General features: G+C 59.0%; 205 protein-coding genes (2 of these 205 only partly in view). 130 read left to right on the top strand and 75 right to left on the bottom strand.

The genetic code is table 11. From position 1 onward, the window contains the following. Positions 1-6, bottom strand: partial view of a crotonase/enoyl-CoA hydratase family protein gene (locus ACMG4N_RS13955; protein ID WP_297768576.1) — the start only. Its footprint begins 777 nt before the window's first position; 6 of the gene's 783 nt are visible here — the first part of the coding sequence; the start codon lies at positions 4-6; the stop codon falls past the left edge of the window. A 91-nt stretch (positions 7-97) separates the two neighbouring features. Then, positions 98-739 carry an NAD(P)-dependent oxidoreductase gene (locus ACMG4N_RS13950; RefSeq protein ID WP_297768579.1) on the bottom strand — a complete coding sequence of 214 codons (642 nt, stop codon included), beginning with the start codon at positions 737-739 and terminating at the stop codon, positions 98-100. A gap of 116 nt (positions 740-855) precedes the next feature. Here ACMG4N_RS13950 and ACMG4N_RS13945 point away from each other — a divergent pair, with 116 nt between their 5' ends. From ACMG4N_RS13945 to ACMG4N_RS13935, 3 genes are all read left to right on the top strand, one after another. Next, positions 856-1,743 carry a LysR family transcriptional regulator gene (locus ACMG4N_RS13945; RefSeq protein WP_297768584.1) on the top strand — a complete coding sequence of 296 codons (888 nt, stop codon included), beginning with the start codon at positions 856-858 and terminating at the stop codon, positions 1,741-1,743. Between the two features lies 1 nt (position 1,744). Next, complete coding sequence (locus ACMG4N_RS13940) at positions 1,745-2,059, top strand: thioredoxin family protein (protein ID WP_297768587.1); 315 nt, start codon at positions 1,745-1,747, stop codon at positions 2,057-2,059. Positions 2,060-2,352: 293 nt separating this feature from the next. Next, positions 2,353-2,586 carry a hypothetical protein gene (locus ACMG4N_RS13935; RefSeq protein ID WP_297768590.1) on the top strand — a complete coding sequence of 78 codons (234 nt, stop codon included), beginning with the start codon at positions 2,353-2,355 and terminating at the stop codon, positions 2,584-2,586. Positions 2,587-2,625: 39 nt separating this feature from the next. Here the strand turns inward: ACMG4N_RS13935 and ACMG4N_RS13930 are convergent, their stop codons facing one another. Then, a complete protein-coding gene (locus tag ACMG4N_RS13930) occupies positions 2,626-3,657 on the bottom strand; it encodes a zinc-binding dehydrogenase (protein ID WP_297768592.1) in 1,032 nt (343 codons plus the stop codon). A 59-nt stretch (positions 3,658-3,716) separates the two neighbouring features. Then, complete coding sequence (locus ACMG4N_RS13925; protein WP_297768595.1) at positions 3,717-4,160, bottom strand: DoxX family protein; 444 nt, start codon at positions 4,158-4,160, stop codon at positions 3,717-3,719. 237 nt (positions 4,161-4,397) lie between these two features. On the opposite strand from ACMG4N_RS13925, the gene ACMG4N_RS13920 reads away from it, so the two are divergent. Beyond that, positions 4,398-4,784, top strand: a complete 387-nt coding sequence (locus ACMG4N_RS13920) for a DoxX family protein (RefSeq protein WP_297768598.1) — start codon at positions 4,398-4,400, stop codon at positions 4,782-4,784. A gap of 80 nt (positions 4,785-4,864) precedes the next feature. Here ACMG4N_RS13920 and ACMG4N_RS13915 read toward each other — a convergent pair whose 3' ends face one another. The 6 genes from ACMG4N_RS13915 to ACMG4N_RS13890 form a co-directional block, all read right to left on the bottom strand. Further along, positions 4,865-5,197: a hypothetical protein gene (locus ACMG4N_RS13915; RefSeq protein ID WP_297768601.1), complete on the bottom strand. Its 333-nt coding sequence runs from the start codon at positions 5,195-5,197 to the stop codon at positions 4,865-4,867. Between the two features lie 329 nt (positions 5,198-5,526). After that, positions 5,527-6,732: an acyl-CoA dehydrogenase family protein gene (locus tag ACMG4N_RS13910; protein ID WP_035247762.1), complete on the bottom strand. Its 1,206-nt coding sequence runs from the start codon at positions 6,730-6,732 to the stop codon at positions 5,527-5,529. Between the two features lie 14 nt (positions 6,733-6,746). Continuing rightward, positions 6,747-8,054 carry an acyl-CoA dehydrogenase family protein gene (locus ACMG4N_RS13905; RefSeq protein WP_414432097.1) on the bottom strand — a complete coding sequence of 436 codons (1,308 nt, stop codon included), beginning with the start codon at positions 8,052-8,054 and terminating at the stop codon, positions 6,747-6,749. A gap of 478 nt (positions 8,055-8,532) precedes the next feature. Further along, complete coding sequence (locus ACMG4N_RS13900) at positions 8,533-10,860, bottom strand: fatty acid cis/trans isomerase (RefSeq protein ID WP_297768616.1); 2,328 nt, start codon at positions 10,858-10,860, stop codon at positions 8,533-8,535. A 111-nt stretch (positions 10,861-10,971) separates the two neighbouring features. Further along, a complete protein-coding gene (locus ACMG4N_RS13895; RefSeq protein ID WP_272962364.1) occupies positions 10,972-11,424 on the bottom strand; it encodes a DUF3429 domain-containing protein in 453 nt (150 codons plus the stop codon). A 67-nt stretch (positions 11,425-11,491) separates the two neighbouring features. Continuing rightward, entirely contained in the window at positions 11,492-11,992 is a 501-nt protein-coding gene (locus ACMG4N_RS13890) for a DUF1643 domain-containing protein (RefSeq protein ID WP_297768621.1), read from the bottom strand. A gap of 50 nt (positions 11,993-12,042) precedes the next feature. Here ACMG4N_RS13890 and ACMG4N_RS13885 point away from each other — a divergent pair, with 50 nt between their 5' ends. Beyond that, positions 12,043-12,759, top strand: coding sequence for a nitroreductase (locus ACMG4N_RS13885; RefSeq protein WP_297768623.1), 717 nt, complete (start codon positions 12,043-12,045; stop codon positions 12,757-12,759). A gap of 3 nt (positions 12,760-12,762) precedes the next feature. Here the strand turns inward: ACMG4N_RS13885 and ACMG4N_RS13880 are convergent, their stop codons facing one another. The 3 genes from ACMG4N_RS13880 to ACMG4N_RS13870 form a co-directional block, all read right to left on the bottom strand. Beyond that, a complete protein-coding gene (locus ACMG4N_RS13880) occupies positions 12,763-13,149 on the bottom strand; it encodes a hypothetical protein (protein WP_297768626.1) in 387 nt (128 codons plus the stop codon). A gap of 10 nt (positions 13,150-13,159) precedes the next feature. Continuing rightward, positions 13,160-13,915, bottom strand: coding sequence for a subclass B1 metallo-beta-lactamase (bla, locus tag ACMG4N_RS13875; protein WP_414432094.1), 756 nt, complete (start codon positions 13,913-13,915; stop codon positions 13,160-13,162). A gap of 144 nt (positions 13,916-14,059) precedes the next feature. Continuing rightward, a complete protein-coding gene (locus tag ACMG4N_RS13870) occupies positions 14,060-14,575 on the bottom strand; it encodes an Hsp20/alpha crystallin family protein (RefSeq protein ID WP_297768632.1) in 516 nt (171 codons plus the stop codon). Between the two features lie 173 nt (positions 14,576-14,748). Here ACMG4N_RS13870 and ACMG4N_RS13865 point away from each other — a divergent pair, with 173 nt between their 5' ends. Beyond that, entirely contained in the window at positions 14,749-14,964 is a 216-nt protein-coding gene (locus ACMG4N_RS13865; RefSeq protein ID WP_297768635.1) for a dodecin, read from the top strand. 101 nt (positions 14,965-15,065) lie between these two features. Here ACMG4N_RS13865 and ACMG4N_RS13860 read toward each other — a convergent pair whose 3' ends face one another. The 3 genes from ACMG4N_RS13860 to ACMG4N_RS13850 all read right to left on the bottom strand — a co-directional run bounded on the left by ACMG4N_RS13860 (position 15,066) and on the right by ACMG4N_RS13850 (position 20,641). Continuing rightward, a complete protein-coding gene (locus ACMG4N_RS13860; protein WP_297768638.1) occupies positions 15,066-16,724 on the bottom strand; it encodes a DEAD/DEAH box helicase in 1,659 nt (552 codons plus the stop codon). Between the two features lie 214 nt (positions 16,725-16,938). Next, on the bottom strand, positions 16,939-18,597 hold the full coding sequence (locus ACMG4N_RS13855) for a hypothetical protein (protein ID WP_297768641.1): 1,659 nt from the start codon (positions 18,595-18,597) through the stop codon (positions 16,939-16,941). A gap of 448 nt (positions 18,598-19,045) precedes the next feature. Next, on the bottom strand, positions 19,046-20,641 hold the full coding sequence (locus ACMG4N_RS13850; protein ID WP_297768644.1) for a GMC family oxidoreductase: 1,596 nt from the start codon (positions 20,639-20,641) through the stop codon (positions 19,046-19,048). An 83-nt stretch (positions 20,642-20,724) separates the two neighbouring features. Between ACMG4N_RS13850 and ACMG4N_RS13845 the strand changes: the two genes are divergently transcribed. From ACMG4N_RS13845 to pelG, 10 genes are all read left to right on the top strand, one after another. Then, positions 20,725-21,384 carry a DUF3047 domain-containing protein gene (locus ACMG4N_RS13845; RefSeq protein WP_414432091.1) on the top strand — a complete coding sequence of 220 codons (660 nt, stop codon included), beginning with the start codon at positions 20,725-20,727 and terminating at the stop codon, positions 21,382-21,384. Positions 21,385-21,688: 304 nt separating this feature from the next. After that, the gene (locus ACMG4N_RS13840) at positions 21,689-22,249 is read left to right on the top strand and encodes an HNH endonuclease (RefSeq protein ID WP_297768649.1); all 561 of its coding nucleotides are present in this window, start codon (positions 21,689-21,691) and stop codon (positions 22,247-22,249) included. 288 nt (positions 22,250-22,537) lie between these two features. After that, the gene (locus ACMG4N_RS13835) at positions 22,538-25,144 is read left to right on the top strand and encodes a bifunctional glycoside hydrolase 114/ polysaccharide deacetylase family protein (RefSeq protein WP_366516921.1); all 2,607 of its coding nucleotides are present in this window, start codon (positions 22,538-22,540) and stop codon (positions 25,142-25,144) included. Continuing rightward, positions 25,107-25,982: a tetratricopeptide repeat protein gene (locus ACMG4N_RS13830; protein WP_297768652.1), complete on the top strand. Its 876-nt coding sequence runs from the start codon at positions 25,107-25,109 to the stop codon at positions 25,980-25,982. The genes ACMG4N_RS13835 and ACMG4N_RS13830 overlap by 38 nt, the downstream gene beginning before the upstream one ends. Next, on the top strand, positions 25,979-28,747 hold the full coding sequence (locus ACMG4N_RS13825) for a tetratricopeptide repeat protein (RefSeq protein WP_297768655.1): 2,769 nt from the start codon (positions 25,979-25,981) through the stop codon (positions 28,745-28,747). Before ACMG4N_RS13830 ends, ACMG4N_RS13825 begins: the two co-directional genes overlap by 4 nt. A 9-nt stretch (positions 28,748-28,756) precedes the next feature. Then, positions 28,757-29,269 (top strand): hypothetical protein, encoded by a 513-nt coding sequence (locus ACMG4N_RS13820; RefSeq protein ID WP_297768658.1) that lies wholly within the window; start codon positions 28,757-28,759, stop codon positions 29,267-29,269. After that, positions 29,269-30,603, top strand: coding sequence for a PelD GGDEF domain-containing protein (locus ACMG4N_RS13815; protein ID WP_297768662.1), 1,335 nt, complete (start codon positions 29,269-29,271; stop codon positions 30,601-30,603). The genes ACMG4N_RS13820 and ACMG4N_RS13815 overlap by 1 nt, the downstream gene beginning before the upstream one ends. Next, positions 30,596-31,606: a hypothetical protein gene (locus tag ACMG4N_RS13810; RefSeq protein WP_297768665.1), complete on the top strand. Its 1,011-nt coding sequence runs from the start codon at positions 30,596-30,598 to the stop codon at positions 31,604-31,606. The genes ACMG4N_RS13815 and ACMG4N_RS13810 overlap by 8 nt, the downstream gene beginning before the upstream one ends. Continuing rightward, entirely contained in the window at positions 31,584-33,104 is a 1,521-nt protein-coding gene (pelF, locus tag ACMG4N_RS13805) for a GT4 family glycosyltransferase PelF (protein ID WP_414432089.1), read from the top strand. Before ACMG4N_RS13810 ends, pelF begins: the two co-directional genes overlap by 23 nt. Next, the gene (pelG, locus tag ACMG4N_RS13800; protein ID WP_414432087.1) at positions 33,104-34,474 is read left to right on the top strand and encodes an exopolysaccharide Pel transporter PelG; all 1,371 of its coding nucleotides are present in this window, start codon (positions 33,104-33,106) and stop codon (positions 34,472-34,474) included. Before pelF ends, pelG begins: the two co-directional genes overlap by 1 nt. 352 nt (positions 34,475-34,826) lie before the next feature. On the opposite strand, the gene ACMG4N_RS13795 is transcribed toward pelG, so the two are convergent. Beyond that, on the bottom strand, positions 34,827-35,864 hold the full coding sequence (locus ACMG4N_RS13795; protein ID WP_297769434.1) for a DUF3080 family protein: 1,038 nt from the start codon (positions 35,862-35,864) through the stop codon (positions 34,827-34,829). A gap of 131 nt (positions 35,865-35,995) precedes the next feature. Here ACMG4N_RS13795 and ACMG4N_RS13790 point away from each other — a divergent pair, with 131 nt between their 5' ends. After that, on the top strand, positions 35,996-41,584 hold the full coding sequence (locus ACMG4N_RS13790) for an alpha-2-macroglobulin family protein (RefSeq protein ID WP_414432085.1): 5,589 nt from the start codon (positions 35,996-35,998) through the stop codon (positions 41,582-41,584). A gap of 420 nt (positions 41,585-42,004) precedes the next feature. On the opposite strand, the gene ACMG4N_RS13785 is transcribed toward ACMG4N_RS13790, so the two are convergent. After that, positions 42,005-42,853 carry a metal-dependent hydrolase gene (locus ACMG4N_RS13785; RefSeq protein ID WP_297768675.1) on the bottom strand — a complete coding sequence of 283 codons (849 nt, stop codon included), beginning with the start codon at positions 42,851-42,853 and terminating at the stop codon, positions 42,005-42,007. A gap of 412 nt (positions 42,854-43,265) precedes the next feature. On the opposite strand from ACMG4N_RS13785, the gene ACMG4N_RS13780 reads away from it, so the two are divergent. Beyond that, positions 43,266-43,667: a hypothetical protein gene (locus ACMG4N_RS13780; protein ID WP_297768677.1), complete on the top strand. Its 402-nt coding sequence runs from the start codon at positions 43,266-43,268 to the stop codon at positions 43,665-43,667. On the opposite strand, the gene ACMG4N_RS13775 is transcribed toward ACMG4N_RS13780, so the two are convergent. Further along, positions 43,645-45,228: an MFS transporter gene (locus tag ACMG4N_RS13775; protein ID WP_414432084.1), complete on the bottom strand. Its 1,584-nt coding sequence runs from the start codon at positions 45,226-45,228 to the stop codon at positions 43,645-43,647. The two genes, ACMG4N_RS13780 and ACMG4N_RS13775, sit on opposite strands and share 23 nt — an antisense overlap. Before the next feature lie 420 nt (positions 45,229-45,648). After that, the gene (locus ACMG4N_RS13770; protein ID WP_297768683.1) at positions 45,649-46,617 is read right to left on the bottom strand and encodes an esterase/lipase family protein; all 969 of its coding nucleotides are present in this window, start codon (positions 46,615-46,617) and stop codon (positions 45,649-45,651) included. A gap of 272 nt (positions 46,618-46,889) precedes the next feature. Between ACMG4N_RS13770 and ACMG4N_RS13765 the strand changes: the two genes are divergently transcribed. After that, positions 46,890-47,564, top strand: coding sequence for a TetR/AcrR family transcriptional regulator (locus tag ACMG4N_RS13765; protein WP_297768686.1), 675 nt, complete (start codon positions 46,890-46,892; stop codon positions 47,562-47,564). 51 nt (positions 47,565-47,615) lie between these two features. Further along, positions 47,616-48,641 (top strand): lipase secretion chaperone, encoded by a 1,026-nt coding sequence (locus ACMG4N_RS13760; RefSeq protein ID WP_297768689.1) that lies wholly within the window; start codon positions 47,616-47,618, stop codon positions 48,639-48,641. 91 nt (positions 48,642-48,732) lie between these two features. Here the strand turns inward: ACMG4N_RS13760 and ACMG4N_RS13755 are convergent, their stop codons facing one another. Further along, complete coding sequence (locus tag ACMG4N_RS13755; protein WP_297768692.1) at positions 48,733-49,248, bottom strand: outer membrane beta-barrel protein; 516 nt, start codon at positions 49,246-49,248, stop codon at positions 48,733-48,735. A 101-nt stretch (positions 49,249-49,349) separates the two neighbouring features. Here ACMG4N_RS13755 and ACMG4N_RS13750 point away from each other — a divergent pair, with 101 nt between their 5' ends. Next, positions 49,350-49,958 carry an HAD family hydrolase gene (locus ACMG4N_RS13750; RefSeq protein ID WP_297768695.1) on the top strand — a complete coding sequence of 203 codons (609 nt, stop codon included), beginning with the start codon at positions 49,350-49,352 and terminating at the stop codon, positions 49,956-49,958. Here the strand turns inward: ACMG4N_RS13750 and ACMG4N_RS13745 are convergent. Continuing rightward, entirely contained in the window at positions 49,933-51,309 is a 1,377-nt protein-coding gene (locus ACMG4N_RS13745; RefSeq protein WP_297768697.1) for an alanine/glycine:cation symporter family protein, read from the bottom strand. The two genes, ACMG4N_RS13750 and ACMG4N_RS13745, sit on opposite strands and share 26 nt — an antisense overlap. Positions 51,310-51,437: 128 nt before the next feature. On the opposite strand from ACMG4N_RS13745, the gene ACMG4N_RS13740 reads away from it, so the two are divergent. After that, the gene (locus ACMG4N_RS13740; protein WP_297768700.1) at positions 51,438-52,310 is read left to right on the top strand and encodes a TraB/GumN family protein; all 873 of its coding nucleotides are present in this window, start codon (positions 51,438-51,440) and stop codon (positions 52,308-52,310) included. Here the strand turns inward: ACMG4N_RS13740 and ACMG4N_RS13735 are convergent. Continuing rightward, positions 52,291-52,533, bottom strand: coding sequence for a hypothetical protein (locus ACMG4N_RS13735; RefSeq protein ID WP_414432081.1), 243 nt, complete (start codon positions 52,531-52,533; stop codon positions 52,291-52,293). The genes ACMG4N_RS13740 and ACMG4N_RS13735 overlap by 20 nt on opposite strands. Before the next feature lie 70 nt (positions 52,534-52,603). On the opposite strand from ACMG4N_RS13735, the gene ACMG4N_RS13730 reads away from it, so the two are divergent. From ACMG4N_RS13730 to ACMG4N_RS13685, 10 genes are all read left to right on the top strand, one after another. Continuing rightward, entirely contained in the window at positions 52,604-53,026 is a 423-nt protein-coding gene (locus ACMG4N_RS13730) for a TraR/DksA family transcriptional regulator (protein ID WP_297768703.1), read from the top strand. 4 nt (positions 53,027-53,030) lie between these two features. Continuing rightward, on the top strand, positions 53,031-54,254 hold the full coding sequence (gene zigA, locus ACMG4N_RS13725) for a zinc metallochaperone GTPase ZigA (RefSeq protein WP_297768706.1): 1,224 nt from the start codon (positions 53,031-53,033) through the stop codon (positions 54,252-54,254). After that, positions 54,251-54,880: a DUF1826 domain-containing protein gene (locus ACMG4N_RS13720; RefSeq protein ID WP_297768709.1), complete on the top strand. Its 630-nt coding sequence runs from the start codon at positions 54,251-54,253 to the stop codon at positions 54,878-54,880. The genes zigA and ACMG4N_RS13720 overlap by 4 nt, the downstream gene beginning before the upstream one ends. A gap of 8 nt (positions 54,881-54,888) precedes the next feature. Continuing rightward, positions 54,889-55,347: a transcriptional repressor gene (locus ACMG4N_RS13715; RefSeq protein ID WP_297768712.1), complete on the top strand. Its 459-nt coding sequence runs from the start codon at positions 54,889-54,891 to the stop codon at positions 55,345-55,347. A gap of 308 nt (positions 55,348-55,655) precedes the next feature. Further along, positions 55,656-56,060 (top strand): MerC domain-containing protein, encoded by a 405-nt coding sequence (locus ACMG4N_RS13710; protein ID WP_297768715.1) that lies wholly within the window; start codon positions 55,656-55,658, stop codon positions 56,058-56,060. Then, positions 56,038-56,559: a ZrgA family zinc uptake protein gene (locus ACMG4N_RS13705; protein ID WP_297768718.1), complete on the top strand. Its 522-nt coding sequence runs from the start codon at positions 56,038-56,040 to the stop codon at positions 56,557-56,559. Before ACMG4N_RS13710 ends, ACMG4N_RS13705 begins: the two co-directional genes overlap by 23 nt. Before the next feature lie 2 nt (positions 56,560-56,561). Continuing rightward, positions 56,562-57,263, top strand: coding sequence for an ABC transporter ATP-binding protein (locus ACMG4N_RS13700; RefSeq protein ID WP_297768721.1), 702 nt, complete (start codon positions 56,562-56,564; stop codon positions 57,261-57,263). Continuing rightward, complete coding sequence (locus tag ACMG4N_RS13695; protein WP_297768724.1) at positions 57,253-58,491, top strand: ABC transporter permease; 1,239 nt, start codon at positions 57,253-57,255, stop codon at positions 58,489-58,491. The genes ACMG4N_RS13700 and ACMG4N_RS13695 overlap by 11 nt, the downstream gene beginning before the upstream one ends. Position 58,492: 1 nt before the next feature. Then, positions 58,493-59,026 carry a DUF3299 domain-containing protein gene (locus ACMG4N_RS13690; protein WP_297768728.1) on the top strand — a complete coding sequence of 178 codons (534 nt, stop codon included), beginning with the start codon at positions 58,493-58,495 and terminating at the stop codon, positions 59,024-59,026. Positions 59,027-59,240: 214 nt separating this feature from the next. Then, positions 59,241-60,830 carry an ABC-F family ATPase gene (locus tag ACMG4N_RS13685; RefSeq protein WP_297768731.1) on the top strand — a complete coding sequence of 530 codons (1,590 nt, stop codon included), beginning with the start codon at positions 59,241-59,243 and terminating at the stop codon, positions 60,828-60,830. Positions 60,831-60,963: 133 nt separating this feature from the next. Here ACMG4N_RS13685 and ACMG4N_RS13680 read toward each other — a convergent pair whose 3' ends face one another. After that, positions 60,964-61,560, bottom strand: a complete 597-nt coding sequence (locus ACMG4N_RS13680) for a GNAT family N-acetyltransferase (RefSeq protein ID WP_414432080.1) — start codon at positions 61,558-61,560, stop codon at positions 60,964-60,966. Between the two features lie 192 nt (positions 61,561-61,752). On the opposite strand from ACMG4N_RS13680, the gene ACMG4N_RS13675 reads away from it, so the two are divergent. From ACMG4N_RS13675 to ACMG4N_RS13645, 7 genes are all read left to right on the top strand, one after another. Further along, entirely contained in the window at positions 61,753-62,631 is an 879-nt protein-coding gene (locus tag ACMG4N_RS13675; protein WP_414432078.1) for a branched-chain amino acid ABC transporter permease, read from the top strand. A gap of 3 nt (positions 62,632-62,634) precedes the next feature. Next, a complete protein-coding gene (locus ACMG4N_RS13670) occupies positions 62,635-63,732 on the top strand; it encodes a branched-chain amino acid ABC transporter permease (protein ID WP_414432077.1) in 1,098 nt (365 codons plus the stop codon). After that, complete coding sequence (locus ACMG4N_RS13665) at positions 63,729-64,499, top strand: ABC transporter ATP-binding protein (RefSeq protein WP_414432075.1); 771 nt, start codon at positions 63,729-63,731, stop codon at positions 64,497-64,499. Before ACMG4N_RS13670 ends, ACMG4N_RS13665 begins: the two co-directional genes overlap by 4 nt. Further along, entirely contained in the window at positions 64,496-65,299 is an 804-nt protein-coding gene (locus ACMG4N_RS13660) for an ABC transporter ATP-binding protein (protein ID WP_084573462.1), read from the top strand. Before ACMG4N_RS13665 ends, ACMG4N_RS13660 begins: the two co-directional genes overlap by 4 nt. Then, the gene (locus tag ACMG4N_RS13655; protein WP_414432074.1) at positions 65,299-67,113 is read left to right on the top strand and encodes an AMP-dependent synthetase/ligase; all 1,815 of its coding nucleotides are present in this window, start codon (positions 65,299-65,301) and stop codon (positions 67,111-67,113) included. The genes ACMG4N_RS13660 and ACMG4N_RS13655 overlap by 1 nt, the downstream gene beginning before the upstream one ends. A 29-nt stretch (positions 67,114-67,142) precedes the next feature. Beyond that, on the top strand, positions 67,143-68,336 hold the full coding sequence (locus ACMG4N_RS13650; protein ID WP_272962406.1) for an ABC transporter substrate-binding protein: 1,194 nt from the start codon (positions 67,143-67,145) through the stop codon (positions 68,334-68,336). A 154-nt stretch (positions 68,337-68,490) separates the two neighbouring features. Beyond that, positions 68,491-69,342, top strand: a complete 852-nt coding sequence (locus ACMG4N_RS13645) for an ion transporter (protein ID WP_297768747.1) — start codon at positions 68,491-68,493, stop codon at positions 69,340-69,342. Positions 69,343-69,540: 198 nt separating this feature from the next. Here the strand turns inward: ACMG4N_RS13645 and ACMG4N_RS13640 are convergent, their stop codons facing one another. Then, the gene (locus ACMG4N_RS13640) at positions 69,541-70,239 is read right to left on the bottom strand and encodes a pirin family protein (protein WP_297768749.1); all 699 of its coding nucleotides are present in this window, start codon (positions 70,237-70,239) and stop codon (positions 69,541-69,543) included. A gap of 219 nt (positions 70,240-70,458) precedes the next feature. On the opposite strand from ACMG4N_RS13640, the gene ACMG4N_RS13635 reads away from it, so the two are divergent. The 3 genes from ACMG4N_RS13635 (at position 70,459) to ACMG4N_RS13625 (ending at position 72,426) form a co-directional block, all read left to right on the top strand. Beyond that, positions 70,459-70,695 carry an SRPBCC domain-containing protein gene (locus tag ACMG4N_RS13635; RefSeq protein ID WP_269530042.1) on the top strand — a complete coding sequence of 79 codons (237 nt, stop codon included), beginning with the start codon at positions 70,459-70,461 and terminating at the stop codon, positions 70,693-70,695. A 97-nt stretch (positions 70,696-70,792) separates the two neighbouring features. Continuing rightward, positions 70,793-71,215 (top strand): hypothetical protein, encoded by a 423-nt coding sequence (locus tag ACMG4N_RS13630; RefSeq protein WP_297768751.1) that lies wholly within the window; start codon positions 70,793-70,795, stop codon positions 71,213-71,215. Between the two features lie 146 nt (positions 71,216-71,361). After that, on the top strand, positions 71,362-72,426 hold the full coding sequence (locus tag ACMG4N_RS13625) for an NAD-dependent epimerase/dehydratase family protein (RefSeq protein WP_297768754.1): 1,065 nt from the start codon (positions 71,362-71,364) through the stop codon (positions 72,424-72,426). A 220-nt stretch (positions 72,427-72,646) separates the two neighbouring features. On the opposite strand, the gene ACMG4N_RS13620 is transcribed toward ACMG4N_RS13625, so the two are convergent. Then, positions 72,647-73,846, bottom strand: coding sequence for a fatty acid desaturase family protein (locus tag ACMG4N_RS13620; protein WP_297768757.1), 1,200 nt, complete (start codon positions 73,844-73,846; stop codon positions 72,647-72,649). A 10-nt stretch (positions 73,847-73,856) separates the two neighbouring features. Then, positions 73,857-74,975, bottom strand: a complete 1,119-nt coding sequence (locus ACMG4N_RS13615; RefSeq protein WP_414432071.1) for a ferredoxin reductase — start codon at positions 74,973-74,975, stop codon at positions 73,857-73,859. 634 nt (positions 74,976-75,609) lie between these two features. Here ACMG4N_RS13615 and dbpA point away from each other — a divergent pair. Then, positions 75,610-76,989 carry an ATP-dependent RNA helicase DbpA gene (gene dbpA / locus ACMG4N_RS13610; protein ID WP_297768763.1) on the top strand — a complete coding sequence of 460 codons (1,380 nt, stop codon included), beginning with the start codon at positions 75,610-75,612 and terminating at the stop codon, positions 76,987-76,989. Positions 76,990-77,182: 193 nt separating this feature from the next. Here dbpA and ACMG4N_RS13605 read toward each other — a convergent pair whose 3' ends face one another. The 4 genes from ACMG4N_RS13605 to ACMG4N_RS13590 form a co-directional block, all read right to left on the bottom strand. Then, positions 77,183-77,602, bottom strand: a complete 420-nt coding sequence (locus tag ACMG4N_RS13605; protein ID WP_297768766.1) for a CBS domain-containing protein — start codon at positions 77,600-77,602, stop codon at positions 77,183-77,185. A gap of 394 nt (positions 77,603-77,996) precedes the next feature. After that, positions 77,997-78,431 (bottom strand): DUF4442 domain-containing protein, encoded by a 435-nt coding sequence (locus ACMG4N_RS13600; protein ID WP_297768769.1) that lies wholly within the window; start codon positions 78,429-78,431, stop codon positions 77,997-77,999. 109 nt (positions 78,432-78,540) lie between these two features. Beyond that, entirely contained in the window at positions 78,541-79,422 is an 882-nt protein-coding gene (locus ACMG4N_RS13595; RefSeq protein ID WP_297768773.1) for an alpha/beta fold hydrolase, read from the bottom strand. Continuing rightward, a complete protein-coding gene (locus ACMG4N_RS13590) occupies positions 79,412-79,630 on the bottom strand; it encodes a DUF1272 domain-containing protein (RefSeq protein ID WP_297769439.1) in 219 nt (72 codons plus the stop codon). The genes ACMG4N_RS13595 and ACMG4N_RS13590 overlap by 11 nt, the downstream gene beginning before the upstream one ends. 75 nt (positions 79,631-79,705) lie before the next feature. On the opposite strand from ACMG4N_RS13590, the gene ACMG4N_RS13585 reads away from it, so the two are divergent. Both ACMG4N_RS13585 and ACMG4N_RS13580 read left to right on the top strand, forming a co-directional pair. After that, complete coding sequence (locus ACMG4N_RS13585) at positions 79,706-80,293, top strand: TetR/AcrR family transcriptional regulator (protein WP_297768775.1); 588 nt, start codon at positions 79,706-79,708, stop codon at positions 80,291-80,293. Between the two features lie 222 nt (positions 80,294-80,515). Beyond that, positions 80,516-81,184 carry a glutathione S-transferase gene (locus ACMG4N_RS13580; protein ID WP_297768777.1) on the top strand — a complete coding sequence of 223 codons (669 nt, stop codon included), beginning with the start codon at positions 80,516-80,518 and terminating at the stop codon, positions 81,182-81,184. Between the two features lie 46 nt (positions 81,185-81,230). Here the strand turns inward: ACMG4N_RS13580 and ACMG4N_RS13575 are convergent, their stop codons facing one another. The 4 genes from ACMG4N_RS13575 to fadB form a co-directional block, all read right to left on the bottom strand. Beyond that, complete coding sequence (locus tag ACMG4N_RS13575) at positions 81,231-81,914, bottom strand: gamma-glutamyl-gamma-aminobutyrate hydrolase family protein (protein WP_297768782.1); 684 nt, start codon at positions 81,912-81,914, stop codon at positions 81,231-81,233. After that, positions 81,893-82,867 (bottom strand): amidoligase family protein, encoded by a 975-nt coding sequence (locus ACMG4N_RS13570; RefSeq protein WP_297768785.1) that lies wholly within the window; start codon positions 82,865-82,867, stop codon positions 81,893-81,895. Before ACMG4N_RS13570 ends, ACMG4N_RS13575 begins: the two co-directional genes overlap by 22 nt. 522 nt (positions 82,868-83,389) lie before the next feature. Then, positions 83,390-84,565 carry an acetyl-CoA C-acyltransferase FadA gene (gene fadA, locus ACMG4N_RS13565; RefSeq protein WP_297768787.1) on the bottom strand — a complete coding sequence of 392 codons (1,176 nt, stop codon included), beginning with the start codon at positions 84,563-84,565 and terminating at the stop codon, positions 83,390-83,392. A gap of 26 nt (positions 84,566-84,591) precedes the next feature. Beyond that, positions 84,592-86,739 carry a fatty acid oxidation complex subunit alpha FadB gene (gene fadB / locus ACMG4N_RS13560; protein WP_297768790.1) on the bottom strand — a complete coding sequence of 716 codons (2,148 nt, stop codon included), beginning with the start codon at positions 86,737-86,739 and terminating at the stop codon, positions 84,592-84,594. 442 nt (positions 86,740-87,181) lie between these two features. Here fadB and recJ point away from each other — a divergent pair, with 442 nt between their 5' ends. The 8 genes from recJ to ACMG4N_RS13520 all read left to right on the top strand — a co-directional run bounded on the left by recJ (position 87,182) and on the right by ACMG4N_RS13520 (position 97,202). Then, the gene (gene recJ, locus ACMG4N_RS13555; protein ID WP_297768793.1) at positions 87,182-88,906 is read left to right on the top strand and encodes a single-stranded-DNA-specific exonuclease RecJ; all 1,725 of its coding nucleotides are present in this window, start codon (positions 87,182-87,184) and stop codon (positions 88,904-88,906) included. A 374-nt stretch (positions 88,907-89,280) separates the two neighbouring features. Then, positions 89,281-89,565 carry a hypothetical protein gene (locus tag ACMG4N_RS13550; RefSeq protein ID WP_035247581.1) on the top strand — a complete coding sequence of 95 codons (285 nt, stop codon included), beginning with the start codon at positions 89,281-89,283 and terminating at the stop codon, positions 89,563-89,565. 427 nt (positions 89,566-89,992) lie between these two features. Then, positions 89,993-91,109 (top strand): peptide chain release factor 2 gene (gene prfB / locus ACMG4N_RS13545; protein WP_297768802.1). Its coding sequence is split into 2 segments (ribosomal slippage): positions 89,993-90,064 and positions 90,066-91,109, totalling 1,116 coding nucleotides; the frame shifts between segments, so codons are not numbered across the junction. 96 nt (positions 91,110-91,205) lie between these two features. Beyond that, positions 91,206-92,705 (top strand): lysine--tRNA ligase, encoded by a 1,500-nt coding sequence (gene lysS, locus ACMG4N_RS13540; protein WP_297768805.1) that lies wholly within the window; start codon positions 91,206-91,208, stop codon positions 92,703-92,705. A gap of 116 nt (positions 92,706-92,821) precedes the next feature. Then, positions 92,822-93,490 (top strand): TetR/AcrR family transcriptional regulator, encoded by a 669-nt coding sequence (locus tag ACMG4N_RS13535; RefSeq protein WP_297768809.1) that lies wholly within the window; start codon positions 92,822-92,824, stop codon positions 93,488-93,490. Next, entirely contained in the window at positions 93,483-94,175 is a 693-nt protein-coding gene (gene ung / locus ACMG4N_RS13530; RefSeq protein ID WP_414432067.1) for a uracil-DNA glycosylase, read from the top strand. Before ACMG4N_RS13535 ends, ung begins: the two co-directional genes overlap by 8 nt. A 161-nt stretch (positions 94,176-94,336) precedes the next feature. Then, entirely contained in the window at positions 94,337-95,449 is a 1,113-nt protein-coding gene (locus tag ACMG4N_RS13525; protein ID WP_297768812.1) for an enoyl-CoA hydratase/isomerase family protein, read from the top strand. A 259-nt stretch (positions 95,450-95,708) separates the two neighbouring features. Then, the gene (locus tag ACMG4N_RS13520) at positions 95,709-97,202 is read left to right on the top strand and encodes a cytochrome-c peroxidase (protein WP_297768815.1); all 1,494 of its coding nucleotides are present in this window, start codon (positions 95,709-95,711) and stop codon (positions 97,200-97,202) included. A gap of 220 nt (positions 97,203-97,422) precedes the next feature. On the opposite strand, the gene ACMG4N_RS13515 is transcribed toward ACMG4N_RS13520, so the two are convergent. Beyond that, a complete protein-coding gene (locus tag ACMG4N_RS13515) occupies positions 97,423-98,361 on the bottom strand; it encodes a YgfZ/GcvT domain-containing protein (RefSeq protein WP_297768818.1) in 939 nt (312 codons plus the stop codon). Between the two features lie 230 nt (positions 98,362-98,591). Here ACMG4N_RS13515 and ACMG4N_RS13510 point away from each other — a divergent pair, with 230 nt between their 5' ends. Together ACMG4N_RS13510 and ACMG4N_RS13505 are read left to right on the top strand one after the other, a co-directional pair. After that, positions 98,592-98,852, top strand: a complete 261-nt coding sequence (locus ACMG4N_RS13510; protein ID WP_297768821.1) for a succinate dehydrogenase assembly factor 2 — start codon at positions 98,592-98,594, stop codon at positions 98,850-98,852. Next, the gene (locus ACMG4N_RS13505) at positions 98,818-99,213 is read left to right on the top strand and encodes a hypothetical protein (protein ID WP_297768825.1); all 396 of its coding nucleotides are present in this window, start codon (positions 98,818-98,820) and stop codon (positions 99,211-99,213) included. The genes ACMG4N_RS13510 and ACMG4N_RS13505 overlap by 35 nt, the downstream gene beginning before the upstream one ends. Before the next feature lie 151 nt (positions 99,214-99,364). Here the strand turns inward: ACMG4N_RS13505 and nadB are convergent, their stop codons facing one another. Further along, positions 99,365-100,957 carry an L-aspartate oxidase gene (gene nadB / locus ACMG4N_RS13500; RefSeq protein WP_297768827.1) on the bottom strand — a complete coding sequence of 531 codons (1,593 nt, stop codon included), beginning with the start codon at positions 100,955-100,957 and terminating at the stop codon, positions 99,365-99,367. A 169-nt stretch (positions 100,958-101,126) separates the two neighbouring features. Between nadB and rpoE the strand changes: the two genes are divergently transcribed. The 12 genes from rpoE to pdxJ all read left to right on the top strand — a co-directional run bounded on the left by rpoE (position 101,127) and on the right by pdxJ (position 111,706). Then, entirely contained in the window at positions 101,127-101,711 is a 585-nt protein-coding gene (rpoE, locus tag ACMG4N_RS13495) for an RNA polymerase sigma factor RpoE (RefSeq protein WP_297768830.1), read from the top strand. A 4-nt stretch (positions 101,712-101,715) separates the two neighbouring features. Then, positions 101,716-102,282, top strand: coding sequence for a sigma-E factor negative regulatory protein (locus ACMG4N_RS13490; RefSeq protein WP_297768835.1), 567 nt, complete (start codon positions 101,716-101,718; stop codon positions 102,280-102,282). Between the two features lie 3 nt (positions 102,283-102,285). Further along, positions 102,286-103,251, top strand: a complete 966-nt coding sequence (locus ACMG4N_RS13485; RefSeq protein WP_297768838.1) for a MucB/RseB C-terminal domain-containing protein — start codon at positions 102,286-102,288, stop codon at positions 103,249-103,251. Further along, on the top strand, positions 103,251-103,727 hold the full coding sequence (locus ACMG4N_RS13480) for a SoxR reducing system RseC family protein (protein ID WP_297768840.1): 477 nt from the start codon (positions 103,251-103,253) through the stop codon (positions 103,725-103,727). Before ACMG4N_RS13485 ends, ACMG4N_RS13480 begins: the two co-directional genes overlap by 1 nt. 12 nt (positions 103,728-103,739) lie before the next feature. Continuing rightward, complete coding sequence (locus ACMG4N_RS13475; RefSeq protein WP_297768844.1) at positions 103,740-105,188, top strand: DegQ family serine endoprotease; 1,449 nt, start codon at positions 103,740-103,742, stop codon at positions 105,186-105,188. A gap of 266 nt (positions 105,189-105,454) precedes the next feature. Continuing rightward, positions 105,455-107,254, top strand: coding sequence for a translation elongation factor 4 (gene lepA, locus ACMG4N_RS13470; protein WP_297768847.1), 1,800 nt, complete (start codon positions 105,455-105,457; stop codon positions 107,252-107,254). Beyond that, positions 107,254-108,045 (top strand): signal peptidase I, encoded by a 792-nt coding sequence (gene lepB / locus ACMG4N_RS13465; protein ID WP_297768850.1) that lies wholly within the window; start codon positions 107,254-107,256, stop codon positions 108,043-108,045. Before lepA ends, lepB begins: the two co-directional genes overlap by 1 nt. A 2-nt stretch (positions 108,046-108,047) precedes the next feature. After that, entirely contained in the window at positions 108,048-108,428 is a 381-nt protein-coding gene (locus tag ACMG4N_RS13460) for a DUF4845 domain-containing protein (RefSeq protein ID WP_297768853.1), read from the top strand. Next, positions 108,425-109,111 carry a ribonuclease III gene (rnc, locus tag ACMG4N_RS13455; RefSeq protein WP_297768856.1) on the top strand — a complete coding sequence of 229 codons (687 nt, stop codon included), beginning with the start codon at positions 108,425-108,427 and terminating at the stop codon, positions 109,109-109,111. Before ACMG4N_RS13460 ends, rnc begins: the two co-directional genes overlap by 4 nt. Continuing rightward, on the top strand, positions 109,104-110,012 hold the full coding sequence (gene era, locus ACMG4N_RS13450; RefSeq protein ID WP_297768859.1) for a GTPase Era: 909 nt from the start codon (positions 109,104-109,106) through the stop codon (positions 110,010-110,012). The genes rnc and era overlap by 8 nt, the downstream gene beginning before the upstream one ends. Positions 110,013-110,162: 150 nt before the next feature. Further along, positions 110,163-110,825 carry a DNA repair protein RecO gene (gene recO, locus ACMG4N_RS13445; protein ID WP_414432062.1) on the top strand — a complete coding sequence of 221 codons (663 nt, stop codon included), beginning with the start codon at positions 110,163-110,165 and terminating at the stop codon, positions 110,823-110,825. A 149-nt stretch (positions 110,826-110,974) separates the two neighbouring features. Beyond that, positions 110,975-111,706, top strand: coding sequence for a pyridoxine 5'-phosphate synthase (gene pdxJ, locus ACMG4N_RS13440; protein WP_297768865.1), 732 nt, complete (start codon positions 110,975-110,977; stop codon positions 111,704-111,706). Between the two features lie 417 nt (positions 111,707-112,123). Here pdxJ and ACMG4N_RS13435 read toward each other — a convergent pair whose 3' ends face one another. From ACMG4N_RS13435 to ACMG4N_RS13425, 3 genes are read right to left on the bottom strand one after another with little or no spacing between them, the layout of a single operon-like run. Next, on the bottom strand, positions 112,124-112,924 hold the full coding sequence (locus ACMG4N_RS13435; protein ID WP_297768869.1) for a DUF4198 domain-containing protein: 801 nt from the start codon (positions 112,922-112,924) through the stop codon (positions 112,124-112,126). Between the two features lie 29 nt (positions 112,925-112,953). Next, positions 112,954-113,442, bottom strand: a complete 489-nt coding sequence (locus ACMG4N_RS13430) for a DUF2271 domain-containing protein (protein WP_297768872.1) — start codon at positions 113,440-113,442, stop codon at positions 112,954-112,956. Positions 113,443-113,454: 12 nt separating this feature from the next. Beyond that, positions 113,455-114,063, bottom strand: a complete 609-nt coding sequence (locus ACMG4N_RS13425; protein ID WP_297768877.1) for a PepSY-associated TM helix domain-containing protein — start codon at positions 114,061-114,063, stop codon at positions 113,455-113,457. Positions 114,064-114,221: 158 nt separating this feature from the next. On the opposite strand from ACMG4N_RS13425, the gene ACMG4N_RS13420 reads away from it, so the two are divergent. From ACMG4N_RS13420 to ACMG4N_RS13410, 3 genes are all read left to right on the top strand, one after another. Next, positions 114,222-114,932 carry a response regulator transcription factor gene (locus ACMG4N_RS13420; protein WP_297768879.1) on the top strand — a complete coding sequence of 237 codons (711 nt, stop codon included), beginning with the start codon at positions 114,222-114,224 and terminating at the stop codon, positions 114,930-114,932. Then, a complete protein-coding gene (locus ACMG4N_RS13415; protein ID WP_414432059.1) occupies positions 114,932-116,272 on the top strand; it encodes a histidine kinase sensor domain-containing protein in 1,341 nt (446 codons plus the stop codon). The genes ACMG4N_RS13420 and ACMG4N_RS13415 overlap by 1 nt, the downstream gene beginning before the upstream one ends. A gap of 181 nt (positions 116,273-116,453) precedes the next feature. Then, positions 116,454-118,400: a ligand-gated channel protein gene (locus ACMG4N_RS13410; RefSeq protein ID WP_414432058.1), complete on the top strand. Its 1,947-nt coding sequence runs from the start codon at positions 116,454-116,456 to the stop codon at positions 118,398-118,400. A gap of 61 nt (positions 118,401-118,461) precedes the next feature. Here the strand turns inward: ACMG4N_RS13410 and ACMG4N_RS13405 are convergent, their stop codons facing one another. Further along, positions 118,462-118,860 (bottom strand): DUF4168 domain-containing protein, encoded by a 399-nt coding sequence (locus tag ACMG4N_RS13405; RefSeq protein WP_297768887.1) that lies wholly within the window; start codon positions 118,858-118,860, stop codon positions 118,462-118,464. A gap of 304 nt (positions 118,861-119,164) precedes the next feature. Between ACMG4N_RS13405 and ACMG4N_RS13400 the strand changes: the two genes are divergently transcribed. From ACMG4N_RS13400 to ACMG4N_RS13285, 24 genes are all read left to right on the top strand, one after another. Continuing rightward, complete coding sequence (locus ACMG4N_RS13400; protein WP_297768889.1) at positions 119,165-119,677, top strand: outer membrane beta-barrel protein; 513 nt, start codon at positions 119,165-119,167, stop codon at positions 119,675-119,677. A 177-nt stretch (positions 119,678-119,854) separates the two neighbouring features. Beyond that, entirely contained in the window at positions 119,855-120,565 is a 711-nt protein-coding gene (locus ACMG4N_RS13395; RefSeq protein ID WP_297768892.1) for a phosphoadenylyl-sulfate reductase, read from the top strand. 113 nt (positions 120,566-120,678) lie between these two features. Then, positions 120,679-123,012, top strand: a complete 2,334-nt coding sequence (gene pbpC / locus ACMG4N_RS13390; protein ID WP_297768895.1) for a penicillin-binding protein 1C — start codon at positions 120,679-120,681, stop codon at positions 123,010-123,012. A gap of 348 nt (positions 123,013-123,360) precedes the next feature. Next, positions 123,361-123,849, top strand: a complete 489-nt coding sequence (locus tag ACMG4N_RS13385) for a hypothetical protein (protein ID WP_297768898.1) — start codon at positions 123,361-123,363, stop codon at positions 123,847-123,849. A 22-nt stretch (positions 123,850-123,871) separates the two neighbouring features. Further along, entirely contained in the window at positions 123,872-124,315 is a 444-nt protein-coding gene (tssJ, locus tag ACMG4N_RS13380; RefSeq protein WP_290510950.1) for a type VI secretion system lipoprotein TssJ, read from the top strand. A gap of 26 nt (positions 124,316-124,341) precedes the next feature. Continuing rightward, complete coding sequence (gene tssK, locus ACMG4N_RS13375) at positions 124,342-125,679, top strand: type VI secretion system baseplate subunit TssK (protein ID WP_297768905.1); 1,338 nt, start codon at positions 124,342-124,344, stop codon at positions 125,677-125,679. Positions 125,680-125,681: 2 nt separating this feature from the next. Further along, positions 125,682-126,419, top strand: a complete 738-nt coding sequence (gene icmH / locus ACMG4N_RS13370) for a type IVB secretion system protein IcmH/DotU (RefSeq protein ID WP_297768910.1) — start codon at positions 125,682-125,684, stop codon at positions 126,417-126,419. Then, positions 126,419-130,039, top strand: coding sequence for a type VI secretion system membrane subunit TssM (tssM, locus tag ACMG4N_RS13365; RefSeq protein ID WP_297768913.1), 3,621 nt, complete (start codon positions 126,419-126,421; stop codon positions 130,037-130,039). The genes icmH and tssM overlap by 1 nt, the downstream gene beginning before the upstream one ends. Further along, entirely contained in the window at positions 130,039-131,049 is a 1,011-nt protein-coding gene (tagF, locus tag ACMG4N_RS13360; protein ID WP_297768916.1) for a type VI secretion system-associated protein TagF, read from the top strand. The genes tssM and tagF overlap by 1 nt, the downstream gene beginning before the upstream one ends. Next, positions 131,046-132,545 carry a TssA family type VI secretion system protein gene (locus ACMG4N_RS13355; RefSeq protein WP_297768919.1) on the top strand — a complete coding sequence of 500 codons (1,500 nt, stop codon included), beginning with the start codon at positions 131,046-131,048 and terminating at the stop codon, positions 132,543-132,545. The genes tagF and ACMG4N_RS13355 overlap by 4 nt, the downstream gene beginning before the upstream one ends. A gap of 42 nt (positions 132,546-132,587) precedes the next feature. Further along, the gene (tssB, locus tag ACMG4N_RS13350) at positions 132,588-133,100 is read left to right on the top strand and encodes a type VI secretion system contractile sheath small subunit (protein WP_290538841.1); all 513 of its coding nucleotides are present in this window, start codon (positions 132,588-132,590) and stop codon (positions 133,098-133,100) included. Between the two features lie 25 nt (positions 133,101-133,125). Further along, positions 133,126-134,655: a type VI secretion system contractile sheath large subunit gene (tssC, locus tag ACMG4N_RS13345; RefSeq protein WP_297768924.1), complete on the top strand. Its 1,530-nt coding sequence runs from the start codon at positions 133,126-133,128 to the stop codon at positions 134,653-134,655. 157 nt (positions 134,656-134,812) lie between these two features. Next, the gene (locus tag ACMG4N_RS13340; RefSeq protein ID WP_290510958.1) at positions 134,813-135,298 is read left to right on the top strand and encodes an Hcp family type VI secretion system effector; all 486 of its coding nucleotides are present in this window, start codon (positions 134,813-134,815) and stop codon (positions 135,296-135,298) included. Positions 135,299-135,359: 61 nt separating this feature from the next. After that, on the top strand, positions 135,360-135,788 hold the full coding sequence (gene tssE, locus ACMG4N_RS13335; RefSeq protein ID WP_290510959.1) for a type VI secretion system baseplate subunit TssE: 429 nt from the start codon (positions 135,360-135,362) through the stop codon (positions 135,786-135,788). Further along, positions 135,772-137,484 carry a type VI secretion system baseplate subunit TssF gene (tssF, locus tag ACMG4N_RS13330; RefSeq protein ID WP_414432054.1) on the top strand — a complete coding sequence of 571 codons (1,713 nt, stop codon included), beginning with the start codon at positions 135,772-135,774 and terminating at the stop codon, positions 137,482-137,484. The genes tssE and tssF overlap by 17 nt, the downstream gene beginning before the upstream one ends. After that, a complete protein-coding gene (gene tssG, locus ACMG4N_RS13325) occupies positions 137,448-138,428 on the top strand; it encodes a type VI secretion system baseplate subunit TssG (RefSeq protein WP_297768931.1) in 981 nt (326 codons plus the stop codon). The genes tssF and tssG overlap by 37 nt, the downstream gene beginning before the upstream one ends. A 15-nt stretch (positions 138,429-138,443) precedes the next feature. Then, entirely contained in the window at positions 138,444-141,119 is a 2,676-nt protein-coding gene (gene tssH / locus ACMG4N_RS13320; RefSeq protein WP_297768934.1) for a type VI secretion system ATPase TssH, read from the top strand. Between the two features lie 30 nt (positions 141,120-141,149). Then, positions 141,150-143,414: a type VI secretion system Vgr family protein gene (locus ACMG4N_RS13315; protein WP_414432052.1), complete on the top strand. Its 2,265-nt coding sequence runs from the start codon at positions 141,150-141,152 to the stop codon at positions 143,412-143,414. Between the two features lie 102 nt (positions 143,415-143,516). Further along, the gene (locus ACMG4N_RS13310) at positions 143,517-147,464 is read left to right on the top strand and encodes a type VI secretion system Vgr family protein (protein ID WP_297768940.1); all 3,948 of its coding nucleotides are present in this window, start codon (positions 143,517-143,519) and stop codon (positions 147,462-147,464) included. Beyond that, entirely contained in the window at positions 147,461-148,417 is a 957-nt protein-coding gene (locus ACMG4N_RS13305; RefSeq protein WP_297768943.1) for a formylglycine-generating enzyme family protein, read from the top strand. The genes ACMG4N_RS13310 and ACMG4N_RS13305 overlap by 4 nt, the downstream gene beginning before the upstream one ends. 235 nt (positions 148,418-148,652) lie before the next feature. Further along, positions 148,653-149,279, top strand: coding sequence for a hypothetical protein (locus ACMG4N_RS13300; protein ID WP_297768946.1), 627 nt, complete (start codon positions 148,653-148,655; stop codon positions 149,277-149,279). A gap of 25 nt (positions 149,280-149,304) precedes the next feature. After that, the gene (locus ACMG4N_RS13295; RefSeq protein ID WP_297768948.1) at positions 149,305-149,607 is read left to right on the top strand and encodes a hypothetical protein; all 303 of its coding nucleotides are present in this window, start codon (positions 149,305-149,307) and stop codon (positions 149,605-149,607) included. Positions 149,608-149,773: 166 nt separating this feature from the next. Further along, complete coding sequence (locus tag ACMG4N_RS13290) at positions 149,774-150,556, top strand: formylglycine-generating enzyme family protein (protein WP_297768951.1); 783 nt, start codon at positions 149,774-149,776, stop codon at positions 150,554-150,556. A gap of 129 nt (positions 150,557-150,685) precedes the next feature. Then, positions 150,686-151,114 carry a hypothetical protein gene (locus ACMG4N_RS13285; protein ID WP_414432049.1) on the top strand — a complete coding sequence of 143 codons (429 nt, stop codon included), beginning with the start codon at positions 150,686-150,688 and terminating at the stop codon, positions 151,112-151,114. Positions 151,115-151,352: 238 nt separating this feature from the next. Here the strand turns inward: ACMG4N_RS13285 and ACMG4N_RS13280 are convergent, their stop codons facing one another. The 6 genes from ACMG4N_RS13280 to ACMG4N_RS13255 form a co-directional block, all read right to left on the bottom strand. Continuing rightward, positions 151,353-152,396: a 3-deoxy-7-phosphoheptulonate synthase gene (locus ACMG4N_RS13280; RefSeq protein ID WP_414432048.1), complete on the bottom strand. Its 1,044-nt coding sequence runs from the start codon at positions 152,394-152,396 to the stop codon at positions 151,353-151,355. A gap of 536 nt (positions 152,397-152,932) precedes the next feature. Beyond that, positions 152,933-153,553 carry a hypothetical protein gene (locus ACMG4N_RS13275; protein ID WP_414432047.1) on the bottom strand — a complete coding sequence of 207 codons (621 nt, stop codon included), beginning with the start codon at positions 153,551-153,553 and terminating at the stop codon, positions 152,933-152,935. 61 nt (positions 153,554-153,614) lie between these two features. Further along, positions 153,615-155,381: a DUF1302 domain-containing protein gene (locus tag ACMG4N_RS13270; protein ID WP_414432046.1), complete on the bottom strand. Its 1,767-nt coding sequence runs from the start codon at positions 155,379-155,381 to the stop codon at positions 153,615-153,617. A gap of 527 nt (positions 155,382-155,908) precedes the next feature. Further along, positions 155,909-157,111, bottom strand: a complete 1,203-nt coding sequence (locus ACMG4N_RS13265; protein ID WP_414432044.1) for an acetyl-CoA C-acyltransferase — start codon at positions 157,109-157,111, stop codon at positions 155,909-155,911. A gap of 77 nt (positions 157,112-157,188) precedes the next feature. Continuing rightward, entirely contained in the window at positions 157,189-158,109 is a 921-nt protein-coding gene (locus ACMG4N_RS13260; RefSeq protein ID WP_414432043.1) for an SDR family oxidoreductase, read from the bottom strand. Between the two features lie 205 nt (positions 158,110-158,314). Then, complete coding sequence (locus tag ACMG4N_RS13255; RefSeq protein WP_414432042.1) at positions 158,315-158,782, bottom strand: MaoC family dehydratase; 468 nt, start codon at positions 158,780-158,782, stop codon at positions 158,315-158,317. A 214-nt stretch (positions 158,783-158,996) separates the two neighbouring features. Here ACMG4N_RS13255 and ACMG4N_RS13250 point away from each other — a divergent pair, with 214 nt between their 5' ends. Continuing rightward, on the top strand, positions 158,997-159,626 hold the full coding sequence (locus tag ACMG4N_RS13250; RefSeq protein ID WP_297768976.1) for a TetR/AcrR family transcriptional regulator: 630 nt from the start codon (positions 158,997-158,999) through the stop codon (positions 159,624-159,626). A gap of 147 nt (positions 159,627-159,773) precedes the next feature. On the opposite strand, the gene ACMG4N_RS13245 is transcribed toward ACMG4N_RS13250, so the two are convergent. Further along, positions 159,774-160,550, bottom strand: coding sequence for an enoyl-CoA hydratase/isomerase family protein (locus tag ACMG4N_RS13245; RefSeq protein ID WP_414432040.1), 777 nt, complete (start codon positions 160,548-160,550; stop codon positions 159,774-159,776). Positions 160,551-160,733: 183 nt separating this feature from the next. Here ACMG4N_RS13245 and ACMG4N_RS13240 point away from each other — a divergent pair, with 183 nt between their 5' ends. From ACMG4N_RS13240 to ACMG4N_RS13220, 5 genes are all read left to right on the top strand, one after another. After that, positions 160,734-161,411, top strand: coding sequence for a histidine phosphatase family protein (locus ACMG4N_RS13240; RefSeq protein WP_335627548.1), 678 nt, complete (start codon positions 160,734-160,736; stop codon positions 161,409-161,411). Between the two features lie 45 nt (positions 161,412-161,456). Next, complete coding sequence (locus tag ACMG4N_RS13235; RefSeq protein ID WP_414432038.1) at positions 161,457-162,665, top strand: acyl-CoA dehydrogenase family protein; 1,209 nt, start codon at positions 161,457-161,459, stop codon at positions 162,663-162,665. A gap of 79 nt (positions 162,666-162,744) precedes the next feature. Then, positions 162,745-163,791 carry a phosphotransferase family protein gene (locus ACMG4N_RS13230; RefSeq protein WP_414432037.1) on the top strand — a complete coding sequence of 349 codons (1,047 nt, stop codon included), beginning with the start codon at positions 162,745-162,747 and terminating at the stop codon, positions 163,789-163,791. Positions 163,792-163,900: 109 nt separating this feature from the next. After that, positions 163,901-164,665, top strand: a complete 765-nt coding sequence (locus ACMG4N_RS13225; RefSeq protein WP_297768992.1) for an SDR family oxidoreductase — start codon at positions 163,901-163,903, stop codon at positions 164,663-164,665. Positions 164,666-164,920: 255 nt separating this feature from the next. Further along, positions 164,921-165,691: an SDR family NAD(P)-dependent oxidoreductase gene (locus tag ACMG4N_RS13220; RefSeq protein ID WP_335627546.1), complete on the top strand. Its 771-nt coding sequence runs from the start codon at positions 164,921-164,923 to the stop codon at positions 165,689-165,691. Positions 165,692-166,042: 351 nt separating this feature from the next. Here ACMG4N_RS13220 and ACMG4N_RS13215 read toward each other — a convergent pair whose 3' ends face one another. The 3 genes from ACMG4N_RS13215 to ACMG4N_RS13205 form a co-directional block, all read right to left on the bottom strand. Then, positions 166,043-168,085, bottom strand: coding sequence for a TonB-dependent receptor family protein (locus ACMG4N_RS13215; RefSeq protein WP_414432035.1), 2,043 nt, complete (start codon positions 168,083-168,085; stop codon positions 166,043-166,045). 246 nt (positions 168,086-168,331) lie between these two features. Beyond that, positions 168,332-169,267 (bottom strand): metal-dependent hydrolase, encoded by a 936-nt coding sequence (locus ACMG4N_RS13210; protein ID WP_414432034.1) that lies wholly within the window; start codon positions 169,265-169,267, stop codon positions 168,332-168,334. A gap of 188 nt (positions 169,268-169,455) precedes the next feature. Continuing rightward, entirely contained in the window at positions 169,456-170,880 is a 1,425-nt protein-coding gene (locus tag ACMG4N_RS13205) for an aldehyde dehydrogenase family protein (RefSeq protein ID WP_414432032.1), read from the bottom strand. 286 nt (positions 170,881-171,166) lie between these two features. Between ACMG4N_RS13205 and ACMG4N_RS13200 the strand changes: the two genes are divergently transcribed. Both ACMG4N_RS13200 and ACMG4N_RS13195 read left to right on the top strand, forming a co-directional pair. Then, the gene (locus ACMG4N_RS13200) at positions 171,167-171,967 is read left to right on the top strand and encodes an IclR family transcriptional regulator (RefSeq protein ID WP_297769007.1); all 801 of its coding nucleotides are present in this window, start codon (positions 171,167-171,169) and stop codon (positions 171,965-171,967) included. Positions 171,968-171,991: 24 nt separating this feature from the next. Further along, a complete protein-coding gene (locus ACMG4N_RS13195; protein WP_297769010.1) occupies positions 171,992-172,447 on the top strand; it encodes a PaaI family thioesterase in 456 nt (151 codons plus the stop codon). A 312-nt stretch (positions 172,448-172,759) separates the two neighbouring features. Here the strand turns inward: ACMG4N_RS13195 and ACMG4N_RS13190 are convergent, their stop codons facing one another. The 10 genes from ACMG4N_RS13190 to ACMG4N_RS13145 form a co-directional block, all read right to left on the bottom strand. Continuing rightward, on the bottom strand, positions 172,760-173,206 hold the full coding sequence (locus ACMG4N_RS13190; protein WP_414432030.1) for a chemotaxis protein CheX: 447 nt from the start codon (positions 173,204-173,206) through the stop codon (positions 172,760-172,762). Between the two features lie 10 nt (positions 173,207-173,216). Continuing rightward, on the bottom strand, positions 173,217-174,041 hold the full coding sequence (locus tag ACMG4N_RS13185) for a CheR family methyltransferase (protein ID WP_414432028.1): 825 nt from the start codon (positions 174,039-174,041) through the stop codon (positions 173,217-173,219). Further along, positions 174,038-175,153 (bottom strand): protein-glutamate methylesterase/protein-glutamine glutaminase, encoded by a 1,116-nt coding sequence (locus ACMG4N_RS13180; RefSeq protein WP_414432026.1) that lies wholly within the window; start codon positions 175,151-175,153, stop codon positions 174,038-174,040. Before ACMG4N_RS13180 ends, ACMG4N_RS13185 begins: the two co-directional genes overlap by 4 nt. Further along, positions 175,150-175,542 (bottom strand): response regulator, encoded by a 393-nt coding sequence (locus ACMG4N_RS13175; protein ID WP_414432024.1) that lies wholly within the window; start codon positions 175,540-175,542, stop codon positions 175,150-175,152. The genes ACMG4N_RS13180 and ACMG4N_RS13175 overlap by 4 nt, the downstream gene beginning before the upstream one ends. A gap of 15 nt (positions 175,543-175,557) precedes the next feature. Further along, entirely contained in the window at positions 175,558-177,576 is a 2,019-nt protein-coding gene (locus ACMG4N_RS13170; RefSeq protein ID WP_414432023.1) for a methyl-accepting chemotaxis protein, read from the bottom strand. Between the two features lie 22 nt (positions 177,577-177,598). Next, positions 177,599-178,072 (bottom strand): chemotaxis protein CheW, encoded by a 474-nt coding sequence (locus ACMG4N_RS13165; RefSeq protein WP_414432022.1) that lies wholly within the window; start codon positions 178,070-178,072, stop codon positions 177,599-177,601. Continuing rightward, on the bottom strand, positions 178,062-180,293 hold the full coding sequence (locus ACMG4N_RS13160; RefSeq protein WP_414432020.1) for a chemotaxis protein CheA: 2,232 nt from the start codon (positions 180,291-180,293) through the stop codon (positions 178,062-178,064). Before ACMG4N_RS13160 ends, ACMG4N_RS13165 begins: the two co-directional genes overlap by 11 nt. A 56-nt stretch (positions 180,294-180,349) precedes the next feature. Continuing rightward, positions 180,350-180,745, bottom strand: a complete 396-nt coding sequence (locus ACMG4N_RS13155) for a response regulator (protein WP_297769032.1) — start codon at positions 180,743-180,745, stop codon at positions 180,350-180,352. A gap of 395 nt (positions 180,746-181,140) precedes the next feature. After that, complete coding sequence (locus ACMG4N_RS13150; RefSeq protein ID WP_414432017.1) at positions 181,141-184,272, bottom strand: efflux RND transporter permease subunit; 3,132 nt, start codon at positions 184,270-184,272, stop codon at positions 181,141-181,143. A 27-nt stretch (positions 184,273-184,299) separates the two neighbouring features. Beyond that, complete coding sequence (locus ACMG4N_RS13145; RefSeq protein ID WP_297769038.1) at positions 184,300-185,496, bottom strand: efflux RND transporter periplasmic adaptor subunit; 1,197 nt, start codon at positions 185,494-185,496, stop codon at positions 184,300-184,302. A 160-nt stretch (positions 185,497-185,656) separates the two neighbouring features. Between ACMG4N_RS13145 and ACMG4N_RS13140 the strand changes: the two genes are divergently transcribed. The 15 genes from ACMG4N_RS13140 to ACMG4N_RS13070 all read left to right on the top strand — a co-directional run bounded on the left by ACMG4N_RS13140 (position 185,657) and on the right by ACMG4N_RS13070 (position 204,815). Then, entirely contained in the window at positions 185,657-186,301 is a 645-nt protein-coding gene (locus ACMG4N_RS13140) for a TetR family transcriptional regulator (RefSeq protein ID WP_414432015.1), read from the top strand. 318 nt (positions 186,302-186,619) lie between these two features. Then, complete coding sequence (locus ACMG4N_RS13135; RefSeq protein ID WP_414432013.1) at positions 186,620-188,311, top strand: long-chain fatty acid--CoA ligase; 1,692 nt, start codon at positions 186,620-186,622, stop codon at positions 188,309-188,311. 150 nt (positions 188,312-188,461) lie between these two features. After that, on the top strand, positions 188,462-189,313 hold the full coding sequence (locus ACMG4N_RS13130; RefSeq protein WP_414432011.1) for a branched-chain amino acid ABC transporter permease: 852 nt from the start codon (positions 188,462-188,464) through the stop codon (positions 189,311-189,313). Next, positions 189,313-190,377 carry a branched-chain amino acid ABC transporter permease gene (locus ACMG4N_RS13125; RefSeq protein WP_297769052.1) on the top strand — a complete coding sequence of 355 codons (1,065 nt, stop codon included), beginning with the start codon at positions 189,313-189,315 and terminating at the stop codon, positions 190,375-190,377. Before ACMG4N_RS13130 ends, ACMG4N_RS13125 begins: the two co-directional genes overlap by 1 nt. Continuing rightward, on the top strand, positions 190,370-191,137 hold the full coding sequence (locus tag ACMG4N_RS13120) for an ABC transporter ATP-binding protein (protein WP_035250304.1): 768 nt from the start codon (positions 190,370-190,372) through the stop codon (positions 191,135-191,137). The genes ACMG4N_RS13125 and ACMG4N_RS13120 overlap by 8 nt, the downstream gene beginning before the upstream one ends. Next, positions 191,124-191,831: an ABC transporter ATP-binding protein gene (locus tag ACMG4N_RS13115; protein ID WP_063508089.1), complete on the top strand. Its 708-nt coding sequence runs from the start codon at positions 191,124-191,126 to the stop codon at positions 191,829-191,831. The genes ACMG4N_RS13120 and ACMG4N_RS13115 overlap by 14 nt, the downstream gene beginning before the upstream one ends. Positions 191,832-191,900: 69 nt before the next feature. Then, on the top strand, positions 191,901-193,088 hold the full coding sequence (locus ACMG4N_RS13110; protein WP_414432009.1) for an ABC transporter substrate-binding protein: 1,188 nt from the start codon (positions 191,901-191,903) through the stop codon (positions 193,086-193,088). Positions 193,089-193,338: 250 nt separating this feature from the next. After that, positions 193,339-195,426, top strand: coding sequence for a 3-hydroxyacyl-CoA dehydrogenase NAD-binding domain-containing protein (locus tag ACMG4N_RS13105; RefSeq protein ID WP_414432008.1), 2,088 nt, complete (start codon positions 193,339-193,341; stop codon positions 195,424-195,426). 133 nt (positions 195,427-195,559) lie between these two features. Further along, positions 195,560-196,756 carry an acyl-CoA dehydrogenase family protein gene (locus tag ACMG4N_RS13100; protein WP_335627528.1) on the top strand — a complete coding sequence of 399 codons (1,197 nt, stop codon included), beginning with the start codon at positions 195,560-195,562 and terminating at the stop codon, positions 196,754-196,756. Between the two features lie 12 nt (positions 196,757-196,768). Continuing rightward, on the top strand, positions 196,769-197,911 hold the full coding sequence (locus ACMG4N_RS13095) for an acyl-CoA dehydrogenase family protein (protein WP_414432006.1): 1,143 nt from the start codon (positions 196,769-196,771) through the stop codon (positions 197,909-197,911). A 251-nt stretch (positions 197,912-198,162) separates the two neighbouring features. Further along, the gene (locus ACMG4N_RS13090) at positions 198,163-199,191 is read left to right on the top strand and encodes an NADP-dependent oxidoreductase (RefSeq protein WP_414432004.1); all 1,029 of its coding nucleotides are present in this window, start codon (positions 198,163-198,165) and stop codon (positions 199,189-199,191) included. A 170-nt stretch (positions 199,192-199,361) separates the two neighbouring features. After that, entirely contained in the window at positions 199,362-200,282 is a 921-nt protein-coding gene (locus ACMG4N_RS13085) for a ketopantoate reductase family protein (protein WP_414432003.1), read from the top strand. 311 nt (positions 200,283-200,593) lie between these two features. Beyond that, positions 200,594-201,022 carry a hypothetical protein gene (locus ACMG4N_RS13080; protein ID WP_414432002.1) on the top strand — a complete coding sequence of 143 codons (429 nt, stop codon included), beginning with the start codon at positions 200,594-200,596 and terminating at the stop codon, positions 201,020-201,022. Next, positions 200,962-203,946 carry an Ig-like domain-containing protein gene (locus ACMG4N_RS13075; protein WP_414432001.1) on the top strand — a complete coding sequence of 995 codons (2,985 nt, stop codon included), beginning with the start codon at positions 200,962-200,964 and terminating at the stop codon, positions 203,944-203,946. The genes ACMG4N_RS13080 and ACMG4N_RS13075 overlap by 61 nt, the downstream gene beginning before the upstream one ends. Before the next feature lie 14 nt (positions 203,947-203,960). Then, positions 203,961-204,815, top strand: a complete 855-nt coding sequence (locus ACMG4N_RS13070; protein WP_272962474.1) for an OmpW/AlkL family protein — start codon at positions 203,961-203,963, stop codon at positions 204,813-204,815. A 154-nt stretch (positions 204,816-204,969) separates the two neighbouring features. On the opposite strand, the gene ACMG4N_RS13065 is transcribed toward ACMG4N_RS13070, so the two are convergent. Beyond that, a complete protein-coding gene (locus ACMG4N_RS13065) occupies positions 204,970-205,938 on the bottom strand; it encodes an NAD(P)H-quinone oxidoreductase (RefSeq protein WP_414431999.1) in 969 nt (322 codons plus the stop codon). 25 nt (positions 205,939-205,963) lie between these two features. Here ACMG4N_RS13065 and ACMG4N_RS13060 point away from each other — a divergent pair, with 25 nt between their 5' ends. Beyond that, a complete protein-coding gene (locus ACMG4N_RS13060) occupies positions 205,964-206,986 on the top strand; it encodes an MBL fold metallo-hydrolase (protein WP_414431997.1) in 1,023 nt (340 codons plus the stop codon). Positions 206,987-207,163: 177 nt separating this feature from the next. On the opposite strand, the gene ACMG4N_RS13055 is transcribed toward ACMG4N_RS13060, so the two are convergent. Further along, positions 207,164-208,576 carry a hypothetical protein gene (locus ACMG4N_RS13055; protein ID WP_414431996.1) on the bottom strand — a complete coding sequence of 471 codons (1,413 nt, stop codon included), beginning with the start codon at positions 208,574-208,576 and terminating at the stop codon, positions 207,164-207,166. 68 nt (positions 208,577-208,644) lie between these two features. After that, on the bottom strand, positions 208,645-209,802 hold the full coding sequence (locus ACMG4N_RS13050) for an acyl-CoA dehydrogenase family protein (protein WP_414431995.1): 1,158 nt from the start codon (positions 209,800-209,802) through the stop codon (positions 208,645-208,647). A gap of 333 nt (positions 209,803-210,135) precedes the next feature. On the opposite strand from ACMG4N_RS13050, the gene ACMG4N_RS13045 reads away from it, so the two are divergent. The 5 genes from ACMG4N_RS13045 (at position 210,136) to ACMG4N_RS13025 (ending at position 215,101) form a co-directional block, all read left to right on the top strand. Then, positions 210,136-211,338, top strand: coding sequence for a 3-oxoadipyl-CoA thiolase (locus tag ACMG4N_RS13045; RefSeq protein WP_414431993.1), 1,203 nt, complete (start codon positions 210,136-210,138; stop codon positions 211,336-211,338). A 46-nt stretch (positions 211,339-211,384) separates the two neighbouring features. Further along, positions 211,385-212,551 carry an acyl-CoA dehydrogenase gene (locus tag ACMG4N_RS13040; protein WP_414431992.1) on the top strand — a complete coding sequence of 389 codons (1,167 nt, stop codon included), beginning with the start codon at positions 211,385-211,387 and terminating at the stop codon, positions 212,549-212,551. Between the two features lie 150 nt (positions 212,552-212,701). Further along, a complete protein-coding gene (locus ACMG4N_RS13035; protein WP_297769098.1) occupies positions 212,702-213,544 on the top strand; it encodes a YbaY family lipoprotein in 843 nt (280 codons plus the stop codon). An 82-nt stretch (positions 213,545-213,626) separates the two neighbouring features. After that, entirely contained in the window at positions 213,627-213,974 is a 348-nt protein-coding gene (locus tag ACMG4N_RS13030) for a DUF3302 domain-containing protein (protein WP_297769100.1), read from the top strand. After that, complete coding sequence (locus ACMG4N_RS13025) at positions 213,974-215,101, top strand: HlyD family secretion protein (protein ID WP_297769103.1); 1,128 nt, start codon at positions 213,974-213,976, stop codon at positions 215,099-215,101. Before ACMG4N_RS13030 ends, ACMG4N_RS13025 begins: the two co-directional genes overlap by 1 nt. Here ACMG4N_RS13025 and ACMG4N_RS13020 read toward each other — a convergent pair. Further along, entirely contained in the window at positions 215,095-215,340 is a 246-nt protein-coding gene (locus tag ACMG4N_RS13020) for a hypothetical protein (protein ID WP_297769106.1), read from the bottom strand. The two genes, ACMG4N_RS13025 and ACMG4N_RS13020, sit on opposite strands and share 7 nt — an antisense overlap. 57 nt (positions 215,341-215,397) lie before the next feature. Between ACMG4N_RS13020 and ACMG4N_RS13015 the strand changes: the two genes are divergently transcribed. From ACMG4N_RS13015 to ACMG4N_RS13005, 3 genes are all read left to right on the top strand, one after another. After that, complete coding sequence (locus ACMG4N_RS13015) at positions 215,398-216,015, top strand: IMPACT family protein (protein ID WP_414431991.1); 618 nt, start codon at positions 215,398-215,400, stop codon at positions 216,013-216,015. A 144-nt stretch (positions 216,016-216,159) separates the two neighbouring features. After that, positions 216,160-216,567, top strand: a complete 408-nt coding sequence (locus ACMG4N_RS13010; protein ID WP_414431990.1) for a DUF1330 domain-containing protein — start codon at positions 216,160-216,162, stop codon at positions 216,565-216,567. A gap of 159 nt (positions 216,568-216,726) precedes the next feature. Continuing rightward, the gene (locus tag ACMG4N_RS13005) at positions 216,727-217,458 is read left to right on the top strand and encodes a dienelactone hydrolase family protein (RefSeq protein WP_414431988.1); all 732 of its coding nucleotides are present in this window, start codon (positions 216,727-216,729) and stop codon (positions 217,456-217,458) included. Positions 217,459-217,563: 105 nt separating this feature from the next. Here the strand turns inward: ACMG4N_RS13005 and ACMG4N_RS13000 are convergent, their stop codons facing one another. Both ACMG4N_RS13000 and nth read right to left on the bottom strand, forming a co-directional pair. Further along, positions 217,564-217,983 carry a DUF3617 domain-containing protein gene (locus tag ACMG4N_RS13000; RefSeq protein WP_297769115.1) on the bottom strand — a complete coding sequence of 140 codons (420 nt, stop codon included), beginning with the start codon at positions 217,981-217,983 and terminating at the stop codon, positions 217,564-217,566. A 72-nt stretch (positions 217,984-218,055) separates the two neighbouring features. Continuing rightward, a complete protein-coding gene (gene nth / locus ACMG4N_RS12995) occupies positions 218,056-218,694 on the bottom strand; it encodes an endonuclease III (protein ID WP_297769118.1) in 639 nt (212 codons plus the stop codon). Between the two features lie 85 nt (positions 218,695-218,779). Between nth and gltS the strand changes: the two genes are divergently transcribed. Beyond that, on the top strand, positions 218,780-219,964 hold the full coding sequence (gene gltS / locus ACMG4N_RS12990) for a sodium/glutamate symporter (RefSeq protein WP_414431986.1): 1,185 nt from the start codon (positions 218,780-218,782) through the stop codon (positions 219,962-219,964). Between the two features lie 60 nt (positions 219,965-220,024). Here gltS and ACMG4N_RS12985 read toward each other — a convergent pair whose 3' ends face one another. Continuing rightward, entirely contained in the window at positions 220,025-220,555 is a 531-nt protein-coding gene (locus ACMG4N_RS12985) for a glycine zipper 2TM domain-containing protein (protein WP_297769124.1), read from the bottom strand. A 389-nt stretch (positions 220,556-220,944) separates the two neighbouring features. Next, complete coding sequence (locus ACMG4N_RS12980; protein WP_297769127.1) at positions 220,945-221,508, bottom strand: hemerythrin domain-containing protein; 564 nt, start codon at positions 221,506-221,508, stop codon at positions 220,945-220,947. A 113-nt stretch (positions 221,509-221,621) separates the two neighbouring features. Between ACMG4N_RS12980 and ACMG4N_RS12975 the strand changes: the two genes are divergently transcribed. Beyond that, on the top strand, positions 221,622-222,047 hold the full coding sequence (locus ACMG4N_RS12975; protein WP_297769130.1) for a hypothetical protein: 426 nt from the start codon (positions 221,622-221,624) through the stop codon (positions 222,045-222,047). Positions 222,048-222,298: 251 nt separating this feature from the next. On the opposite strand, the gene ACMG4N_RS12970 is transcribed toward ACMG4N_RS12975, so the two are convergent. The 6 genes from ACMG4N_RS12970 to rsxA are packed head-to-tail and all read right to left on the bottom strand — an operon-like array spanning position 222,299 to position 228,742. Beyond that, a complete protein-coding gene (locus ACMG4N_RS12970) occupies positions 222,299-223,012 on the bottom strand; it encodes an electron transport complex subunit E (RefSeq protein ID WP_297769133.1) in 714 nt (237 codons plus the stop codon). Then, entirely contained in the window at positions 223,005-223,652 is a 648-nt protein-coding gene (gene rsxG, locus ACMG4N_RS12965) for an electron transport complex subunit RsxG (RefSeq protein WP_414431984.1), read from the bottom strand. The genes ACMG4N_RS12970 and rsxG overlap by 8 nt, the downstream gene beginning before the upstream one ends. Next, on the bottom strand, positions 223,649-224,689 hold the full coding sequence (gene rsxD, locus ACMG4N_RS12960; RefSeq protein WP_414431982.1) for an electron transport complex subunit RsxD: 1,041 nt from the start codon (positions 224,687-224,689) through the stop codon (positions 223,649-223,651). The genes rsxG and rsxD overlap by 4 nt, the downstream gene beginning before the upstream one ends. After that, entirely contained in the window at positions 224,689-227,580 is a 2,892-nt protein-coding gene (gene rsxC, locus ACMG4N_RS12955; protein ID WP_414431980.1) for an electron transport complex subunit RsxC, read from the bottom strand. The genes rsxD and rsxC overlap by 1 nt, the downstream gene beginning before the upstream one ends. After that, on the bottom strand, positions 227,577-228,161 hold the full coding sequence (gene rsxB, locus ACMG4N_RS12950; RefSeq protein ID WP_297769146.1) for an electron transport complex subunit RsxB: 585 nt from the start codon (positions 228,159-228,161) through the stop codon (positions 227,577-227,579). The genes rsxC and rsxB overlap by 4 nt, the downstream gene beginning before the upstream one ends. Next, the gene (rsxA, locus tag ACMG4N_RS12945) at positions 228,158-228,742 is read right to left on the bottom strand and encodes an electron transport complex subunit RsxA (protein ID WP_035250378.1); all 585 of its coding nucleotides are present in this window, start codon (positions 228,740-228,742) and stop codon (positions 228,158-228,160) included. Before rsxA ends, rsxB begins: the two co-directional genes overlap by 4 nt. A gap of 282 nt (positions 228,743-229,024) precedes the next feature. Between rsxA and ACMG4N_RS12940 the strand changes: the two genes are divergently transcribed. After that, a complete protein-coding gene (locus tag ACMG4N_RS12940; RefSeq protein WP_414431978.1) occupies positions 229,025-230,161 on the top strand; it encodes an aminotransferase class V-fold PLP-dependent enzyme in 1,137 nt (378 codons plus the stop codon). A gap of 156 nt (positions 230,162-230,317) precedes the next feature. Beyond that, on the top strand, positions 230,318-230,686 hold the 5' portion of the coding sequence (locus ACMG4N_RS12935) for an esterase/lipase family protein (RefSeq protein ID WP_414431977.1). 303 nt of this gene lie beyond the right edge of the window; the window shows 369 of its 672 coding nt (coding positions 1-369); its start codon is at positions 230,318-230,320; the stop codon falls past the right edge of the window.

Genomic DNA, 230,686 nt, shown 5'->3' with positions numbered 1-230,686 from the left:
AGTCACAGGGCTTTCCGTTCTCTGCCGTTTCCCGCATCTAACCATAAAAGAAAGCCGAAAGGGGAGCGGTGGTCGTTACCGCTCCGCTTTTCAGTTTTCAGTAGGCCAGGGTGAAACGCTGACGTTCATGTTGCGGATGGTCCACTTCATCCAGCAGTGCCACGGCATAATCCTGAACAGAAATCCGGCTGTTGCCCTGGTCATCCACCAGCAGATCGTCCTGGCCCAGACGGAACTGGCCGGTACGCTCACCGGGGAAGATTTCCGCCGCCGGCGACAGCATGGTCCAGTTCACCGCCGGCTCTGCCTGCAGCAGGGCCAGGGCATCCTGAGCACCCAGGGCGGTGGGCTTGTACTCCTCCGGGAAAGCCGGGGTGTCGATCAATAGCCTATCCGCCGCCACCCGCAGGGATCCGGCACCGCCCACTATCACCAGGCGGGCCACGTCAGCGGCTTTCACTGCCGCGATAATGGATTTCACGCCCTGCACGTAATAGCCACGGATATCGTCCTGGGCGTGGCCGCTGAAGGCGCTGATAATCACATCCGCGCCGGTGAGCGCCTCAGTCAGTTGCGCGGTGTTCTGTACATCCACCTGTTTGACGCTCAGGTTGGTGGCGGTGGCATTCAACTTGTCCGGCTGACTGACCAGGGCCGTTACCTGATGGCTGCGACGCAGGGCTTCTTCGCGCAGGGAGGAACCGATAAAACCGCTGGCACCAATCAATGCAATTTTCATGGGGGTAACTCCTGATCCAATTCGTTTCGACATGATCAGTATCGGTGTTTGCACTGATCGGAAAAATAGCCTAATAAGTAAATCAGTGTTGTTGATTTCTAAACAGTGAGTCTGATGTGGAAGCCGAATTTGATCTCAATGCCTTGCCCCTGTTTCTGGCCCTGGCCCGGGCTGGCAGCTTCACCGGCGCGGCGGAACGGCTGGGGTGCAACAAGAGCAAGATCAGCCTGTCCATCAAGCGGCTGGAGCAGCGCCTGGGTGTGGCGCTGGTGACTCGCACCACCCGCCAGGTGCAACTCACCGAAGCCGGGGAGCGGCTGCTGGCCGGGCTCACGCCCCTGTTTAGCGAACTGGAAGGTCTGCTGGATCAGGTGGAGACCGACCAGCAGACCCTGCAGGGGGAGCTGCGCATTACCGCCCCGGAAGATTTCGCGGCCCAGATGGTGGCGCCGGCGGTGGTGGCCTTCAGTGAGCGTCACCCGCAATTGGAGATCGAATTACGCACCGGCGATAGCGTGGCAGACATGGTCAAAGAGGGTATCGATCTGGCCATTCGCCTGGGCTGGTTGAAGGACTCGTCCCTGCGCGCCACTCGTCTGGGGGAATTCGAGCAGTTTCTGGTGGCGTCGCCGGCGTTCATGGCAAGCCATGGGCCGGTAAGTCACCCCCGGGATCTGGCCGCCTTGCCCTGGGTGACGTTTACGCCGCTGCCGTCCCCGCTGACCTGGACCTTTTCCCGGGCAGACGAGCGTTGCACAGTACGCATGCAGGGAGCCTTGAAGGCCAATACCACGGCGGTGACCAAACAGTTGTTGCTGCAACAGGCGGGCCTGTCGGTGCTGGCGGATTCCATTGCCGCTGACGAACTGGAGCGGGGTGGTCTGCAGCGAGTTCTGCCAGATTGGGATCTGCCCGGTGGGGGTATTTACGCGGTCTACCCGCCGGGGCGCCATACCCCGGCCAAGGTGCGGGCCTTTGTGGAATTTTTGCGCGAGCGGTTATGAAATGAGTTATGTGAAGACCTATGAAGAGGAAACCCTCAGCCGCGACGCGGTGGCGCAACGGCCGGGCACCTGGGTCCTGGAGTTCGGCGCCAACTGGTGCGGCTACTGCATCGCCGCCCAGAAAGACATCGAAACGGTGCTGTCGCCGATGACCGAGGTGCACCACGAAAAAATTGCCGATGGCCCCGGCCGCCCCCTGGGTCGCAGCTATCGCGTCAAACTGTGGCCCACGCTGATCCTGATTCGTGACGGCAAGGAAGTGGATCGGGTAGTGCGCCCCACCAGTGCCGAACAAATCCGCCAGCTTTTCCCGTAGGCGCGTCGCTGGCGGCGCGATTCCAGACCTGGATCAAAAGAATTTCACCACAGAGGGCACAGAGCACACAGAGAAAAACCTGTCTTTTCCTCAGTGATCTCTGTGACCTCTGTGGTAAATACGGATTTTCAGGAATTTGGGTTTATGCACTTCGTGCACCCTACGGGCCGCCCTAGCGGGCGTTACCTGCACTTCGTTCCGGTTCGCGCCGCCAGTGACGCTCCTATGATAGAAAAATAGATAATATGTACTGAAAATTCATAAAAGACCCAAGGAATGGCAGGGGAGGGAAAGTGAAATCGTTGGCCGCCAGGCAATTTGGCTATTTGGTGATCTCTTTTTTTGGCTTGGTGCAGGGGCTCTATTATTTTAGTGAGCCTGATGAACCATTCTCTCAGAGGAGGAGTTCTCTTTGGATCTTTGAAATGGCCCAAAATATGGGTTTTGGTTGGGTGGCGTTATTTCATTTTATCGCCGTCGGTTTTTTTATTTTCTTGCTGATCGCGGATTCCCGAAAGAACAAATAGTTTCCCTTCTGGTTTCTGTTCGCCATGCAAGCATAGCTCCTACGGTTCAACGGGGTTAGATGCTTCCAGCACAACCTTGCCCACAGACTGCCCTGAGCGCAGCAGCGCTAAAGCTGCGTGGGCGTCTTCAAAAGCAAAGCGATGGCCCACATGGGGCGGTGGCAGGGGGATCGTCTGCAACTCCTCCAGCAGTGCCTGCATCTTGCCTTTCTGTTCCCATAACCAGATCAGGTTGAAGGCCAGCACCGAGCGGTTGCTGCTGATCATCTCCATCACGTCGTAGCGGGGACGGCGCAGGTAGCGCCAGGCGGCTTTCAGGTAGTTGGGGCGGTTGTGGCTGGGGGTGAATTCGGCGGCGCCGAATACTACCAGCCGGCCCATGGGGTTCAAGGCGTCGAAGCTGGCGGTCTGAACCTGGCCGCCGATGGCATCCAGTACCAGGTCGAAGTGCCGTTCGTCTCGTTGCAGTTGTCCGGCAAAGTCGGCCTCGCGGACCAGCACATCCGCAAACCCTTGTTGCCGTAGCCAGGTGGCTTTCTCTTCGCTGCCCACCGTGCCGGTGGGGCGGGCGCCCAGCGCCTGTACCAGTTTCATGGCCTGCAGGCCTACGCCCCCAGCGGCGCTGTGGATCAGCACCTGCTGGTCCGCTTGCAGGGCACCAAGATGGATGAGGGCGTACCAGGCAGTCAGGGTCTGTGCCGGCCAGGCGGCGCCCTGGGCATAGTCCCAGTCTGCGGGTAGGGGGATCAGGTAATCCGCCTCGCTGTCGATAACCGTGGTGTAGCCACCGAAGCGGGTGACGCCCATGACCCGGTCGCCCACGGTAAACCCTTGCGTCTGCTGACCGACTTCCTGTACTTCGCCGGCAAACTCCAGGCCGGGGGTAAAGGCGCCCTGGGGGGTGGCGGAATAGAGGCCAGTGAGGGCAAAGATATCGGCGAAGTTCAGGCCCACCGCATGGACTTTGACGCGCATCTCGCTGTCCTTGAGCGGTGGCAGGGTGTTCGTGTGCAGGGTCAGCCGCGCCATATTGCCCGCGCGGGGTGTCTGCCAGTAACGAAAAGTGCCCATCCCTTACTCCGTCGCAAAAGCGGGAGTATGGGACGGGGAGGGGCAGAGCTCAATGGACCTTATTGCAGGGCCTTGTTGAGCGGCTGGTCGGCGCTGAAACGGCCACCACCGGAAATGGCCAGTGACACACTGGCGGCCAGCAAGGCCAGGCCGAACTCGTAACCGTTGTTGCTCATGAACAGGCCGTTGTCGAGGTGCACGGTGACGATAGCCACGATCATGGTGAAGGCTAGGGCCACGGCGGCCGGGCGGGTGAGCAGGCCGATCAGCAGTGCCAGGCCGCCGAGGAATTCGGCGCTACCGGCGCCCAGAGCCATCAGGTAGCCGGGTTCCAGGCCGATGGAGGCCATCCACTGGCCGGTGCCTTCCAGCCCATAGCCGCCGAACCAGCCGAACAGTTTCTGGGCGCCGTGGGCCATGAAGATGATGGCCACCGGCAGGCGCAGGGCCAGGGGGGCGAAGGTGCTGTCGGTACGGGTCAGAGAGGCAAGCAGGTTTTTCATGGGGGATCCTTTTCAATCAAGTAGCTGGTAGTGACGTGATGGGAGTATTTAATCATCAAATAAAAATGGATAAATCGAGTTTTGTTGCAGGCTTTGTCCTGATAATTCGATATGTTTGGCATGCTATCGATGAGCTTCTTGTGCGAGGGGGTATTGATTCGAGCTTGCTGGCGCTTTTCTTTTACCCGGCTAAACGGTTGAATGACGGGCAATTCGATTTCTTCACTGGGAGCAAAGATGGTCAACAATCCGGATATCGGCAAGCTGGTGCTGCGTTTGACGCTGGGGTTACTGATGCTGCTGCACGGCATTAGTAAGCTGCAACATGGCGTCGGCTGGATTTCAGCGGAGCTGGCCTCTCACAATTTGCCAGGGTTCCTGGCCTATGGGGTCTTTATTGGGGAAATCATCGCCCCTTTGATGGTGATCCTGGGCGTGCATACCCGCATTGGCGCAGTGCTGATTGCCGGCAATATGCTGGTGGCCATTGTGTTGGTGCACATGGGAGAGCTGTTTGCATTGAGCAAAACAGGAGGCTGGGCACTGGAATTACAGGGCTTTTTCCTGTTCACCGCCGTTGCGGTGTTCTTCCTCGGGGCGGGGAAGTATGCCGTCAGGAATTGAGAGCTAAGCGAGTGTAGCCCAGCTAAGCATGTTCCAAGGCCGCCTCCGATCGGGGCGGCCTTTCTTATTAGGGCTGGCGTTCAGGTGCAGTAGCGACCGTACTGGCTTAGTGCCTTGCTGCTGTGCGGGTCCACAAGATCCACCCACACCTGCATGGAAGCCTGATCCCGGGTGTTCTGCAATTTGGTGAAGTCGCCAGCGACGATATTGCCTTTCAGGGTGTCGCCCGCCTCGGGGGTGGCGCCGTCCAGTTGCTTGACCAGCACCATGCCGCCGCGAGTGTTGAGCAGCATGTATTCGCAGCTCTGACTGAGGATGACGGTAGCCTGTTGCTGGTTGGCGTGTGCTGTCTGACCGAGCAACATACAACCCGCCAGACCGGCACCGAGCAGATGCAGTTTGAGTGCTGACATGGTGATCCCTTCCTTTTTTATTGTTACACCTACACCTTACTTCGGCGCACCAGCCCAGCCTGTTGTGCAACGGCAGTAAAGCTGTAACCGGGGTGTAGTGTTTTTTTACATTCCATCGGCCTTCGATGGTGGCACAGACGATGTCACCGCAACATCATCGTTATGTCTCTTTATGCAGTAGGGAATTCGGGCGATTAAAACCGGTTTGAGTAATAGGAAAGACATGGGTGAGTCGGAAGATGCAGGTTGGGCCAGACGTGGGAATCAGAAACAAAAAAGCCGCACCCGAAGGTGCGGCTTTTTTGTTGGCAAGACTGCCAGGAGACGGGTTATTTCAGCTCCTTGGAGCTCAGACCCAGTACCCGACGGGCGATAACCAGTTGCTGGATTTGCTGGGTGCCTTCGAAGATATCCAAAATCTTCGAGTCGCGAGCCCACTTTTCCAGCAGTTCGTCTTCGGTGTAGCCGATACTACCGGCCAGTTCCACGCAGCGCAGGGTGATCTGATTGCCCACTCGCCCGGCCTTGGCCTTGCAGATGGAGGCTTCCAGGGTATTGGCCTTCTTGTTGTCGGCCATCCAGGCGGCTTTCACCGCCAGCCAGTAGGCCGCTTCCCAGTCCGCTTCCATCCGGTAGATTTCGGCTTCCACCGCGGAGCAGTTGTCCACCGGTTTGCCGTAATCATAGGTCATGCTGTCCTTCAGCAATTCCTTGATGCGCTCCAGTGACGCCTTGGCACAGCCGATGGCCATGGCAGCTACCAATGGACGGGTGTTGTCGAACGTCTCCATGACCCCGGCAAAACCCTTCTTGGTATCCACTTCCGGGCTGCCCAGCAGGTTTTCCGCCGGCACACGGCAGTCGATGAAGTTGATGGCGGCGGTGTCGGAAGCGCGAATGCCGAGCTTTTTCTCCAGACGCGCCAGCTCCATGCCCGGGGTGCCCCAATCCACGACAAAGGATTTGATGGCTGCACGGCCCAGTTTTGGATCCAGTGATGCCCACACCACCACACAGTCGGCGCGGGAGCCTGAGGTCACATAGATCTTCTCGCCGTTCAGCACATAGTGATCCCCGTCTTTTTTGGCGGTGGCACGAATGGCCGCAGAATCGGAGCCGCAGCTGGGTTCGGTGATGGCCATGGCGGCCCACTTGCCCTTGAAGCGCTCCAGCTGCTCGTCGTTGGCCACCGCAGCGATAGCCGCATTGCCCAGGCCCTGACGGGGCATAGCCAGCAGGAAGCCGGTATCGCCGTAGCACATTTCCATGGCACCCAGGCAAACGCCCATATTGGCGCCATTTTTGATGCTGCCGTCGTCCTGCACCTTGCCGCTACCGGTGGTGGCGGCGCCGGCGGAGTTGGCCGGGTCACCTTCGTTGAAGCCATCCAGTACCGACGCCAGCATATCCAGCTCTTTCGGGTATTCGTGCTCGCCACGGTCGTACTTGCGCGAGATCGGGCGGAGGGTGCTCTGGGCCACCTGATAAGCGTTGTTGATCAGGGGTTTGAACTTCTTGGGAATTTCGATATTCATGGTTGTCTCCCTCCTTACAGGTGCAGGCCGCCAAAGGCGACACCGATGGCACGCAGATCCCGGTACCAGCGCTCCACCGGGTATTCATGGGTGAAGCCGTGACCGCCCAGCAATTGCACGCCGTCAGTACCGATCTTCATGGCCTTGTCCTTGACCAGGGTGCGGGCCAGGTGCGCCTCGCGCTGGAAGGATTTGCCCTGTTCGGCACGGCTGGCAGCGCGGTAGGTGAGCATGCGCATGGAATCCAGCTCGATGGCGATGTCGGCAATCATGAACGCCACTGCCTGGCGGTAACTGATCGGCTCGCCAAAGGCGGTGCGCTCGTTGCAGTAGGGCACCACATAGTCGAGCACGGACTGACAGGTGCCAATGGCAAGCGCACACCAGGCCAAGGTGCCCAGGTCCACAAAGGCACGGTAATCGAAATCACCGTTACCCAAGCGGTTTTCCACCGGCACGCGAACATTGTCCAGCTTCAACGGACGCTGACCGCTGGCGCGGACCCCCATGGAGGGATCATCGCCGGCTACCAGGCCTTCGCTGCCACCTTCCACGATGAACACCGCCGGGCCGTCATCGGCCTGGGCTGCCACCAGAAAGATTTCTGCTTCGGCGGCGAGCGGTACCAGGGACTTTTCACCGTTGAGCACATAGCTATTACCGTCCTTGCGGGCGGTGGTCTTGAGTGCCATGGGGTCGAACAACGGGTAGGGCTCGCACACAGCGATGGTGGCCTTGGGGGGGCTCTCTTCCGCGAAGCTGCTCAGGTACTTGTCTTGTTGTTGCGCGGTGCCCCACTGGGTGAGGGCATTGGCCACACCCATGGGAGCAAGGATGGCCACGGCCTGGCCCATGTCACCGTGGGCCAGGTCTTCGGCCACCAGCATGCTGGTCACGGTGGAGCGCTCGGTAGCGGCGCCGCCCAGGGATTCCGGTACGGCAAAATAGTTGAGTCCCAGTTCCAGCGCCTGGGCAATCACCTCGTCGCTGGTCTTCTGGGTGGCGTCAGCTTCTTCCGCCTTGTCACGCAATACATCACGGGCAAAGGACTGCACGCTGTCGCGAATCATCTGTTGCTCGTCGGTGATGCTCAGATCGAACAGATCGCGGGTGTGGCCCGGTGCGTTCAGCCGTTCAGGCTTGTTGCCCGGGTTACTGGACTTGAAAGTGCGGGCAGTGGTGGTGAGCACCTGAAAGCCGCTTTTGGTGAGCGTGTAGGCAAGCCGTTCCACGGTCTTGCGCATGCCGATCTTGTCCAGCACTTCCGAGCTGGCCAGACGGTTAAGCGCGGTCAGCGCATAACCAACTGCATCTTTTGCCATGAGAGTTCGCCTCGTTGTTGTGTCTATTTGCACTCGATTATGGACCGGAGGGGCTCAGTCACATTGACCAGTGTGACCGATAGGTCGGGCCAAGTGGCAACCGGGGGGCGCTGTAGACCTAGCCACAGTGGGCAGGAAAGGGTAGAGGCGGTCGGCTAAGAGCTACGCTCGTTTAATAGGGAAAGGCTAAAAAGCTCCTCAAGCTCTGAGATATCTACGAAGCCGCTTGTAGGAGCTATGCTTGCATGGCGAACCGCGCTTGCGCGGAAATCGACCGCAGGGCGATCAGGAACAACAGGGCTCGACAGGTCTTTCCAGGAACAGTGGTGCCTTGGCGTTTATCTCTGTCGCCTCCCTACGCTCGGTTCGCCATGCAAGCATAGTTCCTACAGTGGCTTCCAAGATCAACGTTGCGGGCAGGGCGCTATTCGATTGGCACGGCCCAACCCGCGTTGCAGCTTGTAGCTTGCAGCTGCCTTTACAGATTCTCGTAGCGATTCATATCCAGAACCGCTGCCTCGCTGGGCTGGTGTTCCTCCAGATAACGGGTCAGGTCGTGGAAGTAGGTCCAGAATTGCGGATGGGTACGGCGGATGCCGAAGCGGCCAGTGAGTGCGGTGAAATCCTTTTCCTTTTCCACTGCCTGCATGGCGGCGACAAAGTCACCTACCTCATCCGCCTGCACGTTGAACATGAAGTTGGGGTAGCTGGCCAATACGCCGGGGTAGATGGTCAGGGTATCCAGCGGTGGCTGGTAGCGCAGGGATTCCCCCAGCATGAAGGCCACATTGGTGTGAGCCCGATTGCGAATCAGGGTATAGATTTCCCGCTCGCCGTTTTCATTTTCCACCCGCAGCATGGTGACCTCAGGCATGAAGTTTACGGCTTTCAGATCTTGCGCCATGGTAGAGGCAATACCGACCAGAGTGGTTTCCGGCTCTTTTAACCAGTCAGCAATGTGATTGCGGTGGCAGTCTTCCCCATCGCAACGGTTGATCGGATCCGGACGGGCGTTGATCGCGGCAAAGCGTTTCAGCAGGCCATCGTTGAATTCATTGACCGGAGTATTGGTCTGATAGTCGATGTCGGTAGGGTGTTTGGTGTCCACCGACGCATAGCTCACATACAGGCGTAATTTGCCGGTGTTCTGGTACCAGTTGTCTACCACTGGCTTGCGAAGCTCGCGGGGAAAGTAGCGCAGGGTATTCTGTTCTGCGCCGTTGCGAATCAGGTCGAAGTAGAGACGGGTCTGGGCCTGATGGGACACAGAACCAAATACATTGAAGTTCACCACCAGGTTGTAATAGCTACGCTCAAACAAGGGATAATCCATTACCCAGGTGGTCAGTGGCAGGTCACCGATCAGGCCTTTTCGCACCGAAGCATTATCGTGGTGACGGAAGATGGTCAGCAGGGCATTGCGGTTTTTGCCATCGCCGTCCCAGAGACTTTCCCAGGTGGGTCCCTGAGGGTCTTTTTCTCCATAAGCCTGGTGTCGGGCGTTCAGATATTCATTGCGATTGCCGCTGTATTTGAGCCATTGAGGCCCCAGTGACAGTAAATTGTCTTCCTGGCCGGGCAGGCCGAGGAGGCCACTGACCTTGGCGCGGTAATTGTCATCGGTAATGTAGAGATCGTGATCGGGGTCCTGGAACACGGCCCAGAAGTGGTCGCGTATCACATCGGTGGCTACCTGGCCCCGGCAGACCGGTCCGCGAATAAAGGTGCGCACAAAGTATTCCGCTTCATCCAGCATGAACTGGTAACGGGCCCGCGCGGGAATATCCGCAAAGGTTTGAAAGGGATTGGCGCGTTGTTCGTAGCTGTAGCCCGGTAGTGTTTCCACCTCCCAGTCGCCGGCAAAAAACTGCTCACGGGTTCGGGCCAGTTTTTTGTCGTTGAGTGCAAAGGTGATGTGGGTCTTGTGTGCCAGGCTGCCACGCACTGGCATCAGGCGGTACCAGAAGTGCTCGGGCGGCATATCATTGGGGCGCACGCTGTTCACCGGTTTCAGAGGTTCGCCCGGTGGGGTGCTGGAGCGGTACAGCTTGTAGAAATGATCCGGTTTGTCACTGCCATCGCCGAAATAGAGATGAGCCAGGAACAGGTGTTCGTAGAGCCAGCGAGCCACCAGTTGATGGCGCTTGTCTTGCTGGTTGAGCATTTTTTCCCAGGCCTGGATTTGTCGTTGCTGGTCTTCCGACAGATCGAAGGTCTGGTAGGACAACGGGGCTCCTTGTTTCAGCCACTGGCTGACCGTGGCGAATTCCTGGTCGGTGAGGCCGGTAACGGCCAGGGGCATGCCGCCCATGGGATGTTTGTCGGCGTAGTCGGCAAATTCCTCGGGCTTGGGGCAGGCATTGACTCGCTGCAGCCCCAGGGTGATGTCATCGGGTAATTTTTCGTTGTCGGCAAAACGGTGCTTCCGGCCCAGCTCAAGCATGTTGTAGAGCAGTGATGACTGCATGCCGTCGGTGCTGTCGATGACGGAAAAGAAATCCTTCTCCCGCCATTGCGCGGTGGTCAGCGCGTCCTGAAACAGCCGGGTAGGCGCCACGGATTCGGTGCGGGCTCCATTGTAGACCTTATCTTTGCTGGCGCCACGATCCAGCCCCTCGGGGGCTTCCAGTTTCAGCTGGCAGGGGGCGTCATAGCAGCCGTGGCAAGCCAGACATTTGCTTTCAAAAATGGGCTGGATATCAGTCTGATAACTGAGGGGGCGTTCGGCAGTGACAACAACAGGGAGGAACAGGAACAAAACACTGAGCAGGGGCAATCGGACCCGATAGCGTTGCAACAAGAACATTTCACTGTCTCCCTGTGAATTTGAATCAGTCTAGCTGTGCCTGCCTGGGGTGGCTACGGTTGTGTCGTCGGGTGGAGGTAAACCTTGTAAAAGGACACGTGTCGGGTGTGCTCAGAACATGGGGACCATGGTCGCGGCCCAGCCAATCAGCACAGCGATCACGGCGGCGGCAGTGAGTTGATGTCGCAACTGGCGGTACCAGCCGGGCAAGGCTTCGGTAAAAACCATCTGCTCTGTGCCCCAGACAAACACCAAGCCTGCCGCCAGCATGGGCAGGGAGAATTCCAGGGGTAAAAGTAGCGCAAACCAACCCAGCACCGCCGGCATGATGCCAAACAGCAGGGTGGGGAACTGGTTACCACGATCAAACTGATTCAGTGCCCGCCCCCAGTGCACCGCGCCCAGAAAGGCAATGATTATGGCGGCATAGGCAGCCACCCCTTGCAGGGCCCACTCGCGACAGGTATCCAGCCAGGCCAGCAGCGCCAGGCCGTAAAAGGGAATGAGCCCGCCGTAAGCAAGCCAGCGAGCACGACGAATATTGTTGTCGGTATGAGAGCCCAAGGCGGTCATCCATGACGTGGAGAATTCACACTATTATCTTGCTGCTGGAGTGAAGGTCAGGACAAGGTTATTCAGAGGTTGCCTGGTGCCAGGGCCGGGCGGTCAGGTGTTTGGGCAGGTACAGGGGGTGAGCGGGTTCTCCGGAACCATTCAGGCGTATGCAGTGCATGGCAGGTAACTGGGCTGACACGGCGCTGGCCCGGTCCATGAAACGACCATGATTGCCCCAGGCAGCCACTACCAGATCCGCCTGACGGGCCAGCTTGCGCAGCCACGGGTCGTTTTTCGGACCCACCGGGTCGCTGGCGGCAAACAGGTCATCGGGGTAGGTGGCCCGGTAGGCAAACAGGTTGGCCACGCACAGGCCCGAGTAGCCCCAGTCCCGGGCGAAGCCCATGCAGCGGCGAATGGTAGGGTCATCCTGGCGATGGTCGGCGGTGGAGGGATTGAGGCCGATCAACAGCAGAAAATCATCGCCCGGGCCCCAGTGTCGCCACAGGGCATAGCGGTATTGACGGCAACGGGAGAAATTGGCGCCTCGTCGCAGGGTGGGGTTGGTCTTGGTCATGGCCGGGTATTGTAGGCATCTGCCATGATATGGCCAAACAGGAGTGGATAATGGAATTTCGTGATGTGATTCGCGCACGCCACAGCGTGCGTGCCTTTACTGATCAACCGGTCAGCGATGAGCAGCTGCAAGCCTTGCTCACCACTGCCACCACGGCACCGAGCTGGTCTAACACCCAGCCCTATCAGATTGCCATTGCCAGAGGGGACGTGCTGGAGAGTCTGCGCCAGGAGTTGCCGCCACGGTTTGACAAGCTGGCCGCGCTACAGAAAGCACCCATGACCAAAAAGGTGCTGGCCTGGTTACGCAAGGATGGGGTTCCTGATGGCGATTTTCGCCCGGTGGTGGACTATCCAGATGATCTGCAACCGCGCCGGGTAGCCACCGGCCGGGGGCTTTATGAGCTGCTGGACATCGGCCGACAGGATAAGCAGGCGCGCCACGAACAGATGCGCGACAACTTCCGTTTCTTCAATGCCCCGGTGGCATTGTTTGTCTTCGTCCATGAAGGGCTGGGTGTTTACAGTGCCCTGGATGCGGGGATCTTTTTGCAGAATCTGATGCTGGCGGCCACCGATGCGGGCCTCGGCACCTGTGCCCAGGGGGCGTTAGGCCTGTGGCGTTCGCCGCTGGAGCAGCATTTCCAGTTGCCGGACAACTATAAATTGCTGTGTGGATTGTCGCTGGGCTATGAGGCGGATAACCGCATCAATCAGTTCCGGCCGGAGCGTCAACCGCTCAGCGAGTTGCTGATCAAGGAAAAGTAGCGCTCAGCGTGCGGTGAAGATGCGCAGGATGGGAAAGCGGTGATAGCCGAAAAAAACCATCTTGCGCTGTAGCTCGCCGGCGGCGAAGGAGCCCTCCAGACCGGTAGGGTGGCGCCGTTCGCCATTGGCGAATTCTGCCACCAGATAATTATCCTGCAGGATGCGTTTGCCGCCGTCGTTGTTCTCCAGTGTGACCAGGGCCCAGCGCTCTCCACTGTCACTGCTGAGAGTGTTGGCTTCCCGAATTCGAAAGCTGCTGGCACTGGGTTGCAGCGGGCTGTCCCGATCAAAGCGGGCGTCACCATCGATCTGCACCGGTGTATCGAAACGCAACACGGTGTCATTGTCTGCCAGCGCAGCCACGCTGGCGGCGGTGAGCAAAAGGCCCACTAACACTGACTTACTGATCTGCAACACCCTGCCGGGCCAGATCGCGTGTATGGGTAAGCAGGCTGGCATCGCCAATTTCTCCATGGCCGGGGACTACGATACTGGCAGCGCCATAACGGGCCAGTACGTTTTCCATGGCAACGGGCCAGTGGTTGGCGTCCGAGCCTTCCACATAGCCGATAGCAGTGGCCGAGCCTCCCTTCACTGCGCACCCCCCGATCAGTACCTCGTCGCGGGCATACCAGACAAGGATGTTGTCAGGGCTGTGCGCCGGGCCCGGGTAATAGAGTTCCAGATTAGCGAACTTGATCCGTGATTGCTCCGTGAAAGCCTCGAGGAGTCGAGGTAGGGGAATGTCCGGATCATAGAAAGTGTCGGGATCGTTGCGGGCGATGGTCAGGGTGGCCGGGTGAGCCCAGGCGGGGACGCCCCGTTCCGCCAGCGTCTGGGCGCCGCCCATGCGGTCGTCGTGGGAGTGGGTGAGAATGGCCAGATCCGGTGCCTTGCCAAACTGCTGTTCCATCCAGTCCAGTAACAACGCTGTGGGGGCTTCGCCCCAGGCGGTGTCGATTAGGGTGAGGGTGTCGTCTTCGATGATGATCAGCCCGTTGGAGGGATAGCGCTTACCCTGAATCACTTCCCAGGAGCGGTGCACCCAGGTGTGCTCGGTCAGCGGATAGACCTGCAGATCATCGCTGAGGCGGATTTCATCGGCCTCCAGCGGCAGGCTGATAAGTAGTAACAGGGCAAGGGCAATACGCATCATGGGTCTCCTGATCAGCGAACCCATGGTACGACGGTTTACCATCGGGCGTGTGACGCGCTTGGCACCGGGAAAGAATTCCTCATTTTCGCAGGGTGCAGTTCGCCTTGGGCTCAGTGCACCCTGCGGTGGTATTGGTGCCGAGCCCTAATGGATCTCGATGGTCTTGCTGCCTTGCCCATGGTGTTCGTGGCGAGGAATGGTCAGAGACAGTACGCCGTTGTGAAACACTGCTTCCATGGCCTCGCCGTCTGCGTCTGCAGGCAGATTGAGCATGCGCCGGAATTGTCCGAAGCGCCGTTCACTATAGTGATAGCCATCCCGCTCGGAGCTCTGCGCCTCCTGCTTATGACCAGCGATGGTCAGGGCATCATGGTGCAGGGTGATTTGCAGATACCGCTTCTCCACACCGGGGAGTTCAGCGGTGATCAGGTAATGATCATCACGCTCGAGAATATCCAGGTTGGGGCGGAACGGGATGCTGGGCTCCGCGTGTGGTGCCGGGGTGGTCCAGGCCATATCACCCAGCATCTGCTCAAACCAGTTATCGAACTCTCGCTCCCAGCGCAGTAGCGGATGCCGTGGTTGTCGCTGGGGCAGGGGGCGTTCGCGGCTGCTTTCCTGGCTCAGCCAGTTCCAGGGAGTCATTTTGTGCATATCCATCGCATTGCCTCCTTCGAGGAAAATTGCCTTTCCTGTTTCCTTTGTGGGGCAAATGACGGCCCCTTTCAATGATTTATTGATGGATATTTGATCAACTTCGTGAGGGCTACCCTTGTAATGCCTGCTCGGTGATGTCACAGATGAAGTCACCGAGGACAGAAAAGGAGAGCGAAATGTCCGATCATCATGTTTACAAGAAAGTGGAACTGGTGGGCTCATCCAAGACCAGTATCGAGGACGCCATCAATAACGCCCTGGCGACTGCCAGTGAAAGCCTGAAAATGATGGACTGGTTCGAAGTTACCGAAACCCGCGGCCATATCGTGGATGGCAAAGTGGGGCATTATCAGGTGAGCCTGAAAGTGGGATTCCGGATTTCCGGCTCTTGAAGTAATGAAAGCTACGAGTTACGAGCTACAAAAAAACCGCACCCTTTCGGGCGCGGTTTTTTTGTTTTGCAGCTAAAAGCGAGAAGCTAGCTGCTAGTCGCTTATACCGCTTCCAGATCCAGGGAGCGCTGGCAGACCCGCGCGGTGCGGATCACGTGGAGCTGACGGGGAGACAGGTCTTCCGGCAGATCTACGGTGCTGTGGTCCTGGTGAATCTTGATCGGTCCGATCAGGCGGCTGGGCAGTTTGGCTTCGTTGGCGATGGCACCAACGATGTTGCCCGGCTTGACGCCATGGTCATGACCGACCTGGATGCGGTAACTGCGCATGACCTTGTCGCTCTTGCCCTTGTTGCCACGGGAAGGACGGTCTTCACGACGGCCGCCTGACGCGTGGGCAGGTTCGCGACGCGAGCGTGTTTCCTTGACCATTTTCGGTTCTTTCAGGATCAGCGGTTCACGTTTGAACATCATCACGGCAAGCGCCGTTGCCATGTCGTTATCGCTGACTTCCATGCTGTCGCGCAGCTGGTTGACCAGTGCACGGGTTTCTTCCTGGCTGTTGCCTTCCAGCAGGGCGGTCAGTTGCTCCTGGAAGCGGGCAATGCGCTTGGCGTTCAGGTCGTCCACGGACGGCAGGGTCATCTTTTCGATGGCCTGGCGAGTGGTGCGTTCGATCTGACGCAGCACATGCTGCTCACGGCGGGAAACGAACAAAATCGCGTCGCCTTCGCGACCGGCACGGCCGGTACGGCCGATACGGTGTACATAGGCTTCCGGGTCACCGGGCATATCGTAGTTGATCACGTGGGTGATGCGTGCCACGTCCAGACCACGAGCCACCACATCGGTGGCGATAAGCAGATCGAAGCGCTTGTCCTTGAGGCGCTGGACAGTCTTTTCACGCTGTTGCTGCGGGATGTCGCCATTCAGGGCTTCAGCACGCAGGTTACGGCGGTTCAACTGTTCAGCCAGCTCCAGGGTAGCCTGCTTGGTGCGCACGAAAACGATGATGGCATCGTGTTCTTCGGCTTCCAGAATACGGCACAGGGCATCCAGTTTGTTCAGCCCGGCCACGGGCCAGTAGCGCTGACGGATGCTGGTGCCGGCAGTGGCGCCGACGCCATTGTCGATGCGCACCAGCTTTGGATTTTTCAGGTGCTGATCAGCAACCTTGCGAATCACCGGTGGCATGGTGGCAGAGAACAGGGCCAGCTGGCAGTCGTCCGGAGTACGTTCGAGTACCCATTTGACGTCATCAATGAAGCCCATGCGAAGCATTTCATCGGCTTCGTCGAGCACCATCGCTTGCAGGTTGTTCAGGTTCAGGGAGCCACGTTCGATGTGGTCCATTACGCGTCCAGGGGTACCGACAATCACCTGGGCGCCGTCACGCAGGCCTTTCAGCTGCGTACGATATTCACCGCCGCCATAAATCGGCAGTACCTTGAGTCCTTTGATGCCCTGGGCAAACTCTTCACAGGCTTTGGCCACCTGGATAGCGAGTTCACGAGTGGGGGCAAGAATCAGCATTTGTGGTTGACGCAGGGATGCATCCAGCCGTGCCAGCAGTGGCAGGGCGAAAGCGGCGGTTTTACCTGTGCCAGTTTGTGCCTGGCCCAGCAGGTCGTGACCATCGAGCAACAGCGGGATGGCTTGCGCCTGAATCGGCGACGGCTCCTGGAAGCCCTGACGGGCAATCGCAGCGAGCAGAACCTCGGGCAGGCCTAAATCGGCGAACCCGGAACGGGAATCTGACATGTGTTACCTATGAATTGGGAGGAGGGGCCGAGCGAGCGTCGGCGAGGACGCGAAAGTATACGCGTGTTACGCGACTATTGCACGTTTTTTCGCCAATGTGGTACGAGGAGGGGCCCCTGTCTCCCGGTAGGCGCCCATCTCCCGTGGCGGGCTCCCTGAGTCTTCAGAGGCCTTTCGCCAGCGCGATCATGGCGCCTATCTATGCCGGGGTGTGTTAGTTCAGAGGATAGGCGGTCCAGCCGTCGGTCCAGTTCTGTACGCTGCCGGGGCGCACTGCGCCGAGATAGGAGGCGGCTTCGTCCCAGAATTCGCCTTGAGGAATGGGGCTGGCGCCATTACGGGCCGGAGAGCGTGAGGTGGGGGCGAAGTCCGGGTGGGAGGCGCTGGTGGCGTCCCGGGTCAGCAGTGGATCTGTGCCAAACTGGGCGGCCACGGCACTGCTCTGGAAGTAACGGCGTTCGTCGAAGTCCCCGTCGTCATCGTTGTCACCGCTTTCGGGTTCAAAGAAGGTCAGCCCGCGGCTGCCGATCCGGTTCACCATCATGCTTTGAAAACTGAGCTCGCCTTGCTGGATACGGGCCACCGTTTCTGTGCCTTTCAGGTCAATGGTTTCTCCGGAGAAGCCGTCGATGATGATGTTGTGGAAGTGGCCCCCGGAGCCGGCTTTGAGGGTCATGGCACGGTGATACTTGTCGTGACTGCGCGGGCTGATCAGCGTCACGTTGTACATGGTCGGCGCGGATAGGGGGCGGGCATCAGGGTTGCCCGCCTGATTGTCGCCTTCGAAGGCATTGTCACCGGCATCGGCATGCTGCTGAATGGCAAGGAACTGGACCCGACCGCGCCAGCCCATGTCCCAGTCCAGGGAATCGTCGCCGGCGCCGGTGATGACGATATGCTGCAAATCCACGGTGCCGCCAAACACTTCGATGCCGTCGTCCAGGGCCCGATGTACCTGAACATGGCGCACAATGGTGCCGTCACCGCAGCCACCCAGGGTCAGGCCGTTCAGTTCGTTGTTGGCATAGACTTCGAAGCCGGCAAATTCGATGCGGGTGTATTCCATCATGCCGCACGAGGAGCCCGGGTCGCTGCCGCCGAAGGCGCCTCGGGCATCGCCATGGGGAACCCCTTCTATCTGGGCGTCAGCCTTGTTGACCGGGGCGTTGCCCAGCATCACCACACCGCCCCAGTCACCGGTGGCGCGGGTGCCTTCGGGCTGATGACTGGTAAAGACGATGGGGGCATTTTCCTGGCCACGGGAAAACAGGGTGGCATCGCGGGTAATGACCAGCGCAGAACCGGGGCGGCCCTCAATGCGGGTGCCCGGTTCTATGGTCAGATTGGCTCCGGCTTCCAGGTAGACGATCCCGTCGAGGATCCAGGTGGTGCCGGCATGCCAGGTCTGGTTGCCAAACAGAGAGCCTTTGACCACCTGTTTGCCGGCAACCAGTTGATGAAGAGGCTGATAAGCAAAGTAGCCAATCACGCCGAGCATCATCGCAGCCAGGCCTAGCCAGGCATACATCCATTGTGATCTTGCGCTCTGCCCGCTACCGGCGGATGCGCTTCCCAGGGTTTCGGCGATATCGGGGTTGGTGAGCGGCAGTGGTGAGCTGTTTGCTGGTGGGCGCTTGTGCAGCAGCATGCCGTCTCGGTTGGCGTCCTGCAGTTTCAGGCCCAGGGCCCGGATTTTTCGGTTGTCGCTATTGACCGCCCGGTTAATGACCTCGGCCCGATAGACCGGATCGTTGAGCAGTGTATTGAAATGCACAAAGCGCAAGCTGCTGTCATTTTCCTGGTCAAAGTTCTGCTTCAATTGCCACAGCAATTCCACCAGCTGCGCACGCGGAGACGATACTGCATCCACCATAAATCCCCCCAATCGGATCAGGCGATATTCGAAAGAGGCAGTGTGTAAAAGAAAGATGACAGGAAGGTGAAAAGCTACGAGCTACGCTCGTTGGTTAGGGAAAGTATGGAAAGCTCCTCGACCCCAATGCTGTCTACGAAGCCTCTGTAGGAGTACCTCTTGAGGTGCGAACCTTGCGGAGCAAGGAAATCGACCGTAGGGCGATCAGGAATGGCAAAGCTCGACAGGTCTCTCCAGAAAAAATAGTGCTTTGACGTTGGCCTCTGTTGCCTCGCTACGCTCGGTTCGCACCTCAAGAGGTGCTCCTACATCATCAACCCTGACCAATGCCCGAATCATGCCGCGAGCGACGCACCTACAGAGCCTCCCATAAAAAACGCGGGCAGGGTGCTATGTGATTAGCACGGCCCGGCCCGCGTTGCAGCTTGTAGCTTAAGGCTTGCAGCGATTACTCGCCGAGGATCGCGTCAGCGCCTTTCTCGGCAATCATCACTGTCGGCGCATTGGTGTTGCCGCCGATCAGGGTTGGCATGATGGAGGCGTCGATCACGCGCAGACCTTCCAGGCCATGGACGCGCAGCTGGCTGTCGACGACGGCCATGTCGTCGCTGCCCATCTTGCAGGTGCCCACCGGGTGGTAGATGTTGTCGCACTTCTGACGCAGGAAGTGACGGATATCCTCGTCGCTTTCCACCTCATTGCCAGGGAAGATTTCATCGCCCCGCCAGTCGTTGAGCGCATCCTGGGCCATGATCTTGCGCATGGCCTTGACGCCGCGGACCATGCCTTCCATGTCATCCGGATGCTCCAGGAAGCGCGGGTCGATCAGCGCCGGAGAGCGTGGGTTGGCATCACGCAGGGTGATGTTGCCGCGGCTCTTGGGACGCAGAATGCAGACGTGACCTGAGTAGCCATAGCCCATGCTGAACAGCAGGTTGAGGCCGTGGTTATCCAGTTTGGCGGCGGTCAGATGCAACTGCAGATCGGGAATCTCTTGCTCCGGCCCGGATTTGATAAAGCCCCCGGCTTCGGCCACGTTGGAGGTCAGCTGACCGGTGCGACGGTAGAAGAAGTCGATAAAGCCTTTCAGGCCGGTAGTGAGCAGGGCGCCCGGCGCCAGGCTCAGGGTGTCCTTGCGCAGGCTCTTGTGTACCACCAGGGCATCCGGGTGGTCCTGCAGGTTCTCGCCCACGCCGGGAAGGTCGTGGACCAGCGGGATGTTGTGCTCGGCCAGTTCCGCTGCCGGGCCCACGCCAGAAAGCTTGAGAATCTGCGGAGAGTTGATGGCGCCGCCGGAGAGGATGACTTCGTTGTCGGCCTTCAGGGTGCGGATCTGACCCTTGTGCTCCACTTCCACGCCGATGGCTCGTTTGCCCTCGAACAGTACCCGATTCACCAAAGCGTCGGTCATGATGGTCAGGTTGGGCCGGTCCATGACCGGGTGCAGATAGGCACGGGAAACACCGCAGCGCTCACCGTCCTTCTGGTTCACCTTGTACATGCCCACGCCTTCCTGGACATCGTTGTTGAAGTCGTCGGTAGCGGGGTGCCCAGCCTGAACGCCCGCTTCAATAAAGGCGTTACTGACAGGGTGAGTGAAACGCAGGTCGGCGATGTTGAGCTTGCCATGGGTGCCGTGGAATTCACTTTCTCCGGGCTCATAGTGCTCGCAGCGTTTGAATACCGGCAACACATCGTCGAAGCTCCAGCCGTCGTTGCCCAGTGACGCCCAGTGGTCGTAATCCCACTTGTGACCACGGGTATAACACATGGCATTCACCGCCGAGGAACCACCCAGTGTCTTGCCCCGGGGGATGTAAATCTGGCGATTGTTCAGGGCTTTTTGCGGTACGGTGTAATAACGCCAGTTTCGCGCATTGGAGCGCATCATCAGAATGATGCCGGCGGGAATGCGGATAAACAGGCTGTTGTCTGCCGGGCCAGCTTCAAGCAGGCAGACACGGTTGTTGGGGTTTTCGGAAAGACGATTGGCAAGTACGCAGCCAGCAGAACCGGCGCCGACAATAATGTAATCAAACTGCATGATGTCTGCCTTGAGCTTGGTTGAGACAGGAAAATCCGGTGAAAGCTCCCCCTCAACAGGAGGAGTAAATATCCGTAAACAGGATGTCTATTCTAGGAAACGCGGCCATGAAAACGAGACCTGTTTGTGACCCGTTGGTCCAATGTATACCGATGCTACTGTTTTTGTCTTTGGCTCTGTTGCCTGTGAGGGCGGTTTCGGCGGCGCCGGACGGCTGGCAAGAGGTGGTTTTCGAGGGCAGGACCGATTATCGCCTCGAAGCCGGTTGTTGGCAAAGTCGGGCCCGGGGTTCTGCCTCCGGCCTGGCCAGGGAAAGCGCGGTGGATGTAACGCGTACGCCCTATTTGCACTGGCAGTGGCGTGCTGACCAGATTGCGGACTGGCCAGAGGTCGATGAGCGGATCAAGGCCGGGGACGATTTCCAGGCCCGGGTCTATGTGGTGAAGAAGGGTTGGCTGCCCTGGCAAACCCGGGCGATTAATTATGTTTGGTCCCGGCAAGCGGCGCCGGGCACGAACTGGCCCAACCCGTTTGCCTCCCAGGCGGTGATGGTGGTGGTGCAGGGGCCGGGCGGTGCCGGACGCTGGCAATCGGTGACTCGAAATGTGCGCGAGGATTTTCGTCGCTTTCATGGCATGGACGTGGATAGCGTGGATGCCGTGGCGATCATGACCGATGGGGATAACACGGGCACGACGGTGGCCAGCTGCTACCGATTGCCTGAATTTCGCGCCAGCCCTTAATGTGTGCAGTTGCAGTGCGGATGCCGCCCTGTTTATTATTTGTTCAATCCGGTGTTTGTGATCAGGCGGTTGCGGCTGTTTGATCAGAGATAACCGGGCAAAGGCACCACCATTGTGTGGACCCTATCCAGAAGACAGTCGTTACGCCTGCTGCAGACACCACAGTCTGTTCGCGCCTCTGTCTTCTTTTCCCGCTGTCGCAGAATCGTCACTGGTTTACGAGATCCTGTTCCGCGCCTCGGCATCGAGCCGTACCAGGAAGGTTGTGCCTATTGGGGGCGCAGCAATGATCGTGAGGTAGCCCATGAGTGAACGCATTCTGCGTCTCGACAAAGCCGGCACTCCGGTGGAATGGCTGGACTGGCAGATGGCCGCCACCCTTTATGCGCGCGGGCTGGTAACCTGGACGCTGGGGGATGTGATCTACCGTCTTCGCGGCGGGACCTGTCGGTTTTCCGGGGAGCGTTCCAGCCTGTCTCTGCACTCCATTATTGCCTGCGATGGTGTGGCCAATCCCCACAAGCGCCCGGCACCGCCATTGACCAACCGGGCGCTTTTCCGCCGTGACCAGCATGTGTGCCTCTATTGTGGCAAGCCTTTCCCGGAACATGTCCTGACCCGTGATCATATTGTCCCCACCTCGAAAGGGGGCCGGGATCGCTGGTCCAATGTGGTATCTGCCTGCCGGCGCTGTAACCAGCGCAAGGGCAGCCGGCGCCTGGAAGAGATCGACATGGATCTACTGGCGCTGCCCTATGTGCCGAACATGGCTGAATATTTGGCATTAATAAACAGCCACCGTATCCGCGGGGACCAGATGGCGTTTTTACGCAGCCAGTTTGGTAAGAACAGTCGGCTTTTGTGAGAGGGAGTTTTTACACAAATGCCCTTTTCGTCGTATTTGGGTTACATCATGTTTCCCCCATTATTCACGCTGCCTTGAATAGGTATATAAGAAGATTCGGTTTTATGTGAATTGGGGAATTCATTGATCCGCTGCTATCTGGCGATTCTGCTGGCTTTTTGGGGTTTTTCTGCATCGGCGCAAGCACCGTCAGGCCTTGCTGCGGCATTTTATTACGGCCCTCACATCCCCTGGCACACTCTCTCTGTCTATGATTTCCCTGTTGTAGAGCCGGATCAGGCCAGTGGCGTGCCCGATACGTTTCGCGAGCAGCGCTTCTATGCCTATGTCAGCCTGGGTGAAGTCCTGGCATCGCGCCCGTATTTCGCAAACCTGAAACCCGAGTGGCTGCTGGGGGAAAACCCGGACTGGGGCTCCCATATTTTCGATCTGTCTTCGCCGGGGTTGCGAGATTTTCTCCTCAAGCAGGTCATTGCGCCGCTGTGGCAGCAAGGCTACCGGGGTTTTTTCTTCGATACCCTGGATAGCTACCAGCTAGTTGCCAAGACACCTGAGCAGCGGGAGCAGCAGCGGCAAGGGTTAGCGGCGTTAATCAACCAGATATCCCAGCGTTATCCCCGGGCACGCTTTATTTTCAATCGCGGCTTTGAACTGATGCCGCTGGTTGAGGCGCCGGTGGATGCCATCGCGGCTGAGTCTCTTTACCAGCGTTGGGAGGCGGGCAAGCAGCGTTATGCGGCGGTTCCCGAGGAAGACCGCCAGTGGTTGCTGAATCAGTTTGCCACTATGCGTGACCAGTACCAGGTCGATACCATTGCCATTGACTACGCGCCGCCTGCTGAGCGTGAGCAAGCCCGAGAGCTTGCCAGGAAAATTGCGGGTCACGGTGTGATTCCCTGGATCACCAATCCGGAGCTGGACATGCTCGGGCTGGGCGTGCGCGAGGTGCTGCCCCGGCAAGTGTTATTGGTTCATGGTGGCAGCAATGAGCGATTCTGGGAGCTTTCCGATGCGGTGCGTTATGGGCTGATGCCACTGCAGTTCCAGGGGCTGGTTCCTGATATCCGTGCCATCAATTCCACCATGCCAGCTGGCACACTGCAGGGACGATACGCCGGTATTGTCGTGTGGCTGGAAGAGGAAGAGCTGGCCGATGCGGATTTTGAGGCCTGGCTGGTGGAACAAAAAGATGCGGGCGTTCCCATTGCCATGCTGGGTTACCCGGCGGTGGACCCGGTGGGGCCCAATGCGCAGACTTTCGGTTTCGAGGGTCGGCCTACACCCTTGTCACCGCCGACGGTTACCCGTCAGCATGAGGCCATGGGGTTTGAGCTGGCACTGCCCAAACTGATAGAGCTGTCGTCGCCATTGCACAATTCGTCCGCCCAGCCCTGGCTGGAATTGCGCGCCGGGGAACATACCTACACGCCAGCGGCGACGACCCCTTGGGGCGGTTATGTCTTCCAGCCCTTCATGATCCGTTCGATATTGCCCGGTGAGAAAGGTGAAGGACTGGATCGCTGGGTGGTCAATCCGCTCACCTTCATTCGCGAGGCATTACAGCTACCGGTCATGCCGATTCCGGATGTGACGACAGAAAATGGTCGGCGCTTGCTCTTCGCGCATATGGATGGTGATGGTTTTCCCAGCCTGGCCGAGGTGAAGGGTTATCAGGGGCAAACCGATGCCCGGGTATTGCTGGAGGAAGTGCTTAAACGTTTTGATGTGCCCACTACCATCTCGGTGATCGAGGGCGAAGTGGCGCCTCATGGCCTCTACCCGAAAATGTCCGCCGAGCTGGAGCAGATCGCCCGGGAAATGTTCGCCTTGCCTCAAGTGGAAGCGGCTACCCACACCTATTCGCATCCTTTTTTCTGGTACGACGCCCAGCAAATGCCAGGGGAGCTGTATGGCCCCGAAGGGCAATTGCGCCTGCCTATCCCCGATTACCAGATGGACCCGGTGCGCGAAGTGGTCGGTTCGGCACAGTACATCAACAACAACCTGCTGGCCGACGGCAAGCGTACAAAAATGGTGCTGTGGAGCGGGGATACCCTTCCCACTCCTGAAGCGCTGGCTGCGGCACGCCGGGGCAACCTGCTGAACATGAACGGTAGCGATACCATCATCACCCACAGTGCACCCACCTGGACCCTGATCAAGGGAATCGGTTTGCCCAAGGGGGACGAATACCAGGTTTATGCACCCAACCAGAACGAAAATATTTATACCAATGAGTGGAGTGGCCCTTTCTACGGTTTTGAGCGGGTACTCGAGACTTTCGAACTGACGGAAAGCCCCCATCGCTTCAAGCCGGTGAACATCTATTACCACACCTACATTGCCAGCAAGACGGCAGCTCTGGAATCCTTGCTAAGGGTCTATCGCTGGGCGCAGTCGCAACCGCTTCATCCGGTATTTGCGTCTGACTATGCCCGCAAGGTGCTGGATTTCAACACTATGGTGATCGCCCGGGATAATGATGGTTGGAGGGTAAAAGGCAATGGCGAACTGCGCACCCTGCGATTACCTGAGGCGCTGCCGCTACCGGCCCTGACCAATAATACCCATGGGGTCGCCGGCTACCGGGAAGACGGTCCCGGCCGCTACCTGCATTTGTCCGGCGCTGACGCTCACTGGCAGCCCGGTTCGGACTCGTTGCCTTACCTGCAACAGGCCAATGGCCGCCTGACCACATTTGCTCGCAATGACGACGGCATGCAATTTTCTCTGGCAGGACACACCAACCTGGAATTTGCCATCGGCAATGCCGATGGTTGCTCGCTCAACCATAACGATGAACCACTGAAACCAGTGCGTCGGGACGGAACCCTCTATCACTACAGGAGTGCGAAGCATGAGCTCGAAGAGCTACGGCTACACTGTTCGCACTGAGCGATTACGGGTTCTCGGCCCCACAGAGTTGTTCGCTTGTCTGTTGTTGATCCTGGTGGTCTGCTGGCTGGCATTTCCCCGGGACTTGGCCGTCACGTTGCGCAATGCGCGCCTGGATGCGGTGACCTTGAGTTATATGCAGGCCTGGCTGAAAGCTAAGCCGGATGATCATGAGCTGCGTTTGTTGATGGCCCGGGAATTGATTGTTCTGGGGCGATTTGACGAAGCTGATGTGCAACTGGACCGGGTAGAAGCCGCCGATGCGGGTTACCAGTCGGAGGTTCGCTGGCTGAGATTGCAGTGGGATTTCAAGCGGCTGATGGCCATGGATCCGGAGCTGCGTGGGTCTTCCCGATTGCAGGCTGAGACCCTGGCAAGTGTGCGCAGCCAGGACTGGTCGACATTGACTACTGAGCAGCGCCGGGAACTGGCGGAAATGGCTCTGGTGCTGGGGGAGGTGCAACAGACTGTGCGCTATTACCGGCTGCTTGCCACTGAGGCCGAGCGGCCCGGCGAATGGTATGAAAAAGCCGGACGGGTTCTGTTAGGGCAGGGTAATTACCTGGCGTCGGGGCTTGCTTATGAGCAAGCCATGGAAGCGTCTGCTGACGCGGCCGTGCGAAAACAGTATTTTCTAGAGACGCTGGCGGCCCTGGAAGCCGGTAGCTTGCATGACGTTGCCTTGCGTTTTGCGTCCCGCCACGAACACCTTTATTTCCAGGACAAGGCTGTGTTGTACCGCCTTATGCGCCTGGCCCAGGCCGGCGGCAACCTGGCCCAGGCCCAGCGCTATGCAGTGCGGTTGTTGCGTCTCAATGGCCGTGGGGAGCAGCGATGAAGCGGTTGCTTCTCACTCTGGTATTACCTTTGCCATTCCTGTCTGGCCTTGTTCTGGCCCAGGCGCCGGAGCCCTATGTGGAGAGCTACTACGACCATAGCTATGAGGTCTTTGTGGCGGCGGGTAATCTGGGACGGGCTCGTCAGGTAGTGGACAACGCTCTTTACTGGCGCCCCGAAGATATTCGCTGGTTGCTGAGGCTGGCGCAGATCGCCGACTGGCAGGGAGATAGCAGTACTGCCCTGAAAGCCTGGTGGAAAGTAGCGGAAAACACTGACGATCCGCAGGCCTGGCAGCAGGTCCGCCAGCGGGCGCCGCTGGCCTACGATTACCAACTGACGTTGCGGGTTTATAAGGAATTGCTGGAAGTGTCTCCCCGTGACCGGGATTTGCTGGCTACCATCGCCAGGCAATATGAGTTGCTCGGCACACCGGATGAAGGCCTGCGCTTCCTGGCTGACTGGCATCGACGCCATCCGGGCCAGGCTGTGCTGTGGGAAATGCAGCGTCTGGCCTGGAATCAGAGTGACAGAGAGCAAGCCGCTCGCTATTCGCGGCAGTACATGAATCGCTACGGCCCGGAACGGGACATGGCATTGCAAGTCTCTCGCTACCATTGGCTTGAGGGCCAGCGAGAGACGGCTTATGCCGATTTGCGCAGTGATGCCGAAAGCCTGCCCTATGACCCGGATTTGACTCGCCGTCTGGCGGTGATGGCCAGCGAGCTGGGGCATTGGCAGCCGGCCATGAGTCATTACCAGACCTTGCTGGATCAGGGTGACGACACCCTGCCGGATCTGTACCAGTACATTACTCTGGCTCGTTATTACGACCGCGACAGAGTCGTGGCGCTGATGGAACGGGCCTGGCAGCGCAATGGCGATCAGGCTTTTGCCATGGGGGCCCTCTATCAGATGCAGGATGCCGGTCGCTGGCAGGCCATTGACGACTTTCTGCAACAGCTGAGTGACGCCCAGCGCCAGCAACTACAGCAGGACCCGGCGTTTCTGCGTTTTTATGCCAATCTGCTGTTGCGCAAGGGCGAGATGGAACGTGCCGCGCAATGGTTGCAGCGGGCGCTGGAACTGGCTCCCGGGGATCGGGAAACCCGCATCGCCTGGTTGTGGCTGTTGGTTGCCAGTGGTGATGATACTCAGCTGGCACAGACCCTTGCCGCCTGGGAGGCCGTTATCCGCCTGGACCGGCGTTATTGGGAAGTGCTGGCCGCCGCGCATATGGCGCTGGGTCATGCCGAGCAGGCGGTGCGTTACGAGAGTCGTCTGCTGCAAACGGCACCCGGAGACTGGGAGCGACAGTGGCAGTACGCCCAGGCACTGATTGCCGCGGGCCGGGATGGTGAGGCCTGGCCAGTGCTGCGCAATCTGCATCAGCGCTTGCCGTTTACGGTCAGTGACGACAAACAGAACCAGTACCGGTATATGCGCCTGGCGCTCAGCCAGCGTTTTGAGGGCGGTGACACTTCCCTGCAACTGGCGCAACAGATTCGCCAGCAGCAGGGTGCAGACGAAGCCCGTGCCGAATGGCTTGCCCAGTGGGCCTTGGGCCATAGCGAGCCGGAGCTGGCACGCGCCTGGTATCTGCGTAAGCAGCAGGCCGCCGGTAGGCTGCATGCCGGGTCGGCGCTGGCCTATGCCATGCTCAATAACGACCGTGATGCCGTGGCCCAGATTCGTGAACGTTATGCCGGCCAATTGACGCTGTCTGAGCAATTAGGAAGCCAGTTGGAACTGGGCGAAGAACGACGCGCCACCGCGACGCTAATGGCCATGCAGGCGGGCTCTCCGGAACTGGCTGGCGCCAACAATCAGCAGGAATCCCTGTTGTTGCCCAGTGCTCGCTCCAGCGCTCTGGCGGTGGAACAGCGCCGCCTGGGTGCCTTGCAAATGACGGACTGGGCCTTTACCCAGAGTCAGCCATTCAGTGACCACAGCACCTTGTCCGCGCGCTACCGGCAACGGCAGTTCGCCAGTAACGATCGGGCCCAGCTGGATGTGGATGAAGCGGAACAGTGGCTGACCCTGGAGTGGCACTATCAGCGCGAACGCTATCGTCACCGTTTTTCACTGGGCCAGCGCCAACTGTTGGATAACAGCGAAACCACCGCGGATCTGGAAGTGGCCGGCAACTGGCACTCCGACTGGTCTGCCAGCTGGCGTTACCAGTGGCAGATGCCGGCGGATGAAACCTCCTTGCTGCTGTTGGGCGGTTCCCGGACCGGTAGCCAGTTCCAGCTGAATTGGTCGCCCCAATCTACCTGGCAGAGCAGTGTAGATTGGGCGGATTACCAGTATCGTGATCTGAATAGTCAAAACCTGGGGGAGGGCAGCATTATCAATGTGCAAAGCACCTGGCGTCCCTGGCTGTCCCGTTTCTCACCCGGCTTGCGCCTGCGCCATACCCGCGCCGATTTTGCCGAAGCCGGGGACAGCATGGCTGAGGTTCGCGCCTTGCTACCCGTCGGCGCGGACACGGCGCCCTTGCCCGAGGATTACCGTGAATCCGGGGCCTCCCTGCTGCTGGGCATGCCGGACGTGCATATTCGCCCGCATCGACTGCAGGGCTGGGGAGAAGTGGGTTACGTGAATAACAGCCTGTCCGGTGATGGTTTTATCGGCCGCTTGGGCCTGGCCGGGCCGCTGATCGGTCGCGATGCCTGGCAGCTGTCTGTGGAGCGCCAACTCAATACCGGTGGTAACGATGAAGATAGTTACCGGGCCGAACTGCAATACAGGATTTACTACTAGGAGCATGAGATGAAACAGGTTGTTGCTTTGTTGCTGGCGCTGATGCTGGCCAGTTGCACCCATGTACGCAGTAGTCAGGGAGTTTCCCTTGACGCGGAAGGTACCTGGCTAGTGTTGCCGCTGGTAAATCGCACCGCCACTCCCCAGGCGGGGCTGCGGGCAGCGGCTATCGTGGAAGCCGTGCTTTACCGACAGGGTGTGACCGCGGTGGAAAGTTATCCGGAAACCGGTAATGACGGCCTGTTGTTCGAGGCGTCTTCCTCCGCTAACCGGGAAAAAATGGATCGCTGGGTGCAGTCGCAATCGGCCCAGTATGTGGTCAGCGGCGTGGTGCATGAATGGCGCTACAAGACAGGTGTGGATGGCGAGCCGGCGGTGGGTGTGATGCTGGAAATCCGCGAACTGCCTTCCGGTAACATCGTCTACAGCGGCACCGGTGCTCGTGCTGGCTGGGCAAGAACGTCGCTCAGCCAGACCGGGCAAAAAGTCATCGACAAGCTGCTGGCTCCGGTCATTCGCTGATGCGAAAGTGGCTGGCTAACACCGTCATCCCCGCCCTGGTGGCTCCGCCGGCAAGACCCTTGTGGGTGGTGCTCGAGGCGGTGCTGTTGACCCTGGCGGCAGTGGCCATGGGCTTGTGGTTGCGTTCCGAGGACCCCTTGGCGCTGGATGCCAACTTCCGTTGGGGCTTGTTCGTGCCCATTCTGGTGTCGCTGCGTTACGGTAGCCTTGCCGGTGTGTTTGGCATGCTGTGTCTGCTGGCCAGCTGGCTGGTACTCCGCAATATGGACTTTTATGCGGACTGGGATTTCCCCGAAGGCACCATGCTGGGCGGTTTTATTCTCAGCCTGGTCTGCGGTGAATTCGCTGACCTGTGGCGGGTGCGTCTGCAGCGGGCGGAAAGCGCCGCCAGTTACGCTCTGGAACGTCTGCAAAACCTGACCCAGCGCCATGTACTGTTGCGTCTTTCCCATGATCGCCTGGAAGAGAATCTGCTGGTCAGGCCCTATACCGTGCGCGATGCCCTGTTCCGTCTGCGCGATCTGACTCTTGATGAAAGCGACAGCACAATCCTGCCGGCGGCGGATGATCTGATCAATTTGCTGGCGGAGTACTGTCAATTGCAGCGCGCCGCTCTCTATCCGGTATTGGACGGCAAGATCAGTGACCAGGCCGCCGCCCTGCTGGGGGAGAACAAGCCCCTGGATCAGCACGATGCTCTACTCGGCCATGCCCTGGATATCAAGATGCTCGCTCATGTGCAGCAGAATACCCAGGATGACGCCTATGTGGGCCGCTATCTGGTGGCCGCACCGGTGACCAACAGTGCCGGGGAAATGATCGGTGTGCTGGTGGTGGAGCGGTTGCCGTTCCTGTCCATGAATTATGAAAACCTGCAGTTGCTATCTGTGCTGCTTAACTTCTATGCGGATGTGGCGCACTACGGGGAAGAAGTGGACAGCCTGCTGGATACCTGGCCCAACCTGCCCACCCGTTTTGCCAGTGAATTGACGGCGCTTTCCCGGTTGCGCGGTGAAGCGCGGGTGGACACCGCCCTGACCCTGTTTGTGGCTGACGACAGCGAACAGGCTGCGCAGATTCTGGAAGCGTTGGCGCGGGGCCTGCGCAGTCTCGATCTGGCCTGGTGGGTTCATGACAACGTGCTGATGATCATGATGCCGATGACAGGTGATTCCAGTCTGGAAGGTTTTGTACTGCGCACGGAGAAATGGCTACAGGAAGATTATGCCTTCTTCAGTCTCCGCCAGGCCGGGGTGAAGTACTACCATCGATTACTGGATGAGCGCGATTCTGGCGACCAGCTCCGCGAGTTGCTGGGGGTGGCCGGTGTCTAGCTGGAAGCTGCTTATCTATGCGATCAGTGCGGAGTTCGGCTCCCTGCTGCTGTTGCTCAGTCAGAACAGCTCGCTGTCGTATTTTCTGCTTTACCTTGTCGCCCATGGTCTGGCGTCGGCCTTGTTATCCGCCGTGGCGTGGACCTTTCTTCCGGCCCGTTTTCGGGAGCCGAAAGTCTTTTCACTGGCACTGATTTTTTCCTTTGCCTTTTTTATCCCGGCGATCGGGCTGCTGACCATTGTCGGTGGTATTGCTCTGGGTGTGATGCTGCCGGCATTGTTCATGCCGCTGCCGTTTTCCCAGGTGGCCAAGCCCTACTTTACGCCGGTGAACAATCAGCAAAGCGCCGGTTTTCGGCAGATTGATCTGAAAACGCTACTCACCAGTGAGACGGCGCCCAACGCTTTGCGTATTCAGGGGATGCTGGTACTCAAGGACATGCCCGGGCGCATTACCGGCCGACTGTTGCGCGATTCGCTGGGGGATTCCTATGAGGATTTGCGTCTGCTTGCCTACGGTATTCTCGATCAGAAGGAAAAGGAAATTACCCGCGATATTGACCGTGTTCTGCAGTTGCTGGAGCGGGCCAGGGAGTCTCGTCGCTACCGGCTTGCCCGGCGCCTTGCCGAGTTGTACTGGGAGCTGAGTTATCAGGACCTGGTTCGCGGCGACATCATGACCCTGACTCTGGAACGGGCAAGCTTCTATGCCGATATGGGGCTGATGGAGTCCCCCGAAGATGCGGGGCTGTGGTTATTGCGCGGGCGTATCAAGATGAGTCAGGGAAACCTGGGGGAATCCCATGAATCCCTGATATTTGCCCGCAGGCTAGGGTTGTCTCCGGCCCAGGTAAATCCCTGGCTGGCGGAAATCGCCCTGCAACGACGGCAACTGCCGATGGTGCGCTTACTAATGGAACAGATTCCGGAGGGCAGTCAGTTTACTGCCCTGAATAAATCCGTGGAGTACTGGAGGGGCTATGGCGCTGCCCAGAGCGGATAAGGCGGACATCTGTCTGTTGCTGGAGGGGACCTTTCCCTATGTCAGCGGCGGGGTGTCGAGCTGGGTAAACCAGATCATTCGCGGTTTTCCTGAATATACGTTTGCCTGCTGTTTCATCGGCAGTCGCCCGGAAGACTATGGCGAGATGAAATACACCCTGCCGGACAACGTGGTGCATCTGGAGGTGCATTATTTGCATAACTTCCAGCGTGGCGCGCAGAAAAAACCGAAAAAAGGGGACGCCGCCGCCTATCATCGGCTGAGCCGTTTCCACGAGCTGATGCGCTCCGGCAAACATTCTTCGGAGCGGCAAGCCCTGCTTGGCGAGACGTTGGATAACCTGGGGGATGGCTGCTGTTATTCTGAGGAGTCATTTCTGTACAGCCGGGCAAGTTGGGATTTCATTTCCGATGCCTACCGGGAGTACAGTCGGGACCCGTCTTTTGTGGATTATTTCTGGACGGTTCGCATCATGCATGCACCGTTGTGGGTGCTCAATGACATCGCTTCGAACCTGATTCCGGCGCGCATGTATCACACCATCTCCACCGGTTATGCCGGTTTTCTGGGCACCATGCTGAAACGGCGCACCGGCAAGCCTTTGCTGCTTTCCGAGCACGGCATCTATACCAAGGAGCGCAAGATTGATCTGTTCCAGAGTGAATGGATCAGCGATAACCGCGGGTTGGTGGAAAAGAACAATGCGGAAATGGCGTACTTCCGCGAGAAGTGGGTGAACTTCTTTACCGAGTTGGGCCGCGAGTGTTACCAGTCATCCAACCGCATCGTGGCCCTTTATGAACGCAACCGGCAACGGCAGGTGGAAGATGGCGCGCCCGCCGAGCGCACGCTCAATATTCCCAATGGCATCGACCTGCCACGCATGGAAAAGGTCCGTGCTGCCCGGGGTGCCGAGATACCCCAGTCGGCCTGCCTGATCGGCCGGGTAGTGCCTATCAAGGACGTCAAAACCTTCCTGCGCGCCATGCGTACTATGGTTAACGAAATACCGGACGCCAAAGGCTGGATTGCCGGTCCCGAAGATGAAGACAAGGAATACGCCGCAGAGTGCCGCTCTCTGGTAACCAGCCTGGGCCTGGAAAAGAATGTGGAGTTTCTCGGGTTTCAGAAGATCGATGAGTTGCTGCCAAAAGTGGGCGTGGTAGTGCTCAGCTCCATCAGTGAAGCCTTGCCGTTGGTGTTGCTGGAAGGCTTCGCTGCGGGCGTGCCGGCGGTGTCTACGGATGTGGGCTCCTGCCGGCAATTGATTGAAGGGCTCGATGAAGAGGATCGGGCGTTTGGCAAGGCCGGTTCCGTGGTGGGTATTGCTGACCCGGAAGCCCTGGGCAAGGCGGTGGCCAAGTTACTCAGTGACCCACAGGCCTGGCACGAGGCGCAGCAGGCCGGCATTCGCCGGGTGGAAACCCTGTACACCCAGCAGCAGATGTTTGGCTCCTACCGTGAGCTGTATCAAGGGCTGCTGGAAGGGGAGCGCTGATGGCAGGTATCGGGTTCGAACTGCGAAAACTCCTGCGCAAGGATACCCTGCTGGGCCTGATCCGTGCCTATGCCTACGCCGGTGTGATCAGCTCCGGGCCCTGGGTGTTGTCGATTATCGGCATCCTGATCATCGGTATTTTCAGCCTGGGGGCAGTGGTACCGGATATCGCCGTGTCCCAGTTCCAGGTCACCGTGACCTATCTGATCGCGATCAGCCTGGTGCTCACCGGTACCGTGCAACTGGCCTTTACCCGTTTCTGTGCTGACCGCGCTTTCGAGAAGCGCGAGGACCTGATCCTGCCTAACTATGGCGGCGTGACGCTATTGGTCACGGTGATTTCCGGGGTGCTGTCGTTAGCGGCGGCGGTGTTCCTGTTCCCGGAACAGAGCATCCTGTTCCGCGTGTTGATGGCGGCCAGCTTTGTGGTGCTGTGCAACATCTGGATTGCCACCGTGTTCCTGTCGGGTATGAAACAGTACAAGGCGATACTGGTGCTGTATGCCCTGGGCTACGGGATTACCGTGGTGGGGGCACTGTTACTGCGATTTCTTGATCTTGAAGGGTTGTTGCTCGGGTTTCTGCTGGGGCAAGTGACCTTGCTGGCCGGCATGCTGGTATTGATCGTGCGTGGTTATCCGGCACTCAGTATGGTGTCCTTCGAGATGTTCGGACTCCGCTACTTGTATCCCAGCCTGATGTTGGTGGGTTTTTTCTACAACGCCGGGGTATGGGCCGACAAGGCCATGTTCTGGTTTTACAGCGGTACCGGTAGTCAGGTGATAGGTCCGTTGCACGCCTCGCTGATCTATGACATCCCGGTGTTCCTGTCCTACCTGTCGCTGATTCCCGGCATGGCCGTGTTTCTGGTGCGTATGGAAACCGACTTTGTGGAGTACTACAGCAATTTCTATGATGCGGTGCGCGAAGGGGGCTCACTGTCCTATATCGAGGACATGCGCAACCAGATGGTGTTCGTGATCCGCCAGGGCATCTTTCAGATCCTCAAGATCCAGGCCATCTCCGCCTTGGTGATCATGGTGGCCGGCGCCCAGATCTTCGCGGCCCTGGGCATCACGGATCTCTACCTGCCTTTGCTCAAGGTACAGCTGGTGGCCACCGCCCTACAGGTGGTGTTCCTGGCCATCATCAACGTGTTCTGCTACCTGGACCAGCGCCGCATGCTGGTATTGCTCACCGGCCTGTTCTTCGTGCTGAACGTGATCTTTACCGGCATCAGCCTGTACCTGGGCCCGCAATTCTTCGGCTTCGGTTTCCTGCTGTCGCTAGCGGTGTGTGTGATGCTGGGGTTGTGGCTGGTGAACCGGAAGATGGGGGAACTGGAGTACAGCACATTTATGCTGCATTGAGCTACGAGCTACGCTCGGTTGGATAGGGAAAGGTTGAGACGTTCCCGAGACCTCGTCATTTCTACGAAGCCGCTGTAGGAGCCCATGCTTGCATGGCGAACCGTGCGAAGCACGGCATCGTCCGCAGGACGATCAAAGCTAGAAGCTAGAAGCTAAAAAAAACGGCGCCATAAGGCGCCGTAATAGTTTGGCTCGGGAGAGCTATCACGGAGTAAAACTCCGGAGTCGATGGATGGGACCTCATCGACGCCTGGGATTATGTGGACACTTGTTCGCCGAAACATTCGCTTTGTAGACTTTTTGTTTAGCCCGCCAGGTCAATTTTTGCACGGAAGTGCATATAAACCCCGTATCAGGGCTTTTCTGGCATCAATCCGCAGGCCCGCAAGTGCTCCTGCCACAGGGTTACATGGCGCTCCAGAGCATGCTCCATGCGGCTTTCCACCCCATTCGGGCCGAAGTAATGCTGTCGCCAGCGGGTGAAAGGGGCGGGGGCCGAACCCAGCAGACCGTTCATCTGTTCGAGGCTGTCAGCCAGTGATTGGCGCTGGCGACGGCTTTGCGCCAGGGCCTGCTGCACCTTGGGGCCCCACACCTTGTCCAGCACATTGCGCAAGCGCCGGGCCCGGGTGCTGGCCTGGTTGCGCGGACAAAGACGTTGCGGATCAATGCCCGCCAGGAGTTGGTTACCACGCTCCAGCTCACGCAATGAAAGCGCCATGCGCCGCAGCAGGTAGCCGCCGGATTGATTATGGGCCAGGGTTTCCAGCAGCGGCTCCAGATTCAGCGGCGTCACCGCGCCGCTCTGTTTATGGGCAATCACGGTGTGACTCAGTTGTTGCAGGCTCTGCAAGGCCGCGCTGGTGTCGCCGACACTGGCGGACGGGGACTGACTGAAAAAACGCCGTATTTCCTCGCTGTTGGCAAGCACATTCCAGTACAGGGCCGGCAACGCGGCTTCCTTTTCGGCCACCACCTGCGACATGACCGTTACCAGCTCCGGGTCGTCCAGGGTGTTTTCCTCCAGGCAGGTGCGTGCCTGTTGAATAAACGCCAGTTCATGACTGAGCCGTAAGGAATCCGCCTGCAGCTTGCCCAGCGAGCTGTTGCGCTGGCTGATCAGTTCCATCAGACCGCAGTGCCGCAGCTCCAGATAGTCGAGCATATCCACCCGGTGTTCCGGTAGCGGCAGCCGCAATTCACGGGCACCGGGGTAGGGCAGGAGGGGGAGCGGGGCACGTTCGGGAAGCGCCTGTCGGCTCAGCCGGGCAATGCGGTCAAGGTAGTCCTCCCAGCGCGCCTCATCCGGGTCCTGGGGGGCCAGCCACCCGATGGCCAGTAGCGACGCCATGGCCAGGGCTGCCAGCCCCCAGCCGGTTTTTTTCTGCATCACGACAGGACTCCGCTTAATCCGGTGTTTCGCTTATGCCAAACCGTTGACACTGTGGTCGATCTGTCCGCGAATTGCAGGACGGTTGTGCTATGTTTGGCCTGATCATCAATTTGCATTGGAAGCGTATTATGTCAACGAGGGGATTGCCGTTTTTTCGGTTACTGATGCTGTGTCTGGCATTATCACTGGGCGCCTGTGATACCGGAGAGAAGGGAGGCAGCGACTCACCACCCAAGCAGGATAAAGCGGACACGCAAACCACGCAGCCCGCGCCTGCACAGCTGGATGACCGCTGGCAGGCTCACCTGGCGTCTGCTCCCTCCGGGGTGATCAGTGCCCGGGCCCCGTTGGTGGTGCGTTTCAATCACCCGGTCATTGCGGCAGAAAAGCTTGATCAGCCGGTCTCCGGTGTCGCCCGGCTGGTGCCGGACATACCGGCAGACATTCGCTTTACTGCTGAAGACCGGCTGGAAATACGCCCCTCAGAGCCGCTACCCGCCGGTGAAAACGTGACCCTGATGCTCTATGCCCAGGGGCTGAACGGCGTGGATGAAACCCTGCCCACCGCACAATTGCCGTTGCAGGTCATGCGTCAGCAACTGAGCCTGACCGTGCAATCCCTGTTGCCCGCGGATGACGGGGAGCAGATGGTGCTAACCGGCAGCCTGGAAACCCGGGATCTGGCAGACGCAGAGAGGGTGGAAAAAAGCCTGCGCGCCAGCCAGGACAATCAGACCCTGCCGATAAGCTGGGAGCACGACAAGGCCGGCCTGCGCCATGGGTTTACCGTATCCGGTATCCGTCGGGGCGACCAGGCCAGCCAGGTGACCCTGGGCTGGGATGGCAGCTCCCTGGGCGTGGAAAATCAGGGTGAGCGCCATTACAACGTCCCTGCGATAGCGGCCTTCGAAGTCACCAATGTGCGGGCCGTGAACTACCCCAAACCCCATGTGGAAGTGAATTTTTCCGAGGCGCTGCAAGGCTCCCAGAACCTCAATGGCCTGGTCACCCTGAACGGCAAGGCGCCACGCCTGGAAGTGGACGGCAGCCGCCTGCGGGTCTATCCCCAGGATGACAAGGAAGAGGATGTAGCGCTGGTGATCGATGCCGGCCTGCGCTCCGCCAGCCATGGCCGGCTGGCGGTGAAACTGGAAAAAACCGTCACCCTGATGATGACCAAGCCCGGTGTGCGCTTTGCCGGCAAGGGCACCATCCTCCCGGACGGCAAGCAGCTCAGCGTCCCCTTTGAAGCCGTCGGTATTCGCTCGGTGAAGGTGCAGGCCTTCCGGGTGTTTGACGACAATATCGGCCGTTATTTGCAGGGCAGTGAGCTGGACGAAGGGGACATGGACACCCGCACCGGTCGCTACCTGTGGCAGAAAACCCTTGAGCTTCCCGCCAACGGCGACGGCTGGCAGCGCTACCATCTGGACCTGACCGAGCTGATGGCCAAACACCCCGATGGCCTGGTGCATCTCACCCTGACCATTGATGGCGACGACATCACCTATGCCTGCCCGGATAATACCCTGACCCGCAACACAACCCTGCCGGACAACTACGAAGGCCCGGGGCAGGAACAGGAGCAACCAGACAGCCTGGCCAACTATTATCGCGATGCCGGCTATCTGAGCTGGTACGAACAGGACAATCCCTGCTCCGATAGCTACTACCGCTATAACGACCTTGCCAGCAGCACTCGCGCCTTCCTGGCCTCTAACCTGGGCCTGATCGCCAAGCGCGGCCAGAACGATATCCTGCACGTGGTGGCCACCACCCTGGACAACAATGAGCCCGCCGCCGAGGTGGTGGTGAAGGCCTACAATTACCAGCAGCAACAGGTGGGCATGGGCCTTACCGATGAAGAGGGCATGGCCAGCCTCCAGCTGGATGGCACGCCTTTCTATCTGCAGGCGGTAAAAGACCGCGACACCGGTTTCCTGAAAGTGGCTCGCAACCGTGCGCTGCCCACCAACCAGTTCAACACCAGCGGCCAGACCGTGCGCGACGGTCTGAAAGGGTTCTTCTACGGGGAAAGGGATGTGTGGCGCCCGGGCGACGACATCCACCTGACCTTTATTCTCGAAGACAAGAACGATGTGCTGCCCGACGACCATCCGCTCACCCTGGACTGGTTCGATCCCCGCGGTAACAAGGTGAAAAGCTACTCCCTGGACCAGCCGGTGGGTGACTTCTATGCCTTTACCCTGAGCACGGACGAAGACGCGCCCACCGGCAACTGGCGGGCCGTGGCCCGGCTGGGCCAGCGCTATTTCGATACCCCGGTGCGGGTGGAAGCGATCAAGCCCAACCGGCTGAAGATCGACCTGGAACTGCCCGAGCAACTGCCCGCCAACGAAGCGGCACAGGTGGGCCTGTTTACCCAATGGCTCAACGGTGCCACCGCCGCCAACCTGAAAGCGGATGTGAAAGTGCGGGTGGCGGCGACCACGACTCGCTTCGATGGCCTCAATGCCTACCATTTTGACGACAGCAGCCGCGCCCTCAGCAGCGAGCCCTTCACTGCCTTCGAGGCCCATGTGGACGGGCAGGGCAAGGCCAGCTTCCCGCTTACCATTCCGGTGGAGCAAACCCCGGGCATGCTGCGCGCTACCCTCACCACCCGGGTGTTCGAGAACAGCGGTGACTACAGCACCCAAATTCGCAGTGTGCCGGTTTACCCCTTCAAACATTGGGTTGGCATGCAGGTGCCGCAGGGCAGCGGCTGGGGCGGCGCCCTGTCCCGCGAGGGCAGGCACCCGATCGACCTGATCAGCGTGAACAGCCAGGGCAAGCCGGTGGCTGGCCGGCCGCTGGATATCACCATCTACGAAATCGACTGGCGCTGGTGGTGGGACCGCTCCGGCGACGACCTGAGCAATTTCATCAGCGACCCCAATACCAAGGTGGTTACCCAGGCACAGCTGACCACGGATGCACAAGGCCGGGGCCAATGGACTCTGGATGGCAACAACTATGACTGGGGTCGTCACCTGATCCGTATCTGCGACCGGCAAAGCGATCATTGCACCTCGCAGACGGTGTATCTGGGCTGGAGCAGCGACCAGGCCAGTGGCAGCCAGGATGCCGCCACCCGCTTGTCCCTGTCCGCCGACAAGGAAAGCTACCAGGTGGGAGACACCGCCCGGGTGGAATTGCCCGCGGTCAGTGAAGGCCGCCTGCTGGTGAGTCTGGAGAACGGCTCCCGGGTGCTGGATCACTACTGGCTGCCGGCCAGTGGCCAGGCGCAGACTTTGGAGATTCCGGTCACCGCCGAGATGGCGCCCAACGTGTATGTGCATGTGGCCCTGTTGCAGCCGCACCAGCGGGACAATGATCGCCCCATCCGCCTGTATGGCATCGTGCCGTTACTGGTGGAAGACCCGGCCACCCGATTGCAGCCGCAGATCAAAGCCCCGCAAAAAGTGAAGCCGGAAGAAAACTTCACCGTGGACGTCAGCGAAAAGCAGGGCAAGGCCATGACCTATACCCTGGCGCTGGTGGACGAAGGCCTGCTGGGACTGACCAACTACCGCACCCCGGACCCCCACAGCGCCTTCTATCGCCGCGAGGCCCTGGGCGTACTCACCTGGGACCTGTTCGACATGGTGGTCGGTGCCTACGGGGCCGAGCTGGACCGATTGTTGGCCCTGGGGGGCTCCGATGGCGCCGATGATGGCCGCGAGAAACAACGCCGTCGTTTCCCGCCGGTGGTGAAATTCCTCGGCCCCTTCACCCTGGACGCGGGTGACAAGGCCAGCCATGAAATCACCTTGCCGCCCTACATAGGCCAGGTACGGGCCATGGTGGTGGCCGGCGACAACGGCGCCTACGGCAAGGCGGATCAGGACATCACCGTCACCCAGCCGCTGGCCGTGTTGAGCACGTTGCCACGGGTCATGGGCCCCGGCGAAACCGTGGATCTGCCGGTGACCGTGTTCGTCACCGACGACACGGTGAAACAGGTCAAGCTGTCCGTGCAGGCGGATGATGATTTGTTCAGCGTGGAAACCGGCGAAGCGGAACTGACCTTTACCGGGCCGTCGGACCAGATCGCCATGCTGCGTCTGCGTGCCAACGATCGGGTGGGTACCGGCTCCGTAACGGTGACAGCCACGGGCGGCAAGCATCGCGCCAGCGAAACCGTGCACCTGCCGGTGCGGGCAGCCAACCCGCCCACCACCCGCGACACCTTCAAGGTGCTGGAGAAAGGCGAAGCCTGGGCGCTGGATTACCAGCCCCACGGTATGACCGGCACCAACAGCGCCAATCTCACCGTGAGCGCCTTGCCGGCCATGGGCCTGGAGCGGCGGCTGAACTACCTGCTGCGTTATCCCCACGGCTGTATCGAGCAGACCACCTCGTCGGTGCTGCCGCAGTTGTACCTGAAACAGCTGGTGCAATTGAACGAGCAACAGCAGCAGGAGATCCAGACCAACATTACCGCCGGCATCGAACGGCTCAAACGCTTCCAGCTAGCCAATGGCGGCTTTGGCTACTGGCCCGGCCAGGCACAGGCCAATGACTGGGGGTCTACCTATGCTGGTCACTTCCTGCTGGAGGCAAGACGGCTGGGGTATGCGGTGCCCGCGGGCATGATGAATGACTGGGTCGACTATCAGACACGTCGCAGTCAGACCCTGGGGGACCGTCCCTGGGAATGGAGCGCGGAAGCCTATCGCCAGTACACCCTGGCTCTGGCCGGCAAGCCCCAAGTGGGTGCCATGAATCGCCTGCGTGAGCGCCTGCAGATGGCGAAGCAGGATTACCCTCGCAGCGCCAGTTACCACAGCGGTCGCTGGTTGTTGGCGGCGGCCTATCAGCAGATGGGGCTCAGCGATGTGGCAGCAGAGCTGACCACATTGAATGTGGATGACCTGGACTATGACGGTGCCAGTTACACCTATGGCTCCTCCCTGCGTGATCAGGCCATTCGCCTGACGGTGGCTCAGGCACAGAATCGGGAGCAGCAGGCCTGGTCGTTGGCCCGCGATATTGCCGATCAGCTATCCGGTCAGAATTGGTACAGCACCCAGACCACAGCCTGGTCACTGATGGCCATGGCCCGCTATGCGGGCAGTCAGGGGGGCGATCATGGTTACCGCTTTGCCTGGCAGGAAGGCAAACAGGGCTGGCAGGATATCGCCGCCACCTCGCCGCTAACCCGCCAGCCGCTCAATGCCGGCGGCAGGGAAGGGGATGACAAACAGTCGCTGAGTGTGCGCAACGACAGCGACCGCAAGTTGTTCGTCACCCTCAGCCAGACCGGCACCCCGTTGCCGGGCAACGAAGCGCCGGTGAGCGAAGGCCTGAGTCTGGCAGTACGGTTCATGGTGGGTGACACGCCGATCAATCCGGCCAGCCTGACTCAGGGGCAGGATTTCACTGCGGAAGTGACGGTGACCAACACCGGCTCGCGCACCCTGGACGATGTGGCGCTCACCCAGATCCTGCCCTCCGGCTGGCAGCTCACCAGCAGCCGTCTGGATGGCAGCGCGGACAACAACGAGAAGGTGACCTATCAGGATCTGCGCGATGACCGGGTGATGCATTACTTCGACCTGAAACCCGGTAGCAACAATGCCCTGACCTTGAGGGTGGACCTGAGCGCCTCCTTCGCCGGCCGCTTCTACCTGCCGGCCTGGACCGTGGAAGCCATGTACGACGGACGCCGTCAGGCGCGTAGCAAGGGCCAATGGGTGGAGGTGAAAAAGTAGAGGCCGTAAAGGCAATGGATTTACCACAGAGGTCACAGAGCACACAGAGGAAAAACAGGCTCGGTGAACTCTGAATCTCTGTGGTGAAGATCCTGCTTGCGGTTTTTTTCGTGGTCCGAGACACCACCCTCATCGCGTTGATTATGCGTGACAGGGTTGGGTGGTGGATTACGCCTGCGGCTAATTCACCCTACCCAGCTCGCTGGCATTTTCCGGTTATATCGTTCACTTAAGGTCTGTGCCGGTGCAGACCCTTCGCGATGTAAACATCGCTTCCCACAAACCCCTGCGTCAGGATTTGTGGGAAGTCATGCTCGCATGACGAAGACGTTGGCACAGTGCTGCTTCTTCAAGAGTTTCCTTAAGCAAAAAGCCCCGGAATGTTCCGGGGCTTTTTTGTGGGTGCTTTATCGCGTTGTATCAGGCGGCTTCGTTTTTCTGGTAACCGTCCGCGTCGCCGATCAGGGTATCCATTTCTGCCAGGAACTCCCGGTTGTCGTGGTCCCAGGGGTGGAAGTTGGGTTTGAACCAATCCAGCCAGGGAATCACCACCCGGCGCAGGCCGCCCGGTTTCAGCCACTGGAACTTGAAAGATAGCCACCAGCCTTTCAGGTTAAACAGCTGGCCCACCTTCCAGGTGTTGATTAGGAAAAACGGGTAGAACAGTGCAAAGAAAATGGTGGTGGCCAGGATCAGGCCCACACTGCGCAGGGCCCACGCCTTGATACCGCTACCGAATACCGTCTGGTAAACATCAAAAGCGACCGCCTTGTGCTCGGTTTCTTCCAGGGCGTGCCAGTGCCACAGGCGCTGGTAGGCCTCGTCGGAGTCATCGATCAGGTCCGGCTCACGCAGCAGGATATCGGCGAGAATGGCGGTCAGGTGTTCCAGTGCCACGGTGGCAGACAGTTGCAGGGCATTGGGGGTGTATTTGGAAATCACATCCAGCAGTTTGGAAACAATGGCTTCCTGGGTATCCACCGGCAGGCCGGCCTCTACCATCTTCTGGTTGTAGTCCTCGTGCTCGCGCCCGTGCATGGCTTCCTGGCCGATAAAGGCCCGCACGGCCTCCTGCAGCTCCGGGTCGTCGATGCGGTCGCGATACTTGCGCACGCTATTGATAAAGAAGCGCTCACCTTCCGGGAAAAACAGCGACAGGGTGTTGAAGAACTGGGTCACCGTGGGGCCCCAACTGTGCCAGTTGAGTACCTTTTCATCCGGAACATGGAACTTCAGGTTCCGGCGAATTGGCATGATATGCATTTTCATTGTTATATCACCTTTCTCCAATGGTCCTGCCATCCACTTAACGCCTGTTGGTCGAAAATTACAATTCCACTGTGACAGTAGGGGGCCCCTGCGTAACTCCTTGTATGCTCAGGCTTTCAGGCTGGTTCACAATCTAGGCGCACTTTTGAAGGCATGCTGGTGGCCTGTCGAGGCTTATACCTTCAAAGAACGGCAACAACGAGTGTGGGCCAGCCTGAAAGCCCCGGAGGGCGAGACCTGAAGCGCACATCTGCTGCGCTTTGTCGCTAGGAAAGGGAGCCACCCTGTCCGTCACGACAAAACACAACAGCTGCACACTTCAGGTCTCGCTGAGCATGCAAGGAGTTACGCAGAGGCCCCCCGGAAAACGGAATTGAAACAATGGATTTTAAATCGCTGATAGAGGTCGGCAATGACAGGTAAATGGCGTCTGCTGATAAGCGCTGTGGTGTGTCTGGTGGCGATTGCCAGTGCGTTTCACTTTCTGGTGATGGAGCGTTATGGCGTGCCAGACAGTGGGATCCGGGTGGTGAATCAACGTAGTGATGATGGTGGTCGGGACTGGGTGATTCGCTTGTATCAGAGTGATAGCCGTCACCACTGGCAGGCCAGCGGTGACGGCTATGCCGTGGCCATCGATCGGCTGGGCAGCAACAGCTTTTCGCTGGATATTGCCTACGGCAGCAGTGGTGACGGCCGCCACAGAATTCGCCAGCAGGTGCGTCTTGGCGAAGGCCTTACCCTGGTGGCGGCCTTCGGTGCCGGCCCGGCAGAGGCCGGAGACACCCGGGTTATTGTTGATCGGGTGAAGTAGGCGGCGTCCGCTCGGCGCTTGCTGCATCGTCCGGAGCGCGCTTGTGCAGCATCACGGCCACCAGTACGGCGGTCATCGCCAGAATCCCTGCTCCAATGGCGGAATTGGTATGCAGGGCCAGGCTGAACCCCTCACGGGCGGCGGCCATCACCGACGCACCCAGCTCCGGTCCCAACTGTGCGGCGGCACCGATGGCCCCGCCCAGGGTATCCCCGGCAGCCAGTGACAGCTCGTCAGGCAATCCTGCAGGGAGTTGCTCCAGCATATGTTGCCGGTAGACGGCCGCGCCAATACTGCCGATCACCGCAATCCCCAGTGCCATGCCCAGTTCCGTGGCGGTTTCCGAGGTGGCTGAGGCAGCGCCGGCTTTGCGTGCCGGTGCGGCGCTGACCACCATGTCGGTGCCCAGAATCATCATCGGCATCACGCCCACCCCCATCACCGTCATCCCCAGGATCAGCAAGGGAATCTGGGCCGGGCTGTGCACCAGCAGCAGGATCAGCAGACCGATTGCCGCCATCATCAGCCCGGCGCTGACCAGTTGCCAGTGGGGCAGGTAACGGGTCAGCCGGGGGACCAGTAACGACGCCACGGTCTGCACCAGCGCCGGCGGCAGCATCACCAGCCCGGCCTCCAGCGGCGACAGGTCGAGCACGCCTTGCAGGTACTGGAACACCATCAGCCAGGCACCGGACAGGGCCAGGATAGTGAGCAGCATGGCAGCCACCGAGGTGCTGAAGGTGCGGATAGCAAACAGCGAAAGATCGAACATGGGCTCGGCCAGCCGCCGTTGGCGACGGACAAACAGCACGCCGATAGCGAGCCCCAGCGCGATGGAGAGTAGTGGCATCAATGACACTCCGTTACGGGCCATGTCTTTCAGGCCGTAGATCACCGCCAGTACCGTGACCACGGACAGCAGGGCGCTGGTCCAGTCCTGGGCGCCGGCATCCTCATCGCGGAATTCCGGTAACAGCAGCGGACCGCACACCAGCAACAACAACATCACCGGAACCCCCAGCAGGAACACCGAGCCCCACCAGAAGAACTCCAGCAGCGCACCGCCCACCAACGGGCCAATGGCGCTACCGACGATGAAACCGGTCATCCATACGGTAATCGCCACCGTGCGCTCCTGCTCCACCTGAAACATGTTTCTCAGCAGCGACAGGGTCGACGGCATCAGCGTGGCCCCGGCAATGCCAAGTAACGCGCGGGTGGCAATCAGCATTTCTGCACTGGTGGCAAAGGCCGCCATGGCCGAGGCAATACCGAAGGCGGTGGCCCCGGTAAGCAACAGGCGCCGCCGACCTATACGATCGCCCAGAGTGCCCATGGTCACCAGGAAGCCGGCAATCATGAAGCCATAGATATCCAGTATCCACAGCAGCTCGGCGCTGGTGGGTTGCAGGTCGGCACTGAGATGGGGGGCTGCCAGATGCAGCACGGTCATATCCAGGGCCAGCAACACGGTGGGCAGCATCAGCACCGTCAGTCCCAGCCACTCGCGACGGGTGGCGGCTTGGGGGGTGGGCATGGTGTCTTCCTCGCAACAGGGCATATCAGGTTGTCGTTTCCGATGCCCGTTTTTCGACACGGCAGCGGTTAAAGAACCCTAAAGTCTCAACCTGACTTGAGGTCAAGCTGGCTGCGTAAAAAAAGCAGCCGGCCAGTATCCTTTCTGGATTTCGCAAAAGCTAGTGTCGGTTGCACGACAGTGTGAAGCCTGCCCGGGAAATAGCGGCGAGGACGGGCAGATGGCGTAGGGTGCCACTGAGCCTAAGGCGAACTGCACCGATTCGGCGTTTGATGGTGCAGTTCGCCTTAGGCTCAGTGACACCCTACGTCCTGGGTATCGCAGGTGTTTGCGATCAAAAAGGTCATCGCAGCATTTTCTCTCCGCCGCGAAGAACCAAAGAAAAGGGCGCACTTAGGCGCCCTAAAAAAACACTCTCCCGTTATTTTTCTTGTTTTGCCAGATTCAGAGTCCGCGGTTCTTCAGCCGGTTGGCATGCTGGCGGAACACGGCGGTGGGGTTGGTTTCAAAGGGGCTGACCAGACCCGCGATCTGGTTCACTTCATCCAGGTGGTTCATGCGGTAGTCATCGCGGATCACCAGGCCCAGATGACTGGAGCAGCTGGACACCAGACCGTCGTTCTTCTCGCCCAGGTAGAGCAGGGAGATCAAGCCGATACCGGCGTCGCTGATATCCAGCACATTGGTCAGCGGCTTGGCGCCGGACCAGGAGTAATAACGCACGCCGTTATCTCCCTGTTCCGGTGCGTGGCCGCAGGCATCTTCCGGGAGGCCTTCGGGGTAGTGGTTGTTGAATTCCGTGCTGCCCTGAGTGGACAGGGAATAGAGGGCTGCCAGTGAATCCTGCTCGTAGCCACCACCGGAAATCAGGTCCAGAAATCCGGTTGCCGCATTGACGATACTGCCGAGGAGATTCGCAGCTACAGGCAAGGCTTCTTGCACCCCAAGCAATACATCGGCCATGCGGGCACCGGTATGTGGTCCGGCCACGGCGGTGGCGGATGCCACATAATCCGGGTACACCGACGCCACGTAGCGAACCGTGGGGCCGCCATGGCTGTGGCCCAGCAGGTTGACCTTTTCCGCACCAGTGGCGGCGAGGATGGTCTCTACCTGACGGGCCAGTTGCTCGCCGCGTACTTCCGTGCTGTTGGCGGCAGCCACCTGGGTGACATACACCTCGGCACCACTGCGGCGCAGCTCTTCGGGAATTCGGTACCAGTAGTTGTAGCCGGCAATGTCATCAAAGCCGAACAGGCCATGGCTGAGCACGATGGGATAACGGGTTTCGGTATAGGTATCCTTGAACAGCCAGTCGAACCATCCGGCGTGCGCGGGCAAGCTGAGAGCTGACAGCAGCAGACAAAGGGGTAGACTTAGCGCCCGTAGCGGCGCTCTTCGGGATAAAATCATTGGCATCACCTTGTTGTTTATTGTTATCGGCGGTACTGCCAGGTCTTCGCCGAGCGCTCCCTGGTCAGGAGTGAATCCACCTTAAAGGAATCGCAATCATTAATTAACAGTAGTGTTAATATTTGTTTGTTATAAGCAAGGAAAGGTTCGCTGTTAACTGTGCACGGATTACGAATAAAGTACTGGAGCCAAGAAAGCTGGCCTTCCTTGGGGGGTGACTGGAAAGGTCGGCCAGTTGTAGTAAAGTAACATGAGTGTTAAGGATAAGAGATATGCAGCCTGCTTCAGGGCAAAAGAAGCGGCGGGGAAGGCCTGCCGGAAAAACCGTGGACACCCGGGAACGCATCATCGACGCGGCCCGGGAGGTATACGGGGAGCATGGCACTTATGGCACCACGGTGGCGTTGATTCTCAAGCAGGCGCAGGTGTCCCGGCCAACCTTCTACAAATATTTTTCCTCGGCCGTGGATGTGATCGACGACATTGTTCGCCTCTGTAACGAGGATGTGGAGCGGTTATTCGTAAAAGTCTTCCAGCAACCGCAAAAAGAATTCTATGACTATCTGCCCATGGCCCTGAGTGGCTACCTGAACTGGGGACGATCACAGGGCCTGCTGATGGAGGCGCGGTTTCGCGAGTTGCATGACCTGTCATCACCGGTTTCGCGGTATCGCGATGAACACAACCAGCGCATCGTTGCCATTTTGCACGACAGTATGGTCAAGCATGGCCGGACGCCGCCGGATGATCTGGCGCTGACCTCCCTGGTACAGGGCATCGAGCATCTCGGTTATCAGTTTTGCATGCAGGCGGAACATACCGAGATGCCCCGATATATTGAGGTCATGGGGCGTTTGTGCATTGCCATGCTGGGCAACCGGCACGACTGGCAGGAAATGATGGCGTCACCGTTCTTCAGTCGCCTGCTGGGCCTGGAGGAACGTTGACGAGAGTGATCAAGGCTGAAAAACCCAAAGAACAACAAAAAGGAAAAGGCCATGGGAAAACGTTACCTTGCGGGTGTGGTTCTGCTTGTACTAATGGCGTCATTACTGATCTGGGGCTTGCCGGGACCCTCTGAACCGGATAGTCCAGAAGATCCGTCGACGGGCAGCGTCAGTAACACCGCTACCGGTCCTGCTGCATCAGTGCCTGCCGACACGACTCGCTATGATCATTACCGCCAGCGGGCTACAGAACTGGGGCCGATACCGGCTTCTCTGAGCGGTACCCGGGTGGACGGCAACCTGCAGGTCAATGCCAGTGGTGATCTGCTTATCAATCCTGCCATTCGCCAGGTGTTTGATTATTTTCTGACGGCGTTGGGCGAAGAGTCTCTCGAGGATATTCAGGCGCGCCTGGCAGGACACTTGGCAGAAGAGTTGCCACCGCAAGCCGCGCAGCAAGCCTGGGCGCTCTATGAGCAATACATGGGGTTGCGCGAAGCCATGGCGCAATTACCGGAACACGATGGCAGTGTGACGGCCATGCGCGCGGCCATTCGCCAGCGTCATGATATGCAGCAGGCCTATCTGGGTCCGGAAGTCGCCGATGCCTTTTATGGTCTGGATATGACCTACGACCGTTACATGATTGAACGGCAGGCGCTGCTTGAGAATGAAGGGCTGTCGGCGGAGCAACGTGACAGGCAGTTGAGCAACCTCGAACAGGACCTGCCGCCGGGCATGCAGCAGATGCTTCATGATACCCGCGCACCAGTATGGCTGGAGCAACGCACCCAGAGGTTGAGGGAGCAGGGTGCCAGCGACGCGGAAATCCGGGCACTGCGGGAGCAGACGTTCGGGGCCCAGGCCGTGGCGCGTTTCGAGGCACTGGAACAACAGCGACAGGACTGGCAGGCACGCTATGAGGCGTATCGGCAGCAGCGCCAGCAACTGATCAGCAGCGGCCTGTCGCACACTGATCAGCAGGTGGCCCTGGCACGGCTTCAGCAGCAGTTATTTGAAGACAAGGAACTGGCCCGGGTGCAGGCCCTGGATCGGATCAACACCCAGACACCCTGAAGACGGTACTGGTAGGAGCTTGCCCGCAGTCGGCCAATCAGGTTTGGCTGCAAGCCGGCTCCTGCAAGCTATTTGCTGACCGGGTTTGTCATCAAAAATGGTAACGCAAACCCGCGCCGATCATATCGACGCCGACATCATTATCGAAATGCACGAACTCGCCATACAGGTACAGCTTGTCGAGCAGATCCACGGTGGCACCGACCCCGCCGAAGGCATCCGTGGATGAATCATCATCCTTGCTGGCGCCATTGCTGATATCAAAATCCGTATCTGCCACACCGGCCTTGCCATAAAGGCCTACCGGGCCCAATTCGAAACTCAGCAGCCCGGCTAGGGTAACGGCACCGCCTTCAATTTTGGTGCCGTTGTCAGCTTCCTGCTTGCCGAAGTCGTAATAGCCCACTTCCGCCCCAAGCAATTCAATGGGGCGCCAACCCAGGAAGAGGGCGCCGGTGGTATCGCTATCGTCAAAGTTCAGGCTGTCCACTTTTTCATCTACGGAGGCGTTGTAGAGTCCGGCGCCGATATAGACGCCGCCAGCGCTGGAGAGAGGGGCCAGTGACAACAAGGCCAATCCGCTGAGTGCTTTTGCAAAGCGTTTCATGAGCATCACTCCTAAATAACGTGAGGGTCAGTATCTCCCAGTTTGATCCTTGTGAATAGCAAGCTTGTTGCTGCTTTCACGTTGGCTCGGGGTACACTGCAATGATGAAAATACCTGACACTAATACGCTTTCCTCGATTCAGGGAGTGATCTTCGATCTGGACGGTACCCTGGTGGATTCGCGTCTCGACTTTACCGCCATTCGTAGCGAACTGGCTTGCCCGGAGGGAGTAGGGGTACTTGAATATATTCAGTTACTCCCTGAGAGTGACCGACGTGCTGCCGAGCAGATTGTTCTCGATCATGAGCGCCGTGGTGCCGAGCGTGCCGAATGGATACCCGGTGCTCGCGAATGCCTGCAGTTTTGTTCCCGCCGTAACTTGCCTACCGCCATTCTCACCCGTAATGCCCGTGAAGTCGCAGACCTGACTATGACCCGTCTGGGAATACAGGTGGATATACTGCTGGCGCGGGAAGACTGCCCGCCAAAACCCGCTCCCGACGGCCTGTTACAGATCGCGGCTGCCTGGAGCCTCAGCCCGAAGCGTCTTGTCTATGTGGGCGATTTTCTTTACGACCTGCAGGCGGCGCGGCGCGCCAATATGATCAGCTGTTTCTATGATCCCGCACTAACCGACAGCTACCCCGACGAAACTGATTGGCACCTTGCCGATTTTGAGCAATTTACCGAGATGCTTGCGACGGCTTGAGATATCGCTTGGCCGCTTGATTGACCTTCGGCGCCAACAGCAGGGCAGAGGTCATAGTGGGAATCGCCATCAGCGCGTACATGGAATCGATCAGGCTCACCACCAGCTTCAGTGATGCCACGGCACCCAACACCACCAGCACCAGATACCACCATATGTAATGGTGCTGGTATTTCGCCCCAATCAAAAAGCCCAGGCACTTGCTGCCGTAGTACCAGAAGGTGAAAACCGTACTCAGGCTGAGCAGGGACACCAGCACTGCCAGAATGACGGCGCCGCCATGGGGGAACAGGTCGCCAAAGGCGTTGGCTGTAAGCGTGACCCCGTCGCTTTCCCCGCTTTGCCAGACGCCGCTGATCAGAATGACCAGAGCCGTGCAGGTGCAGACGATGAGTGTATCGATCACCGGCCCGAGCATGGCGACCATGCCTTCACGCACCGGCTCCTTGGTCTGGGCGGCACCATGAGCCATGGCTTCGGTACCAATACCGGCTTCATTGGAAAATGCCGCTCGGCGAATGCCGGTGATTATCACAGCCCCCACCACGCCGCCGGCAACGGCATTGCCGCTGAAGGCATCCTCGAAAATCATCGCAAAGGCAGCAGGAATGTCGCTGGCATGGCTTGCCAGTACCACAGCTGTCAGCATCAGATACCCCACCACCATGGTCGGTACCAGCATGCCGGTAACCTTGCCCAGCCGGGGCAATTTGCCCAGGGCCACAGCCATTACCAGCAGCGCGAGCACCAGGCCCAGCATCAGGTCAAACGTGAAATGGGCATCGGCGCTGGCCAGGCCGGCGGGGATGGCCAGGGTGTCACGCAGCACCTGGACCAGTTGATTGATCTGGAAGATCGGCATGGTGCCCAGCAGCCCGGCCACGGCGAAGAAATAGGCCAGCGGCAGCCATTTCTTACCCAGCCCTTCGCGCACCACATACATGGGGCCGCCCTGCCACTGGCCTTCACTGTCCTGGCCGCGAAACATCACCGCCAGGGTGCAGGTATAGAATTTGGTGGCTATACCCACCAGGGCACTGACCCACATCCAGAAAATCGCCCCGGGGCCCCCCATGGCGATGGCAAGCGCTACACCGGACACATTGCCCATGCCCAGCGTGCCGGAGAGGGCGGTGCTCAGGGCCTGGAAATGGGAGAGCTGACCGGGATCACCGCGGTCTGGTTTACGCCACAGCAGACGCACGCTTTGCGGCAAATAACGATAGGGCAGTAGACGGGAGTAAAGGAGGAAGAACAGGCCGCCGCCCACCAGTAGCACCACCAGCGGTGGCCCCCAGAGAAAGCCGACAATCTGGCCCATGGCCGTTTCGAGTTGTTTGATCGTATCCATGGGGCTTAACCCTAGCATGCCGCTTGCTGCGCGGTCAGGTCTCTGCAAGGGACGTTGTAATCTTTCTTTTTCTGCGCAAGCTGACACACTGAAAGAAAAACAACGGGGGGATGATGATGGGATTGTGGATGATTCGACGGCTTGCTGTGCTGGTGGTGTTGCTGTCTCTGGCGCCCTGGCTACAGGCGGATCCGGTCTGGGAAATCAGTAAGGATGGTAAACGTATCCGGCTGGGAGCCACCGTGCATTTTCTCCGCCCGGCGGATCTGCCGCCACCGTCAGCCATGCAGCAGGCCTATGACCAGGCGCAGCAGGTGTATCTGGAATCCAATCTGGCCGAATCTGCCTCCCCGGCCTTTTCCCGGCGATTGACGCAGATGATGATGCAGCCAGCTGGCCGTACCCTTAAAGAGGATCTGTCCGATCCGGTCTGGCGGCAATTGCAGGATTATGCCGCCCAGGCCAATTTTCCGCTGGCCACCTACCAGAGCTTCAAGCCGGCCATGGTCTCCATGGCCATGACGGTTCATGAACTGGGCCGTCAGGGCTTTGGTCGGGGTGTTGACGAATACTATTTCACCCGGGCCAACCAGCATGGCAAGGCAATGGGGTTTCTGGAATCCAGCGATACCTTGCTGTCCTTCATGGCGCAGCTGAATGAAGAGAACAGCGACGCTCTGATCGAGTCCTCCCTGGAAGGCATCGAGCACATGGATGGCATGATGGAAGAGGCGGTCAACGCCTGGCGAAAAGGCGATATGGATGGCCTCTACACCTTACTGGGTGCCGATGAAATGGAGGCCGAATATCCCAGTATCTACCGGAACCTGATTATCGAGCGTAACCGCCAGTGGTTTCCGAAAATCCAGCAGGCCATGGCGGCCGATACGCCGAATCTGGTGCTGGTCGGCGCCTTGCATCTGGGTGGCCCGGACAGTCTGCAGGTGATGTTCGAAGAGGCGGGCTACCAGGTCGTGCCTTTCAACGCGGGTTCCGAGTAGGGGAACTGTCAGCAAGTTCGTTCAACGCCCGGGTGAACCAGGCCCGGGTCTGTTGCCAGTGGGATTCCCCATACAGGGCGATAAATTTTCGGGTCATGTGATCGTTTGAATTTTCCAGCGCCGCCAGGCGCTGGTGTATGAAGGCGTTTGTCAGCGCCAGTCCGCAAACCTCAGTAATGCAGTGCCGCCATTCGTCATAACTGGCAGGAATCGGGAAGGCCATGGGCGTGATTTCCGGCAGTGATTGCGTCCATTAAATGTTATGTTATAACATAACTTAAAAGGAGGCCATCATGCCGGACGTGCTCAGTGAAAAGGCCCTGCTCGCCATGCCCGAGGCGGACTACATGAATGACGCCCAGCAGGCATTTTTCCGCGCCCTGTTGCTGCGTCTCGCCAGGGACTGTGAACAGGAGCTGGCCAGTGCCAGGCAGGTATTACAGACCCCGCCCCAGTCGGACCCACTGGATGCGGCCGTGGACGAGGAGGCCTGCCGGCATCAATTGCGCTTTCTGGCCCGACGCCAGGGACTGCTGGAAAAAATCCGCCAGTCCCTGCGGCGTCTCAACAGCGGTGATTATGGCTACTGTGAGATCAGTGGTGAGCCCATCGGGCTGCGCCGATTACTGGCCCGCCCGACGGCGCAATATTGCGCCGAGGTGAAAACCCGGCTGGAAGAAAACGAAAGACACTATGCCCATTCACGAACCGGATAATTCCATGACTACCCAGCAAGCTGCTCCCGCACGCCAGCTACCCGTTACCGTGCTGTCGGGTTTCCTCGGCGCAGGGAAAACTACCGTCCTCAACCACATTCTCAACAACCGTGCCGGCCTGCGCGTGGCGGTGATCGTCAACGACATGAGCGAGATCAATATCGACGCGGCGCTGGTCAGCAATGAGGTGTCCCTGAATCGTGCTGAAGAAAAACTGGTAGAAATGAGCAACGGCTGTATCTGTTGCACGCTGCGCGAAGACTTGCTGCTGGAAGTGACCCGGCTGTCCCGGGAAGGGCGCTTTGATTATCTGGTGATCGAATCCACCGGTATTTCCGAACCCTTGCCAGTGGCGGAAACCTTTACCTTTGAAGACGAAAACGGTGACAGTCTGTCCTCGGTGGCGCGGCTGGATACCATGGTCACCGTGGTGGATGCAGTGAATTTCCTGCGCGACTACCGCAGTGCCCGCACCTTGCAGGAAGACGGTGAAAGTCTGGGAGAGGACGATCAGCGCAATGTGGTGGACCTGCTGGTGGAGCAGGTGGAATTCTGTGATGTGTTGCTGATCAGCAAAACCGACTTGGTCAGCGAGGCAGATTTGGACACGCTCACTGCCACACTGCGGCTGCTTAACCCGGAAGCGCGCATTATCCCCATCAAGAATGGCATGGTGCCCCTGGACGCAGTGTTGGATACCGGTCTGTTCGATTTTGAAAAAGCCCAGCAGGCGCCGGGCTGGCTGAAGGAAATGCGTGGTGAACACTTGCCGGAAAGCGAGGAATACGGCATCAGCAGTTTCAGCTATGAAGCCCGTCGTCCTTTCCATCCACAACGGTTCTGGGAATTTCTGCAACAGCCTTGGCCCTACGGCACGCTGCTGCGCTCCAAGGGCTTCTTCTGGCTAGCCAGCCGCCCGCAATTTGCCGGCAACTGGAGCCAGGCCGGCGAGATTGCCCACCATGGCCCGGCGGGTCTGTTCTGGAAAACCGTACCGGACCACAGCTGGCCCACGGACCCGGAATACCGCGCCATGATCATGGAAAAGTGGCAGGAACCCTTCGGCGACATGCGCCAGGAGCTGGTGTTCATCGGCCACAACCTGCAACCGGAAGCTACCCGCCAGGCGCTGGACGCCTGCCTGCTCACGGAAGAGGAAATGCTCGCCGGGAAGGAACTGTGGCAGCAACTGGAAGACCCGTTCCCGCAGTGGGAGATGGCCGGATGATTGACGCAAAGACCTCGCCAAAGGCCTATGCCGCACCGGGCCTGGTGATGCGCGATGATGCCGGGGTGCTCGCCGATGTGATGATGGACCCGGTGCAGGTCTCTGTCTGGGATCGGCGCAGCCCTATCGATCAGCAGCTTGTGCAGCAGGCATGCAGGAAAAAACTGGCGGTAAAAAGCTGGCTGGATGTGAAAGATTTATCAGCTTCCATCGAATGCTCGCTGCCCGGTGAGGATTTCGCGCCACTGCGTGAGGACCTGGTGCTGCTGGCCGACATGATGGCCTGCCTGTTCGGTGCCACTGGTGTGGGCCTGCGGGTGACGGCCCTGGAAAAACCCATGTGCCCGCGCTTCCATGTGGATCGTATTCCCGTGCGTCTGCTGTGTACCTATGGGGGCCCGGGCAGCCAGTGGCTGCCGGCCCCGTCGGTGCCTGCCGGTCTGCTGGTGCCGGGCGTTGAGCAGGAGGGCCGCTATGCGGTTGATAGCGTGCAACAACTGCAGGCCGGTCAGGTGGCCCTGTTCAAAGGCGACACCTGGCGGGATAATCCGGGCTCGGGCGTGGTCCACCGGTCCCCGCCCGTGTCTCCCGGTCAGCAACGCTTGCTGGTCACACTGGATATATAGGAACTGTCATGAGCCGCACCGACCGTATTCTCGCCAGCGCCGAACAGCATTGCCGCGAGCAGGGTGTGCGCATGACTCCGCAACGTCGTCAGGTGATGATGTTGCTGCTGACCCAGTCCGGCCCGCAGAGTGCCTACCAGTTACTGGACCAGTTCAAGACCCAGTACCAGAGCAACGCCCAGCCGCCCACCATCTACCGGGCGCTGGATTTTCTGGTGCAACAGGGGCTGGCCCACCGGCTCAGCTCCACCAACCAGTATCTGGCTTGCGATCACATCACCTGCCATCACGGTCACCAGGGCACCGTGTTCCTGCTCTGTGACGATTGCGGTGCCGTGCAGGAAACCCCCATGGCGGGGTCGGCCATCAGCGAGTTGCAGCAGAGCATCAACAGCCTGGGCTTCGTGACCCAGCAGAACCCCTTGCTGGAGGTTCATGGCCGCTGCGCGAACTGCAACGTGCATTAAAAAAGCAGGCAGCACTTGTTTATAAACCCCCTATGGCGATAGCGGGGCGCGATTGTTTGCAATCTCTACCTTAGGAGCGTCGCTGGCGGCCCGATAAAAGACCAGGATCAAAGGCATTTTCACCACAGAGGGCACAGAGCACACAGAGAAAAAACCGTCTTTTCCTCAGTGATCTCTGTGCCCTCTGTGGTAAATCCGTCTTTAAGATTTTGGATTGAGCGCGTAGCAGTAGAACGGAACATTATCGAGGCGTTTTTTTCGCGTTGCAGCTTGAAGCTTGCTGTTTTTTAGAAAACCGGGAGACAACCATGTCACGTTTACGTCTGGATCAGGCGGCCATCGCCCTGTCCGGTTTGTGTATGATCCATTGTGTGGCCAGCGTCGCCGGGCTGTTTGCCATTGGCTTGCTGTCGGTGGTTGGTGGGGTGGATGAGCTGTTTCATCAGGCACTTCTGGCGTTGATTGTGCCGGTCAGTGTGCTCGCCATGGTGGTTGGCTATCGCCGACATCGTCGGCGTCGGGTGTTGTTGCCCGGCCTGGTGGCGCTGATGGTGCTGTGCCTGCTGACTGTTTTCGAAGCGGCGCTGCACGACACGCTGTGGGAACCGCTGCTCACCAGCCTGGTCGGAATCTGTCTGGTTGCCACCCATGTGGCGAACATCCGGGCCTGCAAGGAATGTGAGAGTCACCATGAAGAAATTCGTACTGCTTGAGAGCCTGGTCGGGTTATTGCTGTTGGCTGGCAATCCGGCTGTCGCCGCCGAGGTACATCAGCACGGCCTGGCCGAGGCGGCGGTGGTGGTGGAAGGGCAAAGCCTGACCGTCAGTTTCCGCGCGCCGCTGATGGATATTCTCGGCACCGAACAGCCGCCAGTGGATGCCGCCGCCCGGGTCCGTTACGAGGATCGTCTGAAACAGGTAAGCGAACCGCAACCGTCCGCCCAGGCCGACTGCACACTCAGCCATGAAACCCGCACCGGAGTAGCAGTGCTGTTTCCGGATAGTCACCAGCACGACCACGATCATGAGCATCATGCGGACGTGGAAGCGGAATGGACCTTTCAGTGTCAGTCCCCGGACAGGCTCACCGATGTCACGCTGCCGTTTCTGGCGACCTTTTCCGGCCTGACCACCGAGGTGATCCTGTTATTGCCGGCCGGGCAGGGCGCTCTGCGCCTGGCCCCCGGCGACACCCGCATTCCCCTGGAGTAACCGTGGTTCTTGAACTGGATAACCTGCGTTACCAGCACCCGGGACAAGCCCGGCCTTTCATCCATATCGACCACTTTGCCCTGCAGGCCGGTGAGCGGGTGCTGCTCCATGGGCCCAGTGGTTGTGGCAAAAGTACCCTGTTGTCACTGGTGACCGGGATTCGCCCGGCCCGAGACGGTGATATCCGGGTGGCAGGCAAACCGTTCTCCGCCCTGTCGCAACGGCAACGGGACGCCTTTCGGGCGGACCATATCGGCGTCATCTTCCAGGCCTTCAATCTGCTGCCGTACCTGAATGCGGTGGACAATGTCTGCCTCAGTGCCGGCTTTTCCCGGCGACGCTGTGAGCGTGAAGGCGCCAGCAACAACCGGCAGCGCAGGATCGCCGCACAGGATCTGCTCAGCCGCCTGGGACTGGATGCGGCCACCTCGGCCTTGCCGGCCTGGCAGTTGTCGTTCGGGCAGCAGCAGCGGGTGGCCGCCGCCCGGGCCCTGTTCGGCAAGCCGGATCTGATCATCGCCGACGAGCCCACCTCCGCCCTGGATGCTGACAGCCGCGATACCCTGCTGGCGTTATTGTGTGAGCAATGCGAACAGGCCGGCAGCGCCTTGCTGATGGTCAGCCATGACAGCCAGGTGGCGGACCGCTTCCATCGCAGCGTGGCGTTTTCCGCACTGAACGGGGGAGAGCATCATGCTGCCTAGGATCATTCTCGCCTCCCTGCGTACCCGTAAAACCTCGGCGTCTCTGATTGTGGTGGCCATCGCCCTGAGCCTGGTGATGATCGTCGGCATCGAGCGTCTGCGCCATCAGGTACGCGCCAACTTCGCCAGCACCGTGTCCGGTATCGATTTGATCGTCAGCGCCCGTGGCGGCCCCATGAATATCCTGCTGTACAGCGTGTTCCGGCTCAGTGACCCCACTGCCGGGATTCGCTGGGACACGGTAGAGCACCTGGCCGACCACCCGGACGTGAAATGGTGGATTCCCATCGCTCTGGGCGATTCCCATCGCGGTTTCCCGGTGGTGGCTACTAACGACAGTTATCTGGCCCATTACCGCTACGGGCGTGATCAGGCCCTGACGCTGGCAAGCGGCGAGTGGTTTGCCGGGGCGGATCAGGTGGTGCTGGGCAGCGCGGTGGCGCAGCGGCTGGGTTATCGGCTCGGTGACGATATGGTGCTGGCCCATGGTGCCAGTGGCCCGGCCATTATCGAGCACGACAATCATCCCTTTACCGTGGTGGGCATACTGGCGCCTACCGGCACCCCGGTGGATCAGAGCGTGCATATCTCCCTGGCCGGCATGGCCGCCATTCACAGCGGTGGCCAATTTCGTTCCGGGTTGCCGCCCCGACCCGGGCAGCAGTCGGACACCCCGGGTTCCGTGAATGCGGTGATGCTCGGCCTGGAGCGACGCATCGCCGTGCTCAGCCTGCAGCGGGAACTGTCCCGTTACAAAGCCGAGCCACTCAGCGCCATTATTCCCGGTGTCCAACTGCAGCGGCTGTGGCGGATGACGGCGGTGGGGGAAAACGCCCTGCGGGCCACCTCCATGGCCGTGTTGCTGGTGGCCCTGCTGGTGCTGGTGTCCACTATCCTTGCCGCTCTGGAAGGGCGCCGCCACGAACTGGCGGTGCTGCGTGCCGCTGGCGCGGGCCGGCTTGCCGTCTATGGCGTGATTGTCGGTGAGAGCCTGTGCCTGACGGTGATCGGCAGCTTGCTGGGGCTGGCGTTGCTGTTTGTGGCACAGTGGGCGCTGGCGCCGCTGGCCCAGGCGGAATGGTCCCTGCGCCTGCCGGACAGCTTCCTGTCCCTGCGCGAATTGCCGACCCTGGCGGCCATTCTGCTGGCAGGCTCCCTGGCCGGCCTGATTCCGGCGGAAAAGGCCTTCCGAAACAGCCTGGCCGATGGCCTGACCCCGAGGAACTGACATGCGTACCCTGATCATTCTTCTCTGCCTGCTGGTCAGCCTGCCTACCTGGGCGGCCCGCGAACTGGAATGGGACGACCTGGTCCCCGCCGATTACGACGCCAATGTGGTGTACGAGCAACTGTTCAGCAAAATCTATGGCGATAAACCGCCGGAAGACGTGGACGATGGCGATGCCCGTGGCGAGCAGATGATGGATGCCATCGACAAGGCCTGGCGCGAAGCGCCCTTGAAGGCCGAACTGGATAACACCGTCGTGCGCCTGCCCGGCTATGGGGTGCCACTGGATGGCGACGAGGAATACGTGCGCGAATTCCTGCTGGTGCCGTACTTCGGCGCCTGCATCCACACGCCACCGCCACCCCGTAACCAGATCATCCTGGTCAAGATGAAAGGGCAGGGTGTGCCCCTGGATCTGGTGTTCGAGGCCCTGTGGCTGGAAGGCACCCTCAAGGTATCCAGCCAGGACACCGAATACGGCACCGCCGGCTATGTACTGGAAGGCGAATCCGCCGAGCTGTTCACTGGCTATTAGCAGCGTTCTACCCCGCAGGGTGCACTGAGCCTAAGGCGAACTGCACCATCCGGCGCCTGATCGGTGCAGTTCGCCTTAGGCTCAGTGCACCCTACACTCGCTTCTGGCTCTGTCCCGGAGGCGGCTGCTGTGCGACAATGCGCGCGCTTCGCGCACTCCGCCGCCGTTGACGCCTGTCAGCGGCGCTTTTCGCTTTTCCAACCGGTACAAAACATTGCTCACAACCGCCAACCTCACCATGCAGTTCGGTGCCAAGCCGCTGTTTGAAAACGTGTCCGTGAAATTCGGCAACGGCAACCGCTACGGCCTGATCGGCGCCAACGGCTGCGGTAAATCCACCTTTATGAAGATTCTCGGGGGTGACCTGGAGCCGTCCGCCGGCAATGTGTCCAAGGACCCGGACGAGCGCATCGGCAAGCTGCGTCAGGATCAGTTCGCCTACGAGCAATACTCGGTGGTGGATACCGTGATCATGGGCAACGAAGCGTTGTGGAAGATCAAGGAAGAGCGCGACGGCATCTACGCCAAGGCGGAAATGAGCGAGGAAGACGGCATCCGCGCCGGTGAGCTGGAAGCGGATTTCGCCGAGCTGGACGGCTACACCGCCGAATCCCGCGCCGGGGAACTGCTGCTAGGGCTGGATATTCCGGTGGAGCAGCATTTCGGCCCCATGAGCGAAATCGCCCCGGGCTGGAAACTGCGTGTGCTGCTGGCCCAGGCCCTGTTCGCCGACCCGGACATCATGTTGCTGGATGAGCCCACCAACAACCTGGACATCAACACCATCCGCTGGCTGGAAGACGTGCTCAACCAGCGTCAGTGCACCATGATCATCATTTCCCACGATCGCCACTTCCTCAACAGCGTCTGCACCCACATGGCGGATCTGGATTACGGCGAGCTGCGCGTTTACCCGGGCAACTATGATGAATACATGACCGCGGCCACCCAGGCCCGCGAGCGCCTGCATTCTGACAATGCCAAGAAGAAACAGCAGATCGCCGAGCTGAAAACCTTTGTCAGCCGCTTCAGCGCCAACGCCTCCAAGTCCAAGCAGGCGACCAGCCGCGCCAAGCAGATCGACAAGATCAAGCTGGATGAAGTGAAACCGTCCAGCCGCCAAAATCCCTATATCATTTTCGAGCAGGACAAGAAGTTGTTCCGCAACGCGCTGGAAGTGAAAGGGCTGGCCAAGACCTTTGACCAGGAACTGTTTTCCGGCCTGGACCTGCGTGTGGAAGTGGGCGAGCGCATCGCCATCATCGGCCCCAACGGTATCGGCAAATCCACCCTGCTGCGCTGTCTGGTGGGGGAGCTGGAGCCCACCGCCGGGGAAGTGAAATGGTCCGAGAACAGTGAGCGGGGCTATTACGCCCAGGATCACGCCCGCGACTTTGCCGACGATATGGACCTGTTTGCCTGGATGAACCAGTGGGGCCAGGAAAAAGACGACGAACAGATCATCCGCGGCACCCTGGGGCGGCTGCTGTTTTCCCAGAAAGACATCGGCAAATCCGTGAAAGTGATCTCCGGTGGCGAGCAGGGGCGTATGCTGTTCGGCAAGATCATGCTGCAACGGCCCAACATCCTGCTGCTGGATGAGCCCACCAACCACATGGACATGGAATGCATCGAGTCCCTGAACCTGGCACTGGAAAACTACCCGGGCACCTTGCTGTTCGTCAGCCACGACCGGGAATTCGTGTCCTCCCTGGCTTCCCGGATCATTGAAATCACCCCCACCGGGATCGTCGACTTCCACGGCAGCTACGACGATTACCTGAAAAGCCAGGGCGTAGGCTGAAAGGCAAAGTCGGGCGAGTTACGAGTAACGAGTCACGAGGAGCGAAAAGCACCCCGCCGAAATCAGTGAGGTGCTATTCCTCCGTAGGGGGTTGCCTTTCGCAACTCGCTCCTCGCAACTCGTTACTCGCTCGTTAGCTTTTTCCCCGCACCATCGCCCAATGCCGCACATCCGTCCCCGGCATCACCGCCTCATGCACCACCTCAAACCCGAAGCGCCGGTACAGCGACACATTGTCCGGGTTATGGGTATCCAGATAGGCCGGTTGTCCTTCCCGATCCAGCCGCTCCAGCGTTGGCTGCAACAGCCGTGTGGCCAGCCCCTGGCCCTGCTTTTGCGGATCAATCCCCAGCAATAACAGGTAGGCGTGAGGCTTTTGCATCAGCGCGTCATGCACCTTCTGCATGGCGTCGCCGGCATCCAGCTGCCGTTTCACCGCCGCCGGCCCCTGGCGCAACATGGGCAGGGCACCAAAGCGCACCATCTCCAGCACACTGCGGTGCAACGCCCGGGACGGCAGCCACACGGCGGCGCCGTCTACGGTCCCCGGTGTGGTGCAGATTTCTCCCCGGTGATGGGCATGGCAGGCCAGAAAGTGGAAGGTATGGCGCGACAGGGCCAGACGGCGCTGGTCATCCGGGAAGAAATAGCAAAAAAGCGGATCCTGATAAAACGCCAGGCTGAGAACCCGGGCGGTGGCATCAATGCGATGGCGGTCATTTACATTCATGGTCTACTGAGGTCTGCTGAACGACAGCCAAGCATACCGGAAGTGGCGGCGAATGCAGGACCAGCAAGCCCCTTCAGGCTCATTCTGATCCTGTTACATTTTACATACTGGTGAGAATGTCGGACTTCCGCTAGGCTCGGGTCGATTGAATAAAAAAGCAACAGAATAATAACCCCCCGGGAGAGAGGGACCATGGATATACTCCAGCTGCTGGTCAGCGGGATTGCCAATGGCTGTATTTACGGGCTGTTGGCACTGGGTTTTGTATTGATCTATAAGGCATCCGAAGCAGTCAACTTCGCCCAGGGCGACATGATGATGCTGGGGGCCTTCCTCGGCGTTACCTTCATCAACACCAGCTATGCGGATCTGCCTTTTCTGGTCGGCATTACTCTGGCGGCGTTGATCCTCGGCCTGTTCGGCTACCTCCTCGATCGTTTCGTGCTGCGCGCCATCTTCGGGCAGCCGCAATTCGCCATGGTGATTCTTACCATCGCGCTGGGCTTTCTGATCCGCTTCGTGGCCGGGGTGATCTGGGGCCATGATCCTACCTCTCTGGAAACCCCCTTTATCGGCCTGGTCTGGACGGTGGGGGAACTGATGATCTCGGTGGTGGATGCGGTGATCATTATTACCACCGTGGCGCTTACCTCCATTCTCTATTTCTTCTTTGCCCGCACTCGTCTTGGCGTGGCCATGCAGGCCAGCAGCCAGAACCAGATGGCGGCTTACTACATGGGTATCCCGGTGAAACGCATCAATGCCATTGTCTGGGCTCTGTCCGGGGTGGTGGCGGCCATTGCCGGGGTCATGTTCGCCGCCAAGGGCGCCGTGGAGCCTTCCGTGGGCCTGCTGTTCGGGATCAAGGCCTTCGCCGCGGCGGTCATCGGCGGGCTGGGTTCCTTGCCCGGGGCGCTGCTGGGCGGCCTGCTGGTGGGCATCGTGGAGCCTTTCGCTGGTCGCTATCTACCTTCCGGCGTCGGCCAGATTGCCCCCTATGTGTTGATGTTGCTGGTGCTGATCCTGCGCCCCGGCGGCCTGTTCGCGCAGATCAGCCAGAAGAAGGTGTAGGCCATGAGCAACCGATTCAAAAGCCGTTACGACGACGATATCAATCTGTTTGAAGGGCGCTGGCACCTGGCTCAGTACGCCATCCTCATGGCATTGCTGGTGGCCGCCCCCTGGCTGCTTGGCACCTATTATCTGGGCGAGCTCACTGCTGTGCTGGTGTGGTCCCTGGCGGGGTTGGGGCTGATGCTGATCAGCGGCCATACCGGCCAGGTCAGCCTGGGGCATGCGGCCTTTATGGCCATTGGTGCCTTTACCAATCTGGCGCTGATGTTACGCGGTTGGCATTTTATTCCTGCCTTGCTGGCCAGCGCGGTCACCTCCGGTGTGATCGGCGCCATCATCTCCCGGCCGATCCTGCGCATGAGTGGTATCTACCTGGCCATCGCCACCCTGGCGTTGAGTATTATTATCGAGGACGTGGCGATTATCGCCGAGCCGATTACCGGCGGGGTCGCCGGGGTATTTGCCCCGCCCATTGCCTTGTTCGGCATGGAGATCGACCGCTATGCCACTCCGGAAGCCTTCTACTATCTGTGCCTGGCGGTGCTGCTGCTGGTCACCCTGGGTTATCTGAACCTGCTGCGCAGTGCCTCCGGCCGTTCCTTCCTGGCCGTGCGTGACAGTGAAGTGTCCGCTCGAGCGCTGGGGGTCAATGTGGCCCGCGCCAAGACCCTGTCCTTCAGCCTGTCCTGCGCCATCACCGGTTTGGCCGGGGCGCTCTATGCCCATCTGGCCCAGGCGGTGAATTACGAAAGCTTCCTGGTGCTGATTTCCATCACTCTGCTGCTGCAGGTGGTGATCGGTGGGCTGGGCTCGGTGCACGGCGCCTTCTTCGGCGCCATTGTGGTGGTGCTGCTGCCCCAGCTGATCGCCATCGCCCGGGATTTTCTCGATAACGCCGCCGGCATCAAGATCGCGGCCTACCCGGGCATGGATACCGCCCTGTTTGCACTGCTGATTCTGCTCATGGTGATTTACGAACCGCGCGGGCTCTACGGCGTCTGGTTCAAGGTGCGCACCTGGCTGCAGCTGTTCCCGCTGTATCGCAAGGGCATGTTCCGCCGCACCCGTACCTACCTGAAAACGGAGCGCCAACGATGAGTCTGTTACAGGTAAAGGATCTCTCCATTTCTTTCGGCGGCGTGAAAGCGGTGGATGGCGTTAGCTTCACCGTGGAGCCCGGCGAAGTGTTCACCCTGGTTGGCCCCAACGGGGCAGGCAAATCCACCATCTTCAATCTGATCAGTCGCCTCTATGAGCCGAGCGCCGGTCAGATCGTGTTCGATGGTCAGGACATTACCTCCCTGCCGGCTCACAAGGTCGCAGGGTTGGGCATCGCCCGCACCTTCCAGAATATTGAATTGTTCGATCACTCCTCGGTACTGCAGAACCTGTTGATCGGTCGCCATTGCCGCCGCAATACCCGCTGGTTCGAGGAGCTGTTGTTCCTGCCCAAGGTAAGGCGCAGTGAACGGCAGCATCGTCTGTTGGTGGAAGAGGTGATCGACTTCCTCGACCTGGCCGCCTACCGGGACAAGCTGATTGCCAGACTGCCTTACGGGGTGCGCAAGGTAGTGGAAATCGCCCGGGCCCTGTCCAGCGAGCCGAAGCTGATCCTGCTCGATGAGCCGGCCTCCGGCCTGAGCGTGGAAGAAACCCAGAACATGGCCTGGTGGATTGAGGACATGCAGAAAGATCTGGGCCTGACGGTACTGATGGTCGAGCACGACATGAGCCTGGTATCGCGGGTGTCCAACCGGGTGCTGGCGGTCTCGGAAGGCCGACCACTGGCTATGGGCACGGCCGCCGAAGTGCAGGCGGATCCCAAGGTGATCGAAGCCTATCTGGGCACGGAGGCAACCTCATGAGTGCACTGCAGAAAGAAACCATGAATGATGCCCAGCCGCTGCTGCAGGTGAAAAACCTGGAAGCTTTCTACGGCCCGGTGATGGCCCTGCGCGGGGTGTCCATCGATGTATTCGAGGGCAAGGTGGTTGCCATTCTCGGCGCCAACGGCGCCGGCAAGACCACCCTGATGAAAACCATTTCCGGGGCACTGGCTCCGCGAAAGGGCAGCATTACCCTGGCCGGAGAAGCGATCCAGGGCCGCGAGCCGGATGCCCTGGTGCGCCAAGGCATTGCCCACGTACCGGAAGGCCGGGAAGTGTTTCCGTTTCTGACCGTGGAAGAAAACCTGGCCATGGGCGCCTACATCCGCCGCGACAAGGCGGGCATCCGCCAGGACATGGAAATGGTGTATGACTATTTCCCGATCCTGCTGGAGCGCCGCAACCAGCCTGCCGGCACCCTGTCTGGTGGCCAACAACAGATGCTGGCTATCGGTCGCGGGCTCATGTCTCGACCGTCGCTGATGTTGCTGGATGAGCCGTCCCTGGGGCTGTCGCCGCTGCTGGTGCAGGAAATCTTTGCCATCGTTCGTCGGCTCAACAAGGAGCAGGGCGTGACCCTGCTGCTGGTGGAACAGAACGCCCAGGTGGCGCTGAACACGGCGGATCATGGCTATGTGCTGGAAACCGGCCGCATCGTCATGGATGGCAGCGCCGAGGAACTGCTCGCCAGTGACGATATTCGCGAGTTCTATCTGGGCCAGTCGGCGGGGGATGACCGACCGGAAAAACGCTGGAAACGAAAGAAGACCTGGCGCTGATGATGACAACAACCAACAACGCACCGACCCTTCTCCACGGTTGCGATACCGTGGTCAAACTGTGGCGCCAGCAATGCCTGGAACGGGGAGCGCGCATTGCGCACCGTGAAAAGGACCTGGGCATCTGGCAGAGCTATAGCTGGCAGGACTATTACGAAAAAGCCCGCGCCATCGGCGTGGCGCTGTTGTCTCTGGGCCTGGAGCGGGGCCAGCCGGTCTCCATTCTCAGTGAAGACAACAAGGAATGGCTGTACTGCGATCTGGGTATCGCCGGGGCCGGCGGCGTCAGCAATGGCGTCTATACCACCGACAGCGCTGAGCAGCTGGCCTACCTGGTCAACGACAGTGGTTCCGCTTTTCTGTTTGTGGAAAACGACGAACAGCTGGACAAGTACCTGACCGTGCGCGATCAGGTGCCCACCCTGAAAAAAGTGATCGTGTTCGATCGCAAGGGTCTGCGGGATTTTGACGATCCCATGGTCATGTTCCTGGATGAACTGTACGCCCTGAGCGAGCAGATCCCTGATGCGGAAGCACAATTCAGTGGCAGCATTGCGCAAAGTCAGCCCGATGACATCCGCATGTTGATCTACACCTCCGGCACCACCGGCGCGCCCAAGGGCGCCATGATCAGCCACCGCAATGTGCTGTTCCAGCTTGCCGCCGGTGAGCAGGTGCTGGAAGCCCACGAGGATGACGACCAGCTCTGCTTCTTGCCCCTGTGTCATATTCTGGAACGGCTGGTGTCGGTGGAAGTGCCCATCTTCAAGGGCTGTACCGTGAACTTTGCGGAAAGCCCGGAAACCGTGTTCGAGAACCTGCGCGAAGTGTCACCCAATACCTTTGCCGCGGTGCCGCGACTGTGGGAAAAAATCTATAGCTCCATGATGACCCTGCGAGACGAAGCCACCGGTTTCGGCCGCTGGTGTTTCGACCGCGCTCTTGCTGCCGGGGATAGCTGGCACTGTGAGCGCAAACGCTCACCGCTTTCCTGGCTGCATTACCAGTTCTGGAATCTGCTGGTGCTGCGCAATGTGCGCGACCTGATCGGCATGGCCCGTCTGCGTCGGGGCACTACCGGTGCGGCTCCGATCTCGCCGGACCTGATTCGCTGGTTCCAGGCCCTGGGCGTGCCGCTCTATGAAGGCTACGGCATGACCGAAACCACCGGGGTGGTATCGCTCAACAGCAAGGACCGGGCCCAGGTCGGCTCCGTGGGCGAGCCGCTACCGGATACCGAGGTACGGATTGCCGACAACGGGGAAGTGCTGGTGCGTGGCGACCATGTGTTCGCCGGTTACTGGCGCAAGCCGGAAAAAACCGCTGAAGATATCCGCGACGGCTGGCTGCACACCGGCGATGTGGGGCGTCTGGAAGATGGCATGCTCACCATCACCGGCCGTTTGAAAGACATCATCATCACTGCCGGCGGCAAGAATATCACGCCGGCGGAAATCGAAAGTCGGATGAAGTTTTCCCCGTATATTTCTGATGCAGTGGTGATTGGTGATCAGCGCAAGTATCTCACCTGCCTGATCATGATCGATCAGGAAAACGTGGAGAAATATGCCCAGGACCGCCAGGTGCCGTTTTCCAACTTCGCCTCCCTGTGTCGTGCCAAAGAGGTGGTGGACCTGATCGACAGCATCATTACCGATGTGAACAAACAGTTCGCCCAGGTGGAACAGATCAAGTATTTCCGCCTGATCGACGTGCTGCTCACCGCCGAAGATGAGGAGCTGACTGCCACCATGAAGCTGAAGCGTTCCTTCGTGGAGAAAAAACACAAGCACCTGATTGATTCCATGTACTGATTGCAATGAATTCGAGAGGAGAGTGCATCATGAAGAAGCTTTGCCTGGCGGCTCTCGCCGCAGCCACCCTGATCGGGTGCAGTGATAACAAGGAAGAAGAGAGCGCCGCCGCCGAGTCGGTGCGTGGCGTCAGTGATACCGAAATCAAACTGGGTGGCATGCACGATTTGTCCGGCGTGTTTGCGGCGTTTTCCTCACCGGCGGTGCAGGTGGCCAACGACATGTTTGCCGAAGTGAATGCCGACGGCGGTATTCATGGGCGCAAGATTCGTTACATCGTCGAGGATCATGCCTACCAGGTGCCCAAGGCCACCCAGGCCACCAACAAGCTGATCAGCCGCGATGAAATCTTCGCCATGGTGATGAGCCTGGGGACGCCCCATAACCTGGCAGCTTTCCCTCTGATGGACCGCAATAACGTGCCCAGCATTCTTCCCCTGGCCCTGTCCCGGCAGATGGAAGAAGAGGGCGACTTTTCCCATCGTTTCGTTTTCGGTCCCAGCTACCACGAAGGGGTACTGAAAGGCGTTAACTGGATGACCGATGAGTACGGCATCGAGAAAATCTGTGTGATGTACATTCCCTCGGATTTCGGCGAGGAAGTGAACCAGGCCATCACCGATGCTGCCGCCGGCAAAGAGACTCTGACCCTGGCGGAAAGCACCTCTCACCGTCCGGACGAGAGCGATTTCACCGGCACCCTGGCGCGCCTGAAGGATGCCGGCTGTCAGCTGGTCGCCGTGGCCCTGCCGGTTCGGCCGATCATTTCCGTGGTGGCTACCGCCAAGGAAATGGGTTGGGATGATGTGAAATTCGTGGTCTCCCAGGCCGGCTTCCATTCCGCAGTGGCGGCGGCGCCCGGCGGTGTCACAGAAGGACTCTACGGTGTCTCCCCCTGGCAGGATATTGTCAGCCGCATGAAGGATGTGCCGGAAGCGAAACAATGGGCAGATGAGTACCAGGCGCAGTATGGCTCGGTACCCAGTGGTGGTGCGGTGCTGGGGCGTGTCGGTGCCATGGTGACCATAGAGGCATTGCGCGAGGCCGGACCGGACCTGACCACCGATTCCTTCCTGGCGGCCATGGAGTCCCTGGATTTCAGTGATCCGGTCACCGGGGTGGATATCAAGATGAGCGCCACCAATCATCGTGCCGGTAACGATATGATCCTCTCCAAAGTCACCGACGGTGTCTGGGAGCCCGTGGTGACCCTGGAAGACTGACCGCGTACTTTCCCGTTGGAGCTTTGCTCGCAAAGCGAATGGCTCGGGGTCTGATTCCGGCTTTTCGCCATGCAAGCATGGCTCCAACGACCCTATCAATCCCCCCTCCCGTATCAGGTATACTCGCGCCTCCTGGATTATTCGGTGATTGTCCATGCAGGCCTCTTCAACTTCCGTATCCTCCGATGGCTGGCGACAGCGCCTGGCCACCTGGCTCAATACCCCGTTCTTCGGTCACACCATTACCGCTCTGATCCTGCTCAATGCGATTATTCTGGGTGTGGAAACCTCCGCGGTGGCACAGGAGCGGGCAGGGCAGTGGTTGAACCTGCTCAACCAGATAGTGCTGGCGGTTTTCGTACTGGAAATTGTGCTCAAGCTGGTCGCCTTCGGGCCGCGCTTTTTCCGCTCCGGCTGGAATGTGTTCGACTTTCTGATCGTCGCTATTTCCCTGGCACCGGCATCCGGGCCCCTGGCGATTCTGCGGAGCCTGCGTATCTTGCGGGTGTTGCGGCTGCTGTCATCGGTGAAACGGCTGCGCATGCTGGTGGAATCCCTGATGCAGGCGTTACCCGGCATCGGCTGGACCGCAGCGCTGTTGCTGATGATGTTCTACATCTTTGCGGTAATGGGCACCGAGCTGTTTGGTGAGGCGTTCCCGCAGTGGTTCGGCACTCTGGGAGCGAGCATTTACAGCCTGTTCCAGATCATGACCCTGGAAAGCTGGTCCATGGGCATTGCCCGGCCGGTGATGGCCGTCTATCCCATGGCCTGGATCTTCTTCGTGCCGTTCATTCTGATCTCCAGCTTCATGGTGCTGAACCTGTTCATCGCCATCATCGTCAGTGCCACTCAGGAAGTGCACGAAAGCGAACAGCGTGCCGAACGGGACGCCAACAACCAGATCGCCCACGACGAGCGCCAGGAAATGCTCGACCTGATGCGCACCATGCATGAAAAGATTGCCTGCCTGGAAACAGCGCTGCAGAAAAAGTCGGATCAGTAGTGGAATAGCCGTTGGCTGGCTTTGTTGGAGCCTTGCTTGCAAGGCGAAAGGCCCGGAAACACTCCGTGCCTTCTTCTGGGAGGTAGGGTGGATTAGCCGCAGGCGTTATCCACCCTGTCGTTCGGCAGGTTTGGGTGACCGCAAGGAAGGTGGATTACGCCTGCGGCTAATCCACCCTACGCATCGATCACGGCTTTCCTAGACGGTTTCCACCAGCACGATCTCGCTGTCTGATTCTGCCACCACAGACAGCCGGGCTTCGTCACTGATGGCCAGGCCATCGCCAGTTTCGGCCAGCACCCCATTCACCCGCACCCGTCCCTTGGCAGGCACCAGGTAGACCTTGCGAGTCGGGTCGAGCACGTATTCGATGTCCTGACCATGACTCAGCGTGGCCGCTACCACCCGCGCATCCGCCTGAATCGCCAGGGCGTCCGCGTCTTCCGGGTAACCACTGGCCAGCACCTCAAAGTGCCCGTCGCGGGAGGCCTTCGGGAACGGCTTGCTGCCCCAGGTGGGCGGCAGCCCGGTGGCGTTCGGAATAATCCAGATCTGGAAGATCTGTGTCTCCGTATCCTCCAAGTTTTGCTCACTATGAGTAATCCCGGTGCCTGCGGACATCACCTGCACATCCCCAGCCTCGGTACGGCCACTGTTACCCAGGCTGTCCTGGTGGGTGATCGCCCCCTTGCGCACATAGGTGATGATTTCCATCTCCCGGTGGGAATGTGCAGGGAAACCGGTCTGTGGGGCGATGGTGTCATCGTTCCACACACGCAAATCTCCCCAATGCACCCGTTGTGAGTCATGGTAGTTAGCAAAGGAAAAGTGATGCCGGGTATCCAGCCAGCCGTGCCGGGCATGGCCCAGTTCATTGCGTGTGCGAAGCTCGATCATGGCGTCCTCCTGTAACAGGCTCTATTACCTGTCCCTCGATGGAGTGACTATATGATCTGAAATAATGATTAAAAATAGCGCTTTTTCGTTTAATAAGACCAATAAAGTGGATGTATTCCTGTTGGAGCCATGCTCGCATGGCGAACTGTCGAATCCCCCTCTCCGTATTCGATAAACCCGTGCCCTCCCTGAAGAGAGGCGCCACATCCAACAAGGAGAATCATCATGTCCGGTAATACCGCCCGTCTTCATCTTGTCCTGCGCGCCACCCCCAACCTGCCCGGCGAAATGCAGGTAACCATCACGTTGAAAGAGGTGCTGTGTGGCACCGATCTGACCATCACCCAGGAAGGGGTGCCGGAGGTGATACCGGTGGAATTCTGCTATCAGGGCTGGCAAGAATCCCTGGAAATGCTGGCGCAACTGGTGACACCGGAAATTCCGGACGACGGCTGAACGGATCTTGCTCCTGGTCTGTTCACGCGCAGAGGAGGGTGATGGTGTAGAGTTGCCGGGTAATCATTTACCAACACCTCTCAACGTCGGAGTGACCATGTCCAACTCGCCACAACAATGGTTGCAGGCCTTCACCGGGGGCTTCATTGCTACCCTGCTGTTTCACCAGGGGGTATTGGCGCTGTTCTGGCTGGCGGGCCTTATCCCGGCGGCGCCCTGGAACATGACCCCGGTACCGCCCCTGGGCATTCCCCAGGTTTTGTCACTGGCATTCTGGGGCGGGGTCTGGGGTATTCCGGTCTGGTGGCTGATCCGCCGCTGGCAGGGTATCCGGCACTGGCTGGGGGCGCTGATTCTCGGTGCCATCGGCCCGACACTGGTGGCCATGCTGCTGGTGTTCCCCTTAAAAGGTCTGGACGTGAACGCCACCAAGGTGGTCGGTGGCCTGATCGTCAATGGCGCCTGGGGGCTGGGGCTGGCCGCGTGGATGTGGCTTAACCGGTCGCGTTGGCAGAATTGATTTTTTTCCCTGGAAACAGGCGCCGCTGGCGCCTGTTTTCGTTGTAATTTCTATTGGCCGCACAGTCATGGAATGGCACGAACAGCCCTAGTCTTGTTTTGCCATCATGGTAGCGTTGGCCTTCTTTTTATCGGCGGGAGCCAAGCATGCCCAGTAACACTCATACCGTGATGGTCACCGGCGCTTCCGGCTACATTGCCGGCTGGATCGTCAAATACCTGTTGGAAGCGGGCCATACCGTGCATGCCACGGTGCGTGATCCCAACAAGGCCAAGAGCGTGGATCATCTGAAACGCATCGCCGACGCTGCCCCCGGCACCCTGAAACTGTTCAAGGCTGACCTGCTGGATGCGCAGAGTTTCGATGCGCCCATGCAGGGCTGCGACATTCTCATGCACACCGCCTCGCCATTCGTGCTGGATGGCTTTACCGATGCCAACGAGGCTCTGGTGCGCCCGGCCGTGGAAGGCACCCGCAATGTGCTCAATGCCGCTAACCGCTGCGACACCCTCAAGCGCGTGGTGCTCACCAGCAGCGTGGCCTCGGTATACGGTGATGCCACCGACATGAAGGGCAAAAGCGCCTTCACCGAAGCGGACTGGAATACCACCAGCAGCGTCGACCACAACCCCTACCAGTATTCCAAGGTGGCCGCCGAGCGCGAAGCCTGGAAGATCCACGATGGCCAGGGGGGCAGTGTAGAAAGCCGCTGGGACCTGGTGACCATCAATCCGGGCATGGTCTATGGCCCCTCACTGACCAACGCCAGCAACTCCGCCAGCATTGGCACCCTGCTGGACATGGGGCGCGGCAAACTGAAAACCGGCGTGCCGGCGCTGGAGTACGGCATGGTGGATGTGCGTGAAGTGGCCCAGGCTCACCTTTTAGGTGCATTCAATCCGGAAGCGGAAGGTCGTTACATCCTGGTCAGCCAGTCCGTGTCCATGCTCGACATCGCCGGCATCCTGCGCAAGCAATTCGGCAAGCAATACCCCTTCCCGATGATGAAGGTACCGAAACCAGTGGTGTGGGCTGTTGGTCCGTTCATGGGCCCGGTCACCCGCAAGTTCATCAGCCGCAACGTGGGCTACCCGCTGCGCTTCGACAACAGCCGCAGCAAAGCGCTGGGCGTTAACTACCGCCCGGCGGCCGACACCCTGAAAGATCACTTCGAGCAGGTGCTGGAAGACGGGCTGGTAAGACGGCGCTAAAAGCGGTGGCTTGCTGAGAGAACCTTCGCCTTGCGAGCAAGGCTCCAATAGCTCCTCTTGTCCGTTGGAGCTTTGCTCGCAAAGCGAAGGTTTGGACTAGGAAAAGCCTACTCCGATCACCAAAACGTACGGTGGATTAGCCGGAAGGCGTAATTCACCTTTTGAAGCGTTGGAGGGGAGGGTGGATTACGCCTTAGGCTAATCCACCCTACGGTTTACGTCAGGACTGGCTGGCTTCCTCACGGCGTGGCTCGTAGGGTTCGCCGCCGCCGGGGAAGGCCAGGCGCAGGTTGTTCAGCCAGGTGGTGCCAAACTGGCGGAACAGGGAGGCGCTGTTGTACGGAATGCCGTAGCGGTCAGCCAGCGCCCGTACTCGCGGTGCCACTTCCTTGTAGCGGTTGCTGCACATGTCCGGGAACAGGTGATGCTCAATCTGGTGTGACAGGTTGCCGGACAGAATGTGGAACAGCTTGCTGCCCTCGATGTTGCAAGAGCCCAGCATCTGGCGCAGATACCAGCGCCCGCGGGTTTCGCCTTCCACCTGCTCCAGGGTGAAGTTGTGGGCGCCGGCGGGGAAGTGCCCGCAGAAGATAATGGTGAATGCCCAGATGTTGCGGATCAGGTTGGCCACCGCATTGGCGCCGGCCACCATGCCGAACACCAGCAGGGGCGAGAAGGGCACATAGAAGGAAATCGGGATCGCTACCAGCGCCGCGGCCAGCGGCCAGGCAATATAATCCTTGGCCACTTGCCGCCATACCTTGTAGCCAATACGTTTTAACAGCGGCGTGAAGTCCTTCAGCTTGTTCTTGCCTTTCAGGTGGTCATCAATGGCCTGCTCATGAATGGCCACGCCTTCCTCGAATAACAGCATCAGCAGAATGAAATAGATCGGCTGCAGCAGAAACGCCGGCTTCCATTTCTGCATGGGCGTCACCCGCATGATGCCGTAGCCCACATCCAGATCTTTTTCCAGCACATTGGTCCAGGTGTGGTGCACCACATTGTGCGAATGCATCCAGCGGTCCGACGGGCTCATGGTGTCCCATTCCCAGGTGTTGGACTGGATCTCCGGGTCCTTCATCCAGTCCCACTGGGCATGCAGCACGTTATGGGCGATTTCCATGTTCTCCAGGATCTTGGCGATGCCGAGCGCGAAGACGCCCAGGCCCATAATGGTGAGCGCCACCGGCCAGGTTGCCAGCGCGTGCCCCCAGGCGGGAATAAAAAACAGTGACAGGTAAATCACAAAGCGGGAGCTCACCGCCATGGTGCGCTGGGTCTTGATCACCTTGAGGATGTAGGCGCGATCCCGGTCGCCCCGGGAATCAAACACCTCGTTGCGAATGGCTTCCAGCTCGCGGCCGAATTCTTCGATCTGTTCATCGGTCAGGTCGACCGGGTATTGATGGGTTTTCATTATTATTCCCTCACAAATCCAGTTCGCAGTCGCCGGCGGCGGCGCAGATGCAGGTCTGTACAATGCTGCCTGCCTCGTTCAGTACCTCACCGGTACGCAGGTCTCGCACACACCCGGATACCAGGGTGGTGTTGCAGGTATGGCAGATGCCCATGCGGCAGCCGTGGGGCGGGTTCATGCCTGCCTCTTCGGCCACTTTCAGCAGTGGCGTCTCGCTGTCGCCATCCGCTTCTACATCGCTCTGGGCAAAGCGCACTCGGCCACCCACCGCATCGTCGGGAATGTCGGTAAAGGGTGCACGGAAGCGCTCCACATGGAGCTGGCGACTACAGCCGGCGTCTTCCATGCATTGCTCAATGGCTTCCAGCAGGGAAGGGGGGCCGCAGGCATACACATCCCGTTCTTTCCAGTCCGGGCAGAGCGCATCCAGCTGGGCCGACGAAAAGCGGTTGCGGCTGGGGTCGTCGCCCTCGCGGCTATACATCAGGTGCAAGTGATAGCGATCGTTGTAGCGATCCATCGCCTTCAATTCCTTGCCCAGCACCACATCAAACTCATGGGGTGCATAGTGAATATGGCAGGTGTCCGGCAGGCGACCCTGGGCAATCAGGCTGTTGATCATGCTGAACGCAGGCGTGATGCCGCTGCCCGCAGTAATGAACAGCGGCTGAATCGGCTGCGCGTCGGGCAGATAGAAATCCCCCTGCGGCAGCCCGATGGGCAGGTAATCGCCCACCTTGATATTGCGCACGATGTGATGAGAGATGGTGCCCTTGTCGATGGCCTTTACGGTGATGGTAAAGCAGTCGTCTTCCCGCTCCGGCGGGGAGGAGATGGTGTAGGTGCGGGTGTAATGCTTGCCGTTGGCGGGAATCCCCACTCGCACATGCTGTCCTGCACGGTGGCCGCGCCAGTTCAAGCCGGGGCGTAGGGTAAGAGTGCGCGCATCCTTGGTTTCATCCCAGACTTTGACGACGCGGGCCTGCATCTTGTGAGTGGTCCACAGCGGGTTCACCAGCTCCAGGTAATGAGAGGTGCGCAAGGGCCAGGCGAAATAATCGGTGATAGTACTCAGGCGAGACCAGATGGAGGGTGATGCACCTGGCTCAGGCTGGGCGGGTTGACGCATAACGGTTCCTCGATCGTTGTCATTATTTGAGGTGAAGCTCGCCTGGCGTGCCAGGCTGGCGGCGGGCAGCCGGGGCGGCTCGCCATAATCCGTTTAGTCACTGTTGTTGTAGCTGTCTCATGTCAGGTTCGGATTTCAGTATCCGCTTGTGCGGGGCGCTGTGACCAACCCCTTTTACCGAATCCCTACGCAATACCCATGCAGACACACAATTGGGGGCAGCGCAGCAAGTGCACATCTGTATGTGTACAAGTGTTTACAAGACTAGAATGAGTATGGCCCGATTGTCCAGCCTGTTTTCACTTACATGCCTCATCGTTGTGACCGTCAACGATGTTGATAGCGAATACATCCAGATGTTGAGTTACCCGAAGCCTAACTGGAGAGTCCCCTCTCCCTTGAGGGGAGAGGGTGATGCTACGAAGCTGCTTAAGCACAGAGCGCCATCTCTGCTCCGGATTTGTTAGTCTGCCTGGGGGTCGTAACAGGCAAAGTCGGTTACTAATCGCCCCGCCCACCACGTTTTTTCACGCTATAGAAACGAGCTCCAGATAGTCCCCCTGCAAAATCCATCGCCCCCGGCCCAACAGTTGGTACACTGCACGCCTGATTTCCTGCCACCCGGGCCCGTTACGTGACTGATACCCTGTTTTCTTCCTTGCCTCTCAGCGGCGACATGCTCGCCAACCTGGACACCCTGGGCTACACCGCTATGACGCCGGTGCAGGCGGCCAGCCTGCCGCCCCTGTTGCAGGGCCGGGATGTGATCGCCCAGGCCAGCACCGGTAGCGGCAAGACCGCCGCCTTCGGCATCGGCCTGCTGCACCCGCTGAACCTGCGCTATTACGGCTGCCAGGCACTGGTGCTGTGCCCCACGCGGGAACTGGCCGACCAGGTGGCCGCAGAGATCCGTCGCCTGGCCCGGGGCGCCGGCAACATCAAGGTGCTGACCCTCTGTGGCGGCCAGCCCATCGGTCCGCAGATCGGTTCCCTGGAGCATGGCGCCCAGGTGGTGGTGGGCACCCCGGGGCGGATACTCAAGCACCTGAGCAAAGGCACTCTCAGCCTCGACGGGCTCAACACCCTGGTGCTGGACGAAGCGGATCGCATGCTCGACATGGGCTTCTTCGACGACATTGCCGAGGTGATCCGTCAGACCCCGTCCCGTCGCCAGACTCTGCTGTTCTCCGCCACCTATCCCGCCGGCATCAAGCAGCTGGCAGAAACCTTCATGCGCGATCCGGAGCATGTGGAAGTGGAGGCGATGCACGACAACACCCGCATCGAGCAGCGCTTCTACGAAGTGGAGCCCCTGCAACGCTACGAAGCCGTGGCCGAGGCCATCGCCTGTTTCCGGCCCACCAGCTGCGTGGTGTTCTGCGTCACCAAACAACAATGCCAGGATGTGGTCAGTCAGCTATGTCGGCAGCGATTGTCCGCCAGAGCCCTGAACAGCGACCTGGAGCAGCGCGAACGCGACGAGGTGCTCACCCTGTTCGCCAACCGTAGCCTGTCAGTGCTGGTCGCCACGGACGTGGCCGCACGGGGGCTGGATATCGACAGCCTGGATATGGTCATCAACGCGGAACTGTCCCACGACCCGCAGACCCACATTCACCGGGTAGGCCGCACCGGCCGGGCAGGGGAGAAGGGCCTGGCCATCAACCTGGTGGCCCCCCGCGAAAGCCGCCGGGCCATGGCGATCGAAGAACTGCAGGGCGAAAAGCTCAACTGGCACCCGGTCTCCAGCCTCAAGCCCCGTGCCGGCGACACCATGTTGCCGCCCACGGTAACCCTGTGCATCGGTGCCGGCCGCAAGGACAAACTGCGCCCCGGCGATATCCTTGGAGCCCTCACCGGTGACGCCGGTATCCCCGGCAACCAGGTCGGCAAGATCACCGTCACCGACTACCAGGCCTACGTGGCCATAGAACGCGACAGCGCCGACCTGGCACTACAGCGGTTACTGGATGGCAAGATCAAGGGCAAGAACCGGCGGGTAAAGAAGCTGTAGCAGGCCCGCCAGCCAGGGCTCTGCCTTGTCTTTTGTGGGAGCTATGCTTGCATGGCGAATACGGCGGTGACGAACGGGCAAATCCTGCCAGTCACCGAAACCGCCCAAGGTAGCCGCCCAAAAAATTTTGCACGCATCTGGTGCAAAAAAAAGGGTCATCATGGCGCCCTGAAAACGAGCAAAAACAGCCAGATTACCCAGCCTTCCTGCTCAACTCAGCCAGCTTCTGATCCAGCATATTCAGAATATGACGGCGGCTGATCACGCCAACCACCTTGTTTGCGCTATCCACCACCGGGTAGATCTTGGGCTTGGCGTTGAGCATCTGCTGGGCCAGGTTCAGCACATCGTCTTCCAGCGACACCGTCAGCACTTCGCTCTGCATCAGGTCCTTTACCGTCGCCACGCGCTGGTTGTGATACACCACCTGCAGCGCGGCCTGCAGGCACTCGCGCTCACTGATCCAGCCCACCAGAGTGCCGGCGGCGTCGGTGACCGGGCTGCCCAGCATGTCCAGCTTGATCAGGTTGCTGGACGCTTCCACCACCGGCATCTCCGGGTGGATCGTCGCAAAACGGGTGCACATCAGGTCTTTGATGGATACAGAATCCATGGGGCTACCTCTCTTTCCCTGTCAGGGGCAACAAAACAGTTCTGCCGGCTTTTGGCCGGCCGCTGAACCTGATTACTGCGGGAACCGTGCCAACTATGGATTAGTCAGGACTCGTAGGAGCAGCGCTTGAGCCGCGAACCAAATTGGCGTGTGCCACAAACAGCAAGTGCAGGTCGAACCGGGGAGGTGCCTGTTATCTTCTATGGTCATCACTTGATAGATATAGAGATTTGCGGCATACCTTGAGATATATGCCCACTACTAACTGCATAAGGTTGAAAGAACAGGACACCCATCCATTCAGCCATTGGCAGCCTTGATTCTCCATGCATGGGTGTCCGGTAGGTTTTCGATGAATGGGTGTCCGGTAGGTTTTCGTCGATGTGGCGTGATGTCACTTGGGCGAAACCCGCCAGCGATGTTCCGCCTTGGCAACCGTATCACCCTGTTCATCGAAGATACGGGTTTCTCCCCGAACCTCGTGGCTGCTTGACCAGTCCTGCCCCCCCAGGATCGTTTCTGCAATCAGCACGCCGCGTGCCTTCTTTTGGTATTCGATATCCATGCCGGTAACGATCCAGCGCCCATTATCGGGGGTGATGCTCATCAGGGCGAGATTGCCCGTTGTCTCGGCAAGGGTAAACAGGGCGCCCGCATGAATCGAGGAGAGGTGGTTGCGGACGGCGCGTCGGTCACGCATTCGCCCGCGAGTATGGCCTGGTGCCAGAATCTCCAGCTCCGGTTTTATGCTGGCAGAGAAGGGCACCATCCAGCGCATGGCCAGCTGAATGAACTGCTTCCCGAATGGCCATTGTTCGGTTTTTTGCATGGTGCTTACCATGTTCGACATCGTATAACCCCTTGGTATGTTTAAGGCCGGGGAATCCCTCGGCATTCATTGTTCCGCTCTTTGAGGCAAGCCCTGCACCGCAAGACCGCTAACCGCTGTGGCTGGCGATGGCGGGTTCCTTGTTGGCCATCCAGGCCAGTTGTTCTTCCCAGAAAGGGTGACCACAGCTCTCACGAAAGAACCCCATATGACCGATTACCGGTCTGCCCGCCGGCTTGCGCCGCACGTCGATCTGCAGGCTCGGGTAGCTGTCATATAGTTTCCGTGTCGCCGCTTTGGGAGCAATGTGATCATCCGCGAATTCAAACGCCAGGGCGGGAAGACTCAGTTCGCTGTAGGCCTGTTTGGCATTGAGATGAAAGCGTGGGGATAACAGATAGTCTTTCTGCGAGGCCCACTCGGCCCAGTCTCTAAGCAACCGGCTAGGCATATCGGCATTGGAAAGCCCCAGTGCGCGAGCAGGGAAGGGCTCGCGCAGGCGGCCAAGTATCGGCACCAGGCAGTAATAAAAACTCAATAGTTTGAGACGATACGCGAGAGGCCCGCGGCTCCAGTAAGGGAACGATGCGCCGACAAAGATCACTGCGCTCAACTGCGCCGCGCGCTTTGCAAGACCTACCAGTTGCCCGCCAATACTGTGGCCGACCAGATAGACGGGTTGGCTGCCCGCGATCTTCGTTGCCTTGCCGATCATGGTGTCGAGATCCTGGCTGCCCCACTGTGCCAGGCGGATTACATCGGGATCCGCCTGTTGGCCAGAGAGTCCGATACCTCGATAGTTAAAACTGAGGACAGTAAAACCCTTCATGGCCATGAAATTGGCATACGCGCGATAGAACCTGGCGGGCACGCCGAGTGCGCTGGCAATCAGGATGACGCCTTGGTATGGCGCTGCCCGGTCCGCGCTGTGTTCGACATATTCCAGCGCGGTACCGTCGGGGCAATGTTCCCACCGGGAGCTAGCGGACACGGTTTCCGCCTCCTGTAAGACGTTTTGTCAGCGCCTGTATGGGCGTAATGACACGGGGAGGGCGCAGGTGCAGTTCGCCGCCACATTTTGGGCAGATGTGATCCATCTCAGCGCTACACTCCGCGCAAAAACTGCATTCGAACGAGCAAATCAGAGCCTCTCCGTCCAAAGGCAGCGGCGCGGTGCAGCGCTCACATTTTTTCTTCATCTTCAGCATGGTTGGGCCTCGCTGGGCATTCGAATGAGAGTTACATACCGACGGTATGTATGACATACTATTGGTATGTCAGTCAAATCACCCACACCAAAATTCGCGGAAGAAACACGCGATACCCTCATTCAAGAGGCTCTTGAACTGTTTGCCAGACACGGCTATGCAGGGACGTCTATTGACCGTATTGCTGAAAAAGTCAGCATGACTAAAGGCGCGGTTTACTACTATTTCAGCAGCAAGAAAGAGGTGTTAATCGCGTGTTATCAGCTCCAGGCACAGTGGGTCGCAGAGGCGGTGGGGGCGGTTCCTGAAACCGATAACCCCTGGGATGACACCTTGCTGCTTTGCGACACCTTCCTCGATTTTGTGGTGAGCAATGGACGCCACACCATGCCACTGCAAGAGGTGATTACCTTTCTTGGCTGGGAGACATGGCGTGATATTGATAGTGGCTACACGATGGGTACGCTGGCTCGCACCATCTCACGCTTACAGGACGGCGGGTGGCTCAAACCCTATCCCCGCAATCTGCTTATCAGCATGATTTATGGTGTCCTGGTTGAGGCCGCCATCAATCTGGCGTCCTCGCCGGATGACTACACCTTGCAAGATATGAAGACATTGATCGCGGACTTTCTGGGGGGGATGCGGGCATAGGGGCGTTATGACAGTACACCCCTTTTTAGCCAGTACCCAGACTGGCGCACAAGACGACATTGTGATGCATCGAGGCTCCCGGGACGGGGCGCCGCTTCAATAGCATCCTTTCCCTGCGCGCACTCTGTGGGTTGCGTTCATCGATACCCCTTTTGGCGGTGAGCAGAAATATCGGTTCCCCGTTGCGCAAATACACCCCTGGTTCAGTTGTGAAGTATCGCTATGACGGCCTCATTTGATTGTCTGTATTCCTTTCGGCGCTGCCCCTATGCCATGCGCGCCCGCCTGGGCGTGTTGTTCGCTGGGTTGCAGGTCGAGCTGCGGGAGGTGACCCTGAAAAACAAGCCCGCGCCAATGTTGGCGATAAGCCCTAAAGGGACCGTGCCTGTTTTGCGGCTTGCCGATGGGACTGTCATTGATGAAAGCCGGGACATCATGGTGTGGGCGCTAGAGCAGCAGGATCCACAGGGGCTGTTAGACGCAACGGTCCTGGATCAGGCGAATGCGCTGATTGAGCAAAACGATAATGAGTTCAAGTATTGGCTGGACCGCTATAAATACGCCGACCGCCATGTGGAGATGACTCAGGCAGAGTATCGGCAACGGGGAGAGGCCTTTCTTCAGGTTCTGGAGTCGTTGCTGAAGAGCCGCACTTACCTGCTTGGGGATGATCCGACCATCGCGGATATTGGTGTGATGCCCTTTGTCCGCCAATTCGCCCATGTCGATCGCGATGTATTTAGCCAGCTGCCTTACCCGAATCTGCAGCGGTGGTTACAGGGCTGGTTAGAGCATTCACTCTTCCTGCAAACCATGATCAAGGTGCCGGTATGGCAGGAGGGCGATGAGGTGGTGGTGTTTCCTTCTCAAGACTGTGCGTCAATCCTCTAGCAACGAGAGTGCAGCTCCGGCCCAGTGTTCACCCTGTATTTTCTTATCAAGGCTGGGGTAATCGATACCGTGCATTGTCCACCAACCAGTGGAAGATCCTGAATTGTGACTGCAGGTAGATCATGTATTCAGGGTGCCACTGAACGCCGAGGACGGGAATATTGCCGATGGGCTCAATGGCCTGGGTGATCTTGTCCAGATCCCAGCCGGTGCGGCGCAGGGGCTCGGCCGGGCGCTTTACGGCCTGATGGTGCAGGCTGTTAACGCGGAGTTTGGTTTTGCCGGTTATGTGGGCGAGTCGGGAATCGGGTTCGAGCCAGACTTGTTTGGTCGGCAGCAGCCCGGGCCGGTTGTAGGTCAGACGGCGAATATGGCGGATGTCATTGTGCAGGGTGCCGCCGAGGACGGTGTTGATCAGTTGCGCCCCGCGGCATATGCCAATCATGGGGATATCGTGTTTCAGCGCGTGCCGAATCCATTCGATTTCCAGTGTGTCTCGTTCTGGATCGAGCTTGACCCGGGCATCGACTTCACCGCCGTAATGCTCCGGGCTGATATCGTTACCGCCACCGATCACCAGGGCATCCGGTGGCGCCCCCTGCCACGGGTGATGAACCGAAATGCGTTGGGGAACCGCACCACACAGGCGTAACGCCAGCGCCGTGCACCACCAGGCCGGCGCCCAGCGGCGGTGGTTGCCGGTAACGCCTATGTGTGGTCGTCCAGCCATCGGGATATCCTTTTTCCCCAGGCACCACGATCCACACCAATCAGCGGCCTGTCCGCCGCCAGGAATTCGTCGCCCAGCTGCTGGAGCGAGGCGTCGTCGTTGGCGAGTTGTTCAACCCGGCACCAGCGTATCCAGGAGGATGCGAGGCTCCATTGCGGGTCGTCAATCTGGCAATTGGGCAATCGGTAATGAAAGGTCGGCCGTGATTTAATCTTCGCGTCATCGACAGTGGCGCGAACACGGTCAGCATCGATTTCGGCAAACAGGGGCAGCATGTCCAGCGCGCGGTTGCGGCTGGGGTTATGCTCAAGATAATCGTCGATCAGGGTATTGATATCTGGCGCTTCTCGCGTCAGCAGGACCTTGATATATGACTCCTCGAACAAGTCGATGTAAGGGCTGATCCGTCGTGCCAGGTTGACATCGTTGGCCTCCACCTGCCACCACTGCAGCAGCACGAACGCGCGCAGGTAACGGTGAATGGTGGGCGCATCCAGTGCCGGAATTTCCGTATTGATATGCACGCCGTAGGCCGCAATCAATGATTCTTCGGTACCGTTTGCGCCGGCCTCGCGCAGCGCCTCGACCAGATCGTCAAGTATATGCAGTGATGTGACGGGCAGTGGCGGGCACACCACTTCGACGGGTACCAGGAGCTCTGCCGCCTTTGACAACGGATGCAGCAGCTCATCCACGGCCTTACCCGCGTTGGCCGCCATGGTCTTGAGAAAATCCCAGTCGAGCTCGACATTGAAATCACCGTGATCGGTTTGCACACACACTTCCGCGGCGGTTTCGTCTGTCATCTTTCCGTTAAGCGTATCGCACACCACGCGGGCGGTATCGCGGAATGCAATACCGGAGAACTCAAGCTCGAAGCCCACAGTGCGGACTTTACCTGCGGTATTTTTGAGTGCATTCAGTGATTCCAACCGGGAACTGTAAGCATCCATTGATGAACGACCTCGCTGCTTGTTCAGGGGGACCTTTCCTCGAGTTGGGTTCACTGACTCGATGCGTTTTGATAACACTACGCTGCCTGCCGAGGGAACAACAACCACGAACAGCGAACATCAGGACGCCTACATCTTGGCAGGCCACCTACGGATCTATTAATGGATAGTCTGCATGAGGCGGTGTATGGCTAAGGTGAAGAAGAGCATTACGGTGACAGATCAGCAGGCTAGTTGGATCAAGGCCCAGATCAGGAACGGACATTATGGTGATGAGAGTGAAGAGGTGTGTGAGCTTATCCGTATGGAGATACGGCAGAGATCATGCGGGTGCCAGATCGTCAGGATATGATGGCAATGTATAAATCCCGCACAAAGAAAAACCCCGGCGGGTAGCCGGGGTTTTTTGTTTCCAATCCCGCCCTTGTGAGGCAGGGCCGGAAATTGGTGTGGGAGCAGGGCGGTTGTCAAAAGCGCCCTCTCCCCAAACCCCTCTCCCGCAAGCGGGAGAGGGGCTTAAGATCACACCCGCTCGATCACGGTAGCAATACCCTGACCCAGGCCGATACACATGGTGGCCAGGCCGAGCTTGCCGCCTTTCCATTCCAGTACGTTCAGCAGGGTGCCGGTGATACGCGCACCGGAGCAGCCCAGCGGGTGACCCAGGGCGATGGCGCCGCCGTTCAGGTTCACTTTCTGGTCGGCTACGTCCAGCAGCTTCAGGTCCTTCATGACGGGCAGGGACTGGGCGGCGAACGCTTCGTTCAGCTCCACGTAGTCGATGTCGTCGATGGTCAGACCCGCGCGGGCCAGGGCCTTCTGGGTGGCCGGTACGGGACCGTAACCCATGATGGCGGCGTCGCAACCAGCCACGGCCATGGAGACGATCCTGGCGCGGGGCTTGAGACCCATTGCTTCGGCCTTGGCGGCGCTCATGACCAGCATGGCGGAGGCGCCATCGGACAGGGCAGAGGAGGTACCGGCAGTCACCGTACCGTTGGCCGGGTCGAATACCGGACGCAGTTTCTGCATGTCTTCCAGGGTAGCACCGGGGCGGATCACTTCGTCGATCTCGCACAGGACCTTGTTGCCTTCCTGATCGTGACCTTCGATGGGAACGATCTCGTTCTTCCAGCGACCTTCCTGAGTGGCTTCCCAGGCCAGGCGGTGGGAACGCACACCGAATTCGTCCTGCTTCTCACGGCTGATGCCGTGCATCTTGCCCAGCATTTCCGCAGTCAGGCCCATCATGTTGGAGGCCTTGGCGGTCACTTTGGACATTTCCGGGTTCAGGTCGATGCCGTGATCCATGGCCACGTGGCCCATGTGCTCCACACCACCGATGACGAACACGTCGCCGTTGCCGGTCTGGATGGCCTGGGCGGCGGAGTGCAGGGCCTGCATGGAAGAACCGCACAGACGGTTCACGGTCTGCGCAGCGCTGGTGCGCGGTAGGCCGGCCAGCATGGAGATGTTACGGGCGATGTTCATGCCCTGTTCTTTGGTCTGGTTTACGCAGCCCCAGATCACGTCTTCGGTCTGCTGGATGTCCCAGTTGGGGTTACGCTCCATGAGCGCTTCCACCAGCAGGGCAGACAGTTTTTCGGCACGCACATTACGGAACTGGCCATTACGGCTCTTGCCCATGGGGGTACGGACCGCATCGACGATGACTACGTCATTAGGATTCAAACTCATTTCTCTAACTCCTTTCAGTCCGTGGCTTAGGCGAAGAAAGACTCGCCCTTGGCGGCCATGTCTTTGAGCATCTGCGGTGCTTCGTAGATGCCACCCAGGTGCGCGTACTTGTCACACAGCGCGACGAATTCTTTCACGCCGAGGCTGTCGATGTAGCGCAGCGGACCACCACGGAAGGGAGGGAAGCCGATGCCGTAGATCATGGCCATGTCGGCCTCGGCAGCGGAACCTACGATGTTGTCTTCCAGGCAGCGAACGGTTTCGGTGCACATGGGAATCATCATGCGGGCGATGATTTCTTCCGCATCGAATTCCTGGGTGTCGGCGACGTGGGGCTTGATCAGTTCGTAGGTCTTTTCGTCGACCACTTTCTGAGTCTTGCCTTTCTTGTCCTGCTCGTACTTGTAGAAACCAACGCCGTTCTTCTGGCCATAACGCTCGTTTTCGAACATCACGGTGGAGACGTCTTTGAAGTCGTACTGCATACGCTCGGGGAAGCCGTCTGCCATTACCTGGGCGGCGTGAACACCGGTGTCGATGCCGACCACGTCCATCAGGTAGGCGGGGCCCATGGGCCAGCCGAACTTCTGCATCACTTTATCAACGGCCTGGAAATCGGCACCGTCGCGCATCAGCATGCCGAAGCCGCCGAAGTAGGGGAACAGTACGCGGTTAACCAGGAAGCCGGGGCAGTCGTTGACCACGATGGGGGTTTTGCCCATTTTCTGGGCGTAGGCCACCAGGGTGCCAACGGTTTCGTCGGAGGTCTTCTCGCCACGGATCACTTCCACCAGCGGCATCATGTGTACCGGGTTGAAGAAGTGCATACCGGCGAAGTTTTCCGGCTTCTTCAGGGCTTCGGCCAGCTTGGTGATGGAGATGGTGGAGGTGTTGGACGCCAGGATAGTGCCGTCTTCCACTTTCTCTTCGGTTTCGGCCAGAACGGACTGCTTGATCTTCTGGTTCTCGACCACCGCTTCCACGATCACGCCAACGTTACCGAAGTCGCCGTAGTTCAGGGTGGGGCGGATGTTGGACAGCACTTTGCCCATGCCGGCCGCATCCAGTTTGCCTTTGCTGACGCGCTTGGCGAGCAGCTTGGAGGCTTCGTTCATGCCCAGGTCCAGCGCCTTGTCGGCGATGTCCTTCATGATGATGGGGGTGCCTTTCAGGGCGGACTGGAAGGCGATACCGCCACCCATGATGCCGGCGCCCAGTACGGCGGCCTGCTCAAAGCCTTTGGAGGCCTTGGCGGTTTTGCCGTTGACCTTCTTCACCTGCTGGTCTGCCAGGAACAGGCCGACCATGGCGGTGGCTTGCGGGGTCTTGGCCACTTTGGCGAAGCCTTTGGCTTCCACTTCCAGCGCCTGGTCGCGGTTCATGCCGGCGTGAGCCTGCATGGTTTTGACGGCAGCGACGGGAGCGGGGTAGTTCTTGCCAGCCTGACCCTGGACCATGGCCATGCAGGTCTGGAAGGCCATCATGTTTTCCATGGGCGGCAGCTTCAGGGGCTCGAGCTTTTCCTGACGCTTGGCGCGGAAATCGATCTTGCCGGCCAGGCACTGCTTGACCAGGTCGATGGCAGCGTCGTTGACCTTGTCGTGAGCAACCACGGCATCGGCAACACCCACTTTCAGGGCCTTGTCGGCGCGATGCTGACCGCCAGCGGCGATCCACTCAACGGCGTTGTCCACACCGATAACACGGGGCAGACGCACGGTGCCGCCGAAGCCCGGGTACAGGCCCAGCTTCACTTCCGGCAGTCCCACCTGGGCTTTTTCGCTCAGTACACGGAAGTCTGCGGCCAGGCACATTTCCAGGCCGCCACCCAGGGCGATGCCGTTAACGGCAACCACTTTGGGGATGTCCAGATCTTCAAAGGCATTGAAGACCTGGTTGGATTTCAGACACCAGCCGGCGATTTCGTCTTCCGGCAGTTTGAACATGTCTGTGAATTCGGTGATGTCGGCGCCAACGATGAAAACCGACTTGCCGGAGGTCACGACCAGGCCCTTGATGTCGCTGTTGCCTTTAATGGCATCGACGGCCTTACCGAGATCTTCCACGGTTTCCTGATTGAACTTGTTAACGGACTCGCCCTGAAGGTCAAACTTCAGTTCGGCGATGCCGTCGTCAAGCAGTTGTACGCTTACGGCGTTGCCTTGATAGATCATAGCTTCTGCTCTCCAGTCCCAAAGTACGCGGCTAACTTGGCCGCTTTGGTATTGCCCCGGTCCCCGAAAATGGGGGAGGCGGCGTCATTCATGTGAGTGTTTGCTTACATAAACAACGAAACTCGTAGGCCCGCAAGTATAGGGAAGGTGAATGACTTTTTTAGCCCCAATTTGTGACTAATTAGTCGTGGGGCCGGTGGATGGGTGGCGGTTGGTGAAAAAAACATCACTTGCGACCTGTGATAGTGCTGTTCCGGGTGCGGCGTGGCAGACTGCCTGCCTTGATGGTCAACCCCGTTCTCGTAGGAGCTATGCTTGCATGGCGAACCGTTGAGGCATGTTTCCTGTCACGTAGCTACTAACCTGAAAGCCTTTCGCCATGCGAGCATGGCTCCTACAGCGTGCGTGATAGCACCGAGCCCATACCGAGCCTTATATACCGATGCCCGTAGACAAACTCAGCCTGCCCGCCATTACCCGCCGCCCACGGCACACCCCGGATTGGCCGGATGTGCCGCCGTTGCTGGCGCGGATTCTGGCCGGGCGGGGGGTGGATGACCCGGCGCAGCTGGACCTGGCGCTCAAGCGCTTACCGCATCCGTCTTCCTTCACAGGACTGCGTGGGGCCGTGGAGCTGCTGTTACAAGGCCGATCCGACCACTGGCGTATCTGTATTGTCGGCGACTACGACGCCGATGGCGCCACCGCCACCACCCTGATGGTGCGCGGGCTGGAACTGCTGGGCTTCCCGCGCCCGGAGTTCCTGGTGCCGGATCGTTTCGAATACGGCTACGGCCTGTCGCCGGCCATCGTTGAGCTGGCCCAGCAGCAGTACCAGCCGGACCTGATAGTTACCGTGGATAACGGCATCGCCAGCGTGGATGGCGTGGCTGCTGCCCGGGCCCGGGGCATCAAGGTGCTGATCACCGATCACCACCTGCCCGGTGACACCCTGCCGGACGCCGATGCACTGGTGAACCCGCGCCTGCCGGGCTGTGAGGATTTCCCCGCCGCCAACCTGGCCGGTGTCGGTGTCGCCTTCTATTTATTGATGGATCTGCAACGGGCCCTGCGCGAGCAGGGTTTTACGCCTACGGCACCGATCACCGATCTGCTGGACCTGGTAGCGCTGGGGACGGTGGCGGATGTGGTGTCCCTGGACGATGCCAACCGGGTTCTGGTGGAGCAGGGCCTGCGCCGTATCCGCGCCGGCAAGGGCTGCCCGGGCATCCGCGCCCTGTTGCAGGTGGCCGGGCGCGACCCGAACCGGGCCCTGGCGGCGGACATGGGCTTTGCCGTGGGCCCGCGTCTGAACGCGGCGGGGCGCCTGTCGGACATGACCCACGGCATCGCCTGCCTGCTGGCGGAGACCGACGCTGAGGCTCTGGAGATGGCCCAGGAGCTGGACACCATCAACCGCGAGCGCCGCTCCATCGAGCACGGCATGCGCGATGCGGCCATGGTGGAAGTGTCGCGGCTGAACCCGGAAAACCTGCCGGCAGGGCTGTGCCTGTATGGCAAGGAATGGCACGAAGGGGTGGTGGGGATTCTCGCCTCGCGGGTGAAGGAAGCCATTCACCGGCCGGTGATCGCCTTTGCCCCGGCCCAGCAGCCCGGTACCTTGAAGGGCTCTGGCCGCTCGATCCCCGGCCTGCATCTGCGTGATGCCCTGGATGCGGTGGCCACCGCCAACCCGGGACTGCTGAGCAAGTTCGGCGGCCACGCCATGGCGGCTGGGCTGTCCCTGGAGCGAGACAAGCTGGACCAGTTCAAGGTGGCCTTTGAAAAAGCGGTCAGCGAGCTGTTGTCGCCCAAGGCACTGGAAAAGGTGGTGGAGACCGATGGCGAGCTGGATGACCACGAGCTGTCATTGAGCAATGCCGAGCTGCTCAGTCATCGCTTTCCCTGGGGGCAGGGCTTCCCGGCCCCAAGCTTCGATGGCGAGTTCGAGGTGCTCAAGCACCGCATCGTCGGCGAGCGTCACCTTAAACTGACCCTGGGCCTGCCCGGCGTCAGCGGCATCATCGATGCCATCCACTTCAATGTACCGGTGGAAACCCTGCCCAAGCGGATCAGCCGGGTGCGCGGCGTCTATCGGCTGGAAGTGAACGAATTCCGCGGCCAGCGTAACCCGCAGTTGCTGTTCGAGCATTTGATTCCGCTGTAACGCCGTCCCGTCACTACATCGCCCCTGTAGGAGCGGCGCTTGAGCCGCGAACCGGTCACCGGATAACACCGAAAATTCCGGGGGGCTTGGTGATCTCTGCGCCCTCTGTGATGTCATTGTGGTAAATCGAACTTGGGGTTCGCGGCTCAAGCGCCGCTCCTACGGGGGAGGGAGGTAGGGAGGTGTGAAAGTAGCTGTTTCGTAAAATTGTCGACAATGCTGTCGGCGGCCCGGGTTTTTGCTAGCATTGCGCCTCGCGCTCACCATCGGGCGCCTGTTTTACCAGGGTGCGGCCCAAAAGGCCGTGCCGGCATTGACTGCGCGGGGTGGCTATCGTCCACCGTCGTGTTGTGTCCTTAACGGAGGGGACTCAAATGAAGACCATACACAAGCACCGCCTGAAGGTGGTCAACGAGGTGCAGGAGCTGCGCCTGCCCGAAGAAGGCAAGGTACTGCGGGTGGATTACATCCCCCAGGAAGCGGTGATTTTCATGTGGGTGGAAGTGGACGCGGACACCGTGATCGACACCCCGAAAGAAGTGCGCACCTTCAAGGTGTTCACCACCGGTTCCGGTATTCCCAATAATGCCCGCTATATCGGTACCACCATTGATAACATGAAGGGCGAGGCTCACCACGTCTACGAGTTGAGAGACTGATCTGGCCGCGTCGTTGGCGGCACGATCCGTGACATCTTCAAAGCCGCTGTAGGAACGGAGCGTAGCGGAGTAAAGCACGCATTTCCGTGCGGCCCGAAGGGTGAGCGAAGCGAATAACTCCTCTTGAGGGACGAATCCGAGCCCTGGCGAGGAGACAGCCGATGTGGGCGTCACCTGATCCTTCTGGAGGCCCGGGTTGCTCTGCTACTCCGAACCGAATCTGGGGTAGGCTCTGCGGACGATTTCCACGCTGATGCGTGGTTCGTCCCTCAAGAGGAACTCCTACAGCGGCTTCGTTATAAACGTGCGGGCCGCGCTCCTGCGGCGAAGGCGGAGGTGCCGCCCCTCGTCAGTTAACCCGCAAACCGTTAGACTGCGCTGTTTTCCGCGTATCAATTCTGCCAAGCACTGATTCTAGAGAGACGTAATGGAAGTCAATCCGCTGCGAACCCATCTTTCCGACCTGTCTGAGCGTGTCGAAGCGCTTAGGGGGTATCTTTGACTACGATCAGAAGAGTGAACGTCTGACCGAAGTCGAGCGCGAGCTTGAAAACCCGGATGTCTGGAGCGACCCGGACTATGCCCGGGGCCTGGGCAAGGAACGCGCCCAGCTGGAGCTGGTCGTCAACACCATCAACAACGCCTCCCAGGGGGTGGAAGACACCTCCGGCCTGCTGGAGCTGGTGGTGGAAGAGGGCGATGAAGACAGCCTGCCGGAAGTAGAAAGCGAGCTGGCGCGGCTGGAGAAGATGGTGGCAGATCTGGAATTCCGCCGCATGTTCTCCGGGCAGATGGATGCCTGTAGCGCCTACCTGGATATCCAGGCCGGCTCCGGTGGCACCGAGGCCCAGGATTGGGGCGAAATGATGCTGCGCATGTACCTGCGCTGGGGCGAGGCCCACGGTTTCAAGACCGAGCTGGTGGAAGCCTCTGCCGGTGATGTGGCCGGTATCAAGTCTGCCACGGTGCGTTTTGAAGGTGAGTACGCCTACGGCTGGCTGCGTACCGAAACCGGCGTGCACCGACTGGTGCGCAAGAGCCCGTTCGATTCCGGCGGCCGCCGCCATACCTCGTTCAGCTCGGTGTTTGTGTCCCCGGAAGTGGACGACGATATCGACGTGAATATCGACGTGGGCAGCATGCGGGTGGACACCTACCGAGCCTCCGGCGCCGGTGGCCAGCACGTTAACCGAACCGATTCCGCGGTGCGCCTGACCTATGATTACACCGACGAAGGTGGCGAGAAGCACACCCTGGTGACCCAGTGCCAGAGCGGGCGAAGCCAGCACCAGAACAAGGACCAGGCCCTGAAGATGATGCAGGCCAAGGTCTATGAAGTGGAAATGCAGCGCCGCAACGCGGAAAAGCAGGTCCAGGAAAGCAACAAGTCGGATATTGGCTGGGGCAGCCAGATCCGCTCCTATGTACTGGATGATGGCCGCATCAAGGATCTGCGCACCGGCGTAGAGAGCCACAATACCCAGCAAGTATTGGACGGTGCGCTGGATCAGTTTATTGAAGCGTCCCTGAAAGCAGGATTGTAATTCCGGGAAGCGGGGACCCCTGGCGGCCCCCGCTGTATTAACAAGCAGCATCAGCCTTGCCAGCAGGCAGGCGAGAGACCGAATTAAGGTAACCCGATGGCCGACGAGCAACAGACACAGACTGATCCCCAGGAAACGTCTCAGGACGAAAACCGCCTGATCGCCGAGCGCCGCGCCAAACTGGCCGACCTGCGTGAGGCGGGCAACGCCTTCCCCAATCACTTCCGTCGCGATTTCCTGGCCGCTGACCTGCAGGCGCAGTATGGCGAGTTCAGCAAGGAAGAGCTGGCTGAGAAGAACATTCAGGTCGCTGTTGCCGGCCGTATGATGCTCGATCGCAAGGCTTTCAAGGTGCTGCAGGACATGTCCGGGCGCATTCAGGTTTATGCCTCCAAGGACGTGCAGAAAGACACCAAACACTGGGATCTGGGCGATATCGTTGGTGTGAAAGGCATCCTGTGCAAATCGGGCAAGGGTGACCTGTACGTGATGATGGATGAATACCTGCTGCTCACCAAGGCACTGCGTCCGCTGCCGGAAAAGCACAAGGGCCTCACCGATACCGAAGCTCGCTACCGTCAGCGCTACGTGGATCTGATCGTTAACGAAGAGACCCGCAAGGCCTTCCAGATCCGCTCGAAGATGGTGGCGGGTATCCGCAACTTCCTGGTAGAGAAAGACTTCGTGGAAGCGGAAACCCCCATGCTGCAGGTGATTCCTGGTGGTGCCACCGCACGGCCCTTCATTACCCACCACAACAGCCTGGACATGGACATGTACCTGCGCATCGCGCCGGAACTGTACCTCAAGCGTCTGGTGGTAGGCGGTTTCGAGAAGGTGTTCGAGATCAACCGCAACTTCCGCAACGAAGGACTTTCCACCCGTCATAATCCGGAATTCACCATGCTGGAGTTCTACCAGGCATTCGGTGATTACCACGATCTGATGAACCTGACCGAGGAAATGCTGCGCAAGCTGGCCCAGGACGTGCTGGGTACCACGGAGGTGAGTTATCAGGGTGATGTGTACGATTTTGGTAAACCCTTTACCCGGATAACGGTTTTCGATTCGATTTTGCATTTTAATCCGGATATCGACCCGGCGAAGCTGGCGGATCTGGACGGGGCCCGCGCCATCGCCGAGTCACTGGGGATTGCGCTGAAGGACGGTTACGGCCTGGGTAAGGTGCAGATCGAGATCTTCGAGAAGACGGTGGAGCACCGCCTGAAAGATCCGACCTTCATCACCGAGTACCCCACGGAAGTGTCGCCGCTGGCCCGTCGTATGGACGATAATCCGTTTGTGACCGAGCGCTTCGAGTTCTTCGTGGGTGGCCGCGAAATCGCCAACGGCTTCTCGGAGCTGAACGATGCGGAAGATCAGGCTGAACGTTTCCGTCAGCAGGTAGCGGAAAAGGATGCCGGCGATGATGAAGCCATGTTCTACGACGAGGACTATGTGATCGCGTTGGAACATGGTCTGCCGCCGACAGCCGGTGAGGGCATTGGCATCGATCGGCTGGTAATGTTGTTTACGGATTCACCGTCCATTCGGGACGTGATCCTGTTCCCGCACATGCGCCCCCAGGGGCGCTGAGGCTGAATTGGGGCACGGTTTGTGCCCCGGCTTGCGGTTAAGAAAGTGGGAGAGCGACACAACACATCCCCTCAGGGGGGAGTACCGGGCTGAATCAACAAAGGCTGACTGTGTCCATGAGTAGTGCAATTCAATACCAAGGAAGAAAAGCGCGTCGCGCCGGCAGTGAACAGCGTCGCCAGGCAATTCTCGAAGCCGCGCTGAATATTATTGTCAAAGAGGGTATCCGTGCAGTACGTCACCGGGCGGTGGCCCGTGAGGCGGAGGTGCCCCTGTCGGCAACCACCTACTACTTCAAAGATATCTCCGACCTGATCGCCGATACCTTCACCCTGTTCGCCGAACGGGCGCTCAAGGATGTCATCGAGCCGTTCAAGGAACGGGCCTTTGCCCTGTTGTCGCAATTTTCCCGTGACAGTCTTGCCGATGCGCAAGAGCGCCAGCGCCTGATCGATATGATGGGCAAAATGATGGCGGCCTTTATCGTCGACGAGCTGAATACCCGCCGTGGTCACCTGGTGGCGGAGCAGGCGTTCATGCAGGAAGCGATCATGGATAGCCGCCTGCGTGAGTTGGCGGATCTGTACCTGCACCAGCAGCTGGAAAGCCTGATGATCGCCACGGAACTGTTCGGCAGCAGCAATCCGCGCCTGGATGCGGAGCTGATTCTCATGGCGATGATGTCCATCGAACAGCGTCTGCTGGTACACCCGGAGAAAATCTCCGAGGAGTTCGTCGAGGTACGTATGTGTAACCTGCTGGACAAGTTGTTGCCCCGTGGCTGACAGCAGCGCAGAGAACGTACAACTGGAGCCTGGCTGGAAGCAGCACCTGGCCGGGGAGTTCGAACAGGACTATATGGCCCGGCTGCGGGCTTTCCTGGCCGATGAAAAGCGGGCCGGGAAAACCGTGTTTCCGCCCGGCCCGGATATCTTCAATGCCTTCAACCTGACGCCCTTCGACAAGGTGGAGGTGGTGATCCTGGGCCAGGACCCATACCACGGTCCGGATCAGGCCCATGGCCTGTGTTTTTCCGTGCAGCGAGGCGTCAAAACCCCACCGTCGCTGGTCAATATCTACAAGGAAATACATCGGGATCTGGGTATCGAGATCCCGCCCCATGGCAATCTGACTCACTGGGCGGAGCAGGGCGTGCTGCTGCTCAATGCGGTGCTTACCGTGGAGGCCGGCCAGGCCGCCTCTCACCAGAAGCAGGGCTGGGAGCAGTTCACCGACCAGGCCATCGAGCACCTGAACCGGGAAAGAGAGGGGCTGGTTTTCCTGCTTTGGGGCAGCCATGCCCAGAAGAAGGGGAAGCTGATCGACCGCAACAAGCACTGCGTACTCACCGCCCCGCACCCGTCGCCCTTGTCCGCCCACCGGGGCTTCCTCGGCTGCGGCCATTTCTCCAGGGCCAATCAGTATTTGTTGCAGCAGGGTAAGACGGCCATCGACTGGAAAATCAGTTAATAGTGAACAGTTAAGAGTGAATAGCTCGCGAGAGGTTCTTTTGTTTTTCAAAGCAAGAGGCCGCGCCCAGAATTTTGGCGCGGCCTCTTGGCTATCAACATCACTAGCCCGCGCGCTATTAACTGTTCACTATTAACTATTCACTGCTTTATGGAGTTGTCGTGTCTGACTGCGTGTTGTTTTCCGAAATCGAAACCCGCTGCGGCCGTGTGATCGCCCGGGCCACCCTGAATGCCCCCAAAGCCCTCAATGCCCTGAGCCTGGAAATGATCCAGACCCTGAGCAAGCAGATGGACGAATGGGAGCAGCGTGACGATGTGGTGGCGATCTGGCTGGACGGCGCCGGGGGCAAGGCGTTCTGTGCCGGCGGTGATATCGTGCAGATGCACAAGTCCATGGTGAAGCATGCCGGGCAGGGCAGAAATCCCTTCACGGAGCAGTACTTCGCCGAGGAATACGCCCTGGATTACCGCCTCCACACCAGCCGGATCCCGGTGGTGGTGTTTGGCGATGGCATTGTCATGGGCGGTGGCATGGGGCTGCTGCAGGGCGCGGATTTCCGTCTGGTGACACCGCGTTCGCGCATGGCCATGCCGGAAATTACCATTGGCCTGTTCCCGGATGTGGGCGGCAGCTGGTTCCTGAATCGTTTGCCGGGTCGCGCGGGGCTGTTCCTGGGCCTGACCGGTGTGCACATCAATGGCCGCGAAGCGGTGGAAATCGGCATGGCCGACCGTATGGTGGATGGCGATGCGGATAACCTGCTGGCGGCGCTGGCGGAGCAGGACTTCGCCGATGACGTCACCGACAACCGGGCCGTGCTCTATCGTCTGTTCAAGCAACAGGCCGCGGACATGAGTGAGCTGCCTCAACCGCTGATGGATCACCTGCCGCAGATTAATCGCCTCTGCGACGGCGAGAGCCTGCCGGTGGTGGTGGAGCAGCTGCTGACTGCCAAGGATCGCGATGCCTGGCTGGACAAGGCGCTGGGTAACCTGGAGCGCGGCTGCCCGCAAACCGCGCACCTGGTGTGGGAGCAGCTGGCCCGTTCCACCTATTTGTCCCTGGCCGATATTTTCCGCATGGAATGGTGTCTGGCGGTACAGTGCTCTCTGCACGGCGACTTCCGCGAAGGGGTACGCGCCTTGCTCATCGACAAGGACGGTAACCCCGGCTTCCGTCACCGCAGCGTCAATGATGTTCCTAGAGAATACATTGAGGGTTTCTTCGAGTGCCCGGCGCCAAAGCACCCGTTAGAGGCAATTGATAGTTGATAATAGATAATTGATAACGGCGCGAGCCGGGCTTTCATGGTTCGTAAAGCAAAGAGGCCGCGTCCGCTGTTTGGGCGCGGCTTCTTGCGTTTGTGGCCACTGCCACGACCAAGCTGCAGGCTATTCACTGCTCACTAATGACTAGACCCCTTCGCCCTCATTGCTGTGAATTTTTTATAAATGCCTTGTTTATTGTGTGGGTTTGGTAAAAAATCAGCCCGCAAACAATATGCAATAAATCACACTTTTGGGGAAAGGGATGATACAGAGTCCATGGACGGTCAGTGGGGTACTGGCGTGTCTGTTGCTGCTAGGTGGTTGTGGTGGTGACAGTAATGACAAAGCGAGTTTCCAGCCAACGCTGGATGAACGAGTGTCCGCAGTAGCACAGCAGCAGGGAATCAGTGGCGACCCGAGTGTGGGCCGGAGCCTACCGGATATTGCGTCGCCCAAGGCGCAGCTGGGCATGCAGCTTTTCTTTAGCAAGGGCCTGGGGGGAGATCTGGACTCCGCTTGTGTTTCCTGTCACCACCCCATGCTGGGTGGCGGTGATGACCTTTCCCTGTCGATTGGCGTGGAAGCAGTTCAGCCGGACCTGCTGGGGCCAGGGCGCCTGCATTTGAGCACCGGAACGCATTTTGACGGCGGGCCGACGGTGCCACGTAATGCGCCTTCCACGTTCAATATCGTGTTCTACGATGAAGTGCTGTTTCACGACGGCCGGGTAGAAAGCCTGGACAAGACTGCCGGCCTGAATGGCGCCGGTGGGGGCATCCGCACGCCGGACAGCGCCTTTGGAGTGGCGGACCCGGATGCCGGAGCCAACCTCTCCATAGCCCAGGCTCGTTTCCCGGTAACATCCCCGGAGGAAATGCGCGGTTTCAGTTTTGAGGCTGGCAATAATAATGCCGCGTTGCGTACCCACCTTGAGCAGCGGTTGCGTGGCAGCGATGTTGAGCTCGCGCTAGTGACCAATCAATGGCTGGATGCCTTCCGTCAGGGGTTTGAGCAACCGGCAGCGGATGCGAATACCCTGATCACCTACGACAATGTGGCAGAGGCGCTCGCCAGCTACCAGAACTCTCAGGTGCTGATCGACTCACCCTGGAAGGCTTACCTGGAAGGGGAGCTACAGGCGATTAGCGATCAGGCCAAGCGTGGCGCCTTGTTGTTTTATAACGGCAAGGAGCAAGGCGGCGCGGGCTGTGCGGGTTGCCACAGTGGTGATTTCCTGACCGACGAGCAGTTCCATGTGGTGGGAATGCCCCAGGTGGGCCGCGGTAAGGGTGATGGTCCGGATGGCAGTGAAGACTTTGGCCGTTTCCGGGAAACCGGTGATGCCGACGACAAGTACGCTTTCCGCACCCCGCATCTGCTTAATGTGACCGAAACCGGTCCCTGGGGGCATGCTGGTGGTTATACTTCGCTGGAAGCCGTTATACGCCATCACCTGAATCCGCAGCAGGCCATCGACAACTTTGATTTCAGCCAGCTGGACCCTGCCGTGCAGGTGAGCAATATGACAGCCAATACCCAGAAGGCGCTGGACCAGTTGGCCAGCCTGCGACTGGCAGGCAAGTCACAGCTGCCGGACACCGTGCTGAGCGATGAACAGGTGGATCAGTTGCTGGCGTTCCTGGAGACGCTCACCGACCCTTGCCTGAAAGATCGTGACTGCATGGCGAAATGGATCCCGGACAACACCGTGGCCGACCCGGACGGGTTGCGGCTGCAGGCCCAGTCCACACTCTAAGGTTGAGTGTCGCTTGTGGCGCGATGTTGTTGTGGCGAATGCCGCCATCGCGACGCCAGTGCTCCCCTCATTGATAGGGGCGTGGTTTTCGTAGGGTCCACTGCTTTACAACCCAAGAGGCCGCGCCCAGGCATTAGGCGCGGCCTCTTGCGTTTGAAGATAACAACGATGCGGCCTCGCGCCGCTGTTAACTATTCACTATTAACTGTTAACTGAATTCTCACTCTTTCCACGGCAACGAATAAGGCAACGCGCCAAGCTGGCTCTCCAGCGCCTGTTCTTCCCGGAATAGCACCCCATCGGTATCCCTTCGCAGCACCACCAGAGCGGCACCGCCATGTGGGGTGCGGGCGGCGCTGACCACCTCGCCGGCGGCTTTGCTGTTGCTGTCGCGCAGGGTTTCGCCCGGAGTCAGCTCCACATCGGCGCTGTAGTTGATTCGCTGCATACGCTGCTTGAGCTTGCCCTTGAAGTGCATGCGGGCGACGACTTCCTGGCCGGTGTAGCAGCCTTTCTTGAAGTTCACCCCGGCGGTGACGTCGTAATTGAGCACCTGGGGCAGAAACAGGTCTTGCGCACCGGGGTAGACCATGCCTTCGCCAGCATCGATGTCGGCGAGCTGCCAGCCGTTGGCGCCAGTGGTGGCCCGATCAGTAGCGAGGGTCTGCCAGACGTGTTCGGCGTTGTCCTGCTTGACGAGCAGCAAGGCATGGTCGGTGAAAGGGTAGCGCAGCCACAGGCCCTGATCGGTCTCGGCGCTGTTGCCGTGATCGGGGGCTTCGGCGGGGAGATTACCGGCCAGACCCAGCACCACGACATCGTCGTCCACAGTGAATTCCACCTTGGCGCGCAGCCGGTATTTCATCAATGCCTTGATCACCGCGTCGCTCAGATCCGCAGGGCATAGCAACAGGTAATCGTCGCCATCCCGGGCAATACGTGCGCTGATCAGGCCGCGGCCTTTGAGAGTCAGGTGCATGCCGTTGCGGTGGCCCTGTTGATCCACTTCGCGCAGATCGCAGGACACCTGGCCCTGCAGATAATGGCCGGCTTCTTCGCCATGGGCGCGGATCACGGCCAGGTGGTCGCAATGACTGATGTAGGGAGCCTCGGCACTGTTGGCCAAGGCCTGGGCGGCAATGAAATCGGACCAGCTCATGGGGCTCCTGTTATTGCTCGTTTGGCGTGCGATAGAGATGAAAAATCATCGGACATGGTACCTGAATCCAGGCCTGCCGCGTGGTTCCATGAGGCAGGAATTTGCTGTCTCTGGCAATTTTTTGACGGCAAAGACCGGGGCTTGACGCTGGAGTCAGTAGGGCAGGTGTTGGATAATGGGCATACGGCGCGGAACGCGGTGCCGCAATTTCTGATCAGGATAATGCAGTAATGAGTCATGATGACCTGAAACGTCAATATCGTTGGCAGTGCCGCCGCGGAGCTTCGGAGGCAGAGGTAGTGTTGTTCGCCTACCTGGACGATCACTTCGATAATGAATCGCCGGAGCATCAGGCCTGGTTCCCGAAGCTGCTCGCCTGTGAAGATGCGGACATGTTCGAGTGGTTTACCCGCCGCAGTGAGCCACAAGACCCGGCATTGCGTGAGTATGTACGGCATGTCCTTGCTCTGGTCTCCGCGAAAAAAAGTTGAGCTGAATTCCTCTCGCTATCCCGCCCGGATTCGCTGGCTGGCGATGGCGGCGGTGGCCCCGGCGATTTTGCTGGCGCAAATGCCGTGGTGGGCGTCGGTATTGATGCTGCTGGCGTTGCCGCTGTTGGTATGGAGATGGCGGCCTGCCCAGCTCGCCCAGATGGAACTCCACGAACAACGCCTTACCCTCATCGGTCGCCACTGGCAGGAGCTGGAGAGCCCCCGCCGAGTCCTGCGCGCCGGCCCCTGGATGGCCATCCAGACCCCCAAAGGTTGGCTACACCTGTTCGACGACCAGGCCCCCCGGGAGCAATTGCAGCCGTTTTATCAGTGGCTGTGGACCAACAGGAAAAGCAGTTAATAGTTAACAGTGAATAGTTAACAGCGCGCGCGACAGGTTTCCGGTTCTGTTACGCAAGAGGCCGCGCCCAGAGTCTGGGCGCGGCCTCTTGCTTTGAAAATAGCAACAACGCCAACTCGCGCGCTGTTCACTATTCACTGTTAACTGTTCACTACTGTTCCGGCGTCAGCACCGTATCCACAATCTCATCATTCACCCCCGGGAAGTCGCGCATGAAATGCAGCCCCCGGCTTTCCTTGCGTTGCATGGCGGAAAGGATGATGAGTTCGGCGATGACGACCAGGTTGCGCAGTTCCAGCAGGTCGTTGCTGATGTGGTAGTTGCTGTAGTACTCGGCAATTTCGCTTTTCAGCATGTCCACCCTGTGCTGGGCGCGCTGCAGGCGTTTTTCGGTGCGTACGATGCCCACGTAATCCCACATGAAGCGGCGGAGCTCGTCCCAGTTGTGGCTGATGACCACGTCTTCGTCGGAATCAGTGACCTGGGATTCGTCCCATTCCTTGTGCTCGCGGGGGTCGGGGACGTCGGCCAGGGTGGCGCCGATGTGTTCGGCGGAAGCCTTCCCGTAGACCAGGCATTCCAGCAGGGAATTGCTGGCCATGCGGTTGGCGCCGTGCAGGCCGGTGAAGCTGGTTTCGCCGATGGCGTAGAGGCCGGGCACATCAGTCTGGCCGTTTTCGTTGATCATCACGCCGCCGCAGGTGTAGTGGGCGGCGGGCACCACCGGCATGGGATCGCGGGTGATATCCAGGCCCAGTTGCAGGCACTTGGCGTAGACGGTGGGGAAGTGCTCGATGATGAAATCTGCCGGTTTGTGGCTGATGTCCAGATACAGGCAGTCGGCGCCAAGGCGTTTCATCTCATGGTCGATGGCGCGGGCCACCACGTCCCGGGGCGCCAGTTCGCCGCGCTCGTCAAAGCGATGCATGAAGCGCTCGCCGCTGGGCAGTAGCAGGTGGCCGCCTTCGCCGCGAATCGCCTCGGTAACCAGGAAGCTCTTGGCCTTGGGGTGGTAAAGACAGGTGGGGTGGAACTGCATGAATTCCATGTTGGCCACCCGGCAGCCGGCCCGCCAGGCCATGGCGATGCCGTCGCCGGTGGCCACGTCCGGGTTGGAGGTATACAGGTACACCTTGGAGGCCCCGCCGGTGGCCAGCACCACGGCTCGAGCCAGGATCACATCGGTTTCGCCGGTGTCGATATTATGTACATAGGCCCCACAGCAACGCTTTTCGCCGTTGTGCTCCTGCAGGATCAGATCTACCGCTACCCGGTATTCAAAGCGGGTGACGTTGGGGCGGTTGCGCACCTGGCCGATCAGGGTGCCGGAGATAGCCTTGCCGGTGGCGTCGGCGGCGTGAATGATGCGCCGATGGCTGTGGCCGCCTTCGCGGGTCAGGTGATAGGGCAGGGAGCCTTCGTTGTTGCCGGCCAGACGGGTGAAATCTACCCCCAGATCAATCAGCCAGCGGATCGCATCGGGGCCGTTTTCCACGGTGTAACGCACCGCATCGTCATGGCACAGGCCGCCCCCGGCCACGTGCGTATCGGCCACATGGCTTTCCAGGGAATCCTCCTGATCCAGCACTGCGGCGACACCGCCCTGGGCATAATAGGTGCTGGCGCTGGTCAGCTCGCCTTTGGATAACAGGGCGATCCGGCAATCATCAGGCAGGCGCAGGGCGGTGGTTAATCCCGCCGCTCCGGAACCAATGATGAGTACATCGTGTCGGAAGGTGGCCATGAGCAATCCTTAGAACGCCCGAACAAATGTTCAAGCAATGTGAAAAGGGTAGGCAAAACAGCCCCATAGTATAGCCGGGACCCTCACACCTGCTACAATGGCCTGCTTTAATTGGTCGTTATGCGACCATTGCCATGTATCCGCGTTTCGCGAAAGATCCGGGGGATCGGTGTCAGACGAAGAGTTGGTCAAGAAAGCCAAAACCGGCGATCAGCGTGCCTTTGAAGTGCTGGTGCGTAAATATCAGCAGCGTATTTTCGCCCTGATCAGCCGCTATGTGCGTGACTCCGATGAAGTGCAGGACGTGGCCCAGGAAGCCTTTATCAAAGCCTGGCGTGCATTGCCCCGTTTCCGGGGTGATAGTGCTTTTTACACCTGGCTTTATCGTATTGCCGTGAATACCGCCAAGAACCATTTGGTGGCCGCTGGTCGGCGGCCACCCGGCTCGGACCTGGATGCGGCCGAGGCCGAGCAGTACGCCGGTGCAGAAATGCTGCACGAGATTGGAACCCCGGAGTCCCTCGTGTTGTCACAGGAATTGGAGGCAGTAATCCATCGAGCCATCGAAGAGCTGCCCCATGAACTGAAAACTGCCGTGACCCTGCGTGAATTCGAGGGTCTCAGCTATGAGGACATCGCGGCGGTAATGGAATGCCCGGTGGGAACTGTTCGTTCCCGTATCTTCCGGGCCCGGGAAGCAATTGATACGGCTGTGCGCCCGCTTTTGGGCTCCCAGCGTGGCGACAAAGGGTGAGTGTATGAGCAGGGACCTGGAAACACTGTCTGCGTTCCTTGATGGGGAAACCAGCGAGCTGGAAACCCGTCGGGTAATGCGTGATATCGACAATGCCGATCTGGATGCACTGTCTCGTTGGCAGCTTGCCCGGGATGTGATGCATAAGCAGCCATCCACGAGCGTGCCCGCGGGCTTCAACGCCAGCCTGTCTGCGGCACTGGCCGCCGAACAGGCGCCAGCGCGTCGCCCGGCCTGGCTGGGCAGCGTGAGCCGTCTGGCGGTGGCTGCGTCCGTGGCAGCGGCTACGGTGGTGGGCTGGCAGAGCTGGGATGCAACCCAGTCTCCCGGTGCTGCGCCGGTGATGGCGTCGGCCCAGGATAGCCGCATGAGCCGTCCGTTTGCGGAGGCGTCGCTGGTATCCCGGTCTTTCAATGGCAACAATCCGGTGGCAACACCGGCAGCCCAGGTCCAGCCTCGTGGTAACGACATGTTGCTGCGGCACAGTGAGTTTGCGGCCCGTAACAGTGGCCAGGGGATGATGCCTTTTGCTCGCCTGGTCAGTATGGACGCACGCAGTGGAGCCCGCTAACGGATGATGCTGCGCGCACTCGCCCTTTCCCTGTCTCTATGTACGCCCCTGGTGGCGCTGGCGGATGATTCGTCGGCGCACAACCAGCTTCAGGCCATGGCCGAGGCCAACCGTTCCCTGAGTTACACCGGTCGCTTTCTTTATCAGTTCGGCGCTGAAATCAGCACCATGGAAGTCAGCCACGCGGTTATCGAGGGTCGCCAGTACCAGCGTCTGACCCATCTGGACGGCCGCCTGGTGGAAGTGATCCGCCGTGGTGACGAGGTGCTCTGTCTGCACCCGGATCGCAGTCTCACCCGCCTTAATAGTCAGCAAGCCGGCCCCCTGGCATTGGGGGATCGCCTGGCCAGTGACCTGCCGGAACAGTACAACATCCTGGTGGATGGTGATGGCCGGGTAGCCGGCCGCCATGCCACTCGTATGCGGGTGGCGCCGCTGGATACCCATCGTTACGGGTATCGTTTGTGGCTGGATCAGGAATCCCGCCTGCTGCTCAAATCCGAAATCGTGGATGGTAGTGGTGTAGCCCTGGAGCGCGTGGAATTTGTCACTCTCACCTTGTCACCGCAGCTGGGTCTCGATCATTTCGCAGTGCCGGAAGCTCGCCATGAAAAAGCGCTGGCGCCGGTAGCCGAGTCTCATCCTTCCATGAAGCTGACCGTCAGTCCGGAATGGCTGCCGGCCGGTTTCCGTGCCATGAAGCAGGATTGGCGGCAGGCGACAACGGATCGCGCGCCGGTGGCGGCCCGTGGTTTCAGTGATGGCCTGGCGGCCTTCACGGTGTTTGTGGAAGCTATTGGCGAGAACAGCGTGGAAGAGGGGGTCAGCCGGGTTGGGCCGACGGTAGCGGTAAGCCGCCGCCTGGCCGCCCCCAGCGGTGTTTATCTGGTGACCCTGGTCGGTGAAGTGCCTCAGAGTACGGCGCTGCGTGTGATCGATGGCATCAGCGTCAGGGACAGCCAACCGTAATGCTTCTGGAGCAGGGCACAGTGGTCGCGGTGGAAGCCGAAGCCATCTGGGTAGAGACCATACGTGCCTCGACCTGCGGTGCCTGCAAGGCCAAGGCCGGATGCGGCCACCATCTTGTCAATCAACAGCAGAGTGGGCAGCGTGCCCACCTGCGTGTTCCTGTTTCTTCCCGTGAGATTCATCAGGTCGGTGATACGGTGCAATTGGCACTGCCGGAAGGCGCGCTCATGCGTGGCGCCCTGTGGGTCTATGGTCTGCCGCTGGCTCTGCTGGTGGGCGGGTCTGTGCTGGGGACGTTGCTGCCGGTGACGGCGTTTGATGCATCGGCCCTGTTTGGCATGGGTGGCCTGGTGCTGGGGTTTGTAATCAACCGTGTACTGAGTCGAAGCGCGAGTCATAATCGGGCTTATCAGCCGTATCTGGTGACATCCGGGGACGACGGTTGCCAGGCGGTTGTGGTGCAGCCTGCAAAATAAAAGGAGAGCCCAATGAGCGGATTTCAGCGAGTGGCGACACTGTGTCTGGTGATTTTCACGGGCCTGTTGGTGGCTTGTGCCGAGCCGGAGAGCAAGGCTTCCCGGGAACGGGCCGAACCGCTGGTAACCGGCCTGCCGGATTTTACCCGCCTGGTGGAGAAAGAAGGCCCGGCGGTGGTGAATATCAGCACCATCACCCGTCAGAGCGAAGAATCTGTTCGTGATCAGCTTGATCAATTGCCGGAATTCTTCCGTCGCTTTTTTGAACAGTTCGGAGGTGAAGACGGCGTGCCCTCCATGCCTCAGGAACGAGAGGCGCGTTCGCTGGGGTCCGGTTTCATAATTTCCGCCGATGGCTATGTCCTCACCAATAACCATGTGGTGGCCGAGGCGGATGAAATCATTGTGCGTCTGCAGGATCGCCGTGAGCTGAAGGCCGAGCTGGTCGGTGCCGACGAACAGAGCGATCTGGCCTTGCTGAAGCTGGATGGCGAAGACCTGCCGGTGGCCAATATCGGGTCCTCTGACGATCTCAAGGTCGGCGAGTGGGTGCTGGCCATTGGTGCGCCTTTCGGCTTCGACAGCAGCGTCACTGCCGGGATTGTCAGCGCCAAGGGCCGCAGCCTGCCCAATGACAGCTATGTTCCCTTTATACAGACCGATGTGGCGATCAACCCGGGCAATAGTGGCGGCCCGCTATTCAATCTGAGCGGAGAAGTGGTGGGCATCAACTCCCAGATCTTCAGTCGTTCCGGTGGCTATATGGGGGTCAGTTTTGCGATTCCCATTGATATGGCCATGGACGTGGTCAGCCAGATCAAGGAGTACGGTAAGGTCAGCCGTGGCTGGCTGGGTGTGCTGATTCAGGAAGTGGATCGCGATCTGGCGGAATCCTTCGGGCTGGATCAGCCAAAGGGGGCGTTGGTCTCCCAGGTGCTGGAAGGCTCCCCCGCTGAGGCGGCCGGTATCCAGGCCGGTGACATCATTGTCTCGTTCAACGGTGAAACCATCTATCGCTCCTCCGAGCTGCCTCGCTGGGTTGGTCGGGTGAAACCGGAAACGGATGCCGACATGGTGGTCATCCGCGACGGCAAGGAAAAGGAACTGGAAGTGACTATTGGGCTGCTGCCGGACGACCCGGAGATGGCTCTGCGTGGTGCCGCCGGCCAGGCTGCGCCGGATGGCGCCAATGCTCTGGGGCTGAAAGTGCGCGCCGCCAGTGCCGCCGAGCTGAGCCGCCTGGATCTGAAAGCCGGGGTGATCGTCACCGAGGTGGGTGATGGCCCGGCCGCCAAGGCAGGCATTGCCAGCGGGGATATTCTGGTGACGCTGAACAATGAACCGGTGAACGACCCGGAATCCTTCGGTGAGGTGGTGGCGGCTCTGCCCGAGAGCGGCACCGTGGCCGCCCTGATCAACCGGGACGGCAATCCCCGTTTCCTGCCCATAAAGTTGCCCTGAGGGCCTCCCAGCAGACTCACAGCGCTGCAGGAACGGAGCCGTGGCCCAGTACGCACGTATTACAGTGCGGCCCGAAGGGTGAGTGTAGTGAATAACCTATGCTTGCATGGCGAAATTGGGCCTCTGCCCCGTTCCCATGCAAGCTGTTGTCATGCGCTGGCGGGCACAGGATAGCCAACCCCCGTGCAACCCCCTCCCGTTCAGGCTAGAATCGCGCCCCACTGCGTGCCGTTTTCACGGCAACACTCTTTTGTGCAACAGGCCCTATGACTGACATCAAGAATATTCGCAATTTCTCCATCATCGCCCACATTGACCATGGCAAATCCACCCTGGCGGACCGCTTTATCCAGGTCTGCGGGGGGCTGACCCAGCGCGAGCTGAAAGAGCAGGTACTGGATTCCATGGAGCTCGAGCGTGAGCGGGGCATCACCATCAAGGCCCAGAGCGTGACGCTCTATTACAAGGCCCGGGATGGGGAAACCTACCAGCTGAATTTCATTGATACCCCGGGACACGTGGATTTCTCCTATGAGGTATCCCGTTCCCTGTCCGCCTGTGAAGGGGCCTTGCTGGTAGTGGATGCAGCCCAGGGCGTGGAAGCCCAGTCCGTGGCCAACTGCTACACCGCTATCGAGCAGGACCTGGAAGTGCTGCCGGTGCTCAACAAGATTGATCTGCCCCAGGCTGAGCCGGATATGGTGATCAACGAGATCGAAGAGATCATCGGCCTGGATGCTCACGATGCCTGCCGGGTTTCCGCCAAGACCGGGGTTGGCGTGGATGATCTGCTGGAGCAGTTGGTGGAACGCATTCCCGCCCCTGAAGGCGAGCGGGAAGGGAATATGCAGGCGCTGATCATCGATTCCTGGTTCGATAACTACCTGGGCGTGATTTCCCTGGTGCGGATGAAGCATGGCCGCCTGAAAAAAGGCGACAAGATTCTGGTGAAATCCACCGGGCAGACCCATGTGGTGGATCAACTCGGTATCTTTACGCCGAAACGGACCGAGACCAAACACCTGGAAGCCGGGGAAGTGGGCTGGGTGAGCGGCAGCATCAAGGATATTCATGGTGCGCCGGTGGGTGATACCCTGACTCTGGCCAAGACCCCGGATGTGCCGGCTCTGCCGGGCTTCAAGAAAGTGAAGCCACAGGTGTATGCGGGTATGTTCCCGGTCAGTGCCGATGATTACGAAGACTTCCGTGATGCCCTGGCCAAGCTGACCCTCAACGATGCCTCGCTGTTCTATGAACCGGAAACCTCCGATGCCTTGGGCTTCGGTTTCCGGGTGGGCTTTCTGGGCATGCTGCACATGGAGATCATCCAGGAGCGTCTGGAGCGCGAATACGACCTGGACCTGATCACCACCGCGCCCACGGTGGTCTATGAAATCCTGCTGGTCGATGAATCCGTGCTTTACGTGGATAACCCCTCAAAGCTGCCGGACGCCAACAAAATTGAGGAATTCCGTGAGCCCATCGCCCGCGTCAACATCCTGGTTCCCCAGGAGTTTGTGGGCAATGTGATTACCCTGTGTGTGGAGCGCCGGGGCTCGCAGATCAATATGCAGTATCTGGGCAAACAGGTGGCGCTGACCTACGACATCCCCATGGCCGAAGTGGTGCTGGATTTCTTCGATCGCATCAAGTCCGTGAGCCGGGGTTTTGCCTCCATGGACTATGCCTTCGAGCGCTTCGAAGCCACCAAGCTGGTGCGGGTTGATGTACTGATTAACGGCGACAAGGTGGATGCCCTGGCGATGATTTGTCACCTGGACCAGTCCGCCTATCGCGGCCGGGCCCTGTGCGAAAAGATGAAGGAGCTGGTGCCGCGGCAAATGTTTGATGTGGCCATTCAGGCGGCCATCGGCAACAAGGTCATTGCTCGCCAGACCGTCAAGGCATTGCGCAAGAATGTGACCGCGAAGTGCTACGGCGGTGACGTATCGCGCAAGAAAAAGCTGCTGCAGAAACAGAAAGAAGGTAAGAAACGCATGAAGCAGGTGGGTAATGTGGAAATCCCCCAGGAAGCGTTCCTTGCAGTACTCAAGGTGGATGATTGATGGATATCGATATTGGTTTCTGGCTTTCCCTGGCGCTGCTGCTCACCGTTACAGTCTGGGTCATCGACAAGATCTTCAAGCTCAAGCAGAAAGGCGGGCGCGTGGAAGGGGCTGTGGAAACCTCAAATTCCCTGATTTCCGTTTTCTTCGTTGTGCTGGTAATTCGCTCCTTCATCATCGAGCCATTTACCATCCCGTCCGGATCCATGCTGCCGACCCTCCAGGTGAACGACTTCATTCTGGTGAACAAATTCGCCTACGGCCTGCGCCTGCCGGTGACCAACACCAAGATTGTCGAGACCGGTGAACCCCAGCGTGGCGACGTTCTGGTATTCAAATTCCCGGAAAATCGCAGCCAGAACTTCATCAAACGAGTGGTTGGTCTGCCTGGTGATAGCGTGCAGGTAAAAGACAACATGGTCACGGTCAATGGCGAACCGGTGAAGCGGGAGCTGGCCCGGGAGTGGGAAGGCTCCGGTGCCTGGCGGCGCGAGTATGTGGAGCAACTCGGTGACAGCCGCCACCTGATATGGCAGGAAGGCAAGATCAACCCCTTCACCGGCCGCAAAGTGCCGCAGAGCCGGACTCAGGGTGAATGGCAAGTGCCGGAAGGCGCCTACTTTGTGATGGGCGACAACCGGGATAACAGTAACGACAGCCGATTCTGGGGTATAGTCCCGGAAGAGCTGGTAGTGGGGGAGGCTTTCCTGATCTGGATGCACTGGAAGCCGATCTTCTCGATACCCAGTTTTTCTCGTAATGGCGCCATAGACAAGGTGGAGGCGAACTAACAATGATGACAAAGCCATCACAGCAACGTGGGATCTCTTTGGTGGGTTGGGCGGCGATACTGCTGGTTGCTGCTGTCCTGGGCACTGCAACACTGCGAATGGTGCCCGCCTACATGGAACACAACACCATCTCTTCGTCAGTCAAGTCCTTGATGCAGGATAGCAAGACCGCATTGATGTCACCCCGAGAGGTGCGTGACGCGCTGAGAAAGCGGTTCTCCATCAATCAAGTCACCGTGATAAACGTCGAGGATCTGGCAATCACCAAGGATGCCGGGGTGCTCAAAATTACTACTGATTATGAAGTCCGCGAACCCATGTTCTACAACGTCAGTATCGTGATGACCTTTCAGGACGAGTTCAGCAAAGACGTTCGCCAGTGAATAATGATCTCGACAGGTTGATGGCTCGCTTGGGCTATCGTTTCAATGATATTGAACTGCTGGCACTGGCACTGACCCATCGCAGTGTCAGCCGCCATCGCAACTACGAACGCCTGGAATTTCTTGGTGATGCCCAGCTCGGGCAAATCATTTCCATTGCCTTGTTTGAGCGCTTTCCGGATGCGGCAGAAGGGCAACTCACCCGGATGCGGGCCTCGCTGGTTCGCGGCCAGACTCTGGCCCTGGTGGCGCGAGAACTGGGCCTGGGAGATTATCTGGTGCTGGGCGGTGGCGAACTGAAAAGTGGTGGCTTTCGCCGCGATTCCATTCTTGCTGATTCTCTGGAAGCGATAATCGGTGCCATCCTGCTGGACGGTGGTGAGTCACCCTGCCGGGACGTGGTGTTGAACTGGTTTGATGAACGGCTGCAGATCATTACTCCGCAGAGTGCCCAGAAAGATGCCAAAACCCGCCTGCAGGAGTGGCTGCAGGCCCGCAAATTCGAATTGCCCACTTACCAGGTCACTCAGGTGGAGGGTCTCGCTCCCAAGCAGACCTTTGAAGTGACCTGCGAACTGGAGCAGATGCAACAAACCTTCAAGGCCCAGGGAGCCAGTCGCCGCAAGGCCGAGCAGCAGGTCGCGGCCACTGTCCTGAGCTGGCTGGAGCAGCAGTATGACTGACGTAACACCGACCCGTTGTGGAATGATCTCCATCGTTGGTCGCCCCAACGTGGGTAAATCTACCCTGATGAATCACCTGATCGGGCAAAAGGTCAGCATTACCTCGCGCAAGCCGCAAACCACCCGTCACCGTATCCACGGTATCCATACCCGTGACAACTATCAGATTATCTTTGCGGACACCCCGGGGATTCATACCGGTCAGGAGCGAGCGCTTAATCGGGCCATGAACGAGGCCGCAGTATCCACGCTCAGTGGCGTGGATGTGGTCTGCATGATGGTGGATGGCCTCAAGTGGACTCCGGCAGATGAGTATGTGTTGTCGCTACTGCCCGAACACCCGGAAATGCCGGTGCTGCTGATCATCAACAAGGTGGACAGCCTGGACGACAAGGCCCAGTTGCTGCCGCATATAGAAGCGCTTACCGAGCGTTACCCTTTCGATGCTGTGGTGCCTGTGTCTGCGCTCAAGGAACAGAACCTGATGGAGCTGGAAAAGGCGCTGGTCGAGCGCTTGCCGGAAGGGGAGTTCTGGTACGACGAAGACCAGCTAACCGACCGCAGCCTGCGCTTCATGGCGGCAGAAATTATTCGTGAAAAAGTGGTGCGCCAGCTGGGCCAGGAGCTGCCCCATCAGGTCAGCGTGGAAGTGGAAATGTGGGAAGAGGGCGCCCGCGTCACTGAAATTTCTGCCGCTATCCTGGTGGAACGTCGTGGCCAGAAAAAGATTCTCATTGGTGATGGTGGTGACCGTATCAAGCAGATCGGCACCCAGGCCCGGGAAGACATTGAGCGCCTGATTGATCGCAAGGTAATGTTGAATCTATGGGTGAAGATCAAGGCTGGCTGGTCCGACGATGCCCGGGCGTTGCGCTCGCTTGGCTATGACGAACGGAATTGAGCTGCGAGCTTCTAGCTACTAGCTGCTAGAAAATATTGTATTTGGCTTTAGGCGAGGCACCATTCTGAAAGCTAGAAGCTAGAAGCTAGAAGCTAGAAGCTAGAAGCTAGAAGCTAGAAGCTAGAAGCTAGAAGCTAGGAGCTGTCCCCCGTGAACCCCACCCTGCAACCCGCCTGGCTCTTGCACCGCCGGCCCTTCCGTAACACCAGCCTGATCGTGGAACTGTTTGTGCCCGCGCTGGGGCGTGTGGGGGCGGTGGTGCGAGGTGGGCGCAAGGATCCGTTGCTGGCACCCTTTACCCCGCTGTGGATCGAACTGAAAAGCGCCGGCGAGCTTTACAGCTTTCGTGGCTGCGAACCTCGTGGCCAACGCCTGGCCTTGCAGGGCAAGCCTCTGTATTGCGGCTTTTACCTTAATGAGCTTCTGACTCGCCTGTTGCACCGGGACGACCCGCACCCGGGGCTCTGGCCTCTTTATGAACAGGCGCTCAATGCTTTGCAGGAAGGGCAGTGGCTTGATGTGGCTCTGCGGCAATTCGAGTTGGGCCTGCTGGAGGAAATGGGCTACGGCATCGCACTGGGGTACGATATGCACGGCGAGGCATTGCGCCCTGACGGATACTACCTGCTGGACCCGCAGCAGGGCCTGTTGCCCGCACAAGAGGGGTATCAAGGCAACGATTTACTGGCCATCGTCAACGGTGACTGGCAACCGCCAGCCCGAAAAACCGCCCTCCACCTGTGCCGGGCTTTGCTGGCTCCGCACCTGGGGGACAAACCCTTGAAAAGCCGCGAGCTGTTTCGGGAGAAGTGAAAAGCAGAGTCTAGCTTTGAGCTACTAGCAACTAGCAACTAGAGAAAAAAAACATTGTGTGCCGATTCAGGCGGAGCTCCATCCTGAAAGCTAGAAGCTAGAACATCGAATTGCCCGCTACGCAAAGAATCCGTTTTAAGGTGAGTATTATGTCCAGAGTATTGCTCGGCGTTAACATCGATCACATCGCCACCCTGCGCCAGGCCCGTGGCACCCGCTATCCGGAGCCCGTGCAGGCGGCGCTGGTAGCGGAGCAGGCGGGGGCGGATGGGATTACTGTGCATCTGCGTGAGGACCGCCGCCATATCAATGACCGTGATGTGGAGTTGCTGGCGCAGACCCTGCAGACCCGCATGAACCTGGAGATGGCCGCCACCGAGGAAATGGTTGCCATTGCCTGTCGCATCAAGCCGCCCCATTGCTGTCTGGTGCCGGAAAAGCGAGAAGAGCTGACTACGGAAGGTGGTCTGGATGTGGTGGGTAACCAGGCATGGATTGCCCAGTGCTGCCAGCGCCTGGGGCAGGCGGGTATCGATGTGTCCCTGTTTATCGATGCGGATCCGGCGCAAATCCGTGCCGCCCGGGAATGTGGTGCGCCGACCATCGAAATTCATACCGGGCATTACGCCGATGCCACGGACCCGGCCAGCGAGCAGCAGGAACTGGCAAAAATTCGTGATGGCGTCGCCTATGCGCTGGAGCAAGGTCTGGTGGTTAACGCCGGCCATGGCCTGCATTACCACAACACCTTGCCCATCGCCGCTATCCCGGGCATCAACGAACTGAACATCGGCCATAGCATCATCGCCCGGGCCGTGATGTCCGGGCTGGATGAAGCGGTGCGCACGATGCGGGGTCTGATTGACGGGATTAGCCGCTAGCTCGAGCCACGCTCGTTGGATAACGAAAGGCCAAAAACTCCCAGGATCTCTGCATTTCTACGAAGCCGCTCGTGGGAGCTATTCTTGTCCCCCCGGGGGATCTGCGACATCCGAACCGAGCGTAGCGAGGCGACAGAGCTCAACCTCTATTTACCATTATTTCTGGAGAGACCTGTTCCGCTTTGGGATGCCGGATCACCTTTCGATGATTTCCGCGCAAGCGCGGTTTGCGACCCAAACTCCGTATTCGCTACGCTCAGCCTTCGGGCCGACCTACGGTCGTTACTCCCCCTACGCTACGTTCCTGCAGCGGCTTCGTAAAAGAATTAGGGATAACTGTCGCGGACAGGGTGCGGGCCGTCTGGCTCGGCCCCTCCCGCCTTGTAGCATGAAGCTTGTGGCTCGCAGCTGTTCTCTTCACATCGGCAACACTTCTACCGTTCCCAGATACTGCAGCCGTCGCTGATCGGCTTTTTTGTTGCTGACCTTGTCATCAGAGCTGGAGGCTTCCAGGTAGTAGCGACCGGCCTGGGGCCAGGTGATGGACAGCATGCCCTTGTCGTCGCTGGTCACGATCCAGTTGTCCTGGCTGTCGCGGTAGCGGGTGCCACCGGAGACCAGTTCCATCTCCACACCAGAGGCCGGTTCACCGTCCACCAGCAGGCGCCACTGTGCGGTCTCGCCGGCATAAAGGTCGTTGGGGTGAGTGAGCATTTCCAGTTCCATGCCCTTGCCGGTGGGCCGGATGGTCGTCGGCGCGCCCAGGGTGATCACGGTTTCCAGACGGTTGTGGACTTCGCTCAGTGTCACGTCACTGGCATTTTCCGGCAGCTGGGCTAACAGTGTGCCGGCATCCATACCGCGGGCGCGTTTGCGCTCACCATCCACCTGGTACATCAGAAAATAACCGGGTTTGGCCACGGCGATGCGATAGCTGCCGGGCTTGTCCAGATTCACATCGAAGACACTTCGACGGTGGCCCTTGAGGAGATTTTCCACAGTGGCGGCCTTGCCATCAGGCCCGGTCACTTCCAGGTCGTCCAGCGGGTAGGGGCGCTCTACGCCGAAGATTTCGTTGGAAATGCTGGCATCCACGGTGACCCATTGCGGTTCGGAGACACTGGTGTGGCTGGGTAGCAACCAGAGTTTGTGAGCCTGGACCGGCAAAGCGGTTGCCAGTAGCGACAGCATGCCGAGGCGTTTTAGCGTGATGTTCATGGCGTTTTTCCTTTTCATGTTTATTGGCTTCAGGGTTTTACGCTGAGCGTGACGGTGCCCAGCTCGCTGGTACCGTCAACCTGTCGTTGCTGGTGGTTTTTGGCCGGCCATTGGAAGGGCAGGTGCACCACTTCCCGGCCGCCGACTTCCCGGGAGGCTTCCACTACCAGTTGGTAGTCACCCGCGGCAAGATTCTGCAGGCTTTGCAGGTCGCTGAAATCCATCGGGTGCTTGCCAGGGCTGCGGGTGGCGCCGGTGAGACCGTCATAAGGTTTTTGCTGGCTACGGCCGGTACGTCGCCACCACTGGCGAATATCCTTGAGCCACTTTTCCTGGTCGTCGTACCACAGGCCCAGGGGCACGATGGTGCTGCGGTCGGCGTTTTCCACCCAGAAGGCCACGTAGGGAGCGTGGTATTCCGCCACCCGCAGCCGGGGGACTTCGACTTCTACCAGGAAGGTGTCGGCGCTGGCATAACTGGCCAGCAGGGAAAACAGTGCGAGGGGGAGTAAACGCATAGGACTGTCCTTTTAATGCATGAAAACCACGATCAGCAGCCAGGGCAGCACCAGCCCGGCCAGTGTGACCGGCCAGGTGGCCGGCCGGCGTTTGGCGTGCAGCATCATCAGTCCCAGGCCGGTGAGTGCGAACAGCAGGCTGGCCACGGCAAAGATGTCGATAAACCAGGACCAGGCGATGCCGGTGTGCCGCCCCTTGTGCAGGTCGTTGAAAAACGCGATCCAGCCTCGGTCGGTCTGCTCGGCCAGCACGGCACCATCATCAAGATCAATGGCCAGCCAGGCATCGCCGCCGGGCCGGGGCAGGGCCAGGTAGACTTCCCCGGCAGACCATTCGGCGGCCTTGTCGCCGACGCGGATCTGCATCTCCCGATCCAGCCAGTTGCGCACCGCAACGGGTAGGGCACCCGCTTGGTGAAAGCCGAGCTCTTCCAGTAGAGGCGCGGGCAGGGAGGCTACCTGTTCCCGGATGGCCGGGTCGGCGCTGATGGCACTGGCATGGTTCAGCGTGATTCCGGTGATGCTGAACAGCAGCAGACTGATCAGGCACAGGGCCGAGGTAATCCAGTGCCACTGGTGGAGCTGTTTTAACCAGAAGGCTTTGCGTTTCTTGTTCACCACGGAAAAGGGCTCGGCATATTTCGATGGCAGCGATGTTAATGAGAATGGTTCTTTTTAAATAGTCGTGAGGGTGTAAAGAATGTAAGGGATATTGGCGGGCAGTGAATTAAGTTCAAATAACCCTGGATTTGTTAAATGATAATTTCTATCATTCGCGAATGAATGCTGTTGCCCAAATTCCCTCCCGTTTGCTGGTCATCGAAGACGATGCTGTGCTCAGCGCGCATCTCCATGATTTCCTGTCTGAGCGCCGTTATCAGGTCACCCTCTGTATGGATGGCACGCTCGGCTTGGCGGCGGCGTCATCTGGAGACTTTGATCTGGTATTGCTGGATATTTTGCTACCCGGGATGAATGGCCTGGAGTTGCTGGGCCAGCTTCGCCACAGGAGCCCGGTGCCGGTGATCGTGGTTTCTGCACTCGGTGATGAGCAGGCCAGGATTCAGGGCCTGATCGGCGGGGCGGATGACTACCTGCCCAAGCCGTTCAGTATGGCCGAACTGGCGGTGCGGGTAGAGGCAGTGCTGCGCCGGGTGAGCATGGAGCGACACCGGGCGGTGCCGTCGAATTCAGTGGGTGGGCTGGTTCTAGAAGAGGCGGCCGAGACCGCTTGTTATCGCCAGCGTGATCTGGGGCTGACCACCACGGAATTTCGTTTGCTGCAGGTGCTGCTGGAGCACCATGACCAGGTTCTCAGCAAACCCTTTCTTTACCAGACGGTGTTATACCGGGGCTGTGGTCGCCATGACCGGAGTCTGGATCTGCATGTAAGCCACCTGCGTCGCAAGTTGCGTGATGCCGGCGTGCCCGAATCCTCTGTTCGCACCGTCTGGGGCCAGGGATACACCCTGATTACCGAGAACTTGTGATGCTGCGCCGACATTCCCTGTTGTGGCGGCTGGCGTTGCTGTTGATGGTGACGGTGGTTTGCACCGTGACACTGAGCGACTGGCTTAACCGCACTCTCAGTAGCCGTGCCCTGTTACTCAGCGATGAGGCGAAAAGCGTCATGCGCGGTTATGCCGCTGACGCGGAGCAGGCCTGGCGAGTGAACGGTGCAGCGGGGGTGGAGCACTGGATCGCTGCCATGCGTGATCGTGAACCCGGTGACATCATGGTAGTCAGCCAGGATGACCAGTCACTCAGTGGCATTCCCCTGACAGAATCGGAACGGGCCGGCCTGCGATTTCAACGGGGTCTGGAGTGGCGCATGAGTTTTCGCTATCGCTCCATGCCCTATATCGGAGTGCCTTTCCCTGACAACGCGGAGCAGGGCAGCCTGGTGATGCAATTGCCACCCCGTTATATGCCCGGGCAGGACTGGCCACTATGGAAGTCCTTGCTGATGGTGGGTCTGCCGGCATTGGTGGCACTGATTCTCGGTCTGTTGCTGTTTTGGCGCCTGCGTGTGCCGCTGCGAGAATTGCAGCACCAAGTGCTGCAATTCAAGGATGATCCGCAGGCCCGGGTCCAGCCGTCGCTGAGCAACCGTCGTGATGAATTTGGCGATGTGGCGCGCAGTTTCAATCACATGGCCGAGCAGGTGTCGGCCATGCTGGCCACCCAGCGTCAGCTTCTCAACGATATGTCCCATGAGTTACGCACGCCACTCAGTCGTCTGGCGGTGGCATTGGAGGGTGATCTGGATGAAGCGAGGCTACGACAGCGGGTGGCACGTGAGCTGGTCCAGATGCGTACCCTGGTCAACGATACGCTTACCCTGGGTTGGCAGGATACGGAATCCGTTGACGGTGGGCAGGAGCCGATCCCGTTGCAGGCTCTATGGGATGTGGTAAGCGACAACGCCGCCTTCGAAAGTGGCTGGCTCCAGTCACGCTTTCCCTGCGACCTTCCTGCCGATGCGCAGGTCCGTGGCAATCTCAATGCGCTGGCTCAGGTGCTGGAAAATCTGGTGCGCAATGCGGTGCGCTATTCTCCGGCGCAGGGGCGGATTTCCCTGTCGGGGACCCGAGAGGGGGAGTGGTGGCATCTGTGGGTCACTGATCAGGGACCCGGTGTGCCTGCGGATCGGCTGGAGGACATCTTCGCACCTTTCGTCCGTCTGGATAGTGCCCGGGCCGGCAACAGTGGTTTCGGGTTGGGGTTGAGCATTGCCCGCCGTTCCGTGCAGCGGCTTGGCGGCCAGTTGTGGGCAGAAAATACCGTCCCCGGCCTGCGGGTCCACCTGCGATTGCCGGCCGCTGTATAGTTTGTAAATCTGCTTTATCTGCAAATAAGAATCAATATCATTCTTTCCCGTGAAGCATGTCCCTACATGCCCTGTGCGGCCCTATGGCCGCGTTTCGGGGGATCAGTCTCTGTCTGACAGTCAGGGGGTGTCTGGGCCCCGACCGTATGTCGAGATAATTGAGGAGAGAAGGAAGATGGTAATGCGTTTGGGGAACCTGGGGTTGGTGCTGGTAGCGACCAGCGGTATTGCCTGGGCTGAGCAGGAAAGCCACGAACTGGGTCAGATTTCGGTGACTGCCGGGGGGTATGCCCAGCAGGTGGAAGATGCGCCGGCTTCCATCAGTGTGATCAACCGGGAGCAGATCGAGCAACGCTATTACAAGGATGCCACCGATGCTCTGCGGGATATCCCCGGGGTGATCGTGACCGGTGGCGGTTCCGGCGATCGCGGCACGGATATTGTCATGCGTGGTATGCCTTCGTCATACACCCTTATCCTCGTCGACGGCAAACGCGTCTCCACCCGCGAAACCCGCCCCAACGGCAGCGCCGGTTTCGAGCAGGACTGGTTACCGCCCTTGCAAGGCATCGAGCGAATTGAAGTGGTGCGCGGGCCCATGTCCACCCTGTACGGCTCCGATGCTCTTGGTGGCGTCGTTAACATCATCACCCGTAAAGTGGCTGACGAGTGGGGTGGCTCGGTCCAGCTGGATACCATCATCCAGGATGATTCCCGATCAGGAGATATCAAGCAGGGTAATTTCAGCCTCAACGGCCCCCTCAAGGAAGGGCTGGTGGGGTTGCAACTCTATGGTCGCTTTCAGGACCGGGAAGAGGATTTGTTTGAAAACGGTTTTGAAGAAAAATCCCTGAAGAACCTGACTGCCAAGGTATCGGTGACGCCCAGCGAGGATCATGACCTTGTGCTGGAGGCCAGTCAGGTGGATCAGCGTCGTCGTTCGCTGGTCGGTTACAGCGCTCAGGCCACCGGCTGTCGTGGTGGCTGTACGGATTCCGATAATCGCAGCAGCCGCGAAGCGTTCTCGCTGAGCCATACCGGGCGCTGGGCGATCGGTACCTCCGACACCTACGTGCAACGGGAAAGAGCGGAAAACGAAAACCGCGAGATGGTGATTACCAACACCACAGCGAAATCGTCACTGGTAATGCCGCTGGGTAATCATAGGGTCACCATGGGGGCGGACTTTATTGAGGAAGCGCTCTCGGACAAGACGTCCAACCGGATTTCCGACCTAACCCGTATCGATACCGCAAAATATGCACTGTTCGCAGAAGACGAATGGATGCTGACTGATACCTTCTCTCTCACCGCCGGGGCGCGGATGGATGACGATGACAATTTTGGTAGTCACTTCAGCCCCCGACTTTATGGCGTGTGGGGCTTCAGCCCTCGCTGGACCCTGAAAGGGGGTGTCTCCAGCGGTTTTCGTTCTCCCTCGCTGCGGGAAATTACCCCGGACTGGGGACAGGTGAGTCGTGGTGGCAATATCTATGGCAACCCGGATCTGGAACCGGAAACGTCGGTAAACAAGGAGCTGGGGCTTTACTTCAATGCCGGACGTAGCCTGATGGCGAACGTCACCGTTTTCCATAATGATTTTGAAGACAAGATAACCCGCATTGCCTGCCCGGTTGCTATTTGTACTGACGGTGCCAACCAGTTCGGCTCTGACCCCACCTACCGAGTCAATGTGGACGAAGCGGTAACCCGGGGGGTGGAAGCTGCCCTGTCGACTACGCTGTATCGAGTGCTGACACTGAACCTCAGCTATACCTATACGGATTCCGAGCAGAAATCCGGCGAATACAAGGGAGAACCGCTGAATCAGTTGCCGGAACATCTGGCCAGTCTGCAAGCCAACTGGCAGGCCACAGATACCGTATCGCCTTGGGCGACTGTGCGCTACCGCGGGGAAGAGAGTCAGCCGACTACCGGGCCTTCCAGCAGTGCCATTATCGCGCCGTCAAATACGCTGATCGATGCGGGGGTGGGGTTCCGGTTGTCGCCGCAGGCAAAGCTGAACACTGGCATCTATAACCTGACGGACAAGGAAATCCTGATGGATGAGTATGGTTATGTGGAAGATGGCCGGCGTTACTGGTTGGGGGTAACCGTGAATTTCTGATGGTTTTTGAAACAAAAAAACGCCGGCTAATGCCGGCGTTTTTTTGTCTTCAGCCTTACGGTTACAGTTTTTCCTGAAGGCTGGCGCGGAAGTCCGCATCATACTGTGCCAGACGAACGATCTGGTTGTATTTTTTCAGTTCCAGGCCGTTGTCTTCCACGGCTTCTACCATTTTTTGCTGGGCTTCCTGCTGTACTTCCATCGCTTTCTTGGGCTTGTCCTGGTTGGCCTTCAGCTTCTGGGAATACTTTTGTTGAATGCCTGCCATGTCTTTCTGAGTGGCAACAAATGCATCCAGGTCAGCATCGGAAAATTCGGATGCATCCGGCAGGTTCTGTTGCTGAGGCATGTTCTGGGATTGCGGAGCGCCTTGTTGCGTGCCGGGCTGCTGTGCGGTGGCGGTGGCGGTCAGAGCGCTGGAAAATAGCAGTGCGGCCATGGCGATTATTGGCTTTTTCATAGATCAGTCTCCTTTACGTCTTCATGCCCCCCTGCATGGGTGAGAGGGCAATGTTGTACCACGGCGTATCGATTCGTCGCGTATGGCACCTGCCAATTCCGACAAGTCTGACAGTATCCGTTCCGTGTCTTTTGTTAAGTTATGTAAATAAGTGCTGCAGTCGTCATTCACCGCGTGTCACTGGTAATTGACCGTCAAACATCCCGCTACGCCCAACACTTTCCTTTTGACGCTATGACCGTTTCAATAGGTATGTGGACTTTCGTCCACGATGGGACTGATAAGAAAAACCAAGGAGAGCTGAATGTTGAAAAGATCCGGAATTTTTCGCGGAACGCTTGCAGCAGGAATGTTGTTTGCCGGCACGGCGGCACAGGCAGAGTTCTACACCGGTGCCCAGGTCAATATGATGAACATCGATCGTGGTTCGGTCAGCAATGTGACCCTCACTGGTCTGACACTGCGTGGTGGCATGGTACTGCACGAGCTGGTTAGCGCCGAGGTTCATGCCGGCAAGGCATTCGATGATGATTCCTACCGCGGTGTGGAAGTGGAGAACGACTTTCACTACGGCGTCTACGCCCGGCTGACACCACCGCTGGCCGGTCCGGTTCGCCCCTATCTGATCGGGGGCTACAGCTATGTGGAAAATGACTTCAATGGCGAAACCCTGCGTGACGATGGCGCCTCCTACGGCGGTGGCTTTGATCTGGGCATGGAAGAGCACATCAGCATGAGCCTGGAGTATTTGCGTCTGGTGGATAATGACTTCGGTACCCAGGAACTGATCGGACTGGGGCTTAACTACAAGTTCTGAGGCAGTAAATGTCGGGTCGTACCGGGGATAAGGCGAGTAGTCCATGTTCCCGGTGCGATTACCGGTTGCCGTTTCATATGTCTCATAGTTATAAAAGTATCACTATATATTCCTTTATCTTCTTCGCTGACCCCCTATCATGGCACTCGCAATTCCTGTTTTGAGGTGCTGTAGATCATGGGTAGTGCACAGCTTATTACACGATTCGGAGACAACACCGCCGGCCTGTCCAAAGAGGCACTGGAGGAGCTGAACCGTGTCTATGGTCCGTTGAGTTTTGAGGAACGTATCGCCCGCGTATTCGAGGATTTTTCCCCCGAGCGGATTATGGTTACCTCTTCCTTCGCGGCGACCTCCGCCTATTTTCTGCACATCATCTCAACGATTCGTCCTGAACAGCCAGTACACTTCATCGATACCGGCTATCACTTTGAGGAAACCCTCAAGTATAAGGACTACCTGGTGGAGCGCTTTGGCCTGACTGTCGTTGACGTGACGCCGGACCCGGATCATCACCAGGTGTCCCTGGAAAACCGCATGTGGGAATCCGATCCCGATCTGTGCTGTCAGGTGAACAAGGTGAACCCCCTGGATGAGGCCAAGGAAAACTACGACCTGTGGATTTCCAGCCTGATGGGTTGGCAGACCGAGCACCGCGCCGGGCTGCAGGTATTCGAAGAGCGTGGCGGGATGATCAAGTTCAACCCTATGATCGACGTCACCAAGGAACAGCGCGATAGCTATATCGAAGAACACGATCTGCCGTTCCATCCGCTGGTGGCGGAAGGCTATAACTCTATCGGCTGCAGCCACTGTACCTTCAAGGGCGAAGGCCGCGAAGGTCGCTGGAAAGGTCAGCAGAAGACTGAGTGTGGCCTCCACCTTTAAGTCCTTCCTGAACCACACAAACCGGGCGCTTAATGCGCCCGTTTTTTTGTTCGGTCGACCCTCTCCCCATTGTTGAGTAGGCTTTCGGTTTCTCTCTCTCTGCCTGCCAGCCCATGAAGCGACAATATTCCAAAAGACGATTTCTTCTGACAGGCGTGTTGCCTGGGTTGCTACTGATGCTGGCGGCCCTGCAATGGTGGCCACTGCCCGAGCGACTGCATAACACGCCTTATGCCACCTTGATGCTTGATCGTAACGGCCGTTTGCTGGACGCCCGGATTGCCGAGGATCAGCAGTGGCGCTTTGTGCCGGTGGATCAGCTGCCTGACAAGTACGAGCAGGCGTTACTGCTGTTCGAAGATCGACGTTTCTACCAACACCCGGGCATTGACCCGCTAGCCATCGCCCGCGCCATGCGCCTGAACCTGGAAGCGGGCAAGGTGGTCAGTGGCGGCTCCACCCTGACCATGCAGCTGGCCCGCCTGTTGCGCGATGACCCGCCGCGAACCCTGATTGAAAAAGCTCGTGAGGCGCTACTGGCATTGCAGCTGGAGTGGCACTTCAGCAAGCCGGAGATCCTTGTGCAGTACGCCAGCCGGGCTCCCTTCGGTGGCAACATTGTCGGTTTGCGTGCCGCATCTTGGCGTTATTTCGGCCGCCAACCGGGTGCCCTGAGCTGGGCGGAAGCGGCCTTGTTGGCGGTGCTGCCCAATTCGCCTTCGCTGATCCATCCTGGGCGTAATCGCGAACGCCTGCTGGCCAAGCGCAATGCTTTGCTGCAGCAGCTTCACCACCAGGGTGCCATGGCAGAGGCAGATCTTCGCCTGGCGCTGATGGAGCCTTTACCTGCTGCGCCCAGGCCCCTGCCGGGTCTGGCCCCTCACTTGCTCAACACTTTGTCAAAGGCTTCCTCGCGGCGACTACTGACCACAACGCTGGATGCGGATATCCAGCAGCGAGTTCAGGAGCTGGCCCGGCAACATGGCCGGCGGTTGGTCCGCGATGGAGTGCATAACGTGGCAGTGGTGGTCATTGATCATCAGCAACGGGAGACCCGCGCCTATGTGGGCAATGTCTCCCACGGTAATCCTGTGGAATACGGGGCTGCCGTGGATATCGCCAGTGCCCCTCGTTCCACCGGTAGCGTGCTCAAGCCGTTACTGTATGGTTTGATGCTGGATGACGGGCGCTTGCTGCCCGGCACCCTGGTGGCGGATCTGCCTACCAACTACGGCGGTTTCAGTCCGGAAAACTTTGACCATGGCTATCGGGGGGCGGTGCCAGCCCACCAGGCCTTGAGCCAGTCGCTGAACATTCCCGCCGTACGCATGCTGAAAGACTACGGGTTGGGCCGCTTTCATAGCGAGCTACGGCGTCTGGGCATGACAACCCTGTTTCGCAGCGCGGAAGACTACGGGCTCACTCTGATTCTCGGCGGCGCAGAGGGGCGCCTGGATGAGCTCACAGCAATTTATGCACAGATGATGGCGAGCGCCAGCGGGCTACCAGCAGACCCGGTGCGAACACTGGCAGGGCAGCAGACTGTGACAGCACCGGGAATGGCAATGAGCCCCGGCGCTGCCTGGCTGACCCTGGAAGCGTTGCGAGAGGTCGCCAGACCGGGCACGGCACAACAGTGGCGACTGTTCACCTCCAGTCAGCCGATTGCCTGGAAAACTGGCACCAGCTACGGTTTGCGCGATGCCTGGGCCATCGGCAGTAATGGGCAATACACGGTGGGTGTCTGGGCGGGTAACGGCAATGGTGAACCTGCTCCGTCCCTTGGCGGGGCAGCGACGGCTGCACCACTGATGCTGGATGTGTTTAGCCTGCTGGGCACGGCGTCCTGGCCACAGCCGCCACTGGGTGAACTGAAAACCGTTCAGGTCTGTGCCGATGATGGCTACCTGGCAGGGGGGCGGTGCGAGACCGTGGACCAGTGGGCGCCGAGACAAAGCCATTTTCAGGCCGTCACGCCACACCATATCCGTGTGCACCTGGATGCTAACGGCCAACGGGTGCACAGCCAGTGCGAATCAGTGAGCCAGATGCATCATCAGGACTGGTTTGTGCTGCCACCGGCCCAGGCCTGGTTCTATCGCCGTCACCATCCTCGTTATCGGCCCTTGCCCGCCTGGCGTGCCGACTGTGTAGCCGGCGCCCGCGCCATGCAAAGCGAGCCACCCATGGCGCTGGTTTATCCCCACGCCGGCACCGCCATTTATATTCCTGTTGAGCTGAATGGTCGTTTGGGCCGGGCGGTGTTCCGCGCCGTCCACCAACGCAGCAAGGCAGAACTGTTCTGGCATCTGGACGACAATTTCCTGGGAAAAACCCGACACTTCCACGAACAGGCCATCGTCGCCGAACCCGGCTGGCATACGCTGACACTGGTCGACGACCAGGGGTTCCGGTTACGTCATCGCTTCAAGGTGTTGGGGAAATAGCAGCTGATTTTTCTGCAAATAGAAAATCAGTATTGCAAGCCAGGCTCTGGATAATGACCGCAATTTAAAGAGTTTATCCTAACTTCGTGTAAGCAATATCTGACAGTCTCTGTAGGTGAAATTTCTTCCCTTTGTAAATACCAAGCGACTGCTCGTGAGACATCTCACACTAATGCATGTACTACCGTTTCAACTGGCTTAAATTTGCTTAAATAACAAGCAGTCGAGAGGAATTTCATCACACTTTCGATAAATTTTGGGTTTTTGACTCTGCTCTTCATTACCGAAAAAATCGCCCCCGGATTTTGATCATCGACTGGATTTGTCGAGCAAATCTCTGGGGGCGGCATGGATAGCGGCACAAAAAGGAAAAACCGAAAAGCATTGTCATCACGCTCAATCAGCGCATTGGTTTCTGGCGTGTCCCGTCTGGTAGATGGGCAGAAGCAGTTTGCTGACGAAATGGGTTTGCCTTATGCGCGTATCTTTCAGGACGGTTTTGAAGCGTTCAAGGATGCCCCGGTCGAAGAGGTAATTCTTTCCTGGCTGGACTCCGGCAGCGGCGGCCATGAAAACATTGAGCAGCTTTTCGTGGATCTGCTGGGCCACCAGATGGCGTTGGTGGAGGCCCTGGCGGAAATTCGCAGCCAGCCGCCAATGCGCCCCGCCTCACTACAAAACCTGTTCGGGCTGTTCCAGTCCGGCAGCAATCATCACACACAAGCATCGCATCGCAGCTATATGGAAGTGACCGCACCTGCGTTCATCGCTGCGTATGCACGTGCCCGGGAGCAGGGACGCTTCGACAGGCCGTTAATGGATAGTCGTTCAAGATAACTTCACTTTGGTAGGTCTCATTATGCGTTTATTCGTTGTAATAGCGTGCGCTTTTCTTTTGTCCGCTTGCGGTACCCCTGCACTGAAATTCGGCGTGTCGTCCACCGCAGACATCAACAAGAACGAGTATGGCGAACCCCTGGCCGTGGTGGTCAGGGTCTACCAGCTCAAGGACAAGCGCAGTTTCGAAAATGCCAGTTTTGATGAGCTGTGGAAGGAGGATTACAAGGCATTGGGTAACGACCTGGTGATGAAAGAGGAAGTCACCATGGACCCGGCCTATCAGCGCCACCTGGAACTTCCCCGTCATGATCAGGCCGAGTATCTGGCCGTCATGGCGGTCTACCGCGAACCGGAAAACATGAGCTGGCGGGACATCGACGAGATGCCGGGTAATTTCTTCACCCGCCGTTTTGACAAGAAAGTGCGCATCACCCTCGAGAAGAATCGCATCCTCCTTGACTGAATGACCTTGATTTGACGAGTAGTGCCATGAGTCAGCGACAGCAGAAAATTGTTTGGGCAGAGGGCCTGTTTCTTGGACAGCAGCATTTCCAGCAATGGGACCGGGTATTCCAGCGGGAGCTGCAACAGCGTAGCCAGCTCACCACTCCACACTGCTGGGGCCTGGTATCGCTGAACCTGCTGGAAGAGGCGCTGGAAATGGGTCAGTGCCGCCTCGAATCCATTACCGCCATTCTGCCCAACGGTCAATGGGTTGTGCATGACAGCCAGCGCGATGGCGGTCCGCTGTTGTGTGATCTGACCGCAGGAGGCGACCGGGTGGATGTGTGGCTGGCGTTGCCGGATAACGATCGGGTGGCCGGCATCAATGGCTACCGGGAGCAGGGCAGGCTGTGTGCCTGGCGGGCGGATTACCAGGAAGTGGCGGATGAACACGACCCCTCCCGTACCCGCGAAATCATTGTCGGCAAGCCCAACCTGTCCCTGCTGCGGGGCGATGAAAGCCGCGAGCATTATTCCTGTTTCAGGCTGGCCAGCTTTGAGCAACAAGGCGATGGCCGTTATGCCCAGGTGGAAAACTATATTCCCCCGGTGGTCACGTTGCAGGCCAGCGAGCAGTTGCAGGCCTGGATGGCACGCATTCGTGACCTGCTGTCTGCCCGGGTTCGCCAGTTGTCGCAACAGCGCAACAGCTATGGCGATATCGCCGATATGGGCAGCCGGGAAATGGGCCAGTTTCTGCGCCTGCTGCAACTGCGGCCCGCGCTGGCCACCCTGGATCATTTGATCCAGCAGGAAAGCAGCCAGCCGGAAACCCTTTACCGGGAGATGCTGCGCTTGATCACCGGCCTGAGAGATTTTCAGGCGGATATGCCGGAGCTGGAGTTGCCGCTGTATCAGCACGGGGATCTGGGATCGGTGTTCGCCACCCTGGAAACCCTGTTGCGTGAATCCCTGGCGCAAAGTGCCAAAACCGCCAGTACCGCACTGTCTCTCAATCAGGAAAGCCCGGCCCTGTTACTGGCGGAGGGGGTTCCCTGGAGCAACCTGGACAAGCAACACCTGTATCTCGGTGTATACCACGAATCCGAAGACCCGAACTGGGTCACCGACTTTTCCCGTCAGGCTAAATCCGGCAGCCGTGAGGATCTGGAGCTGATTCTGGCATCCGCATTACCCGGTATCAGGCTGGCCCATACCCAGCGTCCGCCCAACAAATTGCCGGTGAAAAGTGGCTTCGAATATTTCCGTTTCGAACCCAGCGGCGAATTCTGGCCCCGGGCCATGGAGGCGGAAAGCCTGGCGGTGTTCCTGCCCGGTCAGTTCCAGGGTAGCCGTTTTGAACTGCTGTGCGTGGAGGATTGATTATGAGCGACTCACTCGTAGCAACTACCAATCCTTTGCTGGAATGTACTGCGCACCTGTTCACTCTGGTTATGCCTCTCCGGGCGGGCGGCAGCGACGCGCCGGATGATCTTTACGAACAGGTATTGAATGGGTTCGATCTGTTCGAGCGGTTGGCGTTTGAACGGCAGATTCCCACCGCCGATGTGCAGAACGCGAAATTTGCTATTGCCGCTTTCATTGATGAAGCGGTCATGGCCTCTTCCTGGGCACGCCGTATGGAATGGATGTCCCAGCCCTTGCAGCTGAAGCTGTTTGGCGAACATCTGGGGGGCGAAGCATTTTTCATCAAGCTGGGAGAGCTGCGCCAGCGTGGTGAGCAGAACCTGCACCTTCTCGAACTGTATTACGTCTGTCTGCAACTGGGGTTTGAAGGCGTCTACAAGTTACGCGGCCTGGAACAGTTGATGGCGTTGCAGGTAGATCTGCGCAGCCAGATTGATGGCCACCGTGGTGTTCCCGATCCGCGTCTGGCACCCAACGGTGCCGCCCGCGAGCATGTGCTGGCCCGGGTGGGGCGCCAGATTCCCTACTGGGTCATCGCAGCGGTGACCGTGGCCATCGTCTTCTTCAGTTATACCGGCTATACGGCCGTCAGCATGAAAAGCGCCAGTGATGCCGCCGCGGACATTGCCCTGTTTCGTGAAAACCTGTTGACCTCGCCTTCCTACTCCTCGCTGTCAGAAGGGGACCTGAAATAATGTCGCTGGGCTCATTTTCTCAAATACTGAAAAAACTCGTTCTGTCACGCTTTGGCAGCTCCGCCATCGGTCTGCTGGCGGTAGTTGCCCTGATCTGGTTTGCCGGCCCGCGTCTGGGGCTGACAGGTACCAATCGTTATCTGGCGGTGGCCGCCGTTGTCGGGGTTTTTGCCCTGATCATGGGGATTCGTTTCCTGCTGGCACGTCGACACGGCTCACGGTTGCAGAAAGAAATCGGTGGCAACGAGGGCAGCGATGATGTGGATGCCCTCAAGGAAAAAATGACCGATGCCATCTCTTCATTGAAGGCGTCGCAGCTGGGGGCCGGTTACCGGGGCAGTGCCGCACTCTATGCCTTGCCCTGGTACATGGTGATCGGCCCGTCTGCAGCTGGCAAAAGCACCTTGCTGCGCAATTCCGGCCTGCACTTTCCCTATGCCGATGCGGACGATCTGCATTTTCGTGGCGTGGGCGGTACACGTAACTGCGACTGGTGGTTCTCCGATCAGGCGGTGCTGCTGGATACTGCCGGGCGTTACACCACGGAAGAGGATGATCGTCAGGAATGGTTTTCTTTCCTGGAAATGCTGCGCAAGGAGCGCAAGCAAACGCCGATAAACGGTGTCATGGTAGCCATAAGTGTGGCGGACCTGCTCACCGCTGACAGCGAAGCCATGGAAAGGCATATCAAGATCATCCGTGAGCGCATCAATGAGCTCATGGAGCGTCTTGGGTTGTTGTTCCCGGTGTTCATCGTCTTCACCAAGACGGATTTGATTCCCGGTTTCGAAGAGTTTTTCGAAGACCTGAGTCACAGTGAAAGGGAACAGATCTGGGGCGCTTATCTGTTGGAAGAGGGCGCTGATTCCAGCCCCGCCGAGCAGTTCGAAAACCATGCCCAGGAGCTGTATCAGAAGCTCTGCGACCTGCGCCTGCGCAAGCTGTCCATGCAGAGAGACCTGGAGCGCAAAGCCGCCCTGTACGGCTTTCCTGACCAGTTTCAGGTGGCCGCAGAAAAACTGTCGGAATTCATCAACCTGTTGTTCCGGGACAATCCCTATCAGGAAATGCCCCGTTTTGCCGGCGCCTATTTCACCAGTGGCACCCAGGAAGGCACCCCGTTGACCCGACTGGTGGGCAATATTCGCCAGGCCTTCGGTCTGCCCAGCCAGGAACGCCCGGCATGCAGTACTCCACCCAAACCCTTTTTCATCCACCGCTTTTTCACCGAGGTGGTCATCCCGTTGCAAGGCGTGGCTCAGGGCAACCGCCGAAGTTTGATATGGCAGCGTGGCCTGAAAACCCTCTCCATAGGGGTTGCCCTGTCGATGGTGGTGGGCACGCTGCTGTTGCTGGGGGCTTCTTACGGGACCAACAAGATGCTGCTCGACAAGGGAGTGGCCCTGTCCCAGAAGGCAACCCTGGCCCTGCAGGATGACCGCTACGACAGCCTGGAACGGTTCCAGGTGCTGGACGCGCTTTACCAGCATTACCAGCAGCTCAAGGCCTATGAAGACCACAAGCCCTGGCGTTTTCGCTTCGGGGTCTATACCGGAGATCGCCAGCTGCCGGAGTTGCAAGACCTGCTGATGACGTCCATGGACGTGCTGTACCGGGATACCGCTATCCAGTCACTGGAGTATGCACTGGAAAATCATGCCAGAGCCTGGGAGTCCTCGGACCGTCAGGGCCAGGAAGCGATTCGGGAAGATTACTATGCTGCCCTGAAAAGTTATCTGATGCTGTCACGGGCGCCGCAGCGCATGCAGGCGGATCAGGCTGTCCCGGTGCTGAATCGTTTGTGGCTGGACCGTAAGGGGCTGCAGAACGAAGCGGTGTTCAAGGAAGCAGATACCGATAGCTCTCATTCCCTGTACGGCATTGCCCATTTTTATCTGACTGAACGGGCAGAGCGGGACCAGCGCTGGAAAGCCCGCCAGGAACTGATCGACCAGGGGCGAGCTCACCTGAAAACCCCGCCCAATGCCCAGCAAATGTATGCCCAGGTGATTTCCAAAGGCAGCACCGAGCTAAAACCCTATGGCATCGAGGACATGCTCGACCGCAATGCCCGCAAGGTAATCGGTGCAGGCACCAAGGTGGAAGGGGTGTACACCCGTCACGGCTGGGAAGACTTTGTGATGCCGCAGATTGATGCGCGCATCGAATCTGCCACTCGCGGTGACTGGGTGCTTACCGGGCAATACGGTCTGCGCGAAGGCGAAGATGCGGATGGCCAGCTGATTGATGAAGCCCTGGCGACGGAGCTGCGTGCGCAGATTCGCGATCTGTACTTCAGCGACTATGCCAAGGCCTGGCTGAGTTTCCTTTCTGATGTGCGTATCAAACGCTTCACCTCCCTGGATGACGGGGTGAAAAAGCTTGATCGCCTGTCTCGGGGGGATGGCCCCATCGGCCAGCTGATGAACCAGACCAGCAAGAACCTGGCGCTTTATGAAGCCGCGCCGGATCTGGTGGATGGCGCTGTTGAGGCGGCGGCGCTGGAGCAGCGCAGCACCATCAAGGCACTGGATGAGCGCACCACCGAACTGCGCCGTTTCACCAAAGCCGCGGAAGAGCGCTCGGTCAGTGAGCTGATCCATCAGTATCTGCTGATCGTCTCTGCCCTGAAAACTGACATGGAACGCTTGTCATTGTCCGTGGATGTGGGACGTGAAGCAGAAGTCTATGCAGGTAGTATTCTCGGGCGGGGTGGCTCGGAAACCGAACTGTACAAGAGCTGGGTCACCATCAGCAGTCTGCTCAGCGGTGCAGACGTTACCACCCGTGAGGCGCTGCGCCCGCTGTTTGAAGGTGCGATGCGGGAAAGCTGGCGCAATGTGCTGGTGGAAGCCCGTGGCGGCATCGCCGACCAGTGGCAGACCGAAGTGGCCAGTGTGTTCGACAGTCGGCTGCGCAAGAAATTTCCGTTCGCCGAAAAAGGTCGTGATGCCACCCTAGATGACATGGCCGATTTCTTCCAGCCGGGCAATGGCCGGCTGTGGCGGTTTGTCGACGACAGCTTGAGCCCCTTCCTGGAACAGACCCGCCGAGGTGGCTGGACAGAGCGGCAATGGCTGAACCAGGGGCTGGGTCTGTCCAGACAGTTCATGGGTAGCCTGGCGTCGGCTCAGGTGATTACCGAGAGTCTGTTTGGTCGGGGTGGGCGCCGTCCGGAAATGAGCTTCTATCTGTATCCGCTGCCGGCCCGTGGTGTCAGTGAAATCATGCTGGAAAGCAATGGCCAGTCCTACCGTTACCGCAATGGCCCCCAGGAATGGCGCCGGTTTACCTGGCCGGGTGATCAGAACACTCTGGGTGCACGGGTAGCAGGGGTGTCCCGCCGTGGGCAGGTTCGTGACGAGGTGAAGGTCAGCGGGCCCTGGGCACTGTTCCGCCTGCTGAATCAGGCCGCCATTTCCCGGGAAAGCAGCTCCGAGTTCGTATTGAAGTGGGAGCTTAACGGCGGGCTCAGCGATCCGCTGGTGGTGCGCTATCGGCTGCGTGCTGATCGTCAGGCCAATGTTTTCAGTCAGCGGGTGCTGAGCAGTTTCAACCTGCCCCATGACATGTTGCGGCCCCTGGTGCCGTCCGCTGGCAGTGTGCTGGAGGCGGGCTGATGCTTGGATTTCTGAAACAGCCCAAGCCGGTTGCCGCCAGTATGGCGGTGGCGAGCAAGCCGAAAATCGCTGCCTTTGGCAAACTTCCCATTCGTGCGGATTTCATCAAGCTCAATGTGGTTGAGCGGGAAATTCGCGAACTGGACGGTTGGGTGCAGGAAGGCTATGCATTGATCTCCCGGCGCCTGAATGGCGCCCAGGGTGAGCAGGCGTTTCCCTCTGCTGGCATCCACCATCTGGTGTTCTCGGCCACGGAAGAGCGGCGCCCGGTGCTGGCCACCATTGGCCCGGGCAGTGACCAGAGCGGGCGCTGGTATCCCTTTCTTATCAGCACCGTTACCCAGATTCCCTACCTGAAAGAAACCCAGGCGGCCGTGCCGGTGGTGTATCAACGGTTTTATCAGCAATCCGCCTCTGTGATCGGGCAGCGCTGGAAGACCGAACCACTGGATATTCTGCTGGGCTGCCTGGAAACCATTGCCGGTGAATGCCATCAGGATGAGCGCTCCCAGGCGGTCAAGCAGGAGCTGGGGTTGCTGCGTGCCACCTCGGTGGATTGTATTCATGAGCTGGCCGCAGCCTACGGCGATACCGCGCTTTTTTATCAGGGAGTCTGCGACCTGCTGGCCAATGTCATGCGCCGTGGACCGGCGAGAACCGGTTGGGGGATTCGTCTGCCATTACCGGGCGGCGAGCACGGTCAGGTGTGCCTGGTGTTCTGGCTGCGGCTGATTGACAGCCTGCTGGGTGGCAACTGGTCGGCCAACTATTTCTGGCGCTGGGGACAGGAAGGGGCGCAGGGGCAGTTGATCCTGTTTTTTCGCCGCGTTCCCCCCAGCTTTCTGCCTTACCTGTTTGATCCGACCCTGCGCGACGGCAATGTGCAGACCCTGTCCGACATGCTCAAGGGAACGGTGACGCCGTCCCAGCGAGCCAGAGACCTGGCGGCACTGGAGCAGGGCAGCTTGCTGGATCTGCTCAGCCGCTTTGTCAGTGGAGGCCGGCTATGAGCAAGACGCAGAGCGAACTGCTGGCAATTCTGTCGCAGTGGGAAAACCGGGAAGCCGGTGAAGACCCCCGTTACAGCGATGGCTTTGCCCAGCTGCGCGGTGAAGTGGAAAAGCTCAGCGGCAACGACTTCGAGCGCATCCGCGATCTCTCCCATGCGGTGCTGCGTGAGCAGGCCCTGGATCTGCGGGTGCTGGCGTATACGTCACTGGCCTACGCCTACTTGTATGGGGTCAAAGGCCTGGCGGATGCGCTGGCGGGATGGTGCTGGGCGATCGAGTATGCCTGGGAAAACTGTCATCCCGCTCGCCCCAATGCTCGCCTGGGCGCTTTTGAATGGCTGAGGAATGAGCGCTTCCCGGTTTATCTGAACAAGCATGTTTGCAACCAGGATGATCTGGAACAGCTGGAAACCCAGCTGACACGTTTTCACACCTTGCTGGATTACAAGATTGATGACGGCCCCCGTCTGAAAGCGATTACTGACTGGTTGGCCGAGCAGAAGAAAAAACAGCCGGCAGTTACCGAGTCGGCTGCTCCAGAAGAGGACAACGCTGATCAGCCACAAGCGGAGTCAACACCGCAGACATCCACACGGCAGGAATTCGCTGCCGGCCCGGCGACACCGGTGGGCAATATCGACAACGACAAGGCAGAGCGGAAGGCCCTGCGCGAATTGCTGGCCTGGTATCGCCACGAAAAACGCTATGAACCCATGGTGCGTCTGTCTCGCTCCATGCGCTGGTCTGCGTTGGCAGTGCCTCCCGCGGACAAGGGAAAAACCCGTATTGCACCGCCGCGCCCGGCTTCGCTGAATGCAGTGTCTTCGGCATTGGATCGACAGCAATGGGATGAGGCCCTGTTGGCTGCCGAGCGCACTTTCCTGGAACCGGGCGGGCAGTTCTGTCTGGCGTTGCAGCACGCTGCCTTCCAGGCCGCTCAGGGTTTGGGGCTTGGCAACCTGGCGGATCTGATCAGCCGAGAATGCCGGGCCCTGCTCACTGCCCGGCGCGATCTGATCAAGTTGCAGTTCAGTGATGGCACTCCCTTTCTGGATGGCACCGCCGCCAACTGGGTGGAATCGCTGATGACCGATGACAAGGACAGTACCGCCAGCGATGACAGCCTGTGGGGCCAGGTGGGGGTGGAAGCCGCCGCCGCCAGCCAGCAGGACGGCTTGGTGGCCGGGCTCAAGGTAATCGATCAGACACCGACCCGGGGGCGAAAAGCCCGCTCCGAGCAGGATCTGCTCAAGGCCGAGCTGTGTTTGGTGAACCAGCGCCATGATCTGGCGCTGCCCTTGCTGGATGCCGTTGCAGAACGTCTGGACGACCACGGCATACCCGCCTGGGAGCCCACGTTTGCACTGCGCGTCTGGCGCCTGCTGCAGCAGGCGCTGCGTGCCCAGGATAACAACGAGCAGGCGCAGATGCGTCTGGAGCAGATCGGCCAGCACATCAGCCGCACCGATATCACCGCCGCCGCAGCCATGCTGTAACGGCACTAATGTTCATGGATCGACAAGTCAACGAGGGGAATCATGTCTAAAAGCTTTCAGAATGAAGTGCCGCGGGCACGGGTCAATATCACCCTGGATCTGGAAACCGGTGGCGCCAAGAAGAAACTCGAACTGCCGCTGAAACTCCTGGTCATGGGGGACTACAGCAATGGTCAGGCGGAAGGACGGCTGGCCGAGCGCGAACGGGTACGTATTGATCGCAACAATATCGATGATGTGCTCAAGGACATGGCTCCCCGGGTGAAATACACGGTGGAGAACCAGCTCCGTGAAGACGGTTCCGAAATAGAAGTGGACCTGGCGTTCGACAGCTTCAAGTCATTCAAACCGGAAGCGGTGGCCCAGAGCATCCCGCAGCTCAACGACATGCTGGCCATGCGCAGCCTGCTCAAGGATCTGAAATCCAACCTGCTGGATAACAGCAAATTCCGCCGCGAGCTGGAGCGCATCGTCAAAAATCAGCCCGAGCTGGAATCCCTGATGGGCCAGCTGGAATCCCTGGTGCCACTGGATGGCGAAAGCAGCGGCGAATAAGTGCAGTGCAGCAAGGAGAGATCGCATGAGTACACAACAGACACAACAGGCCACCACCGAGGTGGAAAGCAAGGAAGAAGGCAGCATCTACGAGCGCCTGTGCAGCATGGTGGATATCGATCCGGTGGGGCAGCCACTGACCCTGCAGACCTTTCACCACAGCGAGAACCTGGCAGAAGTGCCGCTGGAGCAGCGATTGACGGCGGCGCTACAGGTCTTTCTCGACCTGGCCAGCCGCAGCGACAAATTCGATCGTATCGACAAGACCCTGCTGGACCAGTACATCGCCCGCATCGACAGCGCCATCAGCACGCAACTGGATGCGGTCATGCACCACCCGGAATTCCAGAAAGTGGAATCTGCCTGGACCTCCCTGAAGTTCCTGGTGGACCGGGCCGATCCCAAGGCCAACATCCGCGTGGAGTTGCTGGATTCCAGCAAGGAAGACCTGGCCGAGGATTTCGAGGATGTGCCGGATGTGACCCAGTCCGGGCTGTTCAATCATCTCTACATCCAGGAATACGACACCCCGGGCGGTGAACCCATGTCCGCGGTGATTTCCAACTTCGAGTTCGACTGTTCCGCACCGGATATTTCCCTGCTCACGGAAATCTCCCGGGTGGCCGCCGCGTCACATTGTCCCTTCCTGGGCAGTGCCGGCAGCAAGTTCTTCGGCAAGGATGCCATTGAGGAAGTGCCGAAGATCCAGGATATCGGCAGCTACCTGGAAAAAGCCGAGTACACCCGCTGGCGCAGTTTCCGGGAAAGCGAAGATTCCCGTTATGTGGGCTTGGTAATGCCGCGTTTCCTGCTGCGTCTTCCCTATGGGGAAAGTAATCCGGTGCGCCAGTTCAACTACCAGGAAAGCGTGGCCGGCGAAGACCACGAGAAATACCTGTGGGGCAATGCCACTTTCGCTTTCGCATCCAACATGGCGCGCAGTTTCAAACAGTACGGCTGGACGGTAAACATCCGTGGCCCGGAAGCGGGCGGCAAGCTGGAAAACCTGCCGCTGCATCATTACGACGTGGGCCGTGGCACTCAAGCCAAGATTCCTACGGAAATCCTGATTTCCGAAACCAAGGAACTGGAATTCGCCGAGGAAGGGTTTATTCCACTGAGCTTCTACAAGAACAGCGACTACGCCTGCTTCTTTTCAGCCAATTCCGCCCAGAGACCGGCTGAATATACGACAAAAGAAGCCACCGCTAACTCACGCATTAATTCGCGTTTGCCTTACATCTTCCTGGTGTCGCGTCTGGCACATTACCTCAAGGTTCTGCAGCGCGAAAACATTGGTGCCAGCAAAAGCCGCCAGGAACTGGAAAACGAACTCAATGACTGGCTCCAGGGCCTGGTCACCAAGATGAACAATCCGGACCCGGAACTGGTGGCCAATTACCCGCTGCAGGATGGCTATGTGAAAGTGCAGAGCATTCCTGAAAACCCGGGCTACTACCGGGTGGACATGGCCGTCATGCCGCATTTCCAGATAGAAGGGGTGGATGTGCGCCTGTCACTGGTGTCCCAGTTGCCGGCAGGCAAAGACGGCTGATCACTTTAGCAGGCAGAGAGCTAAAGACGCTCCTTGCCTGCATGGAACACATCCTTGAGCCGTGAGTAACAACAAGGTTGTTGCCCTGGGGGGAGGGTGTGCGGGGCTGGCATCAGCCGGCCTTTGATAAAACTGAAACTGAACAGGAGGTTTTCCTATGGCGATTCCCGCCTATATGTGGATCAAGGACGATCAGGGGAGCGAGATTGAAGGGTCTGTTTCCATTGCAGATCGGGAAGGGAGCATCGAGGTGCTGCATTTCGATCATGAGCTGCGTATCCCCACCGATGGTGATACCGGCTCCCTGACCGGCACCCGCAAGCATGAACCCTTTGTCTTCACCAAGGGTTTCGACAGTGCCTCACCGTATCTGTACAAGGCTTGCAGCAACGGTCAGACCCTGAAAGAGCTGGTGCTGCGTTGGTTCCGCATCGACGATACCGGTACCGAGAAGGAATATTTCCGTCACACCCTCAAGGACGTGAAAATCACTTCCGTGAAGCCGGTGATGCACAACGTGAAGGACATCGACAAGGAAAGCTATCCGCATCTGGAAGAGGTGTCCGCGCGCTATGCAGCGATCACCTGGACCTATGTGGACGGCAACATTGAGTTCTCCGACTCCTGGACCGAAGGCCGCTAAGAGCCCGGGGGCGGATTTTGTTCGCCCCCACCCAATCCATTTTGTTGCATCACGAGGGATTATGTCCGCTGCCCTGTTCGAGATCATTCATGGCCGGTTTGCCGATGGCACACCGGTGGCATCGCTGGAAGGTCGCGAGGCGCGCCTGCGTAGCATTCACGATCATCTACAGCGATTGCTCAATGCCCGCTATGACGTGCTGGAGCACCTGCCCGAACACGGCTTGCCGGATTTGCCGTCTCTCTATGATGCCTTGCCCTATTCAATCGACACCCTTGCTCGCCTGGTGCGCGAGACCATCGTTCGCTTCGAACCGCGCTTGCAACATATCCAGGTAACGGCGCGACGGGAGAGCTCCACGGACTGTGTAGTGCAGTTGGAAGTGACCGGTGTGGTACCGGAAGGCGGCGTGGCCCGTTTCCGTACCTATTTCCAGAGCGACGGGGGTGCCGATATCAAGGCGGGAGCAGCCAATGCGCGAGTATTTTGAATCCGAAATGCGGTTGCTGCATGAGGCTGCCGCTGATTTTGCCAAAGCCCATCCCGAGCAGGCCAGGATGCTGAACCTGGCCGAAGTCCGTGACCGCGATCCCTATGTGGAGCGTTTGCTGGAAGGGATGGCATTTATCGCAGCACAGATCCGCACCCGTATTGATGACAGCGAAAACGCTATCAGTGAGCAGCTGCTTGAGCAGCTGTGCCCAGGGCAGTTGCGTGGCTATGCCAGCCGCACGGTGATGAACTTTGCCCCGGATGCCAATGCCCAGGGTGGCAAGAGCCTGCCGGCTGGCAGCATTATCCGTTCCGCTCCGGTGGGGGAGGGCAGGCAGCAATGTCACTTTTCCACGCTGGCTGACTTACAGATCCTGCCATTGCAGGTCAGCGGCGTTCAGACCCACGAAACCGGTAATGGCAGCACTGAACTGACCCTGACACTGGCCCATGCTGGCGCCGGTAATCTGGCGGATCTGGATCTGTCTACTCTGGAAATTTACCTGCACTGCGACCCGGCCCTGGCGCTGGCGTTGTGTCATGGCCTTAGCCGGCCGAAAGGAAAGCTGGGCTTTTCGGTGGATGGCTCATCCTGTGGTGAACTGGACGCCGCTGATGTCAGCATTCCGTATCTGGAGGTGTTGTCCCATACCGGTCACCACCGTGGGCTGCCCGGTTTTTCCCTGCTACAGGATTATTTTGCCTGGCGGGAACGGTTTTTCTTTATTCGTATTGCCGGTCTGTCGCAGCTGACCTTCCCGGACAAGGGGCGTGAATGTCAGTTGCAAGTGGAACTACCTTTGCAGCTGCCGGCGGAGCATCAGCTCAAGCGCGAGCATTTTCAGCTTAACTGTGTGCCGGCCGTCAACCTCTACGAGCTGGACGCGGACCCCCTCGATGTGGATCAGAAACGGGCGGAATACCGTTTCCTGCCGGACCAGAAATACCCGGATACGGTGGTGCTGCATGAGATCCTGTCGCTGACCGGCCGCGATCATCGCAGTGCCCGGCTTACCGATTATCAGCCGTTCTATCGTGCCCATGATTTCAGCCAGGGCGAATACTGTTATCGATTAACCCGTCGTGATCTTGGGCTGGCCACTCCACAACCGTTTATCAGCCTGTCTGGTCCCGGCCTGATCCCGGCGCAGACGCTGTCTGCTCGTGTCAGAGTCAGTGACGGCTATTTGCCACGCCGTTATCTGGCGGAAAACCAGATTACCCGGCCCGGTGAGGGCGTGCCGTCGTCCCTGTCGATCCGTAACCTCAATCGCCCCTGCAGCTACCTGCCGTGCCCGGACAGCAGCGCCTACCGTTGGCAATTACAGGCCCTAATGCAGCTTTCTGCGGTGGGGCTGGCCAACCGTAACAGCCTGCAATCACTGATGGGTTTGTTGGACTGGACTGACCGGCAGGAAAACCAGCGCCGGCGCCAGGCCCTGCAGGAGGTGAGTGTCACGCCGGTGACTCGGATGCTCAAGGGAATGCTCTACCGGGGCGCGGTGGTAACGGTGCAGCTGAGCCAGGGTGATTTTTTATCGCTGGACGATATCTACCTGTTCGGCTGCGTACTACACCGCCTGCTCAGCCAGCTTGCACCGATCAACGAGAGCGTGGAATTGCGCGTTATCGCTCAACCCAGTCAGAAGGAGTTTGTATGGGAACCTCAGGTGGGTTGCGCGGCGCCGATGTAATGCAGGGGCTGTTACGAACGCCCCAGCAATTTGATTTTGCCCAGGCCATGGAGTTGCTGGAAGCCAGTGATCCGGAAGGGGCGGTGTTTGGTCAGGGGTTGGAAAAGCGGGTACGCCTGTTGCCGGATGACAATCTGGTCTTTCCGGCTTCCGATATCCGTGGCTGCCAGCAACAGTCAGCACAGTTGACCTTGTTGATGGGCTTTTTCGGTTTGTATGGCGTTGATGCACCGGTGCCCCATTACCTGCTCGACCGGACCACTGCCGAGGATGACGATGCCGCACGCATGCGCGACTTCCTCAATATTTTCAATCCACGCTTTTATGCCCTGTTGTATCGGGCCATGCAGATTTCACGGCCGGCGGCGGGGCGCTTACCCGCCGCCTTCCGCGGCAGTGCAGATGCGCTTTCCGGCCGGCTTGGCGGAGGCAATGATCAACAAGGTGAAGCTGACAGGGACAGACGCTATTTCCCGGTAACGAAAATCCGCAGCGCCGGTGGCTTGCAAATCCTGCTGCAGGATCGCCTGCCCGGCATCGACGTGGATGTGCAGGATCGGCAGCCCGCCTGGCAAGCCCTCGGCGAGGGCTGTGTGCTGGGCCGCAATGACTGCGCCCTGGGGGATAACGCCATCCTCGGCGGCCAGGCTTATATGGCCAACGGCAATGTGGCCGTCCGCCTGGGACCGGTGGATTCCCGGGCCGCACAACAATTGCTGCCCGGTCACAGCCAGGGCGACAACCTGAGACAACAACTGGATGACTACCTGCAAGGGCAGGTGGGGGCCGAGCTGCAAATCCGCGTGTGTCCCTCGCGGCGTCGCAGCGTGGGGCTGGGCACCGATGAACAGCGTCTGGGCTGGTCTGCCTGGCTGGGTGAGCGCCTGCAACAGGAATACGTCATCCGCGTGGCACCGGAAACGGCGCGCAGTAACGGGAACTAATCCATGGAGGGGAACATGCAAGGTCAAACCATCCGCCGGCTGGTGGAAAAACTCAACGATACCTGTGCCCGTGCACTGGAACAGGCGGCGGTGTTCGCTGCCGCGCGCAGCGATTACGAAGTGCGCATTGAGCATGTGCTGATCAAATTGCTGGAAAGTGATCTGCGCAATGACCTGCAACTGGCATTGGCCCACAGCGACATCAGCGCCGATCAGGTGTTCGAATCGCAGATGCAGGCCCTGTCACGGCTGCGCACCTCCAACCCGGAAAAACCGGTGTTTTCTGCCCGTCTGGTGCAATGGCTGGAACAGGCCTGGCTGGCTTCCAGCCTGTATTACCAGGGCGACACCATTCGCAGCATCAGCCTGCTGGATGCCTTGCTGGAACTGCTGCCGCGCCTGGGCGACAACGCTTTTGCCTTGTTGGAGCCCATGTCACTGACGCAATTGCGCGAACACTTTACGACCTGGACGGCGGCTTCCGTAGAGCAGCCGCGCAGTGCCACGGATGTTGCCGGCGAACCGGGCAGTGCCGGCGCCGCATCCCGCCCGGCAGGTGAAGAAGCGTTAGGCCAGTTCTGTCAGGATTTTACCGCCGAGGCCCGTGAAGGGCGTCTTGATCCGGTGGTTGGTCGGGGTGACGAAATCCGCATGGCGATCGATATTCTCTGTCGCCGTCGCAAGAACAACCCGATCCTGGTGGGTGAACCCGGGGTGGGTAAAACCGCGGTGGTGGAAGGTCTGGCCCAGCAAATCATCAACGGTGAAGTGCCCGAGGCACTAAAAGACGTGCGCTTGCTGGGGCTGGATCTGGGCCAGTTGCAGGCCGGGGCCAGCGTCAAAGGGGAATTCGAGCGTCGCCTGAAACAGGTGATCAGCGAAATCCAGCGTTCACCCACTCCGGTCATTCTCTTTATCGATGAGGCCCATACCCTCATCGGTGCCGGCGGCGACGCTGGTCAGAACGATGCCGCCAACCTGCTCAAGCCGGCCCTGGCCCGGGGCGGCATGCGCACCATCGCCGCCACCACATGGGCGGAGTACAAGCGCTACTTCGAACGGGATGCGGCCCTGGATCGCCGCTTCCAGCGGGTTCCCGTTGATGAGCCCGATGGCGAGCGGGCTCTGCTGATGCTCAGTGGCCTGAAGGACAAGTTTGCCGACCACCATGGCGTACACCTGACCGACGAAGCTCTGTCTGCCGCTGTCACCTTGTCCCAACGCTATATCACCGGTCGCCAGTTGCCGGACAAGGCCATTGATGTTCTCGATACCGCCGCTGCCCGGGTGCGACTCAGTCAGGCCAGCCAGCCCCGGGGTCTGTCACAGGGCGCCGAACGTCTGCGTTATCTGGAACAACGGCTTGCCGCCCTGCAGCAGGATCTGGCTCAAGGGCTGCCTGCCGATGAACGTCTGCGCCAACAATTGACGGCAGAGCAGAATCAGGTAGCCGCCGAAATGGAAACCACCGAACAGCGCTGGCAGCAGGAACAGGCCACCGTGGCCGCCCTGGATGGCAGTCGCGAACGGCGCGAGGCGCTGCATGCGGTGCAGGCCGGTGAGCCCATGATTCACCCGGAAGTGAATGCAGCCACGGTAGCGTCGGTTATCGCAGACTGGACCGGGGTGCCGCTCGGGCGCATGCAGCGTGATGAAGTGTCGGTGCTGCGTGACCTGGAGCAGCGCCTGTCGCAGCGGGTGGTGGGTCAGGATGGCGGGCTGAGCATGCTGGCGCGGACCCTGCGCGCCGCCAAGGCGGGGCTGCGGAAAAACGAAGGCCCCCTGGGTGTCTTCCTGCTTGCCGGCCCCAGCGGTGTGGGCAAAACCGAAACGGCCCGCGCCCTGGCCGATGAACTGTTCGGCGGTGAACGATTCCTGGTCAGTATCAACATGAGCGAATACCAGGAAGCCCATACCGTGTCCCAGCTCAAGGGCAGCCCGCCGGGGTATGTGGGGTTCGGTGAAGGCGGCGTGCTTACCGAAGCAGTGCGCCAGCGTCCGTACTCGGTGGTCCTGCTGGATGAAGTGGAAAAAGCCCACCCGGATGTGATGAACCTGTTCTATCAGGTATTCGATCGCGGTGTATTGCGCGATGGGGAAGGGCGGGAAATCGATTTCCGTAACACCGTTATTCTGATGACCTCCAACCTGGGCAGCGACACCCTGCAACAGCTGGCGTTGCCACCGGAAGAAGAACCGGCGCAGGCACAGGACGATCAAGCCGATAATAACGATAACGACGGTGAAGAGGAGAACCCCTGGCAGGCACCAACCGATGCACAGCTGATCAGCGCCATCGAGCCGGATCTGCGCCGCCATTTCGCCGCAGCCTTGCTCGCCCGCATGCAGGCGATTCCTTTCCGTCCCCTGGATCAGGACATGCTCAATGCGGTGGTGGCCATGCGCCTGGATGCGGTGGCCCAGCGGTTGATGCAGGCCCACGGCATTACCTTCCGGGTGGACCAGAAAGTCATGGAGCAATTGTCGCGGCAATGCCAGGTGGCCGAGAGCGGTGCCCGCCAGGTGGAATCCGTCATCGAGCAGCAACTGATGCCGGGCCTGGCCCAGCAACTGCTGGGCTACATGGCCGACGACGACATGCCCGATATTCTGACCCTGGAACTGGATGAACAAGGGCAGATCACGGCCGTCTTCGCGGACCAGCCGGTGCCGGAATCCCTGAGCGCCTGACGATAACCACAACACAACAAGGACAGTTCCATGGGTATCGACAAGTATCTGGACCGAGCCAAAGACCTGATAGGTGACGCAGGGATTCCCTCATCGGGCAAGTCGGCACTGTCCGGCTCGGGTCTGCCTTCCGTTGATGGTGGAGGTTTGCTCAATGGCAATATGTTGTCCGGGTTGGCTAACGGGGACGTTTCCCTGGACAGCCTGAAAGCCTCTGTCATGCAGCAGCTGGAGCAGGCCGCCGGTGGTGCCATGCAGCAATTGATGGACGCCCCCAAGTGTCGTTTCTTTATTGATGTGGCGGGCATGGGCGAAGAGGCCCTGGCCGTGGAGTGTTTCGCCTCGCAGGATCTGGCGCTGTCTTCCCTGGGGCGCATGCAGGTGGATGTGCTGACGCGTATCGAGCCTTCGCTAGGCTCCTTGCCCGGGGAATCTGCCATCCTGCGAGTGGAAGGAAGCGGCGGTCAACAACAGCACTTTGCCTTCATGGTGGAAGCGGTGGAGGAGCTTAGCGCCAGCCCGGAAGGTGCCCGCCTGCGCCTGCATCTGGTGTCGCCGTTGTTCCCGCTGGCCCTGAATCGTCACAACCGGGTCTTTCTCAACAAGACCGTGCAGGAAATTATCGAACAAGTCCTGGAAGAAGCGAGTTTCAACGCCGATGACATCACCATCGAGTTCAGCCAGCCCCAACCTGCGCGAGCCATGACCGTGCAGTATGAAGAAAGCGACCTGGATTTTCTGGAGCGGCTGCTGGCCCGTGACGGCGCCTTTTACGCCGTAGTCCATGGCGACAGCGGCCAACACTTTCACTTTCATGATGACAGCGCGGCCCTGCAGGAAAACCTGGGCAGCGCCATGCTGGAATTTCATGCCGAAAGTGGCCAGGCAGCCGGCAGTGAGCGCGTGTTTCAGGTTACCCGAACGATTCGCTGGCGCAGCGGTACGTTCAATGTTTATGACCATAACCCGGACACGCCGGATAACCCGCCCCAGGGCTATGCCGAAGGCCTGGGCGGTCGGGGCGACCAGTGCCATTGGGGCGTTAACGCCGTGGACGCGGAGCAGGGTAATGCCATGGCCCGCGTTCGCTGCGAAGTGGAAGATGTACAGCGGCAGACGGTGATCGCGAGGGCTGACACTGGCCAGTTCGTACCTGGCATGAAGCTGATCCTCGCGGGCCACCCCAGCCACGACGGCGAATGGCTGGTGTCAGCGGTGAGCATTCAAGGTGACCAGCGCGTGGGCCACGCCTTCGGCCAGAACAGTGACCGTCCTGGCCTGCAAAGCGAACTGACCCTGGTACCGGTATCCATCCCCTGGCGCAGCGCAGCGGCCTGGCAGCGGGCACCGGTTCACGGCAGCTTTTCTGCCGTGGTGGAAGGGGATGGCAGCGATTATGCCTACCTGGACGATCAGGGCCGTTACCGTATCCGCCTTCCCTTTGATCTCAGTGATTCACCGCAGGGGGAAGCCAGCCCGCCGGTACGTCTGATGCAACCCTACGGTGGCCCGGACAGTGGCATGCACCTACCCCTGCATGGCGGTACCGAAGTGTTGCTCAGTTGCGTCAACGGCGATATCGATCGCCCCATTATCCTTGGGGCTCTCAGTAACCCGACCACGCCGGGGCCGGTCACCGCGTCCAACCCCAGTCAGCATATCCTGCGCACCCGTGGTGGCAACGAACTGTTGATGGAAGACCGGGCTGGCGAAGAACGCATCGAACTGTTCACCCATGAACGAAAAAACCGTTTGAGCCTGGATGCCCGGCAAGACGCCCATCAGGCAACCCTGGAAAGCGTGGAAGGGGATATGGCACTGCGTGCCGGTGGCAACATGACCACCGAAGTGGGCGGCTCGCAGAATACCCAGGTTGGCGAAGATCAGACAGTGACCGTGGCCCGCCATCTCAAGTTGATGACTCAGGAAGGCGAGGTGGAGCTACAAGCCGGCTCGGACCTGCTGTTCAAGGCCGGCGACAATCTTCGCATGGCAACGGACAAGGGCGATATGACCCTGCATGCCGGCAAGGACCTGATTGCGAAAGCCGAAGCCAACTTCTCCATGGACGTGGTGTCCGGTGACGCAACAGTGGTGGTGGATAACGGCAAGCTGGGCATGGATGTACAGGGTGCCATCACGATTCGTGGTTCAGGCAGTGCGCCCATTCGCCTCAGCCAGGGCGGCGGCACCATTGAAATCACTCCCGGGGGGGATCTGATTATTGACGGCCCCAATGTGGAAATCTCGGGCGGCTCCATCAAGGTGGATGGCCAGATGGTAGGCAGTAACTAAAACCTTCACCCGAAACAAAAGTAGGGTGGGTCAGCCGCAGGCGTAACCCACCACCCCAGGATCGACGTAATACGCATAACCAAGCAATCAGGGAAGGCTGCGATGGGTTGGCTGGATAATATCGAAGGCAAACTGGACGACGCTCTGGATGACGTCAAAGAAGAAATCGGTGAACGTCTGGAGCAGGCCGGTGCGTCATTGTTTGGCAACGGTAATGAAGGCCTCGGCGGGGGTGAAATTATCCTCACCGTTGATGGGCTGCCATTGGAACCCTATGCCCTGACTGCGAATTCTTCTCTCAGCCAGATCAGCGAATACCGGTTTTATTGTGCGGTTGCTGTTGGTGTGGAAGCGGGCAGCTTTCTGGATAAACCTGCGCAATGGAGCTGTACCAGTGCAGACGGCCTGAGCCGGGATTATGCTGGCAAGGTGACCCGTATTGATCAGGGGCGGATCCTGCCTGATGGGCAGGAGGAGTGGGTGCTCACGGTCTCCTCAGGCCTTGCGGCACTGCGACAGCAATCCCGCTATCGCATCGTTCATCGCCGTACCGTCATCGAACTGGCGGAAGTGTTACTGCAGGAATATAGCCTTACGGTGGACAACCGCACCCATGAACACTATCCGCCCATGGACTGGACTGCGCAGGTAGGAGAAACCGACCTGCAGTTCCTGCAACGCCTTCTGGCCCGGGATGGCATCTGGTTCTATTCCACCTTGGCAGAGCAGGGCGAGGTTATCGTTCTGGCCGACGATCAGCATGGCGCCAGCCGCGCAGACCGGGGTGAGCTGGCTGTTACTGCAGAAACCGGCGGGAGTCGCAGTGTGGCTGGCCATGCCACGGTCGCATTGCGCCAGTCACGTCGATATTACCGCTGGCAGCCCGACCGCAGCCGGGTTCATCAGCAAGTGTGTCCATCGGAAGCCGCTGCCCTGACAAGGGAAAGTCAGTCATCGGCAGGCAAGGTGGCAACCCGGCAAACCTTTTTCCAGTCTGGTAGCGGTGATGCCCATGCCAGTCTGACGCAAGCACGTCTGGAGCAGGAAAGGCAGCAATGTCGGTCCCATACCATTCTGGTGTCCGGTGCGGTGGGGGACTTGCAGGTTGGCCAGTGGCTGCCCGTTGCAGGGCATGGCCCTTGCCTGATTACCCGTGCCGCTCTGACGTTCTCCTCTCCCAGAAACCACCTGGGTAACAGCCCCAATGGATTTACCTGGGAGGCTGAACTACTACCGTTAGCGCAGCCCTTTCGCCCGGCGTTGCCTGCTCAAATCTCGCTACCTCTGGTCTTCCCGGCACGGGTCGAAGCTGGCGGCCCCTATAGTCATGTGGATGGCATGGACAGCCGTAAAGCCCGCATTGATTTTGACGATGGCGACCAGCCTCTTACCGAATCCAGCCCACCCCTGCGCCAGCTACAGCCCCACGGCAGCTTGCCCGGCAAAGACGGGCAAGCCACTGGTTGGGACTGGCCGCTGAGAAACGGTGCTGAAGTGCTGTTGACCTGCCTGAACAACGACCCGGACAAGCCGTTGATACTGGGCTATGCACCAGCAGCATCCCAACCGGGCCCGGTGAGTAACCGAAACGCGCCGGAAAATCGTATCCTTACCCCGGCCGGTCATTTGTTGAATCTCAATGACAGAAAAGAGGCGCAAGCAATTACCCTGAACACCCCGGATGGGCAATGTCTCCTGGACCTGAACGCCAACAGCGAAAGCCCGCTGGTGACTCTCGCCTGTGAGCAGGGAGCATTAGTGATGCGCGCAGGCCAACATCAGAATATTGACGTCGGGAAAAACAGCCAGATCCGAATCGGCAGCGACAGCACAACGCAAGTCCTGAATCGCTCTGTGATCCACACCGATTCCGGTGTGATACACCACCAGTCCCAGACCAACACCCATCTAACCGCCACCGCCAATGCCACCCTGGAATCCGGCAAAAACCTGGAACTGTACAGCGCTGCCAACAGCCAGCTGCGGGTGCAGGGGAGCGCAGCCATTACTGCCAGCAAAGGCCTGGCTAGCAAGGTCGGCAGCAACCTGCACCTACAAGCGACCGACGCCATCGACATCCGTGGCGATGGCAGCGGAGATCTCACCCTGCATCAGGGTGGTGGCGGTATCACCATTAAAGCAAATGGCACGGTGCGCCTGTTCGGCAATACGGTGACCCTGAAGGGGAAAAGTGGCGTCACTTTTAACGGTAACAAGGAATACAGTGTTCCGGCTGGCGTAAAGGCGGACAGCCCAATGCCTGAAGTGCCCAAGGCGCCAGAAGCGATTGTTGCGATAGAGGCAGAGGCACAATCAGTTTCACAGGGCGATTTAGTGGAGCTGTGTTATGTCCCCGCCGAGCAATGCTTTTACGGACTCACTGCTGAGGAAATGGAACAGCTGGACGAAGAAGAGCGAATCCTGGCTAAACCGATGCAGTCATTGCTACAGGCCAAGCAAAGCAGAGATAAAGATGCCATTGCCAGTGCCCAGGACAAGGTGGCGGAAGAAATAAAACCCGTCATCAATGGTGCAAGTGTCGATGGCTTGACCGAGATCGTTCGCCTACGGGGCAAGAAGTATACCTATGTCCGTTCAGACAAGATGAAAAACCATGTTCGTTCTTACAAGTTGGACGCGGACGACCGAAAACGCCGGGCATTACGGGATAAAGACGGCAACTATGACCTTGAGAAAGTTAAAAAGCAGTTGAGCCAAGTGACGGGTAAGGTGACTTGGGGGCTCGGAAAAGCCGAGACCAGCGGTGCCTTTACCGAATGGGCGCGAAGCATCAATAAAAACGCCAAGGCAGGGACCGACAATCTGGACGACCCGTTGCGCACCTATGATGCCACTGCCCAAGCGCAATTGATGCGCTACTATGCCGGCGCGTCCGGCGCCATCAATTTCAATCCACAGAAAGGCCAGTTCGGTATTGAAGGGCAGGTGTCCGGCAGTCTGGCGCTGGCAGAAGGCAAGGTGACTGCCAACGGCTATTTCCCCCATGCCGACGGCCATCATATTGTCTTTGATCACGAAGATGCCAAAGACGGCAAACCTGTGCAGCTTGGCAAGGTTCGCGCCCACTTCGAGATGAGCCTGGCCGGCTTCGCCGGGGCCAGCGCCATGGCCTGCGGAAAACTGGAATTCCAGCACAGGGGCGGCGGACTGATGTTCAAGGGGGCCGACGCCGGTGGTAGGTTCAGCGGTGAAGTATTCGCTGGAGCCAAGGTGGAATGCCAAGCCAAGGGCGCACTGGAATGGGCCAATCCGGATGAGCATTATCAATTCAAAGCGTTAGCGAGTACTGGTTACAAAGCTGCGGCTCAGGCAGGTGTAGGTGCTGCCGCCGGTTTTACCCTTAGCTATGAAGAAGGGCGTTTCATGCTTCGAGCCAAGGCGGGTATTGTCTGCGGCATTGGAGCTCAAGGTGGCTTGGAATATACCGTTGATGTGAAGTATATCAGTGCCTTCGTGGCCTTCTCCTATCACTCACTGCGTGATGCGGACTACACCGTGGGCATGATTATGGAAGAAAGCGCCGAAGAGGCGATGATGGCGCTGGTGTATTGTCTGGTATGGAAAGGGAAGAACACCGTGGAGGAAGTGCAAGACGCTTACCAACAAATGACCACCAACATTTTGAACTGGAGGGATGAAGCGTCTCAGGTTTTGTCTAAAGCTAACGATATATTAGATACTCTGAATGACTCTTTCTGGTTCCGCTATTCTCCGCCGGCACTGCTAATCCGACTTATGGAGAGCTTTATCAACCTGGGCGAACAAGCCCGGCTCAAGGGTGATGACTCACTGCAACATAAGGTAGACAAGGGGCTGGTGGCCATTGGCACGCACAGCCAGGGGGAAAATGAATGGCAAACCATCGTGCGTGGCGTGGCAGCCCGTACGAACAGCAGTCCAAGAGAGGTAGAAATGCGGCTGGCTCAGCTTCGCCTTAACCGTACCAACCAGATGCTGGCAAGAAGGCGTGATGTGCTGCCAGACGTTGCCCAGGCTAACCACCCCCTGACCATAAAGGATATGGTATGAAGTGCTCATTATTGATGATCGTCGCAATTTTCTTGCCTCTTGGTGCCTGCGCAGATGCCGGTGAAAGCATGACTGAAGCAACCATTAGCCAGGAGATACCGGAAGATGTGCAAGAGTTGTTGCGCGGCTCTGTCAAGAACCAAGTGTTCGTGAAAGGGGGGGGCTTTCAGATGGGAGACTTCGGTACTTATATAACGAAGAAAAGTTTCAACGAAGGCAGTTTTGATTATAAGTATGTTGATAAAGATCATCCCGATGCTATGTGGCTCCCGTGGCTACGTCCTGATTTTGATTTAAAAAAACAAACTTCCGAACCCGTTCACAAAGTCACTCTATCCAGCTATTCGATAGGAAAATATGAGGTGACGTTTTCGGAGTATGATGTTTATACTCGCTCTGAAGGAAAGGCTACTCTGGCAGAGCATAAAATAGGAAAGCAAAGTCGTCGCCCTAAAAATCCTGCGCACATGATGACATGGGAAAATGCGCGTAATTATTGCCTATGGTTGGGAAAACATACCGGCCTTTCTTTTGACCTTCCCACCGAGGCGCAGTGGGAGTACGCAGCCCGGAGCCGAGGCAGGGATGTTGCCTACGGCACGGATAGCGGAATGCCCCAAAAAGGAACTAATATTAATTCGAGCCTGGGGGTAAAAAAAGTAGGCTCCTACCCACCAAACCCTCTTGGATTATATGACATGAGCGGCAATGCCAAGGAATGGGTGTTGGACTGGTTCGATCCAGACTATTACAAAGTCTCGCCCGAGAACAACCCAAAGGGGCCGAAACAAGGAGAAAAAAGAGTAGTTCGAAGTGCAAAAGTTGTTTTAAAGCGGTTGCATGAAAAGCCGAAGGCTGACCCCGATACCGCCAAGGAATTCGGTTTTAAAGGCCACGCTTATGTGGGCTTCCGCTGCGCGGTTAACGAAGAAAAGCCTGTGACTCTGAAATAATGGGGTGCGATGAATCCAGTCGCATTCTATCCAAGGCAAAAGAAATACGGGGTAACGTATCCAGTTCACCCTGGTTCCGCTATCCCCGACGGGTCTGTTGATCCGCCTGATCAAAAAAGAGAATAGGGACACGCACGACTTGGAGAATCTCTTACACTGAGCGGGGAAAATTGCTGATTTTATGCTGATTATTTGGTCAGTATTGTCGAGTCATGGATATGCAAGGAGGCAACCCATGACCCGTGCTCGCTATACCCAGGTATCCCTGGACTCTACCCCTTACTATCACTGTATCTGTCGCTGCGTACTACGGGCCTTTCTTTGCGGGAAGGATCGCTACTCCGGCCAGAACTATGAGCATCGCCGCCAGTGGGTGGTGGATCGTCTGGCCGCCTTGGCGGAGGTCTTTGCTATCGATCTCTGTGCTTATGCCGTGATGTCCAATCACTACCATCTGGTTCTCCGCATCAATCAACAAAAGGCGCTGGACTTGACAGATCAAGAGGTTGCGGAGCGCTGGATGCAGCTGTTCAGTGGTCCTCTTATCGTGAAGCGTTGGATCAAAGGACAGACTGAGGAGGGGGAATCCCTCAAGGCTCTGGACATGATTGGTCAATGGCGTGAGCGGCTTCATGTGGAGGGTACGGGCAGGGCGATACTAGACGATAAACGAGGATCAATACCCAGGAAATCGATGAAAATACTGGATCGCTTGGGGATAGATGAGAAAGCCTGGCTTTCCCATATGAGATCACGAAAACAGCGCCAGCCTGTTGCGGTCGGCGCCTTGGCGAGGGTCCGTGAGTATGTCCAGCAAACTGGCAGGAAATGGGTGGCAGGGCAAAGCCTGGCAGGGTGGTAGGCTTTGCTTTTTCATAGTTGAATTTATGCGTGTCCCCTATATCGTGCTATATCGTGCTGATGAAGCCCGCTTCAAGGGTGACGTAACCATGCAACAGAAAGTGGACAGGGGCCTGGCAGCCATTGGCCATCACAGCCAGGGTGAAAACGAGTGGCAAACCATCGTGCGCGGCGTGGCTGCCCGCACCAACAGCACCCCCGAAGGGGTAGAAACCCGACTGGCCCAGCTCCAACTCCCGCGCACCAACCGTATGCTGGCCCGACGTCAAGAAGTTCTGCCTGCCATTGCTTTGGCAGACCAACCGCTACAAGCCCAGGAGACGGCATGAAGTATTTAGTGCTGACCATGTTGGCAGTTTTACCGTTCGGCGCGTGCGCTGGTGCCGATGTACCCAAAACTGAAGTGACAATCAACCAAGAGCTACCGAAAGAGGTGCAAACGGTATTGCGTCGTTCCGTCGAAAATCTGGTTTTTGTGGAGGGGGGGGCTTTCAGATGGGTGATGTTGGCGCCTACATTACGAGTAAAAGTTTCAATGAGGGGCCATTAGGCTCTTATGAATTTGTTGATAAAAACCACCCCGATGCCATGTGGATGCCTTGGGTATTTCAGGTTGCAGGAGAAAAACGCACTGCAGAACCCGTCCATAAAGTCACCCTTTCCAGCTATTCCATGGGGAAGTATGAAGTGACGTTTGAAGAGTTTGATGTTTATACCCAATTTACAGAGAAGCCGCTGCTGGTCGAACGTAAGTTGGGAAAAAGAAGCCGAAAACCTGCAAAACCGGTTCGTTATATGACATGGCAGCAAGCCCGCGATTATTGCTTTTGGCTGGGAGAAAACACGGGCCTGAATATTGACCTCCCCACAGAAGGTCAGTGGGAATATGCGGCGCGCAGCCGGGGCAAAAAGGTGGCGTATGGCACGGATACCGGCATGCCGAAAAAGGGAACCAATATCGGGTCTGGTCTCGGTGTGGAAAAAGTTGGATCTTATCCGCCGAATCCACTCGGTTTTTACGACATGAGTGCTAACGTCAAAGAGTGGATTCTGGACTGGTTCGACCCGGATTATTACGCCAATTCTCCCGAAGTGGACCCGCAGGGGCCGGAAAGCGGCACTGAGAAATCAGTACGAGGTGGCAAGGTGGTTTTGCAGCGCTACCACGAACCACCAAAAGCCGCCCCCAGAATCACCAAGGAATTTGGCTATGAAGGGCATCCCTATGTCGGCTTCCGCTGCGTTGTTAATGAAGACAAGCCTATTATCCTGAAATAATTCTCTGTGAATGAAACATAATAGCGCTTCGAGTCACGTTAGCTTTTCCCGCCACAGTGAAATGCACTGAAACCTATGCCCAACGGGGCGGCCAGGGGCGCCTTGCCTTCGACCACATAGAACAAGCCCATGGTGGTCAATGTGGATACGCCTACGTTGATCATTCCGGTTACCAAGCCAGAGCATGTGCTGGCGGCGAGTTTGAATGCGGAGCGGTGGGCCGATCTGTTTGGTGGTGTCTATACCTCGGAATTGTTCCTGTTTGCACCGGGCAGTATTACCGGCAGTTCGGAGTTTCACGGGCGCTTGCTGAACCCGAATCTTCCCCGGGATATGTTTCCGCCCATCGGTAATGTGATGCCGGAATTTATAGCCTATCTGGCGGAGCAGCAGGATACCGCTGCGGGGACGCACACACTGTCTATTGATCGCGGAAGCCCCGATACCCGCAAGAGTATTCTGCATGCGGAGTTCGACAAGAAGCCGGGCAAGGAAGTGAAGTGCCGTATTGGCGGTAACGTGATCAAGATGGGAGTGGGCGAGCTGCTTTACAGTTGATTTCAGTGGTCTGCGATTTATCGTTTGTTGGACTGGTTCTTCAGATAAACAATAAACGCCACCACGGCAATGCCGCAGAGGAACAACACGAAAGCGGTAATTAATTGTTCCAGTGTCATGATGCAGCCCTCCGGTCTGTTATGCCGACATTATCACGGGACCGGCGCCTTTACCGAATAGGCGCCGGTTTCGTGATTTGCATCAATCTTTTTCGGCAAAGTCGCCCCTCCGAACCGCTCTAGGCGATGCCACAGAGTAACTGCTCTGTCCTGTCCCAGCCCAGGCAGCCATCGGTGATGGAAAGGCCGTATTGAAGCGGTTTCTGCAGGGGCTGTTTGCCATCTTGCAGGTGGCTTTCCAGCATCACGCCGGCGATTGGGTTTTCGCCTCTGGCACGCTGTTCAAGCAGATCACGCAGTACCTCCGGCTGTCTCAGTGGGTCTTTGCCGCTGTTGGCATGGCTGCAATCCACGATCAGTCGCGGGTTGCGGCCTTTGCTCTGCAGGGCATCGACGGCAGTGCGGATGCTATTGGCATCGTAGTTGGGACCATGATGGCCGCCGCGCAGTACCAGATGGGTATCCGGGTTGCCGGCGGTTTGTAGCAGCGCACTGTGGCCGTTGTCATCGATGCCCAGGTGCGTGTGGGGATGTTCGGCTGCTCCCATGGCGTCACTCGCCACGTCGACACTGCCGTCGGTGCCGTTCTTGAAACCCACTGGCATGGGCAGGCCGCTGACCATTTCCCGGTGGATCTGGGATTCGGTAGTGCGCGCGCCGATGGCCGCCCAGCTGAGCAGGTCGCCCAGGTAGTCGGCGGCCATGGGGTGCAACAGTTCGGTGGCCAGGGGCAAGCCCAGCCGTGCCAGGTCCAGCAACAGGTGGCGAGACACGTTCAGGCCGGTGGCGATGTCGTTGCTGCCGTCCAGGTGCGGGTCGTAGAGCATGCCTTTCCAGCCCACGGTGGTGCGGGGTTTTTCCACGTAGGCACGCATCACCAGAAAGACCTTGTCGCCCAGCTGGGGGGATAGTTCGCTCAGGCGATGGCCGTATTCCAGTGCGGATTTCGGGTCATGGAGCGAGCAGGGGCCGGTGATCACCAGCAGGCGGTCGTCGGTGCCGTTGAGAATATCGCGTACGGTCTGTCGATGGGCCGTGATCTGTGCTGCCAGCTGGGCGTCCACTGGCAGGCGTTCGCGCAGCACGGTGGGGGAGGGCAGCGGCAGGCTGCGTCGCGGGCTGATGTCGGCCTGGCTGGCGGTAGAGCTCTGAGTCTGTTGCATGGTCGTTCCTTACTGTTCGGTGCGCGGTTACCGTCGCGCGTGATTCGATCGTAGTGTTCGCTGGAGTGGGCGTTGCCACTGGCTAAATAGCGTGTCTTTGTGGTGCTGGCCATATCGATACATGGTGTTTGTCCTCTGTCGTGCGGTTGTCTGGGCAATAAAAAACCCCGGGCGGGATACCGACCGGGGTTTTCGTGATTCGGCAGGCGTCCCGTAGCGGGCGCGCCTGGGTAACGGTCAGGCGCGCGAGCGGCTAAACCAATACCCGTAATAGAAGGCAGCGGGCACAACCGTGCCGACCGGCTTGCGGTCTGCATTGATGCTGTGATTGTGCAGGGCTGCGTTCATGGTGAAATCTCTTTGAATTCAGTTCTCAAGCCTAGCGATGGCGCCCGCCAGAAGCAAGAGGGCGGGCCTCTCTCCTTGATAGGTGGTCAATATGCCGGGTCGGCATGACAGGATCGTGACAGGACAAGGCAAAAAAATGCCCACCGAAGTGGGCAAGGAAGGTGGAGACAATCAAGGAGAAAACAGGATCAGAAGATATCGGCCTTACCGATGGCGTTGGTGATGATCTGGGCAAAGTGGCCTGCGCCTTTTTCCAGGCCCTTGAAGCCGCCGGTATTGAAGCTGACGGTGTTGCCTTGCCAGATAATCGCTTGCTGGTTCACGTCCCAGAGGTCCAGCCGAACCACATAGATGTCCTCATTCACAAAAAAGTCATCGCTGAATACCTGAGGACGCATGGTCATGGTGCCGGCGATCGGTACAGCGGCGCCGGGATCACCTTTTACTTCCAGGGTTTCGCTGCGCTGTTCTTCCAGGTGAATGGCCAGGGCACTGTCGAAGCCGTTTTCTTGCATGCGTTCTGCCAGATAGTCGCGGCTTTTGCCTTCGATGCCTTTGTCACCAAAGACCGTATGGGCGGCGGTGGCCTTGATGCCTTGCTCGGCAAACCTGGCAACGATGGCGTTTTCCAGGTGGCCACGCAGTTCGTGCTCAACGAGGACCCCCACCACCAATGACTGGTAGGGACCCTGTGGGTCTTTTTCTACGCCGGTCTGGGTGTTGACCATACGGGTGTCGTGGTAGCCGGTGACACAGGCCGCGAGCAGTGCAGCGAACAGGGCCACCATGGCAAATTTCACTTTTCTCATCGTTCCATCCTCATTCTGGTTGGCAGGCCACTAGGGTGCAGCCTGCGGTGTCCTTGCCTTCTCAGAAGTTGTAGGTGGTGCTCAGGGACAGATAATCCCGGTCGTTGACCACGCTATAGCTGGCATCGTTATAAGTGGTGTAGGACAGGTCGGCGCTGAGTTTCTTGTAGCTCATGCCTACACCCATACCCAGGCTGCGTTCGTCTTCCTGCAGGGCGTCATCGCTGGAATAGCCTTCCACGCCATGCTTCATGGTCAGCGACGGGGTCAACGCCACCGGGCCAATGACGTTGGTATAGGTGGATTTGAGCGTCAGTTGGTAGCCCCAGCTGAAGTCAGTCACATAGCCATCCTCACCGAGCTCGCCAACCCCGAAGTTGGTGTGGCGGCGGAAGCGCATGTCTTCCTGATCCGGCAGGTCATCAATGAACTCGGAACCTACCTGAGCTGAGACAATGGTCTTCTGTGCACCCAGCAATTTGGGAATGACTGTGGTGAAGGTCACTTCGGCACGCTGGATATCGAATTCCTGGAAACCGGTGACTTCGTTGCCGGAGCCGTAGACATAGTCGATGGTGTCCTGGGGAACGGTGGCAAATCCCTGTGCGGCGGCTGCCGGCACGCCATTGGCTTCCAGTACCCGCGCGGTAGTCAGATCCGGGGTGTTGATCTGGACTGGCATATCCGGCAGGTAGCTCAGGTTCATGGCCAGATTGCCGACACCCTCAAAGGTCTTGTCAGCGGTAAGGCCGACCACCTGAATGTCTTCCGGGTATTCATAGAAGTAGGCGATGTCGTTGCCAGCGGTAATCCCCTGCGCCAGCGGGCTGTCTTCCTTGGTCACTGAGTAGATCGGCAGACGCATGTGATAGTTCAGGAAGTAGGCGCCCACCTTGGCCTTGGATTTCGGGAAGGCATAGTCGAATTTCAGCCCGTACTGACCGCCATCATCCGGTTCTTTTTCGTCCCGGCGTGGAATATAGACGCCATTCTCGTAGGCGGTCTTGTTGGGAATAATCACCGAGCTGGAGAAGGTGGCATCACAACCGACGGCGGTGTTGTCGAGGGTGGAAAAGAAGGTGCCGCAGCCATCCAGGTTCGCGGCCCGCCATTCATACTGGTAGAAGGATTTCATGGAGAGCCGGTCGCTAAACTTGTAGTCAGCGGTCACCATGCCAGCGGGCTTGAAGAACTCGGTGTACTCGGCACCGGGGCGGTGCAGGGCTGCCAGGTCGATGGCGTTCAGCGCACTGAGGGAACCACGGGAATAGAGGCTGCGTCCCCACAGCAGAGTCTGACGACCCGCCTTCAGTTTCAGGGGCTGCTCATTGACCTGAAAGGTGCCGTGGACAAAGACATCCTGGAAGGTGGCTCCCTGGAATTTGGAGTTGCGATCAAAGCCGTCATCGCTGAGCGGCTCGCCGCCGACAAATTCATTGGGGAAGTTGCCGTGGGGAACATCCTTCTCTTTCTGCACGTAGTCGTACCAGCCCTTGGCTCGCACAAACAGGCCATAATTCTTGTACTGCAGGTTGACGTCGCCCACTGCCTTGGCAACGGCAGACACCACTTCACCACCATCATAGTTCAGGTTGCCGTCGTCAGAGACGGCTGAACCGGACGTGCCGCCGGGGGTATCACCGGCAAACAGATTTTCCTTGCGGGCAGACTCCATACGGGAAATAGCGCCCAAGGAGGCTTTCAGGTTCCATTTGACGCTGACGTCTTCATTGAACTGTTTTCCGCCAGCCATGGCCGGGGCTGCGGCTGTCAGCAGGCCCAGAGCCAGGGCACTGCTGCAGCCAACAGCGATCGCTTTGCTTCGCATTATTTTGCTCTCCCACTACCCGGTGATGAGCCGGGTAGAAATTCCGTTTGTTGTTGTGAACGTTGTTGTAGCGCACTTGTTGTCACGCCCGGTCCCATCGGGCGTTAAAATCCTGACCCTCGCCTTTTGTTTTTTTGAACCATTATTTCAAAAAGCGATGCGTCGGATTCAATTCATACATACCGGCGGGTATGTGGTCAAGACAGACCAACGTCGAAGTTGGAGGGAAATAGGGAGCGAAGAGCCTGTTTCTGGAATAAAAACGTTAGCTTTTATGGGTTTTCGTGATTCAAGACCACGATAAAGAAACGATATTAAAGGGGATGTTTACCGTTCTCGGTGATTCGTTACCCAGGGTAACAAATAAAAGAAGATTTCATTTTAGTGTTATTTGTGAGCGTTGACACATTTGCTAAAGAATTCCATCGCAGAAAACACAGTAAGGTTTGTCCCGGCAGTGGACCCTGATCATGAAGACAAAAAAAGGGCGCCGTGTGGCGCCCTGAAGGGGAAGTCAGAGACAGAAATCAGAACACTTCGAACAGGCCAGCGGCACCCATGCCGCCGCCAATGCACATGGTCACTACCACATACTTCACCCCCCGGCGCTTGCCTTCGATCAGGGCATGGCCGGTCATACGGGCACCTGACATACCGTAGGGGTGGCCGATGGAGATGGCGCCGCCGTTCACATTGTATTTCTCCGGGTCGATGCCCAGGCGGTCGCGGCTGTACAGGCACTGACTGGCGAAGGCTTCGTTAAGCTCCCAGATGCCGATGTCATCCACGGTGAGACCGAAACGCTTGAGCAGCTTGGGTACCGCAAACACCGGGCCGATGCCCATCTCGTCCGGGTCACAGCCAGCGACAGCCATACCGCGGTAGGCCCCCAGTGGTTGCAGGCCCAGGCGCTCGGCTTCCTTCGCTTCCATCAGCACGCAGGCGCTGGCGCCGTCGGACAGCTGGGAAGCGTTACCGGCGGTGATGAAACCGCCTTCCTGTACCTGCTGGCCGCCCTTGAATACAGGCTGCAGGGACTGCAGGCCTTCCAGGGTGGTTTGCGGGCGATTGCCTTCGTCTTTGCCCAGGGTGACTTCCTGATCGGAAATCTCTTTGGTTTCCTTGTTCATCACCTTCATGACGGTGGTCATGGGGACGATCTCGTCATCGAATTTGCCCGCTTGCTGGGCGGCGGCGGTACGCATCTGTGACTGGAAGGCGTACTCGTCCTGGGCATCGCGGGATACGTTGTAGCGGTCGGCCACGATCTCGGCGGTTTCCAGCATGGACATATAGATGTCCGGGCGATGTTGCTTCAGCCAGGGGTCGGCGGCGCGGAAGGTGTTCATCTTGTCGTTCTGCACCAGGGAAATGGATTCCAGACCGCCGGCAACAGCCACATCCATATTATCGACGATGATTTCCTTGGCGGCAGTGGCAATGGCCATCAGGCCGGACGCGCACTGGCGGTCCATGGACATGCCGGACACGCTGGTGGGCAGGCCGGCACGCAGGGCGCACTGGCGAGCCACGTTGCCACTGGTGCTACCCTGCTGCAGGGCCGCGCCCATGATCACGTCCTGAATGGATTCCGGGTCGATGCCGGCGCGATCAACGGCGTGCTTGATGGCATGGCCCCCCAGCGCCTGGGCCTGGGTGTCGTTGAAGGCGCCCCGGTAAGCTTTGCCAATGGGGGTGCGGGCGGTGGAAACGATGACGGCTTCTCTCATGATGCCTCTCCAGATTGATATTCGGTCGGTGTCTCACTGCAGGAGCTTGCTTGCAGCCGGTTGTTGAGCTGCTGCGTCTAACCCAGCTTGATGCCTTTGGCCTGAGCGGCCTTGGTAAGAATCTTGGTCACATGATCGCCGCCGGCGAGAATTTCCCGGGCGTTGTCCATGTTGCCGATCTGTTCAAAATGGGCGGCGACGCCATCCACATTTCGCTCGTCTTCATTCAGGTAGACGCCTTCGCTTTCCATCAGGCGAACCATGGCGTAGCAGCCGGCGCCAGCCAGTACGATGCGGTGGGTGGGGGCGTTGTTACTACACAGGAACAGGACCGCCGGGGTGATTTCCTTGGGCTCCAGCATGGCCAGCACTTCCGGGGGCATCAGGTCTTCGGTCATGCGTGTGGCTGCAGTGGGTGCAATGCAGTTGACCTTGATGTCGTATTTTTCCCCTTCGATGCAGAGAGTGTTCATCAGTCCTGCCACGGCCATCTTGGCAGCGCCGTAGTTGGCCTGACCGAAGTTGCCGTACAGGCCGGAGGTGGACGTGGTCATGACGATACGGCCGTAGCCCTGTTCGCGCATGATCGGCCAGACTGCTCTGGTGCAGATCTCGGAGCCGGTCAGGTGAACGGCCACCACCTTGTCCCAGTCGTCCTGGGTCATTTTCACAAAGCTCTTGTCGCGCAAGATGCCGGCGTTGTTAACCAGCACATCAATGCGCCCCCAGGTGTCCATGGCCTGCTTTACCATGGCATCCACCTGTTCAGGGCTGGAGACATCGGCGCCGTTGGCAATCGCCTCACCACCAGCGGCCTGGATTTCGGCGACTACCTGCTCGGCAGCCTCGCTGGAACCACCACTGCCATCGCGGGCCCCGCCGAAGTCATTGACCACGACCTTGGCGCCGAGACGAGCCAGTTCTAGCGCATGGCATTTGCCCAGGCCGTTACCGGCGCCGGTGACAATGGCCACCTGATTGTCAAAACGGATTGTCATGTTTCTCTCTCCGGATGTTTTGTGAGTTGAAAGTAAAAGTTCAAAGTTGAAACGCGCGTAACGGCACTGCCAAACGATTGGCTCCAGTGCCGCGACGCAGGCGTTAACTGGCTGAACGTTTCAACTCACTGGAATAGGGCTGCGGGTAAAGGCGTTTCGTTCAGCACGCCTTCTCCCGCGCTTTTCAAATTTAAACTTTGAACTTTCAACTAATTATCGCCAGGCTCAGCCATTCGGCGATCAGAGCGGGTTTATCCTGCCCTTCGATTTCCACTTCCACACCATGGCGCAGTTGCCATTCTTTATCGGAGCGCTGCTTCACTTCCAACAGTGAGAATTTGCCGCGCACCTTGCTGCCTTCACGCACCGGGTTCATGAAACGCACCTTGTCGAAGCCGTAGTTGATGCCCATTACTTGCCCCTTGATGGTGGGCAGCACGTCCATGGCCATGGCGGACAGCAGCGACAGGGACAGAAAGCCGTGGGCGATGGTGGTGCCGAAAGGGCTTTCCTTTGCGGCCCGCGCCGGGTCCGTGTGGATCCATTGGGGATCTTCGGTCAACTCAGCAAAGCCGTCGATGCGCTGCTGGTCCACGGCTCGCCACTGGGACACGCCCACAGCTTCACCGGTTTTTGCCTGCAGTTCCTCAATCGTAATTTGCGCTCTGCTCATGCGGCTCTCCCTGTAGAGGCGCGAATGCGCCATATTTTCAGAATGTCATTTTAAAAATAATAGTATGAAAGCGGCGTAATTGGCCGTAAAGGGTGAAAAGCGCCACGAAGGGCGAGAATTCCGTCACTGCTGTGCGGGAGGGTCAATGGTGGGCGGGCCCGGTTATGTCACTATTTTCCGATAATATTGGTCTGCACCGTTATTGAGGAGCACCATGTCAGAACAAAGTGAAGCCCTGCTTACCGACCCCCGCGATGCCATTCTCGACGCGGCGGCCCTGTGTTTTATGGAGAGGGGTTTCAATGCCACCAGCATTGATGACATTGCCCGGCGTCTTTCTGCCACCAAGGGAATGGTATATCACTACTTCGACTCCAAGGCGCAGCTCTTCTTCGAAATTCATCATCGGGCCATGGATGCGCTTTTTGAAGAGCTGGAGCCGGTCGTCGGTTCCGGTCTGCCGGCCCCGGAACGTTTTACCGAAATGGCTCGCTGCTATGTGCGCACGCTGATTCGTACCCAGCCTTACCAGCGCACGGTCTCCGAAGCGGTGCAGATGTTGCTGCGCAGCAGCACCACCGAGGCCCAGCGGGCCCAGCTCGAGCGCCTGCAGGAACGACGCAAACGCTGCGAAGGGCTGTTCCTGACGGTGCTGGAAGAGGGCATTGCCAACGGCTCCATGCGTGCCGCACGCCCGAAGATGTCCATCAAACCCGTGTTTGGCGCCATGAACTCGGTGATCAACTGGTATCAACCCCGCGACACGGAAACGCCGGCACAACGGCAGGATGTGGTGGATGAGGTGGTGTTGGTGGCGCTGCGGGGAGTGATGAAAGGCAGTTAATAGTGAATAGTTAACAGCGCCGCGCGTCAGAGCGTAATGGTTTCAACGCAAAGAGGCCGCGCCCATCCCCTGGGCGCGGCCTCTTACGTTTGATAACAGCAACACATGATTCGTGTCGCTGTTAACTATTCACTGTTAACTGTTCACTTATTTCCCGCCTTTCAAGAAACCCGCAAACCGCTCCCTTGTATCCTCACTAAACATCCGCTCCGCAAACAGCACACTTTCCTTTTCGATCTGGGTCTTGATGGCTGTCTCGCTCTGGCGCAGTAGCTGCTTGGTCATGGCCATGGCGGCCGGGGATTTCTCGGCCAGCCGCTGTGCCAGGGTCAGGGCGGTGGTCTCCAGTTCCTCCGGGGTTACCCGGTAGGCCACCAGGCCGCAGCGTTCGGCTTCCTGGGCACTCAGGGTATCGCCGGCCAGTAGCAGGCGGTTGGCATTCTGGCGGCCTATCAGGGCGGGGAGCAGCAGGCTGGAACCCGCTTCCGGCACCAGCCCCAAGTTAATGAATGCGGTCTGGAAGCGGGCATCGTCGGCGGCTACCACCAGGTCCGCATGGAGCAGCAGGGTGGTGCCGATGCCAGTGGCGTTGCCCTGCACGCCAATCACCACGGGCTTGTCCAGGGCCATCAGGGCGTGCACCAGCACCATGGCAGGGCTGAGAGTGCCGTTGTCCCGGCTGGCCGGGTCCGCATTGAGGAAATCGCCGATATCGTTGCCGGCGCACCAGGCGCGGCCGTTGCCGGTGAGCAGTAACACATGCAGATCGTCCCTTTCTGCCAGGTGGTTCACCGCACGGGTCAGGTCCTGGTACATGCTGGCGGTCATGGCATTGAGCTTGTCCGCTCGATCCAGCGTTAGATGCAGGACAGCACCCTTTTCCCTGGCCTGCACAAAGCCGCTGCTGAAGGTCAGATCTGTCATAAGGGCGCTCCGGCTGTTAGGTGTGAGGGTCGACGATATCGAAACGTTATTTCGAATAACAGTAAAATCGCCATGCAGCATATTCATTCTGCCGGATTCAAAATATCAATTTCACTAACTCAAGGGGGTGCACTAGGCTGGGGTCATTGCTATTCGATCTCTTGCCCGTTGTAAGGATTCCACATGGCCCAGTTCTATCTTGTCCGTCACGGACAGGCATCGTTCGGCACCGACAACTATGACCGCCTCTCGGAACTCGGCCATCAGCAGGCTCGCTGGCTGGGGGAGTATTTCGCCGAACGGGACATGGGTTTCGACGCGCTGCTGTCGGGAGACCTGGTGCGCCACCGGGAAACCGGCGCGGGCATCTGTGAAGGGCTGGGCGTGGCGTTACCGGAAGATATTCACGCCGGGCTTAATGAGTTCGATTTCCAGTCTATCGTCGATGCCTACCTGACCCAGTACCCGGAACAGGCCCCCGGTGAAGGGGCGCCAGTGGCGGCATTCTACAAGGCGCTGAAAACGGCCATGAAGCACTGGCGTCTGGACGAGCTCACCGGTGATCTACCGGAAACCTGGCAGTCCTTTTCTGACCGGGTGCTGGCGGCCCGCAACCATATCCAGAAAGAGTACAGCGACAAGGACCGCGTTCTGATCGTCAGCTCCGGTGGCGCCATGGCCATGTTTCTCAAGCATGCCCTCAACGCCGCCGATGACACCGTGGTGGAACTGAATCTGCAAATTCGCAACAGCAGCGTGACCCACGGCTTTTTTAATAACAAGGTGGTGCGCATGGCCAGTTTTAACAATGTGCCGCACCTGGATCGTCCGGATCGCTTTGAAGCCATTACTTACTTTTAACGCAGCACAAAGACTGTAACGAATAAGCAAACAAGGGAGAGCTACATGGATTTTCAATACACAGAAAAAGTGCAGGACCTGATCAACCAGGTACGTCATTTCATCAATACCGAGATTCGCCCGGTGGAAGGGCTTTATCACGAACAGCTGGAAAAAAGCCCGTGGGAAACCCCGCCGGTAATGGAAGAGCTGAAAGAGAAAGCCCGGGCCAAGGGGCTGTGGAATCTGTTCCTGCCCAAGGAATACGGGGATTACAGTGCCGGTCTTAGCAATCTGGAATACGCGCCGCTGGCCGAGGAAATGGGCCGTAGCCGTATTGCCTCGGAAGCCTTTAATTGCGCCGCGCCGGATACCGGCAATATGGAAGTGCTGGCCAAGTACGGCAATGAGCAGCAGAAGAAAGACTGGCTGCAACCGCTGCTGGAAGGCCGTATCCGCAGTGCCTTTGCCATGACCGAGCCGGAAGTGGCGTCGTCCGACGCCACCAATATCGAAACCCGCATTGAGCGTGACGGCGACGACTACGTGATCAATGGCCGCAAGTTCTATATCAGCGGTGCCATGCGCAAGACCTGCGAAATCATGATCGTGATGGGCAAGACCGATCCGGACAATCCGAATCGCCATGCGCAGCAGTCACAGATTCTGGTGCCCACCAACACTCCCGGGGTGAATATTGTGCGCCCGATGCAGGTGTTTGGTTACAACGACGCACCGGAAGGTCATGCGGAAGTGGTCTTCGACAACGTGCGGGTGCCCAAGGAAAACATGATTCTGGGTGAAGGCCGTGGCTTTGAAATCGCCCAGGGTCGCCTGGGGCCGGGCCGTATCCACCATTGCATGCGTCTGATCGGTGCTGCCCAGGAGTCCTTCGAGCTGATGGCCAAGCGCGTCAACGAGCGTGTGGTATTCGGCCAGCCCATGAGCAAGCAGGGCTCGGTGCGTGAAGATCTGGCTCGTTCCTACTGCGAAATCGAGCAGGCACGGCTGATGACCTTGAAGGCGGCAGACACCATGGACCGCGAAGGTAACAAAGTCGCCAAGGATTTGATCGCTATGATCAAGGTGGTTGCACCCAATATGGCGTTAAATGTGATTGATCGGGCGATTCAGGTCCACGGGGCGGCGGGGCTGAGCCAGGATATTCCGCTGGTCAACTTCTTCAGCTATGCCCGCACCTTGCGGCTGGCGGATGGACCGGATCAGGTGCACATGATGCAGCTGGGCCGCAACCTGGCCAAATACTTCGCCTGAGAAGCGGTGTTTGCCCGGGGTGTTTATTGCACTCCGGGCTTTGCCTATTGCGCAGCAAACAGAATAACAGGAGAGCTCCATGTCCCAGGTGGATACGCTGGATACACAGAAACTGGCCGAATACCTTGAACAGCAAATCGATGGCTTCAAGGGGCCCATCGAGGCTGACAAGTTCGAAGGCGGTCAGTCCAACCCCACCTTCAAGATCACCACACCGTCCGGTGCTTATGTGTTGCGCCGGCAGCCGCCGGGCAAGCTGCTCAAGTCAGCCCATGCGGTGGATCGCGAGTTCCGCGTCATGGCGGCACTGAAAGACACGGATGTGCCGGTGCCACGGGTACTGCATCTGTGCGAAGACAGGGACGTAATCGGTTCCATGTTCTACGTGATGGAGTTCTGTGAAGGCCGCATTCTGTGGGGCGCCTCGTTGCCGGAAGCCGGCGAGGGGGAGTCAGGCAATGCTACCCGTGCGGCCATGTACGAAGAAATGAACCGGGTGCTGGCGGCCCTGCACAGTGTGGATCTGGACAAGGTTGGCCTGGCGGATTACGGCAAGCCCGGCAACTACTTCGAGCGGCAACTGGGTCGCTGGACCCAGCAGTACGAAGCCTCCAAGTTGCAGGACATCCCTGCTATGGACGAGTTGATCGCCTGGCTGCAGGCCAACCAGCCGGAAGACGATGGCCAGGTATCCCTGGTGCATGGCGACTATCGGCTGGACAACATGATGTGGCACCCCAGCGAACCCAAGGTCATCGCTGTGCTGGACTGGGAGCTGTCCACCCTGGGACATCCGCTGGCGGACCTGGCCTACCAGTGTATGGGGATGCGCATGCCACAGCGGGGCGCCAAGATGGCGGGCCTGCAGGGGGTTGACCGCAAGGCACTGGGGATCCCCACGGAAAAAGAGTATGTCGATCAGTACTGCCAGCGTCGCGGCATCGACCGCATCGACAACTGGGAATTCTATCTGGCCTTCAGTTTCTTCCGTCTTGCTGCCATCTGTCAGGGTGTGGCGAAACGGGCCGTGGATGGTAATGCCTCGAGTAAGGAGGCTGCTCAGGTCGGTGCGCTGGTCGAGCCGCTGGCGTCCATGGCCGTGCAGATTATCAAAGAAGGGGCGTAAAGCCTCATTGTAGGAGCCATGCTGGCATGGCGAATTGGTTGTCGTTCCGGTTCGCCATGCCAGCATGGCTCCTACAGCATTATTTTTGCTTTTTATCGGGAGAGTAGTAATGAGTACCACCCTTTTTAATCTTGAGGGCAAGATTGCCCTGGTCACCGGCGCCAGCCGCGGGATTGGTGAAGAGATTGCCAGACTGCTGGCGGAGCAGGGCGCCCACGTGATCGTCTCCAGCCGCAAGATCGATGGCTGTCAGGCGGTGGCAGACGCGATCCAGGCAGACGGCGGCAGTGCGGAAGCCTTCCCCTGCCATATCGGCGAAATGGCACAGATCCAGGCGATCTTTTCCCATATCCGCGAGACTCACGGCAAGCTGGATATTCTCGTCAACAACGCCGCAGCCAATCCCTTCTTTGGGCACATTCTGGACACCCCGGTAGATGCCTTCGACAAGACCGTGGATGTGAACCTGCGCGGCTACTTCTACATGTCCGTGGAAGGCGCCAAGCTGATGCGCGAACATGGCGGTGGTGCCATCGTGAACACCGCTTCGGTGAATGGCCTCACTCCGGGCGACATGCAGGCTATCTATTCGATCTCCAAGGCGGCAGTGATCAGCATGACCAAATCTTTCGCCCAGGAATGCGCCCCGTTCAATGTGCGGGTCAATGCCTTGCTGCCGGGCCTCACCAAAACCAAGTTCGCCGGTGCCCTGTTCACCAACGAGGACATCTACGATTCCGCCATCAGCCAGATCCCCATGCGTCGCCATGCCGACCCGAAAGAGATGGCGGGCACCGTGCTGTATCTGGTCTCCGATGCGTCCAGTTATGTGACCGGGGAATGCGTTGTTGTTGATGGTGGGATGACCATCTAATAGATACGAGATACGAGCTACGAGCTACGAGCTACGAGCCACGAGCCACGAGCTACAAGCTACAAGCTACAAGCTACAAGCTACAAGCTACAAGCTACAAGCTACAAGCTAGAATTGGGAAAGCCAAAGAGTTCCTGAATTTGGTGTTTTCTTTTCACCTGGAAGCGCGGGCAATGCGTAATTTGGTTAGCACGGCCATGCCCGTGTTGTGGCTTGAAGCTTGAGGCTTGTAGCTGTTCGACGAAGGAGAACACAATGGATCCAATTCTGGATTTTACCGGCAAGACAGCGCTGATTACCGGTGCGGCCAGTGGTTTTGGCAAGTTGCTGGCCGAAGAGCTGGGCAAACGCGGTGCGGCGCTGGTGTTGGGGGATATCAATATGGATGCCCTGAACACGCAAGCCGAAGCGCTGGCCGATCAGGGCGTTAAAGTGGCGGCGTTGCGTTGTGATGTGTCCAGTGAAGCGGACTGCAAGGCCATGGTGGAAACCGCGCTGGCGCAGTTTGGCCACCTGGATATGGCGGTGAACAATGCCGGCATCGCCCACGGTTTTATTCCTTTCGATCAACTCACCGAGGAAGTGCTGGACCAGCAGGTGAACGTGAATGTGAAAGGGGTGATGTTCGGCATGAAGCACCAGATTGCTGCCATGAAGGAAAACGGCGGTAGCATCGTCAACGTGAGCTCCATGGCCGGGCTGGGTGGGGCGCCGAAAATTGGTGCTTACTCCGCCGCCAAGCATGCGGTGATCGGGTTGACCAAAACCGCTGCGGTGGAAGTGGCAAAGCGCAATATCCGTGTCAATGCGATCTGCCCGTTCTACACCCATACGCCCATGGTGGACGAGGGCAACCTGTCTGAAGACAAGGCGGCGATGCATGCCATGCTGGCGTCCGGTTGCCCCATGAAGCGGCTAGGTCAGCCGGAAGAAATCGTCACTGTTATGTTGATGATGTTGTCTCCGGCCAATAGTTACATGAATGGTCAGGCCATTGCCGTGGATGGTGGCGTGTCTGCGTTCTGATTGTGGTTGGCAAGAAAAGCCCCGGTGCCGTTTTCGCGGCCGGGGCTTTTTTATGTTCGCAAACACCCATGGTTTTCCATGACGTAGCACGTAGGGTGCACTGAGCCTAAGGCGAACTGCACCGATCCGGCGTTTGATGGTGCAGTTCGCCTTAGGCTCAGTGCACCCTACGCAATCTGTGGCGACGGTCAGGGGTTAAGCTTTAAGGCTCTGCCATCAGGCATCCAGCCCCGCAAGCCGCCTGACACCTTAACCAAGAGCAGGTCGCTTCGGTCCACGCTGCCTGGGTTTTGTAGGAGCGCCGCTTGAGGCGCGAACACACCGCCTACCACGAAGCCGCGTAGGGGGCTGCTACCAGTCCAGGGTAAAACCGGCGTAGTAACCGGTACCCGGGCCGGGCTCGAAGTAGCCGCGATTTTCCACCGGCCGGTCGCTGTTCGCATTGATGCGCAGGTTACTGTAATAGTCGCGATCCAGCAGATTGTCGATGCTGGCAAACAGGGTCAGCGTTTGTCGATTCAGTGTCCATGCCTTGCCGCCCCGTACGTTCACCAGCCACTCGCTGCCGACCCTTGTGCGATTGGTATTTTCCGCATAGCGGTGGCTGCCGAGTAGCGATTCCACTGACGCAAACAGACCGTTATCGGCCTGCCAGTCAATCTCCGCAAACAGTTGGTGCTGCGGGATACCGGGTAGCCGTTCGCCGCTGACATCCACATTCTGCTGCGTGTCGAAAAACTCCTGGAAACGAAAGTCGGACCAGGTCCACGACAGGGCCAGGGTAAGCTGGTCTGTGGTGGCGTGTTCCAGGCCCAGCTCCAGGCCATCGCGGCGTGTCTGGCCGGCGTTTTGGTAAAAGGTGCGACCGCCGATTTCGTAGGGAGTGATTTCATCATCCACATCCACCCGGAACAGGGCTGCTTCGTAAAAGAGCCGATCGCCCAGTGCACCACGGGCGCCCACCTCCCGGTTCAGTGCGGTTTGCGGTTCCAGGTCCGGATTGAACCCCCCCGCTCCGGAAGGGTTAGCCAGTTCGGTAAAGGTGGGGCTTTCGAAGGCAGAACTGACCGTTGTGTAGAGTGTGTGCGCGGGGCTGACTTGCCAGCTTAGCCCCGCGCTGTAGCTGTTTTCTGCAAACTCCCGGCGACCACTGTCGTTGCCATCAGTCAGCAATGCATCGTCGATGGTCATGCGCAGCCGATCTGCCCGGCCACCGATTGTGAGCATAACGCTATCTGACAAGTGACTGTCCAGTTGCAGAAAAATACCGTCGGCGCTGGCCTGTTGGTCTTCGTCGGCGGTGACGGCAGTGATGTTGCCAGTGGGGCTGACCGCCTGGCGACCGCGGTCGTCTTCCTGACGATCCATATCGACGCCCAGTAACAGACGGTGCGGTATCAATACGGTAAAGGGCAGGGTGTAATCCAGCCGAGCGCCGTAAAACAGCCGCTGGTAATCAATCAGGCTGCTGCCGGGGAAGGGCAGTTGCTGGCGAAAATCCCGTTGGCTGATAAAGGCGCGGGCATTGAGCAGCCCGTTGGCGAAGGCGTCATCACGATAATGCAGCCCCAGACGTTGCTGGTCGACCTGCTGACCGGCATTCAGCCGGGAGGCAAAGCGGCTGGCTTGCCGCCGATCCTGGTGGGCCTGTTGGCGGGTCAAGCCCCCCGGGTCCTGGGCAACGGGGGTATCCATGGCGGTGAGAAAGACTGTGACCGTGCGGGTGTCCGCAAGATCCCAGCCGGCCTGGCCGGTGAACTGATATTTACGAACCTCGCTCTGTTCGCGAAAACCCGGGTAATCCAGAGCTGTCAGGCTGAGAGCGTGATGGCCCTGATCATGACGGCCTGTGGTCTGCACATTGGCTTGTTTCAGCCCGTGGCTGCCGCCGACCAGCGATACGCTGGCACTATCATTGCGGGTTTTTCCGGATTGCGTGGTGATGTCCACCACGCCACCGGTGGCGTTGCCGTAGAACAGCGAGCTTGGGCCTCGCAGTACCGTGAGTTGTTCCACTGCAAACAGGTCGATGCTGTCCAGTTGCGACTGGCCGTCCGGCAGGGTTTCCGGGAAACCGTCCACATTCAGGCGCAGCCCCCTGACCCCGAAGGGGGCACGGGAACCAAAACCCCGTGATGACAGGCGCAAGCCCTGGGCGAAGTTGTAACGGTTCTGCAGATAAAGCCCCGGGACACGGTTGAGGCTTTCATCCAGTTGCAGACGGGGCTGGCCCAGTTTGCTCCCTGCGTCTACCACCGTAACAGCGGCTGGTGTGTCGGCCAGAGGCCTTTCCATACGGGTACTGGTAACGGTCACCGGTTCCAGGGTTGCCGGTTCGGCAAACAGTGACAGCGGAACCAGCAGAGGAAAAACGGTTAAATGCAGACACTTCATGAATGACATCCCATGGTTGCTACTGTTCTACAGGACGTCGTCGTGGAAGCAAGTGAATAAACGCAGAAATCGGTGGGCAGATTGAGCCTCAGGCGAACTGCACCGATCAGGCGCCCGAATGGTGCGGTTCGCCTGAGGCTCAGTGCACCCTGCATATTGCGTGGAGCATGAAGCGTGGTGCGTGCTGGGTCTGCCAATAAAAAAGGCCGCATAAAGCGGCCCTGAAGAGGAGAGAAACAGAATGTATCAGTGGGCTTTCTTGCCCTTGCGTTGGCTGGCCTGGGCATGTTGCTCGGTGAGCAGGCCTTCGGCGCCGAACAGCTTTTCCCGCCACTCGTCCAGCAACGCGTCGGTGTCGTGCTGGGAGGGGTGGAAGTCGCGCTTGAAGAAATCCAGGTACTGGGGCGCCAGCTTGGTGAACAGGCCCTTGCGACCGAACAGGAACTTGATGCCGTTCCAGTTGTTTTTCACGTTCAGCAGGCGGCCATCGGAGGCCAGCATGCGAGCCTGAAATACGCCCAATACGGCGAAGAAAAGCACCGTGGTAGGAATCATGGCACCGGCACGGATGGCATAGCTGCCACTGACTTTTTCGTAAACGTCATAGGCAACGGTCTTGTGTTCGTTCTCTTCCAGCGCGTGCCACAACCACAGTTTTGCGGTGGCATCGTCGAGAATGCGGGCCTGGTGCTCCGGCTCACGCAGCAGCTGCTCGGCGATGATGGCAGTGTAGTGCTCCAGGCACACGGTGGCCGCCAGCTGGAAAATCTTGGGGGTGCGTTTCTGCACCAGGCCAAGCAGCTTGCCCAGCGACTTGTCCAGCTTGTCGGTGGGGTAGCCGAATTTCACGCCCATCTCGTTCCAGGCTTCATGCTCTTTACTGTGCATGGCTTCCTGGCCAATAAAGCCCGCTACCTGAGCTTTCAGTTTGGCGTCGGTAACCTCTTTGCGGTAGTGGCGCACGGAGTCCACGAAGAAGGCTTCGCCTTCCGGGAACAGGGCAGACAGGCTCAACCAGAAAGCGCTCAGGAAGGGGTCGTTATCGTAGAAATAGCGCGCCGTGGTCTTGTCGTCGAACTGGAAGTCCAGACGACGAGGGGGGATGTTCACGGTGGCGCCCAGCGGCACCTTCTGTGCGCTCTGCTGACCGGCCTTGATGTTGCTCGATGCTGTTGTTGTCATGCGTCCTCCTGGTCCCGACCGGTTATGACCGGTGGATGTCAAACTGTGACATTAAAGAATGTCACGATACTCAGGGTTACAGCAGGACAGGTAAATGGCACTTTCGCGCCCCGGACGGGGCGCTAGTGCCAGTACACAAAACAGGCCACTTTGTGTCCGTAAATGACGGGTGAAGCTTTGGGCCGGGATCAGCCCGGCAGGAACAGGGATTGGGTCTCCAGGAACTCTTCCAGTCCGAAGCGGCCCCATTCGCGACCGTTACCGGATTGCTTATAGCCGCCAAAGGCACCCTGCAGATCCGGGCCTGCTCCGTTGATATGCACCATTCCGGTACGTAATCGGGCTGCCACCGCGCGGGCTGCGCTGTCCTCCCCGAACACATAACCAGAGAGGCCATAGTCCGAGTCGTTGGCGATGGTCACTGCCTCGTCCACATCCTGATAGGGGATCATCACCAATACCGGGCCGAAGATTTCCTCGCGGCCAATGGTCATGGTGTTGCTGACTTGGCTGAAGACAGTGGGGCGGGCGAAATAGCCGGCTTCCAGTCCCTCCGGCTTGCCGGTGCCGCCGGCAACCAGTTTAGCCCCTTCTTCCACGCCTTTTTCGATCATGGATTGCACCCGCTGGTACTGGCGGCCATTGGCAATGGGGCCGATTACGGTGCCTTCGTCCTGCGGGTCGCCCGCCACAATCGTGCTGCAGGCTTCGGCGGCAATAGCCTCTGCCTCCGCCAGCTGCTCGGCGTGCACCAGCATCCGCGAGGGCGCGTTACAGCTCTGGCCGGTGTTGTTCATCATTGCCCGCACCCCGTGGGTAACGGCCTTTTGCAGGTCACAACCGGGCAGCAGGATGTTGGCGGATTTGCCGCCCAGCTCCAGGGAGACCCGCTTGATGGTGGCGGCGGCCTCGCGGCTGACGGACTCGCCGGCCCGGGTGGAGCCGGTGAGTGACACCACATCAATACGCGGGTCACTGGACAGCAGCGGACCAACCTGGGCGCCATCACCATGGACCATATTGAACACCCCGGCCGGCAGGCCCGCTCCGTCAATGATCTCGGCCAAAATCTGTGCCGACAGCGGGGCAAACTCACTGGGCTTGAGCACCATGGTGCAGCCGGCGGCGATGGCTGGTGCCACCTTGCACATGACTTGGTTCATGGGCCAGTTCCAGGGTGTGATCAGAGCACAGACCCCGGCAGCGGCCCGCCGAATCTGCGCCTGGCCGAGCTGTTCTTCAAAGGGGTAATCCCGAGCCACGGCCAGGGTAGTTTTCAGATGGCCGAGGCCCATGGGGGCCTGCACCTTGCGCGCCAGACTGATGGGCGCGCCCATTTCCTGGCTGATGGCCTGGGCGATCTCTTCCAGTCGCGCCTGGTAACCCTCGGCAATCTTTTCCAGGTAGCCCAGCCGGGTTTCCAGTGGCTCGGCGCTGAACGCCGGAAAGGCCGCCGCGGCGGCACTAATGGCGGCATCGATATCCGCTGCGCCGCCCATGGCCAGCTCACCCAAGGGACTTTCCGTGGCCGGGTTGATCACGGTATGACTGCTGGCGCCATCAGCCGGGTTGACCCATTCACCATTGATATAGAACTGTTGCAGCGAGCCCATGGGGATGTCCTTTTGTCGGTTGCTTATTGAGTCAGAATGCCCACAATACAATAATGAAACGAAGTTTTAAAATATTGACCGCTCGGTCCGTGGCATGACATGGTTAAGTTGCCTGCAATGTGGATTCCATTGTGCGCGAGGCCTTGGGTCATGACCATGACTGGCTTATGCAGGTGAAACCGCTTTTTGCTATATTTGCGCGGTGAATACATAACTATAAGTGGAATCTATGCCCGCTGTGCCGGGGAACGGTTCCCGATCCCGAAGCCTGAAAGGAAATACAACAATGCGCAGAGCTGTTGCCGACGTGGGCACCAACGACAAAGACCGGAATTTCGTCACCGCCCTGGCGCGGGGGCTGGATATTCTCCGCTGTTTCGGTCCGTCCGATGAATACCTTGGCAACGCGGAGCTGGCCAAGCGCACCAATATCCCGCGTCCGACGGTATCGCGCATGACAGCCACCCTGACCCAGCTCGGTTACCTGCGCTATGTGCCGCAACTGGAGAAATACCGTCTTGGCCCCGGGGTGCTGGATCTGGGCTACCGTTATCTGGCCAGCGAAGGGGTGCGTGAACTGGCCCGTCCCTTTATGCAGGAGCTGGCCGATGCCACCGATTGCATGGTGGCCATCGGCGCCCCGGATGGCGCCCAGGTAACCTACATTCAGGTATGTCAGGGCAATGGCCCGCTGGTGCTGCGCCTGAACATCGGCTCCCGCGTGCCCATGGCCACCTCGGCGCTGGGGCGTGCTTTTCTGGCGGCGACTCCGGAATCCGAGCGCGAGCAATATCTCGAACAGATCCGCCGCCAGGACCCGGCGGCCTGGCCGGAACTGGAGCGCAGCCTGCAGTCCGCCTATGAGGAGTATCAGGAGTACGGTTTCTGCATTTCTGACGGCGAGTGGAACCGGGATGTGAGCGGCGTTGCCGTGCCGCTGATTCTGGATGGCGGTGCCCAGGTGGTGCCGTTCAACTGCGGCGGTTCGTCACTGCGTCTCAGCCGCCGTACCCTGATTGAAAACCTGGGGCCCAGACTCAAGGATGTGGTGGCTCAGGTAGAACAGATGGTGCAAGGGCGGGCCTGATCCCGCTTCTGCCGAGGACAATACATGTCAGCAGTACCGCCGTCCGCGTTTTCCATGGAAGACGCCAATGCGCGTTTCAATAATGGTTTCCCCGCCCTGGTCGGGCTGCATTTTCTGGAATGGCAAGAAGACCGGGCGGTACTGGGGCTTCAGGTACGTCAGGAACATCTGAACCTGGGCGGCGTCATTCATGGCGGTGTACTGGCGACGCTGATGGATGTGGCCGGTGCCTGCGCCGGCACCTATTGCCCCTATCCCGAGCGCGTCCGCAAGGCGGTTACCCTGTCCATGACTACCACCTTTACCGGGCAGGCTGGTGAAGGCTTGATCCGTGCCATCGGCACACGTCGAGCCGGGGGTTCCAGAATCTATAACAGCACCATGGAAGTGTTCGATCAGCAGGGGCAGTTACTGGCCATCGGCGAGGGCACGTTCCGGTTGCGGTCGAGTAGTGCGGGGCCGGATGGCGAGCCGGTCTGAGGCGAGCTACACTTGTTGTATAAGGAACGACTGAGCGGTTCTCTGGATTTCTACGAAGCCGCTGTAGGAACGGAGCGTAGCGGAGTAACGCACGTAGTTCTGTGCGGCCCGAAGGGTGAGCGAAGCGAATACCTATGCTTGCCCCCCAAGGGATCTACGACATGCGAACCGAGCGTAGCGAGGCGGCAAAGATCAAAGTCTGTCCGCAGTGTTTTCTGGAAGCTGCCGGGCACTGATAGTCCTGATCGCCCTACGGACGATTCCCGCGCAAGCGCGGTTCGCCATGCAAGCATAGCTCCTACATGAAAGGCCTTAATGCTCCGCCGGCTGCAGGCTGATTCGCAGCATCCCCTGACGATCATCGAATAACTGTACATCCACATTGTTGCGATGTTCGCTGGGCAGTACTGCCAGTGGCACAGGTAGCGATAGCTGGCTGGGGCCGGGCAGGATGGCCTTGATGTTGCCGGCAATGATGTTGGTCAGTTCGGTGAGTGCGTCGACCACATCTTCACCGGTCACCGCGTCATCTTCTTTCCTGAACATCTGGCCGGCGATTCGTTGGCCCAAGTTTTCGCAGGTGCTGACGGTAACGCTACCTTTCCACTTTCCCGAAATCGAAATCTCTGCGCCATTGTGAATCATCGGTGGCGGGCCGCTCTGGGCGCGCACCGGAATTTTGAGAAAATCGCTGAGCACATTGGCGCCGATACGGGAAATTTTCTGTGACAGCATGGCGGGTTGTGATGACATATCCATGTGAGCACCTTCACGCGGGTTGGTAAAAAGGGCGGTGACTTCCGGGAATCGCAGGGCCAAAGCCGGCGGTTTTTTCCAGGCTTTCGGTGGAGCCAAGCAGCAGGTAACCGTCATTGGCGGTATGTTTGCGCACTCGGCCCAGTACCCGCTGGCGGTCCTCCATGGAAAAGTACAGCAGCACATTGCGCAGTAAGACGATGTCGAACACGGGCAGGTCCTCCGGCCATTCCCGCACCAGATTGATTTTCTGAAAGCTGATTCGCTCGCGGATTGCCGGTTTGACCTGCCAATCCAGGCCCTGCTGCTCGAAATAGAGCGCCATGTTGCGGGCGGGCAGTCCCCGGTTCATTTCGTTGAGGCCGTAACAGCCCTGTTGTGCCTTGTTCAGTGCGGACTGGGAGAAATCGCTGGCGATCAGGGTGACCTGCCAGTCTTTCAATTGCGGGAAGTGTTGGTCCAGCAGCATGGCCACGCTATAGGCTTCCTGACCGGTGCTGCAGGCGGCGCTCCAGATACGCAAGGTCTTGTCGCGCCGCCGTTTTTCCAGCAGGGCAGGGATCATGGTGTCCAGAAAGCTCTGGCTGAGAATCGGGTCGCGGAAAAAATAGGTTTCGTTGATTGCCATGGCTTCCACCAGCTCTGTCCGCAAGGCATCGTCAGCGACAGAGGAGGCTTTTTCGATCAGCGCATTGATGTCGCCATGGGTGTGTTGCCGGGCCAGGTTCTGCAACCGGGCCTCAGCCAGGTAGACTTTATCCGGCGGCAAACTGAATGCGATCTGGTCACAGAGGAGATTGCACAGGGTTAAGTAGCTGCTCTCGTTGATACAGCTCATCCATGTACCTCGGGATCCATGGCGGCTCGCTGTCGTGCACGAAATGTGGGCCGGCCACGGTTAACCCGTCGCATAATCTCCGCCGCCATGTCCTGCAACGGGAGCTCCGCGCAGGCAAGGCCGGCCCGTGATACCACCCCGGGCATTCCCCATACCGCGCTGGTGGGTTGGTCCTGCACCAGGATCTGTGCGCCGGCCTTGGCCAGTTGGCGACAGCCTTCCAGGCCATCCTGGCCCATCCCCGTCAACACCACAGCCAGCACATTGGGACCATAGGCTTTGGCGGCGCTGGCAAACAGAATATCCACGGCGGGTCGGCAGAAATTCACCGGCTCGCTGCGCTGGGGAGCGACCAGGGTGTTGTCGCCAACCTTATCCACGGTCATGTGATAGTCACCGGCGGCCAGCCAGACCTGGCCCGGTTCGGCACGCTGGCTACTGTCGCATTCAGCCACGCTTAACGATGCGTTCTGGTTCAGGCGTGTGGCCAGGGCGCGGGTAAACACCGCCGGCATGTGCTGCACCACCAGAATGGGAACGGGGAAATCACCGGGCAGGGCCGGGATCAGTTGGCCCAGGGCGCGTGGCCCGCCCATGGAGGCACCAATCACTACCAGATCTACCCGCGATGGAATGCGATGATGCTGGAGCTGTGAGGCTACCGGCCGGGGCTGAGGGGTCGGAGTCACTGACGGCTTGCTGTCCCGTCGCAACAGGGTTTTGATTTTTCCCAGCAGGCTGTTCTTTATGTAGTCCCGCGCTTCGGCGGCAGTGCCTACCATGGCGGGTTTGGGCACATAGTCGCTGGCACCCAGGGACAGGGCCTCAATGGTTACCATGGCGCCGCGCTCGGTAATGGAGCTGAATACCAGCACTGGAAGTTCAGGGCGGCTTACCTTCAGTTCCTTGAGCATTTCCAGCCCGCCCATACCGGGCATTTCCACATCCAGGATCAGCAGATCCGCTTCTACCCGTTGCAGACGATCGAGGCCCTGGCGTCCATCGCAAGCCGTGCCCACCACAACGATGTCAGGATCTTCTTCCAGAATCTGGGTGAGGATATGCCGCACGGCGGCGGTATCATCCACCAGAAAGACACGAATGTTGCTCATGCTTTCTCTGCTCTGTGCAGCCCCATCATTTCCAGCTTGCAGGCAAGGGCCTCCGAGGAAAACGGTTTCATCAGGTATTCATCGGCGCCGGCGGTCAGGGCCTCCACCATCTGGCCCACTTCCGCTTCACTGGTAACCACCAGTAATTTCATATTGCTATAGCAATGCTGCTGTCGCACTGCGCGGATAAATTCCAGGCCGTTCATGACCGGCATGTTCCAGTCCACCAGGGCCAGGGAGGGGATGCTGTCATCCCCCTCCAGCAGGGTGATGGCCTGCTGGCCATCACCGGCTTCGGTAGTTTCATAACCCAACTGCTGAAGCAGGTCGCCCAGGATCAGGCGCATGGCCCGGGAGTCATCAATGACCAGTGCTTGTGTAGTCGTCATGATTTTGCTCCCTCATTATTTCTGGTTGTCCGCGCGTCCGGTGCGCTCTGCATCCACCACCAGGGTCTGCAGGTCTGCGGCCAGTTTGGCCAGATCCGTGGCTGCCTGACGCATGCTGTCCACGCCGGCATTGGTGCTTTTCGCCGCTTCGGCAACGCCACCGATATTACCGGCCACTTCGTTGGTGCCCTTGGCGGCGTCGGCGACACGACGGCCCATTTCGTTAGTGGTGATGGTCTGTTCTTCCACCGCGGAGGCAATGGAACCCTGAACCTGGCTGATGTGGTGAATGACCTCGCTGATACGGGCGATGCCTTCGATGGCGCCTTTCACATCCACCTGGATGGCCTCGATCTTCTGGCCGATGTCTTCGGTGGCGCGACCGGTTTCCTTGGCCAGTTCCTTCACTTCATTGGCGACCACGGCAAAGCCTCGACCGGCATCCCCGGCACGGGCAGCCTCAATGGTGGCATTGAGTGCCAACAAGTTGGTTTGCTGGGCAATGCCGGTAATTACCTTGATCACCTTGCCGATCTCCGCGCTGCTGGTGCCCAGGCTGCTGATGGTGGTGTTGGTGCCTTCGGCAATGCTCACTGCCTCGTCGGCCACGCGGGCGGCGTCGGTGGCGTTCTTGGCGATTTCCTTGATGCTGGCACCCATTTCCTCGATACCACTGGATACTGCCTGCACGTTTTCGTTGATGTCTTCGGCGGTGCGAACCGCGGAATTGGCCTGGCTACTGGTAACGCCGGCGTTGGAACCCATCTGGTCACTGGTGGCAATCATTTCCTCGGAGGAGGTGGCCAGCACTTCCACGGTGCCGCGAATACGTTCTTCCAGCAGCACTTTCTCGGTGATGATTTCCCAGGTGAGCATGGGGCCCACGTAGTTGCCTTCCGCGTCGTAGATCGCGTTTACCAGCAGGTCAGCTTTCTCGTCACCAATATTGATGCGTGCACGATAAGGCAGGTTGGTGGGATCGGACAGAATGCGGCGCTGGTGCTCTGGCTGTTTGTGGAAAACATCAATGTTGGCGCCCAGCAGTTCGCTGGCCTTGATCGGCAGGTAGGATTCCAGCTTTTCCATGGTGGCGGTGGCGGCCGGGTTCAGGTAGATGATTTTCAAATCCCGGTCACAGAGGAAAACATTGGTGGGCATCTGGTCCACCATGTTCATCACACGCCGGAATTCGTTCTCCTGGCGCAGCTCCGTGGTCACGTCTTCCCAGCAAACGGTGTAGCCGATGATTTTTTCTTCCGAGCTAATCACCGCATTGATGCGGGTGCGCAGGGTCACGCCACCGAAGTTGAAGTCGGCGGAGTGAGGCATGGCCTTGGGATCGCGGAGGATGGTTTCCACCCGTTTCGGGTCGCGGTGAAAGCGGTGGATATGGCCGTTGAGGATGTCCTCGATTTTGACCCCGAAGGTTTTGAAAATCGGTTGTGCAATAGTCGACAGGGTTTCTGCGGCACGGGGGTTGATGTAAACGATGTTGAGGTTGGTATCAGCGACAAACACGTTGGCTTGCAGGCTGGCCATGGTGCTTTTTACGCCTTCCAGGCTGTCGGTGACGGACTTGCTGGTATCCACATCGCGAAGAGCGCTGTCGCTATGGGTCGGCTGGCTGCTGCCGTTGGTTGTGTCTGTGGCGTTTTCGTTCACGATGTCCCCCTTCAATGGCGCAACGGTATTCATGATGGTATCGATGTGGCCAGACTCCACACCCAGAGACTCCAGTGTCTCTTTCAGGTGAACGGCGACCCTGTCGAAGTTTCTGGCGGTGATGTGCAGGTTCTTGTGGGCGTCGGCCATGGACGGCCCCTGATAAATCTTCGGCCCGCCCAGGGCCTGAGTGAAGAACTGCACCTGGGATTCTTCCAGGCCTTTGCGCTGTTTGTGGCGGAAGTAGGGGGCCAGGGCCTGATCACTCAGCACCCGGTTGTAAAACTCGGTTACCACGGCGCGGACAGCGGCTTCGCCACCTACCTGGCTATAGAGAGAGTTGTCGTTTGCGTGATCCAGATTATCTGTCATTGCTGTCTATCCCCGTGTCTTGTTATTGCAATACTGCGTGTGACGCGCGACTGGCTGAGCGGCTGCACAGTTCGTCCGCCAGCAGGGTGTCCAGGTCCAGTAACAGATAAAGCGTGCCCTGGACCGGGAAGACGCCGCGCATGAATTTTCGTGGTGCCCCCTTGAGTGTTTCCGGTGGTGGTTCGATCTCTTCTGGCTGCACGCTGACAATGTCACCGATGCAGTCCACCATCAGGCCCACCTGTTCGCCGCCGTGATTGATGACGATGTTGATGGTGTCTTCTTCATCGCTTTCGCCGGGCAACCGCAGCACCTTGCGCAGGGCGATGGCCGGCACGATACGTCCGCGGATATTCATCAGCCCGAGTACCCCGGGAGGCGCCAGCGGAATATCAGTAATCTGGTGGTTGGCGAGCACTTCCTGAACATTGTCGACCACCACGCCGTAATGCTTTCCCGCAACGGAGAACGTGCAGATCAGTTGTTTAGTGTCCATTGCTGTCCTCACTTCGGTGCTTGCCATGGAGCTGGCTGAACAGGGCTTCACAATCGATAAAGTCCGTCACATGGCCTTGCAGGATGCCAGCGCCAAGAATGCCTTCGGTCTGGGCGCTCTGTTGTATGGCGGCTTCGTCGTCACTGACGATATCGATGATGTCGTTGACCACCAGGCCCACTTCACCGAAGTCGGTGGGTTGCACCACAATGCGGATAATCTCTTGGTCAGAGGGAGTGCTGCGGTTGGCGTCGCCAAGACGAATCAGCGGCAGAATGCCACCGCGATACTGAATCACTTCCCGGCCGGCTGAGTATTCGATCAGATCGGTACTGATTTCCTCCAGGCGTGACACTCTCGACAGGGCAATGGCAGAGCGGCCAGTACTGTCATCCGGGCGTACCAGCAGGTAGCTCTCGGCGGCGCGAATGGGTTTGGCTTCAGCGTCTAGTGGGTTTTCCAGCTGGCGCAGTTTGCGCTCGTGGCGGGTAACGCCAGCAAAGTCGGCAGTGGACTTAACATCCAGAATCAACGCTACTCGACCATCACCCATGATGGTGGCGCCGGCAAAGCAGGGGTTGTCCTTGAGGAGTCTACCCAGGGGTTTGACCACGATTTCTTCCGTATCGCGAACGTCGTCCACCAGCAGTCCAAATTCCTGCTGGTCGGCGGTGAGCACCAGAATGAACTGATCTTTATGGGTTTCCTTGTCGCCCATCTGCATCAGCGAGCGCATGTCGACCAGCGGCAGCAGTCTGCCGCGAAGCCGATAGACCAGGGCGTCGTGGACTGTCTCGATATCCTTTTCGAGACGGTCGGCTTCCACGTAGACCACTTCCATCAGGTTCACCTGGGGAATGGCGAAACGCTGATGGAGGCAACGCACGATCAAAGCCGGGACAATGGCGAGGGTGAGCGGGATTTTCAGTTTCAGTGTCGTACCACGGCCGGGGATGCTCTTGATATCAATGGACCCGCCGATGCGCTCCACATTGGTTCGCACCACATCCAGGCCCACGCCGCGGCCTGACAGGTCGCTGACAGTGTCTGCAGTGGAAAAGCCGGGTTCGAATATATAGCGGATCTTTTCCTGTTCGGTGAGCTGTTCCGCCTGCTCCGGGCGCACCAGACCGACCTCCATGGCTCGCCGGATAATTTTGTCACTGTCCAGCCCGGCGCCATCGTCGCTGACCTCTACGGTGACGTTGCCACTTTCGTGATAGGCGCTCATGGTCAGGGTGCCGGTTTCCGGTTTGCCTCTGGCGCGACGATGTTCCGGCGTCTCGATGCCATGATCGACGGCGTTGCGAACCAGGTGGATGAGGGGGTCACGGATCGCTTCCAGCAAACTGCGGTCCAGCTCGGTATCGCCCCCTTTGAGGATCGGGGTAACCCGTTTCCCGGTTTTTCTTTCCAGATCCAGAAGCAGACGAGGGTAGGTGGACCAGGCATTGCGGATCGGCTGCATGCGGGTTTGCATCAGCCCTTCCTGCAGCTCACTGGTGACCATATTCAGGCGTTGGGACAGGTTAACCAGTTGAGCATCGTTCTGGTTGGCGGTGTGCTGCAAAAGCTGGTTGCGGGTGAGTACCAGCTCGCCTACCACATTCATCAGCTTGTCCAGCAGCATGACATCCACACGTACGGTGGTATCGCTCTTTCCTGCCTGTTGCTGGCTGGTGATTTCCGGCTCCGCTTTTTCCGGCGAGGAATGGTCGCTCGTCGGCATGACATTCTGTTCGCTGGTTACCGCTGGGTTTGTATGCTCAGGCTTCGCCGGTTCAGTGGGGGGCTGTGTGATTTGAGATGGACTGGCGGCAGCCTCATTTTCCGTGCGGGTGGGGATCAGTGCATGTAAGCGGTCGATCAAGGCCTGTGGTGCCGGGTCTCCGTCTTTACCATCATTGTGAATACGCTTGAGGAAAACACGGATTTCATCCACCCCGTCCAGTAGCGCGGTGGCATGCGGAAGATCCATGTGTTGATCTCCGTCGCGCATGGCGCCGAGAATATCTTCCAGAGCATGGCTTAGGGTCTCCAGCTGCGTGAAGCCGAAAAAACCGCAGGTGCCCTTGATGGTATGGATTGCCCGGAAGGCGCTGGCAATACGCTCACTGTCATGGGGTAAGCGCTCCAGTGCCACGATATCCTGTTCCAGTTGCCCCAGATTTTCGTCACTTTCGATCAGAAAACTTTGCAGTGCCTTGTCGTTTTCCTGCATTGGGCCTTCTCCCCCTTGAACCTGTCATGCGTTGTTATTGGTATCGACGTTGCTGTTCAGCCGGCGGCGAGTTTGCGCAATGAAGCCAGTCGTAAGATGGAACGCAGATCGGCGTCATGCGGAGGTTTGACAAGATAGTTGTCACACCCGGCCTGGCGACCGGCCAGGTGAGCTTCTGCGGAGGTCATGCTGGAAAGCATGGCGATGCGGGCCGGGCTGCCTTTCTGGCGCAGGGCGCTGCAGGCTTCCAGGCCGCCCATTACCGGCATCTCCACATCGAGGAAGATCAGATCAAAGGGGCGTTTTTCGGCGCACGCCAGTGCCTGGCTACCGTCAGCGGCCTGGGCGATGTCCAGGTCGTAGGAGCCGGCGGCCAGTTCGTGCAATTTGGCGGTGATAAGGCTTCGGATGGCGGTGCTGTCGTCCACCACCAGGATGTTGAGTCTATCCATGACCCTTCCCCGTGTAGCTGCTACTTCCATTCTGTTCCCCGGATCCCGGTTTATACCGTTAAAGCAGCGCGGGCTGCTTCCCCCCTTAGAACAGGCGCAACTATTTTTATATATGCAGAATATGGAAATGAAAGTGAGGAGGGACGAACGGTGCCGTTTCGTCGATGTTCGCCCGGTACCTTATTGGTATGCTTTTTTCCAAATCTGCTTCACAAAAAATGGCCATGCCCTTGGTAGGGGAATAAGTACCATGGTTCATTTCACGCAAGCTTCACGTAGGGGATAAACGAAAACCGGGGGGCGACGAACGGGCCTCGGAAGAGGAGAAATAGTGTTGCGGGGAAGGAAGAGCAATCTGCCAGGCCCACCCGGGGCCCGACAGATTGAAAGCCGGATCAGTGGTCTGGTGTTTCCTTCGGCTTGCCATTCAGCGGAACGCCAGCGAGCTTGCGGACGACCACATAGAACAGCGGAATAAAGAAAATCGCCAGCACCGTAGCGGTGAGCATGCCACCGAATACCCCGGTACCAATGGCGTTACGGGCGCCGGCGCCAGCGCCGGTGCTGATCATCAGCGGGGTAACCCCGAGCATGAAGGCCAGTGAGGTCATCAGGATGGGCCGTAGCCTCATACGCACCGCTTCCAGGGTGGCCTTGACCAGATGCTCGCCTTTCTGTTCCAACTCCAGGGCAAATTCCGCAATCAGAATGGCGTTCTTCGCCGATAGCCCGATGGTGGTTAGCAGACCTACCTGGAAGAACACATCGTTTTCCAGGCCACGGAAAGTGGCGGCCAGCACGGCACCGATCACGCCGAGCGGGACCACCAGCATGACGGCGAAGGGAATGGACCAGCTCTCGTAGAGCGCCGCCAGGCACAGGAACACCACCAGCAGGGAAATCGCATACAGGGCAGGCGCCTGATCGCCGGACTGGCGCTCTTGATATGAGAGACCGGTCCACTCGGAGCCGAACCCGGCTGGCAGCTTGGCGGTCAGTTCTTCCATGGCATCCATGGCGTCACCGGTACTGTAGCCGGGTGCCGCGTTGCCCTGAATGTTCACCGAGGAAACGCCGTTGTAACGCTCCAGTTTGGGTGACCCGTAGGTCCAGTGGCCGGTGGCAAAGGCGGAGAAAGGCACCATTTCGCCCTGATTGTTGCGCACATACCAGTCATCAATGTTTTCCGGCAGCATGCGATAGGGCGCGTCAGCCTGCACATACACCCGTTTCACCCGGCCCCGGTCGACAAAGTTATTCACATAGCTCGAGCCCCAGGCAATCTGCAGGGTGCTGTTGATATCGCTGATACTGAGCCCCAACGCCTTGGCTTTCTGTTGGTCGATGTCCAGTTGATATTGCGGGCTGTCTTCCAGGCCATTGGGGCGCACGCCGGCAAGACGAGGGTCCTGGCTGGCCATGCCCAGTAACTGGTTACGGGCCTGGATCAGCGCTTCATGACCGCGACCGGCCTGATCCAGAAGCTGAAAGTCAAAGCCGCTGGCGTTACCCAGTTCGGGGATCGAGGGCGGGTTGAGGGCAAAGATCATGGCTTCACGAATGCTGGCGAAGAAGCCCATGGAGCGGCCCACCACCTGGTTGACGCCATCCGTTTCCAGATTCCGTTCGGACCAGTCCTTCAGGTTGACGAACGCCAGCCCGGCATTCTGGCCCTGGCCGGTAAAGCTGAAACCGGCCACGGTGAACAGGCCATCCACGGCGGAGGTTTCCTCGTTGAGGTAGTAATTCTCCATCTTCTTCAGCACGTCCACGGTCTGCTCCTGGGTGGAGCCGGCCGGCAGCGTGACCAGGGTAAACATCATGCCCTGATCCTCTTCCGGCAAGAAGCTGGAGGGCAGGCGCATGAAGGAAAAGCCCAGCACACCGACAATCACCACATAGATCGCCAGGTAACGCCCGCGGCGGCCCAGTATTTTTTCCACCCGACCCTGGTAGGCCAGGCTGCTGCGATCGAAAGTGCGGTTAAACCAGCCGAAGAAACCCTTGTTGGTCTGGTGCTCTGCATCCTTGGCCTTGAGCATGGTGGCACACAGGGCGGGGGTGAGGATCAGGGCAACCAGCACGGACAGCACCATGGCGGACACAATGGTGATCGAGAACTGCCGGTAAATCGCCCCGGTGGAGCCGGGGAAGAACGCCATGGGGATAAATACCGCTGACAGTACCAGGGCAATACCCACCAGGGCGCCGGTGATCTGGCCCATGGATTTGCGGGTGGCTTCCTTGGGGGGCAAGCCTTCTTCGTGCATGACCCGTTCCACGTTTTCCACCACCACGATGGCATCGTCCACCAGCAGACCAATAGCCAGCACCATGCCGAACATGGTCAGGGTGTTAATGGAGAAACCAAAGGCTGCCAATACACCGAAGGTGCCGAGCAGTACTACCGGCACCGCAATGGTGGGAATCAGGGTGGCGCGGAAGTTCTGCAGGAACAGGTACATCACCAGGAACACCAGCACGATGGCTTCGAACAGGGTATGTACCACTTCCTCAATGGAGATCTCCACGAACGGGGTGGTGTCGTAGGGGTAATCCATCTCCATCTTGTCGGGGAAGAAGGGCTTCAATTCTTCCAGGCGAGCGCGCACCGCATCCGCGGTATCCAGCGCGTTGGCGCCGGAGGCCAGGCTGATCGCCAGGCCGGCGGCAGGCTGGCCGTTATAGCGCCCCACCACATCGTAGTTCTGTGCGGCCAGTTCCACCCGAGCCACATCCCGCAGGAACACCTGGGATCCATCCGGGTTTACTTTGAGCAGGATGTTCTGGAACTGTTCGGTACTTTGCAGGCGCGTCTGGGCAATGATGTTGGCATTGAGCTGCTGGCCTTCCACTGCAGGGGCGCCACCCAACTGGCCACTGGCCACCTGGTTGTTCTGTACCTGAACCGTCTGGGTAATGTCCTGGGGCGTCAGGTCGTATTTGTTCAGTTTGTTCGGGTCCAGCCAGATACGCATGGCGTAGGGGGAGCCGAACAGCTGGATCTTGCCGACACCCGGTACCCGGCTGATCGGATCCTGCACATTGGAGGCCACATAGTCGGCCAGATCGGCCCGGCTGAGGCTGCCGTCCTCGGAGGAAAAGGACACCACCATCAGGAAGGAATCCGAGGATTTGCTTACCTGGAGACCCTGTTGCTGCACTTCCTGGGGGAGTAGGGGGGTGGCCAGTTGCAACTTGTTCTGCACCTGAACCTGGGCGATATCCGCGTCGGTACCCGGTGCGAATGTCAGCGTGATCTGGGCGTTGCCGAAGGAATCGCTGCTGGAGCCGATGTAGAGCAGGTTATCGATGCCACTCATCTGCTGCTCGATCACCTGGGTGACCGAGTCTTCCACGGTTTTTGCCGAGGCGCCGGGATAGTTACCGGCAATGGTCACCGCTGGCGGGGCCACTGCCGGGTACTGTTCCACCGGCAGGGTATAAATAGCCAGGGCACCCGCCATCATCATGATGATGGCGATAACCCAGGCAAAAATCGGGCGGTCAATAAAGAATCTGGCCATGGTATTCCCGTTTCTCGTTACGTCGCGTTATTGCGCTGCGCTTTGATCCCCGCCTTGAGTGGCGGGGGCCTGGGATGCTTGAGCCTGCTGTTCGGTATCCACGGGACTAACCGGAATGCCGGGCTGGATTTTTTGCAGCCCATCCACGATCAACCGGTCTCCGTCTTTCAGGCCGCTGGCGATCAGCCACTGACTACCCACGGCGCGTTCGGTGACCACGTTCACCTTTTTTACCGTGTTGTTGTCGTCGATGAGCATGGCGCTGGCCTGGCCGGTGGGGTCACGGGTAATGCCTTTCTGGGGAACCAGAATGGCATCTTCTCGCTGGCCCTCGGGCAGGCGACCGCGGACAAACATGCCCGGTAGCAGGTCGCCATCCGGGTTGGGGAAGAGTGCGCGCAGGGTCACCGAGCCGGTGCTTTCGTCCACCGCATACTCGGAGAACTGCAGCGCGCCGGGTTTGCTGTACTGGCTGCCGTCTTCCAGGATCAGGGTGATACGCGCTTCATCGTCGCTGACCTGCTGCAGTTCGCCGGCTTCCATGGCCTGGCGCAGGCGACGCAGCTCGATGCTGGACTGGGTCAGATCCACATAGATAGGGTCCAGCTGGCGGATGGTCGCCAGGGCATTGGCCTGGTTGGCGGTGACCAGTGCGCCGGCCGTCACGGTGGATCGCCCGATGCGGCCGCTGATCGGCGCCTCGATGGTGGCGTAATCCAGGTTGATCTGTGCGCTTTGCAGATTGGCTCGGGCGGCGGCTACAGCGGCCTTGTTTTCATCCAGGGCGGCTTTGGCTTCGTCATATTCCTGCTGGCTGACAGAGCGGCGCTCCAGCAGCGTCTTGAAGCGTTCCACACGCAGGGTGTTGGAGTTCAGGGTGGCCTGGGCCCGGGCAAGCTCCGCCCGGGCAGACGCTACGGTTGCCTGGTAGGTGCGTGAATCGATCTTGTAGAGAGGTTGCCCGGCTTCGACTTTCTGGCCTTCTTCGAACAGGCGCTTTTCGATCACGCCGCTTACCTGCGGGCGCACTTCAGCAATCTGGTGAGCGGTGGTGCGCCCGGGCAGCTCCCGGCTAAGGGTGGTGGATTTGGCCTTTACCGTAATAAAGCCAACCTGCGGGGCCTGTTGCTGTTGTTGCTGGCCGGCCTGGTCAGCGTCACTGCAACCGGCAAGCTGCAGGGCAAGGGCGCCCGCCAGAAGGGAGAGAATCAAACCGCTGCGCATAATCACCTCTGTTTTCAATACACGCCGTCAGGCACCGACTCGACGAAGGGGCGGTGCTTGCAGGAAATATGAATCAGGTTCAGTATATACATTCAGCAATGTATGTATAGGCCCGAAAGTGAAATCCATTCAATTTTCTTGAGTCCATTAAGAGTCTTCCATGGTCAGGCGAACAAAGGCAGAAGCGCTGCAAACCCGGGCTCAGATCCTGGATGCCGCCGAGCAGGTTTTTCACCGTAAAGGGGTACTGTCCGCCTCTTTAAAAGATATTGCCAGTGAGGCGGGGGTGACGCGAGGGGCGATCTACTGGCACTTCAAGAACAAGCATGATGTGTTCATGGCCATGGTGGATCGCAGTCGCTTGCCATTCGACAGTCTGGCGGAGCGCGCAGAGGATGCCAGTGAGCCGGATCCGCTGGGTCGCCTGCGCGAGTTTATGGTCTATCTGTTACAGCAAGCGGTCTGTGATCCCGGCCAGCGGCGGCTTTTCGAGATCATGTTCCAGAAATGCGAATTTAGCGGCGAAAATGCCGATTTGCTGGATCGTCAGCGTGACGCCTGCCGAGACTCCGCCGGGCGACTGACGCGGACCTTTGCCAATGCCATCGCCCGTGGGCAACTCCCGGAAAATCTGGATAGGGTGAAATCTGTTACCTGGTTACACAGCCAGCTCACTGGCGTGATCATGTACTGGTTGCTTGATCCGCAGGTGTTGGATCTGGAGCGGGCGGCCACGGATTTTGTCGATACCTGTCTGTTTGCCCTGCAGCATTCTCCTTCCCTGCGAATGTCTCCCGAGCTGTAATTCCAAGCCACTGAATTGGCAACTGAAATACCGGTCCGCATTTCCGATAACTGGTCTGTGCAGAGCACATACCCGGTGGTATGTTTTTGGTCCCTCCTTGAGAGAATCCTCTTTTCAGCCTTTGTCAGATTTCGTTTCAAAAAACGAAACGTCATTCCAAAATAGTATTGACGACCCTCCCGAGCCATGTCAGATTGACTGGCGAGTCAACATCTTGTTTCCGCTGAAGGGCGGTGGGACCGCCGATTCCCTTCAGCATTCGCTACAGCAGCAACACAAATAAAAGGCGTTCATTGAAACGCCGCGGGAGAGCACAACATGTTTGATCGGCACTATGCGGTCTGGCCGGAGAATATGCCGCGCCACCTCAGCCTGCCGCAGACCAGCCTCTATACCAATCTGGAGGTCTCGGCCCTGCGTTATCCCCATCGGGATGCAATCAACTATTACGACAGCCCCATTACCTTTGCTGAACTCAAGCAGCAGGTGGATGCCCTTGCGGGTTATCTGCAATCGCTGGGGGTAGAGAAGGGTGACCGGGTGCTGCTGTTCATGCAGAACGCGCCTCAATTCATCATCAGCTACTACGCCATCCTCCGAGCCAATGCCATTGTGGTGCCGGTGAACCCCATGAACCGGGCTGCCGAACTGGAGCATTACCTGGAGGACACGGAAGCGGCCGTGGCCATCTGTGGCCAGGAACTGTTGCCGGCCGTGGCGCCAGTGGTGGGCATGGTGAATCTGCGCCATGTGATCGTGGCGGCCTACAGCGATTACATCACCCGTGACACGGACCTGCCGTTGCCTGCAGAGGTGGAAGCGCCGGCGGTGGCGCTGAACAATCCGGCGCACATTGCCTGGAAAGAGGCCATTGGCGCTGGTGAAACACCTGGCGAACTATTGGTAGGCCCGGACGATCTGGCGGTGTTTCCCTACAGCTCCGGGACCACCGGGGCGCCAAAGGGGTGCATGCATACCCATCGTTCGGTGATGGCCACCTGTGTGCAGGGCGGTGTCTGGAGCCACGGCACCACCGAATCGGTAACCCTGGCCACGCTGCCGTATTTCCACGTTACCGGCATGCAGGGTTCCATGAATTCGCCGATCTACGGTGGCTCGCTGATCGTGCTGATGACCCGCTGGGATCGCCGTGTGGCGGCAAAGCTGATCGAACGCTACAAGGTCAGCCGCTGGGTGAACATCGTCACCATGGCCATCGATCTGCTCTCCGATCCGGACGTGGAGAAGTACGACCTATCCTCCCTGGAGAATATCGGTGGCGGCGGGGCGGCCATGCCCGCGGCGGTCTCCGACAAACTCTTCCAGCTTACCGGCCTGCGTTACATGGAAGGCTATGGCCTGTCCGAAACCATTGCCGGTACCCATATCAATCCCACCGACAACCCCAAGTCACAGTGTCTGGGAATTCCGGTGTTCGATATTGATTCGCGCATTGTGGCGGTGGAAGAAGACGGCCAGACCGGCGCAGAACTGGGTCCCGGTGAAGTGGGGGAAATCCTCATCCATGGCCCGCAGGTGTTCCAGGGGTACTGGAAGCGCCCTCAGGAAACACAAAAGGCGTTTATCGAGCTGGATGGCAAGCGTTTCTTCCGCACCGGTGATCTGGGCTACTACGACGAAGAGGGCTATTTCTTCATCGTCGATCGGGTCAAACGAATGATCAATGCGTCCGGCTTCAAGGTCTGGCCGGCGGAGGTGGAAAGCCTGATGTACCGCCACCCGGCGATCCAGGAAAGCTGCGTGATTTCCACTCCTCACCCGCGGCGCGGTGAAACCGTGAAAGCCTGCGTGGTCCTGCGTAACGAGATGAAAGGCACGCTTACCGAGCAGGCCATCATCGATTGGTGCAAGGAAGAGATGGCCGCCTACAAGGTGCCGCAGGTGGTGGAGTTTCGCGATGAGCTGCCCCGTTCGCCCACCGGCAAGGTGATGTGGCGAGCCCTGCAGGAGCAGGAATGGGCCAGCGAGCAGGAACAGCAGGCTTGCTAGTAGGCAGGAAAAAACCCCAGTCAGCACCACAATAAAACCTACGCGGCAGCGCTACGTCGCAGGGGCTGACATAACAAAGGAAAAACGGGAAACGCGATTGCCGCTGGGCAACCGCTCCCACACACAGGAGGCTTTGCCTTGGACTTATTCATGCAGCAAGTGCTTAACGGCCTGACGCTGGGCAGCATCTACGGGCTGGTGGCCCTGGGTCTGACCCTGGTGTACGGCATTTTGCACGTACCGAACTTCGCCCACGGGGCGCTCTACATGGTGGGCGCCTATGTGTCCTACGTGATCATGGTCGATGTTGGCGCCAACTACTGGCTGGCCATGCTTGGCGCCGCCGCTGCGGTGGCGTTGCTGGCGGTGTTGTGCGAACGGCTGGTGTTCAACCCCTTGCGTCATGCGCCGCCGATCCACGACAAGATTGCCGCCATCGGCATCATGCTGTTTCTGGAGGCGCTGGTGCAGATGCACTGGGGCGCGGAATTCCGCCGCATGCCCACGCCTTATACCGGCATCGTAGAATTTGCCGGCCTGACCATGCCGGCCCAACGGATACTGATCATCGTCGGCGCCTTCTCGCTGATGGCGGTCCTGCATCTGTTCCTGAAAAAGACCATGACCGGCTCCACCATTGTGGCCATGGCCCAGAACCGGGAAGGGGCCTTCCTGGTGGGGATCGATGCCAACCGGGTGGCGATGATGACCTTTGCCATCTCCGGGGTGCTGGCGGCGGTGGGGGCCACCTTGTTCGCGCCGATTAACCTGGTCTACCCGGCCATGGGGCATCTGCTGATCATGAAAGCCTTTGTGATCATCATCCTTGGCGGCATGGGCTCCATCCCTGGTGCCATCGTTGGCGGCTTGATCATCGGGTTTGCGGAAGCCTTTGGTGGCTTCTACATCTCCACTGACTACAAGGACATCATCGCCTTCGCCTTGCTGGTGGTGATTCTCTCCATCAAGCCCACCGGTCTGTTTACCAAGGGGGTGCGCTAATGAACGCCCTGCAGAAGATTTCCGAGTTCTTTATGACGCCGGCGATGAAGATCGTGATGATCCTCGCGGCACTGTTGTTCCCCTTTGTGGCGAGCAATGAATACCAGATCTATGTGATGGCGCTGGCGTTTGTCTGGGCCATTGCGGTCTACGGTATGAATATCATCACCGGGCTTTGTGGCCAGTTGAATCTGGCCCATGGCGGCTTCTTTGCCATCGGCGCCTATACCCTGGCGATTCTCACCGTGGATCATGGCTGGGCTTTCTGGTGGGCCTTTGTGGCTGCCGGTGTGTCCGGTGCGTTGCTGGGCTTCCTGGCCGGGGTGGTGTCGCTGCGCCTGAAGGAGCATTACTTCGCTATTTTCACCCTGTGTGTGGGGTTCATCATTTATCTGCTGATCGATAAGTGGGAAGAGCTGACCCACGGTGCTCTGGGCATTATCAATATTCCGGCGCCATCAGGTTTCGGCCTGGTGGATTTCACCGAGACCACGCCGTTCTATTACCTGGCTCTGGTATTCATGGTGCTGTCCATCTGGCTGGCAGCCCGTATTGCCAACTCCCTGCTGGGCCGCAGTTTCCGGGCCATTCGTATCAGTGACGAGCTGGCCGCGTCCCTGGGTATCAACCTGATGCGCAACAAGGTACTGGCGTTCGTACTGTCCACCACCTATGCCAGCGTAGCCGGTGCACTCTATGCCGGCATGGTGCGCTTTATCGGCCCGGCGGAAGCCGACGTGGTGCATACCTTCGACATGATCACCTTCCTGCTGGTGGGAGGCATCGGCACCCTGATGGGGCCGCTGTTCGGCACCCTGGCGATTACCTGGCTGACCCAGTCTCTGCAGTTCCTGGAAGAGTACCGAATGATCGTGTTCGGTCCGTTGCTGGTAGTGCTGGTGATCTTCTTCCCACGAGGCGTGGTGGGCACGTTCCTGACCTGGCGTGGTCGCCGTCTGGCCGCAGCTCATGAAACTGCTCAAAAGGAATCTGCCAGCGAAAAAAAGCCGTCGTCGAACAAGGCGACGACACCTCGCAATCAGGAGGCCGGTAACCATGCTTAAGATCAATAATCTGACCAAACGGTTCGGTGGCCTGGCGGCGGTGAACAACGTTAGCATCGAATTCGAAGCCAACAAGATCAACGCCATCATCGGCCCCAACGGTGCGGGTAAAAGTACCTTCTTCAATCTGGTGGCCGGGGCCATGGCGCCCACCGAAGGTTCCATCGAATACCAGGGTATGGATATCACCGGTATGGCCTGTGATCGCATCGCCCGGCTGGGTATCGCGCGCACCTTCCAGACCACTTCGCTGTTCGATGAATCCACGGTGCTGGACAACCTGATCGTGGGCCACCGTCTGCGCACCCAGTCGCGCCTGTGGGACGTGATCATCAACTCCAAACGCCTGCGTGACGAAGAGAAAAAGTGTCGTTCCCGGGCCCAGGAAGTGCTGGATTTTGTCGGCCTGTCCCATATCGGTCATCGCATTACCGCGGACATCAGCCAGGAAGAAAAAAAGCGTGTGGCCTTTGCGTTGGCCCTGGCTACCGATCCGGAGCTGGTACTGCTGGATGAGCCCGCCGGTGGCATCAACCCGGAGGAGACCGAGAACTTGGCATCGCTGATCCGCAAGATGGTCGAGCACGGCGTCACCGTCTGCCTGATTGAGCACAAGATGGACATGATTATGAGCCTGGCGGACAAGATCATGGTGTTGGATCACGGTGAAAAAATTGCCGAAGGCACCCCGGAACAAATCCGCAACAATCCGGTGGTAATCGAAGCCTATCTGGGGAGTGATGACGATGCTGCAGCTTAACGATGTGGAAGCGCGCTACGGCAGCTTCAAGGCCCTGGAAAAAGTCTCCATGACGGTGGGCGAGGGTGAACTGGTGGTGTTGCTGGGCGCCAATGGCGCCGGCAAGAGCACCCTGTTCAACACCATCAGCGGCCTGCTCAAACCCACCGCCGGCAAGATTTCCCTGAATGGCAAGGATGTCACCGGCCTGAAGCCCTCCGGCCTGGTACAGAGCGGCGTGGTGCAGTGCCCGGAAGGGCGCAAATTGTTCCCGGAAATGTCGGTGCTGAAAAACCTGATGCTGGGTGCCTATGTGCATCGCCGGGACAAGGCCGCCATGAAGAAGACGCTGGACCAGGTGCTGGCGCTGTTCCCGATTCTCGACGAGAAGAAGGACCATGCGGCCGGGTCCCTCAGTGGCGGCCAGCAACAGATGGTGGCCATTGGTCGCGCCATGATGGGGCGGCCCAAACTGCTGCTACTGGACGAGCCTTCCCTGGGCCTGGCGCCGCTGGTGGTGAAGCAGATGTTTGAAACCATCAAGGGCATCAACGAACAGGGCACCACAGTGTTGCTGGCGGAGCAGAATGCCTTCGCCGCACTGAAAATTGCTCACCGCGCCTACGTGATCGAAAACGGTCGCCTGGTGATGGAGGGCGATAAGGACGCGATGCTGGGTAACGAAGAAATTCGCAAGGCCTATATCGGGGCCTGAGACATCTTCACCAAACCCGCACCGTGTGCGCTACAACAAGCTTGAGCAAAACAATAACGGGAGAGTTTCATGAGCAACGGAAAAAATACCCTGGTTAAGCGCTTCTGCCGTCTCGCCTGCGCCAGTGCCATCGCACTGGCTGCCAGCGGCGCGCAGGCGGCTGAAACCGTTACCATCGGCTTCACCGGCCCACTGAGTGGCGGTGCTGCCTTGTACGGCCAAAACACCCTGGAAGGCCTGCAAATGGCTGCCAGGGAAATCAACGACAAGGGTGGTTTCAAGGTGGGTGATGAAACCTACGAGATCAACCTGGTATCCCTGGATGACAAGTATGCGCCCAGTCAGGCGGCGGTGAACGGCAAGCGCCTGGTGCAGCAGTACAATGCACCGGTGATCTTTACGCCGCATTCCGGTGGTACCTTTGCCCTGCAGGCGTTCAATGAGCGGGATGATTTCCTGGTGATGTCCTATACCTCGGTACCGACCGTGACCGAGAAGGGCAATGCACTGACCGTGCGCATTCCCCCCACCTTTACCGGCTACATGAAGCCGTTCACCAAGATCGCCATGGAGCAGAATGGCAAGAAAGTGGCCATCGCCAATGCCACCCATGACTACGCCAAGTACTGGACCAAGGCATTCGTCCCCACCTGGGAAGCCATGGGCGGTACCGTGGTAGCGGATAACCCCATGGACTACAACAAGTCGGCGGACTTCTATACCGGCGTGAGCAAGGTACTGGCAGAGAAGCCTGACGTACTGTTCATTGGCGGGGCGTCCGAGCCCACTGCACTGGTGGCCAAGCAGGCCCGCCAGCTGGGCTTCAAGGGTGGCTTCGTGATCATGGACCAGGCCAAGATGGGTGAAATGTCCAAAATCATCGGCGGCTACAAGATGCTGGAAGGCTCCGTGGGTGTGGTCCCGCTGACCATGTACGAAGAACAGGGTGCCAAGGACTTCGTCGCCAAGTACCACAAGCAGAATGATGGCGAGGATCCGACCACGGAAGTGGCCTACAACTACTTCGCCATGCACACCGTGATTCAGGCCATGAAGGAAGCCGGTACTGTGGAGGACTCCAAGGCAATTCGTGCGGCTATGGGCGATGCCCTGAAGAGCCTTGCGGAAGAGCATAATCCCTACGGCGTGACGGAAATCGATGCCAAGGGCGGCATGATGGCTGACCCCAACATCGCCACCGTCAAGAAAGGTGGCACCGTAGAGCTGCAGCGTATTTCCGAGGTGCTGGGGGAATAACCCGGCGAGGAGGGGAAGCAGGGCGCCAGGCGCCCTGTTTTTCGGCCTGTTTCAAATAATGAAATATAATTCCAAAATAATTGAAACCGGTTCGCCTTTGCTTATACTAGAGCCTGTTGGCAGTCATGTGCGTTGCCCTTGAGGCATCGCAGATCAGTGTCAACATATCCATATCTTCCTGACCCGGCGTGAGACCGGGCGGACACTGTCATGCTTCACCGAAGCATGGCAGTTCAATGAGGAGAGTACTATGAGTCAACCGGTCAGCCTGAGTCGCGATGGCGATATTGGCGTAATCCGAATCAACTATCCCCCCGTCAATGCACTGGGACACGGGGTCCGGGAAGGACTGCAGATCTGTCTGCGCGAGGCCCTGGCGGACGACGGCATCAAGGCGGTGGTAGTCATTGGCGAAGGCAAAACCTTCCCGGCCGGCGCCGATATCCGTGAATTCGGCAAGCCGCCCCAGCAGCCGGTACTGCCGATGGTGATCGATGAATACGAAGCCAGCGACAAGCCGGTGATCGCTGCCATCCACGGCACCGCACTGGGTGGCGGGCTGGAAGTGGCGCTGGGCTGTGATTATCGCGTGGCCCTGGATAGCGCCCGCCTGGGCCTGCCGGAAGTGAAGCTGGGCCTGCTGCCCGGCGCCGGTGGCACCCAGCGCTTGCCGCGTCTGGTCGGGGCTCAGAAAGCTCTGGAAATGATCGTCGGCGGTAACCCGATCAAGGCAGCCGAGGCCCGGGAACTGGGCCTGGTGGACGAGGTGGTCAGCGGCGATCTACTGGAGGGTGCACTGGTCTTTGCCCGCAAGCTGGTGGCTGGTGGCGCGCCGCTGCGCAAAATCTCCGAACTGGACGTGCCCGGTGATACCAGTGCCGAGCTGTTCGACCACTTCGAGCAATCCATTGCCAGAAAACAACGGGGTTTCAAGGCGCCGTTTTCCTGTATCAAGGCGGTCAAGGCAGCGGTGGAGCTGCCCTACGACAAGGGTGTTGAGCGCGAACGGGAGCTGTTCTTCAAGCTGATGGTCTCCAGTGAGTCCGCGGCCCAGCGCCACGTCTTCTTTGCCGAGCGGGAAGTGGCCAAGGTGCCCGGCCTCGACAAGGATACCCCCAAGCGCGAGATCAAGCTGGCGGCGGTGATCGGCGCTGGCACCATGGGCGGCGGTATCGCCATGAACTTCGCCAATGCGGGCATTCCGGTGAAGATTCTCGAGGTGAAGGAAGAGGCCCTGGAAAAGGGCATCGCCATCATCCGCAAGAACTACGAAAACACCGCCAAGAAAGGCCGCATCACCCAACAGCAGGTGGAGCAGCGCATGGCGCTGATTCAGCCTACCCTCAGCTACGATGACCTGAGCGATGTGGATCTGGTGATCGAAGCGGTGTTCGAGAACATGGACGTGAAAAAGGCCGTGTTCAGTGAGCTGGACCGGGTTTGCAAATCCGGCGCCATTCTTGCCACTAACACCTCCACCCTGGACGTGAACCGCATTGCCAGCTTCACAAACCGTCCCGAAGACGTGATGGGCATGCACTTCTTCAGCCCCGCCAACGTGATGAAGCTGCTGGAAAACGTGCGCGGCGAGAAGACCTCCGACGAGGTGATCGCCACTGTCATGGATCTCAGTCGTCGCATCGGCAAGGTCGGGGTACTGGTGGGCGTTTGCCATGGTTTTGTCGGCAACCGCATGCTGCACAAGCGCCAGGCAGAAGCCATTCAACTGGTCAACGAAGGCGCCAGTCCCCAGCAGGTGGACAAGGTATTGTTCGATCTGGGCTTCCCCATGGGGCCCTTTGCCATGTCTGATCTGGCCGGTATGGATGTGGGCTATCGCATCCGCGAGGAACTGCGTAAGGAAGACCCGGACACTGCGCCACCGCGCAACTGGACCGACGAACTGGTGGAAGCCGGCCGATTGGGCCAGAAAACCCAGGCTGGCGTATTTGACTATAAAGAAGGCGATCGTACCCCTGTGCCTTCACCGGATGTAGACGGCATTATTGAACAATACCGTAGTGACAACGGGATTGCCCCGCGCGAGATCAGCGATCAGGAAATCCTGGAGCGCTGCATGTACGTGATGGTCAACGAGGGCGCGAGGATCCTGGAAGAGGGTATCGCCGCCCGGCCGCTGGATGTGGACGTGATCTGGATCTATGGCTACGGCTTCCCGGTGTATCGTGGTGGGGTGCTGTTCTGGGCGGACCAGGTGGGCGTGAAAACCATCCATGACAAGATCAACGAGATCTACCAGCAAACCGGCTCGGATGTCTGGAAACCGGCCAAACTGCTCAGTGAGTTGGCAGAGCAGGGCAAAGGCTTTTACCGCTAAAAGATTCAACGAATGTTGTAACCGCCCGTTGGAGCCTTGCTTGCAAGGCGAACGTGTTCTGAAATCTTCGCCTTGCGAGCAAGGCTCCAACAGCGGTTGCGAGGCAAAGAACAACCTTTCAAGAGGTTTACAAATGGATATCAACTACACCCCGGAAGAACTGGCGTTTCGCGATGAAGTGCGCGCCTTTCTGGACCAGAAGCTGCCCAAGGAAATTGCCAGCAAGGTGAAGAAAAACCAGCACCTGGGCAAGGAAGACACCATCCGCTGGCAGAAAATTCTCAACGAAAAAGGCTGGATGGCCCTGCATTGGCCGAAGGAACATGGCGGCACCGGCTGGTCCCCGATCCAGAAGCATATCTTCGAGGAAGAGTGCGCCGAGTACGGTGCCCCCACCGTGCTGCCTTTCGGGGTGAACATGGTTGCACCGGTAATCATCAAGTTCGGCACTGAAGAGCAGAAGAAAACCTATCTGCCTTCCATCCTTAACAGTGATGTGTGGTGGTGTCAGGGGTATTCCGAGCCGGGTGCCGGATCGGATCTGGCCGGGTTGAAAACCAAGGCCGTCCGTGAAGGCGACCACTATGTGGTCAACGGTCAGAAAACCTGGACCACCCTGGGCCAGCATGCGGACTGGATCTTCTGTCTGGTACGCACCGACCCCAACGCCAAGAAGCAGGAAGGCATTTCCTTCCTGCTGATCGACATGCAGACCCCGGGCATCACTGTGCGTCCGCTGATCACCCTGGACGGCGAGCACGAAGTGAACGAAGTGTTCTTCGACGACGTAAAAGTGCCGGTGGAAAACCTGGTCGGTGAAGAGAACAAGGGCTGGACCTGCGCCAAGTACCTGCTGACCTTCGAACGTACCGGCATTGCCGGTGTGGGCCAGTCCAAGGCGGCCCTCAAGCACTTGAAAGAAGTGGCTGGCAAGGTCCAACAAAATGGCAAGCCGCTGATTGAAGATCCTTTGTTCCGCAACCGTCTGGCGGATGTGGAAATGGAGCTGATGGCACTGGAAATGACCAACCTGCGTACCGTGGCAGCAGCCCAGGCCGGCGGTGTCCCCGGCGCGGAAAGTTCCTTCCTGAAAATCATGGGTACCGAGCTGCGTCAGGAAATTACCGACCTGTTCCGTCGTGCGGCGGGCCCGTACGCCCAGCCGTTCCTGCCGGAAACCTTTGAAGCGGATTACGACGGCGAGATGGTGGGCCCGGACTTTGCCAACAGCGTTTCCACCAAGTACTTCAATATGCGCAAGCTGTCGATCTTCGGTGGTTCCAACGAAATTCAGAAGAACATCATCGCCAAGATGATTCTCGGTCTGTAAGGAGTATTGAGCATGGATTTTAAACTGAGCGACGAACAACGCATGCTCGAGGAAACCGTGGGCCGTCTGGTTCGCGATGGTTATCCCTTCGACGTACGTGAAAAAGCCCGCACCAGCGAGCTGGGTTATTCAACAGAAATGTGGCAGCAGTTCGCCGAACTGGGTCTGCTGGGCGTGCCGTTTTCCGAAGACTTCGGCGGCTTCAATGGTGGTGGCCCGGAGCTGATGGTAGTGGCCGAAGGGTTTGGTCGTGGCCTGGTGCTGGAACCCTATCTGGCCACTGTGGTGCTGAGTGGCACCCTGATCGATTCCCTGGGCAGCGACAGCCAGAAAGAGGAATTGATCAGCGCCATCGTCAGTGGCGAAGTGCGCCTGGCCCTGGCCGCCTACGAGCCGGAAGGCCGTTATGACCATACCCATGTGGCCACCAGCGCGGAAAAGAGTGGCGATGGCTATGTGATCAGCGGCAGCAAGGCGGTGGTCCTGCACGGCGATAGCGCCGACAAACTGGTGGTGATTGCCCGCACCGCTGGTAGCACCAATGATCGTAATGGTCTGTCTGCCTTTGTGGTGGATGCTTCCGCCGATGGTGTCAGCCGTCGCGGTTATGAAACCATCGATGGCCTGCATGCGGCGGAAATCACCTTCAACAAGGCGCCGGCGGAGCTGCTGGGTGAAGAAGGCAGCGCCATTGACGCCCTGGAGAAATCCCTGGCGCTGGGCATTGTCGCCCTGTGTGCGGAAGCCACCGGTGCCATGGAAGTGGCCTGTGACCACACCTTGAACTACATCAAGGAACGCCAGCAGTTCGGCGTACCCATCGGCAAGTTCCAGGCCCTGCAGCACCGTATGGTGGAAATGCGCATGGAACTGGAAAAGGCCCGCTCCATGACCATTCTGGCCGCCTGCTCCCTGGAGCTGTCAGCGCCGGTGCGCGCCAAGCGCCTGGCCGCCGCCAAGGCCCTGATCGGCAAGTCCGGTCGCAAGGTGGCGGAAGAAGCCATCCAGCTCCATGGTGGCATGGGCATGATGGAAGAAACCGCACTGTCCCATTACGCCAAGCGTATCGTGATGATTGATCACCAGCTTGGTGATCTGGGCTACCACATGCAGCAGCTGGAAAGCCTGCTGGATGTGGACGAAGACGCAGCGTAACGCAAAACACCAAGGCGGCTTCGGCCGCCTTTTTTGACGACAAAAATATTTTTATTTTTCCGTAGGAGCGGCGCTTGAGCCGCGAATATGCTTGCGAAAAGCCAAGCAGTAACGAGTCACGAGAAACGAGTCGCGAAAATCCAGACCGGCCTTCGCGGCTTTGCCTTTCGAAACTCGCTTCTCGCAACTCGACACTGGGTGATTCGCGGCTCGAGCGCCGCTCCTACGGTGCCAATATCCGGGAGAGCACCATGACGATCAATCGCCAGATCATTCTGTCCGAATACCCCAAGGGCATGCCTCAGGCTGAGCATCTGCCCATGCGCGAAGGGGAGATGCCGTCTGCGAAAGACGGGCAGGTTCTGATCAAGACCATTTACCTGTCCCTGGACCCCTATATGCGTGGCCGCATGAGTCCGGCCAAGTCTTACGCCGCTAGCGTGGAGCTCGGTGATGTGATGCAGGGCGCCACCGTGGGCCAGGTGGTGGAATCGCGCCTCGAAGGCTATGAAGCCGGCGATTACGTGCTCGGCTTTGGGGGCTGGCAGGAATACTCCGTGCAGGGCAAGGAAATGCTGCGCAAGCTGGATCCGAAGCAGGCGCCCATCAGCACCGCCGTGGGTGTGCTGGGCATGCCGGGCTTTACCGCCTATGCCGGGCTGCTGGAAATCGGCCAGCCGAAAGAAGGCGAGACGGTGGTCGTTTCTGCCGCCAGCGGCGCGGTGGGTCAGGTGGTCGGTCAGATCGCCAAGCTCAAGGGCTGCCGTGTGGTGGGCGTTGCCGGTGCCCCGGACAAATGCCAGCACGTGATCGACACCTATGGCTTCGATGCCTGTGTGAACTACAAGGACGACGACTTTGAAGCCCAGCTCAAGGCGGCGTGCCCGGACGGCATCGATATCTATTTCGAAAACGTGGGCGGCAAGGTGTTCGATGCGGTGATGAAGCTGGTCAACGATTTTGCCCGCATTCCACTGTGTGGTCGCATCGCCCACTACAACGATACCGAAGCGCCCCAAGGGCCGGATCAGTTGCCAGCGTTTCTGACCAAACTGCTGGTCAAGCGGATCCTGATCAAAGGGTTTATCCAGTTCGATTATGCCCACCTGATGAAGGATTTCGTCCGTGACATGGGTAGCTGGATGCAGGCCGGAAAAATCCAGTATCAGGAGGATATTGTCCAGGGGCTGGAAAATACCGTGAATGCCTTCCAGGGCCTCCTGGAAGGGCGCAACCGGGGTAAATTGCTGGTGCAGGTCAGCGAGGATACTTCACGGTAACGGCGACAGAGGGTGCGCAGTTCCAGGCGCTTTTCGCGTTGCATACCGTGCACTATCACTGGCCAGCCTCGATAACGGTGAGGCTCGGTACAGGTTGTTGTTGATCGTTATCCTGCTGACATAGTGCTTTTGCATGTCATGCGGCAGGGATTGTTCAGAGAGAAACCCTTATGACGAATAAACCCAGCATCCTGGTCGTCGGCGCGGGCGCCATCGGCAGCTTTTACGGTGCCATTCTCAAGCGTGCCGGCTGTGAGGTGAGTGTGGTGCTGCGCTCGGATTATGACGCGGTAAAGGAGGGCGGTTTTCGCTTTACCAGCCCGCTGGGCGACTTGTCCTGGCAGCCAGACCGGGTGTATCGCCCCGATGACACACCGGACGCGTTTCCTGACTATGTGCTGCTGTGCGTCAAGGTGCTGCCGGGCGTGGATCGTGCCGCGCTGGTCCGTCCCTGGATGGGCGAACACACCGGCCTGGTGCTGATCGAAAATGGCCTGGATATCGAACGAGAGTTGGCTGATGCCTATCCACAGCATCCACTGGTGAGCTGCCTGGCATTTATCGCTGTCAGCCGCACCGGCCCCGGTGAGGTCCATCATCAGGCCTATGGCCAACTGGTCATGGGCAATTTTCCCGCTGGCTTTGATGATCACTGCCGTCGGTTGAGCGGCCTGTTCAAGGAAGGGGGCATTGACGTCAACGATAGCGAGGCGGTGGTGGGCGAACGCTGGCGCAAGTGTGTCTGGAATGCACCGTTCAATCCCCTAAGCGTGCTGTGTAATGGCGCCGATACCCTGTCGATTCTCGACGCCCCTGGTGGTGAAGATCTGGTCCGTACGATGATGGAAGAGGTGATGGCCGTGGCCGCTGCCGATGGTTATCCATTGCCGGTAGATCTGGTGGAAAAGAATCTGGCAGGCACTCGCAAGATGGGTGCCTACAAAAACTCCATGGCGCTGGATTATCTGAACGACCGACCCATCGAACTGGATGCCATCCTGGGCAATGTGGTGGCGATTGCCAAACGATGCGGGGTAGCTGTCCCACACCTGACGACGGTGCTGACAGCACTGCGTATCCGTTACCAATGAGGCGTCATTTTGACTGCAGCATGATACAAAACGTCATGTTGCGGTTTTTCTTGTCAACGAAGCATTACGAACAAAGTTTTAGTGCAGAAATCCTGATGGCAAAGTCGGTTTTCAAAAGCCGTTGAATTGCTTGATAATTTGCTGCGTGAAGTATACGTGAATATAAAAATCGTCTATTTATCAGGTAGATAAAACGCACCAATATGTCGATTTTTGCTTACAAACGATAACTTGTCCCTGTCCGCTCCCCGCTTAATCCTGTCCCGGTAAACAGAAAAATCTGTCGCCAAAAACAAGAAACGGGTGAAAGGATGCGCACAACAACTATTCAGCGTCTGGCTGTCTTATCCCTGCTTTATCCCTTACTGAATGCCTGCGAAGACGACCCGGATTTGTTTATCCCACCGGAGCCCGGTGACGCACTGATCTATGCCTATCCCTCGGACGGTATGGTGGATCTGCCTCTGGGCAGTAAATTGCTGCTGACCTTTTCCAGTGATATCGACGAAGCAGCGGCCAAGGCGGAGTGTCAGCCTGACGGCGATAACTTTGTGGGTACGCTGTGTCTTGCCGACAGCGAGGGGAGTCTGGTGGATCTCAGCAGTGCTGAAGTCTCCAACCGGAAACGTACCCTGACGTTCTCCATGTCTGGTCTGCGTGCCGGTGAAGAATACCGACTGTGGGTGTCCCGGAGATCGCTTCCGGAGTCGTCAACCTGGATGATCAGGACGGCCCGCTGATTACCTTCCGTACCCGTCAGTACAACCCGCTTCCCGACCAGGCGCCCCAGGTGCTGGCCATCAATCAGGAAATGCCCAGCGTTTACCTGCCCGAGCCTGTCGGTGAGGAACGCTTTCCGTTCATGGATTTCTCGCCAGTGCGGATCACCTTTACCGAGCCTCTGGTGGAAACCACCGTGCGCTACGGTGACAGCGTCAAACTGGAACATCAGGAATCAGGGGAACTGGTGGATGTAAGGATTCTCAATGAGCGTCACTACATCACACTGGATCCCAAGGAAGATCTGATCGGTGGCGACACCTACACACTGACCCTGCAAGGCCTGGAAGATTTTGATGAGGACCTGCTGGAGACGGTGACCTATGAGTTGACGCCCACGCTGTCCAAGGATGACGTGGTCGATCTCAACCCGCCGATCAAGCAACTGATGAAAGCCCAGCCGGCACTGGGGGACCCGGGCTACCCGCAAACCTCGCGTCTGCATGGGTTACCCCTTAACCAGTTCAACCTGGTTACCGAAGCGCTGGGTGTGACCCAGGTAAATGCCATGCCGCTGGTGCTGGAAGGCTGGATGGGCCGACCGGATGTGCATGTGGATGCTGTTCCAGTGGTTGCTCGTGCCGGCCAGCAGCTGCGCATTACCGGCATCGATCCGATCAAGCTCGGTGGCGAGGTGCGCACGCCCATGTTCACCGGTGACATCATCGGTACCTTTGTGACCGACGTGACGGGCTACCTGGTGACTAACCCCTATCGCCCGAAGGGCTTTCAGCCCGATGACGATTATGCGCCGATGTTTGTTTACATGAATTTTGACCTTGCCATGCATGCGGAAGAACCACGCGGCAATGCCTCGGTAAATCAGAATCTGATGCATATCCAGGCGGTTGGTGTGGTGGATGTGAGGGATGGTGCGCTGACATTCGAGGTGTTTCGAACCCTGGAGCTGGACGTGCTTAGCGGTGCCGCCAAAGTCAGTGCGGACTTTGCACTGGGGGTGCGTGCGGATGTGGATTTCGAGTTCGAACAGCTCAATCGCGATCCGCTTCAGGCAACCGGCTCGTTTCCCGAACACAATCAGGCCCAGGTAGAACCGAGTAACAATATTGTTGTGGTATTCAACGAGCCGGTACACGACGAAGGAATGGAACAGGTGACGTTGTTCCGCCAGGACAGCAATGAACCGGTACCGGTGCAGGTGCGAAGCAGTGGTTCCAACCTGGTGATTACTCCGCTCAATGAACTGGCAGCGGGGCAGCGCTATTACCTGGATCTGGGCGATGGTCTGAAAGACCAGGATTTGTTCGATCCTTCGCACCTGCAGTTCGTGCCCGGGGATGCCACCGAAGGCACTGGCCAGATTGTTTTCGATACCGCCAGTTATGCGGCCAACGATGATGCGCCGGTGCTGCCGCCGGTCGTGCTGGGGGCCTACCCCGGTATCGGTTGTGCGTTGCAGGACCGCGGTGTCGAGCGCCAGGATGCAGACGGCAACACGGTGAAAATGGCTGGCCGGTGTGTGGGGGGGCTGGCGTCGGATTCGCTCTATTACCCCTTCTTCTATGACGTCAGTCGCCCCATCGAGATCAGTTTCAATATGCCCATGGAAATGGCCTCCATGACTTTCGGCACCATTGCCGCTGACGGTGAATCCTGCGAAGGCGGGGCCATGTGTCTGGGCGAACAGGCCAATGGACAGTGGCAGAATATTCCCATGTCGGCACGGCGCAACAGCCTGCGTCTGCGAGCGCTGCCGGCACCGGACACCATCACCCCCGGCAATGAGTACCGGCTGGTTATCAATGGTGGCGACAATGGGGAAGCGGTATTCCGCAGCCACGACCGCTTCGGCAACCTGGATATCAATACAGACCCGCTCAACGGCATGGGTACCTGCGGTCCTCTCTCTAACCAACCCTGTGAGGGTGGTCCGCCGATTCTGCTCGATTTCACCGCCACGCCGGATGAAGGCGCCGCCTATGCCACCGTGCTGACCCGGGAATACACCGACGTCAATGGCAATGGCAACTGGGATGATGATGAAGTGGAAGCGGTCAACAACCATGCCCGTGGCCATGTGAAAAGCACAGGAGGGCTGATTGGTGGCGCCAACCTGGATGACGGCGACCAGATCTTTACCCATGCGGCTCTGCCCATGGCGTTCCTGCCCAAGGAACCCCTGGACCTGAGTTATATCGGTCTGGTCGATGAAGGCAATGGCCGCTGGTGTGCCACCCAGGAAGATGCCGATGGCGATATCTTCTGTATCCAGACCGTGGGGGAGTCAGCGATCCCGGTGGAGATCAATGCCCAGCATGTGATGGGCACATCACTGACCGCCAACGCTACCCTGGCCATTCCGGTTCTGGGCGATCTGATTCCGTTACCACTGGAAACCGGAGCACTGGTGCTGCGTTTTCGGCCCTATGACGACAAGCCCCCGCAGCCTTTGCGCGGGTTTGTGGTGAACCAGATTGACCCGGACACCGGGGAGGAAATCGACAATCCGATCTTCATCACCCGCCTGGATGCCTGGCTGGATGCACCGGACCTGCGGCTGCTCTCCGCTTTGATCCCCGGTGGGCAAGCTATCCCCAATGTGGCGGATGCCAACGTGAGAAGCCTGCCGGTCTCTGCCTACCTGACCGGCCCGGTGAAATTCCTGCGCAACGGGCAGATCACGCTGGAGTCGCGTAATGCGTCCGCCATTGCCGCAACGCTGAACCTGTCGGTGGATCTTGGCGCCCTGATTCCGGTGCTGGGCGATCTGCTTGATCTGATCATCGGCGGCATCGTCCCCGAAGAAGGTGTGGGCTCTCTGGAGCTGGGCATTGCCAAGGACGACTTCCGCATCCGTGTGGTCAACAACCCCACCCACGCACGCCTCACCACGGCTGGTCAGGAAAATGCGGGGGAGCTTTGATATTGAGAAGAATAATGGATCATAAAAAACGGTTTCTCCTGTTTGTCGTGCTGGGGCTCTTTTCTGCCAATGTTGCCAGTCAGGACAAATACGGCCCGGATTATCCCGGAGTGAAATTTACCCAGAAGATTTTTGGCGAGGACCGGCTGTATTTCCGCTTCGGCGCCATCCACATGTCCCCGGACATAAAAACCCGCTCGATCACTCTCAGTAATCTCTCTGAAATTGCTGAAGTGGCGGTGGAGCCTGGCGAGCAGGAAGGGGAGGCGTTCAGTGACCCGCTCACCATTCCGGCCGCCATCATCGGCTACAAGCTGCGCTGGGGGGATGGAGGCTGGTCCATTGAAACCATGGCGGCATTACCGCCCACGCTTGAGCTGAAGGCCAAGGGCAAGCTGGCGGATGAGCCCCTGGTCACCGAGGCCAACGGCATTCCCACCGGGGTGCCGGCACTGGGCGAAAAGGTGGGCGAAACCAAGGTGGCACCGCCCATGGTGACCCTGGTGAAGCGATTCCGCATGGATCACAACTTCCGGCCCTATGTGGGCCTGGGAGCCGTGTACCTGTTTACCTACGATAGCCACGTCACCAACCCGATTCTCACGGAAGTGGGAGAACCGGAGCTGGAGATTCAGGATAAATTCGGCTGGGTAGGGCAGATCGGCGCGGATTGGCGGCTGAGCGATCACTGGTGGCTGGCGGCGGATGCCAAGTACATCAGCGTCAAGGAAGTGAAAGCCAAGGTGGATCGCACCTTCATCCGCGCCCCGGGCCTTCCCCAGTATCAGTTCGCGGAAGTGGGTGATGCAGAATTCGTGGCTGACATGAATGTGTATGCCTTCCACCTGGGGGTGGGGTTCACGTTCTGACTTGCCGGCGGTAATGCGCCGGTATCAGGGGAAAGCGCTTTCGTTGACCATCGACACAAACCGTAGTCAGGCCTGATGTTTTTGGTCATTGAGACCTTGGCGGGAAACGTGAAATAGTATTTCAAATACTGTTTCCCGCTGGGCCTTGCTGATGTCAGTCGCCAACCACAATCACACGCTTGCCACTAAAGTCGTTACCGGCCATATGGTCGTGGGCGGCTTTGGCGTCGGTGAAGGGGAAGGTTTCCAATGGCAGGGGCAGCAGGCGACCGCTGGCAAACAGGGGTGCAAGACGGTCATTGAAGACCTGCGCCATACGGATGCGGTTTTCCAGCGGCTGGCTACGCATGGTCATGCTTTTCAGGGTCTGGCGTTTCATCAGCAGGGCGCCCAGATTCAGCTCCGTGGTCAGCCCGCCAAGAATGCCGATATTCACCAGGGTGCCCTCGGCGCGCAGGCCGCCGAGCAGGGCGTTCCAGTCCGGGCCGACCATATCCAGAATTACCGCCACACCCTGTCCGTCGGTGAGCGCATCAAGCTGGGCTTTCAAGGTACCGTCCTCGCACACCTGAGCCGCCAGGCCCATGTCGTTGGCGGTGTCCAGTTTACTCAGATCCCGGCTGCTGCCGATGGGGCGGGCGCCCAGCGCCGCGGCCAATTGGGTGGCGGCCAGGCCGACCCCAGCGGTGGCCGGGCGAATCAGGCACCACTGGCCGGGCTGCAAACCGCCTTCCAGAAACAACGCACGGTAGGCGGTCAGAAACGCCTCGGGCAGGGTGGCGGCGCGGGCAAAGTCCATGCCCTCGGGGATCGTCAGTGCTTCGCGTTCATGGGTGACAACCTGCTCCGCATAGGCACAGCCGGGCACCAGGCCCATCACCGCATCGCCCACTTGCCGTTGCTGCACCCGTTCACCCACGGCGCTGACCACCCCGGCGTATTCCAGCCCGGGAATGCGGCTGTCGGTGCCCGGCGGTGCCGGGTAGCGGCCCAGCACCTGCAACAGATCCGCCCGGTTCACGCCGATGGCTTTCACCTGCACGCAAATTTCCTCCGGGCCCGGTTGCCGGTCCGGCAGGGTGTCCAGTTGCAGTTGCTGATCCTCAATACACCAGGCACGCATGGTTGTGCTCCTTCAGGAAAAATGTATGGACAGTCTTACCTATCCGTTCACTGATCTGCCGCCGGCAGGGCAGCGTTTCAAGGTGGCCGACGGCGTCTACTGGCTGCGGTTTCCACTGCCCTTTGCCCTCGACCATATCAATCTCTGGTTGCTGGAAGATAACCATGGCTGGGTGATCGTGGATACCGGGTTGGGAGTACGCCGCAGCCGGGACATCTGGCAACAGTTGCTCAGCGAACAACTGGACGGCAAACCGGTGACCCGCATCATCGTCACCCATTACCACCCGGATCATCTCGGCATGGCCGGTTGGCTGCAGCAACACTGCCAGGCGCCGGTGATCATGAGCCGCGGCGAGTGGCAACTGGCCAGCCATATCTGCGACGCCAGTGATGAACAGACCATCCAGCGCTTCAAACATTTCCTCGGCAGTCACGGTTTGCAGGGTGATAACCTGGACAAGGTTGCCGGCAAGGGCAATGGCTTCCGCCGGGTGGTGATGCCCATGCCTACCGACCCGCAATTTATCGGCGCCGGGGACAGCCTGACCATCAATGGTCAGCACTGGCAGATTCACATTGGTCGTGGCCATGCTCCCGAGCACCTGTGCCTTTACCGGGAAAGCGATCGCCTGCTGATCAGCGGCGACCAGGTGCTGCCCACCATTTCCAGCAACCTGATGGTGCGCCCCACGGAACCGGAGGCGAACCCGGTGGTAGCCTTTGTGGACAGCCTCAAGGCAATTCGCGATGCCCTGCCGCAGGACACTCTGGTGTTGCCCGCTCATGGTCTGCCGTTCCGGGGCCTGCATAGCCGCATCAATACGCTGGCCGCCCACCATGATCAGCAGCTGGACCAGGTACAGTCCGCCTGCCGTCAGCACCCCCACAACGCCCACGACATTCTGCCGGTGATGTTCAATCGGGAGCTGGATGTGCAGCAGCTCATGTTTGCCATGGGCGAAAGCATTGCGCACCTCAATTGTCTGGTGGCGCAGGGCCGTGTACGGCGCGAAGATCGCGATGGGATCTGGCACTTCGCGGCCTGATTAGAGGGTGAGCTACAAGCTTCAAGCTGCAAGCTACAAGTCTCGGGCGAGCCAGGAATAAATTGCCAGGCCGTGCCCGCGTTACCGCGTTGGTTGCAACGCGGAGGAAAGCGCTGATCAGATGGCTATGCTGTTTTCCGCGCCTTGTAGCTTGCAGCTTGAAGCTTGCAACTGCTCTCACAACCACTGCCCCAACATCCCAATCCACATCACCAGCATCGGCACCACCAGCACAAAGAACAACCCGTTCCAGCGCCAGGCGATCCGGTAGGGGGAGCGGCCGATCAGCTGGCTGAGTACCAGCATGGAGGCAGTGAATGGCGAGGAGATCATCGACAGGCTCCAGGCGCACATCAGGCCCACGGCCAGCAGGCGTGGGTCTGCGCCCACACCATCACCTAGCAGCGATGCCAATAGCGTTACCGACACAATGGGGTTGAGCCCTATCTGTGCCAGCGCCACCACCAGCAACATGGCTGCTACTGCCATGGCCGCGCCCTGCAGGTGGGTGGCCAGCAACAGCTCGTGTAGCAGCTGTTGATCAATCAGTGGCGTGATCAGCGCACCCAGGCAGGCGGAGCCGCCCAGCACGGCAATTTCTCCGCGGTTGGCGCCGAAGATCAACCGTGAATGTCTGCCCAGCAAGGTGAGTGCTCGGGGCAGGCCGGTGCCGCCGCCCAGCCGCCGCCGTTGCAGTGCCATCCACAGCACCGCGGACAACGGGCAGGCCACCAGCACGGCGACGGGCAAACGCAGGTTCGCTGTCACCGACACGGCGAAGACGCTCAGGGTGATCACCAGCGCCAGCAGGGTGAACTGCCACAGGGGTGTCAGGGAGGGTGGCGCGGTGTGGGGTACCCGGCTGGCCAGATGGCTGGGCCGCCGTTGCCAGTCCAGCCACCAGCCCAGCAGGAAGAACAGGCCGGCGGTGGGCAAGGCCGCCGGTGCCAGTGTGGCCCAGGTAAGGCTCGGCATATTGGCCAGGATCACTGCCATAGTGATACCCAGCGGCGATACCAGTGGTGCCAGGGCAAAACCGCGCAGGATCGACAGCATCATGCGCCGCTCCCGCGCCGCCTGAATATCGTCATGGCCACCGGCGGCTTTCAGGGTATTGCTGCGTAGTACCATGGCACCGAACAGGTTGAGCACACCGATATTGATGATCACCCCGAACAGGGCGGTGCCCAGAGAGAGGGTAGGGTAGCGCAGGGCAGGCTTCTGCTGGATCAGGGTATTGCCGGCCTCACGCACCAGTCGTGAGCGCATGGCGGAGACTCGCAGCAGCCCCAGGGAAGACACAAAGGTGGCAAAGAAGCAGAGCCGATCCAGCGCCTGCAGCAGAATGGGGAAGGGCTGAGTCTCATGCCAGACAACCACGCCTGCCATGGCGATAACCACCAGCAGAATCCCCTTTGCCATCCGTACCTGACGGGGCCATTGCACCAGCAAATAAAGCAGCAGCGCGATGCGCGCCAGCCAGGCGCCGGCTTCCAGATCGAACACCAGAAACAGCAGGGTGCCCAGCATGCACAGGGGGAGGGAGGCGTTAAGCGTGTTTCTTACCTGCCGTAGGAGCCATGCTTGCATGGCGAATCAGCGGGCTCTTCGCCATGCAAGCCCCCAAGGGGATCTTCGACATGCTCCTACAGAAAGGATCATGATTGTGCTGCCTGCCGTGCCAGTTCCCGGGCAATGACGATTTGCTGGATCTGGGTGGTGCCTTCGTAGATCCGGAACAGGCGCACGTCACGGTAGAAACGTTCCACTGCATAGTCAGCCATATAGCCGGCACCGCCGTGAATCTGCACGGCGCGGTCGGCCACGCGGCCAACCATTTCGGAACAGAACAGCTTGCAGCAGGACGCATCCAGACTGACTTTTTCACCCCGGTCCTTGCTGCGGGCCGCTTCCAGAACCATGGAGCGACCGGCGAACATTTCCGCGCGGGAATCCGCCAGCATGGCCTGAATCAACTGGTGTTCGATGATGGGCTTGCCGAACTGTTTGCGCTCGGCGGCAAAGTTCACCGCATCCTCGATCAGCCGTGTGGCCACGCCCACACAGATAGCAGAGATATGCAGGCGGCCACGGTCCAGCACTTTCATGGCAGTCTTGAAACCGACCCCTTCCTTGCCGCCGATGATGTTCTCGGCGGGTACCCGGCAGTTATCGAAAATGATGTCGCAAGTGTGGGCGCCTTTCTGGCCCATCTTCACGTCGGCTTTGCCACGGGAAATGCCGGGGGTATCCCCTTCCACGATAAAGGCGGTAACGCCACCGCCCCCCTGGATCTCAGGATCGGTACGGGCCATTACCGTAAACAGCCCCGCATGGGGACCATTGGTGATATAGCGTTTGGTGCCATTGAGGATGTAGTGGTCGCCGTCCCGCTGGGCGCGAGTCTTCACCGCTCCGGAATCCGAGCCCACATCCGGTTCGGTCAGGCAGAAGGCGCCAATCACGTCGCCGGTGGCCAGCGCCGGCACGTATTTCTGTTTCTGCTCTTCGGTACCATCAATAAGGATGCCCTGGGCGCCGATGCCATTATTGGTGCCCATCAGGGAACGGAAAGCGGGGGAGGTGCGGCCCAGTTCGAAGGCCACCAGCACCTCCTCCTCCATGGTCAGCCCCAGACCGCCATATTCTTCGGGGATCGATAGACCGAATAGCCCCATGGCCTTCATGTCGGCGACAATGTCCTCGGGAATGGTGTCCGTCTCTGCCACTTGCTGCTCGGCAGGGACCAGCCGTTCACGGACAAAGCGGGCAATGGTATCGGTCAACTGAGTGAGGGTTTCGGCATCACGGATCATGGTCGGGTCCGGCGGTAGCATTGGGTCTTTTAGGGGGTGTGATCGCAGGGCGAATCTCTTGCATCGCACTCTGTCACGGCCTATCCTGCTCGTCAAGTTTTCAAAATAACATTCCGCACAGCGGACAAAGAGGTGGCGAGCTACAAGCTTCAAGCTGCAACACGGTAAAGGCACGGCCAGGCTGAAAGTGTTTCCTCCGCGTTTCATCTTCAGTGTCGTCATGCGTTGCATGATTAAACAGAGTGAAGCGCGACGAGGGCGTTTTCTTTTATTGCCACGCCGTATCGCGTTGCAGCTTGTAGCTTGAAGCTTTCAGCTCCCGGGAGAGTGCAAATGCTGGATGCCTATATCTACGATGGCCTGCGAACCCCCTTTGGTCGCCATGGTGGCGCGCTGGCGCCGATGCGGCCGGATGATCTGCTGGCCGGGGTGATTCGAGAGCTGGTGCAGCGCAACGGGTTCGAACCGTCCCGCTATGAAGACGTGGTGATCGGCAACACCAATCAGGCCGGTGAGGATGCCCGCAATGTGGCGCGGCACGCTGGTTTGCTGGCGGGGCTGCCGGAATCCGTGGCGGGGATTACCGTTAACCGCCTGTGTGGCAGTGGCCTGGCGGCGACTCTGGATGCCGCGCGCATGGTGACTGTGGGCGAGGGCGAGCTGATCGTGTCCGGCGGTACCGAGTCCATGAGCCGCGCGCCGTTTGTGATGGCCAAGGCGGAGAAAGCCTTCAGCCGCGATATGACCATCTTCGACAGCACCATCGGTGCCCGCTTCCCCAATCCGGCCATTCTCAGCCAATTCGGTGCCGACACCATGCCGGAAACCGCCCAGAACGTGGCGGACGATCTGGGCATTAGTCGCGAGGTATCGGATGCGTTTGCCGCGCGCTCCCAGCAGCGCTACGAGGCTGCCCGGGAGCGCGGTTTCTACCGGGAAGAAATCCTGCCAGTCACGGTTCCCCAGGGCCGCAAGAAAGCCCCGCTGACCGTGGCAGAGGATGAGCATCCCCGTGCCGGCACCACTGCTGAAAAATTGGCAAAACTGCCTGCTATCGTTGAGGGTGGCATCATTACCGCTGGTAATGCATCGGGCGTGAATGACGGCGCGGCGGCACTGATTATCGGTTCCCGTGCTGCCGGTGACGCGGCGGGCATCGCCCCCCGTGCGCGCATTCTTGCCGGCGCCGTGGCCGGTGTGGCGCCCCGGGTCATGGGCCTGGGGCCGGTAGAGGCCTGCCGCAAGGCGCTGGCCCGGGCCGGGCTGACCCTGGACCAGATGGATGTGATCGAAATTAACGAGGCGTTCGCTACCCAGGTCTTAGGCTGTTGCAAGCAGCTGGGACTGGCCGGCGATGATGAACGCCTGAACCCGAATGGTGGCGCCATTGCTGTGGGCCATCCACTGGGGGCGTCCGGCGCTCGCCTGGCCCTCACCGCCATGCGCCAGCTGGAAGCCACAGGAGGCCGCTATGCACTGGTCAGCCTGTGTATTGGGGTGGGGCAGGGCGTGGCCATGGTGATTGAAAGGCAGTGAACAGTTAATAGTGAATAGTTAACAGCGAAAAATTCAGGAAAAAAACATGCAGAGATTCGATTGGAAAGACCCGTTGTTGCTGGAAACCCAGCTCACTGAAGACGAGCGCATGATTCGTGATGCGGCCCATGATTACTGTCAGAGCAAACTGATGACCCGGGTGCTGGAAGCCAACCGGCACGAGATTTTTCACCGGGAAATCATGACGGAAATGGGCGAGCTGGGTTTTCTCGGTCCCACCATTCCCGAGCAATATGGCGGTGCCGGTGTGAACCATGTGAGCTACGGCCTGGTGGCCCGGGAAGTGGAGCGGGTGGATTCCGGTTATCGCTCGGCCATGAGTGTGCAGTCGTCGCTGGTAATGTTCCCGATTCATGCCTTTGGCAGTGAAGCGGTGCGCCAGAAATACCTGCCGAAACTGGCCACTGGCGAGTGGGTCGGCTGCTTTGGTCTTACCGAGCCGGATCACGGTTCTGACCCGGGCTCCATGAGCACCCGCGCCAAAAAGGTGGACGGCGGCTATGTGCTCAACGGCGCCAAGACCTGGATTACCAATTCCCCCATTGCCGACGTGGCGGTGGTGTGGGCCAATCTGGACGGCAAGATCACCGGCTTTGTGGTGGAGCGCAGCTTTGACGGTTTCACCACCCCTAAGATCGACGGCAAGTTCTCCCTGCGCGCCTCCATCACCGGGCAGATCATGCTGGATGACTGCTTCGTGCCGGACGAAAATCGTCTGGACGTCGAGGGACTGAAAGGCCCGTTCAGCTGCCTGAACAAGGCCCGCTACGGGATCAGCTGGGGCGCCATGGGCGCGGCGGAATTCTGCTGGCAGGCGGCGCGCCAGTACACCCTGGACCGTAAGCAATTCGGCCGACCACTGGCCGCTACGCAGCTGATCCAGAAAAAACTGGCGGACATGCAGACCGAAATCACCCTTGGCCTGCAGGGCGCGCTACAGCTGGGCCGGCTGATGGATGCCGGCAACTGGGCGCCGGAAATGGTGTCGCTGATGAAACGCAACAACTGCGGCAAGGCCATCGATATCGCCCGCCAGGCCCGTGACATGCACGGCGGTAACGGTATCAGCGACGAGTACCACGTGATCCGCCATGTGATGAACCTGGAGGCGGTAAACACCTACGAGGGCACCCATGATGTTCATGCCCTGATTCTGGGCCGGTCACAGACCGGGATTCCGGCTTTCGGTTGATTGCCTCTAGCGTTAAGAACCTTGAAGAAAGGTAAAAAAGCAGTCCTCAGGGCTGCTTTTTTATTTGGGTTCCTTTAATAGTGTTACCACGGCAGGGAACCGCCGAACGTCCAGGGACTCTGACCATGCAGACGACAACAAGGAATCATCATGCGCCCTTCAACACTTACTATCCCTTCTCTTCCCGTTTTGCTCGGCTCCGCCGGTATTGTTGTCCTGTTTGCTCTCTCAGGCTGTGATCAGGGAAAACCGGAATCTGATAGCCAGCAACCTACCGTTGAGCAGCAGAGTGAAAAGACTGAGCAACAGGTTCTCAGTGGTAAAGTGATGTACCGCGAGCGCATGGCCATGCCGCAAGGCGCAACGCTCACGGTAACCCTGGAGGATGTATCGCTGGCCGACGCGCCGTCCAAAGTGATCGCCGAGCAGCATATCGACGACCCGGGCCAGGTACCGGTGCCCTTTACCCTGCGTTATGACAGGGATGCCGTAATGCATGATCATCCAATGGCTTATGCAGTACGCGCAGAAATCCGTGGCGCGGATGGGCAGTTGCTGTGGCTCACCACCGAACGACACACCGCTGAACTGGGCGAACGTGCCAGTGGTGAAGAGATCACTGTCATGTTACAGCGGGTTGGCGCCGAGCAATCCGCGGAGGCACGACCGAAAACAGCCATGGTGAAGGCGAAGGAAGCGGGAGCGTCATTCTGGGCCGTCGGTAACGAGCCTGGCTGGCATCTGGCAATTTACCCGGACGAAAAGCTGGTCTTTGTGGGCGACTACGGTGAAACCACGGTAACCACTCCGGACCCAGGGGCGCAGACCGAAGGCACGGAAACCATTTACCTTGCCAACACCGACACTGACCAGCTGAAAGTGGAAATTAGTGAAATGCCCTGCGAGGATACCATGAGTGGCGAGACCTTCGATTTTCAGGTGAAGGTCACCAGTAACGAGAAGCTCTACGGTGGTTGCGGCCGGGATCTGTAGACGGCCATACATGCTGGCGTTTGCTGCTGGCATGGATTAGCGGTGAAGGAAATCCGCTGAAACTGACAAGGGGGAAGGATGAATGTTGAGTTATCTGGCTCTGGGCTTGCTGATATTTGTGGCGCTGGTGCTGTTTTACGGCATCATCGTTATCCACGATATCCCCTATGAAATTGCGAAGAAACGGAATCACCCTCACCAGGATGCCATCCATGTGGCCGGTTGGGTGAGCCTGTTCACTCTGCACGTGCTTTGGCCTTTCCTGTGGATCTGGGCAACGCTTTATCGCCCTGAGCGGGGCTGGGGCTTTCAGCAGATTCAGGAACAGCAACAGGTTGATGAGGCGTTGTTGGTTGCCTTGCAGGAAAAGCTGGATGCCCAGGCTGAGCGGATTGCCAGCCTGGAAAGCAGATTGGAGGAGAAAGCCTGATGGAAATGCTCATTCTCCTCACCTATACCGCGATCTGTGTTTTTATTTTCAAACTGTTCAAGATTCCGCTGAATAAATGGTCGGTGCCCACCGCTGTACTCGGGGGCGTTGTTCTGGTGGGGGCCATGGTGCTGGCCATGAACTACAACCACCCGTTCACCCGCAAGGTTCGTCAGGTCTATGTGGTGACGCCGATAGTGCCGGAGGTGCGTGCCCGCGTACAGGAAGTCCTGGTGACACCAAACACCCCGGTGAAGCAGGGCGATCCACTGGTCATACTCGATGATACCCGCTACAAGGCCAGGGTGGCTCAGTTGGAGGCGCAGCTGGCAGATACCAGTCAGCTTGCACAAGGCAATGTGGTGTCTGTAGCGGAAGCGCGAGCCAGAGTCAGGCAGGTTACGGCCAAACGTGACCAGGCGGTAGGCACCCTGCGCCGCTACGAAGGGGCGTTGTCTGCGTTCAGCAAGCAGCAGGTCGATACGCAGCGTCAACTTGTGACGGCGGCAAATGCGGAGCTGGAAGCCGCGCGAGCAGCGTTGGCCAAGGCAGAAACCCAGCTCAATGGGTCCGTGGATGGTGACGACCCGGCGGTAGCCGCCATCAAGGCGCAATTGGAAGAGGCGCGTTTTGATCTGCAGAACACCATCATTCGGGCTCCCCTGGATGGGTTTGTTACCCAGTTGGCGGTTCGTCCGGGCATGATGGCGGTGCCTTTGCCGCTCAAGCCGCTGGCCAATTTTGTGAATAGCGAGAAACGCCGCTATGTGGGCGCCTTCCGCCAGCAGTCCCTGCTACGTTTGCAGGCCGGCAACGAAGCGGAGATCACCTTCACCTCGTTACCAGGGCAAGTGTTCACTGGCAAGCTTGTGGAAGTATTGCCGACGATTGCCGAATCCCAGTTGTCGGCGGGCCAGCAGTTGCTCGGTAGTGACGCCTTCCGGCGCATGGATAATGAAGCCCTGGCAATCATCGAACTGGAACCCAATGAGAGTGTAGAGGCACTACCGATGGGTGTTAGCGCCCAGGCAGCCGTCTATTCAGAGCATCTTCACCATGTGGCGATTATTCGCCGCATGCTGTTGAGGATGATGAGCTGGCAGCATTACCTCTATGTGGATCACTGATCCTTATCGCGGGCGGCCATGTGCCGCCCTTTTTCATCCGGTGCCAGCAGGTGATAGACAAATCGCCCGACGCCAAGCCATAACAGGGCACAAAGCGCAAAGAAGAAAATACTGCCGTCCTGGTACAAGGCCCACAGTAGCGGTGCGAAAATGACACCGGTGACGGGCAGGGCAACACCGACGGCCAGCCGCTTGCGGCGGCGCAGGCTGTCATCGTCTCGGCTGAGGGGATCGGTCATGGCAAGTCGCGTATTCGGATAAAGGCGGCATTTACCTTACCATAGCGGCTCTCGCCAGTGATCACCCCGGAGTGTGCCATCAAAGGTTATCCCGTTCCCGCCGGTCCCGTTGATCGGGAACTGCTGATCAACAAAAGCCGTTTCATCACCTGGCTGCGCCCGGTAGCCAGCCGCGAACAGGCCATGGCCGTGATCGACGAGGCCAGGGCTCGATACCCGGATGCCAGCCACCATTGCTACGCCTACCTGCTGGGTAATCCGGCTTCTGCGCAAGCCGCCATGAATGACGATGGCGAGCCCTCCGGCACCGCCGGCAAACCCATTTTCAATGTGATCCAGCACAAGGGCATGAGTGATGTGCTGGTGGTGGTGAGTCGCTATTTCGGGGGAGTGAAACTGGGGGCGGGCGGTCTGGTCCGTGCCTATGCGGCAGCGGCAGAAGCGGTGCTGGCGGAAGTGGAACGGGTGGAAAGTGTTCCGCAAGTCACCTGCCGGCTGGAATTGGACTTTCCCCTGGAGCAGCGCCTTCGTCACTGGGCGGACCAGAATGCGGCAGAGGTGCTGGAGGTGCACTACAGTCAATCGGTGGCGATGACGCTGCGTTGCCCGACGCAGTATCTGGAGGATCTGGAGAGTCTCTGTGCGGCGGAACAGATTGCCCTGATAACACTGTGACCGCTTTGGCGGTCAGGGCGTCGTTATCGGCCCTGTCTTTCTTCCTGACACGGCGGCAAGGTGGTGATTGCGCGTCGCCTTGCCAGCAAAGCGACGGATGAATAAAGGCCTGACCTTGCCGATAAGAAACCAGACGGAGTCACCATGTCAGAGAAACCGGTCATCGACCCGAATCCTCATACCCTGCCCGATATCCTGGCATCCCTGCCGGATGATACCCCCATCGTCATGCTCAACCTGCTTCGCTTTAACGAGACCGCGCGCTACAAGGATGGTGAAGTCGATTACAGCGGTCGTGAGGCATACCAGAAATATTCTGACGTGGCCTTTGGCAAGGTGCGCGGCGTTGGCGGTGAGCTGGTCTGGAAGGGCAAGGCCCTGGCCGGCGTGATTGCCCCGGACGCAGAGAAATGGGACGACGTGCTGCTGGTACGTTACCCCTCCAAACAGGCCTTCGCCTCCATGCTGGCCGACCCCGAATACCGCGAAGCCACCAAACACCGCACCGCCGCCCTGCAGGAAGCGCGGCTGGTGGCCATGCAGGAAGGGTGAGAGGCAGTTAATAGTGAATAGTTAACAGTTAACAGCGAAACCAGTCCCAGCGTCAGACGTGGGAGCTATCTTGAATGCGTCGTTTGGCCTGAGGAGAGTGGTGATTGGGAGCATAATTCGCTATTACTTGTTCACTGTTAACTGTTCACTGGGTTTCTCATGTCCAACCAACCTGTAGGCATTCCCATTCCCGGCGGTCACACCATGCGTGCCCGTTGGCTGCGCCCTGAAACGGCCAATCCTCACCAGGCGGCGGTGATCGCGATCCATGACATCTTTGGCTACACCGAGGATATCGAGCGCATTGCCCAGCGGCTGGCCGATAACGGTTATCCGGTACTGGTGCCTGATCTCTACGATCTGCCGGGCAGCAAGGCGCTTTGCGTAGTGAAAACCCTCAAGGCCCATGAAACCGGCAAGGGCCAGACCTTCGAGCAACTGGACGCCTGCCGTGAATGGTTGCTGAATCAGAGGGAAGAGGCGGTCACCCAGGTGGGGGTGATGGGCTTCTGCATGGGCGGGCGCTTTGCGGTGCTCTACGCCAGCCAGGCACCGGTCCAGGTGGTGGCGCCTTTCTATGGTGGTATGCCCAAAAACGTGAAAGAGGTGAGTGGCATCTGCCCGGCTGTGGGGGGCTGGGGACGCACGGACATGATCTATGGTGATCATGGCGATCGTCTGGCAAAGCATATGGATGCGCTGGGTGTGCCCCATGACATCAAGACCTATGAAGACGTGGGCCACTCCTTCATGAATGACCACCAGACCTTTACCTTCAAGAAACTGGGGCCGTTTCCGCCGCTGCGTTCAAAATTCGATGCGGGTGCGTCAGAGGACAGTTGGAAGCGGGTGCTGGCGTTTTTTGAGAAGGTGTTTGCCGGAGAGATCTGACGCTCACGGCACCTTTGCCGTAGCTGTTGGAGCCATGCAAGCATAGCTCCAACAGTCAGGTCAGGATCCTGTTGGCGCCTTGTTTACAAGGCGAACCTTATCGGATTACTCGGGGCAGTCTGCGCTTACCCATTCCCCTTCGCTGGTCGACACCATCTTGTTGCCCGGCATGGTCATGTCGATGACGCTGGTGTAACCGGTGTCGCTGTGTAGCGTCACTGAGCCTTTCATTGTGCTCTTCATGCCATTCTGGTTGCAGGATGCCTCCCAGGTGAGGTTATCTCCGTTGCGATCAACCTCGCCCAGGTCACACCCTTCCGCGTTCCAGTCCTTGCGCAGGGCAGTAACCACGTCCTCTGCCTGACCGGCGCTGAGGCAATCCTGCTGAGTATGAGCCCGCATCTGCGGCGGCAGGTTGTCGCCTTCCATGGTGGTATTGATCTGCCACAGGCCCGGCTTCAGGTCGCCGGCCAGCACCGGGGCGCACAGGCCAAGCAGCGTTGCCAGCAGTATCTTGTGTTTCATGTCGCGTCCCTTTTGTCACAAAACGGAATATCTTCCAGCCTAGCAATGGCCGGCGATGTGCTCAATTGCCGCTTACGATGGCCGCTGGCTTGCCGGGAATTCGCACAGATCTGCGATCAGACATTCGCCACATTTGGGTTTGCGGGCCGTACACACATAGCGGCCGTGCAGGATCAGCCAGTGATGCGCATCGCGCAGGAACTCCTCCGGCACCAGCCGTACCAGCCGTTTTTCCACTTCCAGCACATTCTTGCCCGGTGCAATGCGGGTGCGGTTGGATACCCGGAAAATGTGTGTATCTACCGCCATGGTGGGCAGCCCATAGGCCGTATTGAGCACCACATTGGCGGTTTTGCGACCCACACCGGGCAGGGCTTCCAGCGCTTCGCGGGTACGCGGCACCTGGCTATCATGCTGCTCAAGGAGAATTTTACACAGCTGAATGATGTTTTCGGCCTTGGAATTAAACAGGCCGATGGTCTTGATGTACTCTTTAAGCCCGTCGACCCCCAGGGCGAAGATCGCCTCTGGTGTATTGGCCACCGGATAGAGCCTGGCGGTGGCCTTGTTCACCCCCACGTCCGTGGCCTGGGCAGACAGCACCACGGCCACCAGTAACTCGAAATCGCTGCTGTATTCCAGCTCGGTGGTGGGGTGGGGGTTCTGATCCCGCAGACGGGTAAAGATTTCAGTTCGTTTTTCGCGATTCATAACAGCTTCCCGTTGTCGCGGGCAGTATAACGGATCATTCGGTGGCTGTGAGGGGCAAGCCCCAGCCGCCTACAAGGAGAAAGGGATGCAGTTTTCCGCCATGGAAACTCTCATGGTCGCATTGTTGGTTCTGGGCGCCGGGCAGTGGATCGTTCACAAGGTGGACTTGCTGTCGCGGCTGAACATGCCGGAGCCGGTTGTGGGTGGTTTGCTGGCGACCATTGTGGTCACTGCCATGCAGCTTTCCGGTATCAGCCTGACCTTTGATGAAAGCATCAAGACACCCGCCATGCTGTTTTTCTTCGGTGCGGTAGGCCTGGCCGCGGACTTTCGCCTGCTGCGCCGGGGCGGCTGGGCCATGCTGTTGTTCGCGACACTGGTAATCGTGCTGGTGGCACTGCAGGATCTGGCCGGGGTGATGATGGCCAAGCTGATGGGGCTGGATGCCTGGTATGGCCTGATTGGCGGCTCGGTGACCATGACCGGTGGCCACGGCACGGGGGCCGCTTGGGCGGGGGTCTTCGAGCGGGACTTCGGTCTTACCGGCGTCAGTGAACTGGCGGCGGCGTCTGCCACTTTCGGTCTGATATTCGGGGCGCTGCTGGGCGGGCCACTGGCCATGTTCCTGATTCGTCGCTACCGGCTTGCCGCACCGGCCCATGGTGCGGCGGTGGAAGACGCCGGGCATGACGAAGCGGAAACCCCTCGTCCCATTTCCGCCGCCAGCGTGATTCGCATCATGATGTTGCTGTCAGTGGGTGTGGTGGTCGGCACGGTGGCGGCGGAAGAGTTTGCGTCCGTGTTCCGGTTGCCCACCTTTGTCTGGGTGCTGTTTGTCTGCATTGTGCTGGGTAACACGGCTCGCCGACTGTGGCAGGTCAACGATGCCACCATCGATGTGGTGGGTAACACGGCGTTGGGGATTTTCCTGGCGATTACGTTAATGAGTCTGCAATTGTTGCAGCTGGTGGATCTGGCCCTGCCCATGATTGCCATGCTGCTGGTGCAGGTGGGGCTGGCGCTGGCGTTTATTACCCTGGTGACCTTCCGGCTGATGGGGCGCAACTATGATTCGGCGGTGCTCTGTGCGGGCCATTGCGGTTTTGCCATGGGGGCGACGCCCACAGCGGTGGCCAACATCCAGGCGGTGACCCAACATCATGGCCCGTCACCATTGGCGTTTATCATCGTGCCGGTGATAGGGGGCTTTATCGTGGATATTGCCAACGCGACGATCATCCAGACGTTTGTATCGGTGTTGTCGGGGTGATCGTAAAGGCGCCATAAAAAAGCCCGCAGACGCGGGCTTTTTTATCCAGGCAAGAAAGGGTTACTGGGTAACCACTTCCCCTTCTTCGATACGCAACCGCTCGCCGGGCTTTTTGTCCATGCGAATAGTGTCTTCCTGATCATTGAAGACATAGGTCACGTCATAACCTTCTGTACGACTCTTGTCTTCCATCACGGTGTTACAGCGCTGCTCCGTGGTGGTGTAGGTATTTTTTTCCTGCATACCTTTCTGGATTTGATTACCTGCTACACCACCGGCAATGGCACCACCCGCGGTAGCCGCATCTTTACCGCTACCACCGCCAAACTGGTGGCCGATCACACCGCCAACCACAGCACCGACAACACTCCCGGTAACCCTGTGTTGGTCTTTGACCGGTTTCTTGCGTTCCACGGTTACCTGCTGACAGACCTCACGGGGTTCCTGCCAGGTTTTCACAATCGGGTCCACATTCACCACTTCGGCATAGCCTGAGGTAGCGGGGGTTATGGCCTGGTAAGCGCCATAGCCGACACCGGCGATGGCCACGGCCCCTACGATACCCAGGGCGGCAACTGCTGCGCTTTTCATGGCTCACTCCTTATTGGTTGGTTGTGCCTAGTATGATCCTGTAATGGCCATAATGTTCGTTGCCTGGCGCACACCAAGTGCAAAAGAATGTGAATTTAAGGGAGTCTTTGGGTCACTCCTTGCATACTCAGCGTGGCCTGAAGGGTGCAGCTGTTGTGTTTTGTCGCGACGGACAGGGTGGCTCCCTTTCCTAGCGACAAAGCGCAGCAGATGGGCCCTTCAGGCCGCGCCCTCCGGGTCTTTCAGGCTGGCCCGTACTCGTTGTTGCAATGTCTCGATGGGTGGACACACACCTTCAACATTGCGCCTAGATTACGAATCAGTCTGAAAGACTGAGTATGCAAGGAGTGACCCAAAGACTCCCTCGCCGTTCAATAGAACGCAAAAAATTACATGTACAGCAAATAAATGGGCATGATGATCTCTTCTTCATCGTCCATGTGGCGGTGCAGCAGCCGGATCAGTTTGTCGGCCTGGGCGTGGGCTTCACTAATCACCTGGGTTGCCGGTTTTTGTTCTGCAAAACGGCGCAAATTGCGATCCAGTTCTTCCAGGCTGGCCTCCAGCACCCCGTGATCCTGCTCGAGAAGATCGAAGCCGGCGGTCAGTCTGGGATGATCCCGGCGCAGAACCGGAAACACGCTACTGTCCTCGTAGCCATGATGGCTGTGCAGATTGCGCAGCAGGCTTTTACCAAGCTGCTCCACCTCCACCATTCCATCCATGTCTGCACCGGCTGATTCGCGCTGGTTCAGTAGCTGCTCAAGGCTTGCGTGGTAATGGCGAGCCTGTCGTTTCAGGCTGTTGTGGTTGCGCTGCAAGGGGCGAGCGTTGCTGATCAGGTAATTTTCATGCTCACGCCATTCCTCGCGAGGCAATGCGATCAGTCTGTTGCGCACCTCTTCCGGCAACCCTTGCCGTGATAGCACATGATGATCTGATTTGAATGCCATGATTCGCTCCCTGGTTGATGGGGGCACTATAGGTTTTTGTTTGCCGGCAATGAATCGGGTTAAATGATGCCGTTTTATCAGACCATCTGATCTTTGGGGAACGGGGGATAGCAATGCTGGATACACAGCTGCAAGCGGAATACTTTCATCTTACCAACCTGATCGATGCCTTCGACCAGAAGTCACTCACGATCAAGGCATGGAGCGTCACTCTGGCTGGCATTCTGGCTGGGTCCGGTGCCTTCTTCGACCGGCCGGCGCTATTGTGGGTGGGTGTGCTGGGCAGTTTGCTGTTCTGGTTGGTGGAAGGGCACTGGAAGGCGTTTCAGTCGGCGCATTTTGCGCGTATCGAAAAGATTGAAGCCTATTTTCGTGGCGAAGTAGACGATATAGCCCCGTTCCAGACCGCCGCCAGCTGGGATCGCAGCCGCAAGAGCGGTGGCTTTGCCGAGTTGCTGCGTATTCTCCGCTGGCGCCATGTGTTTCTGCCACATGGGTTGGTGGCGGTGGCGTTATTGGTGGCGGCAGGGCTTGTGTAGGAGCGAAGTGAAGCAGCTAGTGGCGAGTAACGAGGAGCGAGTTTTGAAAACCTAAACAATCCTGGGTTTTGCCTTTCGTGGCTCGCTTCTCGTTACTCGTTACTGGGCAAGCGAACGCTCCTACGGAGAGGTGGGTTCGGCTTGGGGGGAGAGGTGGATAACGCCTACGGCTAATCCACCCTACGGGAGATCGGTGTGTGCGTAGGGTGGATTAGCCGTAGGCGTTATCCACCATGATGCGATGACGGTTGTTAACTGACTTTCCCGGTGGTGCGTACCCGGCGGCTGACCTTGGGTTCGTCGCTGGCCCTGGCTTTCTGAATCGCCTTGAGGCGTTTGTCGATCACGTTCTTGCCGGCAATGATCAAACCCAGGCCCACGAAAGCGCCCGGGGGCAGGATGGCGAACAGGAAGCCGCCGTAGTTTTCCACCACCTGGAGCTGCCAGTCTGCCGCCATGGGGCCGAACAGCAGCTGCATGTTGGTGAACAGAGTGCCCTGGCCGATCAGCTCGCGCATGCCGCCCAGGATCAGCAGAATCACCAGAAAGCCCAGCCCCATCATGAAACCGTCCAGTGCTGCTGGCAGTACCGGATTCTTGCTGGCAAAGGCATCGGCACGGCCCAGCACGGTGCAGTTGGTAACGATCAGCGGAATGAAGATGCCGAGGATTTCGTACAGCTCAAAGGTGAAGGCCTGCATCATCATTTCAATCACCGTCACCATGGCGGCGATGATCATCACGAAAGCGGGAAGACGTACCGCGTCGGTCACGTACTGACGAATCAGGGACACGCAGATATTGGAGCCCATCAGCACCACCAGGGTGGCCAGGCCAAGGCCCAGCGCGTTGACCACGGTGCCGGTCACTGCCAGCAGCGGGCACAGGCCGAGAATCTGCACGGTGGCCGGGTTGTTGTTCCACAACCCGTCCATGCTGATCTTCTTGTAGTTCACATCACTCATCACACGTCTCCACCGATACCGCTTCCGCCGGAGCACTGAATACAGCGTCGCGGTTGGCGTCGAAATATTGCAGGGCACGGTGCACGGCCCCCACCACAGCACGGGGGGTAATGGTGGCGCCGGTAAAGCTGTCGAACTGGCCGCCATCCTTTTTCACCGCCCAGCCCTCACTGGCGGGGTTGCCCAGTGACAGGCCATTGAAACCATAAATCCAGTCGGATTTTTTGGTTTCGATTTTATCACCGAGCCCCGGGGTTTCATTGTGTGGAGGCACCACGCGCACGCCCTGAACCTTGCCTTGTGTATCCACGCCGACGATCAGGGCAATATTGCCACCGTAACCGTCCGCGGCGGTAGCTTCCAGCACGGCCCCATTGGGCTCGCCATCAAGACGCGCTCGGTAGACATGGTGGCCGTTGCGGCCCAGCAGCGGGGCGCTGACGGTAAGGCGGTCGGCGAGCAGGTCATTATCGTGCTGCTCGTGGGGCATGACTTCGTTGAGCGATGCCATCAGTGCGGCCTGCTTGTTGCACTCGACCTTGCCGATAGTCAGCTCGTTGGTGATCGCCAGGGTGGCAGCGGTGCCGATGGCGAACACGCTGAGGATCACCATATTCCGGGAGATGGCCTGGCGCATCATGAGTCACCCCCTTGTTTGGCGCTGTTGGTGCCCCGGTTCGCCTTGTTGTGCCCGTAGGTTCGTGGCTGGGTGTAGTAATCGATAAAGGGGGCGCACAGGTTAAGCAGCAGCACCGAGAACGCCACCGCATCCGGGTAGCCGCCAAAGCTGCGGATCACCCAGATCAGCACACCGATCAGCGCCGCATAGATCAGCCGGCCGCTGCGGCTGGTGGCAGCACTCACCGGGTCGGTGGCGATAAAGAAGGCGCCGAGCATGGCGCCGCCGGAGAATATCTGGAACATCGGGTCGGAAAACCGCACCGGGTCGATCAGCCAGGCGACCAGGGCGGGCAGCGCCAGGCCGCCCAGAAAGCCCACCGGGATATGCCAGGTAATGATCTTGCGGCTGATCAGATAAAGACCACCCAGCAAAAAGGCCAGGTTCACCCATTCCCAGCCCAGCCCGGCAAACTGGCCATGCAGGATGCTGTGGCTGGCCAGCTCGCTGTCGTTGCCGGCCCAGGTGCGGAAGGTATCCAGGGGCGTGGCGCCGCTCAGGCCATCCACCGGCAGTTGTCCGGTAAACAGCTGCCAGCTTTGCGCCAGGCTGGGCGCTTCGCCGGGGGCGATCCACTGGGTCATGGCTACCGGGAACGAAATCAATAGCAGCACATAGCCGACCATGGCCGGGTTGAACGGGTTCATGCCCAGGCCACCGTAGAGCTGCTTGGCAACGATAATGGCAAAGCCCACCCCGATCAGGGTCAGCCACCAGGGAGAGGTGGGCGGCAGGGCCAGGGCCAGCAGCACGGCGGTGAGCACCGCACTGTAATCCTTCAGGTAGAAGGCAACCGGACGACCGCGGGCTTTCAGGATCAGTGCCTCACTGACCAGTGCCACCACCACGGCCCACAGCACATTGATCACCGTGCCCCAGCCGAACAGCCAGGTCAGCACCGCCAGGCCGGGCAGGGTGGCGTAAATCACCTGGCGCATGAAGGCACCGGTGTTGTTGCTCACCGTGGTGTGGGGCGAGGTTGAAGAGATCAGTGCCATCAGTCTTGCAGTCCTTGTTCTTCTACCGCCTGCTTGAGCGCCATGCGGGCGATCTGGGCTTCCGCCTCCAGGGCCTGTAATTCGGAACTGAGGGCTTCCAGCGTGTCTTCCGAGGCGCTATCGCGCTGTTGTTCGAGCTCGCGCTGTTTGTCGCCAAGGGCACTTTCTGCCCGGGCGGCTTCCAGCTTTAGGGTTTTCAGATCCTTGCCGGTATGTGCGCGGATATCCGCCTTGGCTTCTTCCACCAACGCATCCAGGGCATCGCGGGCCACGTCGGCCTTGCCTTTCAGCTTGTCCACTTTGCGCTCCATGGCATTGAGCTCTTCGGCGGGAATATCGCCGTTACGCTCGCCGCGCTCCAGGGCGGCATGGGCTTCCTTGTACTGTTTGTGGGCCATGTTGTAGGCGGTTTTCAGGGCCTTGAGCCGCTTCTGGCGCTTGGCAGCCACCTCTGGATCTACCGCCGTCAGAGCCTGCGGGGCCTCGGTTTCCGGGGCTTTGGGGGTATCCGTGGGGGCCGGTGGTGTTTTGGGTGTAGCCGGCGCGGGGGCGGAGGCTTTTGCTTCGCGGAGCTCGGCTTTCCAGTGATCGGCCTCGGCTTTCAGGCGATCCGCTTCGGCACGCAACTCGGCAGCGTTGTCGGCCCCGTTCTCGTCGGCCTCTTTGGCGGCTTTGACGGCGGCCTTGTAGGTGGAGGAGACCTCGCCCACTTTCTTCTTCAGGTCGGCCAGCGGGTCGGCTGGTGCTGCGGCAAGTGCCGGGGTAGGCGTGGCCGGCGCATTGGCCTTGGCGTCGCGCAGGTCGGCCTTGAGCTGGTCCGCCCTGGCTTTCAGTTCGTCCGCCTGGCTGCGGAGTTCGGCAGCGTTGTCGGCGCCGTTTTCTTCCGCTTCCTTGGCCGCTTTCACCGCTGCCTTGTAGGCGGAAGAGGCGTCACCCACCTGTTTCTTCAGGTCTGCCACCGGGTCAGCCTGGGGCGCTGCTGCCGGGGTGGCGGGGGCGCTGGCCTTGGCGTCACGCAGTTCCGCCTTGAGTTTGTCGGCGGCGGCCTTGAGCTCATCGGCTTTGGCGCGAAGCTCGGCGGCGTTGTCATCGCCATTGGCTTCCGCGTCCTTGGCGGCTTTTACCGCCGTCTTGTAGGCAGTGGACGCCTCGCCAACCTGCTTCTTCAGATTGCTTACCAGGTCTTCCGCCGGTGCGGCGGCGGCGGGGCCAGCATCCTTGGCGTCACGCACAGCGGCCTTGGCCTTGTCGGCTACCGCTTTCAGGCGGTCCACTTCGGCTTTCAGTTCATCGATGTTGTCGGCGCCTTCCGCCTCGGCGGCTTTAGCCGCTTTCACCGCAGCCTTGTAGGCCTTGGAGGCGTCCAGTGACGCCTGCTTGAGGGCCGCTGTGTCCACGGCGGGGGCACTGGCTGTCTCGGTCTTCTTCTTGCGGTTGGCTTCCAGCCGCGCCTGGCGACGGGCTTCTTTCTCGGCCTTTTCCGCTTCGATGCGGGCCTGGCGGGCTTCAAAGCGCTGGCGGGCCTTGTCGGCTTTTACCTGTTCCGCTGCCTGCTGGCGCACTTCTGCCTTGGCATAGCGGTAGTACTGCACCAGCGGAATATGGCTGGGGCACACATAGGCGCAGGCGCCGCACTCGATGCAGTCCATCAGGTTGTGGTGCTGGGCCTTTTCCAGATCGTCGTTCTTTGCGTGCCAGTAGAGTTGCTGGGGCAGCAGATTGGCCGGGCACACGTCGGCGCAGGAGCCGCAGCGGATGCAGGGCTGTTCCGGCGGTGGCTCGGGCAGTTCTTCCAGGGTGGCGGCGATGATGCAGTTGGTGGTTTTCACCACCGGCACTGCCGGGTTGTGCAGGGTGAAGCCCATCATCGGGCCGCCCATCACCAGGCGGCCGATATTGTCCGGGTCTACGCCGCCATGCAGCAGCAGATCGCGTACCGGGGTGCCCAGTAGCACCTCCATATTGCCCGGCTGGCTCACGCCTTCGCCGGTGAGAGTGGTCACCCGCGAGAGCAGGGGCTCGCCGTCGATCACCGCTCGCTTGATGGCGTAGGCGGTGCCCACGTTCTGGCACACCACACCCACCTTTGCCGGTAGCTGGCCGCTTTTCACTTCCTTGCCGGTGAGCAGCTGAATCAGCTGTTTTTCGCCGCCGGAGGGGTACTTGGTGGGCACTACCCGCACGTCGATGTCGCAGCCCTTGCAGGCTCGCTTGATGGCGGAGATGGCGTCGGGCTTGTTGTCCTCGATGCCGATCAGGGTACGGCGGGGATTGAGCAGGTATTGCAGGATGTTGATGCCGGCAATGATCTCGGCGGCGCGCTCGCGCATCAGGCGGTCGTCGGCGGTGATGTAGGGCTCGCACTCCACCGCATTGATCACCAGTTCTTCCACCCGCTGGTGGTCGCCCAGGTTCACCTTGATGCTGGTGGGGAAGCCGGCGCCACCCATGCCGGCGATGCCCGCATGGCGGATGGTGTCCACCAGTTCGCCGGGGCTGCGCTCGGTGTAGTCGGCCACACCGGTGTGCTCGATCCATTCATCCTTGCCGTCGGTGTCGATGACGATACAGATGGCATCCATCCCGGACGGGTGCTGAATGGCGCGCGGGCCGATGGCGTTGACGGTGCCGGAGGTGGGGGCATGAATGGCCGCGCTCACCGCGCCGCTGGGCTCGGCAATCATCTGGCCTTTCAGTACCCGCTCACCGGGTTCCACCAGCGGTTTGGCCGGGGCGCCGATGTGCATGTTCAGCGGCAGTATCAGCTGCGCCGGCAAGGGGCCAGCGGCAATGGCGGTGGCGTTGGAAAGGGCTTTCCTTTCCGGCGGGTGAATACCGCCGTGGAAGTCGTAGACCTTGCGGCTGCGCGAACTGAACAGGGTACGAATCACAGGTTCACCACTTCAATACGGCTGTCCGGTCGCTCGCCGATACCGGCCGGCCGGTTCCAGCCCCAGGTCTGCAGGGTGGGCTTCACTTCCACCATGTCGATGCAGTCCACCGGGCAGGGCTCCACGCACAGGTCGCAGCCGGTGCATTCGTCCACGATCACCGTGTGCATCAGCTTGGCAGCGCCGACGATGGCATCCACCGGGCAGGCCTGGATGCACTTGGTACAGCCAATGCACTCGTCTTCGCGGATATAGGCCACCTTGGGGATGTCCGCATCCTCGGCGCCTTCGTCATCCAGGGTCAGCTCGTCACGGCCGAGCAGGTCGGTGAGCGAATCCACGGTGTCCTGACCGCCTGGCGGGCAGCGGTTGTGGTCTTCGCCCTCGGCAATGGCTTCGGCGTAGGGGCGACAGCCCGGGTGCCCGCACTGGCCACACTGGGTTTGCGGCAAAAGTGAATCGATCTGGTCGACAATGGGGTCGCCCTCGACCTTGAATTTCTCCGAGGCAAAGCCCAATACCGCGCCGAACACGGCGGCCAGGGCAAGCAGGGCGGCCACGGCAATCAGTACAGCGGTCATAACTTGATCAGCCCGGAAAAGCCCATGAAGGCCAGCGACATCAGGCCGGCGGTGATCAGGCCGATGCTGGGGCCACGGAACGCTTCCGGCACATCGGCCACGGCAATACGCTCACGCATGGCGGCAAACAGCACCAGCACCAGGGAAAAGCCCAGCGCCGCGCCCAGCCCGTAGGTGAGCGATGACATAAAGGTGGCATCTTCCTGGCGTACATTCAGCAGCGCCACACCCAGCACCGCGCAGTTAGAGGTGATCAGCGGCAGGAACACGCCCAGCACCCGGTAGAGTAGGGGGCTGGCCTTCTTCACGAACATCTCGGTGAACTGTACCGCCACGGCGATCACCAGAATAAAGCTGATGGTGCGCAGGTACTCCAGCTCGAAGGGCACCAGAATATAGGCCCAGGTCAGGTAGGCGAGCACGGACGACAATGTCAGCACAAAGGTGGTCGCCAGGGACATGCCCATTGCGGTCTCGATCTTGTTGGAGACCCCCATAAAGGGACACAGCCCCAGGAACTGCACCAGGACAAAATTGTTTACCAGCACAGCGCTGATCAGAATCAGGACGTACTCTGTCATGTGATCGTGGCTCGCTTGCCGAAGAATAGGGGGTTAAACGCTATGTTTACAGGGCGTTAAGGGCGCATAGTATGAGGCAGCGCCCCGGTTGGCTCAAGAATGATAATGCATAAGCTTACTTGACTGCAGACGACAGTCATTGACTGCGAATTAACCAGTTGATGCCCCTTTTGCCATGCTTTTTGCCCCGGACGGTTGCGGCGCTGCCAGCAATCCAGTATCCAAGGCAGACAATAACGCGACGAGACCGGCCAGCGCCGGTTGCTGCAGAGGTGACCCCCAGTGACAGATTTGCCCCGTGACTTTGACCGAGACGGCCTGCTTGAGTATTCCGTGGTTTTCACCGACCGCTCCCTGAACCACATGTCCCAGCGTTTCCAGCAGGTGATGCGGGATATTTCCAGCAACCTGAAGCAGGTCTACAACGCCCACTCGGTTACCGTGGTGCCCGGCGGCGGCAGCTTCGGCATGGAAGCAGTGGCCCGTCAGTTCGCCACCGACCAGCATTGCCTGGTGATCCGTAACGGCTTCTTCAGCTTCCGCTGGAGCCAGATCTTTGAGATGGGCAGCATCCCGTCCAAAGAGACCGTATTGAAGGCCGCCCCCATCAGCGACCAGCCCCAGGCACCGTTCGCCCCGGCACCCATTGAGCAGGTGGTCGATACCATCAAGGCCGAAAAGCCGGCCATGGTGTTCGCCCCCCATGTGGAAACCGCCTCCGGCATCATCCTGCCGGACGACTACCTGAAACAGGTGGCCGATGCCGTGCACAGCGTGGGCGGCCTGTTCGTGCTGGACTGCATTGCTTCCGGCACCATCTGGGTGGACATGAAAAAGGTCGGTGTGGACGTACTCATCAGCGCCCCCCAGAAAGGCTGGAGCTCCTCACCCTGTAGTGCCCTGGTGATGCTCAGCGAAGCCGCCGACCAGCGCCTGCACGAAACCACCAGCACCAGCTTCGCCTGCGACCTGCGCAAATGGCGCGACATCATGATCGCCTATGAAAACGGCGGCCACGCTTACCACGCCACCATGCCCACCGACGCCCTGCGCGGTTTCCGTGACACCATGCTGGAAACCATGAAGGAAGGCCTCACCGCCGTGAAGGAACGCCAGTGGAAGCTGGGCACCGCTGTGCGTGAACTGATGGCCAAACACGGCTTCGCCAGCGTCGCCGCCCCCGGCTTCGAAGCCCCCGGCGTGGTGGTCTCCTACACCGACAACGACACCATCAAGAGCGGCGCCGCCTTCGTGCAGCTCGGCCTGCAGACCGCCGGGGGCGTGCCCCTCATGTGTGACGAACCGGCGGACTTCAAGACCTTCCGCGTGGGCCTGTTCGGCCTGGACAAGCTGGGGGATGTGGATGCGGCGGTGGCGCGGCTGGAAAAGGCGTTGGGCCAGTTAACAGTGAACAGTTAATAGTTTTAACAGCGAAAAGCCGGTAAAGCGATGGCTAGCCCGATTCTGAAGCTACTCACTGGCCTGCTACTGGGGATGTCTGTAAGCCCCTCTCCCCTCTGGGGAGAGGGGTTGGGGAGAGGGGGAACGGCCTTGCCGAATACCGAGGGGACAACAATGAAAACCAACCACCCCCAAGCCGCACCACAAGATCCCCAATGCGTCATCCTGCTCCATGGCCTGGCTCGTACCGCCCATGCCATGAAGAAAATGGCAAACGCCCTGGCGAACACCGGCTACACCGTAGTGAACCAGGGCTATCCTTCCACCAAAAAAGACATCCAGACCCTCGCCACAGAAACTCTGCCCAAAGCCCTGGCTAAATGCCCGGCCACCGGCCCCATCCACTTCGTCACCCACTCAATGGGCGGCATCCTGCTACGCCAGTACCTCAGCCAGCACACCATCGAGAGAATGGGCCGCACCGTCATGCTCGGCCCACCCAACCAGGGCAGTGAAGTGGTGGATAGTATGGGTGACTGGGCC

This window comes from Alcanivorax sp. IL2 (genome assembly GCF_047495475.1).
Taxonomy (GTDB): Bacteria; Pseudomonadota; Gammaproteobacteria; order Pseudomonadales; family Alcanivoracaceae; genus Alcanivorax.
This window is presented reverse-complemented; position numbering and strand designations above follow the sequence as displayed.

Coding starts and splice junctions, on each gene's coding strand:
- ACMG4N_RS13950 (WP_297768579.1), bottom strand. CDS start 739: ATGAAAATTGCATTGATTGGTGCCAGCGGTTTTATCGGTTCCTCCCTG.
- ACMG4N_RS13940 (WP_297768587.1), top strand. CDS start 1,745: ATGAGTTATGTGAAGACCTATGAAGAGGAAACCCTCAGCCGCGACGCG.
- ACMG4N_RS13930 (WP_297768592.1), bottom strand. CDS start 3,657: ATGGGCACTTTTCGTTACTGGCAGACACCCCGCGCGGGCAATATGGCG.
- ACMG4N_RS13925 (WP_297768595.1), bottom strand. CDS start 4,160: ATGAAAAACCTGCTTGCCTCTCTGACCCGTACCGACAGCACCTTCGCC.
- ACMG4N_RS13920 (WP_297768598.1), top strand. CDS start 4,398: ATGGTCAACAATCCGGATATCGGCAAGCTGGTGCTGCGTTTGACGCTG.
- ACMG4N_RS13915 (WP_297768601.1), bottom strand. CDS start 5,197: ATGTCAGCACTCAAACTGCATCTGCTCGGTGCCGGTCTGGCGGGTTGT.
- ACMG4N_RS13910 (WP_035247762.1), bottom strand. CDS start 6,732: ATGAATATCGAAATTCCCAAGAAGTTCAAACCCCTGATCAACAACGCT.
- ACMG4N_RS13905 (WP_414432097.1), bottom strand. CDS start 8,054: ATGGCAAAAGATGCAGTTGGTTATGCGCTGACCGCGCTTAACCGTCTG.
- ACMG4N_RS13900 (WP_297768616.1), bottom strand. CDS start 10,860: ATGTTCTTGTTGCAACGCTATCGGGTCCGATTGCCCCTGCTCAGTGTT.
- ACMG4N_RS13890 (WP_297768621.1), bottom strand. CDS start 11,992: ATGACCAAGACCAACCCCACCCTGCGACGAGGCGCCAATTTCTCCCGT.
- ACMG4N_RS13885 (WP_297768623.1), top strand. CDS start 12,043: ATGGAATTTCGTGATGTGATTCGCGCACGCCACAGCGTGCGTGCCTTT.
- bla (WP_414432094.1), bottom strand. CDS start 13,915: ATGATGCGTATTGCCCTTGCCCTGTTACTACTTATCAGCCTGCCGCTG.
- ACMG4N_RS13870 (WP_297768632.1), bottom strand. CDS start 14,575: ATGGATATGCACAAAATGACTCCCTGGAACTGGCTGAGCCAGGAAAGC.
- ACMG4N_RS13865 (WP_297768635.1), top strand. CDS start 14,749: ATGTCCGATCATCATGTTTACAAGAAAGTGGAACTGGTGGGCTCATCC.
- ACMG4N_RS13860 (WP_297768638.1), bottom strand. CDS start 16,724: ATGTCAGATTCCCGTTCCGGGTTCGCCGATTTAGGCCTGCCCGAGGTT.
- ACMG4N_RS13855 (WP_297768641.1), bottom strand. CDS start 18,597: ATGGTGGATGCAGTATCGTCTCCGCGTGCGCAGCTGGTGGAATTGCTG.
- ACMG4N_RS13850 (WP_297768644.1), bottom strand. CDS start 20,641: ATGCAGTTTGATTACATTATTGTCGGCGCCGGTTCTGCTGGCTGCGTA.
- ACMG4N_RS13845 (WP_414432091.1), top strand. CDS start 20,725: ATGTCTATTCTAGGAAACGCGGCCATGAAAACGAGACCTGTTTGTGAC.
- ACMG4N_RS13840 (WP_297768649.1), top strand. CDS start 21,689: ATGAGTGAACGCATTCTGCGTCTCGACAAAGCCGGCACTCCGGTGGAA.
- ACMG4N_RS13830 (WP_297768652.1), top strand. CDS start 25,107: ATGAGCTCGAAGAGCTACGGCTACACTGTTCGCACTGAGCGATTACGG.
- ACMG4N_RS13825 (WP_297768655.1), top strand. CDS start 25,979: ATGAAGCGGTTGCTTCTCACTCTGGTATTACCTTTGCCATTCCTGTCT.
- ACMG4N_RS13820 (WP_297768658.1), top strand. CDS start 28,757: ATGAAACAGGTTGTTGCTTTGTTGCTGGCGCTGATGCTGGCCAGTTGC.
- ACMG4N_RS13815 (WP_297768662.1), top strand. CDS start 29,269: ATGCGAAAGTGGCTGGCTAACACCGTCATCCCCGCCCTGGTGGCTCCG.
- pelF (WP_414432089.1), top strand. CDS start 31,584: ATGGCGCTGCCCAGAGCGGATAAGGCGGACATCTGTCTGTTGCTGGAG.
- pelG (WP_414432087.1), top strand. CDS start 33,104: ATGGCAGGTATCGGGTTCGAACTGCGAAAACTCCTGCGCAAGGATACC.
- ACMG4N_RS13795 (WP_297769434.1), bottom strand. CDS start 35,864: ATGCAGAAAAAAACCGGCTGGGGGCTGGCAGCCCTGGCCATGGCGTCG.
- ACMG4N_RS13790 (WP_414432085.1), top strand. CDS start 35,996: ATGTCAACGAGGGGATTGCCGTTTTTTCGGTTACTGATGCTGTGTCTG.
- ACMG4N_RS13785 (WP_297768675.1), bottom strand. CDS start 42,853: ATGAAAATGCATATCATGCCAATTCGCCGGAACCTGAAGTTCCATGTT.
- ACMG4N_RS13780 (WP_297768677.1), top strand. CDS start 43,266: ATGACAGGTAAATGGCGTCTGCTGATAAGCGCTGTGGTGTGTCTGGTG.
- ACMG4N_RS13775 (WP_414432084.1), bottom strand. CDS start 45,228: ATGCCCTGTTGCGAGGAAGACACCATGCCCACCCCCCAAGCCGCCACC.
- ACMG4N_RS13770 (WP_297768683.1), bottom strand. CDS start 46,617: ATGATTTTATCCCGAAGAGCGCCGCTACGGGCGCTAAGTCTACCCCTT.
- ACMG4N_RS13765 (WP_297768686.1), top strand. CDS start 46,890: ATGCAGCCTGCTTCAGGGCAAAAGAAGCGGCGGGGAAGGCCTGCCGGA.
- ACMG4N_RS13760 (WP_297768689.1), top strand. CDS start 47,616: ATGGGAAAACGTTACCTTGCGGGTGTGGTTCTGCTTGTACTAATGGCG.
- ACMG4N_RS13755 (WP_297768692.1), bottom strand. CDS start 49,248: ATGAAACGCTTTGCAAAAGCACTCAGCGGATTGGCCTTGTTGTCACTG.
- ACMG4N_RS13750 (WP_297768695.1), top strand. CDS start 49,350: ATGATGAAAATACCTGACACTAATACGCTTTCCTCGATTCAGGGAGTG.
- ACMG4N_RS13745 (WP_297768697.1), bottom strand. CDS start 51,309: ATGGATACGATCAAACAACTCGAAACGGCCATGGGCCAGATTGTCGGC.
- ACMG4N_RS13740 (WP_297768700.1), top strand. CDS start 51,438: ATGATTCGACGGCTTGCTGTGCTGGTGGTGTTGCTGTCTCTGGCGCCC.
- ACMG4N_RS13735 (WP_414432081.1), bottom strand. CDS start 52,533: ATGGCCTTCCCGATTCCTGCCAGTTATGACGAATGGCGGCACTGCATT.
- ACMG4N_RS13730 (WP_297768703.1), top strand. CDS start 52,604: ATGCCGGACGTGCTCAGTGAAAAGGCCCTGCTCGCCATGCCCGAGGCG.
- zigA (WP_297768706.1), top strand. CDS start 53,031: ATGACTACCCAGCAAGCTGCTCCCGCACGCCAGCTACCCGTTACCGTG.
- ACMG4N_RS13720 (WP_297768709.1), top strand. CDS start 54,251: ATGATTGACGCAAAGACCTCGCCAAAGGCCTATGCCGCACCGGGCCTG.
- ACMG4N_RS13715 (WP_297768712.1), top strand. CDS start 54,889: ATGAGCCGCACCGACCGTATTCTCGCCAGCGCCGAACAGCATTGCCGC.
- ACMG4N_RS13710 (WP_297768715.1), top strand. CDS start 55,656: ATGTCACGTTTACGTCTGGATCAGGCGGCCATCGCCCTGTCCGGTTTG.
- ACMG4N_RS13705 (WP_297768718.1), top strand. CDS start 56,038: ATGAAGAAATTCGTACTGCTTGAGAGCCTGGTCGGGTTATTGCTGTTG.
- ACMG4N_RS13695 (WP_297768724.1), top strand. CDS start 57,253: ATGCTGCCTAGGATCATTCTCGCCTCCCTGCGTACCCGTAAAACCTCG.
- ACMG4N_RS13690 (WP_297768728.1), top strand. CDS start 58,493: ATGCGTACCCTGATCATTCTTCTCTGCCTGCTGGTCAGCCTGCCTACC.
- ACMG4N_RS13680 (WP_414432080.1), bottom strand. CDS start 61,560: ATGAATGTAAATGACCGCCATCGCATTGATGCCACCGCCCGGGTTCTC.
- ACMG4N_RS13675 (WP_414432078.1), top strand. CDS start 61,753: ATGGATATACTCCAGCTGCTGGTCAGCGGGATTGCCAATGGCTGTATT.
- ACMG4N_RS13670 (WP_414432077.1), top strand. CDS start 62,635: ATGAGCAACCGATTCAAAAGCCGTTACGACGACGATATCAATCTGTTT.
- ACMG4N_RS13665 (WP_414432075.1), top strand. CDS start 63,729: ATGAGTCTGTTACAGGTAAAGGATCTCTCCATTTCTTTCGGCGGCGTG.
- ACMG4N_RS13660 (WP_084573462.1), top strand. CDS start 64,496: ATGAGTGCACTGCAGAAAGAAACCATGAATGATGCCCAGCCGCTGCTG.
- ACMG4N_RS13655 (WP_414432074.1), top strand. CDS start 65,299: ATGATGACAACAACCAACAACGCACCGACCCTTCTCCACGGTTGCGAT.
- ACMG4N_RS13650 (WP_272962406.1), top strand. CDS start 67,143: ATGAAGAAGCTTTGCCTGGCGGCTCTCGCCGCAGCCACCCTGATCGGG.
- ACMG4N_RS13645 (WP_297768747.1), top strand. CDS start 68,491: ATGCAGGCCTCTTCAACTTCCGTATCCTCCGATGGCTGGCGACAGCGC.
- ACMG4N_RS13640 (WP_297768749.1), bottom strand. CDS start 70,239: ATGATCGAGCTTCGCACACGCAATGAACTGGGCCATGCCCGGCACGGC.
- ACMG4N_RS13630 (WP_297768751.1), top strand. CDS start 70,793: ATGTCCAACTCGCCACAACAATGGTTGCAGGCCTTCACCGGGGGCTTC.
- ACMG4N_RS13625 (WP_297768754.1), top strand. CDS start 71,362: ATGCCCAGTAACACTCATACCGTGATGGTCACCGGCGCTTCCGGCTAC.
- ACMG4N_RS13620 (WP_297768757.1), bottom strand. CDS start 73,846: ATGAAAACCCATCAATACCCGGTCGACCTGACCGATGAACAGATCGAA.
- ACMG4N_RS13615 (WP_414432071.1), bottom strand. CDS start 74,975: ATGCGTCAACCCGCCCAGCCTGAGCCAGGTGCATCACCCTCCATCTGG.
- ACMG4N_RS13605 (WP_297768766.1), bottom strand. CDS start 77,602: ATGGATTCTGTATCCATCAAAGACCTGATGTGCACCCGTTTTGCGACG.
- ACMG4N_RS13600 (WP_297768769.1), bottom strand. CDS start 78,431: ATGCAAAAAACCGAACAATGGCCATTCGGGAAGCAGTTCATTCAGCTG.
- ACMG4N_RS13590 (WP_297769439.1), bottom strand. CDS start 79,630: ATGAAGAAAAAATGTGAGCGCTGCACCGCGCCGCTGCCTTTGGACGGA.
- ACMG4N_RS13585 (WP_297768775.1), top strand. CDS start 79,706: ATGTCAGTCAAATCACCCACACCAAAATTCGCGGAAGAAACACGCGAT.
- ACMG4N_RS13580 (WP_297768777.1), top strand. CDS start 80,516: ATGACGGCCTCATTTGATTGTCTGTATTCCTTTCGGCGCTGCCCCTAT.
- ACMG4N_RS13575 (WP_297768782.1), bottom strand. CDS start 81,914: ATGGCTGGACGACCACACATAGGCGTTACCGGCAACCACCGCCGCTGG.
- ACMG4N_RS13570 (WP_297768785.1), bottom strand. CDS start 82,867: ATGGATGCTTACAGTTCCCGGTTGGAATCACTGAATGCACTCAAAAAT.
- fadA (WP_297768787.1), bottom strand. CDS start 84,565: ATGAGTTTGAATCCTAATGACGTAGTCATCGTCGATGCGGTCCGTACC.
- fadB (WP_297768790.1), bottom strand. CDS start 86,739: ATGATCTATCAAGGCAACGCCGTAAGCGTACAACTGCTTGACGACGGC.
- recJ (WP_297768793.1), top strand. CDS start 87,182: ATGCCCGTAGACAAACTCAGCCTGCCCGCCATTACCCGCCGCCCACGG.
- ACMG4N_RS13550 (WP_035247581.1), top strand. CDS start 89,281: ATGAAGACCATACACAAGCACCGCCTGAAGGTGGTCAACGAGGTGCAG.
- lysS (WP_297768805.1), top strand. CDS start 91,206: ATGGCCGACGAGCAACAGACACAGACTGATCCCCAGGAAACGTCTCAG.
- ACMG4N_RS13535 (WP_297768809.1), top strand. CDS start 92,822: ATGAGTAGTGCAATTCAATACCAAGGAAGAAAAGCGCGTCGCGCCGGC.
- ACMG4N_RS13520 (WP_297768815.1), top strand. CDS start 95,709: ATGATACAGAGTCCATGGACGGTCAGTGGGGTACTGGCGTGTCTGTTG.
- ACMG4N_RS13515 (WP_297768818.1), bottom strand. CDS start 98,361: ATGAGCTGGTCCGATTTCATTGCCGCCCAGGCCTTGGCCAACAGTGCC.
- ACMG4N_RS13510 (WP_297768821.1), top strand. CDS start 98,592: ATGAGTCATGATGACCTGAAACGTCAATATCGTTGGCAGTGCCGCCGC.
- ACMG4N_RS13505 (WP_297768825.1), top strand. CDS start 98,818: ATGTCCTTGCTCTGGTCTCCGCGAAAAAAAGTTGAGCTGAATTCCTCT.
- nadB (WP_297768827.1), bottom strand. CDS start 100,957: ATGGCCACCTTCCGACACGATGTACTCATCATTGGTTCCGGAGCGGCG.
- ACMG4N_RS13490 (WP_297768835.1), top strand. CDS start 101,716: ATGAGCAGGGACCTGGAAACACTGTCTGCGTTCCTTGATGGGGAAACC.
- ACMG4N_RS13485 (WP_297768838.1), top strand. CDS start 102,286: ATGATGCTGCGCGCACTCGCCCTTTCCCTGTCTCTATGTACGCCCCTG.
- ACMG4N_RS13480 (WP_297768840.1), top strand. CDS start 103,251: ATGCTTCTGGAGCAGGGCACAGTGGTCGCGGTGGAAGCCGAAGCCATC.
- ACMG4N_RS13475 (WP_297768844.1), top strand. CDS start 103,740: ATGAGCGGATTTCAGCGAGTGGCGACACTGTGTCTGGTGATTTTCACG.
- lepA (WP_297768847.1), top strand. CDS start 105,455: ATGACTGACATCAAGAATATTCGCAATTTCTCCATCATCGCCCACATT.
- lepB (WP_297768850.1), top strand. CDS start 107,254: ATGGATATCGATATTGGTTTCTGGCTTTCCCTGGCGCTGCTGCTCACC.
- ACMG4N_RS13460 (WP_297768853.1), top strand. CDS start 108,048: ATGATGACAAAGCCATCACAGCAACGTGGGATCTCTTTGGTGGGTTGG.
- era (WP_297768859.1), top strand. CDS start 109,104: ATGACTGACGTAACACCGACCCGTTGTGGAATGATCTCCATCGTTGGT.
- pdxJ (WP_297768865.1), top strand. CDS start 110,975: ATGTCCAGAGTATTGCTCGGCGTTAACATCGATCACATCGCCACCCTG.
- ACMG4N_RS13435 (WP_297768869.1), bottom strand. CDS start 112,924: ATGAACATCACGCTAAAACGCCTCGGCATGCTGTCGCTACTGGCAACC.
- ACMG4N_RS13430 (WP_297768872.1), bottom strand. CDS start 113,442: ATGCGTTTACTCCCCCTCGCACTGTTTTCCCTGCTGGCCAGTTATGCC.
- ACMG4N_RS13420 (WP_297768879.1), top strand. CDS start 114,222: ATGAATGCTGTTGCCCAAATTCCCTCCCGTTTGCTGGTCATCGAAGAC.
- ACMG4N_RS13415 (WP_414432059.1), top strand. CDS start 114,932: ATGCTGCGCCGACATTCCCTGTTGTGGCGGCTGGCGTTGCTGTTGATG.
- ACMG4N_RS13410 (WP_414432058.1), top strand. CDS start 116,454: ATGCGTTTGGGGAACCTGGGGTTGGTGCTGGTAGCGACCAGCGGTATT.
- ACMG4N_RS13405 (WP_297768887.1), bottom strand. CDS start 118,860: ATGAAAAAGCCAATAATCGCCATGGCCGCACTGCTATTTTCCAGCGCT.
- ACMG4N_RS13400 (WP_297768889.1), top strand. CDS start 119,165: ATGTTGAAAAGATCCGGAATTTTTCGCGGAACGCTTGCAGCAGGAATG.
- ACMG4N_RS13395 (WP_297768892.1), top strand. CDS start 119,855: ATGGGTAGTGCACAGCTTATTACACGATTCGGAGACAACACCGCCGGC.
- pbpC (WP_297768895.1), top strand. CDS start 120,679: ATGAAGCGACAATATTCCAAAAGACGATTTCTTCTGACAGGCGTGTTG.
- ACMG4N_RS13385 (WP_297768898.1), top strand. CDS start 123,361: ATGGATAGCGGCACAAAAAGGAAAAACCGAAAAGCATTGTCATCACGC.
- tssJ (WP_290510950.1), top strand. CDS start 123,872: ATGCGTTTATTCGTTGTAATAGCGTGCGCTTTTCTTTTGTCCGCTTGC.
- tssK (WP_297768905.1), top strand. CDS start 124,342: ATGAGTCAGCGACAGCAGAAAATTGTTTGGGCAGAGGGCCTGTTTCTT.
- icmH (WP_297768910.1), top strand. CDS start 125,682: ATGAGCGACTCACTCGTAGCAACTACCAATCCTTTGCTGGAATGTACT.
- tssM (WP_297768913.1), top strand. CDS start 126,419: ATGTCGCTGGGCTCATTTTCTCAAATACTGAAAAAACTCGTTCTGTCA.
- tagF (WP_297768916.1), top strand. CDS start 130,039: ATGCTTGGATTTCTGAAACAGCCCAAGCCGGTTGCCGCCAGTATGGCG.
- ACMG4N_RS13355 (WP_297768919.1), top strand. CDS start 131,046: ATGAGCAAGACGCAGAGCGAACTGCTGGCAATTCTGTCGCAGTGGGAA.
- tssB (WP_290538841.1), top strand. CDS start 132,588: ATGTCTAAAAGCTTTCAGAATGAAGTGCCGCGGGCACGGGTCAATATC.
- tssC (WP_297768924.1), top strand. CDS start 133,126: ATGAGTACACAACAGACACAACAGGCCACCACCGAGGTGGAAAGCAAG.
- ACMG4N_RS13340 (WP_290510958.1), top strand. CDS start 134,813: ATGGCGATTCCCGCCTATATGTGGATCAAGGACGATCAGGGGAGCGAG.
- tssE (WP_290510959.1), top strand. CDS start 135,360: ATGTCCGCTGCCCTGTTCGAGATCATTCATGGCCGGTTTGCCGATGGC.
- tssF (WP_414432054.1), top strand. CDS start 135,772: ATGCGCGAGTATTTTGAATCCGAAATGCGGTTGCTGCATGAGGCTGCC.
- tssG (WP_297768931.1), top strand. CDS start 137,448: ATGGGAACCTCAGGTGGGTTGCGCGGCGCCGATGTAATGCAGGGGCTG.
- tssH (WP_297768934.1), top strand. CDS start 138,444: ATGCAAGGTCAAACCATCCGCCGGCTGGTGGAAAAACTCAACGATACC.
- ACMG4N_RS13315 (WP_414432052.1), top strand. CDS start 141,150: ATGGGTATCGACAAGTATCTGGACCGAGCCAAAGACCTGATAGGTGAC.
- ACMG4N_RS13310 (WP_297768940.1), top strand. CDS start 143,517: ATGGGTTGGCTGGATAATATCGAAGGCAAACTGGACGACGCTCTGGAT.
- ACMG4N_RS13305 (WP_297768943.1), top strand. CDS start 147,461: ATGAAGTGCTCATTATTGATGATCGTCGCAATTTTCTTGCCTCTTGGT.
- ACMG4N_RS13300 (WP_297768946.1), top strand. CDS start 148,653: ATGACCCGTGCTCGCTATACCCAGGTATCCCTGGACTCTACCCCTTAC.
- ACMG4N_RS13295 (WP_297768948.1), top strand. CDS start 149,305: ATGCGTGTCCCCTATATCGTGCTATATCGTGCTGATGAAGCCCGCTTC.
- ACMG4N_RS13290 (WP_297768951.1), top strand. CDS start 149,774: ATGGGTGATGTTGGCGCCTACATTACGAGTAAAAGTTTCAATGAGGGG.
- ACMG4N_RS13285 (WP_414432049.1), top strand. CDS start 150,686: ATGGTGGTCAATGTGGATACGCCTACGTTGATCATTCCGGTTACCAAG.
- ACMG4N_RS13280 (WP_414432048.1), bottom strand. CDS start 152,396: ATGCAACAGACTCAGAGCTCTACCGCCAGCCAGGCCGACATCAGCCCG.
- ACMG4N_RS13275 (WP_414432047.1), bottom strand. CDS start 153,553: ATGAGAAAAGTGAAATTTGCCATGGTGGCCCTGTTCGCTGCACTGCTC.
- ACMG4N_RS13270 (WP_414432046.1), bottom strand. CDS start 155,381: ATGCGAAGCAAAGCGATCGCTGTTGGCTGCAGCAGTGCCCTGGCTCTG.
- ACMG4N_RS13265 (WP_414432044.1), bottom strand. CDS start 157,111: ATGAGAGAAGCCGTCATCGTTTCCACCGCCCGCACCCCCATTGGCAAA.
- ACMG4N_RS13260 (WP_414432043.1), bottom strand. CDS start 158,109: ATGACAATCCGTTTTGACAATCAGGTGGCCATTGTCACCGGCGCCGGT.
- ACMG4N_RS13255 (WP_414432042.1), bottom strand. CDS start 158,782: ATGAGCAGAGCGCAAATTACGATTGAGGAACTGCAGGCAAAAACCGGT.
- ACMG4N_RS13250 (WP_297768976.1), top strand. CDS start 158,997: ATGTCAGAACAAAGTGAAGCCCTGCTTACCGACCCCCGCGATGCCATT.
- ACMG4N_RS13245 (WP_414432040.1), bottom strand. CDS start 160,550: ATGACAGATCTGACCTTCAGCAGCGGCTTTGTGCAGGCCAGGGAAAAG.
- ACMG4N_RS13240 (WP_335627548.1), top strand. CDS start 160,734: ATGGCCCAGTTCTATCTTGTCCGTCACGGACAGGCATCGTTCGGCACC.
- ACMG4N_RS13235 (WP_414432038.1), top strand. CDS start 161,457: ATGGATTTTCAATACACAGAAAAAGTGCAGGACCTGATCAACCAGGTA.
- ACMG4N_RS13230 (WP_414432037.1), top strand. CDS start 162,745: ATGTCCCAGGTGGATACGCTGGATACACAGAAACTGGCCGAATACCTT.
- ACMG4N_RS13225 (WP_297768992.1), top strand. CDS start 163,901: ATGAGTACCACCCTTTTTAATCTTGAGGGCAAGATTGCCCTGGTCACC.
- ACMG4N_RS13220 (WP_335627546.1), top strand. CDS start 164,921: ATGGATCCAATTCTGGATTTTACCGGCAAGACAGCGCTGATTACCGGT.
- ACMG4N_RS13215 (WP_414432035.1), bottom strand. CDS start 168,085: ATGAAGTGTCTGCATTTAACCGTTTTTCCTCTGCTGGTTCCGCTGTCA.
- ACMG4N_RS13210 (WP_414432034.1), bottom strand. CDS start 169,267: ATGACAACAACAGCATCGAGCAACATCAAGGCCGGTCAGCAGAGCGCA.
- ACMG4N_RS13205 (WP_414432032.1), bottom strand. CDS start 170,880: ATGGGCTCGCTGCAACAGTTCTATATCAATGGTGAATGGGTCAACCCG.
- ACMG4N_RS13200 (WP_297769007.1), top strand. CDS start 171,167: ATGCGCAGAGCTGTTGCCGACGTGGGCACCAACGACAAAGACCGGAAT.
- ACMG4N_RS13195 (WP_297769010.1), top strand. CDS start 171,992: ATGTCAGCAGTACCGCCGTCCGCGTTTTCCATGGAAGACGCCAATGCG.
- ACMG4N_RS13190 (WP_414432030.1), bottom strand. CDS start 173,206: ATGGATATGTCATCACAACCCGCCATGCTGTCACAGAAAATTTCCCGT.
- ACMG4N_RS13185 (WP_414432028.1), bottom strand. CDS start 174,041: ATGAGCTGTATCAACGAGAGCAGCTACTTAACCCTGTGCAATCTCCTC.
- ACMG4N_RS13180 (WP_414432026.1), bottom strand. CDS start 175,153: ATGAGCAACATTCGTGTCTTTCTGGTGGATGATACCGCCGCCGTGCGG.
- ACMG4N_RS13175 (WP_414432024.1), bottom strand. CDS start 175,542: ATGACGACTACACAAGCACTGGTCATTGATGACTCCCGGGCCATGCGC.
- ACMG4N_RS13170 (WP_414432023.1), bottom strand. CDS start 177,576: ATGACAGATAATCTGGATCACGCAAACGACAACTCTCTCTATAGCCAG.
- ACMG4N_RS13165 (WP_414432022.1), bottom strand. CDS start 178,072: ATGGACACTAAACAACTGATCTGCACGTTCTCCGTTGCGGGAAAGCAT.
- ACMG4N_RS13160 (WP_414432020.1), bottom strand. CDS start 180,293: ATGCAGGAAAACGACAAGGCACTGCAAAGTTTTCTGATCGAAAGTGAC.
- ACMG4N_RS13155 (WP_297769032.1), bottom strand. CDS start 180,745: ATGGATAGACTCAACATCCTGGTGGTGGACGACAGCACCGCCATCCGA.
- ACMG4N_RS13150 (WP_414432017.1), bottom strand. CDS start 184,272: ATGGCCAGATTCTTTATTGACCGCCCGATTTTTGCCTGGGTTATCGCC.
- ACMG4N_RS13145 (WP_297769038.1), bottom strand. CDS start 185,496: ATGCGCAGCGGTTTGATTCTCTCCCTTCTGGCGGGCGCCCTTGCCCTG.
- ACMG4N_RS13140 (WP_414432015.1), top strand. CDS start 185,657: ATGGTCAGGCGAACAAAGGCAGAAGCGCTGCAAACCCGGGCTCAGATC.
- ACMG4N_RS13135 (WP_414432013.1), top strand. CDS start 186,620: ATGTTTGATCGGCACTATGCGGTCTGGCCGGAGAATATGCCGCGCCAC.
- ACMG4N_RS13130 (WP_414432011.1), top strand. CDS start 188,462: ATGCAGCAAGTGCTTAACGGCCTGACGCTGGGCAGCATCTACGGGCTG.
- ACMG4N_RS13125 (WP_297769052.1), top strand. CDS start 189,313: ATGAACGCCCTGCAGAAGATTTCCGAGTTCTTTATGACGCCGGCGATG.
- ACMG4N_RS13120 (WP_035250304.1), top strand. CDS start 190,370: ATGCTTAAGATCAATAATCTGACCAAACGGTTCGGTGGCCTGGCGGCG.
- ACMG4N_RS13115 (WP_063508089.1), top strand. CDS start 191,124: ATGCTGCAGCTTAACGATGTGGAAGCGCGCTACGGCAGCTTCAAGGCC.
- ACMG4N_RS13110 (WP_414432009.1), top strand. CDS start 191,901: ATGAGCAACGGAAAAAATACCCTGGTTAAGCGCTTCTGCCGTCTCGCC.
- ACMG4N_RS13105 (WP_414432008.1), top strand. CDS start 193,339: ATGAGTCAACCGGTCAGCCTGAGTCGCGATGGCGATATTGGCGTAATC.
- ACMG4N_RS13100 (WP_335627528.1), top strand. CDS start 195,560: ATGGATATCAACTACACCCCGGAAGAACTGGCGTTTCGCGATGAAGTG.
- ACMG4N_RS13095 (WP_414432006.1), top strand. CDS start 196,769: ATGGATTTTAAACTGAGCGACGAACAACGCATGCTCGAGGAAACCGTG.
- ACMG4N_RS13090 (WP_414432004.1), top strand. CDS start 198,163: ATGACGATCAATCGCCAGATCATTCTGTCCGAATACCCCAAGGGCATG.
- ACMG4N_RS13085 (WP_414432003.1), top strand. CDS start 199,362: ATGACGAATAAACCCAGCATCCTGGTCGTCGGCGCGGGCGCCATCGGC.
- ACMG4N_RS13080 (WP_414432002.1), top strand. CDS start 200,594: ATGCGCACAACAACTATTCAGCGTCTGGCTGTCTTATCCCTGCTTTAT.
- ACMG4N_RS13070 (WP_272962474.1), top strand. CDS start 203,961: ATGGATCATAAAAAACGGTTTCTCCTGTTTGTCGTGCTGGGGCTCTTT.
- ACMG4N_RS13065 (WP_414431999.1), bottom strand. CDS start 205,938: ATGCGTGCCTGGTGTATTGAGGATCAGCAACTGCAACTGGACACCCTG.
- ACMG4N_RS13060 (WP_414431997.1), top strand. CDS start 205,964: ATGGACAGTCTTACCTATCCGTTCACTGATCTGCCGCCGGCAGGGCAG.
- ACMG4N_RS13055 (WP_414431996.1), bottom strand. CDS start 208,576: ATGCAAGCATGGCTCCTACGGCAGGTAAGAAACACGCTTAACGCCTCC.
- ACMG4N_RS13050 (WP_414431995.1), bottom strand. CDS start 209,802: ATGATCCGTGATGCCGAAACCCTCACTCAGTTGACCGATACCATTGCC.
- ACMG4N_RS13045 (WP_414431993.1), top strand. CDS start 210,136: ATGCTGGATGCCTATATCTACGATGGCCTGCGAACCCCCTTTGGTCGC.
- ACMG4N_RS13040 (WP_414431992.1), top strand. CDS start 211,385: ATGCAGAGATTCGATTGGAAAGACCCGTTGTTGCTGGAAACCCAGCTC.
- ACMG4N_RS13035 (WP_297769098.1), top strand. CDS start 212,702: ATGCGCCCTTCAACACTTACTATCCCTTCTCTTCCCGTTTTGCTCGGC.
- ACMG4N_RS13030 (WP_297769100.1), top strand. CDS start 213,627: ATGTTGAGTTATCTGGCTCTGGGCTTGCTGATATTTGTGGCGCTGGTG.
- ACMG4N_RS13025 (WP_297769103.1), top strand. CDS start 213,974: ATGGAAATGCTCATTCTCCTCACCTATACCGCGATCTGTGTTTTTATT.
- ACMG4N_RS13020 (WP_297769106.1), bottom strand. CDS start 215,340: ATGACCGATCCCCTCAGCCGAGACGATGACAGCCTGCGCCGCCGCAAG.
- ACMG4N_RS13010 (WP_414431990.1), top strand. CDS start 216,160: ATGTCAGAGAAACCGGTCATCGACCCGAATCCTCATACCCTGCCCGAT.
- ACMG4N_RS13005 (WP_414431988.1), top strand. CDS start 216,727: ATGTCCAACCAACCTGTAGGCATTCCCATTCCCGGCGGTCACACCATG.
- ACMG4N_RS13000 (WP_297769115.1), bottom strand. CDS start 217,983: ATGAAACACAAGATACTGCTGGCAACGCTGCTTGGCCTGTGCGCCCCG.
- nth (WP_297769118.1), bottom strand. CDS start 218,694: ATGAATCGCGAAAAACGAACTGAAATCTTTACCCGTCTGCGGGATCAG.
- gltS (WP_414431986.1), top strand. CDS start 218,780: ATGCAGTTTTCCGCCATGGAAACTCTCATGGTCGCATTGTTGGTTCTG.
- ACMG4N_RS12985 (WP_297769124.1), bottom strand. CDS start 220,555: ATGAAAAGCGCAGCAGTTGCCGCCCTGGGTATCGTAGGGGCCGTGGCC.
- ACMG4N_RS12980 (WP_297769127.1), bottom strand. CDS start 221,508: ATGGCATTCAAATCAGATCATCATGTGCTATCACGGCAAGGGTTGCCG.
- ACMG4N_RS12975 (WP_297769130.1), top strand. CDS start 221,622: ATGCTGGATACACAGCTGCAAGCGGAATACTTTCATCTTACCAACCTG.
- ACMG4N_RS12970 (WP_297769133.1), bottom strand. CDS start 223,012: ATGAGTGATGTGAACTACAAGAAGATCAGCATGGACGGGTTGTGGAAC.
- rsxG (WP_414431984.1), bottom strand. CDS start 223,652: ATGATGCGCCAGGCCATCTCCCGGAATATGGTGATCCTCAGCGTGTTC.
- rsxD (WP_414431982.1), bottom strand. CDS start 224,689: ATGGCACTGATCTCTTCAACCTCGCCCCACACCACGGTGAGCAACAAC.
- rsxB (WP_297769146.1), bottom strand. CDS start 228,161: ATGACCGCTGTACTGATTGCCGTGGCCGCCCTGCTTGCCCTGGCCGCC.
- rsxA (WP_035250378.1), bottom strand. CDS start 228,742: ATGACAGAGTACGTCCTGATTCTGATCAGCGCTGTGCTGGTAAACAAT.